Source organism: Shewanella baltica (genome assembly GCF_900456975.1).
Taxonomy (GTDB): Bacteria; Pseudomonadota; Gammaproteobacteria; order Enterobacterales; family Shewanellaceae; genus Shewanella; species Shewanella baltica.
Genome location: NZ_UGYM01000002.1, coordinates 2,709,594 through 2,940,279, shown reverse-complemented (window position 1 = coordinate 2,940,279; position 230,686 = coordinate 2,709,594). Strand labels below are relative to the sequence as shown.

Below are 230,686 nucleotides of genomic sequence, written 5' to 3'. Positions count from 1 at the left end.
TAAATAGTGGCCAGAATTCGACTGAGTTAGTTTTTAAAGATGGCTTTAGGGCTTTGATTCTGTGCCGATTTGATGTTTAAGGCGTCGTTTAGCGAGCCGCTTAAGGTATTGCTAAAGATTTTGTTTAGCTCTTGTTTATCCCTTGTTTTAAGCGCGTGCTTGATATCGATTCTGTGCTGTTGAAGATACCTCCACAACATGAGAACTTAGCGCCAGCGGCTTTGTACTTTTATAAAGGGATATTTTCATGGGATTTTCTATTAGTGCCATTAGTGCTGTTAGTGTAATGAGTGCGGTTCGCCAGAATGTGAAGGCTTTTACCTTGTTAGCCGTGCTCACCAGTGCTAGTGGCTTTGTTTGGACACAAGGCGCCTATGCTGATACTGCCAGTTTAGTAGTGATGAATGCTGAAACAGTGAGCACTGAAGCGAGTGTCGATACGGCCACTGGATCAGCAGCGCAAGTTCTTGCGTTAGTGGGAAGTTGGCAACTAGTCTCAGGTCGTTATTTAAATGAAAAGCACGAATGGGTGGATTATCAGATCCTCAATTTGAGTGCAATTAAAGTGATATCAGCGCGGCACTTTAGTTTTACCACCATGAAGAATGTGGACGGTGTCAGCCAGTTCTGGGCGGCGGGATCTGGGACTTATCAGGCAACGGCGACTGAGTATACAGAGCAGCCAGAGCTGAACTCTTTTAGTGCAGCTAAAGGTGCGGAGTTTGTGTTTAGTTATGCCATTAAGGGTCAAGAGTTACATACTCAAAGAGTTGAAAATGGTGAGTTAAAAGAAGTCGAAGTTTGGCAGCGACTCGACTAGAAATAGTAAAACAACCGTTTGCTAGCGTTAGGACGTTATTACGCCCGAAAGCAAGGTAACGAGTAGACTTAGCTCTGCGTCGGAGACTTGCGTATCGGTTGCACAGCAGTGTCGAATGAAATAGGTATTAAATGCCAATGGCGGTGGATATAAGCCCAATTTTAATCAGTTAGCTTTTTATTTTAAGAATGATTTATCTGGATAGTCACTGTTTTGATACCTAGGGTTTCTATGGGTTTTCAGACTCAGTTATGCTGATTTCGCTCAGCCGTTTTATTGGTTATTAAGGAGACTTATGGAGTTTTTTACCACCCTATTTGTGGGTTACCCGCTTTGGGTTTGGTTGATGTTTTTCGGTTTTGTGCTGGCGTTATTGGCCTTCGATCTTGGCGTATTACACAAGGAACAGCATGAAATTACCGTGGCCGAAAGTTTAAAGCTTTCAGCCTTTTATATCTGTATGGGCTTACTGTTTGGGGCTTGGCTGTGGTGGTACAAGGGCTCAACGGCGGGTATGGAATATCTGACGGGTTATCTGATTGAAAAATCGCTGTCTATGGATAACGTCTTTGTTATCGCCTTAATCTTCAGTAGTTTAGGCATTCCGCGTTTATACCAACACAGAGTGCTCTTCTGGGGTATTTTGGGTGTAATAGTGCTACGCGCGATTATGATTGGCCTTGGCGCAGTGCTCGTTGCCCAGTATCAAGGCGTACTGGTGTTATTTGGACTCTTCTTGATTTTCACTGGTGTGAAAATGCTCTTCTCCAATGACGAGCACAGTGATATCCAAGATAATAAGTTTTACAAATGGTTACGCACTAAGATGCGCTTTACGCCGACACTGCATAAGGAGAAGTTCTGGGTACGGGGTGAAGATCATCAGTTATCAAAAGGATGGTGGGCCACGCCATTATTTTTAGCGTTGATCTTAGTGGAAACCGCGGATTTAGTGTTTGCTGTCGACAGTATTCCAGCCATTTTTGCGATTACCCAAGATCCTTTCATCGTTTATACCTCGAATATCTTCGCGATTTTGGGGCTACGTGCCTTGTATTTTGCCTTGGCGGCCATGGTGCACCGTTTCGAGTACCTTAAATACGCGTTGTCGGTGGTATTAGTATTTATCGGGGTGAAAGTGGGCTTAGTGTATTTCAATCACGAGGGAATAGTGAACTTTACTATTCCAACCGCACTGTCTCTTGGGGTGACGTTCGGCCTGTTAGTCGCAGGGGTCTTGTTCTCGTTGTGGAAAACGCGCGGCCAAGAAATCGATAAATAGGGAAATAGTTTGCGCGACTCGTGGCGAGTCCAATAACGAATCTCTTGGCCGTTTAGCCCCTGCTAAACGGCCTTTTTTATATTCTTACTATCCGAATCGTTGAGCTTTACAGAGGATGTTAAAAAATGAGGATATTAAAAATTAGTCTATGCTTACTTTGAGTCGCCGCTGGTGCCGAGGCTCACAAAGGGAGTTTTTAGGACTAATACTCTTCAAGGACGATATTATGAAACTTAACATTGCCGCCATACTCATGCTCTCAGTTTGTTCATTGACCACTGTCAGTGCAAAAGCTGCAGACAAACAAGCAACTGATACCGTATCTAATGTAACTTCCACTTGTACTGGAGCTTACCCAAGTTACTTCCAAGACCCCGCGTTCAATAAAACAGGTATGTGGGACAATCAAGTCATCATCAACCAAGCTTATTCAGGCTGGAAGGGACCCATTTTTAGCTTGAGCGATGCCTATTCGAGTGCGCAGCAAGATAATGCTGCACCTTGGCTTGAATTCAATCCCTTCGATAAAAGTCTGAGTGAGACAGATAAAAATACCCAAGCGTGGAAATACCTTTGGGCTGTGATGAAATACATCCAAGAGGGGAATATCGACAAAGGCGATATCAGTAAGGACTGGGATTTGTGTAATAACAAGGTTCGCTCTTGGTACCATATTCCCTATCAGACCTATGATCCTATGAGTGGACGGGAATTTATCCACGGCTTGACCCGCGAAGCCCCCGTCACTATGGAGATAAAAGGCCAAGGCGATTTGAAAACCACTATGTGGGCGGTGGGGTTTTATAATCCTCAGGCGGCTAATAGCATTGGCAAGGTATGGACGGGAGCGCCGTCACCTGTGATGCCGCAGCAAAATTTTGTATTTAATGAAGGCAGTGTGATCGGCAAATTACTGTTCACCACAGCAACGCCCAATAATTATCCTTTCCTCGAAAACGTACCCGTTTGGCAAGCCAATATCAGCGCCAGTGATTTCTGCGAATGTAAAAATGCCGATGGCAGTGCTTGCAGTTTCCAACAGGAAACAGAGCAATGCCCGCGCTCTGTCGCCGATGTGTACTTATTACAGTTTGACATCGCAGTGCGTGACAGCCGCTCGCCCGTGGGCTGGGCCTATGGCACTTTTGTCGCCGATGGTCAGTTTAAAGCGAAAGAGAAAAATCCTTGGGATCGTATCTCTCCACTGGGATTAATGTGGGGTAATGATACGCCGCCTGCCACAGTGGGAGCGGCAGCATTCCCTCAAAACCCAATCACAGGGCTTAAGGATAGCGCTGTATTTCAAGAGGTCGTTGGTCGCTTGAATGAGCACACCAATGCGGGACACTTAGGGTGTAACGGACGTTTAAATGGCCCTGCGGATAACGCATTAAGTAGCTGTTTATCTTGCCATCAAACCGCATCTGTTCCCGATGGCACTAATAATACACCGGCAATCTTGTACCAATTTGCCTCGTATCAACAGCCGGGCAGTGGTCAATGTTTAACATCGCCCAGCGCACTCGATTTATCGATTGACCAAGTGTATTTCAAAACCTTTAAGTGCTCAGCATCCTTTGTTGGACCAAGCAACATAGTCCCCGTACCTAAATATGCCCAAGGGCAAAAAGAGTGGATTTCTACTGACTTTTCATTACAGCTCAGTATCAGTCTCACCCAGTGGCAAGAATGGCAAGAAGACCAAGATAACCTGAAAAAGAACATCAAAGTGCGCGTATTCGAGGGCACTTTACCTTCTCGCTAATGTTGAAGTTTGTTTAAGGTTAACACCAACGCACTATCCGGCATGAATGGCCAGATAGTGCGTTTTTTATGCTCAGCCTTAGTTTATGCCGAAATTAAGCCTCAGCTGATTTTGAAATTAATGCAAATTAGCTTGTTCTTCGCCGCTGTTTTTTCTAATGTGATTGCAAATGATTTTCAATGAGGCGTGTTATGAATACCCATCTGCAGTTACAGGTAAACCATTGGCTTGAAAATGATCCTGACCCTCGCACTCAATCCCAATTACAAACCCTAGTCGATAGTGGCAATGAAGCCGAACTCGCGGCGCGCTTTGCCAGTCGCTTAGAGTTTGGCACCGCAGGATTACGCGGTGTGGTCGGCGCTGGGCCTATGGGGATGAACCGTCTGGTGATCCGTCAAACCTCGGCAGGCCTTGGTGCTTATCTACTTGATCAGATTAAAGATGCCGCCGAGCGTGGTGTGGTGATTGGTTACGATGGTCGCCACGACTCATTCAATTTTGCCCATGATGCGGCGAGTGTGCTGACCGCTATGGGCATTAAGGTGCGCTTAACGTCTAAAGTGGCGCCGACACCGCTGGTAGCCTTTGGGGTGAAACATTTTAATGCTGCAGCAGGCATTGTAGTGACCGCGAGTCATAACCCGCCTCAATACAATGGCTATAAAGTGTATTGGGACAATGGCGCGCAGATTATTCCGCCCCACGATTCTGGCATTGCCGCGCAAATTGAGCGCGCCGCGAATCAAGCTATTCCGTTTTTAGAACATGATGAGGCGGTAAAACAAGGTAAGTTAATTATTCTGCAGGACGATTTTTACCAAAGCTATCGCCATGGCGTGCAGCAAGCTGAGGTGCTGCAAAACCATACGGCTCCAGAAAAGGTCAGTTTAGCCTATACCGCCATGCACGGCGTGGGCGCTGAAATGGCTGAAACCGTATTGAAAGATGCGGGTTTCACCCAAGTGTATTCGGTTGCTTCCCAACGTGAACCCGATGGCGATTTCCCAACGGTGAACTTCCCCAATCCGGAAGAAAAGGGTGCGATGGATTTAGTGATCGCCGAGGCGAAAAAACACGGCGCTATGCTCGCCTGTGCTAACGATCCCGATGCCGACCGTTTTGCGGTTGCAGTGCGTCGTGATGATGGCGAGTACCAGATGCTAACGGGCGATCAAGTCGGTGTGCTCTTTGGGCATTACTTGTTATCTCACGCTAAAGATAATCAGCGACTTACGGGCACTACGATAGTGTCATCGAGTCTGTTATCTAAAATTGCTCAAGGGTTTGGCACGCAAAGCTTTACCACGCTCACCGGCTTTAAGTGGCTGATGAATGTGGGTATCGCGAAAACGTCCCCTGAGGATCAATTCCTGTTTGCCTATGAAGAAGCCCTTGGTTACACAGTTGGCAGCATGGTGTGGGATAAAGATGGCTTGTCGGCGCTGGTGGCATTTGCCCAATTAACTGCCGAGCTGGTGGCGAAGGGGCAAACGATTTGGGACAGACTCGAGCAAATTTACCGTGAGCATGGCTTCCATCTCAATGCACAGGTGAGTATTGCACTAAAACCTGACACGCCTAATATTGGCGCCTATTTACGCGAACATCCCCCCGTGAAGATTGGTGAGCATGACGTGCTCTCAACCGATGATTTAAAAGCCCTTGAGCGTCGTTTTGCCGATGGTAGCGTTGAGAAAATCGACTTGCCACCGAGCGATGTATTAACCTACTGCTTAGCGGGTGGCGCTCGGGTGATCGTTAGGCCATCTGGTACTGAACCCAAAATTAAGTGCTACTACGAAGTGGTCGAAACTATAGTCGATACTGATACCTTAGCCAGCGCTCAGGCGAGGGCGAGCAAAGCCATGGAAGATTTTATTCAGGCCCATCAAGCCAGTTTGCCAAAGTAACGTTTTAACTAGGCCAAAACCCTCAACATTCACTTTTATTAAAAGGCTACTGACATCATGCTGTCAGTAGCCTTGTTTTATTCTTGTTGTCGCCCGTTAATGATTCAGTCCTGAATTTTATAAATAAGGTTTTGAATCATTGATATTTTTTAACAAGGAGAAAGTGAAAATGTTATCTATTGCACAGTTAGTTTGGGGTGAAATTCCTGTCAGTGACATGAACCGTGCCGTTGCTTTTTATCAGCAGCATTTTGGGGTTGAGTTTAAACGTGACGATATGGAAGACATGGAATATGCGACTATAGTCACCGAAGATGCGAGTGCGGCGAGCATAGGGTTAGTCAAATGCAGCATGAGCCAGCCATCGATGCAAGGCAGCACTGTGTATCTGCATTTCAGCGCACAATTGCAACCTTTAGTGGATAAACTTATCGCAGCAGAGGTGACGATTATCCTGCCAGTCACACCGATTAAAGACGGTGAGTGTGGTTATATCGCCTTATTTGCCGATAGCGAAGGTAACAAAGTGGGTCTGTGGTCTAAGGATAAGTAGTCTCGAGTGATTAATGTATTAGCGTCGTGGCCTTAAGGCACGACTCTAAAATCACGCAATTAACTAAAGTATGGGTTTAGATTTCTATGGAAGAAACAAAGATGGACGTGGTTTATATTGATGCCCGGCCGCTACTTGGATTGAGTATCCGCACGAACAATCGGGCCAAAATGTCCGCCGATAGCGCTAAAATTGGCAGTTTATGGCAAGCCTTTTTTGAATCATCCCAGCTCACCGCTATGCTCAATTCGCCCATGTATGGCGTGTATTATGACTATGAGTCAGACATGAATGGCGATTTTTCTGTGCTGGTGGGCAAGGCAATTGATGCCCCTGTAGAGGCAAACCACTTAGTGTCACTGGAGCTTGAAGCCGGTAAGTACCTTAAATTTACCGGTCAAGGTGACATGCCCCAATGTGTTATCGATCTTTGGGGACAAGTGTGGGGCTATTTTAGTGCTAACGATTGTCCGCATCAGCGACGTTATCAAACTGATTTTGAAGTCTATCTTAGCGCCACTGAGGTTGAGATTTATATCGGGATTTTATGATTTAAATCGTAAACTATCACTCAAGTGAGTATCAGGATATGTCAGTGATTTATGTAAACTCATAATGCTTAATCAACGGATAGGCAAATAAAGGATTAAATTAGAGTCAATGCGCCGCGCCGACCGCCTATTTCAAATAGTGCAAATTCTTAAACATAAACGCCTGACCACAGCCCAAGAATTGGCTGAACGGTTAGAGGTGTCCACGCGCACGATTTACCGTGACGTGCAGGATTTGTGTTTAAGTGGCATTCCCATTGAAGGGGAGGCGGGTGTCGGCTATTTGTTGCGCCATGAGGTCAATGTTCCTCCCTTGATGTTTAACGAAGCCGAACTCGAAGCGATTCAAGTTGGCATGCGTATGGTGCAAACTTGGGGTGGTAAGGAGCTTGGTAGCGCCGCGAGACAGGCGATGATCAAAGTCGAAGCCGTATTGCCAAAACGATTACAAGCCTATCAATCTTTGATGTTTTCACCGGATTTTTATCTCGACTCCAATGAGTTCCAATTCCTCGATCCGCTGCGTAATTCAGCTCAGCGCCGCGAATACGTCAAACTCTTCTATCAAGACGTCAAACTCGATGTCACCGAGCGTGAAGTGCGCCCGCTCGCCATCTATTTTTGGCGTGGCACTTGGACCTTACTGACTTGGTGTGAGCTGCGTTCGGCTTTTCGTAATTTCAGGGTTGATCGCATCACAGGCCTTGTGCGGTTGAACCGTCATTTTGAACAAGCACCTGGTCAAGAGCTGGAAGATTATATTTGCCTGATGGATGAACATGCGAAGGCGCGAGCCGAAGCAAAAGAAAAGCCACTCGAATGAGTAATGCCGTTCACTTAAGAGTGAACGGCATTTTTCTTGGGTCTAACCGGATACTTGTTTTTACTCATTTTAAGGACTCTTGGATAAGCCCTTTCCCGTTTACCATCCAACTTAAATTGCCGTGCATTGCGTTCTATATCCAATACGTCTCTCGGGACATTCCCCGGTGTTTGTGATGGCAGTTGCGTCAACTTGAAGATGATATAACTCGCCGCATCCCTAAAACTCAGTTGATTAGGATGGACCGATGGCAAGCTTTTAGCCATCAGCAACATCTTGTATCTAATGAGATTATAGGCCAGTAGCACGCCCCACAACTCTTGAGTCACCAGCTCCGGTAGTTGACTGCGTAGCGTAAAACGACTCTCCAACAGATGTTGTTTCATCTCTCTGTAGCCCAGTTCGATTTCCCATCGATGGGCATATAAGTCGACGATGTCTTCGCTGGGGTAACGCATCGGGTCAGTTAACGAGGTCAAAATGGCGATTGACTTACCTTTCACTGTCTTAGTGAGTAAACGCGCTTCAAGGGTATCAGGGAGCTGCGGCCATTTCTTTCTGGCTTGAGGCGTGGTGGTGAGTTTCACCCACTGGTCATGTTTTCCCAATGTTCGAACCACCTCATATTGAGTGCCTTTCTTCAATGGCAACAACCAGTGGCTGTCAGGTTGCGCTTGCTGCCAAGCGTGCAGAAGGCCGAGCGAGTAAAATCCTCGGTCAAAAAGGGTTAGACTGTGATTGGGAATGCTAGGAATGAGCTGAGATGCTAAGTTCATTTCATTTTCGGCAACCGAATCAAAGGCGCTGTTGACCAACAAATGGCTGCTTAACTCCATCAAGCAAACCATGCGAATTTGCGGATAAGCCGCTTCGCCTGAAGCGTTTGCGGTACGCGCAAAGGCGGCTTGATTTTGGACACTATCGGGTGTCCGCCATACTACACCGTCAACACCATACAAGTTAAGACCGCACCAATGAGGGTGTTCAGCTCTCGCGTGCCAGGTATTAGCGCTGCGACTAAACACTTCTCGAATAACCTCACTGCCCAATCGTTTTCGAGCCTGAGTCACAGCGCTGCGTGCAACATAATCAATCTCTTGCGGCAAAACAATGTCGAGTTTGTTGATGAGTGACCGAACAGACTCCCCTCGGAACAAAGCCATTCCGATAACGGCCCAAATCATCGCATCCATCGGCAATTTACGCCGTCTTAACGTCGCAACGCCTTGTGAGTCTAAACAGGATTGAATTAACTCAGGTTCTAACACATCAGCTAAGCAGGTGAATTCGGTTAGGCGGGTAATATGAGTGCGGGCGAGTGCTTCTGAGAGTTGCATAAAAAAATCCGATGACATGAGGTCATCGGATTTTGATCTTTTCAGCGAGATCGTCAAGCGATCTGTCTTAACTGATCGGCATTAACTCGAATGAGTGGCTTTTTATTACATTTCTAATTTGCTAGTAACTTTCTAGTATTTTGCTAGTTGTATCGAGATCTCTCTGATACTCGTGTCATAGCTATTATTAAGAGCCTAAGCTCACCATTTTAATTGTTTAACATGACTTCGCTTGATTGCGAAATATTCAGTTTTTTGATTAAACCATCTTCATCATTATTTTGGATCTCGCCGACGGCAACTTGAATATTATGACTCAGTCCTAATTTTTGAGCGCTTTTAGGACGATTAGCAATATCTTCATCCGTTAGCGGATAGGATTCACTGGCATCAATATTAAATTGACTCGAATCTATTGCGGTAAATTTACCGCTGATAGGTGCGCCATGTTGTCTAACTATATTCGCCAATTGCCACTCAAAGCCACTTTTTGACTGTGCAGAACTAATCGCAGCAGGCCAATCCCAAACACCATAACCGTTTATATCTTGATGAAGATATTGATCGACTAAGGCTTCTGGACCATTGAGATTATTCGCATTCGCTCCGCCAAAGGTATAAGGGAAGTTAGGTCTATTTGTCGGATGATTAATATGTGCATTACCTCCCCATTTTAAGAAGTTCTCATATTTTATATCGTACATCATATATAAACTTGAGGTGTATGGAACATCCGCCTTTTGTTTAAACAGAGTGATTGAGATATAACGTTTGCTGCGAGGCGGCATAATTGCTCGGTACTGTGCCTGACTTGAAATCGTTGTACTTTTGCCGTCGGTTTCACTCCAACCTTGGCTGGCGGAAAATTCGGCACTGATTTCAGAACTCGCTCCGCCTATTCCTGGAATACCCACTTCATATTTATTGGTTACGCCAATTTTCTCGGAGAAAGAGAAATTATCGGTTTTGGCCCAGCTAGTGGTGTAATCATAGTTTAGGGTGGCTACACCGGTATCTTCGGTATCGCCCCAGTTGTAAATCACTACTGGAGCGGTATAAATAGCTTCACGATCATAAACTTGAGGTGAACCTAACTTTAGGTTTTGAGGATTAGTTACAAAATGGATATTTTGTAAATTCACCTTCAAACGCTCATTCGCTCTGTAGCCGCTTGCATAAGGATCATTGCCGTTATAGCGGGCTTTAAGACTATATTCGTTGCTCGATTCTCTTCTGACTTCGATATCTTCACCAACATACTGGGATGCCGTACCGCCAGCCCATGCATATCCAAGATGGTGTCCCAAGGAGAATAACGAGCTGATAAACGAGGGGTCGTTAATCACATCATTTTTAAGCGAATCAAGATCAGGGGCAGCGTGTTCTACCATTGACAGTTTTGGAATAGTATTCGGAATAGCCGCTTCGGCCAACAAAGAAACAGTTCCAAGTGCGGTTAAACAGGATAAAGTTAATATACTCAGGCTAGATTTTGTTCTCATGATTGTTCCTTTATTTTAATAAAATATGTCCTTTCATTGAGAGCGCCGATGGCAATTATATGTAGTCCTAAATCATATAAATAATCATTACTGCTAGGTACATCTAAAAACTAGCACTTTTATTTTTATTAAACAAAGTAAAATTAGATTAATTTCAATGGTGTTTAATTTAGGTTAAAAGTGTTAATTATTTTATTTTTAAACGGTATTTTAAACTTTATAATATAGTGTATTTACTTTAATTTTAAATAGGTTAATTTTTGTGCGTGGATTAATGTTAATGGCATGGCGTATTTAATATTTATGCTGACTTTTTTATGAAAAACTTTTTAAATGGACTCTTTGTGCCGAGATTTATATCAATAGTTATACCGAGAGTTATATCGAAAGCTATATCGAGATAAATACTGTAATAGATACAGTAAATAACATGTTTGAGCGGAAGCCTTTAGGCAATGAATAGTGTGAATATGGCTAGGTTAAGTATTTTCTCTTTGTGGTTAGAGTCTTTGTTATTGCAGACAAATCTCATCTTTCATCATTATCGTCGATGTATGAAAGGCCGTTAAAGTCGCTACTGTTTTTGTAGAGCCATAAGGGCATAGAGACATGAAGATTGTGGAAGATAAAGATAATGTGAAAATGATTTTCTAAGAGACGGCGTCTCAGATGGGATTAGGTTGTGTAAAAGAGTCGTAGAGGCGGTTAAGTGCTTGATGCAAGAGTCAGTGCCACTGAGGGCACTGACTTTTTGTTTACTTAATGTTGTTTGCTTAATGGATAAAGAAAAACAGTCCCATACTCAACACTGTGGTCAACAAGGTGTTACGGGTGACGAGCGCGAGTATCGTCGCGACCACGGCGCAGATGAGATAGCTGTTGTCTAAGCTGAGATCGAGCTGGCCTTCTTGCACAAACACTATGGGCGCGAAGATAGCGGTCAGTACTGCAGGGGCTGAGTAACTTAAAAAAGTTTGGGTGCCCTTACTTAATCGCAGCGGTAATTTAGGTTCGAGCAGTAAATGACGACTAATAAACACAACCGCTGCCATTGAGAAAATCATTACCCAAATCATGCTTTTTCTCCTGATGCTGTGTTTGTCTTAGTCCCAGTTTCTGCTTGGGTTTGTGTGCTTGCAAGCTCAGTTGCGGATTGTTCTGCGCGTTCCGCTTCCTTGGTCACTTTGGCGTAAAGTACGCCAGTTGTCATTCCGGCTATGGCGGCGATCAGTAATCCCGCTTGAATTTCAAACAAGGCGCATACCACTGCGAGAGTGAGCGATACTAATACACAGACGAGAATCGACGGCTTTTTTACTGTGGGCACGACCAGTGCGATAAAGGTGGCTGCGATGGCGAAATCTAGCCCAAGTTCGCCTAAATTCTCGATAGAATTGCCCGCGACTATGCCAAGCAAGGTCGCTATGTTCCAGCCGATATAAAAACTCAAGCCGCCGCCAAGGGCGTACCAGCGATCGAACTTATGCAACTTGCCTTGATTGGCGATGGCAAACAGTTCATCTGTGAGCAAAAAGCCCAATGTCAGACGCCACTTTAATGGTAAGGGACTGATTTGACTACGCATCGCCATCGCATATAACAGATGGCGCGAGGTGATGAGTAGCGTCGTAATTAAGATACTCCACAGACCAATACCGGCTTTGACCATGCCGAGCGCCACTAACTGAGCCGCGCCCGCGAAGATAATGGCTGACATGGCTTGGCTTTCAATGGGCGTGAGTCCAACCTCAATGGCGAAGGAGCCCGCTAAAATTCCCCAAGGAACCACTGCTATTGTCAGCGGCATCATGGCCAAGGTGCCTTTTAAAAAAGCCTTGGCTTTTGTGGGATGCGCGGGAGAAACATCAGATTCTATAAGCTTGTCGGTTGTCACTTTGGCTCCTAAAAATAGCGGCGACGCGAGGGTCGCTGTTAAACAATGAATGCTTGGATAAGGTTTGCTTGCTCTGTTATTACCGCTCAGTTACGACTATTTCTTAGAGACTAGTGTTTAGTCATGGCGGGCCTGTTATTAGCGGGCCTGTTATTAGGGATAGAAAGCAAGCATGAGCATGGCAGATTAACCTAAAGTGGTTGTTTAGGCTTGGATAATATTGCGGCCTATTTCTTTGGCAAATTGTCCTGGGGTTACGCCGACGGTCTTTTTAAAATGCCGATTCAAATGGCTTTGATCGTGAAAACCACAATCGAGGGCGACATCGAGCAGCCGTGTGCCTTGCTTGATTTTCCCCTTGGCCAGTCTGACTCTGGCCTGAATTTGGTAAGCGTGGGGCGGTAAGCCGTAATAACGCTGAAATTGCTTGAGTAAATAATAGGGGCTTAATCCCGCAAGCGTTGCCAGTTCTTCAAGGGAGATATCGGCCGCAGGATGATCGTCGATAAAAGATTTAACCAGCGCTAACGCAGGCTTAGCTATTGCCGCGAGGTTGTCGCTTGGACGATGCTTGCCATGGCGCGCCATCAACTGCGTCAAGCTTGAATAGACTAAGCTTTCGCGCAGTAAGCGATTATCCGATGTATCTAAGGTAGTAAAGGTGAGGCGCAGCAGTTCGGCTAGCACTTTGTCATGCACTACAGGTTCGGAGAAGTAGGGTGCACCGCTGTTTGCTGCTCGCTCACGGTTAATATTGGCAAACAGTTCGGGAACGGGATACATGGCACGATAAGAACAGCTGCCATCGCCCCCGTCGCAACTATGCACTTCATCGGCGTTGATGAGAATGATGCTGTGCTTTGGCGCCACATGGTTGCCACCGGTGCGATAAAAACGCTGCGTGCCCGTTTCAATCACGCCTACTGTGTAACCTTCGTGAGTATGCCGACTAAAATTTTGTTTATGGTAGTGGGCATTGAGTAACTCGAGGCCACCTAATTCATCGGCAATCTGGTAGGCCGCATGTTCTGTGTTCATCAAGCCTCCTTTCTTGAATGGATGAATGGGCGGGTTATGCCTGATAGTAACCCAGAAATCCTCAGCGCTTTTGTACAAAATTGCGCATATTGGATTTTGTTTTGCGCTTAATGACTGTTTATTAATCATTATTGCTAATGTTGGTTACTTGATATTAGCCAGTTGATGTATTTGTCTCTTGATATATTAGCCACTCGAGATATTAGTCACTTGAGATATTTGCTACTTGATATTTTTGGGGCTCAGTCTTGCTCGCGACTGGCTTTGCTTAGGTCGCCTGCTGTAATTGAGCCAGATCCGCGCCCGCGATGGCGTGTAGGTGCTGAGTGATTTTTTCTATCGGCCAATCCCACCAAGCGATGGCAACGAGCTTATCTATCACATCTTGCTCGAACCTGAGCTTGATGACAGTGGAAGGATTACCGCCAACTACAGCGTAGGGCGGCACATCTTTTGTCACCACGGATTGACTGGCAACAATTGCGCCGTGGCCAATCTTTACTCCAGGCATGATAGTGGCGTTATAGCCAATCCACACATCGTTACCGATACAGGTGTCGCCTTTATGGGGTAAATCGGCGGGATTAGGCATTACCTTTTCCCAGCCATTGCCGAAGATATAAAAGGGATAAGTCGAGAAGCCAGACACTTGATGATTGGCGCCATTCATAATGAATTTCACGTCTTTAGCAATGGCGCAGAATTTACCGATAATCAGTTTATCGCCAATAAAGTCAAAGTGATAAAGCACATTCGACTCGAACCTTTCAGGCCCCGCAGGATCGTCATAATAGGTATAATCGCCGACGATAATGTTCTCGCGGGTAATAAAGTTTTTAAGAAATCCAACCTGAGGGAAGCCTTTCATCGGCACTTTATCGTTGGGATTTGGGCCTAATTGGGAATGGGTTGTTGTGTCAGGCATAACGGTCTCCATCGTTAAAGTACGTATTAACTCGTGCATTCTTTTATGTGAATTGATGTGCGAATTTGTGGTGCCTATTGCGGTGTTGATTGTGGTGCCTATTGTGGTGTTGATAGCCGGATGAGTCGGACTAGTACTCGCCCGTCACCACAAGTGTATTTTCAATAGGTTCAACCACTAAGGCAAGCGTAGTTTTGTCTCGCATAAAGCCGACAGAGCAAATTGCCATCGCGCCACTACCACAGGTTATTTCAGGGTAATCTTCTGTCATTGGCTTTTCATCTTCCGCTACGGGTGTCAACACCCAGCCTGCAGCCAATAAACTTGATTTCACCTCAGCATACTTTTTACCCCATAACGCGCTGGTGTCTTGTGCTGGAGCATATAGAGGCAATGCGCCAAGACTTAGCATGATCAGTGGGAGAATGATTTTTCGCATATAAAATATCTTATTCCTATATGATTCCGGTTGGTCGCTTAGCGCTTGTGAGCGTGTTAACAGCAAATATTATTCATAGTTCCTATGCGCATTATCCCTATGTGCATTAGTTGGGGAAATCATGGCTGTTCTTGTTTATTCGTTTTATCAAATATTTTTTCATACAGTATCCGCGTCGATATAAAAATAACAACGAACACACCCGTATCAATAACAAATTTTAATGGATCAAAATGGTCGCTAAAAATTTCGTAGTGAAAATCGAAGTATTTGAATAATAATTTGGAGCCAATAAAAGCAAAGATAAAAGAGGTAAAGAACTTCAATGGTTTTCCCTTAAAATATGTTGATAAATTAACCATTCTTTTTGGCGCGTTTGTACTCTTGTTGGGATTGATAAATTCCCAGAATGATCAGGCCAAATACGAAATAGAACATTTTTTGCGCTGAAAACTCGATTGTTAACGTAGGATGTTCTAGGTGGCGGTATAGAATACTGTGAGAAATTACCTCTGTTATCGTCAGAATAAATGGATAGCTAATTAATGCGATAGACGATATTTTTGCGAATTTGTACGTTTGAGGTTGTTTAATGAATTTTGCAATAAATAGCAACCCAAATGATAGCGTCAGATTGCTTATCCATAAAATAGCCGCCGTAATTCGTACTTGAGTATGACTGGCTTGTTCCGCATCGGGATAAACCTCTAATATCTCCTGCAAGTAGCTTGCTGGGCTCACTAATCCCCAAACAGGGTAAAGGCATAGCAGCACGGCAGTGAGCATTAAAATATATCTGATAAACATCCTTTTTCTCCTACAGATTTTGCTTAGAAAGCTATACTTGTTATACGAATCATTACCTTAGCATTGTTTTTACAAGTGGCGATGCTTTAGCTAAAACTAAATTATTGTGACAAAATCCTTGTTGTTGAATTGCAAACTATTTTTTAGGCGCCAACAGCAGAATAGATAAGTAGCAAAGATAGCGGGATGGAAAATAGACCAATTAAACGGAATTTATTGTTGAAGTATTGAGCAGACCATAGCGCAAACTTCCTATGTAACCTTGGCTGCGTTAATGCTAAGCCCATTCCGACACCTAACAACACAATACCTATCGCAAAAATGGCCTGTGGAAACTGAGTATCGGTTGAGTAATGGGTAAAAATGAGACCCGCAATAACTCGGCTAAACACCTCAGCAATATGGAAGTAGGGCTGCTCGCTAAATGAAATGATACCCTTCGAGAAAGACGAAGGTTTTACAACCATCACTAGGCTTAATAACAACATCAATAGACCAAAAGCTGCAATAAAGTACATAGTCGTTCCTTGATATAGTGATGTTTTGATGTTTTGATGTTGAAACTATAAATCCAGCGACACAATTAAGCATTCTCATTCCAGTGACACGCTCTGCTTAAATAATAAAAGTCATCCCAGAGGGTCGACGGCGGCATCTACTGCATATGGATGCTCGAATGCCACGGTCACATGGTCAATTATGTTCCCGACATAATAGTGATGTTCCCCATATTCCTATGGGTCAGATATGAATGAGCGGCCATGCCGCCAACGGCCACTTCCATAAGAGTGCTTAATTTCGTTAATTCCTGCGTACCTTTTTAGCCAGTTCCCACACTATCAGTTTCCCTTTTCAAGTCGGTACATCAGGGCATATATTCACTTTTAACCTTAAAAATATGTAGGTGTCCTTACTCTTTTTATTTTTTTGAGGCTATAAGTCCGTCTTTACAATTAAGCACTTTCATTCCAGTGACACGCCATTAACTCATCCCTGAGGGCTCGACGACGGCATCCATGCCGTCAACGGTCACTTCCATGAGAGTGCTTAATTTCGTTAACCTTGGTGTACCTTTTAGCAAGTTTTTACACAATTAACATTCAATTTAAAATAGGTCTTTAGATGGGGCTTTGCATTTTTGAAGCTTAGAAATATGTCCTCACTATTACTTAATGGTTACTTTTCTAGATACAGGTTTGGACAAATGTATATACGCGTTTTTTCCTTATGGTGTATTTAATAGAAAACTGATAAGTTCTAGTAATACAGTTAGTTATGAAATGCACTATTTAAAGGTTTGCCCACTAATGACAATCAATATAGGAAAACCTTTTGAATCTTGGAACTGTGACGTTGTCATGAAGACAACTCCTTACAGGGGTAAGTGTAACCCGTTCAGGGAAGCCGTTCTTAATCCACCATTGAGAACACAATATTGGAACGAAATCACATGAGTGAGCAATCTTTTACGTCCAAACTACGGGCTATTTTTGAAGAGCGTCGCGGTACACACGTATCAAGCTATGATCCAACTGAACTCGCAGCTATTTTGACCGAGCGACAGCTTTTCCCGCAACTACATGAGATTCCAGAACTCACTAATTTACTTGCGATGTATTCTGGGTTTCATACTAGCCTGATGCCCATTCCGCATGTGCTACCGGCGGTCATATCAAAGATTCTCTCCACGCAGTCAGCAAACACGATATTGGATCCTTGCGCAGGCGTAGGTTCTCTTTTAGCCATTGCGCGACAGGCAACTTCAGCAAAGCGGTGCATCGGTTACAACTCAAGTAGGTCGGAGGGGGAGCTGGGAAAGACGCTATTTCCCGAGGCTGAATGGTTTATTGGCCAAGCTTTGGAATTACTGCCTCATCACGAAAACAATTTAGATGTAGTTATCAGCTTGCTACTTTTTAGTGTACCAACCAATGAATCAATTCAATTGCTGGACACAGCAGGAAACCAGATAGAGTTAAAGGGCGACCTTGGGAATTTAATTCTTGCTGCGGCGATGGCTCGGCTTTCCGAGAACGGTGTGGGGCTTTTCGTTGTTCCTCCTTCGTTCTTTCATTCCACTCGCTCAATTATTAAGCACATCCCATACTTGGGATTTAGTTTAGATGCTGCACTTTTTCTTCCTCCTGGATCCTTTTCGCCATACACATCTATTGGGTCTTACCTTTTAGTTGTGAAAAAAGGATTAAAAAAAAGGATGTTTGTTGGTGAGTTAACTAACGACCATCATACTAATTTGCAAATTCTGGAGAACTTCAGCAAAGGTGAACAAGGGGACTCTGTGGACCTTGGTTGCTACGTTGATGCACTTGAGTTTCGAGGCGTCGATTTACTTCGTGCAAAAGATTATTTTGAATCTGCAAGTAAGCATTTCGGTTTCCCTACGTTTGTTCTCGAGGATTTAGCAACGGAAATTAATCTTGGAAGGCTTGCTGATGGGGTCTGTTTTCCCCTCGCTTCGAATGCCATATGTAGTGGCAATATTTATTCCCATGATAGGGAGAAGTGAAGTAGTCGATTCTATCGAAGAGTTTACTTTGAAAGCGCAAAACTACGCCCAAGTCATAATCGATCCTTCTAAATCCTACGCCAAGTTTGTTATGCAGTTCTTGAACAGCGAACTTGGAATGAAAATTCGAGAATGGGCACCATCAGGGATCATTCCAAGACTGAATAAAGGGAGCCTTAAAAAGCTTCAAGTCTTAATGCCTGACTTGGAGACGCAACAAAAGATGCTGGAAATTGATACGCGTTTTTCTGCAGAAGAGAATATCTTGCTTGGTCTTCAAAATGATTTGACGAAACTGAGACGTGACCTCTGGAAGAGCCCACAAGCGGCAAATATGGTGAGTAATAGCTTAGAAGTGTTTTCAGAAAGAATAGCGGGAGTGTTAAAGGGGCAAGTTAGCATTGGCCTTGATCAATGGATTGAAACCATTCCGTTCCCCATAGCGTCTGTTCTTCGCGCTTGGCAGTCCACGGCGAGTGATGATTTCAAGGCCAAATATGAGCATCTTCTGCATTTCTTCGAAGCTACCGCTGAGTTTCTCGGAGTTATTCTACTAAGTGCTTTTTATGGAAACGAGGGACTGTATGATTTGCACAAAGTGAAGCTCAAAGAGTCAATGGCTAAGCAGAATCTTAGTTTCCAGCGTGCAACATTTGGTACTTGGAAGTTAGTTGTGGAATATCTTGGAAAACAGACTCGATCACTTCTGCAAGAGAACGGAAAGAAGTTTGACGATGCAAAGAACGACAGATCAATCTGTGAAACGATATTCGCTGACCAAACGCTAAAGCTTCCGCGCCTCCTATGTAGTAAAGAAATCATTGACGTCCTCCAAAAAACTAACAGTATGCGTAACAATTGGACGGGACATGGGGGTATTGTTGGACAAGAAGAAGCGCAGCACCGTAATGAGCAACTTTTCGGACAGGTGGAAAAACTGAGGCAAGCGATGTCGGATGTGTGGGATACTTCAGTGGTCGTGAATGCACTTAATTGTAAGCCTCGCAAAGGTGTTTTTGAGAATGAGATCGCTATGCTAAAGGGTAGCAATAGCGAGTTTCTAAAGGAATCACGGACAATGTCTACTTGGCTAGATATAGATAGTCTCTACATAATCAACGGGAAACAGGAACGTGCTCTTAAGTTGCTGCCGCTTATTTCTATGAAGTCATCACACGGAACAGCGAAAGATGCATGTTATTTATTTAATAAAATAGAAAAAGATAAAGTGCGATTTGTTTCATATCACTTCAGCAATCGACCAGAGCTCGTTGGACCAAACGACGAGGTGTTTGACACAATCAAACAACTTTCTGAATAAGAACGTTTTGAAAAGAGCTGGTGCACCTACCCCCTTGGTTTTTTTCAAGCTAGTTTTCACACTTAGTGTGGAGCAAGACTGCCTATGTGATAGTGGTATGTATTTTTCCATATGCAGTAGATCACGCAGAAATTAGCTAAGGCGAATTCAACTGCTGACGTGACCTTCGATGACATGGATGTCATCGTAGAGCCGCCATGGATGGCTTCACGGCGTGTCACGGAAGCAGTTGAATTCGGCGGACGAGTGATGGATAAGCGCTTTGTCTTGTCTCTTTAATGTTCAGCTTATTTCGTGTCGCGTAGCAAACAGCCGCAAATAATTTGCGGCTGTTTGCTATTAACACACTGTATTTGAACTGGGATTTAAAGCTTTCGCTAAACAACTCGCTATTGGGCAACCATCGCCATGAGTGCGGGTAAAAACTCGTTATCTAGTGCGGCGATTTCACTTTGTTCGATAAGCACTTGATTGAGGATGTCATGGCTGGTGAGGGGGTTAGCGAGTACTACGCGAAACACCACGGTCGCTTGTCTAAAATAGCGGGCTGGCTGAATGCGGGTGCGGGAGACGAAGGATTTGCCCTGTTCGCGTTGGTGCTTTTGAATAAACTGGGTGAGACCATCAAGTAATTCATTAAAGCGGGCGAGTCTTAAGGTGTCTGCTTGATCACAGGCAAGCTTCATGGCGGCTTGTACGCGGGCGGGCACATAACGGTAAGTCAGCAGACACAGTTCTGGTTCAGTAACCAGCTCAAAATCCTCATGGGCTTTGATTTGCTCTGCAAAATAGCGCGCTTTCTCAAGGCTGTTGTTGATTAAGATTTCATACCCATCGCGGCCGATGATCTGCAAGCAAGCGTGCACTAACATCGCCATGCCAGGGCGTGAACCTTCCAGCGTTTGGCTGCCTAAGTCCTTTGAACCACGGCGCAGGATATATTCGGCGTGATGGGCGATGGCGTGGGCGAACTCTGGGTCTTTAAATAACACCATGCCCGCGCCCATGGGCACGTACATTTGTTTGTGGGCATCGATGGTGACTGAATCGGCAAGTTCGATACCTGCGAGTAAGTGGCGGTATTTATTGGATAATAAACTTGCTCCGCCCCACGCTGCATCCACATGGAAATGGCAGTTTAACTCTTTTGCCAGCGCCGCTAACTCTGCCAGTGGGTCAACATTACCGGTTTCTGTGGTGCCTGCCACGCCAACAATCGCCAACACTTTGATGTTTTTACGGGCAAGTTCAAGGGCGGCTTGGCGCATTTTCGCGACATCGACCTTGTTATCGCTGCCCGTGGGAATGCTGATGATATTGTCGCGGCCGATACCAAGCAGATCGACGGCTTTGCCCAGCGAATAGTGACCGCGCTCCGAGACCAAAATCGCTAAATCGTCATAGCCATAGTGGCGCAGTGCCTTGAGTAAACCTTCGCGGCTGACGCCTTTAAACTCGCCATCGGCTTTCAATAATTGGTTACGGGCGATCCACAGGGCGGTGATGTTGGCCACTGTGCCGCCGGAGCAAAATGCGCCGAGGGAATGATTGGCGCTGTGCATCCAGCTTTGATAAAAATCCGTATCTTGGTCATAAATCAAATGGTGCATCATGCCGAGCACTTGGCGCTCAAGTGGCGTAAATGCCTTTGAGGTTTCGATTTTGACCAGATTTTGATTGAGTCCCACCATCATTTTCGACAGCGGCAACACAAAGTAGGGCAGTGCCGACGTCATGTGGCCGATAAAACTTGGTGCCGCTGTGTGTACCGAATGCGCCACCAGATTTTGCATAATTTCGTCGGTGTAATCGGAAACAAAACGCGGCTGAGTTGGGATCTCAAAGGCTTGAAAATCGGTTTCAATTTCCGACAAGGGTTTTTCGAGCGCGGCGATACTGTCACCCAAAAAGCCTGCTAAGTCCTCGGAGAGCTTCTGCTCGATAATACTCAGCGTTGATCCTGCATCTTCCGGTGCAGTAAAAATGCGGAGCAGACTTTCTTCGGATGCTGTGGCTTGGCGAGGGAGTTTCTGGGTCATGGGGCTTGCCGTCTATTAATTTTTATAGTGAAACCGCAAATTGGCTCGAAGAGTATAAAGGACCAGTGACTTTCGACCAGTGACTCTCAAAATGTTTAATCAGCGGAATACCAAAAAGGGAGCTCACTTTACTGCAAGGCCTTTTAGGCATCAAGCACTAAAATTTGTATTACCAAAGCGTTGCGGCCTAAATAAGCAAAGGCGCCGTTATGGCACCTTTCTTCAACTCATTAAACAGAGGGAATTACTTAAGCATTAGTTCCAGTACTAGCGCTGCCCCAACATGAGTACCGCGCCGATATTTCGGGCGGTATTGCAAAGGTTTAGCTTGGCATTGGCCAGTACATCATCGAGCGGACTTAAGTGCGGAATGATAGGGAAGATAGCCGCCATACCGTGATCCAATATGGCATTGGCGTTGTCACCCAGGCAGCCCGCGATACCGATAGTAGGAATGCCCTGCAGTTGGGCTTGCTTTAATACACCCATCGGGGTTTTTCCAAACACGGTTTGCCCGTCGATGCGGCCTTCACCTGTGATCACTAAATCAGCGCCACGGATTTTGTCCGCAAGGCCAACGGTTTGCATCACAATCTCGACACCGGGTTTAAGCTTGGCATTTAAAAAAGCCATCACGCCAAGGCCCATACCGCCCGCCGCGCCTGCACCCGCATGTTCACGCTGATCACTCATGCCACTTTGGGCAATCACATCGGCATAATGGGCGAGCGCGGTATCGAGCTGCTTAACCATCTCGGGTGTTGCACCTTTTTGCGGACCAAAAATTGCCGAGGCACCCCGCTCGCCGCACAGCGGGTTATCAACATCGCAGGCGACTTCGAAGCTGCACTCACGTAAAAGTGGATGAGCGTTCGAGACATCGATTTGGGCAAGGTTCGCTAGCGCCGCGCCGCCAGAAGGTAAGGTTTTACCTTGGCTATCGAGCAATAAAATGTCCAGCGCTTGGGCCATACCCGCGCCGCCATCGTTGGTGGCACTGCCGCCTAGACCTAAAATGATGTGCTTTATCCCCCGATTAAGCGCATCACAAATCAGCTCGCCCGTGCCATAACTGGTGGTGATCAGCGGATTACGTTGCTCCCTTGGCACATGGTGCAGACCAGAGGCCGAGGCCATTTCAATCACGGCAATCGCGCCAGTACTCATATCAGCGACTGAACCACTGTTTGAGCCAGAATTTGAGCCATTGCCGAGAATGCCTTCACCAAGAATGCCATAGTGCGCTTGCACCCTATGCCCCAGTGGGCCCATGACCTCTAGGCTGACAATACTGCCGCCCGTGGCATCGACCATAGATTGCACTGTGCCTTCGCCGCCATCGGCAACGGGAATTTTGACTATATCGCAGTCGGGTATCACTTGTCTTAAGCCTTGCTCGATGGCGTTGGCCACTTCGAGGGCGCTTAAGCTTTCTTTAAATGAATCGGGGGCGATAACTATTTTCATTAAAAATCCTACAGCTAAATGGGATAAAACAGGGCTCAATGTTGAACACTAAACCCAATGCCACTTACGTTGGGTACAACAGCTTTCCTGTGTAAACACTGAAGGATACAAACGTATTAATATCCATCACAGGCACATTGAACTGTTGCAATTATTTGGGCGATAACAAAAATATCTTGGGCGCGGTTTGCGCCCAAGGGACAAGCTTGAATCAAGGTTAAATCACTAATCACTAATCACTAATCACTAATTACTAATCACTATCAGAGCAAGACTAAGCTCAGCACATACACAGTCAACATAGCGGTGATACCTTGAATAAGGGTTGCCATGGTTTGTGCTTTGTAAGCTTGTTTCACACTCATGCGGCTAAACTGGGTGACGACCCAGAAGAAGCTGTCATTAGCGTGGGAAACCGTCATTGCACCGGCACCAATCGCCATTACCGTTAATACGCGGCCCATGTCGCTGCCAAGGCCGATATCACCGAGCATAGGCGCAACCAGTGCCGAGGTTGCGACTAACGCCACTGTCGATGAACCCTGCGCCGATTTAAGCGCCGCGGCGACGATAAAGGGCATAAAGATACCGATACAGAGTGCCGACAATGATGTGCCTAAAAAGTCACCGATAGGCGTGGCTTTTAAGACAGCACCAAAGGCACCGCCCGCGCCTGTTATTAGAATAATCGGCGCGGCAGTGACTAATCCTTGGCTGATGCGCTCGCTAAATTCACTGATCTTATTCTCACCTTTTAATAACGACAGGGATAAGAATAGGCCAATCATCAGAGCGTTAACGGGCTGACCGAGGAACACTAGTACGTCAAATAACTCTGCTTTACCTAAAGGCGCTGAAGGGAAGTTAGCGATAGAACCTAAACAAATTAATACGATAGGCACAAAAATCGGTGCGAAGGCTTTTAATGGGCTGGGCAGGGTGCCATAGCTTTTTTTCAGGGTTTCATAGTCGCTCGCTTCCGCTTTAAGCTCCTCTGCGCCTTCACCATCTGGCTCAACATCGGCAAAACGGTTCGCCCATAACATGCCTGCTAATGCGGCTACGGCGGCCACAAAGAGACCCACGCCAATCACTAAGCCCAAGTTCGACTCTAAGCCTAAGTTACCCGCGGCGGCGATAGGCCCCGGTGTTGGCGGTACAAAGGTGTGAGTGGCATACAGACCCGTAGCTAAGGCAACGCTCATGGAGACGCTAGAGACCTTCATGCGGTTCGCCATCGATTGTTTTAGCGAGTTCAAGATCACAAAGCCCGAATCACAAAAGACTGGAATAGACACTAGGTAGCCGATGACCGACATAGTTAATGTCGGGAAGCGTTTACCTAATACCTTGATCACCACATCAGCCATAGTAATGGCGGCGCCGCTTTTTTCTAGAATGATACCTATGATAGTCCCCAAGACGATCACAAGGCCGATATAACCTAAGATACCGCCAAAACCTGTGGTGATGGTTTTAGCGATTTCTCCGCTCGGTAAGCCATAGGCGAACGCCGCGATAAAGGCGGCTAGAATTAAGGTTAAAAAGGGGTGGAGTTTAAATTTTGAGGTCGCGATAACAATAAATGCAATCACGCCGATAAGAATAAGCACTAAGTTCATATTATGTCCCGTTCAGTTCTTGGCTGAAGTTTTTGAGTAAGTTTTTTGACTTATATTGTAGGGCGCAGTGCTTATTTGGGCCTGAGTCCAAATGAGGGCTGCTTTAAGGTTATCCTATTTTAAGATCATCCTATTATTGTGCAGGCATGCTTGAATAGCTTTGGTTAAATCCACGGAATTACCGCGTTATGTTTCGCCATTTTTGTGCTCATGCACAAAAATGCTTAGGTGAATTCGAATGTAAGAGGGGGCATTTTGTCGATAAGGGGGGCTTGTCGGTAAGAGTTGGCAAATAGGGCTATTTGCCAACCTTAAATAGGAGGAACTTGGCTTAACTCGTCGTTTTATTGGCGACGAATAAAAGATTCGACATAGGCAGCGGTGCGAGCATTGAGTATCGGATCTGCAGACGCGGCAATGCCCTTAGGTAATAACAGCGGGTTGAAAATGCCTTTATCGCACTGTTGCACTTGGGGATCGCTATCTCGTTCACCGTTAATCACCACTTGGCCTACTAGTAAGCGCTGGCGAGTTTCAGGCCAAATCACGGTAGGGTCATTGATTTCATCGCCCGTTTCAGCCAATTGAATATAGAGATTCCATTGTGCTGGCTGGGTTTTAATGCGCTCGAGTAATTCCGCCTTTAAAAAATCGTCACCCAGATTAGCAAGTTCGCTGGCTGACAGTGCTGCCGTACCTGCGACGGGTTCAAAAATCCACTTTCCCGCAACCGTTTCACCTTGCTGAGCGCCACCTTTTTGGGTGCTAAACAGGAAGCTATTCACGCCGTAGTAGCGGCTGTTGGCAAAACTTGGGCTAGGAGGCAGCTGTTTGACATAGTCGAAAAAGGCTTTAGCGCTGGGTTGATTGTCGATAAGCCACTGTTTACCTGCTGCGCCTTGTTTCACTTTGGTCTGAAAGGTAAAAAAGTCTTCTAGATTACTGGCGAAGAAAACGGGGACGTTAGTGGTAACAAAGTTAAGGTTTTCTTTATCGCCATCTATTTTGAGTGACATAAAGCGCCCAGCGGTTTTATCGGAGATCTGTGGATTCGTGCCACCAAGGGAAAAACGGGCAGTGACTTTAATGGCATCTTGATTAAAAAACGGAATCGCCAGTGCTTGTTGTAATTGCGGATCCGGTTTAAAAGTGCCTGAGGTGCAAAATCCTTTCGTGTGATTACGCAGTTTGACCTTTTTACCCGCCTCGCGACTTGCCGCATCGGGCGTGCCATTAACGGCATCAACCAGCTCTGGAATGGTTTTTTCGGCGGCGACTAATGTCGGTGAAGTCAGCGCTAAGCCTGTGAGGATAAAGGCTTTGGCGAGTAAAGTCAGTTTGAATGGGGTCATTGCAATTCCTTTCAATGGTCTGGGTCGAGCGTTCGACATCTCGACGCGAGATTGTTATTAGAAACTATAGGAGAGGGGATACGGTATAAATCTTTCAATCGATCTGTTAATTAATGCCTTATTGACTCAATGACGTAGGAAATAACACCCGTTATCTTGGGGTTGCCGAAGTATCAAGCAGTTGTCCAAGATACAGGCTCAATAATCCATGCAGGGATTGAATATCGGCTTGGGTGATTTGCTGAATTTTATCGAGGCGATATCTAAGTGTGTTGCGGTGTATAAACAGCGCATTCGCGCATTGCTGCGCATCACCAAAGTGGGTGATATAGGCGGCTAAGGTTTTGCGTAACTGGCCGTTTTTATCGACTTTGGCGAGTTGCTGATAGGGTGACGCTAGTGCCTGACCGCGCCAGTCATGTTTAAGTCCCGCTAGTAGTACTTGCAGGGAATAATCTTCGAACAGGTATTTATTACCCTCTGCATTGCGCTGTTTACCTAGGGCTAAGGTTTCCTGCGCGGTTTGATAGGAGCGCGCAATACCGCCTTTTTCGGGGAAAAAGTGGCCCAAGGCAATTTTAAAGTTTAAATCCATTTGGGCGGGTAAGCGTTGTAACAGCTTGTCGATGCGTTGATTTTCAAGCTCAGGATCCCATTGTTTACCATCTAAAAAAGCGGGCTTTAGGATCACCAATTGCGACATTGAGGTCATGGCAATCAAGTTGCCTCGGTCAGGGTATTGCAATAGATGCAGCACTTGCTTGAGGGTTTCACTGACTCTGGGGCTGCGTTCATCGGCTGACTGAGTAGAAGCTTCTGCTAAGTACAAGGCCGATGAGTTGGCGTCGGTCTTTAAATGTTGTTTTTGGGTGTGTTTCTCGCTGATCTCAATAATGGCCGCGACCCGTGGCAGGCTGATATCAATTTCTAACTGTTTTGCCCAGCGGTGCAACTGCTCATCATCGTCGGTTTCAGCTTTGATCAACTGCAAAATAAACTCTTCGCGCTGGCGATTCTCCCACTGCAATTTATCCTGCAGGTTAGCTTGTTCAACAATCATTTCGGCGGTCATTTTGAGTAATTCACCGTAATGGGTAAGCTCACTTGGATCGCCAGTAATGCCGACAACACCTATGATTTGTCCTTGATAATGCAAGGGTAAATTGATGCCAGGTTTTACGCCATGTAGCCCAGAGGCCACTTCTTGGCTTATCTCCACATTGCGATTTTGGGCAATGGCCAGCAGCGCGCCTTCGTGGGTTGAACCAATACGTTTAGGATCGCCTGAGCCTAAAATTACTCCTTGGCCGTTCATCACATTGATATTGTGGCCAATGATTTTCATTGTGCGACTCACAATCTGTTTAGCGATGGCAGAATCAAGCAGATACATATAAGTGCCTAGAGTGGTTGAAGGTTTAACAGGGATGCAATACGCATTCTTAATCTGGGTAGCATATCGCGTTCAAACTCAGGATGCTGCTTAAGCCAGAGATTATTGCGTGGGCTCGGGTGCGGTAAGACAAAATATTTAGGCCAATATTGCTGCCACTGCGCGCACGCTTGGGTCACTGTGATAGGTTTCAGTTTGGGGATGGTTTTTGCTTTGGTGCTGGACGATACATTTATGTGGGTTGTTTGAGGCTCAGTGAGCGGCGAAGTGAGGTTTATGGCCACGGACGATTCACGCGGTAGATGATAATCGATGGCATATTGGCCGAGGATCACGATTAGCTCAATGTGTGGCATTAACGCAAGTAAGGCTTGATGCCAAGTGGCGGCGCATTCGGGGCGCGGTGGTTTATCACCCTGCTTTTTACCGTTTTTTTCGATACTGCCCGGAAAACAAAATCCCATAGGGACAATGGCAAAAAGGGCAGGGTCGTAAAATTGCTCACGGGTGACATTCAACCAAGTGCGCAGCCGTTCACCGCTGGCATCGTCAAATGGGATCCCTTTATGGTGGGTTTTCACGCCCGGAGCTTGGCCGGCAATCAAAATCCGCGCTTGGCTACTGGCCTGCAATATCGGTTTGGGCGCTAAGGGCAAATCAGCCTGACATAAAGTACAGGCGTTAATTTTTGTCAGCAGCGCTGTCATTGATGCAGAACTGGGCGGCGATACCGTTTCGCTTAGCGGCGATGACGCCGGCGCGTTAGTGCAATGTGTTTTAGTCAAAATTTGTCTTAGTCAGTAGTCAGTGCCCGTGGTTAATGATAAATGTCATCGCTCATTCATCGTTGCTTATTCATGGTCGCTCATTCATTTTCAATCAGGATTGGAACATCATCGCCGTTTGATATAGCCAGTAGCCAAAAAGACCGTAGCCAAACAGCAAGCTTATATAACTTAATAGTTTAGGCACTCTACTTGGGCTTGAAGCCAAACAGATATGGGCCAGCACAATGGTAAAAAAGGCTAATGGGGCAATCAAATAGCTCAAGGCGAGGATGAATAATGCCCCTAGGCTGATGATCCAATCGGCATTACGATTGGTGGGCTTATCGATTTGGCACAGTTGTAGCGGCAATAAAATCAGTCCAATCCCCACACAAATAATGCCTAAGTTCAGGGCGAAATCACTCCAACCTCTGTGATCATATATGGCTAACGCGACGGCAATCAGCGGTACAATTAATGCGCTTAATACATGGCGTTTGGCAAAGGCGGCGCTGCGATACCGACCCGCAAAAAAGAACAAACCCTGTAAAAATAAATTGATCAAGGTAAAGCCGCCGAGGCCGAGAATGATAAACAGGCTGGCGGTGCCGCCCGAGGGGTCGAACGCCAAGGCGGGCAAGGGCAATAGACTCAGTCCCAGTAGGGCAGGAAGCGATGACAACCACTTAGATTGGCAAAGGGGAGAATAAATACGCATGGGCTCAGAGGATTAACCAAAAGATTGAATTAAGATCCGCTAAAGTGAGCTAAAACTCAAGGAATAAGGTTTTTATGGGCGGACTTTTGCGCCAGAGTCTGATCTTATTCAAGATTTTTACTTTTATCTGGGCTGATGTAATGATTTTACATCTGACTTTGGATGTGACTGCCGCGGTTAAACAAAAGCCCGCATTTTGCGGGCTTTTGGATTGTTTCTTTGCCAGGATTAGATCTTGTAGCTCATGCTTAACATGATCATCTGCGCTGTGTAGTCATGGCTGTTATCACCAAAACCTACGACGTTCCAGATCCCATTGACGGCGATATCATTGGCAGCGTCATTGTCCTTATAGTTCTCAATTTTATAATCGAAGCGCAGCGCCATTTTCTCAGTGGCTTGATATTGAGCATATAAGTTAATGTTGTGCACTTTGGCAAAATAATCGCCGTAGTCGCCTGTGATACCTTGTCTAACTTGGGTGTTACTGTTGGAGTCTGAATAGGTGTAATCCAGTCCCATGCGTAACTTGTTCTCAAGTAAGTTGTTGTAGCTAATGCCAGCGCCAACAACATCGACTTTATCTTCAATGAAGCCTGTCCAGGTTGGGGTGCTGTAGTTGCTGCTTCCCGCCTGTTCAGATTCAATGATTTGATAGTTATAGAAGGCGTTCGCCAGTAAATCATCGGTGATCATGTAGCTGATGTTGGCATCATAACTGGTGTCTTTTGACTCAGTTAAACCGATGACAGTATCTGTGTAGTCATCTAATGCGTAACGGGCACCGAAATCTATGGTTAGGCTTTCGATAGGCGAGTGAGTGACTCGTGCTTCCACTTGGGTTCTTTCACGGTTCGCCAGATTGTACTTACGCAACAGGCTGTTGGTTTCAGAAGATGTCCATTCAGAGGCTTGATATTCAGAGCCGTCACGTTGACCGTAACTGCCCTTAACCCACATATCCCAAGTCTCGAAACTGTTGACTCTGAAACGCGCCCAAACCGTGTTCTCATCCGTGGTTTCACGGTCTTGATAATTACGTTCGTCACGTCTGAAGTCATAGCCGCCATCGAGTTTCATGCCGCGGGTAATACGATAATCCGCCGCCACTTTGAAGCGTTGGCTAGTGTTATCGTAAGGGGTGTTATAGGCCACCTTACCATTGACATTGTTGATGCTGACTTGGGTCCACTCTTCAATCTGCGTATTGTTATCGCGGTCGTTATAGTCGTAGCTACCACTTAAGCGCAGTGAGTTGGTGACTTTGCTGACCACTTTTAAGTTCAAACCGATAAGGTCGACCTTGGCATCAAGGGCTTCAGTTGGCACTTGATAACCATAACCTGAAGTCACTAACGCTTGGTCTTGACTCATTTGTCCGGTAAGCAAGCGAGCCGATAGCACATTGGTACTGTCGTTGTATTGGCCCATTAACGATACTGTGTGTGACTGATTGTCAGGATCAAGGGCGATACTGCCCGTGGTTTGCGCGCCAAAGGTTGGATTAAACGCACTGTCAAAATTTAACTGATTGTACTCATTCTTAAAAATCGAGCCATTGTAGTTAAGTGCAGTGAACCAGTTGTCGCCTTTAAGCTTGATACCCGCTTCAATGGAGTCCGTGGTGTAATCGACAGGCTCGGCTAACATCATAGATTGGTTGAAGAATCCACCAGATGCTTTTTTCAAGCCGGTTTTTTCTTCACGCATGTAGCTCACATGTGTGCTCCACAGCGATTCACCTTGATAATCAAAACCTAGCCCAGTGCGCTCACGTTTGAGCGACAGTTCTAAGGAGTTCAGGCTGTCCATCAGTAATGGCATTTGGCTGCTTGAACCCGCCGTCACCCAGTTGTCTGGCAGCGTTAAATTATCGCTGCCCACACCCGAGTAGGGCGTTAAGGCACTGTTGCTGTTGTAAGTGGCAATCTGGCGATAGTTCACATTGACATTGTACTGACCTTGTTTGCCGGCATTCACCTCTAATCGGCCGCCATCCATGCCCAGTTGATAGGCTTCAACGCTGGCACGATAGCCTTTTTCACCGCGAAAGGTGACATCAGCATCCAATTTCCCTGCGACTTCGTTTGAAGTCCCAAAGGCATTCGCCGAGCGAATGTCCTCTTCACTGTTATAACCTACGCCGACACCCACAGTGCCCGATGTGCCCGTTTCAACGACGCAGCCTTTACAGCTCCATGCGGACATTTTGACTTTTTCGGTATTGGCATTGGCTAAGCCATACCCATCGGCCGCTATCGCAAAACCTGTGTTTGCCAGTAACGCAAGAGTGATCAAATTGAGTTTAAATTTCATTTTCTCGTCTCCTTAGCGCTGTAATAGCTTGCCAGATGGATGGTTTGAACCATGAACCTGACTGTGGCAATTTAAACAGCTTCTTCCACCCGTGAAGGCATTGTCACCGACGTTTGAACCTAAACCAGTGTTACCTAAGTAAGCATTGCTGGCATGGCCATCGCTGGCGTGACATTGCTGACACAGCTGCGGTGCGCGGGTTTTCAACATGGCATCATTTACGCTGCCGTGAGGATTGTGGCAAGTGACACAGTTCTCAGTGACGGGTGCATGTTCCCACAGTTTGGGGCCGCGTTTTTCGGCGTGGCAGGAGTAACAGGTTTCGTTAATGCTCGGCTTGTTCAGATCGGAATCTGTCATGCTCCCATGGGGATTATGACAATCGCTACAGGTCATTTGAGCCCATTTTAATGGGTGGCTTGAGCGTTTGTTCATGTCTGCTTTTTGCTTAGTGTGGCAGCTAGTACAGACTTCCATTTCAGTGTTTTTTGATAACACAGGATCTTTTGCCACATGCACTTGGTGGCAAGAGGCACAAGCGACATCGGCATTGTCATGGTGACTGCCGTTCCAAGACACACGTTTATCATCTTGGTGACAACTCATACAGACGCTGTTTTGTTTTTCAGCACTTAAGGTCGATTGCTTACCGAAAGTGATCATCGGCTCATTGCCGCCTTTATTGTGTTGACCTAAAGGACCATGACAGGCTTCACATTGCAGGCCAGCCATTGGGCTTTTTGATGAATCAATGGCGCCGTGGACTCCTTTGAACAGGTCCATCACTTTTTCAGATTTTTTATGGCACATCAAACAAGAATCGGCACCTTTAGGGGAGTAGTTGCCTTCGGCAAACTTCTTATCTAAGGTGGCTTCGACTTGCTCTGGCGTCATTTTCGCATCCCACTTCGACGCATAAGCGTTTGGTGCAATGCATAAAGACATGACTGCTGACATTGCCATGGTGATGACAAGTGCCGGCAGTAGGTTTTTCATTTTTAGGCTGTTCTTCATAATAGGCTTCCCAATTTGTCCCAACAAAATTCAAGAAAGGGGGAGCGAACTCCCCCTGCTTGGGCAAATTACATTTTCACCTGAGTGTGATCTGTTGGTGTGGGTTTGTGACAGTAGAAACAGGTTTCTGACTGCGCCGCTTGGTTAGCTTGAACATAATCACCGTTCACAATCGCGCCCATGTTTTCTAAGCCGTGGCCAATGGATTCTGGCGCGTGGCATGAAGTACAAGTGGCTGTGATTGGCGTGGTGTATTTACCTGCTGATGTTGCCAGCGCGCCTTTCACTTTGAATGCATCTAGGTTGAAATCGTTGTGACATTGGGTACATTCTTTGATGACACCTTGCTCGCCGTGGATCACGTGCAGTTTCATCTCGAATGCGCCTTTGTTAGCACCAGAAGCATAAGTACCATCAGGTGTATGACACGCGACACAACCATCAACACCGACGATCGCTTTACCGTTCGCATCTTTTGCGTGTGATACTTGCTCTGTCATCACAAAACCTGAATGGTGGCCTTTGTGGATTTCAAAGGTATCGCTGTGACAGCCTTGACAGGTGCTGAAGTTAACTGAGTTAACATGGCGCATGCTTGGGGCGTTGCCTGATTTAGTACCAAAGGCGAGCTCTGCTTTCATACTGGTGGTTGCGCTATCAACGGTACATGCCGTTAAGCTAGTACCTGTGCTACACATTTCCAGACCGATAAAAGTAAAGGCCGTATCTGTATCGCCAGTACCGAAAGGCAGGGCAGGTGTAGTGAAAACCAGTTTGCCGTCAACTAAGGTCACGCCATCTTGCAGTGCGCCATCTTTGACTAAGTCTTTAGCAATTTTCGCAGCACCACTACCAGGGCTCTTGTTGTAACCCATAATTGGGAAGTTAGGGCCAACGTTAGTGACAGTTTCTAAACGTTTAATCTTGTCTTGGACCGTTGCCGCATCAATCGCGTTACCGTCTTTGTCTAAGATAGAGACGGTTAATACCGCAGTATCATCAGTTTGACCCACGAGTGTTGCTTGCATACCTAACTGAGCGATAACGGCTTTCTTGTCAGCAGTCTTGCCTGTGTGTAGCTCGGCAGTCCAGTCGCTGTTATGACAGGCGATACAGTTAGAGTTATCTAGCTGTTGTGAATGGCCTTTACCTGCGGCGAAGTCCACTGTGCTATGACAGCTTCCACAGGTAGCGGCAGTTGGAATACGTGACCAATTACCCCAATCTGGCGCGGCATCGTTTGCAGCATGACAGCTTTGGCAGCTTTCCAATGAACCTAAAGTCAGGTCTTTGTGTTTAGCGTGAACGAGAACATTGAACTCTTTACCTACGCCAACTTTGCCAGCTGTGTGGCAAGTTGCACAGTAGTTAACATCTGAGTACGCGCCGCCGTGTTTCACATTGGCTAAATCTTGGTGACAGGTATTACAGCTTTCAGTGGCAACAATTTTGCGGCTGTATGTCGGTGCAGCACCGGTATCGGCAGTAAAGTCGACAAAGGCGTTACTGTTAGGGACTTGAGTACCATCGGGTAACGGCGTGTTATAAGCGCGGATTAACACCCGTTGAGCTAACTGATCGTTGTAGGTGATTTTAGCGTTAGCGGTCAGGTTCATGTTGAAGGTATAGCTGTAGTGACCGTTTTTCTGGTCAACAAAGGTCCCTGGGCATGTTGCTGCGACATCGCAGGTTTCATCACCAAAGTATTGCCATTGTGAGGCATTACCAGCACCAGTCGCACCTTGTGGGATCAACTGTGCTGCGGCGAAGCGCATTTTTTGGAGACCAACGACGGGTAAATCATTTTCGTTAGTGACGGTAAACTCAACACTCGGTACACCGTTAGTGATGACAGATTTATCAAACGTGAAATTAAGGGTTTGAATCGCTGGAGCAGGTTCACCACCAGGTTCACCGGGATTACCATCATTACCATCGCTGCCACCACAGCCAGCTAAGGCCATAGTGACTGCACTTGCTGCTAACAGCAGTGCGATTTTAGTTGTTTGTGCGTTCATCATTTTTTTCCCTGCATAGGTTTGGCATTGCTTAAACGCTGTGTTCTAGAGCCAACAGATTCTATGTCTGTGTTTTTGGTCACTAGAAGCGACTTAAGTGGATGCTGGAAATAGAATTCCCCAAGGAAAGGCTAACCTAACATGACCTTAAAATCTCCAAGGCCTTTGCTAATGTGTGACTTGGATCTTTCTATTTCTAAAGAGGTATTTAAAGCGAGAGGTAAAAACGATTTCAGATCAAAAAAACAGCGGATTTTTAAATGGCAAGAATATAAAGAGAGAGGTAAAAACCTCTCTCTTTAGTAACGATAAAACATTGCTCTGAATGAGAGCGTTATATCTGCTTAATTACCGTGAACTTTACTTAATTGAGCTGGGGTATGACAAGTTGCACAGCTTTCTGATGCACGAGTTTGCACATCGGCTGCACTACTGCCATTTAAAATACCACCGTTAGTCTCAATGTGAGATTTTGTCGCATCACTCAGATATTTTTGGTGACAGCTTAAACACGCACCCGCATCTGAAGATACCCAAATATCGGCACCGTTATTATTGATATCACCGTAGCGCCATGTGCGATTAGGCTGACGTCCTAAGGTAATACCTGTAATGACGTTTGCTTTATCAACTGTATGGCATGTCGCACAATCGGTTTTTAGCACAGTGCCTGATTGTACACCCGCATATTTCAGGTAATGGCCTTCACGTTCGTGAGCTTTCCACGCGAAGCTAGTTGGGATCTTACCGCCAGGATAGTTGGCATCACTTTTCAAGGTTTTATCCGAAGTATGGCAAGTTTGGCAATTTACACCGTTGTCATAGTGGTGGATTTCTTGATTGTGACAACCTTGACACTTAGTTGCATCAATAATGTCGCGACGTGTCGCTGCCTTGGCAGTGTTGTCCACTCCCGTATCTTTCCAAACGAAATGATATGGGGCTTGTTTAACCGCGACTTTACTTACACTGTCAGCAGAGCAATCTGTCATAGCTACGTCAGCAACGCCATAACCGCCATTGTTGAAGCACACTTCTAATGTTGACCACAGCTCGAATGTTTTACCATTTGCATCAGCGGGTAAACTGAACTTAGTGCCTGTTAATGAGTAGGTTTTATTCGCTTCATTATAGGTACCTTCACTTAAAGCGATACGACGATTGCTATAAGAGGCATCAGCATAGCTTGGGTAATCTTTATCAGAATCCCATGCTACGACAACGCGTGAGCTTTGATTTACGAAGGCTTTATCAATGGCATTGCCATCTTTGTCAACAACTTGGACATCAAAAGTGATTTTGCCCGTGTCATTCACGCCGACATTAGTGAACTTAATGCCCATGGCTTTAGTTTCTGTGTAAGCTTTAAGCACATCACCATGACGTTTAGCTGCACTACCTGTGCCATTGTATGGTTCAGTTGCATTATGGCAAGCGACACAATCACTGCTGCTGTGGTGAGCTGATGGTTTTTCTGTGTGGCAACCAATACAGGCTTGATTGCTTAAGTCGGCTTTAAATAGATCGGCATTAGCAGGTGCACCCGCTCCTTCAACGTGACAGGCTGCGCAATCCGCTGCAGGTTTTAATGGGAAACCGACCTTGCCGTAGTCAATCACTTTGCCACCATAACCGACAATCTTATAAGGGGCTGGTACTTCAGCGCCTGTCTCATCAAAGGTATGACGTTCGCCACCTTTGTGGATAGCATGGATCATGTATGTAAACTCAATGCTATTACCTGACTCAGGATCGCCAGAGGTTGCCGTATGACAAGAAGCACAGTTCTCAATATCGACTCTACGGCCACCGTGTAGCTCCAAACTTTCGGGTTGGTGACAGGTATAACAGGCTGTTATTGAAACAACGTTGCGTGTTTGAATACCTTCAGTTTTGCCTGTAGAAGGTTGCCAATCAAAATGTGCGTTGGCAGCAAGTTGTGGTAATTCAAGTTCTAATGTTGCCCGTTGAGTCGCTTCAGCACTGTAAGTAATCGCTAAGGGTTCAGTGACATTGGCGATATTGGCTTGATAGGTATAGCTGTAGTTACCATCACCATGATCCACTAAACAGGTATCACACTTGGCAGCGGCTTCAACGTTGGCTTGATATTGAGCTGATGGATTGAGGTTATCCACGCCAGAAGGCACTGTGCCAGGCTCTTTTTTGGCATTGATATAAGCTTGCCATTGGTAACCGCGGTCAGCGGGTTTGGCTGGATCCTCAGTTGCTACTGTAACGTGGCTAAGCTGTGCAATACCAAAACGTATGTCGTGATCTTTATTTAAGCCTAGTACTGCTACGCCATTCGCATTTTCTAATGTGAAATCGACTGTAACCTTACCTGCATCGATAGTGGCATTAGTGAAACTTGCTTTCAGTGTAGGAGTTGTATCGATATTGACACCAACAACACCCGGTTTACCGTCTTCACCATCTTTACCGTCACTACCACCGCAACCGGCGAGTAGTAGAGAGAGTAAACCGGCACCCAACATCGCTTTTGTTGCGGCATTGAAATTGAACCGTTTCATCATGATATTTCCCTGCAATAGTTGTAATCATCATCAAACGCTTGGTAGATAAGAATAAATCTCATTACCCGCATAAGATGTGTGGAATTAGTTTTCCATCTGTAAGGCTAACTAAGTCACTGGTATTAATCAGTCACTTTAGGTGGGTAATGTGACTGAGATCTGACTATTTCTTTAGGAGTAGATGACTGCATAGTATGAGTTCCTTTTATATCTGCAGTTGCTGGCCTTTTTAGGCCAGCATCATAGGCTTAGTTTATGGGGTGCACTTTTAACACATCCGCGACTCCGCCTTGTCCATGACAGAAAGCACAGGTTTCAGTTCCTGCGGTTGCATCGGCTTTTGTGCCTGCAAAAACAGCACCTTGCTGAGCCATGTGGTTATGAGTGCTGGTATCTGAATGGCAGTTGCTACACACAGCGGCAATCGGGCTGGTAAAAGTGCCGTTATCGAGTGCAAGGGGTTGTACCGCTGAATTTAAGGGAAGGGCGACGGTAGATATCCCCGCGGTATCGTTAACATGACATTGGGCACAGTTACCGATTTTCCCTGGGTAGTTTAGGTTTTCAAAACCTGCGAATTGGCTAGTGTGAATACCGTGGATCAGCTGCTTAAAGTCAAATGACGTGGTGGAAGGATTTGCCGCCGTCGCATCAGCTAGCATATTGGCGTTATGACATAGCTGACATTGACCACCGAGATCGTTACGTGAGCCGTGAATATTAAGCTTTTGATCGCCATGGCAATTGCCGCAGCTTGCATTACTGACAACAGTGCGGCGACCCGTACTGCTTAATGCTGCCATATCAAAATAACTGTGGCTGGCTTTAATCACTAACACTTCCGCCAGTTCAGTCGTGCAATCAACGAGTACCTTGTCTTTGGCGCAGACTCGGCCTTGAATCGCGAGTCCGCCGTGATCCGCTTCAGTGCCCGCAGGCACAGTAAGACCCGAAATTGTATAGGTATAAATGCCATTTGAGCCTGACACGGAGGTGGATTCCGGCAGCTTGATTGAGCGGGCAGAGCGGGTGGCATAATCAAAACTGGTTCCCCAGTTGGCATATACCCTTAAATCATTGATGAATTTTAGCTTATCGGCACTGTCGCTGTAGACGCTGCCAGTAGCTGGGTTCATCAATTTAACCGCGACGGTGACTGTACCATTGGCATCCATACTGGCGCTGGTGATGCTTGGGCTAAATTGCATCAGTGCCGCAGTTTTGTCTTCATCACTGTGAACGCTTACGGTCCAGTCTGCATTATGGCACGCCACGCAGTTACTGTTATCGGCCTGCGCTGGGTGTCCTTCGCCTGCGGGAAAATTGATTTGTGTATGGCAGGCGCCGCAGGCTTGCATGGTTGGGACTCTGTGCCAGTTTTGCTGCTCAGCTAACTCTGCCTTATCGACATGACAGGTTTGGCAGTCACTAATGGGTTGCGGGAAACCGGTTAAATGTTTGCTGTGGATCATTTGAGGGAAAATATCCGCAGGATTACTGACTTTTTTGCTGTTATGACAGGTGACGCAGGTTTCGATTTGATTATATTTACTGCCATGGAAAGCAAGATTGCTGTGGCAACTATTACAAGTTTCTATTGTGACTAAGTTGCGGGTGTAAGCGACATTATCCCCAGAAGTTTGCCAGTCATAATGTTGATTGGTAATAGGTAAGGGGGTGTTATCAGCAAGTTTATCACCGCCGATTTTGACCACCATTCTTTGGGTCGCTTCAGGCATAAACGTCACCCCATTCATGCCATTAAACGGTGCGCTAAAGGTGTAGCTGTAGTGACCGTTTTTATGATCTGTGAGACTGCCTGGGCAAGTTGCCGCGCAGGTTTCAGCGGTAAAATGTTGCCATTCACTGCTATTTCCCGCGCCTGTATAACCTTGGGGAAGAAGCTGCGCTGCAATAAACGTTGCCGATGGGACACCAATTACGGCTTCATCATCTTGATTGCTCACTTGAAAATCCACTTGAGCAATGCCATCTGTCACCGCAACTTTATCGACCATGACGTTAAGGCTAGTGATGGTTAATGCGGGCGGTTTTGCGGGTTCACCGGGATTACCATCTTGGCCCTTATCACCGCCACAAGCGCTTAATAGCGAGACTAAGGCCAGCATCAGACTGAATTGAGTACTCATTTTTGCAAACTTGTTCATATTTCTATCCTTGGAATGCGCTGTCAGTGCCTAAGTTACATTTGGTAGCTTAAGGTCAAACCTAAGTAGTGAGCATTGTAGTCGTGGCCCATATCACCAAAACTGAGTACGTTGGGAATCGTGTCCCAACTTGTGCCTTGATTTTGCCAGTTAGCATCTTGATATTTCTCAAATAACCAATCGACGCGCAGCGACATACTGTCGGCAAACCTATACTTGGCGTAGGCATTAATATTGTGTTTGCGGGCGTAAAGGTCGCCATAGGGACTGGTGATGCCGTAGATGACTTTGGTATCACTCTGTCCATCGGAATAGCTGTAGTCCAAGCCAATGTCGAGGTGATTATCGAACAGGTTTTGATAACTGAAACCAGCCCCAATTAGAGTCGATTTTTCTTCGGCAGTGCTGTACCAATCGGGCGTTGAGAAGCGGTTACTGCCCGCTTGATCTGAGTCGCGCCAATCTTGGTTAACAAAGGCGGTGAAATGCAGATCGTTACTCAGCGCATATTGGGCCGATACGTCATAACCTAGGTAGGACACTTGAGTGAGTCCCACTTGGGTATGGTGATAATCGTCATCGACACTGTGCAAGCTGGCTCCTAGTGAGAGGCCGATATCAGTTTGATAATCAGTGTGTAAGGTGACTTTTTGTCTTTTTCTGTCGGCAAGGTAGGATTTACGTAGCCAAGGATTGCTTTGACTTTGAGTGGTCGTGACGGGATCGTATTCACTACCATCGCGCTCTAGTGCTTCTCCTTTCAACCATGCTGACCAAGCAGGGGAATAGCGATAGCTCAGTTTAGCAAACACGCCAGACTCGTCGACGGATTGGCGGTCGAGTTCAGTGTAATCGTTTTCGTTGCGGCTATAGCCCGCTTCGACGTAGGAGGCTGAGGTAAAACGATATTTGCCTTTAAGTTCGAGTTTTTTGGTTCGCTTATCATAAAGGCTATTTTGAGCAGTGCCTTGGTTAATACTGTCGGTGATGATTTGTGGGAAGTCTAATTTGGCCGTTTTGTTATCTCTGTCTTGATAGTTGTAGCTTGCCTGTACGCTTAAGTCTTGGGTGATCCGGCCCGAATATTTAAGGACCATCTCAATAATATCCACTTGGCCATCTAAGGTATCTGCAGGCAGGATAGGTGATGGGCCATTGATGGTGGCTGGAATAAAAGTGTCATCTTGGGTCATACGGCTAAAGCCTGCGTGCATTAGCACATTTTGACCATTCGCTCCCCCAGAGGCTTCTGCGGCAACGCGATAGGCTTTACTGTCGGGGTCGACTGCATTTTGGCCTAAGTATGCCGCGCCAAAGGTGGGCGTGTAGGCGGATTGCCATTGCATGGCTTGGTGATCATTTTTATATTGGCTGACTTGGCTATTGATGCCAGCTTGCCAGCCAGTGCCATTAAAATAGACTCTGGCATCGATTTCATCGGTACTGTCATCAATAGGTTGGGCGAGCATGACGCTATTGGTGAGTATATTGGCGCTGGTCTTTTTGGCGCCGCTGCGGTCTTCATGTTGATAGTTTAATGATGCTTTGTAGTGACTGGAATTGTCGCTTTCGGGTGATATTTTTCCGGCATAGTAACCACCGATCATAAAGCGATCACGTTGAATACTTAAATCTTGGCCAACAAGGCTGCTCTGTAGCATAGGCATAGATTGTGTTGTGCCACCTGTTATCCAGTTATCGGGCAACAACATCTTATCTTGCGATGAGGTATAAGGGCTTTTGAGTTGATTATGGTTATAGTTAGCTAAGCCTCTATAACCTAAGTTGATTTGATAGTTCCCCGGCCTTCCTGTTGTGAGCTTGGCTGAGCCCGCATCAAAACCTAACTTATCCGCGACCAACTGAGTTTGATAACCCGACTGTGTTTTGTACACCATATCCGCACCGACGGCGGTAACGATACCATCATTATCTGTTCCTGTGCGGTTACCGAAACGGCTGTCCTCGCCATCGTTATAAGCGAGAGTGGCACTGACATCACCACTATGCCCTGACTTAGATTGGCATTGTTTGCAGCTCCATGCTTCTGTTTTTATGCCACTTCGATTCGCCTGTTGTAGCTCATAACCTTCGGCATGTGCCTGAGATAAAACACCGCTTATCACCCATGCGAGTAAAGTGAGGGAGAAACAAGCACTAGGGTGAGACAATTTAGCTGTTCGCATGATCATTCCCTTGTTATCTCTGTAGCAATTTGCCAGAAGGATGGTTAGAACCATGCACTTGCCCGTGGCAATTCATACAGGAGTTACCTGAAGTGAAGGCATTGGTTTGATTGCCAAAGTAGGCATTGCTGCTATGACCATCCGAGGCGTGGCATTGTTGACAAAGCTGCGGCGGCTTACTGATCAGCATGGCTTCGTTCACGCTGCCATGGGGGTTGTGACAATTCGCGCAGTTGTCGGTGACGGGGGCATGTTCCCATAATTTAGGACCACGTTTTTCGGCGTGGCAGCTATAGCAATTTTCGTTGACGCTCATTTGCTTCAGGCTTGAATCGTTCAAACTGCCGTGGGGGTTATGGCAGTCACTGCAGACCATTTGTTGCCATTGTAATGGATGGGCCGAGCGTTTGTGCATATCGGCTTTTTGCTGGGTATGGCACTGGGTACAAATGGCGACTTCATTGGCTTTATCGCTGATAGGATCCTTGGCAACATGAATTTGATGGCAACTTGCGCAAGCCACATCGGCGTTATCGTGGTGATTGCCTTTCCACGCGATACGTTGGCTATCATTGTGGCAGCTCATACAAACACTGTTTTGCTTTTGCGCGGGAATGGGAGAATTTGCACCAAAGGTGATCATTGGCTCTTTGCCACCTTTGTTATGATTTCCTAACGGGCCGTGGCAGGCTTCACACTGCAAATCGGCCATGGGCGAAGCTTTCACATTGGGATTACCATGAACCCCATCAAAAATGGCCATGACTACGGCACTTTTTTTGTGGCACATCAGGCAAGTGTCAGCCCCTTTGGCAGAATACTTACCTTCGGCGAATTTTTTGTCTAATGTCGCGACAACGTCCTCTGGTTTTTTGTCATCCCAAGGCGTCGCCGAGACAGAAATACTCACGATTGATAGCAAAACACATAGCATAGCCTTAGCTATGCTTTTGAACTTTAGCCTTATTTCCATGTTCATCTTTTCCCGAGTGCATTTATATTTGTTATTTTTACGCTTTCGACATTGCTAATTTAGCTTATTAAAGCTGATTAATATTAGAACAAATATGTGACACTCGCTTAACATCTGAGGGTCTTTTCACTGTAAAGAGGGATGATTTTACTGGTGATATAGAGGAAGCGTGACCTTGATCACGTTTGCTTTGGTAAGGGTTTTGTTCACAGCTTTTTGACTTCTGTCGATCGCATCATTCTCTTGTGCGCTTAGGTATGGATTTTTATTTTCAGTTGGCCGTTTATTCATTGGTATTTTTGTCACATAATACCCAACACAATTGAAAACTATTATCGTTACCAGTCAAAAATCTTGATCTAGGTAAAGTTATTAGGGTCATAGCTCAGTTACAATGGGCGCAGTTTTTCGAGCTGAACCTGTTGCAAGGTGGAATACGTAATGAAGTTAAGCGAACTCAGTCCCGGCGATCGCGGTATTATTTCTGAAGTGGGGCGTTTAGTGTTACCACAAACCGTGAAGCGTAAGTTGTTGTCCATGGGGATCACGCCGAATACGCGTTTTTCATTGATCCGATACGCACCTATGGGTTCTGGTCTCGAACTGGATATTCGTGGTAGTAAACTTTGTATGCGCAGAGATTTGGCAGACATCATTGAGGTGGAAAAGGCGAATGACTAAGCAGTTTCATTGCGTCACAGTCGGTAACCCGAATGCGGGTAAATCGACGCTCTTTAACGCGCTAACCGGCGCGAATCAACAAGTCGGTAACTGGTCTGGTGTGACGGTCGAGAAAAAGACTGGTCATTTCACCTTAAACGGTGCCGATGTCTATCTGACCGATTTACCGGGTATTTACGATCTTCTGCCTGCGGGCAATAGTTGCGATTGTTCACTCGATGAGCAAATTGCGCAGCAATATCTCGCCGAGCAACGTGTCGACGGCATTATCAATTTAGTCGATGCCACTAACATCGAACGTCATTTATATCTCACCGCCCAATTGCGTGAACTCGCGATCCCTATGGTGGTGGTGCTGAATAAAATTGATTCTGCAGTTAAACGCGGTATCAAAGTCGATTTAAAGAAAATGAGCAAAGAGCTTGGCTGCCCTGTGATTGGTGTGTGCTCACGCGATCCTGCCGATGTAGAAAAAGTGCAAGCGCAGGTACTCGATTTACTGCAAGGCCGAGTCTCTGAAGCGCCATTGATGCTGCATTATGATGAACAAATTGAAGCGGGCGTGCAGTTACTTTGCAGCAAAGACGCGCAATTAAGCCGTGGCCGCGCCTTGGCTATGTTAGGCAATGGTTCAGGTTGTGGCAGCTGCCAGAATGCTGAGCTACAGGATGAAGTGAATACCTGTACTCAGATTATCTCTTCGCAAGGCCATGATATTGAAGTGATGGTGGCTACTACGCGCTTTAATTTCGTTGAGAAAGTGTTTCAAGGTTCAGTGAAAGAGTCGGGATTTCTCACCCTCAGTGACAAATTAGATAAACTCGTATTGCATCCCATGCTTGGCATTCCTGTGTTCTTGTTTGTGATGTATTTGATGTTTATGTTCAGCATCAACATTGGCAGTGCTTTTATCGATTTCTTCGATGTCTTTGCGGGCGCGCTGTTTGTCGATCACTTTGGCGCATTCTTGACGAACATGGGCTCTCCAGCTTGGTTAGTCACTATCCTAGCGGGTGGGGTTGGCCAAGGTATTCAAACCGTCACTACGTTTATTCCGGTGATCGCTGCTTTATTCCTTGGTTTGTCGGTGCTTGAAAGCTCTGGCTATATGGCGCGCGCCGCATTTGTGGTCGATGGTTTAATGCGCCGCATCGGTCTGCCTGGTAAAGCTTTCGTGCCTATGATTGTCGGCTTTGGTTGTTCTGTGCCGGCGATTATGGCGACGCGAACCTTAGGCAGTGAACGTGAGCGTATTGTCACGGGTATGATGGCGCCATTTATGTCCTGCGGTGCACGTCTGCCAGTATATGCGTTATTTGCCGCGGCTTTCTTCCCCGATTCTGGGCAGAATTTAGTCTTCTTGCTTTACGTTATTGGTATCTTTGCCGCTATCGGTACGGGTTTATTACTCAGAAGCACACTGTTACCCGGTACCAGTAGCGCTGTGGTGATGGAATTGCCAAGCTATGAAATGCCAAAACTCAAAGCCGTAATGGTCCGTACAGGTAAACGCACTAAGAGCTTTATTTTAGGTGCGGGTAAAACCATTGTGCTGGTGGTGACGCTATTAAACTTTATCAATGCTATTGGTGTTGATGGCACTTTCGGCCATGAAGACAGCCAAGCATCTTTGTTGAGTGTTGCGAGCCAAAAAATCACGCCAATCTTCTCACCTATGGGTATAGAACAGGATAACTGGCCAGCAACGGTCGGTATTATCACAGGTATTTTTGCCAAAGAAGCCGTGGTCGGTACCTTAAACAGCTTGTACAGCAGTGCAGCGCCCGCTGATGAAGAGCTGACACCCTTGAGTGAAAGCTTTAATGCGGCTCTAGCGACGATTCCAGCAAACTTGTTTGGGTTAGATCTTGAAGATCCGTTAAAACTGTCTGTTGGTGATTTGACCAATCAAGAAGCGATAGCGGAAGAGCAAGGCGTGGCAACATCGACCTTCGGTGCTCTGCAAGCTGGTTTCAGTGGTAAAATTGCGGCGTTCTCTTACTTGTTGTTTATCTTGCTGTATACCCCTTGTGTTGCGGCGATGGGCGCTTTAGTGCATGAGTTTGGCTCCCGTTGGGCGACATTTGCGGCAACGTGGACTTTCTCACTGGCCTATGGCTCGGCGACGGTAGTCTATCAAGCGGCAACCTTTACGCAACATCCTGTGCAATCGAGTCTGTGGATTGGTTTCTTCCTCTTTGCGTTAGTGGCCTTTTATCAGTGGCTGAAACGTAAGGGCAGAAGAACCCAGCAGATCATTCCGGGGATCCGCATCATTACCGAGTAAGATTTACTGAGTCAGCATGACTGAGTAATAAATGTCATCTTAGTTAGGTCAAAGATAAAAGCAGCTTTCATGGCTGCTTTTATTGTTTTACTATCGCGGTTATAACCCAGCTGGTCAAAAACCATAGTTTTTAGCACTAGGCATTGTAACTAGTAGTGATCTGTAGGATCATGCTGGTTTTCTTAAAATTGCCATTGTTCGCAAAGAGGAATTCCATGAGTCATGTGGACACTGAAGTACGTCCGAGTAACTTTATTCGTAATATCATAGATGAAGATTTACAAAGCGGTAAGCACACGAGTGTACAGACTCGTTTCCCGCCGGAACCGAATGGCTATCTTCATATTGGTCATGCTAAATCTATCTGCTTAAATTTTGGGATAGCGCGAGACTATAACGGTCTGTGTAATTTACGTTTTGACGATACTAATCCTGAAAAAGAAGACATTGATTATGTTAATTCTATTCAGGCGGATGTGCGTTGGCTTGGATTCCAGTGGGATGGCGATGTACGCTATTCATCAAACTATTTTGATCAGTTACATCAATATGCAGTTGAACTGATCAATAAAGGTTTGGCTTATGTGTGTTTCTTGAATGCTGATGAAACTCGCGAATACCGTGGCACGTTAAAAGAGCCAGGTAAAAACAGTCCTTTCCGCGACACATCAGTCGAAGAAAACCTCGCCTTATTCGCTAAGATGCGCGACGGTGGTTTTAAAGAAGGTGAGTGTGCGCTGCGTGCCAAAATTGATATGGCGTCGCCATTCATGTGTATGCGCGATCCTATCATCTACCGTATTCGTTTTGCCCATCACCACCAAACGGGTGACAAGTGGTGCATTTACCCAATGTACGACTTTACCCATTGTATTTCTGATGCGTTAGAACATATTACCCACTCTTTATGTACTTTAGAGTTCCAAGACAACCGTCGTTTATACGACTGGGTGTTGGATAATTTGAATGATTTTCAAGCGCCGAATCGTACTCGTCAATACGAGTTTTCACGCTTAAATCTTGAATATACCTTGATGTCTAAGCGTAAGCTAAACGACCTTGTGACTCGCAAATTAGTATCAGGTTGGGACGACCCACGTATGCCAACGATTGCTGGCCTGCGTCGCCGTGGTTACACGCCTGCGTCAATTCGCGAGTTCTGCCAACGTATCGGCGTGACTAAACAAGAGAATATGATTGAAGTCGGCATGTTAGATGCGTGTATTCGTGAAGAATTGAACGAACATGCACCGCGTGCGATGGCTGTATTACGTCCATTGAAAGTGATCATCGAAAACTATGCTGAAGGTGAACTTGAGTATATTCAAGCGGCCGCTCATCCAAATGATGAGAGCATGGGGACACGCGAATTAGCCTTTGGCCGTGAAATATTGATTGATGTGGCTGACTTTAGAGAAGAAGCTAACAAACAATACAAACGTTTGGTAGCAGGTAAGGAAGTGCGTTTACGTAATGCCTATGTGATTAAAGCTGAGCGTTGTGACAAAGACAGCGAAGGCAATATCACGACGGTTTACTGCACTTATGATCCTGAAACCTTAGGTAAAAATCCTGCTGATGGTCGTAAAGTTAAAGGTGTGATCCATTGGGTTGAGGCATCTACTGCTAAACCAGCTGAATTCCGTCTCTATCAGCGTTTATTTACCGATCCTAATCCTGCTGCGGCAGAGACTGTGGACGAAGTATTAAACCCAGAATCCTTAGTGGTAGTGCACGGTTTTGCTGAAGCAAGCCTAGTGAATGCGCCAGCAGAAAAAGCTTATCAGTTTGAGCGTGAAGGTTATTTCTGTGCAGACAGCAAAGATTCGTCAGCGGATAATTTAGTGTTTAACTTAACTGTAGCGCTGCGTGATTCTTTCGAATGATTTAATAGAATTAGCTTGATTGAATTGGTTTGATGAAATGAGTCAAATAGTTCAACTCAATCAAGCTAAGTTGAATTAAGCTAAGTTGTTCTGATCATTAATCAGACCCAAAAAAGAAGGCCTTTAGGCCTTCTTTTTTATTTTATGAATTAGCGATAGAGCTATTGGTTGGTGTGAGTGACAGTTAATTCGACTGGTTATTGATACATAGGACCAAAACCTAGGCTCCATAAAATAACGCTGGTTGCCATTAGCCCCACTAACAGCACTAAACCAGCGGTCACCATGGAACTGGCGTAGATAAAGCCTTTCTCTTCAGGGATATTCATAATGATCGGCACACCCGCGTACAGTAAGTACACTGAGTAAGCCAAACCAATCAATCCCACTATCATGATAAACCACAGCACTGGATACAACGCAGCTAAACCGACCATGAACAATGGCGTAGCTGTATAGGACGCGAGTTCTAACGATTGGGTGTAGGTTGGGTTTGCATCGAAGGTTTTTGCCATCCAATAGGCCAAATAGGCGAGGGCGAATACGCCCGCAATTAGGCCTAAATACATGCCAGCGGACATAAACATGGCGCTTTGTGGTGTGAGGTAAATAGGATCGCCGGCGCCTGGGTTCCAGCCAATATAAGCCGTAGCAATATAACTGCAAATCGCTGGGATTAAAGCGATCAGCACCACATGACTTAAGCTACTTTTTAGTGCCTCATGGTTTTTCTCAATTGTGTGCCACTCTTGTTTAGGATGAGTGTATAGCCCCATTAAGTGATTCAGTATCATTATAATTATCCTTGTTCAGCATTGATGAATGGCTCGCCAAACGTCAGACGAGCTGATAACAGCTCCACAATCGAGGTTAAAATGGTGTCCTGTTCCTTTAACTGCCGATTGGTGACACATACAGAAGTGAGAAGCTGTGTGATCAGGATCTCAGTTCTTTAGAGTGTAGATTATTTATTGAACAAAAAGTTCGGCACGTCAAGTTTACTGAAGCCTAATGCTATAGCTTATGAGTAAATATGCGTAAAATAGCGCGATATTCAGAATGATATTGAGTGAGTCCATGCAGCAACTTCTTGCCCCCATCCACGCGTTTCTTCGCTGTGAAACACCGCAAACTTGGATTGATGTCGCGATAAAATCAGATTCCTTGGATGAGTTGCTTATCGATCATTGTAACTGTGAGTTAAAAGCGGCCCAGACGGCGATATTTTTGCTACGAAAATATGCGTTAGATAAAGACAGTGGTCGAGCTCTGTTGGCGTGGGCTAAACCCTATGAAGAGTTTATCTATTCGCAAGATCATGATGTGGTGAGCTTTCTGGCGCGCGATGTGAAAAAGAATGAGCTGGTGGCCGAACTTATGCCTAAGCCAAACTTTAAGTTTGCCGCTAATTTGGTTTCACCTTTAATCCGCTTGATTAAAGAAGAGTTTCATCATTTTGAGCAAGTATTGGAATTGATGCACAAACGCAGCATTGAGTATCGTAATATTCGCGCAGGCCGTTATGCCAAAGGCATGATGAGCTATGTAACCACCCATGAGAAAGATATCCTGCGGGATAAGCTGATTGTGGGGGCGTATATTGAGGCGCGTTCGTGCGAGCGTTTTGCTAAGTTGGCGCCCTATTTAGACGGTGAGCTGAGTAAGTTTTATGTGTCACTGCTGCGCTCTGAAGCCCGCCACTATCAAGATTATCTTGCATTAGCACAGTTGGTTTCACCTGAGGATATTAGCGAGCGCGTAAAGTACTTTGGTGAGTTAGAGGCTGAGTTGATTCTGGCGCAGGATGATGAGTTTCGTTTCCACAGTGGGTCGCCGCTAGCAAATTGATTTGAAAGCACCTTCTCTTTAAAAATTGATGAATTAAGTCGATATAGCCAAAACGATTAACGGTTCGCTCGAACCGTTAATATAATGCGTCTTTAACCTCAAACAAGGTCAATAAAAGCAAGCTAATTTAAGTTGCCTGCTCGAAGGGTAAGGACTGCAAATTAATCCCTTCGGCGCTCACACTCAGTACACTGCCTTGCTCATACCAATCGCCCACCACAATACGTTGACAGCCATTAGCAAGTTGATGAATGGCGGGTCTATGGGTATGACCGTGGATCATATGTTTGGTGTGGGTCTTGGCAAATAACGCATCGACCGCATTGGGCTCCACATCCATGATGGTATAGCTTTTTTGCTGATTGCTGCTTTTGCTATTGCTGCGAATTTTATCGGCAATACCCTGACGGGTTTTCTTGGATAAACAACCATATAGCCAACGCGCCAGTGACAAACTGCGCAGTTTTCGAAAGCGTTGGTAGGCCTTATCCAAAGTACACAAGCTGTCGCCGTGTAAGATAACTGTGTTTACGCCGTATAAATTCAGGCACGTCACTTCGGGTAAGATTTGCATTCCTGCGGCACGCGCAAATTGCTTGCCTAACATAAAGTCACGGTTGCCGTGGATGAAATACACCGGCAGCTTTTGCGACACTTGCTTGAGTTTTTCGGCGAGTTCGAGGGCAAAAGGTAAGGCAATATCATCGCCAACCCAGACTTCAAACAAATCACCTAGGATATAGAGGGCGTCGGCATCATCGAGTTCAGTGTCGAGGAAGCGAGTGAACGCTTGGGTGATATCAAGACGATCTGCACTCAGGTGCAGATCGCCTATAAATAAAGTTCGCATTCGCAGGAATTATGCCGCAACGCTGACTTTTTCAATCACAATGGCTTCTAATGGCACATCTTGATGCATGCCACGGTTGCCAGTGCTAACGGCTTTGATTTTTTCGATAATGTCCATGCCTTCAACGATTTCGCCGAATACGCAGTAGCCCCAGCCCTGTGAGGTTTCTGATTTAAAATCGAGGAAAGTGTTGTCGTTCACGTTAATGAAGAACTGTGCAGTGGCCGAATGTGGATCAGAAGTACGTGCCATAGCGACAGTACCAGTACGGTTTGATAAACCGTTATTGGCTTCGTTTTTCACTGGCTCGTTACAACGCTTTTGGCTCATGTCTTCGTTGAAGCCACCACCTTGGATCATGAAACCGTCAATCACACGGTGGAAGATAGTGCCGTCGAAGAAACCTTCGTCAACATATTTCATAAAGTTTGCTACTGTTAATGGCGCTTTTTCAGCGTTCAGTTGCAGTTTAATGTCGCCCAAATTGGTGTGTATTGTGATCATGTTTTCATACTCTCTGTAAATAGTGGCGCGATTCTAACTTATCTCGGATTGCGCGCAAAGTGCAGTATTCAAAACCTGTCAGGCCGTGGTAGACTGACTCCTTGATTTTACACCTGAATGTATCATTGAAGAGAATATCGATGTTGAAGATTTACAACAGTATTACCCGCCAAAAACAGGAATTTAAGCCGATTACTCCCGGAAAAATCGGGATGTACGTGTGTGGTGTGACCATATACGATCTCTGTCATATTGGTCATGGCCGTACTTTTGTTTCCTTTGACATGATAGTGCGCTACCTGCGTTACGCGGGTTATGAAGTGAATTTTCAGCGCAATATTACCGATGTTGATGACAAAATCATCAAACGCGCTAACGAGAATAACGAAAGCTGTGAAGCCTTAACCGAGCGTTTGATCGGTGAAATGCATCAAGACTTCGATGCCTTAAATATGTTGCGCCCCGACTTTGAACCGCGCGCAACCCTGCATATTGCCGAAATCATCGACATGGTTGAGTTATTACTCGCCCGTGGCCATGCCTATGTTGCTAGCGATGGTGATGTGCTTTTCAGCGTGGCTTCCTATCCTGATTACGGCCGTTTATCGGGTCAGAATTTAGATCAACTGCAAGCCGGTGCTCGGGTTGAAGTGGACGAAACCAAACAAAATCCAATGGATTTTGTGTTGTGGAAAATGTCTAAACCTGGTGAACCGACGTGGGAATCACCTTGGGGACCGGGTCGTCCTGGCTGGCATATCGAATGTTCGGCCATGAACAGCAAACATTTGGGTCTGCATTTTGATATTCATGGCGGCGGCTCTGACTTACAGTTCCCGCACCATGAGAACGAAATCGCCCAGTCTTGCTGTGCCCATGACACGCCATACGTGAACTATTGGATGCACACTGGCATGGTGATGGTTGACCGTGAAAAAATGTCTAAGTCGTTAGGCAATTTCTTTACCATTCGCGATGTACTTGGTCACTATGATGCTGAAACTGTGCGTTATTTCCTGTTATCTGGCCATTATCGTAGCCAACTGAACTATTCAGAAGATAACTTGAAACAAGCTCGTTCAGCTTTAGAGCGTTTGTATACCGCCATTAAAGATGTCGACTTGACTGTCGCTGCAGCGCCAGCAGAAGAGTTTATCGCGAAATTTAAAGCGGCGATGGATGATGACTTTAATACACCCGAAGCCTACTCAGTCCTGTTTGACATGGTGCGTGAGATCAATCGCTTAAAACTGACCGATATGGCACAGGCATCGGCATTAGCGGTCACCTTGAAGCAATTAGCGGATGTTTTAGGCTTATTAAGCCAAGAGCCAGAGGCTTTCTTCCAAGGCGGCGGTAGTGACGATGAAGTGGCTGAAATCGAAGCTTTAATCGTTGAACGTAACCGTGCTCGTACTGAAAAGGACTGGGCTGCTGCGGATGTGGCGCGTAACCGTTTGAATGAGTTAGGCGTTGAGCTCGAAGATGGCCCAAGTGGCACCACTTGGCGCAAGAAATAAGCTTAGTTAGTTGTTTTCTCTCATCTAGATGAAATCTTCAGCCATAAAAAAACCTGCATCATGCAGGTTTTTTATGCTTGCAGAACTTAGAACTTAGAACTTAGAACTTAGAACTTAGAACTTAGAACTTAGTCGTGATATTGCTCGGCAGCGTATAAGGTGTTTTCCAATAGGCTCGCAATTGTCATCGGGCCAACACCGCCGGGGACTGGAGTGATAAAGCTGGCATTTTGCGCCGCAACGTCATATTGCACATCGCCGACTAAGGTGCCGTTATCTAAACGGTTAATGCCTACGTCAATGACGATAGCGCCGGGCTTGATCCACTCACCAGGAATGAAGCCGGGTTTACCGACTGCGACAACCACGAGATCTGCGATACGAATTTTTTGCTCAAGATTCTTAGTGAAACGGTGGCAAGTGGTCGTAGTGCAACCCGCCAACAGTAATTCTAACGTCATAGGACGACCGACAATATTAGACGCACCAACCACGACAGCATCTAAACCATAAGTATCAACGCCGGTGGATTTGATGAGTGTCATTATGCCCATCGGCGTGCAAGAGCGCAGCACCGGAATACGCTGGGCTAAACGGCCAACGTTGTACGGGTGAAATCCATCGACATCTTTATCTGGGCGAATACGTTCGATGACTTTTGAATCTTCGATATGGGCGGGTAGTGGCAGTTGCACTAAAATGCCATCGATGGTCGGATCATCATTCAGACTATCAATAAGGCTCAGCAACTCATCTTCACTGCAACTTGTTTCTAAATCGTATGAACGAGAAATAAATCCAACTTCTTCACAGGCCTTACGTTTGCTTCCAACATAAACCTGTGATGCCGGATCGGCTCCCACTAATACTACGGCTAAACCCGGAATGCGTTGTCCAGCCTCTTTGCGGGCGGTGACTTTTTCGCTGAGCTTAGTGCGGATGGATTGAGCAATCGCCTTGCCGTCGATTATTTGGGCTGTCATGGGTGTAGGATATCCTTTATATGGGCGATGGTTAAAACAGTAGTTAACACAGAGATTGGCAATCGCGGCTATTTTAACAGGGCACAGCTACTGTGTCATGGTTAAAGCCGTCGCCAAATGGATAAAAAAAACCGGATTAGCCTGATAATTCAGCACCTAGTGTCAATCAATAAAAAAATCGTTGACGGTTGTAAAGTGAGGGGATAAGATGCGCTCCGTTCTCAGGCAGATGTGTTTATCTAGCGCTGGAAATGTTATGTAAGACCTTCGGTGATTAGCGCGTCCGGTAGTGCATCCAGTTTTTGGGTGAGAGCGGACCAGAGGAAACCCTTTGAGTTGATACCAAAAAAATGTAAGAATTTCGGTGATTAGCGCAGCCCGGTAGCGCATCTGGTTTGGGACCAGAGGGTCAGAGGTTCGAATCCTCTATCACCGACCACTTTATTATTGTTTGCTTCAATGAATTTAAAGATAATTTGAACTCAAATAAGCGAATGGTAGGGTTAGCTAAGTGCTTTCCAAAATCGGTTAGGATACAGAAAGTTCTGTAAACCATGCGCCCGTAGCTCAGTTGGATAGAGCACCCGCCTTCTAAGCGGGTGGTCGCAGGTTCGAATCCTGCCGGGCGTACCAGTTTCAGTGGTGATTGTAGCTCAGTTGGTAGAGTCCCGGATTGTGATTCCGGTTGTCGTGGGTTCGAGCCCCATCAGTCACCCCATTTTTTAGTACTTTGAGTACAAATTAAAAAAAGCGACCTTGTGTCGCTTTTTTTATACCCCAGATTCGGCTGTTGAGGCTCGACTCTGCAGAAAACGGTGGCTATAATGTCGCGTCTTGATAGATATCAACTATGAGCGACCTGTGCCTAAAGCCAGTAGTGGTGGGCATTGTAGTCAAATTTAATGATCAAGAAACGAATACCTGAATAGTTGATGAATCGGCTATTACAAAGGACGTTAGACAAATTTCGAGGTAAAACAATGCAAGTTTCTGTTGAAGCAACCCAAGGCCTAGAGCGTCGCCTGACCATTTCTGTTCCTGCTGAACAAATTGAAAAGCTGGTTAAAGACAGTTTACAACGTGAAGCTAAGCGTGCTCGTATCCCAGGTTTCCGTCCTGGTAAAGTGCCTATTACTGTGATTAACAAACGTTACGGCGCAGCGATTCGTCAAGACATCATGGGTGAAGTGATGCAACGTAACTTCATCGAAGCAATTATTGCTGAGAAGTTAAATCCAGCCGGTGCACCGACTTTTGTTCCAGGTTCAACTGATGGCGAAAAGTTCGAATTTATCGCTACCTTTGAAATCTATCCAGAAGTTGAGCTGAAAGGCTTAGATGCAATCGAAGTAGAACAACCAAAAGCTGAAGTGACTGACGCTGACGTTGACACTATGATTGAAACCCTACGTAAACAACACGCAACTTTCGCTGCTGTTGAACGTGAAGCTGCCGATGGCGACAAAGTGAAAATGAACTTTGTTGGCTCAGTTGACGGTGAAGAATTTGAAGGCGGCAAAGCTGACGATTTCGAACTGCAATTAGGCAGCGGCCGTATGATCCCTGGTTTTGAAGCGGGTATTTTAGGTCACAAAGCGGGTGAAGAATTTGTTATCGACGTGAACTTCCCAGAAGAATATCACGCTGAAAACCTGAAAGGTAAAGCCGCTAAGTTCGCGATCACGCTGACTGAAGTTCAAGCAGCTAACCTGCCAGAAGTAAACGATGAGTTTGCTGCTCTGTTCGGTATCAGCGAAGGTGGCTTAGAAGCCCTTAAAGCTGAAATCCGTAAAAACATGAACCGTGAACTTGAGCAAGCGTTAAAAGCTAACGTGAAAGAGCAAGTGATCAACGGTCTGTTAGCGAACAATGACATCACTCTGCCAAAAGCACTGATCGATGGCGAAGTTAACGTACTGCGTCAACAAGCAATGCAACGTTTTGGCAATCAAACGGCAAATATGCCTGAACTGCCAGCTGAATTGTTCACTGAACAAGCTGCACGTCGCGTTAAAATCGGTCTGTTATTAGGCGAAGTCATCAAGACTAACGAACTGAAAGCAGAAGACGAACGCGTACAAGGTTTGATCGCTTCTATGGCTTCTGCCTACGAAGATCCAAGTGAAGTTGTTGCTTATTACAACAGCAACAAAGAGCTGATGCAAAACATGCGCAACGTTGCTTTAGAAGAGCAAGCGGTTGAAGCACTGTTGAAATCTGCCAAAGTGACCGAAAAAGAAGTCGCTTTTGAAGAATTTATGAACAAGGCTACTGGTCGCGCATAAGCTAAGCTTGACTTGATTAGCTGTTCGCCATTTATAATGGCTCGTATGAGGCTCCTCATGCGAGCCATTTTTATTTAGGGAAGTGAATAATGCATAATGCGTCAGACATACAAAGTGCTTTAGTGCCTATGGTGATAGAACAGACTGCTAAGGGTGAACGCTCATACGATATTTATTCTCGTTTGTTGAAAGAGCGGATTATTTTTTTGGTAGGTCAAGTTGAAGAACACATGGCAAACCTTATCGTGGCGCAACTATTATTCTTAGAATCAGAAAGCCCAGATAAAGATATCTTTTTATACATTAACTCTCCAGGTGGCTCAGTCACCGCAGGCATGGCGATTTATGATACCATGCAGTTTATCAAACCGAATGTTAGCACTGTCTGTATCGGCCAAGCGGCCAGCATGGGCGCTTTCTTATTAGCTGGTGGTGAGAAGGGCAAACGTCACTGTTTACCAAACTCTCGCGTGATGATTCATCAACCACTGGGTGGTTTCCAAGGTCAAGCTTCTGACATCGCTATCCATGCCAAAGAAATCTTAGGCATTAAGAATAAGCTTAACCAAATGTTAGCCGAGCACACTGGCCAACCGCTCGAAGTGGTTGAACGCGATACCGATCGTGACAACTTCATGAGCGCGACTCAAGCCGTCGAATATGGCTTAGTTGACTCTGTGATGACGAAACGCGGCTGATTTTTGCTTTTGACTGAGCTATGCTCTGTAAAGGTTAAGCAAATTTAAGACAGGCAGTAGAGCAGACTGCAAATGAGGTAATTAATGGGCGACAACAAAAATAATGGTGACAGCGGTAAATTGCTGTACTGCTCTTTTTGCGGAAAGAGCCAGCATGAAGTCAGAAAACTCATTGCTGGCCCATCAGTGTATGTATGCGACGAATGTGTTGAGTTATGTAACGACATCATTCGCGAAGAGATTAAAGAAATCTCTCCAAAGCGCGATAGCGATAAGTTACCGACACCGCATGAGTTGCGTGCACATTTAGACGATTATGTGATTGGCCAAGACAGAGCGAAAAAAGTGCTGTCTGTGGCAGTGTATAACCACTATAAGCGTTTGAAAAATGCGTCGCCTAAAGATGGTATCGAGCTGGGTAAGAGTAACATTTTACTTATCGGTCCAACGGGTAGCGGTAAGACACTATTGGCTGAAACCCTTGCGCGCTCACTCAATGTACCTTTCACTATGGCCGATGCCACGACACTGACTGAAGCAGGTTATGTGGGTGAAGATGTTGAAAACATCATTCAAAAGTTGCTGCAAAAGTGCGACTACGATGTAGAGAAAGCGCAGCGTGGTATCGTTTATATCGATGAAATTGATAAAATTAGCCGTAAGTCAGACAATCCATCGATCACCCGTGACGTATCGGGTGAGGGCGTGCAGCAAGCGCTGCTTAAGCTGATTGAAGGAACTGTTGCCGCGGTTCCACCACAAGGTGGCCGTAAGCATCCACAGCAAGAATTCTTACAAGTCGATACTTCTAAGATCCTGTTTATCTGTGGTGGTGCGTTTGCAGGGCTTGAGAAAGTGATTGAGCAACGTGCACACGTTGGTTCGGGTATCGGTTTCGGTGCTCAGGTAAAAGGCGAAAAAGAGAAGGCGACGATTTCTGAAACCTTAACTCAAGTTGAACCTGGCGATTTGGTCAAATATGGCTTAATTCCTGAGTTTATCGGCCGTCTGCCAGTGGTTGCGACTTTGACTGAGCTGGATGAAGAAGCCCTAGTGCAAATTTTATCTCAACCTAAAAATGCCCTGACTAAGCAGTACAGTGCCTTATTTGAGATGGAAGGTGTCGAGCTTGAGTTCCGCGAAGATGCACTTAAAGCGATAGCACACAAGGCGATGTCACGTAAGACAGGTGCCCGTGGTTTACGCTCAATCGTTGAAAGTATTCTACTGGATACTATGTACGATATTCCTTCAGTCGATGGTGTTGTGAAGGCCGTTGTCGATGAATCAGTGGTGAAAGGTGAATCTGCACCTATCCTGATTTATGAGCACAATGAAGCCCAAGCAGCCTCTGGCGAGCAATAATTGTACTGATTGCTAATAAACTGAAAAACAAGGAGTCCAATGGACTCCTTTTTTCGTATTAGCCATTGAAACTCAATAAAGCGTCCCAATATACTCCAGTATTAATCCATTTCACCAAAACGGAATCGAACTATGACCCAAGAGCGTGAAGCGCATATCGAACTCCCCGTGCTGCCACTGCGAGATGTGGTGGTCTATCCCCATATGGTAATTCCGTTATTTGTCGGACGAGAAAAATCTATTCGATGTCTCGAAACCGCAATGGCGCAGGATAAGCAAATTATTTTAGTGGCGCAGCGTGATGCCGAACTCGATGAACCATCAAAAGATGACATCTTCGAAGTGGGTACGGTTGCCTCTATTTTACAGTTACTTAAGCTGCCAGACGGCACAGTCAAAGTGTTGGTAGAAGGCGGTCGTCGCGCCCGTATTACCCGTTACACCCAAGAAACAGAATTCTTTGTGGCTAAGGCTGAGTATCTGGAATCAGAACCGCTGGAAGACAAAGAAGAAGAAGTGTTAGTGCGCAGTGCGATTGGTCAGTTTGAAGGTTATATCAAGCTGAACAAAAAGATACCGCCAGAAGTATTGACCTCTTTATCGGGTATCGATGAAGCGGCGCGTCTGGCTGATACTATGGCCGCACACATGCCACTTAAGCTTGAAGATAAGCAATCTGTGCTTGAGATGATCAACGTTGGCGAGCGTCTGGAATATTTAATGGCGATGATGGAATCGGAGATCGACCTATTGCAGGTTGAGAAACGTATCCGTACCCGCGTTAAAAAACAGATGGAAAAAAGTCAGCGTGAGTACTATCTGAACGAACAGATGAAAGCCATCCAGAAAGAACTGGGTGACTTAGACGAAGGCCATGACGAGTTTGAAGCCTTAAATCGTAAGATTGAAGAGGCTAACATGCCCGCCGAGGCGAAAGAAAAAGCCCTGGCTGAGCTTAACAAGCTACGTATGATGTCGCCAATGTCGGCAGAAGCCACAGTTGTTCGCAGCTATGTGGATTGGATGACGTCAGTGCCTTGGAGCCAACGCTCTAAAATCAAACGTGATTTAGCGAAAGCCCAAGAAGTGCTCGATACCGATCATTTTGGTCTGGAAAAAGTTAAAGAACGTATCTTGGAATATTTGGCAGTCCAAAGCCGAGTGCGTCAGCTTAAAGGGCCAATCCTGTGTCTCGTTGGACCTCCAGGTGTGGGTAAAACTTCCTTGGGTCAATCGATCGCTAAGGCGACCGGTCGTAAGTATGTGCGTGTTGCTTTAGGCGGCGTGCGTGATGAAGCGGAAATCCGTGGTCATCGCCGTACTTATATTGGTTCTATGCCAGGTAAAGTCATTCAAAAAATGGCTAAAGTGGGCGTGAAAAACCCATTATTCTTGCTCGATGAAATCGACAAGATGAGTTCAGACATGCGCGGCGATCCGGCTTCTGCTTTATTAGAAGTGTTAGATCCTGAGCAAAATGCGACCTTTAACGATCATTACCTCGAAGTCGATTACGACTTATCCGATGTGATGTTTGTGGCAACGTCTAACTCTATGGACATTCCTGGGCCACTACTTGACCGTATGGAAGTGATCCGTTTGTCGGGTTACACCGAAGACGAGAAGCTGAATATTGCTAAGCAACATTTGCTGAATAAGCAAATTGAGCGCAACGGCTTAAAAGCGGCTGAAATTAAAGTCGAGGATAGCGCTATCGTTGGCATTATCCGCTATTACACCCGTGAAGCGGGCGTGCGTTCACTTGAGCGTGAATTGTCTAAGATTTGCCGTAAAGTCGTGAAAATGATTTTGCTCGATAAATCAGTAAAATCTGTCACTGTGAATCAAGAGAATCTTAAGTCATTCCTTGGCGTGCAGCGCTTCGATTACGGCAAAGCCGAGTCGAAGAACCAAATCGGTCAAGTGACAGGCTTAGCGTGGACACAAGTAGGCGGTGATCTGCTAACGATTGAAGCAACATCGGTACCTGGTAAAGGTAAATTAACTTATACCGGTTCCCTTGGCGACGTGATGCAAGAGTCGATTCAAGCGGCGATGACAGTTGTTCGCGCCCGTGCGGAACAATTAGGTATCAATGCGGATTTCTACGAGAAGCGTGATATCCATGTGCATGTGCCAGAAGGTGCAACGCCAAAAGATGGTCCATCAGCCGGTGCGGCTATGTGTACCGCTTTAGTATCCAGCTTAACGGGTAACCCAGTGCGTAGCGACGTGGCCATGACAGGTGAAATAACCTTACGTGGTGAAGTGTTACCTATCGGTGGTTTGAAAGAAAAACTGCTGGCAGCACACCGCGGCGGCATAAAATTAGTGCTTATACCAAAAGAAAACGAGCGTGATCTGGAAGAAATTCCTGCCAATGTGATTGCCGATTTAGAAATTCGTCCCGTGCGTTGGGTCGATGAAGTGTTAAAACTGGCCCTAGAAAGACCGGTTGAAGGCTTCGAAGTGGTTAAAAACTTGGCATAACGCAAGAAATTGCGCTATCACGTTAAAAAAAATGAAAAAAGGGGCTTAACAAAGCGTAGACCTGTGGTAGCCTAGGTCTGTGGAGAGCCAGCTGCTCCAAGCCCTTGGCGCAACTGGCTTTGAGCTGTATCCAGTTTTATTTCTTTGGTTTTCGAACTCAGCTTGAACTTTGAATTCAAGCTTGTTATAAAAGCCTCCGCAGACCGCTCTAGAGACGGATTTGGTTGCGGCGCAAAAAAATTACATTCAAGGGGATGACATGAACAAATCTGAACTAATCGAGAAAATCGCATCTGGTGCTGACATTTCTAAAGCCGCTGCTGGCCGTGCACTGGATTCTTTTATCGCTGCTGTGACCGAAGGTCTGAAAGAAGGTGATAAAATTTCTCTTGTTGGTTTTGGTACTTTTGAAGTGCGTGAACGCGCTGAGCGTACTGGTCGCAACCCACAAACGGGTGAAGAAATCAAAATCGCAGCAGCTAAAATTCCAGCTTTTAAAGCTGGTAAAGCACTGAAAGACGCTGTTAATTAATCATTAATATCGTAGCCTTTGTAAGGCATTCGTAATGACAAGCACTGTTTATCAGTGCTTTTTACGAATTGAAAGTAATGGAATATGAAGCTTAATTTCTACCATTACTCGGGGTTTTAGAATTTACCAGTGGTAGCGTCTGAATATTCCCCATAAATTACAGAAAGGCGCATCTCAAACTGATGCGCCTTTTTATTTTGTTAATCGCAACAAGCGAGAAATCTGATGTTAGAAAAGATCCGCGATGGTTCGCAAGGCGTGATTGCTAAAGGCATTCTCGTACTTGTGATTTTATCTTTTGCATTTGCAGGAGTCAGCAGTTACTTAGGTTCTACAACTGATGTGCCTGCAGCAGAAGTGAACGGTGACATAATCACTAAAGCCGAGCTTGAGCAGGCTTACCAAAGCGAGCGCTCTCGTATGGAGCAACAGCTAGGTGAGATGTTTGCTGCGTTATCTGCTGACGAAAAATATCTACAAAGCATTAAGCAGAGCGTATTAGAGCGCTTAGTGGCTGACAAACTGATAGATCAAGCGGCTAAGGCTATGGGGTTGCGTGTATCTGACGAACAGATCATTGCAGCCGTGAAAACTGAACCCGCATTCCAAACCGATGGCAAGTTTGATAACGATCGTTATCAGGCGATTCTACGTCAGTTAGGTTATCAACCACAGGCGTTCAGAGACATGATGCGCGTCGATATGACCCGTCGTCAGTTAACGGCTGCGCTAGTTGGTACTGAATTTGTGTTAGCTGGCGAAGCTAAGCAGTTAGCTGAGTTACAAGGCCAAACTCGCGATGTGCGCTATTTAGTCGTTGATTCTGCGCCATTCTTAGCGACAGCGGTTGTGACTGACGAGCAAGTGAAAAACTATTATGACGCAAACCAAGGGCAGTTTATGAGCCCTGAAATGGTGAGCTTAGAATATGTTGAGCTGAATGCGGCTGATTTTGCTAAAAATAACCCAGTTTCTGACGAAGAAGCGCAAGCTTATTACGAAGAACATAAAGCGCAATACGTGTCTAATGAGAAGCGTCTTGCCGCACATATTCTGGTTATGCCAGGTAGCGATGAAGCGGCTGCAAAAGCCAAGGCTGAAGATTTAGCGAAGCAATTAGACAGCGGTGCCGATTTTGCTGATCTGGCTAAAGCTAACTCTGACGATACCTTGAGTGCAGAGCAGGGCGGTAAACTGGATTGGTTTGAACCAGGTGTGATGGACCCCGCTTTCGATGCTGCATTATTTGCATTGAACAAAGGCCAACATTCAGCGGTAGTTAAAACTGACTTTGGTTTCCACATTATCAAGCTATTAGATGTGCAACCTGGTGTGACTGTACCCTTTGCCGATGTAAAAGCTAAGATAGTGGCGCAATTGCAAGATAAGAAAGCGGTTGATCAATTCTATAGCTTACAAAGCAAATTGGCTGATACTAGCTATGAAGTGCCAGATACATTATCTGAAACCGCTAAAGCTGTGGGCGTCGATATTAAGACGACTCCACTGTTCTCTCGCGATAACGTTCCTGCTGCGCTGAACAAGCCAGACTTAGTTAAAGCTGCGTTCTCTGAAACTGTTATGCTGAAAGGGTTAAACAGTGAAGTGATTGAGCTTGAACCTAACCACGTGGTGGTGGTTCGTGTGAAGGAACATCACGATGCGGGCACTTTGGCCTTAGCGGAAGTGAAAGCCAATATCACAGAGCGTTTGAAGCAAGATCAAGCAAACGAAGCTGCCCGTGCGAAAGCACAAGAGCTGATGGCACAAGTTAAAGCAGGTGCAACGGATCTTGGTTTAGTGGCTAAAGCGAAACTAGGCCGCGGCGCGCAAGATGTTGATGCTGCGATTGTAGGCAAAGCGTTCCAAATGCCAACACCAAGCACTTCTCCAGTTGTCGATACCGTGGGTTTAGCAAATGGTTATGCCGTGGTTGCGCTAGATAAAGTCAACGCTGCTGAAGGTGTGAGTGATGAGCTGGTTAATGCGCTTAAACAACGCCTGAACGCTCAATACAGCGAAGCAGACTACCGTGGCTTGATAGATTCACTTAAAGCCAATGCCAAGGTGCTTTACCCTGTAGAAGAATAATTTAAGTTAGGATAGCGCGTTGAACTGGCTATCTTACTTGTAAACTTCGATTAAAAAGGCCAAGTGATTCCACTTGGCCTTTTTGTTTTTTCAATGCGATGAAGTATGTCGATGATTGTGCAGTGAATAAGTTACTGCAACACAGTAAGACTCAATACGCCATCACATCAAGCGCGACGTTACATGCGGCTAGTCATCAACGCCTATCATCACGCTGCTGGCTTTGATGAGTGCATAAGCCGAATCCCCCACTTTAAGCCCTAGGCGCTCACAGGACGCTTTAGTTACTACTGAGGTCAATACGACTCCGGGTGCAAGTTCGATAGTCACTTCATTGTTTACCGCGCCCATTTCTATGGATTTGATCGTGCCGCTGAGCGTATTTCTTGCGCTAATTTTCATCGTCTTTCCTTATTGAGGGAGTGATTAGTGGAAACGAGTGTAGCGCATCTTAGTGTGGGCGTTGCAAATAAAAACGCCACTAAAAAGTGGCGTTTAACGGTGTGATAAGCAGTGATTAGCTATCGCAGTCGATTAGAGCTCGATAACGTCAAACTCAACGTATGGGTTAACGTCGGCATCGTAATCAATACCTTCGATACCAAAGCCGAATAATTTAATAAATTCAGCTTTGTATTCACGGTAATCCGTTAATTCTGACAAGTTTTCTGTGGTCACTTGTGGCCACAAATTACGGCAGTGTTGCTGAATATCTTCACGCAGTTCCCAATCGTCTAAACGGATGCGATTGTCGCTGTCGGTTTCTGGCTTAGCACCATCGGCGCGGAATAGACGCTCACTGAACATGCGATAGATTTGCTCCATACAACCTTCATGGAGACCTTCCTGACGCATTTTCTTGAATACCATAGCGATATACAAAGGCATGACTGGAATAGCCGAACTCGCTTGAGTTACAACGCTCTTCAGTACCGCAACGTTAGCGCTACCGCCAGTAGCTGACAATTGCTCATTTAAGGCTTTTGCTGCGCGGTCTAAATCCATCTTGGCCTTGCCAAGGGCGCCGTGCCAGTAGATTGGCCACGTCAGTTCAGTACCGATGTAGCTATAGGCTACGGTTTTGCAGTTATCCGCTAATACACCGGCTTCAGATAAGGCTTTGATCCACAGTTCCCAATCTTCGCCGCCCATCACTGTTACAGTGTCGGCAATTTCTTGCTCAGTTGCAGGCTCAACGGTGGCTTCAATGATGCAGTCTTTATTGGTATCAACCGCAGTCGCAGTGTAAGTTTCACCGATTGGTTTTAGCGCAGAACGAATAAGTTCACCAGAATCTGGCAGTTTGCGCACAGGTGATGCCAGTGAGTAAACGACCATGTCGATTTCACCGAGATCTTGCTTAATAAGTTCGATCACTTTTTGTTTTGCTTCATGGCTAAAGGCATCGCAGTTAATGCTCTTAGAATATAAGCCTTCAGCTTTAGCAAATTTGTCGAAAGCGGCAGAGTTGTACCAACCCGCAGTACCTGGTTTCGTTTCAGTACCTGGCTTTTCGAAGAACACGCCAATCGTTGCGGCATCGCTACCGAAAGCGGCGGCGATACGTGAAGACAGACCGTAACCGCTTGATGAGCCAACCACTAATACCTTTTTCGGGCCGTTAGCGATTTTACCTTTAGCTTTGGTTAGCGTGATTTGTTCTTGAACGTTTGCTTCACAACCGACTGGGTGTGTAGTGGTACAAATGAATCCACGAATTTTTGGTTTGATAATCATGTTTAAGCTTCTTCTATCAAAATGACCAATAGGATAAATATTTCGGCGGGTAAATGGCACCTATTTTTAGCCAATTCACCTGATTATTTAAGTGGTTGGAGCAGTTTAACGTTTGTGGACAAACAGACTTTGCTCTTGGATCAACCTCTGGGTATATTCATGTTGTGGCGAGTTAAATATCTGTTCTGTCGGCGCTTTCTCGACCATTACACCTTTGTGCAGCACCATAATTTTATCGCTAACATGGCGAATAATATTGAGGTTATGGGATACGAAGATATAAGACAAGCCGAGGTCTTTTTGCAGTTTCAGCAGCAAATTAAGAATTTGTGAGCGTACTGAAAGGTCAAGCGCGGTTAAGGCTTCGTCGGCAATGATAATTTTAGGATTGAGCATCAAGGCTCGCGCTACCGCAACGCGTTGTTTCTGCCCTTCGGAAATCATGTGCGGATAAAACTCCGCATGCTCAGGTAATAAGCCCACTTTGCGCAATGTGTCGACCACTTGGGTGTGCCGCGATTGCGCCGACATATTGGTATTAAAACGCAGCGGCTCATCGAGTAGCTGGCCAATTGTCAAACGCGGGTTTAGTGAGGTATTCGGATCTTGGAAAATCATTCGAATCAAGCGGCATCTTTGCTTGATATCGCGGCTGTCTAAGGCTTCACCTTCGAAAAAAATCTCGCCGCCGCTGCGGGGCTCTGCACCGACTAAAATGCGGGCGAGGGTACTTTTACCCGACCCTGCTTCACCCACTATGGCTAAGGTTTCGCCGCGTTGGAGCTCGAAGGATACAGGCGCTAGTGCATCGTTATATTGGCGGGAAAAGCCCCTATAACCGGTATCGTATCTTTTATAAAGATCGTTAACTTTAAGCAGTGGGGTCGTCATTGTGGGTTTCGCCGTGATAAGGGAAATGACAGGCAAAATAGCGGTCTTTAATATGACTTAAATTTGGCTGATTAACGCATTTTTTTTGGGCTTCAGGGCAACGTGGCCCTAAACGGCAACCGATTGGCAAATGCTGTAAGGCGGGCGCAGACCCTGGAAGGGTAGGCATAATCGCCTTGTGGCCACCTGAGCCTGAATAGTCGGGCATGTTGTCAAGCAGCGCCTTAGTGTAAGGATGATAAGGCTGCTTAATCACTTCGTCCGTCGGCCCCGATTCCATAACTTGACCGCAATAGAGCACGGATAAGTGATCGCACCATTGGGCTAAGGTTTCAAGCTCGTGGCTGATCAATAGAATCGATACGTTTTGTAATTGATTTAATTGAGATAATAGTCTGAATATCTGCGCTTGAGTGCTGAGTTCCATTGAGCTTGTGGGTTCATCGGCAATCAAGAGACGAGGCTGGTTTGCAACCGCCATCGCAATCATCACCTTTTGGCATTCGCCTTCGGATAATTCCCAGGCGTAGCTAGACATGACCTGTCGTGGATTTTTAATCCCGACTTTATGCAGCCATTTTTGCGCTGTCAGCCGTGCATGTCGACGTTTTTGCCAAAAATAGGCATTGGGATTCTTAGGCATAGCTTGCATCAGCTGACTGCCGACGGTTTGTGCCGGATCTAAGCTGCCCGATGGATCTTGGAAGATCATCGCCATGTCTGAACCCATCAGATTGCGGCGCTCTTTTGAGCTCATGGCCATCAAGTTATTGCCATCCCACATCATGCGATCGGCTGTGATGGTCCAGTTGGGACCTGGGATCCCAAGAATCGCTCTGGCTAACAAACTTCGTCCAGAGCCAGACTCACCGACTAGGCCATGAATTTCGCCGGCATTGAGCGTTAAGCTGACTTTTTCGAGCGCCCGCACTCTACCGTGGGGCGTATCGAGTTCAATCGTGAGATTTCGTACGTCGAGTAAAGGCATAAGTTAGTTTCTGATGGGCGCAAGCGCCGACCGTAGGCCATCGCCAACCAAGTTAATGGAAAGCACACTGAAAAGAATCGCTAAGCCCGGGATAGTTACAGCCCAAGGCGCCGTTAATAAATTATCCATACCTTGGGCGACCATAGCGCCCCATTCTGGGCTCGGTGCCTGCGCGCCCAAGCTCAAAAAACCGAGGGCGGCGATATCTAAAATGGCGGCAGAAATGGCAAGCGTGGTTTGAATGATCACCACTTCCCACACGTTTGGCATGATGACGTACCAAAAAATTTGCATTGAGTTCGCGCCATCTAAACGCGCCGCTGTGACGTATTCTTTTTGTAACTCTTCATGCACTGACTGGTGTATCGAGCGCACAAATTGCGGGGTTAAGGCAATTCCGACGGCCCAGAACACATTTTCAAGCCCTGGCCCCATTACGGCCACCACTAAAATGGCCATCAATAACGAAGGGATTGATAACAGCGCATCGAGTAAGTGCCCGAGGATACTGGATTTTAAGCCTCTCATCATGCCGGACAGTGACCCTATAATAAAGCCTGTGAATAGCGCTGTGACGACGATCAGCAGCGCCATACCAAAGGTCAAGTGCGCGCCGTGTAATAATCGGCTGAAGATATCGCGGCCTAAATCGTCTGTGCCTAAAAAGTGTGCCACTGTGCCTGAGGGATCCCAAGAGGGCGGCAATAGCAAGGCTCTTGGATCTTGTGCTTCTGGTGGGAAGGGCGCGATCATAGGGCCAAATAGCGTTAGCAAGAGTAGGAATGCAATCGTCCACAGACCTGCCAAGGCGAAAGGATTAGCCGAAAAGTTAAGCCAAACCCGCATAGTCGGGGAGGCAATCTGATCTTCTTGATAAATTTTAACTGGTGGCATAAAGGTCTTTTCTGCTCAGAGGATTAAAGACTGTGTGCAGCACTTCAATCAAGATACTTAGGAAGATAATCAATAGGGCTACAGCCAGAATACCACCTTGGATGACAGTGTAGTCCCGTTGGTAAATCCCTGAAACCAGCCAAGAACCCACGCCAGGCCAAGAGAAAATCATTTCGACCACTATGGCATAACTGGCAAATGAGCCAAGCATCAACCCTAAATGTTTCAGCACGGGGATCAAGGCGTTAGGCAGGGCGTGGCGCAGTATAATAGTCCCAGTATGCATGCCTCTGGCTTCAGCTGCGCGGATGAAAGTTTGATTCATCACATTCATCATCGCCGAACGAGTGCTGCGAACCACCACAGTAAAAGGTAACACGGCGAGTGTTGTGGCAGGCAAAATGATGTGCAGCAGCGCATCTTTAAATGCCGACATGCCGTATTCAGACTCTGACAACAGGGTATCTACTAACATAAAGCCAGTGACAGGTTTGATTTCATATAACAAATTGATTTGTCCAGAAATCGGTAACCAACCAAGATCGACGCCAAACCAGAGCGAAAGATAAAGACCTAACCAGAACACGGGCACAGAGTAGCCCGTTAGCGTGATCGCCATAATGGTATTTTGGGTGAGCTTATGTTGGCTCTGGGAAGCAAGCACACCTAAGGGCACACCAAAGCAAATCGCGATAATGGCCGCCATCACAGCAAGTTCGAATGAGGCGGGTAGGACGGCGCTGAGTTCTTCGGCCACTTCTTGATGTGAGGTGACTGAAATGCCTAAATTACCGCTAAGCCTTTGTTGTAGATAAGCGATAAATTGCCACGCTTGGTTTTTATCTAATTTGTAGTCCTGCTCGATTTGAACCAGTTGACTCGCCGTCGGTGTATGTATGCCAGTGAGTGCGTGGGTGCGATCTACCGGAAATAAGCCGGTGGCGTAAAATAAGACACCCACCATGACTAACGAGGTGGCAAGAAACAAATTGAGGCGGCGCAGTAGGTATTTAAACATTAATTCGCCTCCTCTTGTGCTTGGCTAGTGTGGGCGAAGGAAATGCCACCAAAAGGCGTGAGTTGCATGTCTTTGACATCATGGCGAGTTAACGCCACACGCTTGGCATGGGCCAGACTCAGCATAGGCACTTGTTCAGCTAAAAAGGCTTCTGCTTGTTGATAAATCACTTTACGTTCGCTCTGATCTGACACTTCCCTTGCGCTATCTAAGATGGCATCAAACTCAGGGTTACACCAGCGAGAACGATTGTTGTTCGACTGCATCGCAGCGCAACTCAGCAGAGGAGTAAAGAAGTTATCGGGATCGCTGTTATCGGCATTCCAGCCAATCAGTACTGAATCATAGTCGTCGCGGCTGAGCCGCTGACTAAACACGCTCCAGTCGTAACTGACGATATTCACTTTGACGCCTATGTTGGCCAGATCCGATTGAATTAATTCGGCCGTTTTTAACGCATTGGGGTTATAGGCGCGGGCAACTGGCATAGCCCAAATATCGATACTGAGATTTTTAATGCCTGCTTCTTTTAAGAGGTCGCGCGCTTTTTGCGGATTGTAATCCACAAGCCCTTTGTTATTGTCGTAGGCCCAAGACGCTGGCGGCAGAACGCCTGTGGCTTCAATGGCGGTATTTTGATAAACCGCCCGCAGGATATTTTGTTTATCGACCGCATAGGCCAGTGCGCGGCGCACTCGGACGTCATTCAGTGGCGGCTTTTGCGTATTAAAGGCCCAAAATGCTACGTTGAGTCCAGGTTGTGACTCAATATTTAATTCTTCATGTTGCTTGATTACAGGCAGCTCACCCGCTTTGGGCAGCGCAGATACACTGCAATCGCCCGCGATAAGTTTTGCGAGTCTGACGGTACTTTTTGGCGTGATATCAAATACCAGCATATCGATTTTTGCTGGTTCGCCCCAAAAGTCAGGATGACGACGATAGCGAATATATTCGTTTTTCGCGTACTGAACTAAAGTGAACGGCCCTGTGCCAATGGCAAAGTGGTCGACGTTTTCAGGATGACCCAATGCTAACTGCTGCTGCGCGTATTCATCGGATAAGATCACCGCAAAGTCGGTGGCCAGATTTGATAAAAAAGAAGCATCTTTACGGGTTAAATAAAAGACCACTTCATGATCGTTTATCTTTTCTATCCCTTTGACTTGCTCAGAAAAGCCAATACTTTGGAAGAAGGGATAACCCGTGCGGGAGACAAAATGATAAGGATGCTGGGTATCGATAATACGCTTAAAGGAGAACAACACATCGTCGGCATTGAAGGGCCGTGTTGGGGTAAACCGCTTCGAATGCTGGAACTGCACGTTTTCCCTGAGGGTGAAGCGATAGCTTAAGCCATCATCGGACATAGCCCAACTCGTCGCCAAGGCAGGGACAAGCTTGCCAGACTGGGTATCATAATCCACTAAGCGACTATAAATTTGGTGCGAGGTGGCATCGATTGTCGTGCCAGATGTCACCAACTGTGGATTAAAAGACTCAGGGTTCCCTTCGGAGCAATACACCAAACCGGAAGGGAGTCGTTGGGGGCCACACGCGACCAACAACCAACTCATGCAAGAAACTGCAGTTGTTAGGCACAGGCGTCTAATTAGCACACTCATTTATAAATCATTATTTTATCGACTATGAACGGCTATTTTAGCAGTGCATCTCCCCCATGGGCAATCTGCTTATGCTTTATCAAGTAAATTGTATTTTTTAAGGATGCCACGCAGTTGGTGGTAGCTTAATCCGAGCATGTCGGCGGTTTTCTTTTGGTTGTATTGGCTGCTTGAGAGCGCCTGTTGGATCAGATCCATTTCGTACTTCTCAGTTTGCTCTTTAAAATCCAGCGGAAAATTAAAGCTATTCACTGAAGACTCAGTATTGGCGGGTACTTCAGCCTCAAGTATCGGCGCAGATTGCGGCGTACTGGCAACGGTTGTAGGCGCGACTGAGGTGATTTGGCGTTCGCGGGTCTTGATCCGAGTTTTAGGTCGATAGGGTGAAGCAAAGGGATCTAGGGTGATATGGTCGATGGGCCGATTTTCACCACCATTACGGTAAACGCTGCGCTCGACCACGTTTTTAAGTTCACGGATATTACCCGGCCAGTCGTGGGTCATTAATTGCTCGACCGCATGGGCACTAAAACCGCTGAACAGTTGCAGCTTTAATTGGCGCGCCATGCCAACAGCGAAGTATTCCGCCAGTGTCATTATGTCTTCTGGGCGGCAACGCAGCGGTGGCAGAGTGATCACATCGAAGGCGAGTCTATCGAGCAAGTCGGCACGAAATTCGCCTGCGTCAGCAAGTGAGGGTAAATCTTCGTTGGCGGCGCAGATTAAACGAACATCAGCCTGCACGGTTTTACTGCCGCCGACTCGTTCAAATTCGCCGTATTCAATGACGCGCAGAAGCTTTTCTTGGATAAGTCCTGAGGTATTGGCTAATTCGTCGAGGAATAAAGTGCCGCCGTCGGCGCGCTCAAAGCGGCCTTCGTGTTTGCCTTTGGCGCCAGTAAAGGCACCTGACTCATGGCCAAATAATTCACTCTCGAGTAAATTTTCACTCAAAGATGAACAGTTTAGCTTAATAAAACTTTGATCCCAGCGCTTAGACAGATAATGTAAGCGTTCGGCAATAAGCTCTTTACCTGTGCCACGTTCACCAATAATCAGTACGGGTTTAGACAGCGGCGCTATTTGCGACACATGTTCTAACACTTCGAGTAGGGCGTTGGATTGACCGATAAGGTTGTCTTGCTGAAATTTATTATCCACGATATTTTTTAGTCTTTCGCGCTAAAATTTGGTGAAAATGATAATAAGTGGCTTGAAGCGTAAAAGAAAGTAAAAGTTAAAATATTGTTTAAGTTGCTGTATTTAAATAAGAAGTAAAAGTTGGCACGGTTAGTGTATTACCTTATACGAGACCAACATCAATTTGAGGATAGGATTATGGGAATTTTCTCTCGTTTCGCCGATATCATTAACTCTAATATCAGCGCATTGCTGGATAAAGCCGAAGACCCAGAAAAAATGGTTCGACTGATTATCCAAGAAATGGAAGACACACTCGTTGAAGTGCGTTCTACCTCAGCTAAAGTGTTAGCTGAAAAGAAAGAGCTGCAACGTCGTATCAACCGCGTGTTAGAGCAAGTGCAAGATTGGCAAGATAAGGCTGAACTGGCACTGTCCAAAGACCGTGAAGACTTAGCAAAAGCCGCTTTAGTTGAAAAACAAAAAGCGACCGGTTTAGCGGACACGCTGAATCAAGAGTTAGCCGTTATCGATGAACATATTGCACGCTTGAAAGATGAAGTGGGCATGTTGCAAGAAAAGCTGCTCGATGCAAAAGCGCGTCAAAAGACCATTATTTTGCGCACTCAAACCGCGTCATCACGCTTAGAAGTGAAAAAGCAGTTAGATTCAAGCAAGATCGACAACGCTATGCTCAAGTTTGAGCAATATGAGCGCCGTGTCGAAGGCTTAGAAGCCCAAGTTGAATCTTACGATCTTGGCAGCAAAAAGACCTTAGCCGATGAGTTTGCGGCGCTAGAAGCGGAAGATTCTGTGAATGCAGAACTGGCAGCGCTAAAAGCCAAGGTAAAAGGTAAAGCGCCAACTAAGTCAAAAGAATAACAATTCAGAGGTGAGTTATGGATATGGACGTGCTAATGGCGCCGATTATTATTTTCATGGTGATAGTCGCGCCAATATGGTTAGTTCTTCATTATCGCAGTAAGCGACAAGTGAGCCAGGGACTCACTGAGGAAGAGTTTTCACAACTCAATGACTTGATATCCAAGGCCGATAAAATGGCGGCGCGTATCGAGACCTTAGAGGCCATTCTGGATACAGAATCGCCCGAATGGAGGGGGAAACATGAGAGGATCTAATGGCCGTACTTTGTACCGCATTCCCCAGTCAGGCAAAATAGCGGGTGTATGTGCAGGGATTGCCGAGTACTTTGCGATTGAAACTTGGTTAGTGCGAGTACTGGCGGTGTCTATCTTCTTACTCGGCGGCTCAGGTGTAGTGTTTATCATCTATGTCGCTTTGTGGGTGATTTTAGACATCAAGCCGCAAAAGCATTACGATAGAGACGATATCGAGGTGAAGAAGAAGCCGTGGCAGTCGGGAGAACCCGCAAAGCAAGCGCTGAGCGACGTGAGTCGTCAATTTCGAAGCCTAGAAGTTAGGCTACAAAATTTAGAACGTCACGTCACCTCTGACAACTTTGATTTAAAAAGACAAATCAATAGTTTGTAACCCTTCTAAAGGGCGGCCATGTCCGCCCTTGTTGCTTAATCTCTGTTTCACTCCAGTGTATAGTCAACATCACTTGACATAAGTTAACATCATTCGACATAAGGGAAGTCTCTATGGGAATGCTTGATGCCTCGCTCCATAAATTAACCCAAAAGGGACAATCCCTGTTACATCGCACCGCGGACCGGCATTTACGTTTGGCCGTGACTGGGCTTTCTGGTGCGGGAAAAACCGCGTTTATCACAGGGTTAGTCAATCAGTTACTTAATTCTGGACCCGTCTCAACCTTATCCCACGCCCGCAACAACAGCGCTTTGCCATTGTGGCAGGTGAGCCGCGATCAGCGTTTGCTCGGGGTTAAGCGTGCCATGCAGCCGGATCTGGAAATCGCCAGTTTTGATTATCAAGGCGCCATGTTAGCGCTCACTTCCGAACCTGCGACTTGGCCAGCCTCCACTCGCACTATTTCTGAATTACGACTGGCGATTAAATACCGACCGCAAAAGGGCTTATTGGCCAAGTTCTCTGATACCGCCACCTTGTATTTAGACATAGTCGATTATCCTGGCGAATGGCTACTCGATTTACCTATGCTGCGCCAAGACTTCGTTACTTGGTGCCGTGCTCAACAAGTTCGCATCGAGAATCTTAAAAGCTCACCCTTGTATGCTGAGTTTGAACAATCTTTGAGGTCACTGGATTTAGCCGCCAGCGCCGATGAGCAGCAATTAAAGCGGATTGCCGATCAATATCAGTTATTACTCAATGATTTAGTGCACGTGCAAGGTTATTACCAAGCGCAGCCTGGACGCATGTTATTGCCGGGTGAATGGCAGGGCGCTCCCTTATTGGCTTTTTTCCCCCTGTTATTGGTTAATGATGAAAAGTTCGCAGCGCTTTCGCAAAGCGATAAACACAGTGGATTCCACGTCCTGGAAAAACGCTATCAAGAATACGTGGCTAAAGTGGTTAAGCCTTTCTATAAAAACCACTTTGCCGGTTTTGATCGGCAACTCGTGTTAGTTGACTGCTTTAGTGCGTTGAATCGTGGTAAAAAGCAATTTGAGGATATGGGCGCAGCGCTCAATGCCATTATGGAAAGCTTTCAGTTTGGCCAATCGAGTTATTTACGGCGTTTATTTTCTCCCCGTATCGACCGTTTATTGTTTGCCGCGAGCAAGGTTGACCATGTGACTCGTGATCAGCAGAGCCATGTTTTGTCCCTGCTGACAGATATGTTGAAACACAGCCAGCATTTTGCCAGTTTCGATGGTTGTAAAGTGGAGACGATGGCGATTAGCGCCATCAAGGCGACTCGCCATGGCATGGTAACGACCCAGGAGGGTGAGGTCGAAGTCGTGCAGGGGACGGGACTCAATGGTAAAGCCCTGACCTTGTTTCCAGGCGAAGTGCCCACTCGCTTACCTGAGCCTGATTTTTGGCGTGACCAAGGGTTTAACTTTGTCGGTTTTGCACCGCCGAGCAATGTCAATGTTGACCCATCTCAAGTGCACTTTGACCATATTCGTCTCGATCATATGCTGCAGTACTTACTGGGAGATAAGTTGGAATGACGCTAAAGCTATCTGATAACGCTAATGAGCAGGCTTCTAATTCTTCTGCGAACTCATTTGCACACTCAGTTGAAAATAAGCCGCTGAAAAAGCAGCAGCTGTTTGACTCACAAGTTGTTGAGCTCAAACCCAGCAAAGAGGAGCTCAAAGGGGCGAAAGCTTTTGATCCGCATACACCAGTGCAAGAAGTGGCTGCCGATATTGAGGAATTGATGGATGAAACGCTGTCATCCCATCCTAAAATGATCGATGCTAAATCGGTATCGCCTCAACTTGTAAAATCACGCCGTTGGTCTTGGCTCGCTCGTCTGGCGGTAACGAGTTTATTGCTGCTCGTAGTGGTTCAAACGGGATTAGGATTGAGGGATGCTTGGCTTGAGAGCCCTTGGTTGTTCAGTTTTTATGGTGTGGTGCTTGGGGTCGTCAGTGCGTGGGCATTGGCGGGGGCGTTTAGTGAGTACCGCAAACTGAAGCGACTCAAACAGGTTGCCGATACCCAAGAAACAGGCGCTAGGCTTGCGCAGAGCATGCAAATGGGTGAGGCAGATAGTTTTATCGATAACATAGTGTGCCACTATGGCGACAGCCAAGGTTTGCAGCAACTGCGTCGCTCATTAAAAGATGAACATAATGATGCCGAGAAAGTCTTGTTATTCGAGGACTTAGTGCTGACGGAGCGAGATGAACTGGCCAAAAAAGTAGTGCGACGCTATGCGGCTGAGTCGGCAGTGCTACTGGCGGCCAGTCCGTTAGCTGTGCTCGATATGGCAATCATCCTTTGGCGTAATCAACGTATGCTGCGTGATGTCGCCCGCTGTTATGGCATAGAGCTAGGTTATTGGAGCCGGATTAAACTTATCCGCAGTATCATCATCAATATTATTTATGCGGGCACCAGTGAGTTAGTTACCGATTTAGGAACACAGCTGTTATCGGTTGAAATGACAGGTAAATTGTCTGCTCGTTTGGCGCAAGGTTTAGGGGGCGGCATGCTAACTGCGCGCCTTGGATATCAAGCCATGGCGCTGTGTCGGCCGATTGTGTTTAGGGAAGAGCAAAGGCCTAAATTGTCTAAAGTGCATCAGGAATTGTTGATCGAACTGAAGCAGTTTTCAGGCAAGTTGTTTACCAAGGAAGGCCGCGACGCATTAAAAGGCCAGTTCGCCGATGTTGATGACAAAGTACCTCAGTCAGCTAAAGATAAATCTAAAGAGTAGATATTATTTAATATTAAACAATTAACCGATTTAAATCGGCCGAAAGTAGATGCGCTAATGGACTTGTTCCTTAGCGCATTTTTTTATGATTTTTTGCTGGTACCGAGTATGACCAAGTGCGGCTGAAAAGTGCTATGTAACAAGTTAATTACACTTGGCGCGCTGCTATTTTCGCCACACTACTGGCTTAAGTGCTTGGCCGCGTTATGGTAGGGCTTATTCGATAGGGCTAATGTTATCCATTGAATAGTCCATAACGCAGGCATTGAGCATCCCAAACGAACAATCAATCAAGAAGGGGTTCAGTTCAATGCCAATTACAAGGAGCTAGGTATGCAAGATGAGTCAGGCAAGATGTGGAAAGCGGCAACACAGGTTATTCATGGCGGTCATGAGCGTGAGGCCTTTGGCGCCTTAGTGACGCCGCTATATCAAAGTGCGACTTTTGTGTTTGAGTCCGCACAGCAAGGTGGTGAGCGATTTGCGGGTAATGAGCCGGGGTATATTTACACGCGCTTAGGTAATCCGACAACCGCCGAGCTTGAACGTAAAATGGCGATTTTAGAAGGTGCAGAGGCCGCCGCTGCAACCGCATCTGGTATGGGCGCAGTATCCGCCGCATTACTGGCTAACTTGCAGATGGGCGATCACTTAGTGGCATCCAATGCCGTATACGGTTGTACTTATGCGCTAATGACGACTCAGTTCGCTCGCTTTGGTATTGAAGTGTCCCTAGTGGACTTTTCATCGGTAGCAGAAATAGAAGCGGCGATTAAATCCAATACTAAGGTCATTTTCTGTGAAACCCCAGTGAATCCCCATTTACAGGTGTTTGATTTGGCAGCAATTGCGACTATTGCCAAACGTCATCAGTTGGTCAGTATTGTCGATAACACTTTTATGACGCCATTACTGCAGAGACCGCTGGATTTTGGTATCGATTTGGTGATCCACAGTGCGACTAAATATCTGAATGGTCATGGCGATGTGATTGCGGGGATAGTGTGTGGCAGCGAAGAACAGCTCCATAAAGTGAAGTATGAAATCTTAAAAGATATTGGCGCTGTGATATCGCCACATGATGCTTGGCTGATCTTGCGCGGCCTTAAAACCTTAGATGTACGTTTACAGCGCCATTGCGATAGTGCCCAGCGAGTGGCCGAGTTTTTGGCCGAACATCCCAGTATTAACCGCGTGTATTATCCCGGACTTGCCTCTCACCCAGGGCATAAATTTATTGGTCAGCAGATGAAACGTGCCGGCGGGGTGATCGCGTTTGAACTGGCGGCAAATTTAGAAGAGGCTATGGCCTTTGTGGGGCATTTAAGCTTGTTCTCTATTGCGGTGAGCCTAGGCGATGCAGAATCCCTCATTCAACATCCAGCGTCGATGACGCACTCTCCCTATACGCCAGAGGCGAGAGCGGCGGCTGGCATTGGTGATAATCTGCTGCGAATTTCCATTGGCTTAGAAGATTGTGACGACATTATCGCTGACTTGAGTCAAGCACTCGCGCGTTTGGCATAACGAGTGTCACTAATTTAAACCACTAACTATTTGAATGATAAAAGGGATGCGATTTAGCATCCCTTTTTCTATGGTTAGGTCTAGGTTCATTGGGTTAAGAGGTGAAGTTTAGCTAGGGTGAATATTTGCGGCGCCGATTTGGTATTTCATAACAGCATGGACTATTTTTGATTTGAGGCCACGGAAGTAGGAAGAGAGGCCGCAATTCATGGAATAGAGGAAGAGTTATGAACATCACCAAATGTATACCCGCTATTATGAGCGCCATGGCATTAACGGCTTTTTTAACAACGCCAGCAATCGCCGCAGACACCCCGACTAAAGCCGCCGCTAAAATGCAGACTCAGGCTAAAACCGAGGCGAGCGATATGGCATCTGATGCGAAGAAAGCTATGCCGGATGCTGCTCAAGTCAACATCAATACGGCTTCAGCCGAGCAGTTACAAGTGCTAAAAGGGATAGGTGCCGCTAAGGCGCAAGCGATTGTCGATTACCGAACCAAAAATGGTAAGTTCAATGCAATTGATGATTTAGCCAATGTCTCGGGTGTTGGGGCTAAGTTGATTGAGCAGAATCGTCATTTGATTAAGTTGTAATTATCCCAGTCGATGATTAAGTTGCATTATGTATTGAGTTTTACTCTTGTTGAATTTTTAATATGCCAAGTTTGACACCGTGAAACTCAGGGAAATGTCTATAAAAGTCTGCATTTGCAGGCTTTTATCATTTCAATCACTTCACTTGCTTATAGATTGTGCAGTTAGGCGGGATATTAAGAGATCTTGTCGATTAGCGCTTGATCCCATAGGAGGCATGGGGGATAATCCTCGGCGTTCAAGCAAGCGCTTTGGTTTATATCTTTCAAAGCAATGCTCGAAGTTATGGTGACCCTAGGGTCCCCCCGCAATGATAACTTGTGAACTCGGCCAGGCCCGGAAGGGAGCAACCGCAGCAAGCGACTCGTGTGCCGGGGTGTCGGCTCTAGGGGAACCTCCAATTCTGCAATACCTCTGTTTTATTCTCGTTTCACTTCTCTCTATCTACTCAATTTATTTTATTCAATATACTAGCTAACTGACTATTTATGTTTTCTGCCGTTAATCATTTATAGCGTGAATACTTTATACGCAATGGGATAATCCATTGTTTGCCTCTTTCATGCCACTGCAACGGCTAAAATGCTATGAACAGTAACCCTTAGCGAGATTAACGATTGGCTTCGGCTTCTTCCTGCAATCTTTTTTGCAGATTTTGTTTAAGGAAGGCGCGCGACTTTTCGAGTGCGGTTTGGATCTCACGCTTTAATGCTTGCAGCTCGTTATAGTCTTCAAAGAAGTAGGTATCGACGAGGTGGCGTATGTAGCGCACTGGCAGTTGATTTAAGGTCACACAACATAAGTCGGCGAGATAGTCCTCAGGAAGCTCGTCCATAAGTCCTTCATCTGACAATATTTCCATTAAAAGAACTTCGTAGTAATTACGGATTTCGAGTTGCATCGTTATGCTCCATGACGGTTTTCATTGAGTTTGCTACCACAAATGGTTTGCCGCAATAAAAAGTTGGCTGTGTCTTTGGCTTAATTGTAGTGCGTCTCTGCTGTAGCCGCCGCCTATCACGGCAGCAATTGGAATATTTTCCGATTTTGCCATTGATAACACAGTTAAATCCCGTCTGAACAGCCCTTCTTGACTGATATTGAGCAAGCCGAGATCATCATTTTGATGGATATCGACCCCAGCATCATAAAGAATGAGATCTGGCTGATGGATGCGAATGAGCAGGGCGAGTGTTTGCTCCACGGTTTCGAGATACAGATTGTCATCGCTGCCTTTGGTTAGCTCAATATCATGGTGGGAATGCTGCTTACGACTCGGGAAGTTCTCTTTGCAGTGAATCGAGCAACTGATTATCCCTTGATGTCGCTGGCTGAGTGTTGCACTACCGTCACCTTGATGCACATCGCAATCAAAAATCAGTACCTTGTGCACTTGCTGGCTCGCGATGGCATTTTGGGCCGCGAGGATAAGATCGTTGAAAATACAATAGCCACTGCCAAAATCGTAATGGGCGTGATGATAGCCACCCGTTAGGTGCAGGCCAATACCCTGATTAATGGCCAATGAAGCTGTGAGAGTGGTGCCTGCCACAGAATGCAAGGTGCGCTCAACTAAGGCTTCACTCCACGGAAAACCAATCCGTCTAAGCGCCGCTGTTGGCAAAGTGCCCGCGATAAACTGCTCTACGTACTCGCGTTGATGCACTTGCATTACATCCTGCGCTGTCATCGCCGTTGGCGTGTGGAACTGGGCTGGTGTGGCAAGCTGATTCTCGAGTAAGTACTGCCGTAAATTCGCGTACTTGGTCGTGGGAAATCTGTGATGAGGAGGAAGCGCCAGCTTGGAATAGCTGGCGTGATAAACCAGTGGGATCAGAGTCAATATTGACTAAACCTCGTTATCGTAAGTCGTTATAACTGTGAAATTGCCCAGCTCATAAATTCTTTACGTGTTTTCTCATCCGCTTGTAACCACCAGTATTGCAACATTTGTTGTGGATTGGCAGCTGTTGCTTTAGAAGTGTCTACGGGAGCTGTGAGTGAGGTTGCGCTAACGGTAGCCGATGTTGCCACGGGTGCTGGTGCAACGGCAACCACAGCGCCTGCTGCACCGGTTGCTGCTGCGGCAGTTCCCGAAACGTCAACGGCTTGATTACCACTGAAAAGGCGAGACACAAAGCTTTCTTCTTCTAAATTGGTATTCACCACTTGGAAATTGACATCGCCTTTGTCGCCACGGGTCAATTTGATTTGTGGGTTTTGCGCGTAAACTTTTGGCTTTTTAACGACTTTGCCTTCGGCGGCTTGGAGGTAATATTGATAGTCGCCATCAACGTCTAAGGTCACGATGAAAGGGGCTGATTTAACAAAGGTTTGGCTATCGCTAAAATCGTCTTCTACCATCTCATGGTAACGAATGGCGATTTTATGAGTGCCAGGTGTCAATTCTAAGCTGCTTTTATGATTGAACACGCTAGACTCGACTTTTTTACCATCGAGTGCAAGGTACTCAAATGACATCGGAATGTTGAGATCTGCGGCGAAGGCTGAAGCAGAACCGAGTAATACTAGCAGGCTGCTGATTGGCAAAAGTGATTTCAATTGTTACTCCTTAACGATTATTACTCTGATACGGACGTTCGAATATTTGAATGCGATCTTCTATATAACTAATAGCTTGCCTGCATTTTCCTAGACGACGATGCATCAAAAGGATGTCATTTTGCAATTTTATTTTGTCAGCACTATGACAGTTTTCAAGTTTTGATTCCATTTCTTCAATTTTTTGTTCAAATTTTTTCGCCCAATTCAGGTGTTTGTTCAATTCTTCATAGATCTCGTGACTATTTTGCATCACGTTATTGGCGATCCAATCGAAACCACTGGCTTGGTGAGACTGATTCTGACGCTGAGCAAAACGGGCGCGGCTACTGGCACGTTGCTGAGTCTTGGACTTAATGTCGATAGAGGTCGTCAGCAAGGCCCGTTTGACGGCGGTGAATCTGTCTTGGATGCGCTCACAGCTGAGGGCAATCGTCTGGGGGGCGAGTTTGAGCTTAATTTGTTTTTCGAGCTGTATAATGCTGCTCCGAATTTGTTCAATACAGGGGCCGAGTTGAGCGCCGTGTTGGACAAACAGCGAATGATTAAAGCGCTCCGTTTCTTGCAGGAGTTTACGCTGCGGCGGCGCGAGTCGATTATCGTGCTGCAGTACTTCTTGCTCTAGGGCTTTGAGCTGATTTTTCAGCATCACCAGTAATTGTTGGGTGTTCACAACCATGCGCTCCATGCCAAATTTGCTGCAATCATTAGCACGATCAAAATAAACAGTGGACGAATAAAGGGCATGCCAAATTTAATCGCGCAGCGGGCGCCGATAAATGAGCCTAACATCATGCATAATCCCATCCACAAACCTATTTGCCACTCTACCTGCCCAAGCCAGCCAAAGATAGTCAATGCGGTCAAGTTGCTGGTGAAGGTCATTGCACGGGCGAGGCCGCAACTGTGCAGTAAAGGCAGTTTATACAAAGAGCCGGATGTGACAGTCCAAAACGCGCCAATGCCAGGGCCGGCAAAGCCATCATAAGTGCCTAAAGCGAGTCCCTGTAGCCATTGTTGCTTGGCGGGTGGTTTGCTGGTTGGGGCTTGGCAGTTAACATCTGATATCGCATTGGGGCTGATTAAACTGTAAATGGCGATGCCAATGATCAGCAGTGGCAGGACTTTTTCGAGCCATTGGGTATCGACTAAATAGACTAAGAAACTACCCAATACGGCACCAATAAAGGTGGCAATAAAGGCCATGTACCAAAACGAGGGTTTAAAAAGGTGCTGACGATAATAGGTCCAAGCCGCCATTGAAGAGCCAAAACTGGCGGCTAACTTATTGGTACCTAATACGGTGTGCGGTGCAATGCCTAAGGTTAACAGTGCGGGGATCGACAATAGGCCACCGCCGCCAACAACAGCATCGATGAACCCAGCGATAAGACCTATAACTGCCAACAGGGCCCAATGACTGGGCTCGAGTAACAATTCCAAATTTTAATCCTACTCTATGACACGTCTAAAGGGCGGTAAGGCGTCCAGCAAGGACTTGCCATAGCGTTTAGTAACTAACCGCCTATCTAAAATGGTGACTCGGCCATAATCTTGCTCTTTACGCAGTAATCTACCACAACTTTGAATAAGCTTACGTGAAGCATCTGGGATAGTCAGTTGCAAGAAGGGATTGCCGCCTTTGACTTTGACATATTCCGCATGGGCTTGTTCAACGGGCGAGGTTGGCACCGCAAAGGGCAGTTTAGTGACGATCAAGTTCGTCAGATAATCGCCGGGTAAGTCGAGACCTTCAGAGAAACTGCCGGTGCCGAATAATATGCTCGGTTCGCCTTTATCGCACTTAGCTTTATGATTCTCTAACAACTGTTGCCGTGGCGCATTGCCTTGAATAAGCAGCTCAGTGGTGAGTTTACCTTTAAGTAATTCAACCACTTTTTCCATCTGCCAGTAGGAGGCGAATAACACTAAGGTAGCCATTTCTCCTTCAATCAGAGTGACGATTTGCTCCGCAAGTTCAGCCGTATAGGCATCGTCCGTCGGCTCAGTGCGCATTTTGGGTAAATAAAGTGTCGCGTTATTGGGATAATCGAAGGGCGATTGTAAGGCTAAATAACGGCTGCCATCGTTGAGTGATAAACCGACTTGATGCACAAAATGGTCGAAGTTATTGAGTGCGCGCAGCGTGGCGCTACATAAAACTACGCCCGCGGCTTTCTGCCACAGCATGGATTCCAGCATAAAGCCAACTTCGATAGGCGAGGCGCTAAACAGATAATCCACTTGTTTACCTGTGATGAGCTCGACCCAGCGCGCCATAGGGGCACCTTTATGTTTATCTTCCTTGGCCATCATCTTCCACAATTTTTGTAGATTCTCGAGCCTTTGCAGCATAAATCCGGTTTCGGCTAATAGTGCTTCGGATTGATGTTTAGGAATGTCGCCATCTTTAATCGCTTCGGCCAGCAGTGATAGCATTTTATTAAACTGCTTGAGGGCAAGATTAGAGGTCACAGCAAGGTTTTCAGCCAGAATGAGTAATGAGTCCGGCAGTTTGCCGTGCTCAAAACGCAGACGGTTTTCAGGATTGGCAAAGTGCTTTGTCTGGGTATCGCAATAGTGAGCCACTTGATTGAGCTGGGCGATAAGATCGCCTAAGTGATCCTGCATCGCCTGCGCGGGGGCAATGATGTTGTTGCTCTTTATTTGGTTTTGTAACTTAGCGCAGGTTTTGCCAATTTTTTCGAGCCAGTCGCAGGCGCCCCTCAGCGTGGCCTGTGCACTGGAGAAATCCCGCGCCACAATCGGTAAGTGATGTGCCTCGTCGATAACATAAAACACGTCTTCTGGATCGGGCAAAATCACGCCGCCACCTAATTCTAAATCGGCAAATAACAAGCTGTGGTTGGCGATGAGCACGTCCCAGGTATCGACATCTTCACGGGCCTTATGGAACGGGCAATTTCTGTGGCTGGCGACTTGGCGATGGCAGCTGTGTTTGTCGCAGGCGATTTGTTGCCACAGGTGATCGGGCAGCGGCACGGCTAAGGTATCGATTTCACCGTTCCAGCGACCTTCGTTATAGTCTTTTAACAGGCCATGCATCATAGCCACTTGGCTATTGTCAGGCTTAGTCTGCCACATGGCCATTTGTGTACTGTTGTCGTCACCGATGAGCATCGCCAGTTTCGATAGACATACATAACGTTGTCGACCTTTGACTAGGCCAAAGCGGAAATTTAAACCGGATTGCTCAAGGAAGAAGGGCAAGTCTTTATGCAGTAATTGTTCTTGCAGGGCGACGGTCGCGGTGGCGATACAGACTTTTTTCTTGCTCGCTAATGCCAGTGGAATGGTACCGAGAATATAAGACAATGATTTACCGATACCAGTCCCTGCTTCGACCACTATGATGCGTCTATCTTTGTCATAGTCGCCGGCGAGGGTCTTAGAGATTTCCGCCACCATATAGTTTTGTTCGCGGCGCGGCCTAAAATGAGGCAAGGCGGTAGCGATATCCTTATAGATGGCGCGGATCTGGGTTTTTACATTGTCAGGTAACATGCGTCACTACTTTATCGAATTAATGCTGTACATAATAACAGTGATTGCATAGCCTAAGAAACTTTTCTGCCATTTAGCGGCATTTAAATTGAGGAACCATCTAAATTGACTAGCTACGCGATTTGGGAACCAATGCGATGAAGCCTGAGGCAACAGCGGCCGTTAGTGTACAAGGTCGAGTCTTAACACGCCATACGATTCATCGTCATGGGAGTTTAGTGTTGCAGTATTATCTGGCGACCGCTCAAGGCCCTGTGTTGGTGGAAGTTCAAGGCACTGAACACATTTGTTTTTGTCATCAAACGGATGTGGCGGCTTTACAGTTACAAACGCCGGGTCAAGTATTGCGATTTGTGCCGTTAGCGCTCAAAAGCTTTAAAGGCGGCGCGGTCAGTGGTGTTTATGCAAAATCCAGCAACAGCTTACGTACCTTACAGCGCATCGCGAAAGATGCCGACATCCCTTTATTTGAAGCCGATATTCGGCCCGAACAGCGTTATTTAATCGAGCGGTTTGTGGCGCTTGATGTGGCGTTTTTAGGGCGTTTATCTGCGACGAGTAGTCTCCTCGCGCCGACTAGCGACAGTCTTGAGGCTAACTCGCTGCCCGTGTTTATCGCCGAGCGGGCTAAGAGTATTGCCCCTTTAACGGCGGTGAATTTACGCTGTATCTCACTGGATTTTGAATGCAGCTTTGAGGGCTTACTCTATTCGGTCGCGCTATATGGTCAAGACAGTGGCCGAGACGTGGGGCAAGGCAGCCTCAAGCAGACTTATGAAAAAGTGATTATGGTGGGCGAAGCTGAATCAAACTCCCCCGAATATATTGAATGGGTAGCCGATGAAGCTGCGCTGATCCATCGATTAATCGCGTGGTTCCATGAGTTTGATCCTGACTTTATTATCGGTTGGTCATTGGTGAGTTTCGATCTCGCGCTATTGTCACGCCGCGCATTATTACATCGTATTCCGCTCACCATTGGCCGCGGCGGTGCTAAGCTCGATTGGAAAGTTGACAATAAGTTTCGCCCAGAAACCTTAGTCTTACCGGGCCGTGTGGTACTCGATGGTATCGATTGGCTCAAGGCCGCTTTTTATCGCTTTGAGCGTTTTTCGTTGGAATTTGTGTCGCGGCAACTATTAGGTGAAGGCAAGGCCATTCATAACGTGGATAACCGCGTTGAAGAAATTGACCAGCTGTTTAAGACCGATAAACAAGCCTTAGCCCATTATAATCTTACCGATAGCCGTCTAGTATGGGATATTTTTACTCACACTCAATTGTGGGATTTTGCCCTCGCGCGTGCTGAACTGACAGGTTTAGAACTCGGGCGGGTAGGGGCTTCGGTGGCGGCGTTTAATCATTTGTATTTACCACATTTACATCGCGCGGGTTATGTCGCTCCAGCAGAGCCTGTGAGTCAGGGCATTGAAAGTCCTGGCGGCTACGTGATGGATTCTGTGCCGGGTCTTTATAAACACATCTTAGTGTTCGATTTTAAAAGTCTGTATCCCTCCATTATTCGCACCTTTTTGATCGATCCTAAGGGATTGATTGAAGGTTTGCAGATGCCTGACTCTGAATGTGTTGCGGGGTTTCTTGGCGGCCGTTTCAGTCGGCAACAGCCTATTTTACCTAAGCTAATTCAAACCTTATCTGAGCAGCGCGAAAAGGCCAAGCGTGAGCACAATGCGCCGTTATCCCAAGCGATAAAAATTATCATGAACTCGCTGTATGGGGTTTTAGGCTCTCAAGGCTGCGTGTTCCATGATGCTAAGTTGGCAAGTTCGATCACGATGCGCGGCCATCAAATCATGAAACAAACCCGCGCATGGATAGAGGAGATGGGCTATCAAGTGATTTACGGCGATACGGATTCGACCTTTGTCTGGCTTGGCAGCGAGCCTGATCTTTCTGACATTAACGCTTTAGGTAAAACACTAGCGCAGGATATCAATGCTAAGTGGCAGGCTAAGATCTGTGCTGAACACCAAGTTGAGAGTTTTCTCGAGTTACAGTTTGAGCGGCATTACGAGCAGTTCTTTATGCCAACCTTAAGAGGCTCATTAGAAGGCAGTAAAAAACGTTATGTTGGCGCGTGGCGCAATGCGAGCGATGAACTTGAGCTCACCTTTAAAGGTATGGAACAAGTGCGTAGTGATTGGAGCCCCTTAGCGCGCAAACTCCAAGAGTCACTCTATGAGCGAATGTTTAACCAAAGGGATATCAGTGTTTATTTAGCCAGCGTGTTTGAAAAACTGCTTGATGGTCAGTTGGATAATGATTTGGTATTTCGTAAACGCATGCGGCGCAATATTGAAGATTACACGGCTAAATCTTCACCACATGTTAAAGTCGCCCAACAACTATGCGGCTTAACAGGTGATGTCTCTTTTGGCAAGCGTGGGGCGCAAATTGACTACCTGATTACTGTAAATGGACCGGAACCCTTACTGTACAGAACGTCACCAATTGATTACCAATACTACATTGATAAGCAAATTAGCCCTATTGCAGAACCGGTATTTTCGATAATGAAACTAAACTACATGGATATTGCGTCAAAGCAGTTGCTGTTAATATAGTGTTTTTAATGTTCCTTATGTGTTGCGATAGGTGGCGAATGTAGCGTTTTAACCTGTTTTGTAGAGGTTAACTGGTTTGTTTTTGTGATGTTAATCGACATATTCTTTAGGTTTCGCTTTGAGGGGATATTGAAAATTTGCTACCCTTTAAGTGGAAATTGTAAGGAAATATAACAACGGAATGACGTTGGCAGAACATAAACAAAAAAAGGTTAAGCACCAAATGAACAAGACGTTAGTAGCAACTGCGCTTGCAGCAATTTTTTTAGTACCATCAGTCTCGGCTATCGAGATCTATAAAGATAATAAAAATGCCGTAGAAATCGGTGGTTTTATTGATGCACGCGTGATCAACACTCAAGGGGAAACTGAGGTTGTTAACGGCGCATCTCGCATTAATTTTGGTTTTAATCGTGAGTTGACTGACGGTTGGAAAGCCTTTGCTAAATTAGAGTGGGGCGTAAACCCAGTTGGTAGCAGCGATATCGTCTATAACAATCGCTTCGAATCTGTTCAAGAAGAGTTCTTCTATAACCGTTTAGGTTACGCAGGTCTGTCCCATGACACTTATGGAACACTAACTATCGGTAAGCAGTGGGGTGCTTGGTACGATGTCGTTTACAACACTAACTACGGTTTTGTGTGGGACGGCAACACTGCAGGTGTTTACACTTATAACAAAGATGACGGCGCGGTAAACGGCGTGGGTCGTGGTGATAAAACGGTCCAGTATCGTAACGCCTTTGGCGATGTTAGCTTCGCAGTTCAAGCGCAGTTGAAAAACAGCAGCTTCTATACTTGTGATACCACCGATGATATTACTCAAGCTCAGTGTCAAGCGAACTGGGAAAGTGGTGATAAAGCGGCTCAACAAGTTGAGTACAACTACACTTATGGTGGCGCGCTGACCTATAAAGCCACAGATATGTTGACTCTAACTGCGGGTGTTAACCGTGGTGAGTTTGATGTGAGTTTTGGTAACGGCGAACAAACCACAGCGGTTGATCTTATCTACGGTGCAGGTATCACTTGGGGTAACTTCGATAACGATGGTTTATATGCTGCTGCAAACGTTAACAGACAAGAAAACCATGACACTGACAACATTGGTCGTTTGATCAAAGATGCCTATGGTATTGAAAGTTTAGTTTCTTACAAGTTTGACAATGGCCTACGTCCATTCATTTCTTACAACGTGCTTGATGCCGGTAAAGATTATGTTATTCAGCCTAACTTCAATGCTGATCCTAACGATGAATTCAAACGTCAGTTCTTAGTTGTCGGTTTACACTTTGTATGGGACCCAAATACAGTTCTGTACATAGAAGCACGTAAAGATTACAGCGATTTCACCAGCGCAGATAAAGACCAAGAAGCCAGAATGGCACTTTCTGAATCTGATGGCGTAGCAATCGGTATCCGTTACACGCTCTAAGTTTCAAGGTTCTTTAAAGTAAGAACCCTCTGATTTTACCAAAAAGCCAGTCAGCAATGACTGGCTTTTTTGTTTTTAAAATGATGGGCGTAGATTCGTGAGAAATTGATAATTACACTGGTAATTCATTCTTTATGCTTATTGCTTAGTTGTTTTTTTAATTTTTACAAGATTATTTCATGTCATTATAAAGTAGTATTTTTATATTTATATTTAATAATTCTCTATTTCAAATGGTAGTTCATTAGAGCATTAATACTTGGAAATTATTATATGTTGTTGATTTGTATTGTTTTTTTTGCTTGTGGCTTATGGAGAATTGTTTGTTAAATTTTATGTTTATTGGTTTTAATTTTGTTGAGTTTTAATCTTCTATGTGATTTATTGTGTTTCGAATATACATTTAAGCCAAACATTGGTGTGTATATAGCCCTATTTAGTAGGGATATAAGAAAAACATAAAAACATAATTGTCCAGGGAGATAGACAATGCATAGAAATAATATTTTGACTCACTCTATTCGTGTTGCATTGATTAGCAGTGTTGTAGCGGCAACATTTACAGCGCCAGTTGCAGTTGCAGCTGAAGATGGGGCTAAAAAAGTAGAACGCATCGAAGTAACGGGTTCTCGTATCAAACGAACTGATATGGAAGCGGCTAGTCCTGTTTTAGTGATGAATCGCGAAGAGCTTGAAGCGACAGGTATGATCAGCATCGGTGATATCTTGCAAACTATCCCTGCAGCAGGTTCTGCGCTAAACACTGCGTTTAACAACGGTGGTGATGGCTCAACTAACATGGATCTACGTAACCTAGGCGCCCAACGTTTGTTGGTGCTTGTTAATGGTAAACGCTGGATCTCATCTTTAGGTTCAACTGTAGACTTAAACACTATTCCTACATCAGCTATCGAACGTATTGAGGTACTGAAAGATGGTGCTTCTGCAGTTTATGGTTCTGATGCAATTGCCGGTGTTGTAAACATCATAACGCGTAAGAACTTTGAGGGCGTTGAAGTTTCTGTCTATGGTGGACAAAACGCGAAATATGATGATGGTCGTCAATATACGGCAGATATTACATTTGGGGCAGTTTCTGAAAAAGGTGGTTTGCTATTCAATATGAGTCATGTGACTCAGCAACCAATATGGGCCGCTGATCGTGATATTTCTGATACTGGGTATAGCTCAACTGCAGATAATACCCGCCTTCAAATAAAAGGTTCTCAACTTAATCAAGCTAACCAAGACGCATTGGATGCAATTACAACGCCTAATGGTAGTGGTATATATAATTTAATGTCAAAAGAAGGAACTGGTGTTGATGTTGGCGTTGACCAATTCAGACCACGTACTTCTGCAGACGTATATAACTTTGCTAAAGATAATTACTTGTCAACACCGCAGAATCGTAACTCATTCTATGTTCAAGGTTTTTACGATATTTCTGATAATTTGCGTGTGATTTCAGATTTTATGATGACTAATCGTAAATCTTCTCAAGAATTAGCGCCTATGCCGTTAACACTTGGAGCTTCATTTGGTGAAGCGGCAAGTCGTGTTGATATTGGGGCGAACAACATTTACAACCCATTTGGTGAAAAGCTATACGGTAGTAATGCTCGTGCTGTTGCTAATGGTGAAGCGGAAGATTATGTACCTTTTGCATTACAGCGTCGTATGGTTGAAGCGGGTTCTCGTCAATATAATCAAAACGATACTACCTATCGTGCGATGATTGGCTTAGAAGGTAATATCAACGATAACTGGACATGGAGTGCTAACTACATCTATGGACAAAATAATCAAGACGTAATGACAACAGGTTTATTAAATTTAACCCGTATCAACCAAGCACTTGGTGATAATTGTGATGCTAGCAATGGCTGTGTTGCACTGAACTTATTTGGCGGTCCTGGTACAGTTACTCAGGATATGGTTGATTACATAACTTTTGATAGCGTAAGCCGTTCTGGTTTAACCATGAAAGATTATGCATTCAATATATCAGGTGATTTATTCGATTTACCAGCGGGTGCAGTAGGCATGGCGTTAGGCCTTGAGCGTCGTGAAGAATCAGGTTTTGATACTCCAGATCCTTTAACGGTAACGGGTGAATCTTCAGGTAACCAACGTGATGCCACTTCAGGTGGTTTCCGTTTAGATGAAGCTTATGTTGAATTATCTATTCCAGTGTTAGAAAACTTACTTGTCACTCCTGCAATTCGTGTTTCAGACCATGACTCTTATGGCAATAACACTACAGGCAAAGTAGGTGTTGAATATCGTCCAATGGATGATATGTTGCTTCGTGGTACCTGGGCCTAGGGCTATCGTGCACCATCTATTTCGGATCTTTATGCAGGTAATGCAGACTCTTATCCAACATGGAACGACCCATGTAACACTCGAGATGACAAAGGAAATCCGTTAGATATTTCTGGTAAACCAGGTTGCGCTGCTGTACCAGATGGCTATCGTCAGGCTAACACCCAGATCCGGATTTCTCAAGTATCATCCCCTGATCTTAAACCCGAAACTTCAGAATCTTATACATATGGCGCAGTGTATAATCCATCATGGCTTGAAGGTGCAGAGCTAACTCTTGATTACTATAACATTAAGGTAGAAGATGCGATTGGTCGTTATGGACATACAAAGATTGCAAGAGAGTGTGCTGACGATGCCAGTTCTGACTCATGTAGTAAAATTGACCGTGATAGCTTAGGAAATATCGTTGACTTACGTAACTTCCTGCAAAACGCGGGCGAGTATAATGTTGAAGGTGTGGACTTCTTTACTGCTTATCGTTTCCCTGAAACTTCATTTGGTACATTTAAAGCATCGTTAGATGTTGCTTATGTAATTAAGAATGAATTTGATGGCGATGATCGAGTTGGTATTCAGTATGGAGATGGTGGTTTTCCTGAGTTCAAAAGTAACTTCATGGTTGATTGGGCTATGGGTGATTGGGATGCCCATTGGAAAGTACGTTTTGTAGGTAAGTTGCGTAGTGATGCTTACGAAGGGTTAACACCTGAAGATGACGATTATGTTTACTATAAAGAAAGTGGTTATAGACAGAACTTTGATTCCTATATGGTCCATAATGTTTCTGTCGGGTATAACATGGATAGTTATAACACTAAAATATCTATAGGAGTTAACAACTTATTTGCAAAAGAGCCTGAGTTTGAAGGTCCAACAAATGGACAAGCCCTTTCATTTAACAACTTCTCTGTTACAGAGTATGATGTAAATATGGATCGCTTCATCTACTTACGTGCTACAACTAAATTCTAAGATTACTTACGTTAAATGATAGAAGAAAGCCGAGCTATAATAGCTCGGCTTTCTTATTTTTATACATGCTCTGCCGCTGATGAAATTAGAGAGTAATATTTTATACTGAATGTTCATTATGGAAATTATTGATGGTAGTAAATTAATTTTAATTAATTGGATTTATAATGTTGAAAACGTACTTAATGTTTATTTAGGTTGGGAGCGCACATGCTCACATTATCTATCTTATAAATGTTGTTAGTTGTTTTAGATATGGTTTTGGCTATTTAAATTGAAGTTTTAACCTTTAACCTTGACTCATCCTCTTTGCTCCTCATTTTTTATAATTACATCCCTGTAAACTTATGCTCAGCACTCTAGTTAATCCAGAATGACAATATAAACTAGCTTTTTATGTAGTTAATTAATTTAACTCTATTAGTTAGATCCTAATAATTGAATAATTGAATAATTGAATAATTGAATAATTGAATAATTGAATGAGAGTCTATTTTTGCTTTGAGAAAGTGTTTTTCACATGGATATAATATTTCTCAATGCGCTAAATTTACTCGACAACTACGGGCTTGCCTTGCGTAGTGTAAAGGACTTATTTTTCCTACTTACCTCCCTCCTTGCGATTCGCTGATTGTTTTCTTTAAATCATAACACTATGTTTTAATTTGATTATTTTGTTTGGTGGTTGTGTTTCGTTGCCAGTTTGCGGATAAAGTTACTGCAACTAATGTTGTATTTGTTGATTTTATGTTTTTCATATGTTTCTATTGGTGCGTTGGTGTGTTTGGGTTGTTGGTTTTATTGAGTCACCAGTCCATTTAACACCTAACTACCTTTATAGCAAGGTAGAAAATAAAAAATAATGATTATCCAGGGAGATAGACAATGTATAAGAACAATTTCTTAGCTAACTCAGTTCGCTTTGCCTTAATTGGTGGCGTTACCTTTGCAGCTTTTAACGCGTCAATCGCTGTTGCTGCTGAAGATGGAGCTAAAAAAGTAGAACGCATCGAAGTAACGGGTTCTCGTATCAAACGAACTGATATGGAAGCGGCTAGTCCTGTTTTAGTGATGAATCGCGAAGAGCTTGAAGCGACAGGTATGATCAGCATCGGTGATATCTTGCAAACTATCCCTGCAGCAGGTTCTGCGCTAAACACTGCGTTTAACAACGGTGGTGATGGCTCAACTAACATGGATCTACGTAACCTAGGCGCCCAACGTTTGTTGGTGCTTGTTAATGGTAAACGCTGGATCTCATCTTTAGGTTCAACTGTAGACTTAAACACTATTCCTACATCAGCTATCGAACGTATTGAGGTACTGAAAGATGGTGCTTCTGCAGTTTATGGTTCTGATGCAATTGCCGGTGTTGTAAACATCATAACGCGTAAGAACTTTGAGGGCGTTGAAGTTTCTGTCTATGGTGGACAAAACGCGAAATATGATGATGGTCGTCAATATACGGCAGATATTACATTTGGGGCAGTTTCTGAAAAAGGTGGTTTGCTATTCAATATGAGTCATGTGACTCAGCAGCCAATATGGGCAGGAGACCGCGATATATCTGCTACTGGGTATAGCTCAACTGCAGATAATACCCGCCTTCAAATAAAAGGTTCCCAGCTTAATCAAGCTAATGAGGATTCCTTGGCTGCACTAGCTACACCAAACCCTAATGGTATATATAATTTAATGGTGAAGGAGGGGACAGGTGTTGATGTAGGTCCTGATCAGTTCCGTCCTCGCACTTCTGCAGACGTTTATAACTACGCGCCAGATAACTATTTATCAACACCGCAAAATCGTAACTCATTCTATGTTCAAGGTTTTTACGATATTTCTGATAATTTGCGTGTGATTTCAGATTTTATGATGACTAATCGTAAATCTTCTCAAGAATTAGCGCCTATGCCGTTAACACTTGGAGCTTCATTTGGAGAAGCGGCAAGTCGTGTTGATATTGGGGCAAACAACATTTACAACCCATTTGGTGAAAAGCTATACGGTAGTAATGCTCGTGCTGTTGCTAATGGTGAAGCGGAAGATTATGTACCTTTTGCATTACAGCGTCGTATGATTGAAGCGGGTTCTCGTCAATATAATCAAAACGATACTACCTATCGTGCGATGATTGGCTTAGAAGGTAATATCAACGATAACTGGACATGGAGTGCTAACTACATCTATGGACAAAATAATCAAGATGTAATGACAACAGGTTTATTAAATTTAACCCGTATCAACCAAGCACTTGGTGATAATTGTGATGCTAGCAATGGCTGTGTTGCACTGAACTTATTTGGCGGTCCTGGTACAGTTACTCAGGATATGGTTGATTACATAACTTTTGATAGCGTAAGCCGTTCTGGTTTAACCATGAAAGATTATGCATTCAATATATCAGGTGATTTATTCGATTTACCAGCGGGTGCAGTAGGCATGGCATTAGGCCTTGAGCGTCGTGAAGAATCAGGTTTTGATACTCCAGATCCTTTAACGGTAACGGGTGAATCTTCAGGTAACCAACGTGATGCCACTTCAGGTGGTTTCCGTTTAGATGAAGCATATGTTGAATTATCTATTCCAGTGTTAGAAAACTTACTTGTCACTCCTGCAATTCGTGTTTCAGACCATGATTCTTACGGTAATAACACTACAGGCAAAGTAGGTGTTGAATATCGTCCAATGGATGATATGTTGCTTCGTGGTACCTGGGCCCAGGGCTATCGTGCACCATCTATTTCGGATCTTTATGCAGGTAATGCAGACTCTTATCCAACTTGGACAGATCCATGTAACACTCGAGATGACAAAGGAAATCCGTTAGATATTTCTGGTAAACCAGGTTGCGCTGCTGTACCAGATGGCTATCGTCAGGCTAATACCCAGATCCGGATTTCTCAAGTATCATCCCCTGATCTTAAACCGGAAACATCAGAATCTTACACATACGGTCTTGTATATAACCCATCTTGGCTTGAAGGTGCTGAGGTCACATTAGATTATTACAATATTAAAGTTAAAGATGCAATTGCTCGTTATGGTCATCTTGATATTGCAAGAGAGTGTGCTGACGATGCCAGTTCTGACTCATGTAGTAAAATTGACCGTGATAGCTTAGGAAATATCGTTGACTTACGTAACTTCCTGCAAAACGCGGGCGAGTATAATGTTGAAGGTGTGGACTTCTTTACTGCTTATCGTTTCCCTGAAACTTCATTTGGTACATTTAAAACATCGTTAGATGTTGCTTATGTAATTAAAAATGAATTTGATGGCAATGATCGTGTAGGTGTTCAGACAGGTGATGGTGGTTTCCCTGAGTTTAAAGCAAACTTCATGGTTGATTGGGCTATGGGTGATTGGGATGCCCATTGGAAAGTGCGCTATGTTGGACAACTAAATAATGACTATTATACTGGCCTAACAAACTCTACTGATGATCAGGAATACTATGATTATCTAAAAGATAGCGGCTTTAGAGAGACGATTGATCCGTATATGGTTCATAACGTATCGGTGGGTTACAACATCGACGGGTATAATACTAAAATTTCTTTAGGGATTAATAACCTGTTCGCTAAAAAACCACAGGCTGAAGGTCCAACTAACAACGAAGCAATTTCAACGAATAACTTCTCAGTTACTGAATATGATGTAAATATGGATCGTTTCATCTACTTGCGCGCTACTACTAAGTTCTAATGTTGAGCACATAAATCGAAAGCCGAGCTTTAAACCGCTCGGCTTTTTACATTTTAAAATAAATAGATAGATAAATTTATTTATTTTTGGTTAATGCTTGGTGGATATTAATGTGCTCTTAGACTAGGTTTGTCCGTAATTTAGTATGTCATTTTCCCCTTGTTTATAGGGAGATGTTTTCTTCTTATGTACAGAAATTGATGTTTTATGTATTTAGCTGCACCTTTAGTTAGTAAATACACATTAGCTGTTGTGCCGCCGTAAGTAATTGAGTTACTACGTGTGGGTAAAAATGGCCTCTAGACCATCCAAATTAACTACAATCGAAATGGTGCCACTTCCACCTTGATGGAGGGGGCTCATCATGAACTATTTAAACATTATTCAACTAGGTGTGAAAATTTATTTCAGTACTTATTTAGATAATAAGATGAGAGTTTGGCTAATCTGGCAGTAATAGTAGACTTATTAATTTCAATGAATGGAGCCAATCTCTATTGAATATCTTATGTGAGTGCTTTTGATTGCTTACTATCTATGATGCAGCTCAGATGTTCTTACTCTATCAGTAGATTTTTACCTATAGAAGTGAATGATGTAAAGAGCATCAACTTGAGTCGGTTTCATGTTGAAAAATGTTAATTAATATGAGTAAGAGGTATAACATTAACTTGGATATATTGCTATGATTTCATTGGGTTTAATTTTAAACTGCATTTGTTTCCTCTAAAAGTTGTAACCCTAAAGACTCATTTTTGTGTAAAAAAAAACCTTTCGTAAAATTTTTTATCATTAGCGCTTCTTTACACTAGTTTTTAGTCGCCCGAAATGTTGACACAGGTCAACATTTTGTGAAATGATGCCAGCGGGTCTATGCCTGTAAGGGCGTAGGAAAGGGAAGAAAAAACTAAGAATCACAAGAGAAAGACGAACTTACAGTAATTTTTTCGGCGAGCATTTATTGCTTCTCGTTTTGTTGCTGGTAAGTTAAACCTTTTTATTCACTTCAAATTGGTTGGGAACTATGTCCAAGGTAAGCAATAGAACAAAAATCGCTACTGCACTTGTTGGCGTGCTGGCATTAGCGAGCAGCAACTTCGTTGTTGCAGATCCTCTTACCGACGTGCAGAAAGCGGATAGTATGATCCATGCTGATGCTGCTGCGTCGCAAAAGAACGTTGATAAGTATTTCGATCAAGCACAAGACATGCTCTTTGAGTATGGTTCTGTCGCTGATGAGCGCGAATCACTGAAATCATATAACGATTACGTTGCCAGCTTAGTCGCTGATCAACAAAAGACAATGGACTCAGTGCAAGGTGACATCAATGGTGTTGATAAACTTCGCCAAGGCGTAGTGCCATTAATGTTTAAAATGGTTGAGTCGTTAGAACAGTTTGTTCAATTAGATTTACCTTTCAACTCTGAAGTACGTACTAATCGTGTTAATGAGCTGAAAAACCTTCTTAACACTGCTGAAGTGACCTTAGCCGAAAAATACCGTTTAATTCTTGATGCTTATAGCATCGAGCGTGAATATGGTAGTGCGGTTGCTGTTAACCAAGGTAAGTTAAACCTAGATGGCAAAGAAGTGTTAGTTGACTTTTTTAACTTAGGTCGTGTTGCTCTTTATGCACAGAGTTTAGATCAAAAGACTGGCTGGATGTACAACCCAGAATCTAAGGGTTGGGACAAGTTAGATGACAGCTATTTGCGTGAACTGACTAAAGGTATCCGCATTGCCCGTAAACAAGGTGCTCTAGATCTATTTGCGTTACCAATTCCTGCTGCGGAGACTGCACAATAATGAAGAAGTTAATTACTACAGCTGTGTTGGCTGCAAGTTTCTCTTTAACTGCTGGTATGGCTAGCGCTGCAGATGCGCCTAAGTCGATTGACCAATTATTGCAACAAGTTAAAGTTGAACGCGCTGCAGAAGGCAAAATCAACAGCAAACGCGAGCAAGAATTCCAAGCAGAACGTGGTGATAAAGCTGCACTGTTAAAGCGTGAAAAAGATGCTTTAGCTGCTGAAAAACAACGTGGCAAAGATTTAAACCAAGCGTTCTTGGATAACGAGCGTAAAATTGCTCAGTTAGAAGAAGATCTGAAAACTGCTCAAGGTGACTTGGGTGAAATGTTTGGTGTGGTTAAAGGTGAAGCCGGTGATTTCGCGGGTAAACTGGCAAGCTCAAACATCAGTGCTCAATACCCAAATCGTGATAAATTCATCGCTGATTTAGGTGCGCGTAAACAATTACCTAAAATTGAAGAACTAGAGCAATTCTGGCAAGAACAGCTGTTTGAAATGGCTGAGTCTGGCAAGGTTGTTAAGTTTGAAGGTTCTGTTACTGGTATCGACGGAAGCGTTAAAACAACGACTATCCATCGTGTTGGTGCTTACAACTTAACAGCCGATGGCAAATACGTTGTTTATAACCCTGAGTTAGGTTTAATTCAGCAGTTATCTCAACAACCAGAAGGTTACCAAGTTAGCGCGGTTGCTGACTGGGAAAAAATCACTTCAGGTACTGCACCATTTTATGTTGACCCTGCACGCGGTGTACTGCTAAACATCTTCACTAACAAAGCTAGCTTTGAAGACCGTTTAGAAGCCGGTGGTACTATCGGTTACATCATTATTGCTCTGTTAGCACTGGGTTTATTAATCTCTATCGAACGTCTTGTCACTATGACTATCATTGGCGCTCGCGTTAATAGCCAACGTAAGAACGTCGATAAGCCTGGTAACAACGCTTTAGGTCGTATCTTAAAAGTTTACCAAGAAAACAAAGACGTTGATGTTGAAACGTTAGAGTTGAAACTTGATGAAGCGATTCTGAAAGAAACTCCAGCATTAGAAGCGCGTATTTCAATCATTAAAGTACTGGCCGCTATCGCACCTATGATGGGTCTATTAGGTACAGTAACGGGTATGATTGCAACCTTCCAAAGTATCCAATTATTTGGTACTGGCGATCCAAAACTGATGGCGGGCGGTATTTCTATGGCGCTTATCACTACAGTTCAAGGTCTGGTTGCTGCACTACCGTTAATGTTAATGCATGCAGTTGTTGTTGCGCGTAGCAAGTCAATCGTTCAGATCCTTGAAGAGCAAAGTGCTGGTATCATCGCAGCACATGCTGAGAAGAGGGCTGACTAATGATGCTATACCTGATGGACATTTGGGATTCCGTCAGGGGCTTCATGGCCTCCGGAGGCGACGTACTCTGGCTTGTAGCGGCTGTTCTGTTCTTAATGTGGGTATTGATGCTTGAGCGTTATTGGTATCTTAATTGGATATCACCAAAGCAACATAAAGCAATCATAGCTGCATGGGACGCCAGAGAGGAAACGACCTCTTGGTATGCACACCGTATCCGTGAAGCTTGGATGTCCCAAGCGAAGCAAGATTTGAATGCACGTATGCTGATTATTAAAACCTTAGTGGCGATTTGTCCAATGATAGGTTTGTTAGGTACCGTAACCGGTATGATTTCAGTGTTCGATGTGATGGCAGTTCAGGGGACGAGTAATGCTCGTTTGATGGCGGCTGGTATTTCAATGGCGACTATGCCTACGATGGCAGGTATGGTTGCAGCATTATCGGGAGTGTTCTTCAGTACTCGCCTTGATGCAAAAATGAAGATCAGTTTAGAAAAGCTAAAAGACAGCATGCCGCACCACTAGAGAGAGATTGAACATGGCACGTAAAAAGCATTCCAGTATAGATGAGGAAGCGCAAATTGATATGACACCGATGCTCGACATCGTGTTCATCATGCTAATCTTCTTCATTGTAACAACGTCATTCGTGAAACCATCTGGTTTGGACTATAACAAACCAAAAGCTTCACAAGCGACTTCAAAGCCTTCGGCGAACATCTTTATCGGCGTCAGCAAAACGGGCGTGATCATGATGGAAAACCGTCAGGTTGATATCGAACGTGTAACTGCAAACGTTGAACGTATGCTGGCTGAAGCTCCTGAAGCTGCTGTATTGATTCAGGCTGATAAAGACGCAATGCACGGCTTAGTTGTTAAAGTTCTAGACCAAGTGAAAGCGGCTGGTATAGATAAAATTTCGGTATCTGCGGGGAACGATTAATATGCTAAGAGCACTAGTATCGATCATTATTGGTGCTGCTGTGACTTTTGGTCTGTTCGCTTTTATGGCGTTCTTGGTCGGTGGCGGCGCACAGCGCGGCGAAACATCGGCTGAGACCCCTGTAATTGAAATCACTATGGATAGACAGGATTCAAAAGCACAGAATAAGCCAAGGGTAGTGCCTAAGCCACCACCACCACCAGAGCAACCACAGAAGCCTGATACAACGCCACCTGATTCATCAAGTAATATTGATACATCAATGTCGTTCAATATGGGCGGTGTAGAAGCTGGCGGTGCAAGTACTGGTTTCAAATTAGGCAATATGATGACTCGCGATGGTGATGCTACGCCTATCGTTCGTATCGAACCTCAGTATCCAATTGCTGCGGCGCGTGATGGTAAAGAAGGTTGGGTACAACTTCGTTTCACCATCAACGAACTCGGTGGTATCGATGACGTTGAAGTTATTCAAGCAGAGCCAAAGCGTTTATTTGATAAAGAAGCGATTCGCGCACTGAAGAAGTGGAAGTACAAGCCAAAGATTGTTGATGGCAAGCCACTGAAGCAACCTGTTCAGACAGTTCAGCTGGACTTTACCTTAGATAAGGGAGGCAAATAACGATGCGTAATGTTAATAAAATCGCAGCTCTATTATTGCTTTCTGTTTGTGGCGGGACATTAACACTTTCTTCTGCGGTAGCGGAAGAAAAGTGTCCTATAGACAAACGTCAATCTAAAGCGGTAGGCGAAGGCGCAGCGAAGAAAGTTCAAAAGTCGTTCGAAGCTTATACTAATGGCCAGTTAGATGAAGCCATTGCTATTTTGCTCGAAGCTAATGCTAAGAACGACTTCGATAAGGCTTATGTTGCACGCATGTTAGGTAACTTTTATGCCGAAAAAGGCAAAATGGATACTGCGATCAAGTACCTAAAACAAGCTGTTGAAGCTGATATTTTAGGTGGCACAGATCATGCTGCAACTATGCGTCTTTATGCGGATTTGCTGTTACAAGAGAAGAAGTTTAAGGAAGCGATTCCTTACTACTACAAGTGGATGGAATTCACTTGTAAATCTGACTCTCAAATATACCGTCGTATTGGTATTGCATATTCAGAGCTAAAACAGTGGGATAAAGTGATTGAAGTGGCCGATAAAGGTCTTTCATTAGCTGAAGCTCCTGATAAAGGTCTGTATCAGATGAAACTGACAGCTTACTTCAACCAGAAGAAGTATAAGAAAGCTGTTGGTGTGTTAGAAGTCATGGTGCCATTATTCCCTGAAGACGGCAGACTGTGGGTTCAATTAGCACAGTTTTATTTGATGGTTGAAGACTATGACAAGTCTCTTGCTACTTACGATTTAGCCTATAGAAATGGTTTCTTGGATAGCGCGGGTAACATTACCCGTTTAGCACAGTTGATGGCACAGAAAGGTGCTCCATATCAAGCTGCTAAAGTGTATCAGAAACATATGAAATCAGGCTTGATTGCTGAGGATGCTAAGTCCTTAGAGATTTTGGCTGGTTTCTATCAAAATGCTAAAGAGTTTAAGCAAGCAGCTGATTATTATGGTAAAGCTGCCGCTATAAGCAAGGATGGTAAGACTTACCTGAAACAAGGTCGCTTACTCAACTTGGATGAACAATACACTGCTGCGATCCCTGTGCTTGAAAAAGCCATATCCATGGGCATTGATCATCCTGGCGAAGCAAACTTCGAATTAGCTTTAGCTCATTTAAGTTTGAAACAGTACAAGTCAGCTTATAACCGTGCAGTATTAGCTGCTAATGATAAGAAGACTGAGAAGAGTGCAAATAGCTATATCTCTTATATCAAAGAGAAAGCACGTATGCATAACATCACACTGTAATCGCTTGGCAGTTTAGCGTTTGAATTTGAAAGCCCCGAAAGGGGCTTTTTCTTTGGTACTAATTTACAACACAAGCTTACTGTAAGCGGATTAAGGCTTGCGATTGATCATGGCTTTTTTCAAGATCTTGTGAAAGTTGGCTGACATTACTGAAGAGTGACTCGATTTTGTTTTCTTGCGTCGGTAAGCAAATGCAGGCAGCAAGTTTATAATCGATTGTCAGCTTATGATTTTTACCAAAATCTTGGTTAAAGTCAGATATTTGGTGCTCTATTCGCTTTAAGACTACCTCAGTTCCCACCTCATCTATGTTGAATAAACCCAGCGCAAAGTGATTATGATCAAGCCTCGCAATCATATCTGTTGCTCTTAATAGTGCTTCCTGCACTTGTTTGGTAAAGAATTCGAGTAAATGGGGTTGTTTGACGGTTTCATGAATGTGAGGGCACAGATACAATAGTGCCAAGCTTTGGTGTTCTCTCATGTGACGATGCCATTCTCGGTTGAATACTTCCATGAAATAGGTTTGGTTATAGACTCCAGTTTCTGGATCCCTGAAACCTGAGTTGCGGAACGAGTAGATCATAGATTAACTCCGATAGCAGACCTTGAACTAAGTATAGAAACAGTTCTGCAATAGCGGGCCAAAAAGGAGAAATATTAAAATGAAATTGGGTTTATTGGCAGGATCGATAGCGTTAATCTTCACCCTTCAAGGTTGTTCTAAGCCTGAAGCCACTGCAGTTCAAGAAAACAGCCAAGCTAATGCAGTTGCAGATCAGGGCGAAACACAAACGGCCGAGCAGCGTTATTTAGCGCTTGTGGATGCTTATTTTAAAGATTACCTAAAGCTTGAGCCCATCTACGCCACCTTTGTCGGCGTTAATGACTATAACGCCGATTTTGGCGGGGATCTAACCGAAGATTACCTCAAGGCTCGCCACGATCTTAATACTCACTATTTAGCTCAGGTGCGCGCGATAGATCCAAAGCAACTGCCCGCTGATTTACAGTTAAGTTATGACCTGTTTGTCTATGACCGTGATATGGCGTTAGTGGACGAAACTTTCCCATCTCGCTTTATGCCGATAAGCCAGTTCTATAGTACTGTTATTACCATGGTGCAGTTGGGAAGTGGCGAGAGTGCACAACCTTTTAATACTGTTCAAGATTATCGTAATTGGGAACAGAGAGTCGATGGTTTCATCAAGTGGGTAGCACTTGCTGAAAATCGGATGAATCAAGGCATTGAAAGTAAAGTGGTGTTACCTCGGGTGTTGGTAGAGCGCATTATTCCCCAGTTAGACGCTATGCTAACGACTGATGCGACTCAGAGCATTTTCTACTCGCCCATTCAGCATTTCCCTGAGAGTTTTTCTGAGCAAGATAAAGCGGAATTGACAGCTCGTTATCAAGCCATGATAGCCGAACGTATCGTGCCAGCGTTGACGGACTTGCGTGATTACTTTAAGCAAACCTATTTACCTAAATCGCGGGCGACTGATGGTTGGTCTGGTTTACCTAACGGCAAAGCTTGGTATCAGCATCTGGCTAACTCACATACGACCACCACTATGTCTGTGGATGAAATTCATCAAATTGGCTTAAGTGAAGTGGCGCGAATTTTATCTGAGATGGATAAGGTACGTGAGCAAGTCGGTTTTAAGGGCGATTTGAAAGCATTTTTCGCTTCTTTATCTTCCGAACCTCAGTATTTCTACAATGATCGTCAAGGTTTGATTGATGGTTATATGGTGTTGAAAGATAAAATCAATCAAGTGCTGCCTAACTACTTTAATGTGATGCCAAAAGCTGATTACGTGGTTAAGCCGGTTGAAAGTTTCAGAGAACAATCTGCGGCGGGTGCTTCTTACGAATCGCCAGCTGTGGATGGTAGTCGTCCAGGCGTGTTCTATATCAACACTTATAACCTCAAGGCGCAACCAAAGTGGGGAATGACGACCTTATCTTTACACGAGGCTGCTCCTGGGCATCATTTTCAAATTGCGATCAAGCAAGAGCTAACCGGTGTGCCTGAGTTCCAGCGTTTCAGTGGTTATACGGCTTTCGAGGAAGGTTGGGCACTTTATGCTGAGTACTTAGGTATTGAGATGGGCTTGTTTACGGATCCTTATCAGTATTTTGGCAAGCTTTCCGATGAAATGCTGCGTGCGATGCGCTTAGTGGTGGATACTGGTCTTCATTCAAAAGGCTGGAGTCGTGAACAAGCGATTCAGTACATGAAAGACAACTCGCCGATGGCTGAAAGTGACATAGTTGCTGAAGTGGAGCGCTATATGGCGATCCCTGGTCAAGCTTTGTCTTACAAAGTCGGTCAGCTGAAGATCCTGGCACTGCGCGCCCGCGCTGAAAAAGCCTTGGGTGATAAATTTGATTTAAAAGCGTTCCACGATCAAATCCTCACATCAGGTTCATTACCTATGGCGGTCATGGAGAACAAAATCGATCGTTGGATAGCGTCTAAACAGGCTTAGCCCGTAATATGCCGTTATTTGACTTTGATGTGAATGACGGCATTTTAAGACTTTTTTATTCAACAGAAAGTTTTTATACTGTTGATTCAAAACCTGTTAAAACGGATGTTTTAATGGGAATTCAATGATATTTGGGGCAAATGTCTCATGATCCTCACAGGAGTTTTACTATGGTCCAGGCAACAGCAAGACATTTGTTAGTCAGCAGCGAAGAACAATGCCAAGCGCTGAAACAGCAAATATTGGAAGGCGCTGATTTCGCTCAAATTGCTCGCGCGCACTCTTCTTGCCCATCAGGTGCCCAAGGCGGCGAATTGGGTTCATTCGGTCCTGGTATGATGGTGAGAGAGTTTGATGAAGTCGTCTTCAGCGCGCCATTAAACGAAGTTCAAGGTCCTGTCAAAACGCAGTTTGGTTTTCATTTGCTTGAAGTGACCAGCCGCGCATAAGTTTTACAGCTTATTTGATACGGCAGCGTTTGCTGCCGTTTTTGTTTTATCTGCTCATCACGGAGTCACTATGCTGGAACTCTATACCGATAGATTGAAACTCAGGAGCTTACAAGACAGCGATTGGGAACATTTTTATGCGTTGCACAGCGATCCTGAGATTAATCGCTATGTGCGAGTTCCTGAGTCGCAAGAGGTGATCCGCAGTAAGTTTCAGCAGCGCTCCGATACTTGGTTTTACGGTTCTGGCGATTGGCTCACCTTAGTGATTGAGACCGTCGATACAGGGCAATTTGTCGGGTTAACAGGTCTTTATTGCCAAAGCCTTGATGAGCAGCGTGCCGAAGTGGGTTACTTGCTGGCCGCAGAGGGCCACGGCAAAGGTTATGCGACTGAGAGCTTAACGGCGGTTATTGATTGGGCCTGCTTAAGTTTTAATGTGCATAAATTTGTTGGTCATTGCGCCAAAGATAATCATGCATCGGCGCGGGTTCTTGAAAAGTGTGGCTTCAGGCTTGAAGGTTTACTCAGGCAGCAATTCAAAATGGGTGAAAACTGGCTCGATGAATCGGTCTTCGGTTTACTCGCCGATGAAAGACGTCTCTAGCCAAATTATCTTCAGCGGATTTTGTGCGGTGCTGGTATAATGCCGCAGGTTTATTTTTAGAAGGCGTGTATTAAGTGGCGCAAATTAATCAATTGGCTTTGCATTCTGGCGAAGATTTCATTGAATTGTACAAAGTATTAAAAGTGCAGGGCATGAGCAATGCCGGCGGCGAAGCCAAGCATTTTATCGAGGAAGGTCAAGTCACAGTGAATGGTGAAGTTGAAACTCGTAAGCGTAAAAAAATTATTGCGGGCGATATCGTCAGCTTTAATGGTGAATCAGTTCAAATCATTGCGGCAGAATAAGCCTGAAACAGTGGAGCAAGATATGCAATTTCCAGATGATGACAATGGTAAAATGCTGGCCGCAATGGCTGAAGCAGGAATCGATTTAACTAAAGAGTTAGATGTTGATTTCTTTTTGGTTTTTGATGACCAACGTGATGCTGAAACGGCGTTAGAAGAACTCACAAATTCTGACTTGCAAGGCGAGCTTGAGCTGAATCTTAATGATGAGCTAGGCAAGTGGGAAATCATTGTTTGCCTCAATATGGTACCTGATTACGATACTTTGGTTGAGCAAGAAGTCATGTTGAATGATTTTGCCGCCGAATTCGGTGGTATGACCGACGGTTGGGGCGTAATGCAACACCAAGACGGTGATGACGAGTTTATGGAAGATGATGACCATGAGCATGTTCACGGTGCTCATTGCAATCACTGATGCTGATTTGCTTTGACCTTTGAGTCTAAAAAACCACCTTCTTGGTGGTTTTTTATTGCCGTTTTTCTGGCCTGTTTGCAGCACTCAATAGCTTTATTTAGCACATATAGCGTTATCGCACTTTGCTGAAACTGTGACATTCCAAATGTTGTTTAGTGGCGATAAGGGGCAAACACTTCTAATAACCAGTCGATAAAGGCTTGGGCTTTTAACGGCAAGCTAGGGGATTTGGGTGTGAGCAGGTAATAGCGATAGGGGCTGATGAAAGGGGCGTCGAAGGGGATGACCAAGCTGCCGTTTGCCAATTGCTCTTCGATAAAAAATCGCGGAATAAGCGCTGCCCCCATGCCACTGGCGGCGGCTTGGCTGAGCATGTAGAAATGCTCAACGCCAAAGGTTTGTGCTTGAGTGAGTGTTAAGCCCACTTTTTCTGCCCAATATTCCCACAGTTCGGGTCTTGTAGTGTGTTTCAGTAAGGTGACGTGATTGATATCTTCGATATTTTGCAGTTTTGGCGCTAACGAAGGCGCGCAAACCAAACACAAATCCTCATCCATCAGTTTGATATAATTCGCGCCCTTAGGAATAGCTGTGCAGCTGCGAATCGCAATATCATAACGGCCTTGGCTAAAGTCCACGGCAAAGTCACCAATCGACAAATCGACATAAAGGTGCGGATGGCGGGACTTAAACTGCTCCATTCTCGGAATGAGCCAATTAATGGTTAAGCTTGGCAGCACATTGATGGCTAAGGTTTGTGGCTTAGAGGGCTGGCGGCGTAGGTCACTCGTTGCACTTGACAGGGTTTGCAGCGCGGCTTGGACATGGGGCAAATAGCGCTTGGCTTCATCGGTTAAACTGACTTTTTTATGTAAGCGCACAAAAAGCGCAAAACCCAAATAATCCTCTAATACTCTGATTTGTTTGCTGACTGCACCATGGGTGACATGTAACTCCTTGCTGGCTAATGTCATGCTCTGCAAGCGTGCAGCCGCTTCAAAAGCACGGAGGGAATTAAGTGGTGGCAGTTCGGTCAACATTTGATGTCCTACAGTTGGGTAATTAGAACAGGATTACAGATTTGTGTGAGTTTAACTCACGCAATGACGACAATAACTCCTTTGCGTTTATTTGGCAAACGCAGTCTAATGCCTAGCAATCACTCCCTTTTTTTATCAGAAGAATAATAAATCATTATGGAATTTGAACTGACGCTACAAATCGCTGCGATACTTTTTGCCGTCGCTATGGTGGCAGGTTTTATCGACGCTATCGCCGGTGGCGGTGGCTTGTTGACGATTCCTGCACTCATGTGGGCAGGCTTGCCGCCTGCGGTTGCCTTGGGCACAAATAAGCTGCAGGCCTGTGGCGGCAGTTTTTTTGCGAGCTTGTACTTTGTCCGTAAAGGACTCGTGGATCTTAAATCCGTAAAGTTAGCCTTGATCTGTGCGTTCATCGGCGCTGCATTGGGCACTATTCTCGTTCAACTCGTCGATACCAAAGTGCTGGAATTGATGTTGCCATTTTTGATTTTGGCAATTGGTTGTTACTTCTTATTTTCGAAAAAGATTTCTGAAGACGATAAGCATCAAGTACTGACACCTACCGCGTTTGCGTTCACTGCCGCGTTAGGTGTGGGATTGTACGATGGTTTTTTTGGTCCTGGCACTGGCAGCTTTTTTGCGCTGGCGTTTGTATCGTTAGCAGGTTTTGGTTTGGCTAAGGCTACGGCTCACGCGAAACTACTTAATTTCTCAACCAACATAGCTTCGCTGATTTTCTTCGCCTTGGGCGGCAAAGTGATTTGGTTATTGGGGGTGGTCATGCTCGCAGGACAAGCGATTGGCGCAACTTTGGGCTCTCGTCTGGTTGTGACTAAAGGCACGAAAATTATCAAGCCACTGGTCGTGACTATGTCCCTTGCCATGAGCTTTAAACTCCTCGCAACGCAATATCACTTATTCTAATTGATTGTTTCTTATCAATAAGCGCAGCCTTAAACGGCGGATTAGTTAATCTTAGCGCGTAAGCTTAAGTTATTTTATTTTTATCTTATCTGAGTGACGTTCACCTTGGCTCATAAGTTTAGCTGAGGTGGATATCGCTTAGAATATCCTCTAAAGAGGATCGCAACGCCTCTTCCTACTTTGCAATAGGTATACTCTTTCAAGGTTTTTGAATAGTATAACCTGTCAATTTTAATGCACTTTTTAGGCTTCTCATTTTTCTATGTGCATTTAAACGCTATGTCTTTATTTAATACGATTTAACCCGATTTGCATGCGTGCAGTGTCTATCTCGTCTGCCTTATTTTTGCGTTGATGTGCCGGCACATGCGCTCGGGTTTAGCGCTACCACTTCTTTAAAAGAGCGATTATGAAATTTATCCACACCTCGGACTGGCACATAGGTCGTCAGTTACACAATCAGTCATTACTGGATGATCAAGCCTTTGTGCTCGAGCAAATTATTGCATTAGCAGATGAGCATAAGGTGGACGCTGTGATTGTGGCGGGGGATATTTATGACAGATCGATTCCGCCAGCAAACGCGGTTGCGCTGTTAGATGATGTGCTCAACCGCTTAGTACAGGATTTAGGTCTGCAAGTGATTATGATTGCCGGTAACCACGATGGCCACGAGCGCTTAGGGTTTGCGGCAAAACAAATGGCGGCAAGTGGCTTATATATTGTGGGGCCCTTGAGTGCTGACATTCAGCCTATTACATTGTCGAGTACAAGTGGTGATGTGGTTTTTTATCCCTTGCCTTACGCTGAACCTGCCACAGTGCGGCAAGTGTTTGAGTGTGAGGCGTCGAGCCACGAAATGGCTATGGATGTATTGCTGGAAAAAGTGCGCCAGCACGATAGCCAAGGCTTACCCAAAGTGGTGATAAGCCATTGCTTTTTGGATGGCGGCAGCGAATCAGAATCAGAGCGGCCGCTCAGTATTGGTGGCGCCGATAAAATATCGCCAAAGCTCTTCACTGAGTTTGATTATGTCGCCCTTGGGCATTTGCACGGACCGCAATACAAAGGCGCCGAGCATGTGCGTTACTCAGGCTCGATTTTGAAGTATTCCTTTAGCGAACAACATCAACACAAGTCGGTGACCTTAGTTGAACTAGGCACGCAAACGCCAATAGATATCCGTTTATTGCCGTTAACCTCGCTGCGTGATGTTCGCATCTTAGAAGGGGAGTTAGACATCTTACTCGCCCAAGGTAAAACGGATACAAACCGTGAGGATTACCTTATGGTCAGGCTCCTCGATAAACATGCCATTTTAGACGCTATGGGTAAACTTAGGGCCGTCTACCCTAATGTGCTGCATTTAGAGCGGACAGGCTTGATGGCGGGGCAGCAGCAAGTTGCTTTGAGCCGGGATCATATCAAAAAAGGCGAGATGGACATGTTTTGTGACTTTTTCTCCCAGGTGTCTGGCGAGTCATTGACGCAGGCACAGCAAGTCGTGATGGATGACCTCCTGACTAAGCTGCACAATGAGGAGCGTCAAGCATGAGACCCCTTAGCCTTTCAATGTCAGCCTTTGGTCCCTTTGCATCGACTCAGGCACTTGATTTTACAGCCCTTGGAACCAATCCGTTATTTCTCATCAACGGGCCCACAGGCGCGGGTAAGACGACCTTGCTCGATGGCATTTGTTTTGCGCTCTATGGCAAAACCACAGGTAATGAGCGTGAAGGTAGCCAAATGCGCTGTGATATGGCCGACGATAGTTTACTAACAGAAGTCACTTTCAGTTTTCAGCTCGGCAGTAACAGCTACCGTATTCGCCGGGTGCCAGAGCAAGACAGAGTTAAAAAAAGCGGTGACGGCTCGACAGTGCAAAAGCCCGAAGCGCAGCTCTATAAAATTGGCGCCGATGGCAATGAAAGCTTATTAGTTGCCAGTAAAGTGTCCGAGGCCACCGCTGAGATTGAAGCTTTGACTGGGCTCGATGTGGAGCAGTTTCGCCAAGTGATGGTATTACCTCAGGGTAAGTTTCGCGAATTATTAATGGCGGACTCTAAAGCGCGTGAGCTGATATTTAGTCAGTTATTTCAAACGCATATTTATCGCCGGATTGAAGATACCTTAAAAAATAAGGCTGCCGATATTAGCGCCTTAGTGAAAGATCAACGCAGCCGCCGCGATGGTATTTTACAAAGTGCGGGCCTAGCATCCGATGACGAGCTAAGCAATGAATTAGCCAAGCTCACGCCTGAACTTGCGCTCGCTCAAAGTGCCAAGGAACAGGCATTACAGCAGCAACAATTAATCATTAAAGCCAGCGATGCCGCCCAGCATCTACTGGCTGAATTTGCGCAGTTTGATGTTTTAACTCAAACCGCTGCAGCGCTCGAGGCGCAGCAAGAAAGTATCGTTGCGCAAACCCATAAACTGAACTTAGCTAAACAAGCGCAGCGTTTAGCGCCTATGGTTGAGGTGTTTTTAGCCCGTGAACAAGAAGCAAAAGCCGCCAATCTCGCCTTTAGCAATGCGCAAACGGCACTGACTCAAGCCAAGCAAGCCTTTGATGATGCCGAGCTCAAAGCGCAAGACTTGCCCGTATTGGAAGCGTCGCTACTGGAACAGGAACAAGCCAAACAGCAACTGAATGCGCTAGGGCCGCAGCTTAGGGAGCTGGATAGACTCAATAAAACCCTCGAGCAAGAGCAAGCACAGTTAGTTAAAGCTAAAGCACAGCTTCAGATCAGTAAAAATGAGTTAACCGCCGCAACCCAAAAACGCCGTGAACTGGAATCGGCTTTGCCACCATTGCAGGCCAACAGCGACACTCGCCTCTCATTGCAACAGGCGCACCAGCAGCAACAGCAGTTATTGTCAACTTATCAGCAATGGCAACAAGTGGCGGCAAGGGTATCGTCGACACAGGCAAAACTTGCCAATGCGAAAGCGCAAGGGCAACAACTCAATGCCGAGCATCAGCAAGCACAGGTTGCGCATAAAGCCCTATTAATGACTTGGCACCAAGGACAGGCAGCCATTTTAGCGCGGCAATTACAGCAAGATGAACCTTGTCCCGTCTGTGGCAGCCAAATCCATCCGCAGCCAGCACAGAGCCAAGAGCCACTCCCAAGTGATGAAGTGCTGCAATTGGCCCAAGACGCTGAAACGATGGCCCAAGAAGTCCTGAGCAAAGCCAGAGCGGAATATCGCGGATTAGATGCACAGTTCAAAATCTTGCAACAGCAATCACAAGATCTCGTGGCCCAATTGGGCACAGCGGTTGATATTTCTCAAGATGAACATGCGCATACCTTGTCGCAATATGCTTTCTCACTCACGCAAGCTGAGCAAGCTCATCAAGATTTGCAGCAGTTACAGCAAGAAATTGTATTGTTGCACGCGCAGGAAACGCATCTGCAACAAAAGCTGGAGCAAGGACAAACACACGATAGTGCGCTGCAATCTAAAGTGGATTTATTGCAGGGGCAGTTAGCGCACATGCAACAAAGTGTCCCACCTGCGCTTGCAACGCTTGAGGCATTAACCGCAGCAATCACGCAAAACCAGCAACAGATAAGCCAGATTAAACAGCAGATTGCTGACGTGAGGGCGCTTCAGCAACAAACAGGGCAAACCTTTGTTGCAGCTAAAGCGGCGCTTAATGGTGCCGAAAATACCGCTGAGGCGGCATTAGTCCAGCAAACGCGTGCCCAGCAGCAACTCAATCAGCAATTAGTCGCAGCGGGATTTACCGACCAACAGGCCTTATTTGCGGCCATGCTGGATGAAGAGCAACTGCATGCATTAGCCAGCGAGATTGAGGCTTACCAGCAGCGCAGTGCTTTGACCAAGGCGCAGTGCGAGCAGTTAGCGATGAAGCTCAAAGATAAAGTGCCACCCGATAGCATTAAGCTCGCTGCCGAGCTTGAGTCGGCGCAGCAAGCATTACACGCAGCAGAGCAGGTATGGCAGTTGCTTCACACTCGCACAGTATTGCTCACACAAACTCAAAGCCAGCTCAGTATTGCAGATACGAAAGCTAAGGCGTTAGACGATGAATATGCAGTTATCGGCACGCTTGCCGATGTGGCGAATGGGAAAACAGGCAATAAGATCAGTTTGCAGCGTTTTGTATTAAGCGTACTGCTCGACGATGTGTTACTCGAAGCGAGCCATAGGCTGCATCTGATGAGTAAGGGACGTTATCGCTTGCTGCGTAAGGAAGATAGAGCAAAGGGCAACAAGGCGTCTGGGCTCGAGTTAGAAGTGGAAGATGCCTACACCTCAAAAGTGCGCCCTGTAGCAACCTTAAGCGGCGGCGAAAGTTTTATGGCGGCCTTGTCCATGGCGTTAGGGCTATCCGATGTGGTGCAAGCTTATGCTGGGGGGATCAAACTCGACACCTTATTTATCGATGAAGGCTTTGGCAGTTTAGACCAAGATTCATTGGAATTGGCGATTCGAACCTTGATGGTTCTGCAGTCTTCGGGCCGCATGATAGGGGTGATCTCGCACGTTTCTGAGATGAAAGAGCAGATAAATACTCGCATCGACATCAATAAAACCTCACATGGGAGCGAAATGACGATAGTTTTGCCTTAGTCGCTCGTTCTCTCAGAGTCCAATAAATAACCTGCTGTTTTGTATATGTTATTTATTGTGACTCTTGCGTGTTTAACATTAGGATAATGTGCGCAAACTGAGTTGAAAATGCCAACTGGCGCATGTTTCTTGTTAATAGTCAGGTAAAAGTACGAAATAGCATTTGTCATAATGGGATTTTTGGGATAAGTTGGAAAAAATTCGGGCTTCCCTCATAGGGACTGGTTCAAAAATAAAACGCAAAGTTAACGAAAGGTGAAAAGCGTTGCAGACAGGCAAACCCAACTTTATCAACTTATCGCAAACCCGTTTGCAGAACTTATCATCGACCCAAAAAAACATTCTATTAATGGGTGGTTTGTTGATTGGCGCTGCTATGTTAATGCCGAATAATGGTCATGTTGTGCCAACTGCTCAGCGTATCCCTGTTGCCCTCGATATTGAAAATATTCTCCCCCAAGTTTCTGAACCTGAAGTCCAAGATCAAGCAACCCTTATTAATAACGCTCCACAGTTTGAGCGAATTATCGTTTCTGGTGATACCTTAAGTGGGTTATTTTCGAAAGCGGGTGTTGATCAGCAGACCATGTATAAGGTGTTAGAAGCTGATTTAAATATTTTGGCACTTGATACCTTATTGCCTGGTAACAGAATGCAATTTTGGCTTGATAACGAAGGCCAATTACAGAAATTAGAACTTTATTTTAACGCTGCTCGCCAAGTGGTGTTTACACGCTATGAAGACGGCAGTTTTAATGTTGAAGAAGTCAACGTTGAAGGTGTTTGGCAAAATCGTATTATATCTGGCGATATTAAAGGTTCATTTTACGTCTCTGCACAAAAAATGGGTTTAGCTGCGGCAGACATTCAGCGGATTGAAGATTTACTCAAAGAAAAATTGAATTTCGCCCGTGATTTACGCGTTGGCGATAAATTCTCTGTTTTGGTAAATGATCAATATGTTGAAGGTGAAGCTACGGGCAGTAGCCAAATTTTAGGCGTGAGTATTAAAACCGGTCGTTCTGAAATTAGTGCATTTCAATATACAGACGGCAGTTATTACGATGCCAAGGGCCAGAGTTTAGTACGTGCGTTCCAGCGTTATCCATTAGCTAAACAACCCCGCATGAGTTCCCGTTTTAATCCATATCGTAAGCATCCTATTACTGGCCGTATTTCACCCCATAACGGAACCGACTTTTCAGTGCCTATCGGGACTAAAGTGATTGCTCCTGGTGATGGTGTTGTTAGTTTAGTGACTGACCATCAGTTCGCTGGTAAGTATATTGTGATTGACCACGGTGGTAAGTATCGTACCCGTTACCTGCATTTATCTAAGGCGCTTGTGCGTAAAGGTCAGCGAGTGACTCGAGGCCAAGTGATTGCTTTATCTGGTAATACTGGTCGCTCAACGGGTCCACACTTACATTATGAATTCCATATCAATGGTAAACCTGTTGACCCGTTAAAAGCGGATATTCCTATGTCTAGCAAGTTAGCGAATCAAGACTTACGCACATTTACCAATATGGTGAAGAGTCGTGAAGCTATGATGAACCTTGGCTAATAGAACTAAGTCTCGCCAAGTCTGAATAAACGATAGTACTGGCTTTTCTTGAAGAGTTTACCAATGCCGATGAAATGCAAATTTCATCGGCATTTTTGTTTCCATCATTCTTCTTGTTGTAGATATTTTTCTGCTATCACAAGTATTCTTACAAGTTGTAAGGAAGCTTTAAATTTATTCGATCCGCAGTACTAGCGATATACACAGAAGGGGATAAATAGAGCGGATGTGGTGAGCTTCAGTTAGGGTGTTATAGCGAGTTATTCTTTTGACAGTTAAGAGACTCAATTTGGCAGCTAATGACCTTTAAAGCTAACTAGCACTCTTTATTAGGGACTGAACAGAACTAAATACGTAGCGTTAAATAGCGTCTATCAGCTTGCTTGGCGTCTTTGCATCACTTTTAATGCACACTTACACAGTTTACCTTTTAGAGCGGGACAGCCACCGCAGGGAGACTTTTTAAAAGGACGTAATGCAAAGCTGTGTTCTGTTGGTAAAGGAGTGAGCCGAGTAATCATAGTCGATGAAAATGTTGCATCATTAGCGGCAATAAACGTAGCCTTTGCCAGTTTTAACTGTTTCTTGAGTGCGGATTTATCGCTATGGGCAAATTCTTGTTGTGAAATGTGCTTCGTGAGTAATTTGGTGAGGTGTTTGCGCTGAGCTTTTTTATTAGTCAAAGATTTATCAGTCAGGGTGTTCAGATGAGATAAGGATGGAATCGCTTTTCCTGAACTTGAAACAGATCTTGCCTGTGTTTTGAGTAACTTTTTAGCTTGTTTTTTACACCACTTGCTCAAAAGTTTATCGATATTCTGTTTCGTCATTGTCGTTACTGAATTCTGCAGCGTGAGATACTTCAATATTCTAAATGAAAACTATTATCAGTCAAGTTGTGGATGAAAAATATACTAAGGTCAAGTGTTGGCTTTATCTGCGCAATAAGGGGATATGTTGGCGTCGATACAGGTTAATAATAAGCGTAAATCAAATTCAAACTGGTGATAATCCGGCTCCATATGGGTACACAAATTATAGAAAGCCTTGTTGTGATCTTTTTCTTTTAAATGGGCTAATTCGTGTACAACGACCATACGCAATAAAGGCTCTGGTACACGCTTCAAACGTGAAGAGATGCGAATTTCGTTCTTAGCTTTGATTTTATTGCCTTGAACTCGCGCGACGTAGGAATGTAAGCCAAGTGCATGATGACTAATGTTAATTTTGTCATCGAAGATCACTTTCGAGAGTGGTGACGACTGGCGTAAAAATTGGTTTTTAATCGCTTGGGTGTAGTCGTACAGCGCTTTATCGCTGCGAACGCTATGTATGACAGGATGACGTTTCAACAGTAGCTTAGGTAATGTGCCAGCATCGAGATGTTGCTGTACCTGCTGTTGAATATCTGGGCTGTAACCGTTTAAGTATTTTAATGGATTCATAGGGGATTTGGCTCCGAATGACTTCGGAGCCTGAGTTATCGCATTACTTAAACTTTGCCGAAAATACGGCGATTTTGCTGGGCGTAAGCGGCTTCAAAAGCTAACTGCTGCACTTTTTTAAGATCTAAACTATCGAAATCAACCTGCGGTGGATTGCGCTTGTTTTGCTCTTTGATAGTGACAGGAGACAGTAAGCTGACAGGTAATTCACCTAATTGAATCGCGGCTTCAAGTTTAAAACTTGTGGCTGAGCCCGCCAATTTACCTTTTTGTTCACGTTCAATGATGACAACTTCATCAACGCGATAATCTTGCATAAGCTTATGAAAAGCGAAGTGAAACTCACGAATAGCTTCTGTGGTAGCAGATTGGGAAACGGTGAAAGACACCTTACGGCATTCTGGCACATTGAAGGTTTCACCTTCATAGCTCAATAAACTGATAATGGCTTCGCCACCTTTTAATTCAACACCACAAACTCTCATGTTACACCTTCAAAATATCGATAATAGCGCTATTGTAGCTGGAAATGACGTGAGGATCAGTGTTTACCCTGCGCTTTTGATTCGCTTGGCGACAGACTGATGCGCTTAGTGCGTCAATTCCCAGTATTCGATCAGCCAATGTGTTGTGTATCAGAAATAAAATCTGATGTTAAATCCACCGGCATGTATGCTTTAATTTGTTCTAAACTTCTTCTGTATCATTGTCTTGTAGCAATTGCGCCGCAGCAGGTTTTCTACGCATGGGTGCATCGCCAATGTCCACGCCCGTGATAAAACGCTTATCCCGTGAAGGCGCCGGTGTGGCTGCTTTGGCTCTTTTACTCTTACCTTTAGCAAGCTCGGCTTTAGCAACACGTTTTGCTGGTGTCTGTTTGGCTTTGCTTTTTAGACCACTAAATTTAGCTTCTAGACCTGGAATCGTACTGATCTCAAAGGTCTTTCTAAGGAACACTTGGACTTTCTTAAAGTTGTCCCAATCTTTTGGTCCGACGAGCGATATCGCATCACCTTTCGCGCCAGCACGGCCAGTACGGCCGATACGATGCACGTATTCTTCGGCAAATTTAGGCATGTCGAAGTTGACGACCAAAGACACATTGAGCAAATCCAGACCACGAGAGGCGACATCGGTCGTCACTAGGACTTGTTGTTGGCCACGGGCAAATTGGTCCATGATTTGGTTGCGTGCGGCTTGCTTTAAATCACCGCTCAGTGCGGCGGTTGCAAAACCTTGCTCAATTAATTTAGCGGCTAAGCGTTCTGTATCTGGGCGCGTCGCAGTAAAGATGATCACTTGCTTGTGTGTTTCATCTTTAAGTAAACGGGCTAACAACGCTTCTTTATGGTCTAAGTGGTCACATAAGAAGATACGTTGGTGAATGTCGTTATGCTCAGAGTGAGCCGCGCCAATCGCCACGTGCGCTGGATTTTTTAACAGCGTTGCCGCGATATCATTGATTTCGTCATGATCTAATGTGGCAGAAAACATCAGCGTTTGACGACGTTTATGATCGGCAGCATCGTTGATGGCTTTTAACTGCGGGGCAAAGCCTAAATCTAACATGCGGTCGGCTTCATCGAGCACGAGTAATTCTAAGCCATTTAGGAATAGATGTTTTTGCTCTAAATGATCGGCGATACGGCCTGGCGTCGCGACAATAAAATGCGGTTCTTTCGCTAGGGCTTTCGCTTGGTCGTTAAAGTTTTCACCGCCCAGAACGCTGATGGCCTTGTATTGGGTGTTGGCGACCAGCAAGCGAAGCTGACTATACACTTGATGTGCTAGTTCGCGGGTCGGTAATAAAATCAATACTCTAGGATCGCGTTTTGACAGTGAGCGGGTAGAAATGACTCTTTGCAATGCGGGTAACAAAAACGCTAAGGTTTTACCTGAGCCCGTTTTTGATGACGCCATTAAATCTTTACCTGCCAATGCGATAGGCAGTGCTTGTTCCTGGATGGCGGTGGGTTCTGTGATCCCCATATGTTTTATGCTTTGAAGCAGACGCTGGTCCAGAGAAAAATCGGTAAATTGCAAAGGTATATCCCCTAAATCTTAGTAAGGGCAGATTATAGCCTTAATCGCCCTAACTCAGCTATCCACATCGGTGATTATCTCTGCTTCACGCGTGGATTTATCGCGAAAGTGTGCCATTTACACTTAGTTGCCGGCATTTGTTTACATCGATGTTACAAGTACTTAATTGCCTTGGTTCCACCAATTGACAGTGGATATGAAAGGATTTTACGTTATCGTGTAGTGGATTGAGTAACAGGAGAATGATTTATGGCTAACGGAACAACCCCTTCGGTTGGTATTGCCTTGGGCAGTGGCGCTGCGAAAGGTTGGGCGCACATTGGCGTGTTGAATGGTCTTGCCGCCATGGGGATCAAACCCGATAAAGTTGCGGGATGTTCGGTGGGCGCTTTAGTGGGCGCCGCGTACGCCCATGACCATTTACCTGAATTAGAAGAATGGGTTCGGAGTTTCTCGAGCTGGGACGTGCTTGGCTTGATGGACATTCGATGGCGTAAAGGCGGTCTTATCGGCGGTGATAAAGTATTTGATGTGCTGCAAGCTCGAATAGGGGATGTGAATATTGAGAACCTCAACCGTCCTTTTGCGGCGGTTGCGACCGACTTGTACTCTGGGCAGGAGATTTGGTTTACTGAAGGGGATTTACGTCAAGCGGTGCGCGCTTCTTGCTCTATGCCAGGGATTTTGGCGCCCGTGAGACAAGGTGACCGCTGGCTTGTCGATGGTGCTGTGGTGAATCCAGTGCCTGTTTCTGTCAGCCGTGCCATGGGCGTCGATGTGGTGATAGCCGTGGATTTATATGGTTATCATTCTGGTCGCATTCAAGTATTGCCGGTGAGCATGACGAGCCAAAAAAACGTTGAAGCTGAAATGGATATGTCAGCGCGACAAGAAACTGGATTTATGGATTTGTTTGCCCGTGGCCGAGATTATGTTAGCAATCTGACCGATAAGTTTTCACTTGGCACTAAATCGAATCCAGGCATGATTGCTGTAATGTCTCAATCTATGGGCATTTTAGAGCAAAGACATAAACGGGCGCGCTTGATGGGCGATCCGCCAGATATTTGTATTGTGCCTGAGGTCGGCAATATCGGCACTATGGAGTTTCACCGTGCTGATGAGGCGATTGCCGCTGGCGAAGCTGCTGTGGAGAAGGTGGCTCACTTGATTGAAGCTGCGTTGTGGAAGGGCTAATCCGTTAAAAGATAAACAGTTGACTATCAAATAGAAAAAGTCGGTACAACTCGCGTTATACCGACTTTTTGCTATCTAAAACTGAGTCTTGCTATCTAAAACTGAGCATTTATGTCGCTTTGATCGCGAGTTACGCTAATTTCACCAACATTTTACCGCGATTCTTACCTTCAAACAGACCGATAAAGGCATCAGGTGCTTGTTCAAGCCCTTGATAAATGGTTTGTTCAGCTTTGACTTTACCTTCAGCTAACCATTGAGCCATTTTCACGGCAAACTCAGGATAATGCGCCCAATGTTCGGATACGATAAAACCTTCTAACTTAAGTTTACGCATCACTATCAGGGCCAAGTTATCTGGACCAGGTGTTGGCGCTGTGTCGTTATACTGCGAAATCATACCGCAAACGGCGATACGACCATGATCTTTCATATTGCTCAGCGCTGCGGCTAAATGCTCGCCACCGACGTTTTCAAAGTACACATCAATCCCTTCTGGCGCGGCTTTTGTGAGCGCTTGGGTGAGATTGCCACAGGTTTTGTAATTGATGATGGCATCAACGCCATAGCTTCGCAGCAATTCCGCTTTTTCGTCTGACCCCACAGAGGCGATTACGCGAGCACCCATCAGTTTACCAATCTGGCAAGCAACACTGCCGACGGCGCCTGATGCGGCAGAAACAAACAGGGTTTCACCTGCTTTTAAATCTGCGATGCGAGTCAGTCCCGTCCACGCTGTCATGCCCGGCATACCAAGCACGCCGAGGAAATGTGAACTGTCTAATTCGGTTTGCGGCAGAGCGGTCAGTCCAGCCGTGTCAGTGACAGCGTGCTCGCGCCAACCTAACATGCTGCTGACTTTAGTGCCTACTGGGAAATCACTGTTTTTAGACGCGATAACTTCACCAATCGCGCCGCCTTCTAAGACTTGATTCAGGGCGAAGGGCGGAACATAACTCTTACGATCTACCATGCGGCCACGCATATAAGGGTCGACCGACATCCACAGGTTTTTAATCAACACTTGGCCATCGGCGAGCGGCGCTAAGGATTGATTTACTAAAGCAAAATTCTCAGCCGTAGGCATGCCTTCAGGGCGACTGGCTAAATGGATTTCACGGGTTTCGGTAATAGTGCTATTCATAAAAAATTAACCTTTTGTTTGTGCGCAAACTAACTGCGTCAACTGTACGTGGCTTCATGACACAATGCAAATACTTTGCGCGCAAACTAGATGCGATGGGGCGGATCGGATAAGATAGCGCTATGTTTGAATGACAGGCGCTTAAACGTGCAAAATTGTTTATCTCACCCAGAGCTCGGATCTACAGAGCAGAGTCAAAACCCAGAGCTACAAAACCCAGGGCCATATAACACAGAGGTACAGAATCCCGAGCCAAGGGATGCACTGTGTTTATCTGATAATGTGTGCTTCGCGCTATATTCTGCCAGCAATGCCTTAGTGCGCGCTTATCGGCCTTTACTCGAGGCATACGAGTTAACTTTCCCTCAATATCTTGTGATGCAAACCCTGTGGCGTCAAAATGGCTGTAGTCAAACCCAGCTATCGGCGGCGACTAAGCTCGATATGGGGACGCTAACGCCTATCGTTAAGCGGTTAGAGGTAAAAGGCTTGATCACGCGTTTGGCCTGCATTGAAGATGAGCGGAAAAAATTGATCACTCTGACGACTCAGGGAGAGGCGATTAAGCATGAAGCCCTAGCCTTGAAGCAAACCTTACTAAATAAAGTGCAGATGGATGCCGAGGCACTCGATTTGTTGAGGCGGCAATGTCTTGCCCTTATTGAAGATTTACAGTCCTAGAGATAAAGCAACTGGTGCTGTTCGCTACCCGAAAATTCAGGCTCTGCACAGATTAATACTTGATTGGCTTAGTTTTTGCTTTAAAACCGTCATTGAGTCTTAGACGCCGAATTTTTGACGATGAATTCTATTTTAAATGCCTTCAATCTTAATCGCAGCAGTACCAGTATCGCCGATGCCTATGGTGCCAATAGCCAAAAGACGAGTACGGCTAAAACCGATGCGACCACTGAGACCAAGAAAACTCAGACGGATGCCGCTAAACCCGACACTGGTAAAGCCGATGAGATAGCGCTGTCGCCACGGGCGCAACGTGCACAGAAAATTCAGTCGATGGCGAAGGATTTTTTTGCCGATGGCAAATTTGGTGTCGCCGATATTCCCGCATTAGTGTCACGTTTACAAAAAGACGGCATTTTATCGGACGTGCAACTCGACCGTTTATCAAAAAACGGTATTACAGTTCCGAGCACAACCACGCCGAGTAAGCAGTCGCTGCAAGATTTCTTAGATGATGAGCTCAAATCATTAGCCAAAAAATCACCGAACACCCCCCTGATCAATACCTTGGTCGATGCGAAAAACGTTTTGACCAATATGGATGATGCTCAGTCGCCGGTGCTCGCCCAAAAAGCCACCAAAGTCCTTGGCCAATTAACGGATTATTTGAATTCCGAGCCACCGCTAACAGATGCCCAAAAACAGCAATGGCAGGGGCTTAAATCTATGATGCAACTCGCTTCGTCTATGGGCTCGCATCAGTCGGCATCGGGCCAACTCAGTAGTTATCTCGCACTCGCTAAGCGTTAATCTTGAGTTATGGTGTTTGATCATCACTGATTTCAGGCATCAACTAGCTGGGTTTAATCAGCAGGTCAAGGCGCAATTTTCAGATAATTGGGCCTAGCTGCAGTTCTGGTTTGTTCTTTTATTTCATCCTAAAAACTATGATCTGGATCATGGACGCCTCACCGTCGTTGTAGCCTAATGCTCTACATATTGTGTTTTATGCTTTTAAAATCACTAGATGTAGTGTTAATTTTTAGGCGAGATGGAGAGGAACTGAACAATGCCAGTCGTAATTAAGCGTGATGGTTGCCGCACACCTTTTGATGAAACAAGGATACGGGATGCAGTGAATGCCGCTGCAAACTCAGTTGGAATAGAGGATGGCGACTATGCAGCGACAGTGGCAGCGTGTATCAGTCAAAGCGTTGCGACCTTAACCGAAGTCGATATCCATCATCTACAGGATGCGGTTGAGAATTTACTGATGGAAGGGCCGTATAAGTCCTTGGCGCGGGTTTATATCGAATACCGTCACGACCGAGATGTGTGCCGTGAAGCGACCAGTAAACTCAACCTCGAAATCCGTGGTTTAGTCGAGCAAAGTAATGCGGCGTTACTCAATGAAAATGCCAATAAAGATTCGAAAGTTATCCCAACTCAGCGGGATTTGCTCGCGGGCATAGTCGCCAAACATTATGCCAAGAGTCATATCTTGCCAAAGGACGTGGTTGCTGCCCATGAAGCGGGGGAGATCCACTACCACGACCTAGATTACTCGCCTTTTTTCCCGATGTTTAACTGCATGCTGATTGATTTGGCTGGTATGTTGACCCATGGCTTTAAAATGGGCAATGCCGAAATCGAAACCCCTAAGTCTATTTCAACGGCGACAGCCGTCACCGCACAGATCATTGCCCAAGTGGCGAGCCATATTTATGGCGGCACGACCATCAATCGCATCGACGAAGTGTTAGCGCCATTTGTCGCTAAGAGCTACGACAAGCACTACCAAATCGCCCTGAATTGGCAGATCACCGACGCCAAAGCCTTTGCCACGGCGCAAACTGAAAAAGAATGTCACGATGCATTTCAGTCTTTGGAATATGAGGTTAATACCTTGCATACCGCCAATGGCCAAACACCGTTCGTTACCTTTGGCTTTGGGTTAGGCACATCATGGGAATCCCGCTTAATTCAGCAATCTATGCTGAAAGTACGGATGGCGGGATTAGGTAAAAATCGTAAGACGGCAGTTTTTCCTAAGTTAGTGTTTGCGATTCGTGATGGCATTAATCACAAAGCTGGCGATTGCAATTACGATGTCAAACAGATGGCACTCAAATGCGCAACTATGCGCATGTATCCCGACATTCTCAATTACGAGCAAGTCGAGAAAGTCACAGGTTCATTTAAAACCCCAATGGGTTGCCGCAGCTTTTTAGGCACCTATGAGGAAAATGGCGAGCTCGTGCATGAAGGACGTAATAATCTTGGGGTCGTTAGTTTAAATCTGCCGCGGATTGCCTTGGAAGCTAAGGGTGATGAAGCGGAATTTTATCATCTTTTAGATGACAGATTAGTCTTAGCCCGTAAAGCGTTAGATACTCGCATTGAGCGACTCAATGGCGTTAAAGCCCGTGTGGCACCAATCCTCTATATGGAAGGGGCCTGTGGTGTGCGTTTGCGCGCTGATGATGATGTTTCTCAAATCTTTAAAAATGGCCGGGCGTCAATTTCACTCGGTTACATTGGCCTGCATGAAACCATGAATGCACTCTATGGCACCCAAACCCATGTATTTGACGATGCACAATTGAGGGACAAAGCCGTCGCTATTGTTGCCTATCTTAAAGCCGCCACAGATGCGTGGAAGGCTGAAACAGGTTATGGCTTTAGTCTGTATAGCACGCCAAGCGAGAGCCTTTGCAGCCGTTTTTGTAAACTGGATGCGAAGCAATTTGGCCTAGTCACAGGCGTGACAGACAAGGGCTATTACACTAATAGTTTCCACCTTGATGTGGAAAAAAGTGTAAATCCTTACGATAAAATTGATTTTGAACAGCCATATCCTGCTATCGCGAACGGCGGCTTTATTTGTTATGGCGAATATCCCAACATGCAGCATAACCTCGAAGCGCTGGAAAACGTGTGGGATTATAGTTATAGCCGCGTGCCTTACTATGGCACTAACACGCCAATTGATGAATGCTACGACTGTGGCTTTACTGGCGAATTTAGCTGTACCAGTAAAGGGTTCACTTGCCCTAAGTGCGGCAACCATGAGCCAAGTCGGGTGTCAGTGACGCGCCGAGTGTGCGGTTACTTAGGCAGCCCAGATGCGCGGCCCTTCAATTATGGTAAACAGGAAGAAGTAAAACGTAGGATCAAACACTTGTAACACTATTATTTTATTCTGCTTGTTAGACTTATTCCGTGGCATCACGTGGCATCAAATCAAATAGTGCCATGGGATAAGTCCCAATGTTAAAAGATGAAATGCACTATGAAGTACTATCAATGAATTACCATCAATATTTCCCTATCGATGTGGTCAATGGCCCTGGTACCCGTGCGACCTTGTTTGTCTCTGGCTGCGAGCACCAGTGCCGCGGTTGTTACAATCAAAGTACTTGGGATCCCCGTTCTGGGCATGTGTTTGATAAGACGATGGAAGATAGGATGATTGCCGATCTCAATGATAAGCGGATTGTACGCCGTGGTTTATCGCTCTCGGGGGGCGATCCTTTATTGCCTGTCAATCTCAGTGCCATTTTGGCGCTCGTCAAACGAGTCAAGGCAGAGTGTAAGGGGAAAGATATTTGGCTGTGGACGGGTTATGTGCTTGATGAGTTGAGTGATGAACAGCGCGCCGTGTTGGCCTATATTGATGTGCTGGTGGATGGGAAATTTGAACAAAGTCTTGCCGATCCAAGTCTCGTATTTCGCGGTAGCAGCAATCAGATCATTCGTTTGTTATAAAAGCGGTAACGAGGATCTGTAACTTGCTGCTATAATCTCAGGCCTTGACACAGACGCTAGCATAATCAGGCTAAGATTTTACTGTGGCTAACTTAGGTAATTTAAGGTAACAGAATGAATTTAAAGCAAGAACTGCAGCAGCTTAACGATAAATTAGATAAATTTCGTCGTAAACTTGCTGCGGCTGAACAAAGAGGCGATGACGTCATTATTGCCCAGTTCAAGCGCGAAATCGCTGCAGTCACTAAGCAAATTGGCAGTGTGAAAGGCCAACAAACCCGCTTATTGAATAAGCAAGGTTCAGATATCAAAGGTTTGTCTTTCCATCGCGCTTTGACTAAAGATGAACAAGCGGACATGGGCAAACTGAAAAAGTCTGTCAAAGGTCTTGTGGTGATCCACCCTATGACGGCTATCGGCCGTGAAATGGGGCTAAAGGAAGTCACTGGATACGCGCCCGCAAAATTTTAATGTGGGTTAGGCTGTCACTGACACGGGATCGAGTGTCGATCGCGTGTTTGTGCGCCTAGTACTTTATGCACAGCTTCGTTTTAATCCATTCCTTCGTGCTGCCCATCGAAAATGACATTCATGTTTGGTTTAGTTGATTAAAACACTAAAGTATTTCTTGATTGTTCAAAAACACTTTAGAATAGTGCGCTTAGTTGGCTAAGTGCCTAATCCTCGTTTGTTTCTAGGGATCTTATTCGTCTCATGGAATGAGAGTTGTCGTTAAGGTTAAGTATGTCGATAAAATATGTCGCGACGTCAAAGTTACCCACTCCTTGGGGCGTGTTTGCCATGCATGGTTTTGAAGATACAGAATCAGGCAAAGAGCATGTTGCGCTCACATTCGGTACGCTCAGTGCGGATGAACCTGTGTTGGGTCGAATTCATTCCGAGTGTTTAACTGGCGATGCGTTATTTAGCTTGCGTTGTGACTGTGGTTTTCAGTTACAAGCGGCGATGCAAAATATTGCGGAAACGGGCAGTGGCTTTATCCTCTATTTGCGCCAAGAAGGCCGTGGCATTGGTTTGTTGAATAAAATCCGCGCCTACGAGCTGCAAGATAAAGGTGCCAACACAGTTGAAGCCAACGAGCAACTGGGCTTCGAAGCCGATATGCGTAAATACGACATGATCAAACCTATGCTGGAACAGATAGGCGTGAAGCATGTGCGTTTGATGACCAATAACCCTCGTAAAGTGAAAGCGATGAAGGAGTTTGGCATCGAAGTGGTTGAGCGCGTACCGCTGCAAGTTGGTAAGAATCGTTACAACGAAGCCTACTTAAAAACCAAATCCACTGAGCTTGGACACATGATGTCTGAATATCATTTTATGGATGAAAATAAGTAGCTTTGTATTTATGATGGGTCGACCGATTGAGTCAGAAATGAGTAAGGTTTAAGTCAATTGAGCCATTTTTTCAGTCGGTTGCCATTATGTTTGTTGTTAACTTGCTTAGTATTTCTGAGCATGGTTCCTGCCGTTTTCGCCAATAGTGCATCCCCCGCCAATACGTTCACACCTGCGGCACTTACATCTGCGTCTCAAGCGAATGATGCTGGCGTGTCTGTTGATCCTGTTTCTATCAGTCACGTGCCTAGCAGTAATGCCAATGGCAGCAATCCGATTGAGTCGAGCAGTAATCCCAATTCTGTTTATGCCTTTGGCAGTTATCTCGGCACTGGTGTGTATCGCGCCGCTAACCAAAATGCGACCGTGGTCAGTATTCCGTTAAGTTTTGATTTAAAGAAAGATAGCGGAAGCCAGACTTGGTTACGTTTACCTATCTCCTTTGGCTTTTTTGATTATTTAGCCAAAGATATCACTGAAGGCGAGTTACCGTCGTCGATAGGCACTATGACCATTACCCCAGGTTTTGAGCACCACTGGCAGGCGAGCGAAAACACTCGAATGGAAGGGTATTTAGATATCGGTTTTGGTACTAACTTCGATAAAAACGATAACGTTGCCATTATCGCCTCAGGGATCAGTAGCTTGTATGATTTCACCCTAGCTGGGCAAGATGCGGTATGGGTGTCGAGATTACGTTTCGCTGGGTACAGTGAGCACTATGGCAAGTTTGCCGATCAATTTGCGGTGTTACAAACTGGCGTGGATTTAGGATTAGCGCCGCGCTGGCAATGGTGGGATCTGCAGGTGCAACCAAGGATCTTTGCTGTGGGTTATTGGTATTTCAATGAGCTCAGATTTATCAGCGAGATAGAGCAAGATACCATAGTTTCAGGCAGTTATGAGGCTGGTTTTTCCCTCGCGTTTTCTAAGCCCCTTGGGGGCGAATTGCTGGGTGTTGATCGTATTGGATTCAGCTATCGCCGTGGTGATGGATTGAACATTTGGCGTTTGATGTTCAGTTTTCCTATCTAAGTAGGGTCAACTAGACGGCTTGAATATGTAAACCGCTTGAACATGTCGATGTTGTGAACATGGCTTAGCTTAGCGCAGTATCATCACCGCTTAATTTAAGCCGATTCCTTTTTTTGGGCTTCGCGCATCTTCTTCTCAGTCAAGGTTGCTATCTGGCTACTCAGCTGCATTATTTGTTCTTGGATCATCTTACGTTGCTGATCAGCGGTCTCTGAGTCATCATTTTCAAGCTTGGCCAACATTTCTTGAAGTGCCTTGATTTGCTCTTTTATTTTTTGGATCTGCTGGTCAATTAACGTCATGGGTTCTTCTGATGAGGCATTGTCGACTTCATTCTTTTTGGCTGAGGCTTTGTCTCTCAAGGTTGCGCCCACATCTGCGGATAAAGCCGCGCGGCCCGCATTAGAAATGGAGACAGTGTCCTGGGTATCTTGTGAGTCAGCGGACTCACTATTCGCTGTTTGTGCGGTGGCTGGTGTCGCTGCGATATATGCGCTTGATATGGCGGTGAAAGCTGAGCCAGTTGCGCTACTGTTTATTCCATTAATATTCATTTAACACTCCATTGATGCAAACTGCGTTGATACTCAAGTCACTATAACAGTCGGTATCGGCCATAGATTTGAAAACTGAAGTCAATTTTTGGTTGTTCAGCTAAAAAGAGTGCAAGCTATTGGTTCAAAATCGATAAGTGAGCGCTATTCGCCGCCAATAGATTAGCGCAAATAGATTGAGGCTGTAGGTGAGTACAAATAGGTTAGTGAAAATAGATCCGCAGCAGGTTAATCACGACAATACAGCCCTTATTTTAGGGCTGTTTACGTTTTATGGCTGCAGAGGCGAAGATTAATTATTGCCCCAAATATGACTGTTTACTGTGCCATTTGAGCTGGGTTTATCACTTTTAGCCGGCTTTTCAGGAGCGGTTTGAGTGGGCTTTTTAGTCGCGACTTTTGCCGCAGGCTTTTTAGCAGCTTGGCTCGCTTCCGCTTTAGGTGGCGGTAACGGTAATTTGTTGGCTCTTAAATAAAGATATTCGACTTTATCCCGCGCCCACTCTGTTTTTCTTAAAAAACGTAAGCTGGATTTGATGCTTGGGTCGTGGGTAAAACAGCGGATGTTAATCCGCTCACCTAATTCTTCCCAGCCGTATTTCTCGACTAAGTAAGTGATGATCGTTTCCAGTTTAATGCCGTGGAGCGGGTTATTCGATTGATTCATATTATGCATGTTGCAGTGTGCTATGGCGTGAGTATAACAGTTTTGTATGCCTGATACAGTGTGCAATGGTATCGAGTCAAGCCTGAATACCTTGCTCGCTCACACCAGAGTCTGCAGTTATTGATGGAGCAGTATGAGCAAAACAGGCGCAATAAAGCGCCTGTTTTAGCTTGGTCATTTGGACTATTTTGTTAGTCTTTGACTATTTCTTTAAGCTCAGTTTCTACTGGTAAGTCAATCTCACCTTTACCTTTGGTTTTAACAATCAACAGCGCTGTAATCACTAAGGTGGTGACCACGCCCGCTATGGTTGATACCGTCATAGGTAAGCCTGCACCTAAGGTTGACGAGTTCAGCAGGAAGGTGATGACCACTGTGGTCATAAACATCGCTGGAATAGTCGCAATCCAATGCAGTTTGTTATGGCGTAACAGGTAAGCCGAAGCTGTCCACAGCATTAATACCGCGGTGGTTTGGTTTGCTACACCGAAGTAGCGCCAAATGACACCAAAATCCACTTGAGTCAACATACCGCCGATAACAAACAGTGGGAGTGCTAACACTAAGCGTTTTGGTAGTGAGATTTGTGGCATGTTGAAAAATTCAGCCAGAATCAAACGCGCAGAGCGGAAAGCCGTATCACCTGAAGTAATCGGCAGGATAATCACACCTAGGATAGCCATAAAGCCACCGACAGCGCCTAACAGACCAGTAGAAGCCTCATAGACCACGTTGGCAGGGTTGCCTGACATGCCCGCACTTAAGCCTTCAACACCGCCGAAGTATGACAATGCAATCGCACACCAAAGCAGTGCAATAATGCCTTCGCCAATCATGGCGCCAAAGAAGACGAAGCGACCATTGGTTTCGTTTTCAACGCAGCGTGCCATTAATGGTGATTGCGTTGCATGGAAACCTGATACCGCGCCACAGGCGATGGTGATGAACAGCGCAGGCCAAAGTGGCATGTCATTTGGATTTAAGTTTTGGAAGAAATCGCCCGCTTGTACGTTCGGCAGTAAGGTGTGCTCGCTTGATAGGATAATCGCGAAAGCCAGACCGAACGACATGAAGAACAGTAAAGCGCCAAAGAAGGGGTAAAGACGACCGATAATCTTATCGACAGGCACCACAGTTGCGATCAGGTAGTAGACGAAGATAATGCCTACGAAGATACTGACATCCCAACCGGTAAGCTTGCCCAGTAAACCTGCAGGCGCAGAGATAAAGACCACACCAACCAGCAATAACAGCACGATAGCAAACACGTTCATGAAGTGTTTGGCACTCTTTCCTAAATATTTACCCGCAAGGTTTGGCACAGATTGGCCGCCGTTGCGCACTGACAACATGCCAGAGAAGTAGTCATGCACGGCACCCGCAAAGATACAGCCAACCACAATCCACAACATGGCCGCAGGACCATAGAGTGCACCTAAGATAGGACCAAAGATTGGGCCTACGCCTGCGATGTTTAATAATTGAATTAAATAGACTTTGCCTTTAGACATAGGCACAAAGTCGACGCCATCAGTTTGAGCGAAAGCGGGTGTTTGACGATTAGCGTTAATGCCGAAGACTTTCTCGACAAAGGCGCCATAGATAAAGTAGCCGCCGATCAGCAGACCGACACAGAGTAGGAACCACATCATTTTTGTTATCTCCCCATTTGAGTTCTGGCGAGTGTAAACAAGTTGTTGATATAAAACTTCGCAATCTCAATGAGTGGTCGAAAATGCAGGGTGAGCGGTAATAGGTGGGCTTGAGTGGTTGCAATCGTATGTTAACGGCGGGTGTTGTTGGCCATCTTGTGACTAAAAATACCCGCTAAGATGGCTTTTTGCTTGAGTTATTGGAAGCCGAACAGCTGTTTAAGGCTCTTAAGATAACGCCGTGAGACGGGCACTTTATCCCCTGAGTGGGTGGTGACTTCGGCGCCCGTGTCTAACAGCTCAATTTCGGCAATCGCCTTAGGTGAAATCAAATACTGACGATGGCAGCGCACCAGTGGGGTTTTTTCTTCAAACACTTTTAAGGTCAATTGGGTATGGACTTTGCCTTTCGTACTGGCCACATGGATGCCGCTTAAATCACTGAACACATATTCCACATCTTGGATTGCAATCACCTTGAGTTTATTGCCGCTGTAACAGGGAATATGTTCCAGACGCTTTGGGGTAATGGGATCCATGATTTGAGGCGTCAGATTTTTACGCACCCGAGTGAGGGTTTTACTGAGTCTCTCGGCATCTATCGGTTTAAGCAAATAATCGAAGGCATGGTTATCGAAGGCCTTGACGGCAAACTCGTCGTAAGCGGTAACAAACACAATTTTCGGCATGTTATCAGGGTCGAGCATAGCGATAAGTTCCATGCCCGAAATGCGCGGCATTTGGATATCGAGAAAAATTAACTGAGGTTTTTCTTTGGCTATGCTTTGTAACGCCTCGATGGCATTAGCGCATTGACCAACAATTTCAATGTCGTGTTCTTGCCCCAAAAGATCGGCTAATTCTTCACGAGCAAACAGTTCATCATCAACAATTAAACAAGTGATCACGTGCGGGTGTCCATATTGGATATCTCAGGGTTTTCTATAGGTAATCTTATGGTGACACGAGTCAATTCATCGGCTTCGCATTCCACAGTAACACCATATTGTTCGCCAAAAATATTTTGAATGCGTTTATGCACTAAGTTCATCCCTAGGCCTTCAGAGCCCTCAACGGGCTGATATAATCCGGCATTGTCTGTGACTTCTAATTCCAACACATGATTTTCAAGCTTGCCCGTCACTTTGATCTGCCCTTGCTCTATCATGTGCGAAGTGCCGTGCTTTACCGCATTCTCAATAATCGGCTGCAGGGTAAAGGCCGGTACTTTGCAGTGGTAGAGTGATTCAGGTATCGCGATACTGACTTGTAATTTATCAATAAAACGCGCTTTTTCAATGGTGAGATAGGACGCGATGTGATCTAGCTCATCCCCAAGCGTCACTAAGCCTGTTGTTCGCTTTAAATTGATCCGTAAAAACTGAGATAACTGCTGCAGCAACTGCTTAGACATATCGGGATCGCGCTTGATAATCGCGCTAATGGTATTGAGTGCATTGAATAGAAAGTGCGGATTGACCTGCGCTTGCAGTAATTTCAATTCGGCTTGAGTCAGCAGATTTTGCTGTTGCTCAAACCGGCCATAAAGTATTTGGTTGGATAACAGACGGGCAATACCTTCACCTAAGGTGCGGTTAATATTCAAAAAAAGCTTATTTTTCGGCTCATAGAGTTTAATAGTGCCAATGACTTCGGTATCACTGCGCAGCGGGATCACCAGACTCGACCCTAAACGACAATTACTTGAAATAGAACATGAGTAGGGCATTTCAACGCCATCGGCGAACATGACTTTATTTTGATTAATCGCCTCTAAGGTGATCTTGGAAGAAATTGGCGTGCCAGGCAGATGATGATCGGCACCTATGCCAATAAAAGCCAACAGTTTTTCCCTGTCGGTGATGGCCACTGCGCCTACATTGGTTTCTTCTATGACGATTTTGGCGACACGGCTGCTGCTTTCTTCGTTAAATCCTTTGGATAGGAGTCCGACACTGCGTTCGGCTATCTTTAATGCTTTAGTTGAAAAACTGGAGGAAAGTTTATCGAACATAGTTTTTTGGTCGCGGATCATGCTCATAAAGAGTGCCGCTCCTACGGAATTGACTAACAACATGGGCGGCGCGATTTGGCGCACTAATTCCCACGCATCATCGAAGGGGCGGGCGACCAGTAAGATGATGCTCATTTGCATCATTTCGGCATAAAAAGTCACTAGGCAAACGAGTAATGGATTGTAGATAAGCTCACTTTTACCCGCACGTCTTAAGTAGAAGCTTATCATCCCTGCGGATAAGCCTTCTAAGGTGGTGGAAATGGCGCAGGCTATTTCAGTAAAGCCGCCCATACTGTAGCGGTGAAGGCCACCTGTTAGTCCTACCAGAAAACCAGTAACGGGTCCGCCTAATAACCCACCTAACACAGCGCCCATAGCACGGGTGTTGGCAATCGCGCCTGATGTTTGCTCACCAAAATAGGTGGCCATGATGCAGAAACTTGAAAAAATCAGATACATAAAAATCTTATGTGGCAGACGCGGGGAGGTTTCGGCAAACAGTTTAAACAGCGGCGTTTTACTGACTAAGTAAACGATCACTAAGTACAGCGACATCTGTTGGGTCAATAATAGGATTAAAGACATAATGGCTCACATTATCGTCACAGATGTCAGCGCAGTGGTATCAATTAGAAAGTCTGTGCGCGAGATCAGGGTTCAAATTCTACCGTTAGGATATAAAGAACAATAATATTGCATCTTTAGGAGGACATATGTCCAATTCTGTTCACGGTCATGATGTTATGGCGCTGATGGTAGCGCAAGGGGCCGCTATTATAAAGCCTGAATTATTATGCCTTATGGGACAAAAGTTTGGCTTTGCGGCTCGATACCATACGTGTAGTGCCGCCGATCTTAGTGCTGAAGCATTGATTCAGTTACTCATAGGTAAAGGTAAGTTTCACGAAACGCCCCAAGGCATTGAACTGGCCGCTGGGAGAACGTGTGAGCACTAACCTATTGTGGCCCTAAATATTTTGACGATGGCGTAACAGTCATAAGAGAGCGTAACAGTAATACGAGATTGTAATCAGAGTGTGGTAATCGTTTGACCATAGTTCGACACCTAGCGAGACTGATTTTACTGATTGGGTTTATCACCTTAGAAGCTTAAGCGAGAAGTACCAGTATTAGGTTTAAGCCTAAGTTTCCCAAGTTTCTTGAGGTGCAGCTATCTTGATGTTTAGCTATCTTGAGTTTGAGCTTAAGGCAGCTTGGAGCTCAGGATTCTAAAAGCTCTGATTCCTTGAATCCCTGAAACTTAGGTTTCGTCGTGGCGTTTATTGGCAATTTGGTCCTGCTGAGCGGGGGTGAGTTGGCTAAACTCATGGATCAAAATACGCAGTAAGCGAGATTTTGCAATGCTGGTGGATTTCGATAGGGAATCGAGCTGAGCAATACTCTTCTCTGTCAGGGTAAAGGTAGCGTGGCGATAAATCTTAGTCGACTTTTTATCTAAGCCCTTAACTATCGCTTGAGTCTGAGCCGCGGCTAATAAACTCGCCTTACCTAAGGCGTAGTTATTGGCATCTTCAATGAAATCATCGACAGAAACCGGCTTGATGATTTGCTTCGGTTTCTTACGTTTAAGATCAGTTAAGCTCATAGCTATTTTCTGGTGGCATGGCGAATAACTCATCCGTTATGGCGCGGATCTCATCGGCTGCTTTACCATCGGGTTCGATTTCAACCACAGAGGAGCCTTTTTCTTCACTGTCATCATAAATATTTCGACAAAAGGTGACAGAATTCAACACCCTTAACCCAAAGGACTGCACTACATCTTTGGCTTCTAAAATACGTTTAAATTGTGTGGGAAGCGCAGGGCATTGGGTTAGCACTATAGTGGCGATCATTTTAGGATTTACCATCTTACAAGTGCTGAGCATGTCTTCCATGTGGGGTAATGTCTTAAGATCGCGTCTTTTAGGTCTGAGGGGAATGACAACATAGGTGGCTACTGACATGGCTGCGCGCATGGCTAAGTTATCCTGACCACCACAGTCTACAATCACGTAATCAAAACGCTCATTGAGGCTGAGTAAATCATTGCGAATTTTACCATAAAGCTGAATGCAGTTAATGCTGGGCAGACTGGGATCATTATTTCTTGCTTGGATCCAATCTGAAGTGGTGCGCTGGGGATCACAATCGACCATGAGGACGTTTGCTTGAAATTTTTGCTTAATATAAACGGCAAGATTTTGAGCGAGACAACTTTTTCCGCTACCACCTTTTTCACCACCTACCAGCAAGATCATAGTGACGCCCCTTCATGAATCGTTCAATTCATTGAGTGTAGAACAGACCCATTAAACCTGCGAAATTTAAGTTAAATTAAAGCAGTTGCATGGCTATGTGGTAGCTTTGGTCGTGGCATTTTGCGCAGCGGCAAACTTGTCCTTTGACGGTATTTTGTTGTGTGGTATCGGGATTAAAGGTCACTTCGATGAGTTCGCCCAGTGCAAAGGGACGTTTATAATCGAATAAAATACCGCGTCTTGCTAAGTCAATACACACGCCTTCATCGGATTGCTTCATGCCTTGCGCGTCGACCCAATGTAAGGCGACACGCTCCGCTTCCATGTCCACTCGCAGTGATGTGCGTTTTTCTTCAAAACCAGTAGTATGGTCACCCATAACTCAATTGCCCCGTAAATTATTGATCTCAGTAAAACTAGCATAATTGCTTTTTGGCAGAATACCAATGTGAAAGCTAGGTCTTTGATAATAGTTTTAAAACGAGGACAGCAGGCGCCATTGAATAAGCCTTCAATAGCACCAACTCAGGTGCTTGATTAATTGTCGTATTCTTGGTTTTTAGGATAGGGCATTTTTAACTGACCCCAACGAATGACGATCACAGTTGCCGCTAAAATTAACGTTGACAGTGATATCGCGGCAATACGCCAATCTTCCATACTCTTCATATCTAAAATGAGATACCGAGCCAAGGCCACAATCGCAATATAAAGCGGCATACGCACGGGTAATTTACCGGATTCGTAGTAGTTCGCCACCATGGCTAAGACTTCTAAGAAAATGAATAACAGGAGTAAATCGGCTAGTGCGACCATACGGACAGATACAATATGCACAATTTCTTGGCCTATCGCGACGATAGTAGCAATAGCGATAACAAACAGGACTAAGTGTTCTACGGCTTTGAGGCTCTTAGAACCATATTGGTGATAAAATGGCATGGGCATTCCCTACTTGATGTTTTTATAAATAGTAACAGTAAAAATCAGCTTATAGGGAAAAGCTAGCCGCCGCTGTGTGACTTAATTCACAGATATGTTTAATCCTAAATGCAGCGCAAAGATCAGTGTCAGTATGTTCTAACCGGGGCGACCATCGATTCTGGCTTGGCACAACATAGGTCCATAGCTGATGCAGAAAAAGCCAAAGGCGATGACCCAAGATGTAATGGCGGCGAGTAGTAATGATGCTGACCATAGCGGGATAACTCCTGCCAATACTCGAAACACTGCCGCGAGCAGGATTAACCCAAAGGCATACTTCATTATGCTTGGCGGTTGCAGGGTGCGGCCGGTATGGCCTAATGAAACCCGCGCCATCATAGCTAAAATCATCCCAGCTAAACCGCCAACCGTTATCGCGTGCATGCCAACGGATAAGGGGAGTCCAAAGGCAATAAGCGCTAAACCGAGTGGAATACACACATAACTGAGATGCAGTGACCAGAGTAAGGGAACGCGCCAGCAGGAATACCAGCCCCAGCGATGCCAGCGCAGCAATAAAACTAGACTCGCAATCCCAGCCATACTGCGAAGCAATATTTGCTCTTGCAGGATTAAGCTAATAACTAATCCAAAGAGGCTGATAAAGCTCAGCCATTCGAGCACTGGCAGCGCAGTTTTACGCTGCCATTGGGTTGCGCGCTCGGTGAAAAAAGGGATCACTCGGCCGCCTAAAAGTGCGACTATGATGCTGATTAACACAACCGCGCCATATAAGCCTATGTTTATCCATTCAAATTGATTTGTTAAAACGCCGTAGTAACTCAGCGCATTCATTAGGGTGAGTAAGGTGAGAATGGGGATAAACACAAAGTTTCGCCATTGACGAACGCGGATCACTGCTTGGGCGAGTATTAACGCCGTTAGCGGCAAAAACAGTAAGTCGATAAACATGATCAGTGTAAAGGGAATCGCTAGCGGCATTAGCAATAACAGCCTTGGCAATAACCACACACTGAATAACCCCAACAACCCAACACCTTTAATCCCAGCTTGGCCCGTCCAGTTTTGCACCGCAGTTAATAAAAAGCCCGCGACGACGGCGCAGACAAATCCGAAAATCATTTCGTGACCGTGCCACCAAAGTGGATTAACGGATTGCGGCAACAGATTGATCCCTGAAAGGAATCCTCCCCAGATCCCTAATGCCAATACGCTGAATAAACTCGCAAACAGGAAAAAAGGCCGAAAGCCTAATCTGAATAAGGCGATTCGTGGTTGTAAATGTGCGGGCTCATCAATGTTCAACATAACTGGCTCTTGAGTATCTGACTAAATCTGTCAGATATTTTAAGCTGCAATTAAAATGAATGTATATATCTCGATATGAGTATTCCTCGTGCTGCGTCTGTTTAAGACGCAAACTTAGTCTGCACAGATGGCGCAATCTTACATGAGAAGCGACAAAATCTAGCGTTGCAGGAGTGAGAACGGCGGACGTTAAAACGACAGGATGTAAAGCAAGCGCAAGCCAATAGATTGCAATGCACATTAGACTATGAAGGACAAAGGATAAGCTAAGATATTGATCCGCTTATACAGTTGCTTAGGTTAACTAGCCTTCGGCTAAAACTGCATCAGCATAAGCGGTGGGAAAGGCGAGCTTATTTATTCTTACGTTTTTGCCACTTAAACATAATGGAATATTTCCACAGATTGTTAATTAGCAAATAGCCCACAGCGGAAAAAATCACCCCGAGAACAAGGCATCCCAGTAAAAACGCCGGACCTATGGTGGCAAGGGAGGCTTCAATCCATTGCCAACTGGCTTCGAAGGCAAAATCTTGCGGCGCATGGCCGAGTATCTTAGCGCCGAGTAAATACGCGCCATAAAACATCACTGGCATAGTTAAGGGATTGGTTATCCAGACTAATGCGACAGAAACGGGAATATTAACGTTAAATAGAATGGCAAAAGCCGCAGCCACTACCATCTGAAATGGCATAGGGATCCAGGCGACAAATAATCCCACGGCGAATGCGCCAGGGGCGGATTTGCGATTTAGCGCCCACAAATTGGGATTATGTAATAAGCGTCCGAACATGCGTAAGTGTTTATGCTCACGCAAGGTTTCAGGCTTAGGCATAAATCTTTTGATTAATTTTTTTGGCATAGGCTGAAATTGCTGTCTTAACTTAATTCACTATGAATCGATTCATGTTTGGCTTTAGTGCCATCTTGTTATCAGCGATGTTGTGGCCTTCGCTGCCGCCAGTCAGTTATATACCCTACCTTGCTGTTGGGGCGTTAATTTTATACCGAAAAATCCCTGTCTGCGCAGGTGGACTCTTTGCAATGGCATGGCTAACTGGTTTTTGCTTAGGATTATCTAGGCAGGATCTTCCAGTGTTACAACAACCTATACAGGTTAGGGGCGAAATCATATCACTAGTTAGTCGAAACAGCGACTGGCTAAGTTTGGATATATCGGTCATTAAACCAAATTTAATCTTAGGGCCAAATGCAAAATTGCGACTCACGTGGAAAGATCCGCCAGAAGTCGATGTCGGGCAGGTTTGGCAGTTTACCTTGATGCCTAAGAGTATTGCTAGCGTGTTAAATCAAGGTGGCTACAACGAACAGAAGCAATTAATCAGCCAACATGTTGTCGGTAAAGGGCGAGTGATAGAGGCGCAGTTACTTGCGGTTTCACCTTCACTGCGTAACGAGCTGATAAGCGCATTGACGCCTGAATTAGCCTCTTTGCCGCAAGGAGATATTCTACTCGCCTTACTTTTGGGTGATAAGCAGTTGATCTCGAAAGTGCGTTGGCAAGCATTACGACAGACAGGTACGGGTCATTTAGTGGCGATATCCGGTTTGCATCTTTCGGTCATAGCAGCATGGATTTACACATGCCTTTTGTTTGGCTTAAGTCGCTTAGTGCCACATCAGAGTCGGCGTAATATCACCATTGCCTTAGTCGCCGCGGGCATAGGCGCCGCATTTTATGCTTATCTTGCGGGCTTTGGCATTTCGACGCAGCGTGCATTAGTGATGATTCTGCTGTTAATGCTGTTGAGTTTATTAAAGCGCTTTTCTACGGCGTGGGAGCGCTTATTATTCGCCCTGTTCATTGTATTACTGCTTGATCCACTCGCTTGTTTAAGTGCGGGATTTTGGCTGTCTTTTTGTGCCTTAGGCATCATCTTATACACCTTAGAAATCCAACCAAGGGCATTTACCCCTGCGTCCACTCGAAGGGCGCGTTTACGCACAGGGATGATGCAGTTTTGGGCTATCCAATGGCGCTTAAGTCTCGGGCTTGGATTACTGCAAGCGGCACTCTTTGGCGGCGTGAGCGTACACAGTCTGTGGATGAACATCTTGGCCGTGCCTTGGTTTAGCTTTGTAGTGATCCCCTTAGCCATGGCGGGATTTGTCTGCTGGTGGCTTGGGACGGCTTTGGGATTATCTCACTTCGGACTCTCTTCGCTTGGAGTACTGCGCCTCAGTGATTGGAGTTTATCGCCCTATGCTCAGTTGCTCGACATCAGTCAGCAATTACCTGCCCATTGGTTAGCACTCTCTGACAGCTTATTAGCCTTAGGATTCTACGCGCTCGTTGGTGGTGTTTTATGGCGCTATGTGCCTAAGCATAAAAACTATATTGCTTGGTTAAGCCTCTTGAGTTTGCTGTTTATGCCTGCGTTACTTTTTTGTATGACGCTATGGTCTCCCGTTCAAACCCATCGATGGACCATGCATTTACTTGATGTGGGCCAAGGTTTAGCCGTGGTGATTGAAAAGAATGGCAAGGGGTTTATCTATGACACGGGCGCCGCCTTTGGTGATGATTTCAGTTATGCGGAGCGGGTGATATTGCCCTTCCTAAAAGCCAAAGGCATCCAAGAGATTGATTATATTGTTATCAGCCATAGCGATAACGATCATGCTGGCGGTGCGCCTGTCTTGATGGAGGCTTATCCCAAGGCATTGGTGATCACTGATGTGGCAGGCTTTAGCGGCCAAGATTGCCGCCCAAGGCAGATTCAATGGCAAGGATTGCGCCTTAACTTACTCTCGCCGCCTCAAGTGCTGGCGGGCAATAATGGCTCTTGTGTGGTGCGCATTGATGATGGCCTGCAGAGTCTGCTGCTCACCGGGGACATTGAAAAACAAACCGAAGCGGCACTATTACGTAGTGAGTTAAGTGTGAGCGGTGATCTAAGTGACCTAAACGAGTTACAAAGCGACGTGCTGGTGGCGCCGCACCATGGCAGTAAAACCTCGTCGACTGAGGACTTTATCGATGCCGTTGCCCCTAAGTTAGTGCTGTTTCCGGCGGGTTTTGCTAATCGCTATGGTTTTCCAAAAACCACAGTGGTTGAGCGGTATCAGCGGCGAGAGATTAGGAGCCTGACCACAGGGACAGAAGGGCAGATTAGTGTGATTTTTCAGCAGTCTGAGTTAGAGGTAAAGACCTATCGTGGTGATTTAGCGCCATTTTGGTACAACTCTCTGTTTAGATTTGGTGACTTGATTAATCCAGAGTAGAATGCCTACTTTGCCATAATTTAGTGTTATCAATGACAACATCTCCTAAAGACGAAATGTGGACAGTTTTCAAACGATTACTGGGCTATATAAAACAGATGAAAGGCATGTTTATGCTTTCAGTTGCGGGATTAATTATTTATGGTCTCGTCGATGCCGCCTTTATCGCTTTCATCGGCCCCTTTATTGATAAGGGTTTTTCCGGCGGCGCACCCGCTGCGGTCACCAATGGCATAGCATTGCCAACCAGTGAAGGTTTCCACGCGAATAACGACGTGCTAATGATGGCGCCGCTTGTGGTTATCGTCATGTTTTCCCTGCGCGGTTTTGCCAACTTTGTCTCGACCTACGGCATTTCATACATGAGTGCGCGTTTGATCATGGACATGCGTCAGCAAGTGTTTGAGCATTATCTGAGTCTGCCTGTCAGTTACATGGACAAGGAAAATACCGGTAACTTGATTTCAAAAGTCACCTTCGATACTGAGCAAATCGCCAGAGCATCGGGAAGTGCTTTGATTTCTATCGTCCGCGACAGTGTGACTGTGTTTGGTATGCTGGCGCTGATGTTCTATAACTCTTGGAAGTTATCCCTGTGTATCTTAGTGATCGGGCCGATTATGGGCATGGTCATTGCTGTGGTCAGCCGTCGTTTCCGTAAGGTTTCTAAGCAAATTCAAACCGCCATGGGCGGCGTGAGTGCCACGACTGAGCAAATGATTAAGGGCCATAAAAACGTGTTGGCCTTTGGTGGACAAGAAACTGAAGCCACCCGTTTTGCTAAAGTGAACGATCAAAACCGCCATCAAAATATGAAGTTAGCTGTGGCGCAAGCCATTAGCCAGCCGTTGATCATGATTATCGGCTCATTCGCCTTGGCCTTTGTGCTCTATGCGGCAAGTTTAGACAGCATGAAAGCCGATCTCACCGCCGGTACCTTCGCGACAATTCTTGGCGCTATGATGGCCATGTTGCAACCCATTAAAAACTTAACCCGAGTGAACGCCGAATTCCAACGGGGTATTGCAGCTTGTACCACAGTGTTTGAATTACTGGATACGCTGCCAGAATCCGACACCGGCACTTATACCGTTGAGCGCGCTAAGGGTCATTTACGTTTCGATAAGGTCTGTTTTACCTATGACAGCCAAGACCGCCGAGCGCTAGAAGATGTTGATTTTGAAGTTAAACCCGGGCAAACCTTAGCACTAGTCGGCCGTTCTGGTTCAGGCAAGTCGACTATCGCCAGTCTAGTGACACGTTTTTATACGGGGCTCGAATCCGGCGATATTCTGCTTGATGATGTCAGCATTTACGATTACTCGCTAAAATCGCTGCGTAATCAAGTGGCTCTGGTATCGCAGCAGGTGACCTTATTCAACGATACGATTGCTAACAACATCGCCTACGCCTATCCGGGTGAAGCGACGCGTGAGCAGATTATTGAAGCGGCGACCTTAGCCTATGCGATGGAGTTTATTGACCAGTTGCCCCAAGGCCTTGATACCCAAGTAGGGGAAAATGGCGTGTTATTGTCCGGTGGCCAAAGACAGCGGATTGCGATTGCGCGCGCTATGTTGCGTGATGCGCCTGTATTGATCCTCGATGAAGCGACCTCTGCGCTGGATACTGAGTCAGAAAAAGCGATTCAGAAAGGCTTAGACAACCTCAGACAAAACCGTACCTCAGTAGTGATCGCCCACAGGTTGTCGACTATCGAGAGTGCCGATCAAATTTTAGTGGTGGATCAGGGACGTATCGTCGAGCGCGGGACGCACCAATCACTATTGGAATTAAATGGCATGTACGCCAAATTGTACCAAATGCAATTCGGTAGCTAGATGCAGGCCTTAGTGAATAAAATTTGGTATCAGGGTCATCCACTGCGATGGCTCTTGTTACCTTTATCTTGGCTATTCGCGGTTATCACTTATGTGCGCCGCGCCTTGTTTCGCCTCGGGATCAAATCACAAACGGCAATGCCTGTGCCTGTCATCGTTGTCGGTAATATTACCGTCGGCGGCAGCGGTAAGACGCCAACCGTGATTTATCTGATTGAGCTACTGCGCCAGCATGGGTTTACACCCGGTGTGATCAGTCGTGGTTACGGCGTTGATATTCAAGGCGTTAAAACGGTTAATTTAGGTGCGAGTGCAGCAGAGGTGGGTGATGAACCGGCCATGATAGTGGCGCGCACTCAAGTGCCTATGGTAGTTGGCGCTAAACGCGTCGATGCCGCCAATGCACTGATTGCTGAGTTTGGTGTCGATGTTATCATCTGCGACGATGGGTTGCAGCACTATGCGCTGGGGCGCGATATCGAGCTGGTGGTGATTGATGGTCAACGCGGTTTAGGTAATGGCTTGTTGTTACCGGCAGGTCCGCTGCGTGAAGGCGCGTGGCGTCTCGATGCCGTGGATTTTATCGTCAATAATGGCGGCCCCGCAGCAAAAGGGCAGTTCGAAATGCAACTGGCTCCTACGGAAGTGAAGCCCGTTAAATGCGATTCGACCTTCGGTGAGTACAGTTTCGATAAATCTCAGCCGCTGGTTGCGATGGCGGGTATTGGTAACCCTGCGCGTTTCTTTGAATCGCTGCGCGCCCAAGGTTATCAACTGGCGCTATGTCAGGGTTTTGATGACCATCAGCCCTACGATAAAACCCAATTACGTGATTTAGCCCAAGACTTGCCGCTGTTGATGACAGAAAAAGATGCGGTTAAATGTCGCGATTTTGCACAAGAGAACTGGTGGTATTTGGCGGTCAATGCCAAGCTATCCCCACAATTTGATGAGCAGCTGCTCGCACGTCTTCGCGAGGTGGCTGCAGCTAAACAAGGAAACTTCCATGGCATTCGATAAAAAATTGTTAGATATAGTGGCTTGCCCTGTGTGTAAGGGAAAACTTGAGTACGATAAAACGACGCAGCAGTTGATTTGTAAGGCAGATAAGCTGGCCTATCCGATCACTGAAGGTATCCCTGTGTTATTAGAAAATCGTGCTGTGCCACTGACTGAATTAGTCTAGTGTGATGTGAATGCGCGTATTGCCTAATACGCGCATACTTACCTTTTTGAGCTTCTCTTATTATTGTTTTCGCTATTTTTAGCCGATTAACAGTGCTTCTCCAATCTTGCGTCTTTTCGATGCTCAGAGCTTAGCCATGCAAATTTGAGTTACTCAAACCTTCACTAATAGTTCACAAATTAGTTCACAAATTTCTGTTTATCGGCATTGGTCGCGCCTTCTTGGCATTCACCACGAATTTCGCCTCGCCCGGGTTCGATAATCCGACTCAATTCGATATAACCTTCGCGGCAATAACCTGTCATTTCAAGGGTTTTCGTTAAACCTAATTCGACTTGTCGTCCCCAAACTTCTAATGAGTCCTGTAGATCTTGCATCGCGCGACGTTGTTCTCGGGGATCTTGCATGCTACGCACGCGGGCATCGTGCGGGAAAGGGCGGTCTGCATCACCCATATTAGATTTATCATCGACCAGCCGCGCTGTGTAGCTGAAGAGTTTAAGGCCATCGGCTTTAATGTCTGTGGTTAACTTATCCCGTAATTTTCCGGCAAGTTCGCTAGGATCGATGGGGGCACTGCTGCAGGCGATAAGTGAGAAACAACTTAAGATGGCAAGGCTGAGGTATTGAAGCGGCATAATCAAATTTAACTCTTAGGTTATTAACTGACAGCAGAATACCTTAATATGACCCTAAAGTTCATGGATTTATGGCATCTTGATGGACTGAGTGTGACTCTATTGGCGCAATGGATTAAGGATGGGCGATTAATGTTGGCGTTTTGGTCGAATAAATGGGCGCAAATCGAGTGGGATATGAGCCTGACTCAAGGCATATGCCTTATGCTCTTGGCGTTATGGATATATGCGATATGGCCAAAAGAAGAGTTAGCGCAGATCCGGCGGGATAAAAATCTGCAGTTACGCTTGTTACTGACGCTGGTGGGCGTTAATGCGCTGTGGTCGTTAAATGCCAGTATTCAAACTGGGTTGCATCTGCATTTTCTGGGAATAGTGACCTGTATGCTGATGTTCGGTTGGCGTCTTGCGACCGTGGCATTACTGTTGCCAAGCGCTTTTTTTAGTCTTTTTGTACTAAAACAGCCCGCTGATTTTGGGGCTTTTAGTCTATTCGCCATGGCTGTGCCGCTGTTCCTGTGTTTTGTTTTATACAGTCGCAGTTACCATTTATTTCCTAAACACATTTTTGTGTTTATCTTCGTCGGCGGTTTTATCAATGCGGGCCTTTCAACTGTGTTTCATCAAATGAGTTGGGCGATGTGGTTATGGTCTGCAGCGGATTACGATTGGAATGTGCTAGTGGATGACTACTTGATGCTAATCCCTTTGCTGGCGTTCCCCGAGGCATTGCTTAATGGTATGGCGGTAACGCTATTGGTTGTATATCAACCCCAGTGGTTATTTGATTATTCTGACCGTGAATATTTGTGGCGTAAGTAGATGTGATAAAAGAATGCGATAAAACAACGCCATAAAAGAACTGCACCCGAAACCTTGGTATTTCAACGGAAAACCCATTGTAAAGTTCATTGGGAAGTCCATTGAAAAGTCGATTAAACAGTTCATTAAAAAGGCACTGGGCGCACTTATTTGGATATTTACACAGACAGTTGCACCGCGATTTAGGCGAAGCGTTGGTCTAAGTAGTTAATGATTTCTTTAGATTCATACAACCACTGTACTTGGCCGTTTTCTTCAATGCGCAGACAAGGCACTTGCTGTTTGCCACCTTGGGCGACGAGCTCATCTTTGTGTGGCGCTTTTTTAGCGTCGTGGGTCACTATGTTGAGTCCCTGACGGCGCATTGCACGGCGGACTTTTACGCAAAATGGGCAAGCTGGATATTGATACAGGGCCAATGCTTGAGTTTGAGTATCAATCTGTTGTTGCTCTGCCAGTGGACGTTGGCGCTTTTTAGGGCTAAATACGAAGTTTAAAAACAGAATGATCCTGCCTAAAATCCAGCGAATGATAAACATGTCAGTGACCTCAATGATAATGTGTGTTGAAAAGTGATTCGTGTGTCAATGGCGCCGTCGCAAATGCGCGACGAAACTGAGATTTAGCGATTCGTGCGTGCGATCCCAGTTGCATAAAGGCCGCAGAGTGTAACCTATGGCACAAAGCGCGGCCAACATTTTAGTGTGGATTAACAGGTAGAAGATTCTTTGGTGACAAGGACAGCGTTTTCGCTTAACGGTAACAATTAGATATGCGCTTAGCTATACATTGAGGCATGCTCTTCACCATAAGAAAGAAGCCCGCTAAAGCTGAGCTTTAGCGGGCTTCTTTTATCGTAAACACAGCAACATTAACCCATTGCTTGAGTTATTGCGCCTCTATTGCACATCTATGGTAAGGCTCACTTGGGCCACATTCTGGGTCAAACTCACTCGGCTTTCGAGCAAGAAGATCCGCTCTGGGGCAATCTCTTTCACGTCCACAAGGTAAGCTTTAACGGCTTTAGCTCTTTCTTGGGCCAAATTACCCAACATACCATCATTAACATTCTGTGCTTTTACCGACAGATTATATAAAGCGATATGCCAGCGGGTAGTAATTTCGTCATCGGAAAGCTGCGCGTCTTTGGCCTCTGCGATTACTGTGTCTTTTATTTGGACCGGATCGGCTTTAACTTCCTGCTCATAGAGCTTCACTAGCGCATCGGCGAGCGGCCCTTGGGTCGGGAATTGGCTTGGACTTAAATCATTAGGTAACGCACTGAACTCGATATTGGCTAACTTAGCCAATTTACGCTTCATGATGCGCTCAGCAATGGCTTGGCTGTCATTGATGGCATCGACTTCCCCTTCAACGCTGAGCTTAAGCATAGGTCTGTCGAGTAAGGCGCTGGCGAGTTTGTCTAAACTTTTCTGCTCATCTTCACTTAGGCTGAATTGACCAGCGGCAAAGCTGATTTTGTCTAAGGTTTCGTCTGAACCTATCAGCCCCGCTAGGAAAGTGAAGGGTGCAGTGACGGCTTTAGTGATCACATTGGTAATCGCCGTCATTATGATGCTGCCGACACTAAAGCTGGGTGAGTCTAAATCGCCTGAGACCTCCATACCTAAATCAATCACGCCGTTACGGTCCTGTAGCAGCGCAATGGCGAGCGTGATAGGTAAGCTAGTGGCAAGGTCACTGTTACTGGGTTTACCGAGTTTCAGTTGATCTATGACTAGATGGTTATTGCCCTTGAGCTTGTTCTGATCGAGTTTGTAGTTCAGCGACAGTGATAACTGTCCCTTATCTATGTAGTAACCCGCATAGGTGCCTGAGTAAGGATTGACTGAGGTTAGCTCAACACTTTTGAAGACCAAATCGAGATCTAAATATGGCATGTCTAACAAAGGGTTAATATCGCCTTTTAGGGTTACAGGCGCGTACTTGTCTATCTTACCTTTGATATCGACCGAGGCTTTAGTGCCTGGCGTTGACGACAGGTGAGTGATATTGCCTTCAAGCAGCTCAATTCCCGAAGCAAAATTCGGAGTCAGTGAGTTATCGGCAAAGTAAGCCGAGCCTTGGCTGAAGCTAATTTTTTGAATATCTAGGCTCAGCTCAGGCGTTGCTGACTTGCTCGCCATTTGTGGCTCGGTTGCGGTTTGCTTAGCAGGGGGCGTGCTGTTCGTTGTCGCACTATTCGTTACTGAAGCTGCAATAGGCGCTTCGACGATAAGGTCGCTGATATTGGTGCTTCTATCTTTAGCGATCACCACTTTGGCGTAGGGTTGGCTAAAGGCTAAGTGATCGATTTTGATTTGATTTTTTTGTTGGTCAAAATCGAGCTGATTGATATTCATCTTTTGCCATTTGACCAGCGGGGCATTACGCAATTTGTCATGAATGGCTAAATCATCGAGCTCAACACTGCCGCCGTAAATGGCTTTGCCCTTGGCATCAGCCGTGAGCTTGCCTGCAGAGCTTAATAAACCACTCTTGAGCTGGATATTCACGTAGGGCGCGAGATACGGTTGGAACTGGATTAACGCGAGCTTATCGAGTTGAATATCGGCATCTATCGCTTCGCCTGTCACATCGACCTGGCCTTGAGAGCTTAAAGTACCTTTGTCATTAATGCTGAGTTGCAGCGCATAATCAATCGGCTCGGCCAAGGTGCTGGTGATAGTTTTTGTTGAAAAGTTAAGCGGATACACACGCCATTGCTGCGGTGTCTCAGTTAACTTTTGCTCCGACAGATTAAGATCGTAGTTTTCAATATTGAGCGCATCGAGTTGCACGAACCAAGTGTCTGTTGACGCCGTTACTGGCGCTTGCTTGATTGGCTGTAGAGGAGTTGCCTCAGAAGCGACTTCTGCAGTGGCTTCATGAGTGGCATCAGCTGTGATGTTTGCGGCGGCCTCAGTATTTTGCTCCGTTTTATTGTTCTCGCTGGCTGTGGCTAATTCGCTTTTTGTTGGTTTGTCTGCGGTCTCGCTTGCATTAGTTGCCGTCTCAGCTATTTGAGGCTTTTCTTCCACTTGCGCGACTTGTACGCTCTCAACATTTTTGGCCTCTAGTGGCTTAGCATCTGCCGGTTTAGTTTCTATCGACTTAGCATCTATCGGCTTAGCATCTATGGAATTAGCAACTAGCGGCGCTGCACTTGTAGACGCACTGGCGGATTTAGGCATGAACAAGCTGGCGAGATCGAGTCCATCTTGATTCAAAATGGCGTTTACAGTGAGGCCATCACTGTGAAGCTTATTGATATGCACTTGCTGTTGCTTTAGATCCATCGAAATACCGTCGAGGGCAAAGATTGGCAGCTTAACCACTGAGCGTTCTTGGTCGTTAAAATTCAGTTTTTCAACAATAAACTGGCCATTGTTACTGGTGATTTGTAGCTCGCCATTCTCGGCAAGATCCACTTGATACTGAGTCTTGGCACTGATCTCGCCATCGGTAAGTGCTGGCTTAAATTGATCGTCGATAAATCGCCACAGGGGTGTCAGTTTCAGTTTGGCGATGTGGACGTCACCCGCAACTTTTAGTGGGAACAGTTGGAATTGCCCCTGCAAACTGATTTCACCAGCATGATCATCACTGAGTTGTATCGCATAGTGATTGTGCTGGATTGGCATAACTTGGGAGCCAGAGCCAGTGTCGGAGGCTGCTTGGGCGTTTGGTGTCGGGTTGGCTCCAGTCTTATTTGCTTTTGTGGCTGGTGCTACTGAGGCCGACAATGCCGACATCAAATATTCAGTATCGAGCTGACTGAGTTTTAAATTGATATTAGGATAATTAACTTGAGCATGGGTAATTTTGTCATCGAAGTTAAATTGCCCTGCATCTAATACAAATTGGCTGAGCAGGACACGAACGGGGGCGCTGGCTTCTGCGGGTGTTGTTTCTGTGCTCGCGGATGAATGCTCGTTCAAGGTCTGCAGAATATCGTCGAAGTTGAATCCAGCTTTGCCTTTTTTCTCCACGCGGATGATGTGTGCGTAGGGCGCTTGTATGTGTATGTTTTCGATAACGGCGGCGCGATTAAAAACAGATTGCCAAAAGTTCACTTCGAATTGGACTTGCGCTAAGCCTGCAAACGGTTTTTCGTCTTTTTCTTTAATGGCCAGTTGGTCGATTTCGACTTTGAAATTAAAGGGATTGATGCGGATATCCCCGAGGGTGACGGGACGGCCGAGTAAAGCAGAGAGTTTTTCGGGTGCCAGCGTGGTTATTGCATAGGGCAGGATTAAGCCTAATGTGCAGACATAGCTAAGGTAGACGGCGGTGAGGTAAACAAGCACACGCAGGTACCTTGGGAGAGCAAAAAAAGTGTGTTTGAATTGCGATAGCTGGATCAGCATTAATATCAAGGCTCCAATGCATAAGACAGGGAAAAACTGCCATAAGTGCGAACATTCTAGCGATTAACGCTAATGTTTCCAGAGATTATTTATATTTTATCAATGAAATCTTGGCATTACCCGACGACAACCTATTCTGAACCCAGTCGTTGCTGAATGACAACCAATCTCCTACATTGATAGCTACATCTGTATCAACCTGTGGCGTATCCCTTGAGTCGAAATTCATCATCATGTTCAGGTCAGTTTTTACATCAGCGTTTTAAATAGCTAATGGCCGCAATAATGGCGCCCTGTGGGTCTTTTATCCAACAAAAACGGCCCACCTCTGGAATGTCTTCAGGGCCAAACAGAATGTCACCGCCGAGTTTTTTGGCACTGATAGCCACTTGATCCACATCGTTAACGGTAATATAGCCTGTCCAATGTGAGGGAAGGGTGGGGATTAAACTGTCGGTAATTCCGCCAATGCTGATGCCTTGGTTTTCAATAATGTGATAGTGACCGTGGGGCAATTTAACGGTTTTAAAATGCCAGCCAAAAATTTCAGCATAGAAGCGCATGGCCTCTTCGGTATTATTGGTTGTGAGTTCATGCCAACTTAACGCCCCTGCAGTGTTAAAAGCCGATTCCATAAGCGCATCCCTAATTTATTGTGGTTAACTTTTGTATTTGAGCCGATGTTCAGTGGCTGTGTTTAAGGCCCGTATTTAAGGCTTGTGTTGAAGGCCTTTATTCAAGACTTGTGTTTAAGCCCTGAATTCTGAGTTTGTATGTTAGAAACCCTATTTCGGGTTTCTAACCCAAATTGAGTGTAGTTGAGGCCAGTTGATAATTCACAGGCAGTAAATTAAAATTTCTGCATTTTTGAGCTTGGTGAGCATTAAATTAACTTAATGTTCTACAAGGGGATTCACTTATTTTGCATAGGACTATCGGCCGTTAGCGGCTCTGTGACGTTGCGGCTTTGGCGATGAGCTGGATGCAGCTTGTCGCGCCAAGACTTAGCACTGAAAACAGATTTGGAAATGGGTTCGTTTACTGTGGTTTGAGTGTTAGACCTGACTCCCGTTAACTTGTTAATATAGGCCAGTTTTGCATCTTATCGATGCCACCTTAGGGGATACGAGATTGAATAAGAGTTTAGTAACAAATTTATTGGCGGCTGCTTTAGTGGTTGTGGGTTACCTGATGCATTCGGCAATTGTCCTGAATGTCGGATTGTTTGCCTTATCGGGTGCGATTACCAACTGGGTTGCGGTTTATATGTTGTTTGAGAAAGTCCCCGGACTCTATGGCTCGGGAGTCGTGCCTTCTCGTTTCGAAGAGTTTAAGGCGGGCATTGCTCATCTGATGATGAAGCAGTTTTTTACCACAGAAAATATCGACCGATTCCTATCTGAAAAAGAAGGGCTGAGTAAAATAGACTTGGCCCCCGTGATTGAGAAGGTCGATTTAGCGCCTTCTTTCGATGCCTTAATTAGCACAGTCGCGCAATCTTCCTTTGGCGGCATGTTGTCTATGTTCGGCGGTACGGATGCGTTATTACCGCTAAAAGAGCCGTTTATTGTGAAGATGAAAGCCTCTTTAGTTGAAATGGCGCAAAGTGATGCATTCCACGAGCTGTTGAAACAAGAAATCGAACAGCCAAATGTGATGGCCGATCTGCAAACTAAAATTGCCAATATAGTGGAACAAAGGTTAAACGAGCTGACACCGCAAATGGTGAAACAAATCGTTCAGGACATGATCCAAACGCATTTAGGTTGGTTAGTGATCTGGGGCGGGGTGTTTGGTGGTCTGATTGGACTTGTCGCAGCCTTAATCCAAGGTTAACCTGAGTTAAAGCCGCGAATGGAATGGGAGCTTTGGCTCCCATTTTTTATTCATGCATTTTGTGCCCATCATTTTGTCCCTCATTAAATAGCAAGGAAGTCTATGAACCTTCAACACAGCATCAATTATTTGGAAATCCCGAGCCGCGATATTGCGAGTTCTAAGGCCTTTTTTAGCCAGGTGTTTGGCTGGACCTATGTCGATTATGGTCCTGAATACAGCTGCTTTATGGATGTCGGGATCACAGGTGGCTTCTATCAAGCCGAGGTGGATTTTACCCTCGCAAAAGGCTGCCCGCTGATTGTGATCTACAGCCAGAACTTAGAATTGACTCTGACGGCTGTCGTGGCCGCTGGCGGCGCTATTACGGCAGATATATTTAGTTTCCCCGGTGGTCGCCGATTCCACTTCACTGAACCCTGTGGCAATGAATATGCCGTCTGGTCAGAATGATCCTAATGCCAATCCTTGTATCCGCAATTGTTGTTTAGATCAGCAAGATATTTGCTTAGGTTGCTTTAGGCATCTTGATGAGATTTTAGCGTGGCGCGCTATGTCAGATGTGGAGCGGCAAGCTTGTTTTAGCAGAATGGCGCAGCGTAAAGCTGAGTCTCAGGCCAAAAGAAGCGGCGTAAATTGAACTCTGGATAGTGAGTAGCCTTGCAGAATCGTGTTCATGTTAACCATTTATGCCGAGTTCGCTTTCACATTTGAATACTCAGAGTTACGTTTAAGTTCTAGAAGGGTACGTTTGAGTACTGGCAGTTAGGTTTGAACACTAGGCGTCACGTTTGAGGATTGGACATTAAAGCTTAGGACTGCTACTTCGACGTTTTAGCCGTCAGCATTAGCGGGTGATCACTTGATGTTGAAGTATTAATCGAATAATCCAACGGCGAAATACGCATTAACGTATTTCGCCGTTGGCATTTTGAAGCACCCTTGGCATCTTGAAGCAGGCGTTACACGGGATCGATGACTATGTGCTCAAGTTCGATGGCGGCAACGGTATGGAGTGCATCCATAGTCGCGCCGACTAAACTGATTTTTCCTTGAGATGATTCAATCAACACCGCACGGCTGATATCGCTAAACTCGCGATTATGGCGAACGAGATTCGACAAAGCCATCTGCATCGGCAGCATAGAAGGATTGAATGCCGCGTTCTCTGCATAGCGACCACAATAGGTTGCGCCATCGCGTGTTTCTAAAACCACGGCAGCAAAACTCTGAGTGTAAGGCGCGTAGCTTAAACCGGCATGATCTAAACCTTCGATGATCATAGGATCGGCACTATCTAAAGCAAATTCAGTTTGTTGCTTCGCCATTAAAGGCGAAGTAACATTTAAGTCTTTTGGGCCAAAGGCATAGGGTAAATAATAAGCCAGTGGATGGCTTTCCTGTGCGGGTAGATGAATGCTGATCTTACTTCCTTCAACCAGCTCGTTCATAAATTGACGGCAATGGCCGCAAGGGCTGGCATTGACTATGATATCAACAATTTGGCTTTCACCGCTGAGCCATGCATGGCTGATAGCGCTTTGTTCTGCATGCACAGAATGAAACAGCGCTTCACCGGGTAATTCTAAGTTGGCACCCATGTAGATATCGCCACTTTTGCCTTTGGCAATCGCACCGACATAAAACTCACTGATAGGCGGTTTCGCCAGTGCAGCGGCTATCGGCAGGAGTGCCAGTAACACTTCTGCTTCGGTCATCTTGCTTGCACTTGTGAGTGTGGCAAGTTGCTGCGCATCTAAGTGTCCAGCAAAATTCTGGTGCAACATCGGAATGAGAGCATCGGCTAACGGCGTTGGCAGTTGGGTTATGCTACGAATGAATCTATCTTGCATTTCCCGATTCCTTATTTGTTAAGTTCATGGAAGAACATTCTAGTAATTTTGTTACAGCATAAATGCGAGTTAGCTCGCGTTTATACGCTGCAAATGTGTGTGTTCGATAGTAAACAATTTAAGTTATGCGCCTAATAGAGTGAGTCTATTCACGAATATAAACAAGCTTAAGACTATTAAATAAAAGACTTAAGCTTGAATTGATTAAACTTAAAGTTCACGCAAATAATGACAAAGGGCAGCCAGTAACTTCTGCTTAGTCTCATCCGCTTGCGTATCTTGCAGCAGATTTTCTAATTTAAGTACGTAGTCTTGATCGGCTAAGCGACTTTGACAGAATTCACGCCAGCGCTGTGACTCTTCGTAATCGAGGAGTTCAGGATAATTACGGGCGCGGTAACGAAACAGCATTTCAGGGATACGTGGATCATCAAACTGCAAGTCTAGCGCCGCTAGATTTTGCGGTAGGGTATGACGGATGATTTCCATTTTCGCTTTATCAGCTTGGCTAAAGAAACCACCAGAATACAGCATCAAATCGGGATCTGTGGTCGTTCTGCTGTCATCGTGCTCAAATAAGAGCGCCAGTTTTTCACGTAGTTCTGGGTGAAGTTTAAGGCGTTTATATTGCTCTCTGGCAAATTCTTTATCTATGCCTAAACGAGCGGCATGTTCATCGCTGAGGATTTTAGCCGAAGTGATAAAAGGGCACTTATTTAAATGAATTTGTTTTACCGCGATCGGTAATTCGTCTTCGGCAAGATCGGCTCTTGGCGTATACATACGCGTTTTAATTTGCTCGATATCTAGCTCAAAGAGTGGCGTTAAATCCATGGCTAAATTAACGCAAATAACCGCATTTTTATTGGTTGGATGGTGCGCCACGGGGGAAATCAACGTCGTACAACCATTGCGAGCACTGATCTTAGAGCTCACGTGTACTAACGGCTGCATATTGAGCACATCGATTTGATCGCTCACCGCTTGCTTACGGCGCAGGTCAAAATAGTACTGATATAACTTAGGCTGTTTCTCGCGAATGAGTTTTGCCATAGCGATGGTTGCATACACATCAGACATGGCATCATGGGCTTTCTCATGGCTTAAACCATTCGCTTGGGTCAAATGTTCTAGCTTAAAACTAGGAGATCCATCTTCCTTGGTTGGCCAATTGATCCCTTCGGGTCTAAATGCGTAACACGCGCGAACTAAATCGATGATATCCCAACGAGAGTTGCCATTTTGCCATTCACGGGCATAGGGATCGATAAAATTTCTATAAAAGCCGTAACGGGTCACTTCATCATCAAAACGCAGTGAGTTGTAGCCCGCGACACAGGTGTTTGGCTGGCTAAACAGTGCTTGAATACGCCCCATAAACTCAGTTTCAGGGATGCCTTTTAAATTGGCTAACTGCGGCGTGATCCCTGTGATCAATATCGCTTCTGGTGACGGCAAATAATCAGGGGCTTGCTTGCAATAAAATATCTCAGGCTCGCCGATAATATTGAGATCTAAATCCGTGCGAATACCGGCAAATTGCGAGGGTCTGTCTTTCGCCGGGTTAGCCCCAAAGGTTTCGTAGTCGTGCCAAAAAATCGACCCAGCTTTATCGTCTTTCATCTTCATTTATTTCGTTCTCTAAAGCATTTAACATCATGTTATTTAACGTCAAATGACTTTATTTGGATTCGTTGTCATTCACATCAATTTAGTTTGTTACTCTTCGATGTGAGTACATATCTGTGTACATGTTCCGTTGTGCGTCACAATAGCTAAAATCACATGTACACAAGGTAATTATAATATCTTTATCTTACAGTCGGTTATGTGCAATAAATGGCTAACCATATTCAGGAAAACCAGAGCTTGCAGACTGCGACGACTTAAGCATCCACATTACCCAGCAGGGACTATAACATGGCAGTATCGATTTAGGATTGATAATCAACTTGAGCGCTTAACCCTTGCCCGCTATTCTGATTTTAAACTTGCTGACGCCCGGAAATAGGTCCCTGAGTGACTAGGGTCTGTTGATCTTTCGAGAGTGATTTTTAGACAGCATGGCAAGACGTTATAATTTGCTTCGCCAAAAGTAACCATAACCTCAAGCCATGCCAAGACTTATGCTAACCGATGCACGCTGGGAAAAGCTATTTCATTTAATGAAAAGCACAGGCCGTGTTTATGACAAACCTGAACATAGACAAACATTCGAAGGTATTCTTTACCGGCTTAGAACAGGTATCCCTTGGCGAGATTTACCTAAAGAGTTCGGTCATTGGAGCACGGTCTTTAGACGGTTTCATTTATGGTCTAAGAAAGGCGTTCTAGCACATTTATTCAAGGCCTTAGCCAACCTTGCTGATATAGAATGGGTCTTTATTGATGGCTCGATAGTGCGGGCTCACCAGCACAGTGCAGGTGCAGCGACGCTAAATAATGAGAGTATTGGTAAAAGTCGAGGCGGTAATTCAACCAAAATTCACTTAGCCGTCGACAGCGGAGGATTACCGATTTATTTCGAATTATCAGAAGGCCAAAAACACGATATTACACACGCCCCCAGCTTAATTGAACACCTGAAGCAGGTTGATACCGTCATTGCAGATAAAGGTTATGACAGCGATGCATTTCGTGAACTTATCGCAAATAAAGGCGGGAAATCTGTTATTCCAAGGCGCCGCTATAAGAATACACCTCAAGAAAGAGTCGATTGGTGCTTATATCGGTATCGACATTTAGTGGAGAATGCTTTTGGAAGAATTAAACATTATCGAGCAATATCAACAAGGTATGACAAGCTAGCAAGAAATTACGCCAGTATGGTGTCACTGGCGTTTATGTTAATGTGGCTGCCGATGTATTGCTGAACACCATTTGTACAGCAAAGATCAACAGACCCTAAACTCATTGGTAAATAATATAGAACTACGTGTATTTTGGAAACCGCACAACACATTTGCGGGCCAGACAACCCTGAGGGATTGCTGTGAACCGTTTTTCGGCGCAAATTGCAGTTCTTAAGAAGTGCTGCACTTAAGAAATACAGTAGTTAAAAAGTACAGCATTTAATTACAAGAACAGTAGAATTGATATCACTCGCCATGGGGCTTCTCCGCGGCAAACGATCTTAAGCAACTGGGCAATATCGCCTCAGCAAATTAAGCTGGTTCGCGAGCTCAAACCAAGACTAGATATCCTGACTGGTGTATTCACTATTTTAGACGCACAATATCGACCAGAATGTCAGAAGCTGGGGTGTTGCCCCACGTTACAGATAAGATGCTAGGCCATCTATTAGGCGGGAGATGGCGGTTTACGACAAGCATGATTGGTTAGATGATCAAGCCGCAGCCTATGAACAATGAACAAATAAGCTGAGATTGGCAGCTGTGGGTGAGAGCAAAATAGTCGTGTTAGACAGAAGGGGATATACATGCTTGCCGCTGACAACTTATTTCAATATGGCTTAGTGATTTCTACTTTATTTATAATACACTTGGCACAGTATTCGGATTAGCGTTAAACAAGGACGTCATGGAACTAAAATTTTCAATCACGCAGGAGCAGTTAATCACAATAGCGAAAAAAATAAATTCAGAACGTATGGCAAAGAATGCTCGTTTAGCTATCTTGTTACATGCTTTTATCGTTCGCGTACTACTCCTATGGATCCCGCTTTTATCCCCGTTGATACTGTTTTATTTTTTCTTAGAAATTCACACTCCAGAGACATATATTGCTATCGCAATTTGCGCAATCTCTTACCTTATTGTGTGGACATTTTTATTAAAAAACATAGCCGAAAATCAAGCTAGTAAATTTGCAGTCAAGATAACCACTCTGGATCGAACGATTGAAAACACAACCTTACATAGGCTTGCGAGTCTAGAAGGTAGCCACACTGTGACTGCCACAGCTTCGACGCTAACGCTGCTGCCGCATTGCGGTAAGTCCATTACCATACCGTGGACAAAGTTTTGTTACGTCAAGCAAGACGATGATTTCTATTATCTTACGTCCTGTAATCTTATATTGTTTAAAGCCACATATTTAATAGCCAAAAACGGTGACACAACCGAAACAGCAGCCTATCAAGCAGGTTTAGAGTACATAATGTCTCATCTGCGGACCGATAAAATAGAGCATCAAAACTTTAGTGCCTCTAATGAATGATTCACATTTTTTACTTTGGTCGGTTAATAAAATTAAGTATGCACTGTCGCATCTTACTGAGTCATCAGTCCTACACATTTCAAGTCATGTAGCCAGATACAACTTTATCTATAATATCGAACTGATGGTTTTATCTGCTTGTAATGCCATGCTTTTGTTTAAGAACAAAAGATTGAAAACTCGTTGATATCGATTCTAAGTTACTGCAATTAATTATAATTAGTAGATTTCTGTGCTTTTTATTTTGGATTGAATGAGAAATCTGAGTCATGTTCTGTCATGAACTTATGACATATGTAGACATCGAACAGAGCTCGATTTAAACGATGAATCCACAAGGTTTGTCTCTGAAGTTGGAACCGAAAACGACGAAATAAGAACATGGGGATTCTTTGTTAATGCCTCAGTTGAGTTTACTTTGGCATCAATAAAAAGCCTCAATACGAAACTAGGTATTGAGGTCGAGCCCTTATTAGCGGAAATTAACTCCCAAAAAGCATTCTGCGGTATAAATTATGAACAGGATCGGATATGTTTCCACCATTAACACCTGAACTCAATGTTCGTGACATAGGGAAATCCCTAAATTTCTATATTGAGCAGCTTGGCTTTACTATTTGCTATGAACGCCCGGAAGAGGGGTTTGCAACAATAGAACTCAATGGCGCTTTTTTAATGCTTGAGCAAATAGATGAGCTTGAGCCGAATGATGATCCATGGATTACAGCAAAACTCGAATATCCTTTTGGAAGAGGTATCAATTTCCAGATAATAGTTATAGATCTCGATGGTATTTACAATCGTTTGTTGAAAAATGGCTATCCAATTAAGCTGCCCTTAGAGCAAAAGTCATATCGAGTGGGTAGCAAGTTTATAAATGTGAGGCAATTTATGGTTATGGACCCAGACGGATATTTACTCAGGCTAAGCACTCAAACTGGGGTGCGTTAAACATGCTTCTTAAAAACCGAAAGTGGTAACAGCTAAATAATGGGGAATATGATTATTTCTAACTCATACATTATTTGTGCAACGCCTAGAAGTGGCAGCACGCTTTTATGTGATCTTCTTACTGACACTCAAGTAGCTGGGTGTCCTGATTCATTTTTCCGGTGTGAAGATTTTCTTGAGTGGGCGAGCTATTTCGATGTGTCAGTCACGAATTGGGGTAATGAACAAGAATTTGACCAGTCATATTTAACCGCTGTTCTGCAAGAGGGGACAGGTAGCACTTCGATTTTTGGTATGCGTCTGATGTGGGAAAGTCTTGGCGAACTGTCGAAAAGACTCGCGTCGTTTCATCCTGGTTTACCAAACGACAATGCCCGTTTCCAAGCCGTATTTGGTTCGCCACGCTATGTGCATCTCACCCGTGAAAATAAGATTGCTCAGGCTGTTTCGCGCCTTAAAGCGGAGCAGTCGGGTTTGTGGCATCTCGGTGCTGACGGAAGCGAGCGGGAGCGACTTAAATTCGGTCAGGCCCCCGTCTATGATGCTGGTAGTCTTGCAACAATTGTCGCAAGGCTTGAAGAACAAGATGCAGCGTGGTCGAACTGGTTTGTACAACAAGAAGTTGAACCTATCTGCATCACCTATGAGGCGCTTTCCGATAACCCTCTAGTTGTATTGGAAGTAGTGTTAGCTGCTTTGGGTCTAGATCCCGCTATCGCTAAAACGGTTTCCCCCAGAACAGCAAAATTGGCTGACAGTCAAAGCCGTGAGTGGGCAGAACGTTTTCGAGAAGAGCTGATTAACAGTATATCTAGCACCTGATGTCTGACGCAGCTAAAGTCAGTGTAATGTGCCAACGGCGTTCTGGGAGCCAGTACCATCTAGGTGCGTCTAATTAGTCATAAAACGAGGAGATAAATAGGGATGAACGATGTACTTTGTAAAACAAAAGGCCACTGTCGATGTGGGCAGGTCAAATTTGAAGTGTCCTCAGCGCCATTGATTACGATGGCATGCCATTGCACGGGATGCCAGCAAATGACCTCTAGTGCTTTTAGTCTGAGTTCGTTATTTCCGAGTTCAGTATTCTCTATCACATTAGGTGAGCCAGTGATTGGCGGGCTGCACGGGGATACGCGCCACTATTTTTGTGAGCATTGTATGAGTTGGCTGTTCACGCGCCTAGAAGGGATGGATGATTTTGTCAATGTGCGCTCCACAATGCTAGAGGATTCTCAGCATTACAAACCATTCGTTGAAACATATTTAGATGAAAAACTTGAGTGGGCGACGACGGGGGCAAAGTACAGTTTTAATCAGTTTCCACCACAAGATCAATTTCCGGCATTGCTCCAAGCATATGCGAGTAACCAAGATTAAACCGTCGAACTGTATAATGAGCCTACATCTAATTTTGGTATGCCACTTCATATTGAATGGGCTATAAGTTAATAAATATAAGGTAATTTATGGTCATAGTTTTAGACGGATTTCTACTCAGGCTAAGCACTCTAACGGAGGCGTGTTAAAGCGCGCTCCTTAACCAAACGTTATATTTCAATAAGACTATGATGAGATACCTACTTATATTTTCTATCTTCATTTCTCAAAGCTCATTCGGTCAGAGTCTTGGGAGTGACTTAGCTAAGGCTGCAATTGAGCGCACCTCATATGAAGTCCATTATGATGGCTCATATTTTTCCATTCCCTATCCCAACGGCGATGTCCCTTCCAACATCGGAGTATGCACCGACGTAATCATTAGATCTTATTGTAATACTTTTTGTTGACCCAGAACGTCAAAAGAAAGGTATTGGTAGGGCTCTGCTTTTATTTACCTTAGAGTATGCGAAGGTTGATGTTGTAACAGTAAGCGCCTCTTTGTCTTCTGTTCCTGCATACGTGAAATATGGCTTTAAATTCAATGGTGATACTGGAATATCAGCAGGTTTGGTTTATCAACCTATGAAAATCGAACTTATTTTAAGTCACTATAACCAAATGCAATTGTGTTACTGGATTAAGGCTTTGCCTTAAGGAGCATCTATGCATTTAGCTGAACATGTGCAACTCATGGCTCAATACAATGAATCGATGAACGTTAAAATTTATGAGACAGCAGCAACACTTTTGGGCGAAGAACTATCAAGAAATCAAGGTGCATTTTTTGGCTCAGTGATAGGAACGCTCAATCATATCGCCGTTGGTGACATTATTTGGTTAAAGCGATTTTCTGTGCTGTTGCAAAGCCATCATGAATTAGATGTTGTTCGAGCAATGAGCCAACCTCAATCACTTGACTCAGTATTATGTTCAACATTACCTGAGCTCTATGAGTACCGCAAAGTACTTGATGAGACCATTGTTAAACTTGCGGGCTTGCTTTCGGAAGCTGAACTTTGTCTAATTTTTAATTACACAAATTCAAAAGGCGTAACATCGAATAAAAAGTTATTTAGTGTACTTATGCACTTTTTTAATCATCAAACACATCATCGAGGTCAAGCTACGACTTTATTATCCCAGTTTGGTCGGGATGTAGGCGTTACGGATCTTGTGGCTATTATCCCAAATGTTTAAAACGATTATGACTGGTCTTAAGGTTCGTTAGTGTTTGTAGTGGAACGTTTAGACTGAATACAACAGGCCGCATAGGCGGCCTTTGTTTTGGATGAGGAGAGCACTGCGCGTATTTATTGCTCTTTATATCCTAATTTTCAGTTGGCTTGCCGTTAATGTCGCCTGAAGTTGTGCGCGGCCAATATGTGCGGTTGCTGCCCAGAAAATGACGGCGACTATGCTGATTGCAGTACCTAAAATGCATACGCCATTCCAACCTGCACTATCGTATACGGCTGATAGCGCCAATAGCACTGCCTATCGAATAGAACAGCATATAGCCTGCGACCAGTCGGCTATGCTGGCTTCCGATGGCACGGCTTATCAGGAATATGTTTTGACTGAGATGGGGCGTGGGCTTTTTCCAGTGATTATCGCTTTGCGCCAGTGGGGCGAGGATCACCTTTACCAGCCTGATGAGCAGCATTCGGTGTTAATTGACACCCAAACGGGTGAACCGGTAACTCGTCTTGAACTACGTTCTAAAGAGCATCAAGTTCTCGAATAGCGAGATACTGCCGTTAGGAAAGTATCGCCAGATTTGAAGTAGTGGAACTGAGGAGAAAAGCGCCGGGTGTTCATATTGGGAGAAGTTTTGGGTTGTTATGCCTGAATCGATGGCACACGATACCGTCCTGTTCTATCTGCTATTGTACTAATTCCTTCACCTGCAGACGTGTTATCCGATCATACAGTGTTATAGATAGATAGCTAGATAGTTATAGTTATGTCCAAATATGCTTGGCTGAGAATAGTTAGACATAAATTAAATTCAAATGACAGTTTGTCGAATAATAACATCTTAACACCGAAATTCCCCGAATGAACATTTACACCATTAAAGCAATTAAGCCATTATCTTGAAAATATAACGGCTTAATAGGTGATTTTCATTAAGATTCGACGGTACAATCACGGCTGAACAGGGGAATAATGTCTTATGTATCATCAATTTCTAAATGAGCCTATGGTGCTTGATGCTGAAAAGGCGTCGATACTCACGTTGCGGTTACCCGACGATATCAGTGATTTTATTGTGTTACAGGCGATCAGTGCGCCTTTGCTAGAGGTCGTCGTTATTGCTGAAGCTGGAACCCCGCAAAATATTGCTATCCGCTTTCAACCGTTTATGGGTCTTAAGGTTGAATCATTACCGCAAAGTGCACAGGCCTTTAATACACCGATCACTCGGAGCCTTGGGCAAGGTTTTCGGCTTTATACGCGTATGGGCACTGCAGCAAAATTTTGCGCAGCAGAATTGAGACGGGGCGTATCTTTTACCTTAGACGTGACTAATCGTTTAGGCGCTGAGAACTGCTTAACCTTTGCCTTACAAGCAGATTCAAAGTTTGAGTTAGTGCCTTTAGAAGCCGATTTACGTGTCTTACATGAGCCTAAAGCGCTGATGGTCGCCAAAGCGCTGTTAGCAAGACAATACGACTATGCCGCATCGTCAGAATCCCTTGCCATTTACATGACCGAAATTGAGCAAGTTAGGTTAGAATTACAAGCATTTTTACGCGGGGAGCTTGGCCAATGTCACGCTAGCCTTGCCGATGAGGTATTAAGGCTCGATCCCTTGTTACTTCAGAAACAACAGTGGTTATTTAGAACCTATACCCATATGTTTGAGCGTCCCAATTACAACCGCGCCGCTAATGATGTGGATAACACAGATAAGTTATTAAGAAAATTAGAGTGTTATGAGTTGCTTGCCCCACCTGAACTGATCCAGATGGTTGATCGATTGATGGAAGACGAAGCGTAAACCTTTCTTGCCAAAATTTAGTTAAACGATAAGAGTCCACTATGCATTATTTATGTCCCCTGTGTTCCGCGCCGCTGACGTTAACGGATCGAACTTGGGGGTGTCCAAAGCAACATAAGTTTGATATGGCCAAAGAGGGGTATGTCAACTTATTGCCTGTACAGAAGAAAAACTCAAAAGATCCTGGCGATAACAAGCAGATGATGTTTGCTCGGCGTGAATTTCTAAACGAAGGCTACTATCAAGATTTGAGTGATAGAGTGAATGCACTCGCGCTCGAATTTGGTGCTGAAGCAAAGCAAATCCTCGATATAGGCTGCGGGGAAGGGTACTACAGCCAGCGTTTATTCAATGTGTTGAGTCAGCACCATGATTGTGATTTACAAGGCATAGATATTTCTAAGTCAGCAATTAAATATGCGGCTAAACGCTACCCCAATTTAGCATTTTGTGTGGCAAGTGCCTATGAGATGCCCATCGCCTCTCAAAGTGTCGATCTTGCCATTCGCATTTATGCACCTTCCAAAGTTGAAGAGTTACAACGCATTATGGCCGATGGTGGTATCTTGATCACAGTCTCTCCCGGACCTTCACATCACTTCGCCTTGAAGCAACAGATTTATGCTGAGCCTAGATTACATCCCGTATCAGCAGCGCATATTCCCGGATTTGAGTGCCTGCATCAGGAACGCTTAATTTCTCAACTTGAACTGACAAAAAGTGAACATATTGCTCATTTTTTAGAAATGACGCCTTACGCTTGGAAGTTTACCGATGCGCAAAAGCAAGCATTTGCTCTGCAAGGACTGAGTTGTGAATTGGATTTCCAAATTGAAGTGCATCGCATTTCAAGATAAGCGATAAGATTAAGCTATTGAAATAAATTATTTAAAATGTTTAACTGTACTTGCTAAGCAGCATGAACTGAGTGTTCTGCTAGCCGGTTGCAAAACCGCAAAGTAGATTTAGGCAAAATAAATAATCCAAAGTGTCGCAGTGTGTTGACTTATCTTTAGAATGGTTTATAGTCTTATCAGCTTGAAGGTTGGGCTTATATTTATGTGTTCAATACGACCAGTTCGTCCTGTAAACATAAGTAATACCGGCATTTTCCAGCTCCACCGCCGTTAAGGCTTTAATTTTTTATTTACAGGATTTATATTATGTCTCAAGTTACTGGTGTTGTTAAGTGGTTCAACTCTGACAAAGGTTTCGGATTCATTGAGCAAGAATCTGGTCCAGACGTATTCGTACATTTCCGTGCGATCAACTCTGACGGTTTCAAAACTCTTGATGAAGGCCAAAAAGTGTCTTTCACTGTGACTCAAGGTCAAAAAGGTCCACAAGCTGAAAACGTAACTATCGTTGGTTAATTTTCGGTGCTGTTAGCCTAGAGCTGATAGCAATGGATTAAAGGGCTATGGTTTATTCCATGGCTCTTTTTATTTGTGTGAAATTTAAAATATTCTTCTAGGTTAGATGCTCTTCTAGAGTGGGTAGTCTTCTAAGAAAGTAAAATATACAGTTGCTAGGGTCTGTTGATCTTTGCTGTGCAAATGTTGCTCAGCAATACATCGGCAGCCACATTAACATAAACGCCAGTGACACCATACTGGCGTAATTTCTTGCTAGCTTGTCATACCTTGTTGATATTGCTCGATAGTGTTTAATTCTTCCAAAAGCATTCTCCACTAAATGTCGATACCGATATAAGCACCAATCGACTCTTTCTTGAGGTGTATTCTTATAGCGGCGCCTCGGAATAACAGATTTCCCGCCTTTGTTTGCGATAAGTTCACGAAAAGCATCGCTGTCATAACCTTTATCTGCAATGACGGTATCAACCTGCTTCAGGTGCTCAATTAAGCTGGGGGCGTGTGTAATATCGTGTTTTTGGCCTTCTGATAATTCGAAATAAATCGGTAATCCTCCGCTGTCGACGGCTAAGTGAATTTTGGTTGAATTACCGCCTCGACTTTTACCAATACTCTCATTACTTAGCGTCGCTGCACCTGCACTGTGCTGGTGAGCCCGCACTATCGAGCCATCAATAAAGACCCATTCTATATCAGCAAGGTTGGCTAAGGCCTTGAATAAATGTGCTAGAACGCCTTTTTTAGACCATAAATGAAACCGTCTAAAGACCGTGCTCCAATGACCGAACTCTTTAGGTAAATCTCGCCAAGGGATACCGGTTCTAAGCCGGTAAAGAATACCTTCGAATGTTTGTCTATGTTCAGGTTTGTCATAAACACGGCCTGTGCTTTTCATTAAATGAAATAGCTTTTCCCAGCGTGCATCGGTTAGCATAAGTCTTGGCATGGCTTGAGGTTATGGTTACTTTTGGCGAAGCAAATTATAACGTCTTGCCATGCTGTCTAAAAATCACTCTCGAAAGATCAACAGACCCTAGATGCATTAGCTTAAGTTGCTCAACCGTTTTCTTAGCCTACCGTATTAATTTAACTGTTAGCTCCCGCTTCCAGATTTCCTCTTCATCTCCAAAACACCTCATTTTCAGAGAGTTAATCTTCAATACAGCTTCCTCGATTCATCCACCATGTTTTTGCTTCAGTGATATTAAAGCTTCTTAGCTCTCAACACAGTATTTAGCCATAGCGTAACTTAACTCTCTAAGCCGACAGCGCGTGCATCCCATTACTTTTTTGTTGTATGAATCTGGAGGACCAGAAGCAGCAGGGCACTATTAACGCTTTGGAGTCTGTTTATACAGCACTGCGTTCATTGGTAACATGCCTAACTACAAATCTCGCTATGGCTAAACCAGAATTCAGATAATAATTACTAAACCGAGTGGGATGGATTATAGATTGATATGACTCAGCTTTTTGCCATTCAATGATTGGCGTTGAGTCGATAAAAAAGCCTGAATATTACTATTCAGGCTTTTTGTATTTCTTATGGAAGCTCACACATTGCTAATGAAACATTGCTTACGAATCCAGCTTATCATCGGCCACTTTATAGTGAGGATCATCGAGTTGATTCACTTCGACAAGATTTCCCGCTTTATGCAGCAGTGCTTTACAGTCAGCGCTTAAGTGGATCAAGTGCAACTTCTTGCCCGCATTAACATAACGTTCAGCGAGCGTGTCTATTGCTTCCAATGCGGAATGATCGGCAACCCGAGAGTTCTTAAAGTCGATAACCACATCTTGTGGATCTTTTGATGGGTCAAATAGCTCGAGGAAGTTCGCAATTGAGCCGAAAAACAATGGGCCATTGAGTTTATAGACTTTCCAGCCTTGCTCATTCTGCTCTTCAGTCACATTAATATGCTTGGCATGTTCCCAGGCAAAGACTAAGGCTGAAACGATTACGCCGACAAATACCGCAAATGCCAAATCGGTAAATACGGTTACCGTCGTCACTAGCACGATAACGAAGGCATCATGTTTCGGGACCTTGCCCATAAACTTAAAGCTTGCCCATTCAAAGGTGCCGAGCACAACGATAAACATCACCCCAACTAGCGCCGCAAGTGGGATTATCTCAATAAATGAAGCGCCAAATAAGATAAAGGCAAGCAGGGCGACTGCTGCAGTAATTCCTGATAATCGGCCGCGTCCACCCGAGTTAATGTTAATCATCGATTGACCTATCATGGCACAACCACCCATAGCGCCGAAGAAGCCGCTGGTGATGTTCCCAAGACCTTGGCCGACGCATTCTTTGTTGCTGCGACCACGGGTATTGGTCATCTCATCTATCACAGTTAATGTCAGCAGTGATTCGATAAGGCCTACTGCAGCTAAGATGCAGGAGTAGGGCAGGATGATATATAAGGTTTCAAGATTAAAAGGCACAGAGGGAATCGCAAAGCTAGGTAATGAACCCGCTATGGTCGCATTGTCGTTACCACTCATGGTTTTGAGGAAGTCGAGGACATTACGAGTATCAAGATCGAGTCCGACGACAATTGCCGTTACAGTGAGGATTGCTACTAGTGATGAAGGCACTGCAGTGGTGATCTTAGGCAAAAAATAAATGATAGCCATCGTCAGTGCCACTAAGCCTAACATCAGCATTAATGGTTCTTGTGGCAGCCAGACTAAGTTTTCGCTGACATCCTTGACCTTAAACTGACCTAGCTGGGCGAGGAAAATCACAATCGCCAGACCATTCACAAAGCCAATCATGACGGGATAGGGCACAATCCGAATAAATTTACCGAGTTTACATACCCCGGCTGAGATCTGGATGAGTCCCGCTAAGACTACGGCAGCAAATAAATATTGGACACCGTGCTCTACGACCAAAGACACCATGACAACGGCCATAGCGCCTGTCGCGCCCGAAATCATCCCTGGGCGGCCACCAATCAGTGCCGTGATAAGTCCCATGATAAAGGCGGCATAAAGTCCAACCATTGGCTCTACATGGGCGACAAAGGCAAATGCGACCGCTTCTGGGATAAGCGCAAGTGCAACTGTTAGCCCTGAAAGCACATCGGCTTTATGGCTAGACGTTTTGTGGCGAATGAGATCAAACATTGAACCTCTGTTATTAAGTTGTTGTGTGGATAAAAATAAGGCGCGAATACTAACAAAAAAATGGATTGAGCTAAACCTTAAATATAGTGTGAGTTTTACGATAGAAATAAAAAAGCCATGCAATTGCATAATGCCGATCAGTTAAGACAGATCGCTTGACGATCTCGCTGAAAAGATCAAAATCCGATGACCTCATGTCATCGGATTTTTTTATGCAACTCTCAGAAGCACTCGCTCGCACTCATATTACCCGCCTAACTGAATTTACCTGCTTAGCTGATGTGTTGGAGCCAGAGTTAATTCAATCTTGTTTGGACTCTCAGGGCGTTGCGACGTTAAGACGGCGTAAATTGCCGATGGACGCGATGATTTGGGCCGTTATTGGAATGGCTTTGTTCCGAGGGGAGTCTGTTCGGTCACTCATCAACAAACTCGACATTGTTTTGCCGCAAGAGATTGATTATGTTGCACGCAGCGCCGTGACTCAGGCGCGTAAACGATTGGGCAGTGAGGTTATTCGAGAAGTGTTTAGTCGCAGCGCCAATACCTGGCACGCGAGAGCTGAACACCCACATTGGTGCGGTCTTAACTTGTATGGTGTTGACGGTGTAGTGTGGCGGACACCCGATAGTGTCCAAAATCAAGCCGCCTTTGCGCGTACCGCAAACGCTTCAGGCGAAGCGGCTTATCCGCAAATTCGCATGGTTTGCTTGATGGAATTAAGTAGCCATTTGTTGGTCAACAGCGCCTTTGATTCGGTTGCCGAAAATGAAATGAACTTAGCATCTCAGCTCATTCCTAGCATTCCCAATCACAGTCTAACCCTATTTGACCGAGGATTTTACTCGCTCGGCCTGTTACATGCTTGGCAGCAAGCACAACCTGATAGCCACTGGTTGTTGCCATTGAAGAAAGGCACTCAATATGAGGTGGTTCGAACATTGGGAAAACATGACCAGTGGGTGAAACTCACCACCACGCCTCAAGCCAGAAAGAAATGGCCGCAGCTCCCTGATACCCTTGAAGCGCGTTTACTCACTAAGACAGTGAAAGGTAAGTCAGTCGCCATTTTGACCTCGTTGACTGACCCGATGCGTTACCCCAGCGAAGACATCGTCGACTTATATGCCCATCGATGGGAAATCAAACTGGGCTACAGAGAGATGAAACAACATCTGTTGGAGAGTCGTTTTACGCTACGCAGTCAACTACCGGAGCTGGTGATTCAAGAGCTGTGGGGCGTGCTACTGGCCTATAATCTCATTAGATATAAGATGTTGCTGTTGGCTAAAAGCTTACCATCGGTCCATCCTAATCAACTGAGTTTTAGGGATGCGGCGAGTTATATCATCTTCAAGTTGACGCAACTGCCATCACAAACGCCGGGGAATGTCCCGAGAGACGTATTGGATATAGAACGCAATGCACGGCAATTTAAGTTGGATGGTAAACGGGAAAGAGCTTATCCAAGAGTCCTTAAAATGAGCAAAAACAAGTTTCCGGTTAGACCAAAGAAAAATGCCGTTCACTCTTAAGTGAACGGCATTAATGCAATTGCATGGCTTTTTCTGACTAACCTAAGTGGTTATGGACGAGCCATATCCGACTCTGCACCGTTAGCGAGTTTGATTTTGGCGGTAGGCTCTTCGGTCGCAGTATTTTCATACTCGCGTCCTTTAGGCACAGCCACTTGCTCTCTCACTTCAACAATTGGTTTGGTCATATCCGAAGATACCATAGAGCCAAAACGGCTGGCAGCTTTCGGCTTGTTGACAACAACCGAATCAGTAACCGAATCGGTGATTTGCGAATTCACTGTCGTTGGGGCCGCTTGCACTGTTGCTTGAGGCTTAGCGATAGCAGCAGGTTTTGCCATTGGGGCAGAGGCTGTTGCTTTAACCGCTTCTTTAACTTCAACACTCGGTGCAACGCTTGGCTCTTCAGCAGTTTCAGTCTTTGGCGCTTCAACTTTAGCCGCTTCAACTTTTGGCGCAGCTGGTGTAACCGCTGGGCTTTCAACTACAGGAGCTTTAACCGCTTCGACTTCAGCTGCAACGTTAGCGACTGGAGCTTCAACGACTGGTGCAGCTTCAACTTTCACTTCAACCGCTTTTGGCACTTCCGCTTCAGTAGCTTTAGTCTCAACTGGCTTAGCTTCAACTTGCTGAGTTTCGACTGCTATAACGTCATTTGCTGGCGTTTCAACTTTCGTTTCAGCTTTAACGACTGCAGGAGCTTCAACAACAGGTGCTTCGCTTGCTTGTACCGTTTCTACTTCAACGGATTTAGCCGTTGCTTGAGTTTCAGCCACTGCATCTGTTTTAGTTGCGACGACTGGCGCTTCTGCACGCACACTGGCGACTTCGCTTGGATACTCTTGGTCAGCACCTAATTCGTCATTTGGAACGAATTGCGCTGGCGTTGATGTACCTTGGTCATCTTCGTCACGACGACGACGTTGACCCGCTGCACGAAGGTGACGTGGGCTACGACGGCTACGACGTTGACCATCTCTTTGCTCGCGTTTTGCTTGATCGTCAGCAGTTTCGCTTTCAGCATCGACCGCTTCGTTATCTTGCGATACCGCATCCGCTGGTGCTGCAACTTCAGCCTGTTCTTCAGTCTTAACTGCATCAACCGCTGGGGTTTCAGTGACTGCAGAACTCACTGCTTTCTCTTCTACTGCAACATTTTCAGCCGCTTCTTGAGCAGGTGCCGCTTCTTTACGAGGCTGACGACGTGTTCTTGGCGCTTTAGTTTCAGCAGGTGCTTGGGCAACTTCAGCTTTAGTGTCAACACTGATAGTGCTCGCAGCTGCGGCGTTAATGGCTGCAATTTCAGCTAATACTTCAGCAGCATCTTCTGGTGCAATTGGGATCGCATTATCTGGCGTGTTATGGCCATTATCGATACGCACCTTACGGCGCATGTTACGACGTTGACGGCGTTCACGGGCGACTTCTTGCTTAGGTGCATCGGCTTCAACGTCGGCAACCACGTCTTTTGGCGCTTGTACACGTGGCTTAGGTTCCGCTTTCGCTGGACGCTTAACAGCTTCTTCCTTCTCGCGAACTGGGCGTTCTTGAGTGCTTGTGCTTACCGCTGCATCAGCTGGTTTTTTCGGATTACGGCTGCGTGGCTCACGAGTGCCTTCTTTTGCTTTGTCAGCATCTTGGGCATTACGTGGGCGGCGAGTATCGTTGCGACGGTTACGGCGGTTGGCGTTAGCGGCACTGGTATCGGCTGTTTTAGTTTCAACAACTTTTACAGGCTCTGCTTTTTCGCTTGGCGCAAACATGGCGCTGACCGCACTCACTAGCTTGCTGAAGAAGCCAGGTTGTGGCGCTTCAACTTTCACCGTTGGTGATGGCGCTTGTTCCACTTTCTGTGGTGCGGCAAAACCTTTTAATGCAGGAATAGGCGCTGCGGTACGTTCCAGTTTACGTGGCTCATACAATTTGGCATCAGGCTGCTCGATACGCTTATAGCTAGACTCACTGATTTCATCATCACTACGGTGACGGATCACGCGGTAATCTGGCGTCATCATGTGCGCATCAGGTATCACATACACTTCGACATCGTGACGTTGTTCTGTAATGCGAATGGCTTTGCGTTTCTCGTTCAACAAGAAAGCCGCCACATCCACAGGCACAATCGCTTCGATTTGTGAGGTGTTCTCTTTGATGGCTTCTTCTTCCATCAAACGTAAAATCGACAGTGCTAAAGATTCAGTACTGCGAATCGTGCCTTGGCCATGACAGCGAGGGCAGATGTGCGCAGCAGATTCTTCTAAAGAAGGACGCAGACGCTGACGCGACATTTCCATCAAACCAAAACGCGAGATGCGACCTAACTGCACGCGAGCGCGGTCATGGTGCACAGCATCACGTAAGCGGTTTTCAACTTCACGCTGATGGCGCACAGGCGTCATATCGATGAAGTCGATAACCACTAAGCCACCTAAGTCACGCAGACGTAATTGACGGGCAATTTCATCGGCGGCTTCAAGGTTAGTGTTCAGTGCTGTCTCTTCAATATCGCCGCCTTTAGTGGCACGGGCAGAGTTGATATCGATTGAGGTTAAAGCTTCAGTTGGGTCGATAACAATCGAACCGCCAGATGGCAGACGCACTTCACGTTGGAAGGCTGATTCGATTTGTGATTCGATTTGGAAGTGAGTGAATAACGGCACTTCGGCTTCGTAAAGTTTTACGCGCTCAACGAAATCTGGGCGAACTAATGCGATATGTTGCTTAGCTTCTTCGAAAATACGTGGATGGTCGATAAGGATCTCGCCCACATCACGACGTAAGTAGTCACGAATAGCGCGCACAATCACGTTACTTTCTTGGTGAATTAAGAAAGGAGCGCCTTTAACTTGTGAAGCTTCGGTGATTGCTGCCCAGTGGTGCTGCAGAACTTTTAAGTCCCACTTTAACTCGGCAGATTCTTTACCCACACCGGCAGTACGTACGATAAGACCCATGCCCGCTGGCACTTCCAAATCGGCCATCGCTTCTTTTAGCTCAGTGCGCTCATCACCTTCGATACGACGAGAAATTCCGCCTGCACGTGGGTTGTTTGGCATTAATACTAAGTAAGAGCCTGCTAGGCTGATGAAGGTCGTTAAGGCTGCGCCTTTATTGCCGCGTTCTTCTTTGTCAATCTGGACAATAACTTCTTGTCCTTCACTGACCACTTCTTTGATATTTGGGCGACCTTGGAACGAATATCCTTTCGGGAAATATTCTCTGGCGATTTCTTTCAGTGGCAAAAAGCCGTGACGATCGGCACCGTAGTCGACGAAAGCGGCTTCTAAAGACGGTTCTACGCGGGTAATTTTACCTTTGTAAATGTTTGATTTTTTTTGCTCATGACCTGGACTTTCAATATCTAGATCATACAGTTGTTGCCCATCAACAAGGGCAACACGCAACTCTTCTGATTGAGTTGCATTGATTAACATACGTTTCATGATGACGTCATTCTTCTTTAAATAGAGGTCATCAAACATCGCGCTTCGCTGCATTACGGGCCTAGCAGTAGGTCAACTGAGCCTCACGGCTGGTGGCTAGGCAAGAGGTGCGCATTGCTGTTAGACGCAGTCGCTGCGTGTCGCATCCTATTTATGGCTTATTTTTTAATGATTACAAAAACAAGGAATTCGTTGTAAAACATCAACCAACCCCATAAATTCTTTAGTTTCTTTCCGGTAATGCCCAAGTCGAATCGGTTTGTCTGACGACAAGTTAAAATATCCTTCGAAATCGGGGAGGAAAATCTAGGGTAAACCTTATTAAAGTAAGGCGACTTTCTCGATTTAATCGTAAAAAACACATTTATGGTATTTTTACTTATTATACGATTCGCAAATCAATGACTTGCTATCAAGAAAATGTTTTTTTATCCGTTAAATTTTCCGCTTGGGATCGGGGCGTTGTGAACACTTTATTCACGGCTTATCCCTAATCGCTGGTGAAATATAGCAATAATCAAAAAATTCAGCAATGGAAAGGCACAATTCTTCTCAGTTGTTGTACAATGGCGGCCGTTATAATTAGATGGCGCATCATGAATATAGAATCCACCCCACAACAGGTTCAGTTGATCACGATTGATGAAGATCACTTCGAACAGCGTATCGATAACTACTTAATGACCAAGCTGAAGGGCGTGCCGAAAAGCATGATCTATCGCATTGTCCGTAAGGGCGAGGTTCGAGTGAATAAGAAACGCATCAAACCCGAGTACAAGTTGCAGATTGGCGACATAGTGCGTATTCCGCCTGTCCGAGTGGCAGAGCCAGATAACCGTACCGCACCATCGCCTAACTTAAGCAAAGTCTCGCAACTCGAAGACCGTATTTTGCACGAAGACAATCATTTGATCGTGCTGAATAAACCTGCTGGCATTGCTGTGCATGGTGGTAGTGGTGTCGATTACGGCGTGATAGAGGCATTGCGTTCACTGCGTCCTCAACAAAAGTTTTTAGAGCTAGTACATCGTCTCGATAAAGATACTTCGGGTGTGTTGTTGGTGGCGAAAAAGCGTAGCGCGCTTAAACATCTGCATGATCAGCTCAGATATAAAAAGATGCAGAAAGACTATTTGGCCTTAGTGAAAGGTGAATGGTCTGCTCAAGATAAAGCCGTTAAACAGCCTTTATTAAAAATCACCCTAAAATCCGGTGAGCGCATAGTGCGTGTAAATGCGGAAGGTAAGCCTTCTGAAACGCGCTTTAAAATTATGCAGCGTTACCAAGGTTGTACTCTCGTGAAGGCAAGCCCTGTCACTGGACGTACTCACCAAATTCGGGTGCATTGCCAGTTTGCTGGTCATCCTATCGCCTGTGATGATAAATACAGTGAGCAAGCGTTTGACGACAGCATGCGGTCATTAGGCTTAACTCGACTCTTTTTACATGCGGCTGAGTTGATGTTCATTCATCCTGAAAATGATGAAGTCATGCGGGTCTCTGCGCCTTTAGATGAAAACTTGTCGCAGTTATTGGATAAGTTAAAGCGTGTGTAATCGACGGGGATAGGTTTCAAGGATGAAGATAAAGCAATACGATTTAGTGATTTTCGATTGGGATGGCACCCTGATGGACTCCATCGGTAAAATTATCACCTGTATTGAAAATATGGCTAAGGCATTGCAGTTACCTATCCCAACCGAAAGCGATATTCGCGATATCATCGGTCTTTCTATGACAGAAGCGCTGCGAGTCCTGTTTCCACAGGGGCTCAATCTCAGCGCTTGTTCTGCTTATTCTCAGCATCAGCATCCTAAAAATGCATTCAGCCAAGGCGAAGATGATCAATATCAGCAGATGCGCGCCGAGTTTAAAGCACAATATTTGCATTTAGACACCACGCCAACGCCACTCTTTGCACAAGCACCTATTTTAATCGATGAGTTACATGCTCAAGGTTATCAATTAGCCGTTGCAACCGGTAAGGCCCGTGCGGGACTTGACCGCGTTTTTGCGCAAACGGGCTTAGGTCGATACTTTGTTGCGTCACGCTGCGCTGATGAAGTGCACAGCAAACCCCATCCTGAAATGATTTCAAGCTTGCTGAAAGAATTGAATATTGCCCCGAACCGAGCCCTAATGGTGGGTGATTCTCTGCTGGATTTGACCATGGCGGCCAATGCTGGAATTGATAGTATTGGCGTGACCTATGGCGCCCACAGTGCCGAAAAGTTACTGCAAGCAGGACCTATCGCTTTGATTGACTATCCTGCGCAATTGCTGCAATACCTCTAGCACTGCTATTTAATGCTGAAGCGGCAATACATGCCGCTACGCATGAGTACTTGCTGGTTACCTTTATTTACGTCCCATCTTCCCGTCAATGAAACGAATCTGCTGCTCGGCATTTTTGGGTGCGCTTAATCGATTTAATAAACAGAGCACGCTGAGCAAAACCTCAGTAAACGAATAAGCTAACGTGTAAGCCGGTTAAGCGAGAACGTCTACACCTTGGGCTAACAGCATTTCCGTTAGTAATATCAGTGGCAAGCCAACTAAGGTATTCGGATCGCGACCTTCAAGCTCGGTAAATAACGCTATGCCTAAGCCTTCACTCTTAAAACTACCCGCGCAGTAGTAGGGCTCTTCTTTTTCTATGTAGGCGACAATCTGCGCATGGCTAAGATGCCTGAAATGAACAGTAAAGGGTTCAACCTCGGCGGCCATGGCGCCCGTTTCGGCATTATAGAGTGCAAGACCAGTATAAAAGGTGATGGCCTTGCCAGATGCTTGGGTGAGCTGCGCGACGGCATTATCAAAATGATGGGGCTTACCGATAATCTTGCCATCAATGACGGCAACTTGATCGGAGCCAATAATCAGCCCATCGGGGAATTGTTCTGCACCTGCGACGGCTTTTGCTTTGGCTAATCGCAGCACTAAGGCATGGGCCGATTCATCGATATGCGCCGTTTCGTCAATATCAGGATTGCAGCATTCGAAGGGAAGACCGAGTTTTTGCAGTAAAGATTGTCGGTATACAGAGGTCGAAGCTAAGATTAATGGGGTTGGCATAATAGGATATCCGCAAAAGAGTGACTCATATTGTGACCAATCTGCGCTAGAGAGTGCAAGAGTTTCGTCTTTTACGGTTTCTTTTCCGTGAATGCGACTATTTTAGTCGGCTTATGCTTGTATGCGACCTCGGGCTTGGGTACTATTTCGCTTCCGTCAATTTCAATGTTGGGGCTGGAGAAAGGCTTAAGTCGCAAACTGGGGCTTAAGTTAGAATTTTTTCTTTGACTCTAGCGTTTTCAAACTATAATATGCGCGCCTTATGCAAACAGTAAAGATACCGGTTTCAATTGATCCATTTCGCGCCGCCTCGAGTCGCCTAGTTTATCAGGGCGTTGTTCCTGGTGTGCAATTGAAAAGATTAAATGAGTTATGTGCCGGCGACTGTTCCGATGTGGCAGTGTCGCTTGAATGTGGCGTAGATTTACAGGGGATAGTCTACCTGAAAGGGAAGGCTGTGACGGAGCTCACTCTGATATGTCAACGTTGCATGACGCTATTTACCACTGAGGTTACGGTCGAGTTTTGCTTCGGTCCATGCCGGACTAAGGCAGAAATCGATGAGCTCCCGGATGCGTATGACCCAATTGAGTGCAATGAAATTGGCGAAGTGCGTCTACATCAATTGATCGAAGATGAATTGATAGTCGCTATGCCGATAATCCCAATGCATCAAGAAATTGATTGCAGTGCTGGATCTAAAGACATGGTTGTAGGCGAGATCGAACCCGCTCATGAGGAGCGTCCAAATCCGTTTGCAGTGTTAGAAAAACTGAAGAGCAAGTAATCTAGGAGACAGGCCAATGGCTGTACAACAGAACAAAAAATCACGTTCAAAGCGCGGAATGCGCCGTTCACATGACGCACTGAGCACTGCTCAGCTGTCTGTAGACGCTACCAGCGGTGAAATCCATATGCGTCACAATGTGACTGCAGATGGCTTCTATCGCGGTAAAAAGGTAATCAACAAGTAATTTGTTGGTTTCCTAATGACGAATCTGACGCTTGCGTTAGATGCAATGGGTGGTGATCATGGCCCCCACGTCACGGTGCCTGCAGCCTTGCGGGCACTACAATTACATTCTTTTCTTAAAATCATTTTAGTCGGTGACAAGACTGAAATTGATGTCTATCTACGTCAAGCGGAAGCAAATTTACTTTCACGCATAGAAATCATTCATACCGATGAAGTCGTTAGTATGTCCGATCGACCTGTGCATGCTTTGCGTACACGTAAAAACAGTTCCATGCGATTGGCGATTGAGTTAGTGCGTGACGACCGCGCGCAAGCTTGTGTGAGTGCCGGTAACACGGGTGCGCTGATGGCAATGGCGAAAGTGTTGCTGAAGACCTTACCTGGCGTTGACCGTCCTGCATTAGTGAGTTGTTTACCTGCGGTGACCCAAAAACCTGTCTATTTATTGGATTTGGGCGCGAATATTTCCTGTGACTCGGAAACCTTATTTCAATTTGCCGTGATGGGCTCTGTCCTGTGCGAAGCGGTAGATAAGAAATCTCGGCCAAAAGTCGCCTTGCTAAATGTGGGCATTGAAGAAATTAAAGGTAACGATCAAGTTCAGCAAGCGGCGCAGTTGCTGCAACACACAGATCAAATCAATTACACAGGTTTTATCGAAGGCGATGAAATCTACTCCGGTAATGTGGATGTGATTGTTTGTGATGGGTTTGTGGGTAACATCACGCTCAAGACCTCAGAAGGTATTGCCAAGTTATTGGTACATCAGTTAAAACGGGGACTAACCCAAGGTTTATTCGTTCGTTTTCTGGCTAAACTTATCGCCCCACGTATTCAGGCGGTCCTTAGTCAGATGAACCCCGACCACTATAACGGCGCAAGTCTGATAGGATTGCGCGGAATAGTTGTAAAAAGCCATGGAAACGCGGATGAAACTGCCTATTTACAAGCAATTAGTTTGGCAGTAACGGAAGCTCAACGTCGACTCCCTGAAATGATAAAAGATCGTTTGGAGTCGATTCTTTTAGATATCAATCACTGATACCGCGACAAACAAAGATTTATCACGACATTAGCTAGTATAAAACCCTTTAAAATCCTCGTTATGCGTCAAATCACTGCGACAAACTAAGACATTCAAACTCGACATAAGACAAGCAAAACTTGTACAAATTTGTGTGCAAATTTACACTATGTACACCGATAGCCGCTGAGGCTAAAAAAATTTGTACACAAAGAGGGTTTATGGCGCTGTCAGATTCATGGCTAAAAGCTAACTCCGGCAAGGAGATCGACAAGGCTTATGAGAAGGCCGATCGTGATGGCTTAAGTGTGAGAGTGTCACCAAAAGGCAAACTTACATTTCAATTGCGCTATCGATATATTGGCAAAGCATCACGGCTTGATCTCGGATCTTATCCTGCGACTTCATTAAAGTCTGCTCGGACGGAATGCTTACGTTTAAAAGGTGAGCTAGAGAAAGGTTATGATCCTAAATTAGTTAAAATTAACGATCGGATTGAAATTGAAAATGCACCAACGATCAGCGACTTGTTTTATCGTTGGCATAGTGCGAAAAAAATCAGAAATGAAAAGTGCCACAAGCAGGTATTACGTAGCTTTGAAATTCACTTATTACCTCGAATTGGCATGATGTTAGTGCAGGACACTAAATTACATACATGGCTTACTGTGCTTGATGACATCGCGAAGGGAACGCCAGCAGTGGCCGCAAGTATATTGGCCAATGCCAAAAAAATGCTTGGCTGGGGTGTTAGAATGCGGCTAATCAGCGATAACACTTTATCTGACATTAGTGCGAGAGAAGATCTTCATGTCGTTAAACGTGTTGGCAAGCGTTCGCTAAGTAATGATGAAATCGTCTTGCTTTGGGATGCGCTTAGACGCTCAAGAGTTGCACCTAAAAACAAAGTCTTTATTAAGCTCCACCTGTTCTTTGCTTGTCGAACAGGTGAACTACGCCTAGCTGAAAAGTCACATTTTGATTTTGATAAAATGGTCTGGACTGTTCCGGCTGAAAACCATAAAACTGGTTATAGTGGCAACCAAATTGTCAGGCCTATCGTGCCTGAAATTGTGCCTCTACTGAAAGAGGCTTTTCTATTAAGCTCAGGTAAATTTTTATTTGGGTCGGCAGATTCTTTCAGCGAAAAGCCTGATATTGAAGCTAAGCCGTTAGCGTCGACATCGCATTTATCTATAGTGAACGTCATCAATAATTGGATAAATAAGCATCATGAATGCGGCATCACGCATTGGTCTATCCATGATTTACGTAAAACCGCGCGCACTAACTTTTCAGATTTGACAGATGAAAGGACTGCAGAGGTGATGCTCGGGCATAAGTTGCCAGGCATTCAAGGCGTGTATGACCACAATTTATATTTAAAAACCCAAGCGGCAGCATATACCGCTTGGCATCATAGATTGTGCGACATTATTGGAAGTGAGTTGTAACGATATACAGAACGATAGGGGGGGATGTTAAGCGGCTTGGCTGTTATTTGTTTGGTGGTTTGCTGCTTGAGTCTCCCACGCTTCTACATCATCGATGGCCCACAAGTTTTGACTGCCTGCTGCTAGCATCCGTGGTTTTGGAAATGGATGCTGTGGTTTTTGCATCCAGCGGTAAATTGTGCGGCTAGTGCATCTAAACCGCTCGGTGATGTCTTTTGTACACCAGTAACCTTTAATCATCATGCACCTGCCTTATTTAATATGCATTCGTCTAATGCCATTAGGTCGGTTTTCATCCCCATCCTATCTAATCGAGCAATCACTGCTTGCTCACGTCCTTGAACAGTTGATAGATCAAACTCAGGGCGCTTACTCAGCATTGCCACTTCTTGCTCGAGCTCGGCAATTCTGGCTTTAAGCTCGGTGTTCTCTGCGATAGCTAGGTTAAGTCTGTCATTCATCTTCATGCTGCACCTGCCTTAAACAACCTTCATTCTCATCTTCTTGCCATTCACCTGAGTCGATTAATGCTTTGGTGCATTGACTGCAAATCTGATGGGTACGGCCGTCATGTTCGACAAAGTTTGGTCTATGCGCTTCACAGAAATAACCCTCGCAGCTGATCTCATCTTCTCCATGCATATTGCCACACGCATAAGAAAGGCCACGGTCGATTTGTTTGTGACAACCAGGGTGATCACAGGTTGCTGCGAAGGCATAGCCAATTGGTCTCCCGTTACTATCTTCACCACAATTTGACCAGCTCATCACTCACCACCCTTGTTTAATAGTTGCTCTCGATAAATCTTAAATGCTTTAGCCCAGTGGTTTCCTGTGCATGAATAGCAGTATGTGGCTAAGCGATTAAAACTATTAACTTTAGTTATTTTCCAGTACACACCTGATTGCTTTCCGCACTTTGAGCAAAGTCCGCTATGTACTTTTTCTGCGGTGTGCATTTCTCCATTTATAAGTCTGTTAGCCATCACTCACCACCCTTAGCCGCTTGCCTTGTTATCCATTCTTCTGCAAGTACCTTGATGAATGGCATTGAGCAACCTTCAGCCGATTCTTTTGCAAAATCGCGGACAGCTTTGGCGCGGATATCAGCAATTGATTTTGCATATCGATGTTCAGACTCATACTGCTCTGACCAGTGCATCACATCTTCTGAATTAAATGCGCAAGTATCGTCATCTTCGTTTTTTTCATCTTTGATACGTTCCATATAGCCGTCATACCAGCCATCGCCGATTGCATCTACAAAGAGCGCTTTTACTTCTTCAAGCTCGTTTTGCAACTGGTCACGCAAGGCTGTCACGTTCTTAAGCGTTTCGGCTGTTTTAACTGCAATACCAAGATCAACTTTCATCGCGTTTACTTGGTCTTTCAATTGCTGAATCTCGGTACCCAGTTTTTGTTTAACATCGAGTAGATCGGTGGCAGGAACATAAGCGCCAAGACCTTCAACATTGATTTGGCTTGAGCGGTTGCCGTCTAAAAACACTCTGCGTTTAGTTGTCATCACTTACCTTCCTTTGCCAATTCCTCGGCGAGTCGTTTTAAAAACTGTTGGCAGCTGCCGGCTTATTCGCGTGGCATGGCGTACCACTTCTTAAGCGCTTCTCGAATTGCGGTTGATTGCTTCATGCTGCTTCCTTGGTGCGTTCTACAGCCCACCAAGCAACAGGGCCATCTTCGGTATCGTGAATTGATAAAAGAATGGCATCGGCACTAGGCGCTTCTGGATTCCACTCACCAAAACCAGCATCACCATCTTCAAAGTAATGAATCCATGCCGGATGATCTTCGGTGACTTCGGTATCCATGCGGTTAATAACTAACTGAAAATCCATTTCAGCTTGCCACTGCTCAATCACATCCTTAGAAATGCATTCGGCACCGTCAAAATTTGGAAGTTGTGAGTGCTGATAATCACCATACCCATCACGACCAACTGTTTCTGTATTGAATTTCATACTGACTCCTATGCCGCTTCGGCGGTTTGTGTGCGAAGATCGGGGAGATTTGCGCGGGTGAGGGCTTCGGCAAATTGCGGCGGTACCGAGTTACCTACTCGGGCGACTTGCTGCTTTTTGGTCGATTTGCCGTTGTAGTTGTTGATGATGTAATCGGGGGTAAACCCTTGGCAGGCGAATAGCTCATGGGGTTCTAACATGCGCATACCGATATCGATTATTTGATAGGGTTCACCCTTGATCATCACTAGGCCAAAGCGGTCATTGGTGGTGATGGTGTGCAGTGGTTCGTTACATGCCACGCCGTCTTGCTCGTTGCCGTAGTATTTGATGAAGAACGCGCGCACTTCGCCAAGGTGTAAGCCGCCTGCGGTGATTGTGTGTGCTGGTTCGTCCATCGGAAAGCCGATGTTAGTACCACGCAATTTAATCATGTGGCTGGTGATCAGCGCGTTGTGGTCAACCGTTGTCACTGTCGGCAAAGGATTGTTTAGGTCATCACCTGGTCCCGTATAGTTACCGCCGTAATGCTTACAGATATTGGCGGCAGCGAGCACAGGTTGCACCACTGCAAAGTGACCGCCTTTGACTTGGGCGCAGATAGTGCGCAAGGGTTCATCAACGGGCATATTGCGTTGGCTGCTGGCGTTAGCGTGTTCGGTGATGAATGGCGCTAGCTGCACATCACTTGGCACAATAAACGGCTCTTTGGCATCAATCACAAAGCGCTGAATACCTTTAGCAATGCGCTTCATGGTGTTTTCAGCCAGTGGCTTTTTGCGGCCAAAGATGGATTTGCAGGGCAGTGACCAGTCGATGCATTCAGCGGCTGTGCGCCACGGTAATAGCTTGCCCGATTTAACCGCTTCGCTATCCGGTGCGCCGTGGGTAGGCTCAGGCCAAACAATTGGCTGACCATCACAACGGGCGATCATGAATAGACGCTTACGGATTGTCGGTGCGCCGTAGTCACAGGCCCGTAGCTCGCGCCACTCGACCTTATAACCCAGCCCTTTAATCAATTTAGCGGTATCGAGCAAGCCTAAGGTTTCAACGCATTCGGCTAGTGCGGGGTGATCTGCATCTATGCCAGTGCTTAACATGCTGACAAAGGCGTTAAAGGTTTCGCCTTTGCGCTCAGGGCAGGGGTGCATTGCATCTGTTACCGGGCATTGAATTAACGGCCCCCACGTTTTAAATTCTTCGACGTTTTCGAGCATCATCACTCGAGGGCGTACCTTCATCGCCCAGCGAACCGTTACCCAAGCTAAGCCGCGAATCTCTTTATTGACTGGCTTGCTACCTTTGGCTTTGCTGAAGTGTTTACAGTCAGGTGAAAACCACGCCAGTGCAACCGGCTTACCTGCCGTCGCTTGCACTGGGTCGATATCAAATACCGACTCGCAATAGTGCAGGGTATCGGGGTGATTAGCTGAGTGCATCGCAATGGCGTCAGGGTCGTGATTGATTGCAATATCAACACTGCGACCGATTGCCCAGCCCATGCCAGTTGAAGCACCACCGCCGCCTGCAAAGTTATCTACGATTAAGCCTCTCATGCCATCACTCCTATTTCGCGGTAGCGTGCTTCAAACTTTAAAACTCGGCATAGATGGCTTATTTCAATTTCCATCTTTTCGGCGATTTGGAACGGCCGTAAACCTTCTTCATGTAGCTGGCGACACAGTTCAATATCGTGATTTGAGTGCTTGGCTAATGGGCTATGCTCGCCAACTTTCATAAAGTTGATGCCAAGTGAGTAGGCTTTCCCCTTAACTGAGTGCTCCGTTCTGCCGAGTCTCTGCGCTATTGCTGCTGATGTATGCGTGACTGATAAAACATGTAGCTGCCTGATTTCTTGATCTGTCCATAGCTTTTTAGTCGCTACGGGTTTATCAAATGCCAGTGATATGCCCCTGTATCTGGCTGCTGCTCTTATCTGTTTTTCACTTATGCCGTACTGAGCGCAAATGTCTTTTACTGACATTTCACCTGCATGCCTAAGCGCCAGATCATTAACAGGGTTCAGCTTGAATTGAGTGGTTGATTTCATGCTGCATCCTCCACGCGCTCGCAACGAGTTAGCATGCTGTTAAGCTCGGCGATAATGTCGTGTTTAAGAACGTTATTGAGTAAGCGCTGGTTTACTCGCTCGCATAGCATTTGCTGGCGCAACTCGGTTTTAGTATTGGGGTTAGTATTGAATGCTTGCTCTACTAAAGTGAGCACTTCAATCGGCCATATGATATTGGCTGAGCTTGGCGCTTTGGCTATCTGTTCCTCGATATCAATCTGCGCATTGACTTGAGGCGCAATGATTGGCTCGCCTTGTTCGGCAGTATCTGGTCGCGTTTCAATGGTGCCAGTGATGTAGGTTGCGGCTTTTTTCTCGGCTGCTGCTTCAATCATATCGAGCAGCTTTTTACCTTGGGCGCGGAGGCTGTCGCGGTGAATGTAGCTGATAGGACCGCCGCGCCACTCTTTATCAAAAATGGCAATCGCACCCGCGAAGCCGGCACTGCTGGCTTTTTGTTTGTCATTGGCTGGTATAAACCAATAAGGTAGTTTGAAACCCACACGACCTTTGATGAAACAGATGTGATCTGCCAGTTCTGGCCACCATGTTTCGGACGGAACGCCACGGATTAAGAACGCCAGCTTTGCCCCTTGGTCGCGCTCAGTTTTGGCTTTGTTCATGATGGTGATCATGCCCGTCATGTCGTTGCCATCTTGGTCTTTACATGGGCGAGAGTAAGGTGGGTTGGCAAAGCCTTTGCCGCCGTTTAGGTCTGCCGTCCAATCTTGGGTGAGCGCGTTATCTTCTGCGGTGTAGTAGCGCGCACAGTGGGCGTTATCTCCGTCTGTAAATAGGTCCATATCGAATGGGCCAAAGACAGCATTAATCCCCCAAAACAAATCTTCGGGTGTGCGCCATTGATCACCGACTTCTTCAAGCAAGTGGGCTTGTTTGGTTTTGAGTTCGCGCAGGGCGCTGGCGTATTGGCTGTTGACGCTCATGCAACTTGCTCCTGTGGGATTGAATCAGTTAACTGATAACTGGCTAATTGTGTTTCTAGCTGTGCGATGCGCACATTGGCTGCGGCTAACTTGGCAAGATACTTTTCCCAGTCTATGGCCTTGATTGCCTCGACTGTGGCGGCCATTTGCTCCAGCTTCTTTTGCCCGCGCATAAAGTTCGACAGTTCAATACCGTGGCGAGCCGCCGCGCGATCGGCGGGTAGGGCGCTGGTGTAATGCAGCGTTAATGCGGCAATCACCTCGGGCGAACTAATGCGGGTAAGCGACAGCAATAACGCAACGCGCTCTTGTGATTCAAAGCCTGGGAGTAAGTGGTTCATGCCTCCACCTCATCACATGGGTATTGCTTCCTTACATTGGTAATCGCGTCTTCCATGGTGGGGTGACGCTCATTCATTCTGCCCTCACGCTGATGGCGCTTATGTGCAACAAGCTTTAACATGCGTGGGCCAGATGGTTCGATTTGAAAGCGGATCATGCGGTCATGTGCAAGAACAACGGCAGTCGTGAGGGTGCTATAGTCGAAGGTAGACATGTAATGCGCGCTTGTACTGTTGATTGATAACCCTTGTTCACCACAGGCTTGGATTTTGCCAAACATATGATTACCGCCGTTGTGAATGTCACAAAGGAAATCAAAGCACTCACGTTGATCTGCATTGAGCCAAGGGTAATTTTTGGCGTAAAAATCATGTTGGTTGCTCATACAGCCTCCTTGCGCTTAGACGTCCACTCAACTTTAGGTACAGCGGTGAGTTCAAAGGTGTTTCCGCAGTCGTGGCACTCATGATCATCACCATCAGAAGAATAAAGATCACAGTCTGATTCAATCTCAGCTTTGCAGTAAGGGCAGGTTATTTCGTTATTGCAGTAGAAATCCAATTCGTTATATTCGTAATCAGCAACCCTAGCCATAGCGGCTTCGTGTCTTTTTTTATCCTCAATCTCTGCGCAAGGTTTGCAAACCCAGCCATGTTTTCTACCCCAAGGTGCTTCAGTTAGCTGCTCACGGGTACAGCCGCAGCTTGCACATACATTATGCTTATCACATTCGATATAGGTGCCCCAGTCTCGCGGCTTTCCGTTGCATTCACCGCAACCGTTTACCCAGAACCATTGACCATCAATAAGTTCGGCATAAATATGCTTTTCTGGCGGTTCAATGCGGATAGTATCTGGTTTGTCATGCATTATTACCGTACTGCTTGATGGACCACCTTCTGCGCGATAGCGCTCAAAATCACGCTCATCGTTTCCGGTGTAAAATACTTGAGTTTGCCCGTTACGCGTTCTTTTGGTGTATCCATCCAAGCGTGGATCATTGATTAGTTGTGGGTAGCTCATGCTGCACCGCCTTCGATAACTACACCATCGAATGCTGGCGGTTGATAGTTCGCCCATCCAAGCAATTTATAATCACTGTTGAAATCAATCTTTTCGTAGTAATTATCAAAGTCTGTGTGTTGGCGATTCATCACCCAACCGACAGAATCGACATACTCACCATCAACATCAACAAGAAGGTCTTCATCACCTATTGGCTCACCATCTTCATCAAGATTCACTGGTCTATTTTGGTATTGTGCTAAATAAACGACAGTTTTGTTGCTGTGCTGGCTACGAACAGCAATCCAGAACTCTTGTTCTTCACCTACAGGAACGGCTGGAATAGTTTCAGGCGCTTGCCATAATGGTTTAAATGCAGCTAGCTCTAATTCCAGTTTGCGATAATCACAGTATTGAACCAATGCACCACGCGCATCTACTCGACAAGTGCTAGGGGCTTTAAATCTAATTACGTTCATGCTCTATTCCTTCTTTCGTGAATAACGTGCTTACGCTGCGCTTGATTGTTCTGCGGCGGTGGTTGATGTGTTGTTTGATGGTTTCGATTTTGCGGGTTGCTGACGGCCACAGTGATGAACAAACTCAGGTGGTTTGATGCGGTCTGATTCATCGAGTCGCATTGGCATCATCATCACGACGATTTCACGTTGAGCACCCATTACTGCTACAGCTGCAGAGTCAGAACCATAAAAACAAAGATTGGCACCGGCTAACTGGTTGTGTTTTAGCTTTATTAGGCGGCTAAAAAGCTCAGGGTTGATGGCGATTTGACTAACAGATTTAGGTTTATTAAGGCGATCGAATAAGCGACCAGCATTAGGATATTGGGCGTCTATTGGGTTGATAAACTCTAGGTATGTAACCAAATCTCTAACTGCGTGCTCATTGATATCGTCAAAGTCATTTAGCCAATCTTGAATATCATCAATCCCCGTTACCATGGCGATGCCGTCGATGATCACCACGTTTTTAGTCGGCATCCTGTATGACGGAACTTGCTTTCCATTTGCAGCTGATAACAGGGTTTTGCTGATTGGGAAGATGTATTCTCCGTCGCTAATGCCATCAGCATCGTGAATGGTGACGAGTGTATGGCCGTCGGTGGCGGTGAGGATTACGCCCTTTTCAGGGTGCGGTTTACGTGAAAGCCGTTGAGGTAATAGCGCACGTCTTGCTTGGCTACAAATGCGGCTAACATGGCTAAATATTTGTTGTTGAATATGATTTTCATGGATGCTCTCTGCTCTGTTTTCACTGCACGTTTGGGTTGCGTTACGCGGCGATTTCGCCGTTGTAGACTTGCCAAGAGACAATCTCTTTTTTGGTCTTGGGGTTAACCTTGCCCGTGGGTTTGCGGTAACGAACGTGCAGGTCGCGGCATTGGTCCTGTTTTTTTGCTAGCTCAATGTATTGCGCGCAGAGCGAAGGCGTTGAGAGCGAATGCGACAGCTTTTGTGGCTTCATGGTTTCAAACTTGGCCTTTGCCATTTCATCTAGCTTGGCTTGGTATTCCGCGGGGCTGAGTTCGCGACGCTTCGGCTGTACGCCTTCGTATAGGCTGCACTTTTTAGCCGCTTCTTTTTTAGCTATGGTCATGGACACGCCGTATACGAAGAACATGGTGGACTCCAAACTGGTGATTGCTCACTAGGCTGATAGATGGAATAGGGTTGGTTTGCGTTGAACTTGTAAGGATTACTTACACGTTCACATTGGGGGCTTAGCTTGGTATGCTGGCGAGTCGTGCATATTCAGCGTTGAGCAGGTCTTGCGCGCTGCGCTGGCCGTGTTTTTGCTTTATCTCTTGCCAGCGTTCAATCAGTCGCACCCAAGTGTGTTTTGATTCGGGATAGTCGATGATCAACTGGTTTAACTCGGCTATCGAGCGGTCGCAGTGGGCGGACATGGCGTTATCGCGCAATGCGGCTATCGCTTCTTGCTTAAGCTCATTCGCGAGCATTCCCACTAATTTGTCGCTGGTGGCATGGGCCTGTGCATCAAACATGGGGCACCTGCTTTAGGCTGCTAATGACTTGATGTTGAAAGCAGCGATTTATCCAGCTGCAGGTTCGGTCACTGACGGTTATTTCGGTCGCGATTGGCAGGGCTACGCGGGTAAGTTTTACGCGGCCGCTGCGAGTTATTTGAATGTTGGCCACTTCGTTTAGTGGCGTTGTTTTTAACGGGCTTTCATCCAACTTGGTGACGTGGAAGCGCTGCCGAAAGGCATAGGTGCAAATGTTGTTTTGCAGGTATTGCTCTAACGCATTTTTGCGTTGAATGACTGTTGGGCAGTGCATTAGGCTGGTCAATTTGGCGAGGCGACAGGCTATGCCAAGGTGCATTAGCAACTGCGCTTCGGTGGTGGCACGTTTATCTTGCGCAATGGCGCATGATTGCGCTGCGATTGGGTGTTGCATAGGTCACCTCGCTGAATCTGGGTTAGGTTTGGCTGGCTTTAAATGGTAGAAATTAAACGGAAGGTTTTGCGTTATAACAGGTCGAACGGGATCAACTTGGCGAGTAGCATTAGCACTAAGTCGAGAAAGTCTGGTTGCTGGGCTTTCTGTTGCTGGCCTTTCTGTTGCTTGAGAGTCATGATTTCGCGTCCTGCAGGTGAAATTACTTAAGTTGTTCGGGATTTCTGAACAACTCAGGTTTTGAAGTTTTTCATTTCGCGATTTTTACAAAATCGAAATCGACTCCCCAGTTACCGATTTCTATCAGTTTGATACCTGCATCGCTAAAACTTGGGAAGCCTTCAACTCCTTCACCTCGTGACCAATCGAATTTCTTAGTTACGTATTCCTCATCATAAAAATTATTGAACGCAACCAATTGAAAACATTCAGCGGCGTAAAGTTTAAGTGCAGCATCGATTACAGATGCGCCGCTCTTCTCTAGCCTGTCTTCATCACCACTCCAAAAATTGTTAATTTCCGCAGCAAGTTTTTCAGTGAAAACATCATCATTAACCTCAAAAACGAGCTCAGACTGTATATCCCACTGGTCTAGCGATATTTTTACTTTACGAATTGCCATAGCGTTCTCCTTGGTTGGCTTTATCACTACCACTCGCGTTTTTGATCATGCAAGTGGCAGCTGTAAAACCTGATTGCACGCATAGCGGGTCATTCGCACAGTTAAGCCATCCAGCAAATTCACCCCTTTATCTGGGAGGTGATACCCGGTCGCCGCTATTGCGTACAATTTTTCCCTCAGTGAATTTCTGTCCTCCATCACCGAGACACTTGGAGTGACCTAGTCCGCTCTAGGCGGGTTTAGTCGTTCATGGGCCAGATTGTTAAAGAGCGTTTGATGTGATACAGTTTAGACAAGTAAACATTTCTGTCAATAAAAAAGTTTAATCATCTAAACTTTTTTGTTTAGAGTAATTCAATTGCAGTTTAGTTGGCTGATTTTGGTTTAGAGGGTTACTTAAGAAGTGAGGTTTAGAATGGGTAGTAAAATGCGAGTGGTGGTTATTGGCAGCATGATCGGATCAGGAAGTGCACTGAGTCGTGCTTTGATAGATAGGCTGCGCTGTATGCCTGAACCTGCAGATCAGTATCATGCTGGTATCGGCAGGCGGCGCAATAAGTCAGACCGTAAAAGGAGTAGGGTAGATAGATGGAGATGATGGCTTTTATGCTTTTAGCTTAAATCACTGCCGCAGTGTTTACACTTTTTTGCTGCGAGTAAAATGTCTTCAGCACAATACTGGCATTGCTTCATCTTTTTTTGTTCAGGTGGTGTGGGTGCAGTAGGTGCATTGACTGTGACGGTTTTAATGGGGTCTTGGCTTTTGACTGCCCATACCAGCGCAACAACCCAGCCGACGAGGGTCCAGCCTAAAAACAGATTGAGGGCGAAGATGGAGAAGAAGTTAGGTTGCTTATGTATATAGGCTTCATACATGGGGTAGAAGTAAAGCACTGGCGCTAGTAGGAAAAACGATGCGGAAACAAATGTTCCAAATTCATTAAGCTGATTAGCGGGTGTTTGGCCCATGCCATAACTGAAGCCAGTTAAAGCTATGAGGATGACCATTCTTAAAACAAACATAAATAACTCCTTTTATTTACTTTTCCTATGACATCAGTTGCTGGCGATACCGCCTGATATGATTTGTTGATTGCCGTTCTGGTCTGTCATCACTCGATATAGTTTGTGCTGCCCTTGGCCTATGCTGGTTTCAAAGTGTCGGATACTGGCGCCATTGCAGAGGGCAGTGCCTGAAGGCTGCGAGCCTAAGATCAATTCGCCAGACGTCACGTTAAAAGTGACTTTTTCAGCGGTATCCAGCTTGGCAGCTAACGTATCGTTTAAGTAGACATCAATATAACAACCTCCACCCACAAAGCCGCTATCACGAATAATGGTGATTTTGGCGTTTGTGTTGTCAGTGGCTTTAATTAACACCCTTTCAGCTGGCACAGGTACGGCTTTATCGATAGTCACTGCTGAGGTAGCACAGCCAGTGAGTAAGGCTAAAAGTATTGAGGCAGTTATAAGTCTCATGGAAAATCCTTTTAAGTATTTGCTAGTTATTCCAAACGTTTAAAACCGACCACCAGAACACCCAGCCAATAATTTTGAAATTACTCATTTGATCTGGTTGGATAATTTCATCTGGATATTCGTCGTTGTTGTAACTTTTAACGCGAATGCCGCGACCAGGTATGCGATAGAGCATTTTCACTCGCAACATGCCGTCGTGATCAATGGCATACATTTTACCATCGATGATGGTTTTTTTACTGGTATCGACGCCGACAGTAGTGCCGTGCTGTAGAACTGGCAGCATACTGTCACCAGAGACCGTCACACAGGCCGCATATTGCGGATCAACATTACTCTTTTTAAGGGTTGATTTAGCAAACCGCAGTTTGAAATCGCCATTTTCTTGGATAAAGGTAGAACCATTACCTGCGGCCAATTCGACTTCACGAAAAAACGGTAATGCCACTTCATCATCTCTTAATGGCGTATCGTTATCCCATAGTTCAAAGCCCGGATGCCAATGCGCATTCGCCTCTCTCACTTCCGACTTTTTGTCTTCATCTTCACCCGTAAGCAACCATTCTGGCGAGCACTGTAAGCAACGTGCCAACGAAAATAAGTTTTCACCTGATGGTTGGCTTGTGCCATTTACCCAATGACTAATGGCACCTTTAGAGGCGCCTGTTTGTTTTACTAAGTCAACGGATTTCAAGCTAAGTGCTCGCATCCGTCTCTTGATTCGTTCTGACATATCCATAGTTAAGCAATCTAAACCTTTCGAGGTTGAAAGTCCTATACAAAATTAGTTTACTGATCTAAACTTCTGTTCAATTCAATAAACGTCATAGCCAAGCTGGAACTAAATATGAAAAAAACTGACGCGATTAATTACTTCGGCTCAAGCATCAAACTTGCTGAAGCCTTGGGACTTAATAAGTCTGCTGTTTCTCAGTGGGGCGAAGAAGTTCCTGAGCTTCGTGCCTTTCAGCTTGAGCGCTTAACCGGTGGTGAATTGAAGGTTCATGCTGATAAAGCCATTGAATCCAATTCATCGTCTCAGGTTGCCTAGCTAACTAGTGTCTAAACAGGATAACTAACCCTATGAGTAAACTCACATTAAAGCGCCATAGTCTCTCATGTACCGATCCACTCTATGCCGCCCATGCGCTTGGGCACGATTACGGTGTAGATAAGCTAGCGAAGGATTTATTCCAGCAGCCCGGTGTGATGTACAACAAGCTCAACCCTGATAACGACAGCAATCACTTGTACTTACGTGATGCGATTCATCTAACTGAGTTGGCCGATGACGACCGTATTATTTCGGCGTGGTGCCATAGCCGTGGTGGCGTGTTCGTTAAGCTGCCTGCCGCGGTTAACTGTGATGAAGAGTTGAGCGATCAGCTGTTAATGATTAGCGAGCAGATGGGTATTGCACTGGCTGAAATCCGCGACTCCCGCGCTGATGGGGTGATCACCCCTGACGAGTTTGAACGTATCAGCCGCGAGCTGACCAACACAGTACGTGAAGTGTTGTCACTGAAAGCCGTGGTAAGCAGCCAAGTGCGGGAATTGCCTGATTTTGAAGAAAGGCAACTTGCTGGTGTGATTCACACGACCAAGCTTAGCGATCCTCTAATAGGGTCAGAAACCCTAACTAAAGAGCGCACAGCATGAGTGATATTGCAGATGTAGCTGCCATTGAGAATGACATTCACATTAAGGCCGCGCTGGGCGTTCGCCTGCCGTCATTGCCGTTTACTGGTTTTTGTCATTACTGCAAGAGCCCAATTCCTCATCAACAACATTTTTGTGATGCCGACTGTCGCCATGACCATGAGCGCCTAAAGGTTAATGGGAGAACGTGATGGCAGGTAGAAACTTAGTCTTTACGCCACGGTTTAACGCAAATCAGTTAACTGATAAGTCACGCGAAAAATCATACGAGATTATTCCTTACACGCCTGAAGAAGATGAAGCATTTGCACGGATTCAGCGCAATCAAGATATTGCTTTGCTGGCGAATGTGATCAGGCAGTCACCGACGACTAGTGCTGAAGGTATTGCAGCGCGGGTACTGGATGCGGGGTATCAGTTTTCAGGTAGTGCAGTGCAGTTGAAATAAGAAAGCCCACTAGAGCTGTGGAGGCTGTGGGCTTAATACCTAGAAACGTTTGAAGAAGTCGAGGTAAGGCAGATGTTACAAGAATCAATTAATAGCGTCAATCATGATGCTGGTGGCAGCAATGTGGTGCCGTTACGGCCCGTTGCTGACCACAAACAACAAGCGCGGGGTGGGGTGGTGAAAGCAGACTTGGATGATGGTTATTTACGACTCTCCAATACGCTGGTGGATGCCCTGTGCCGAACGAAATTGAGTGATCGTGAAAGCCGTGTTGTGTTTGCGGTTATCCGTAGAACCTACGGTTATGGCAAGGCCACTGATTGGGTTTGCTTAGAGCAATTATCCGACATGACGGGTATTACAACGAGCAATATTTGTCATGCGATTAAGTCGCTTACTGCGCGCGATATCATCATAAAAGATGGCCGTAAAGTTGGTGTTAACCCGATTGTTTCGGCGTGGCAAGACAAGAAGTCGCATTCGATTAACGGTAAAAAATCCACTATTAAAACCGACAATATTATTGTCGATTCTGACAATGCCATTGTCGAAACCGACAGCGTAGGTTGTCAGAACCGAGAGATACAAAAGAAAGACACTAATACAAAAGAAATACAAAAGATCTCTTCGTCGAACATTGCTGTCGCAATGGCCGACACACAGATAAAACCCGATGCCGCTGTTCAAACTCCAAACGGAAAGCTTTGGGGTACTCAGGACGACTTAACCTGTGCTGAGTACATCTTCAACAAAGTCCTGATTGTTAACCCCACTGCAAAGCAGCCTAACTGGCCTGACTGGGCAAACCAAGTGCGCTTAATGCGCGTGCAAGACAAACGCACTCACCATGAAATCTGCAAGCTGTTTAAGTTTGCCAATAGCGACTCATTTTGGGCGAGCAACGTGTTATGCCCAAAAACCCTACGTAAACAATGGGACAAACTTAACGCCAAACTGCTAGCGAGAACATCACATGAAACCACTGCAAACGATTCTGCCGCACACAATCAACGCTATGAGAACCCCACAGCCAGAGTATTCCGCGAACTGCGGGAAATGGCAGAGCAGCTCGAGCAGTCAACAGATCACTACGGTAGTGGCCACACAATTGATGCCGACTATGAACCTGTACAGTCGTGATTTTAGCAATCGGTTTGGTGCTGAGCTTGGCAGTGTAGTGGCGGAGTTTGTTAGCAAAATTGGCGAGGCAGGTTTGAGTGTGGGTGAGGTGATGATCGGTATTGAGGCGTTTAAACAACGCGCAGCGACCGCGCCGTGGAGCGTTAACCCAGCCGAGTTCGTTGCTATGTGTACGCCTACGCCTGAACAGTTGGGCTTGCCTAGTGCAGAACAAGCTTACCGGGAGTGTTGTTCACATGGTCGATGGCCGAGTGAGCACAATTGGAGCCATGGCGCTGTATTTGCCGCTGGCCGTGAAACGGGTTGGTATGAGCTGCAAAACCGTACTGAGCAGCAAACGTGGCCTTTGTTTAAACGTAATTACGAGGTGATGTGCCGCCGCGCGGTGAAGGGTGAAAGCTTTGATGCGTGCATTCCTAAGGCGCTTGCTGCCCCTGTAAACAAGCCAGTTGAAAATCAAAAGGCATGTTCGATTATCGCTGATCTGCGCCAAAAGTTTGGGCTAAGGACTGCCAATGGCTCTGGCAATTAAACCGTTACCTGCAGATGCGCCTGATTTTTATAGCGCTATTGTATCGCCAACTGCGGCTGCTAGCGTTGCGGACACAACAGTTAAAGATGCGGTTAACGATGCGGTGTTGTTTGTGCCGACTCAGTACTCTGCCGCTGATCTACTGGCACAAGGCTTTAGGTGTGCGCGTGAATATCCGCTGTTTTATCACTGCCGTAGTGGTGATTCAGACGCCAAGCGGATTCAACAGCACATGTCTGTTATTCCTCAGCAGTTTAAGCATTCAGTGTCGATCGAGTACGAACGCTTATTTGCCATTGGTGGGCGCGATGGTCGCTTTCAGGCGAATCGGTTTTTAGTGCAGCAGTCGAAGCATTTTAGAGGGGTAGTGGCGTGATTCGAATCGGTATTGATCCTGACCTCACTAAAAGCGGTGTGGCGACTGTCGTTAACGGCGAAATAGTGACGCTTAAAAGTATGGGGTTTAGTGAGTTGATTGAGTTTGTTATCAGCAAAAGCCATCTTCCTTGCGCTGTGTTACTCGAAGATGTGGATAACAAAAAGCCGGTATTCCCTAAGCGGTTAAGGCAGTCGGTAAAAGGACAAAACCCATTGCTTGCCTACGTTGGCCATGCACCTAGCCAAAGCGGATCTAATGCCAAGGTGAACATGAGTATTGCCGAGGACCTAGGCAAGGTGAAAGCCACGGCCAGACTGATTAAAGAAGTGCTTGAGGATAAGGGCATCAAAGTCACTTTGGTAAAGCCGCTGCGTGGTCCGATTAAAAAAGCCAAGGATAGCAGTGTTTATTTTAACAAGATCACCGGTTGGACGGGGCGCAGTAATGCCGACACTCGCGATGCTGCACTGATCGCCATGTTTGGGCAGGGGGAATGATGACAACTCTAAAATTATCGTTTGATGAGCGCATTGATAAAGCGATCGCATTCTATGTCACTCAACAGTTATCGATCATTGATTCCGCCCAACGTGCTGACGTTAGCAAAGGCGCACTCACTAGAGCGCTAAAAAAGCGCGGGGTTTTCCGTGATAGATCGGTTTTATGTGCTTCAAATCTTGAAAAGGCGATTGATTTATATGTTGGCGGCTATTCCATTTTAAAGGCGTGTAAAGAGGCAGGTGTCAGTAATTCTACGCTCAGTGATGCTTTGTATTTAAGAAAACTGGTGAGAGAAGATGTGACTCGCAAGCCTGAAAGCTCGGTATCGCGCATTGATCCGCTTGAATCGAAAGAGAGCCGTGTATTTCGCATGGCACTGGCCATTATTCACAAAAGTGCGGCACCGACTGCGCCATCACCTCAAGGGACTGACAGATGATATCGATAGAGCGCTTATTTGAGTTGTTGTCGCCCCGCGGTGTTGCGATTGGCGCTGCAGTCGGTGGCAAAGGGGTTTTTAGTAAGGAGGATGCTATGGGTGTTGTCGCGCAGGTGCAGGGTAAGTATTTAGTCGGCGTTAAAGTATTAGAGGCCAGTATTTGCGGCGATATTGATGCCGAGAATTTGCTGATCAACGCCTTAGCCAAACAGTATGAAACCGACTTTAGGCCTGTTGCGGCGACTGCGTTGGCAAAGCTGGCCGTGAATGAGGTTTGTGGATCCCGCGTTTGCACTAAGTGCCATGGCACTAAGCTGAATTATCACCGTAATGGTGAGTGCGTGCATTGCTGCGGTACCGGAAAGATGTTGAACACGGTTGAGCAGCTGACTAAATCGTTTTGTGATTTAAGCGGTACCAAGATCACTGCAGAACAATTTAGCCAGCATTTTTATGATCTCTACATGAGCGGCGTCGACACGCTGCACCAGCATCAAGCTGATGCAGAACGCCATGCCAAAAGAGTATTGCGCTTAGTCGCTGCTGAACATGAGCAGGTTAATTAATGAGTGAGCCAGATAACAGACTTAAATTTAAAGATGTCATATGGAGCCAAGGCCGTGTACTTGAAACAAGGACGACTCGTCTTTGGAGTAAGCAAACACTTGAACAAGTCAGCCGGATAGAACGCCGCTGCGCCTTTGCTCACTTTTATTTCCATGATGAAGGTCGCAGCCGTGAGCTTGTGTATCAATTTGATAGCGCTGAAGAGTGTGCGAAAGCGGTGAATGAGCACAACAAAGCGCTAGCTGAGGCACTATCTAAATGATTGAGACAGTAAACGACTTAGTTAAGCGCCTAGTTAAAGAAGCCGATCAACTCGAGTCTATGGGCTCGGTTGATTTGGCCTGTGGCGTTGAAGCTGCAGTGCGAGTGATCCGTGATGAACTGGATGCCAATAGCGCGATTGGTAATGCTGACAGCCACCGTATCGAGCCACTAGAACGCCAGAACAAACGCTTGATGGCGGTACTCGCCAAGCAGTCAGTATTGAATGAACGCTTTGATTTGCTCTGTAAAGACAGTGTGTTATCAACGCCTGAATATAAAGCTATGGTGCTTGCCAAAGAGGCGATTAAACGCCAGATCAATGCGCTGCCCAAGTGCAGAACCTGCCGCGGCGTTGGCAAAGTTAGGCCGATGTTTGAGCTGCATTGTTGTGATCAATGCGGCGGTGTTGGCGTGAATATAGCGGCCAATAATGAGCTGATTAAGCTGCAGCAATCCTTGATCCTGACTGAGTTTGAGTTGATTGAAAAACTGACTGCAGCGCTGTTTAAGGTGGGGTTATCACCTGCAGATAAAGAAGCCATTGCTATCGAGTACTTTTACGCGGATTGCCGCACTAACCTGAGGTGTGACTAATGGCCGTGACCTGTATTGCGTTAAGTGACGCCGCCATTAAACGGGCGGTTGCCGATCAGTCTATTACTGAAATCAGGGACCCAAGGTTTCCGCTGCGACTGCGTTTGGCGAGTTCACGCAGTCGTGGTAGCTGGCATTTAATTACTTATAAAGACGGCAAGGCAAATTGGGCTAAGGTTGCCGACTGGCCGCTAGTGAGCGCTAAGGCCATGCTGGATGATTTACCGTCGCTCAGCATGCAGCATAGGCAAGATCAGAGTGTGAAATTTAACACCTGGCTAAGTTGCGGCGGGTTATTGAATTGGTATTTAAGCCGGTCACAAACCGATACCAGTTTATCGTTGAAGCGTAAACGCAACATCAAGTGCGCCATCACCAAGCACTTAATCCCTGTGCTGGGTGATGTGATGCTGAGTGAGCTTAATCATCATAAGGTTGATGAACTATTGATTTGGCCTCTACAGGCTCGTTACGCATTGGGCAGCGTTCGCCAGTATTACGCGATTTTAAGTAAGGCCTTCAAACAGGCGACAGTGCTTAAGTTGATTAGTGATGATCCGCTGGCATCATTGAGTTTTACCGATTTTATCTCGACACCCATTGCGACTAAGCCGCCAAAACTACAATCCACTGATCTGCTGCAGCTGCTGACGAATATAGGTAATGCTAACGATGGCGCCGCCATGCTTATATTTATCATGCTGGCTTACGGTACCCGTATCGGTGAAACCCGTTTACTGCGCTGGACCTACTACGACGAGGCCAATGCTAAGTTGGTTATCCCTGCCGACATTACTAAGACGCATGCCCAACTGACTATCCCGATCACCCCATTAATGGCTGATGTATTACGTTGGCATAAATCCACGCAGGAAGCTGCAGGGTATCGCGGCGGGTATTTATTTCCGCATCCTTGCCGCAATGGTGGATTAGATGAACGGTCGGCGAATAGTTTGGTTAAGCAAGTGAGTAACAGTGAATGGACTGCCCATGATTTACGCAAGCTAGCAAGGTCGTGTTGGGCTGACTTAGGAATTGATTACATGGTGGCAGAGCAGATGTTAAACCACTCGATGACCAAGCTAGATCAAGCCTACATTCATACCTATTTAGCAGACCAAAAGAGAGCAGCAATTGAGTTGTGGCACAGTCATTTAATGGCAATTTACAACCCATTTATTGGTCGTGTGAATCAAGACAGTGCCAAGACAGGAATTAATTGTAAAACAGCTTAAACCGTTGGTGTAAGTGGTTTGCGGGTTGGTTTATGCATCTTCACAAAGGGAAGATATTTAATGAGTCAGACAATCGTTTTTATTGGTGGTGATGGTGTAGGTAAGTCGATGCTTGGAAGGGTTTTAATGCAGGCACAACTAAGCCATACCGTGGTGACAGTAGAACAAGATCGCCGGATGCATGTTGACGGGGACGTTAGTTTTTCAGTAGGGATATCTTTGCAAGAGTGCTTTAAAGATCCTGCTGAAATGCTTCCAATTAACCGCCGCAACAAATCAGATCGCAAACGCAATCGTGCTAATCGTTGGAGATAATGAAAATGAGTAAAGAACCATATTTTTTATTCGGTGATATCGAAACTGGCGGTTTTAATGATCGCCTTGATAGCGGTCAGTTGGGTATGGAGTATTACCCAATTTTTGAAATTGCCTTAGTCGTTACCGATAGAGAGCTCAATCAGGTTGGCTCTGCGCTGAGAGTTGTGGTCCATCAAGATGAGACAGCAATTAGCCGATCACATCAATGGGCCATCGATACTCACACCAAGAGCGGCTTGCTTGATGAAGTACGTCAGTCTGCTTGGTCGTTACTTGATGCTGAACAGCAGATCATCCACCATCTTCGCCAAATGGGTATTGAGGCATATAACCGAGAAACCAAACAAGGGGTGATCTTCGCTGGTAACTCAATCATGTTTGACCGTTCGTTCATTCTTTGCCAAATGCCAGAGTTGCACCAGTTCATGCATTATCGTCAATTGGATATTTCAGCATTGGCACTCGCTGCCATGGCATGGGCGCCAGAACTAGCCAAAGAGGCGATAGCAGCCAAGCAATATAAGCATGAAGCGTTGGCAGATATCAGAGAATCAATCGCCGAGCTTAAGTGTTATCGCCAGGCACTGTTTGGAGGCAATGCTAATGGCCTGTGATATTTGTAATTACATGTGAGGTGGACCATGACTAAAGATGAGTTAATTACTAAGCAGCAAATTGAAATTGAAGAGCTTAAATTGACAATAGATAGCTACAAGGCCACCTGTGATGCTGTTCGCGGGTATCTTTGCATGCCTTATCAGTGGAGTACCAAATGCCCAGATTTCCCAGAGGTTGCCATGAAAGGAATCGTGCAAGTAATACGAGCCATTGAGGATATATAACCATGAATACTGGATCATACGAGTCGTGGAGAGTTAGTTACCAGAGTAGTGAGCAGGCCGCGCGATCAGCTTTTACACAACTTCAGTCCCTATATTCTGACACTGATATGTTAAAGCGTGAATGTGCGCGGCTTAATGCTGAAATTGAGCGGCTGCAAAAACTAGATATATCTAAAAGTGGTGATGCCAATGGTCTGTGACATTTGTAGTGCTAATAAGCCAACTACGCCCCTAAGTGGACAATATCAAACCGCTGACATTAAAGAGGTTTGCCAAGAGTGTTTGTCTGATATCACTAAGCAGCACGATAAGATCAGAACCCATTGCATTGGGCTGATCCCGCTATTTTTTAAGCGCTATGTAAAGCTATACAGGTTTAATAAGCGAGGTGGCAAGTGATTGCCACCTATATCGCGGGGCCAATAAGTGGCAATGTCGAGACCAATAAGCTGGCGTTCTTTAGCGCAGCAGAGGAACTGGCCGCAACGGGTAGAGTAGTGTTGCACTCTGCAGGGTTGCCAGTTGGGCTCACTGAACCCCAGTACATGGATATTTGTTACGCCATGATTCGCGCCTGCAGTGAGATAGTGATGTTGCCCGGTTGGCGCAAATCAGATGGCGCCACCGCCGAGTATTACTACGCCAAGAAGATTGGGCTGAGGATTGTGTTAGTTCCAACTGGAATAGAAATAGGGATGAGTTTAGTTTGTTGATAGCTGAAAAATTAGATTAAAGAGTAGCAATATGCTAAATATTGTGACTATTTTTCTAGTTGAACATAAGGTAATCATGAATTTAGCAGTAAAGGAAATTGTAGAAATTTATACTTCTAATCCTAATTATAGGGCTGAAGTTATCGATTCTCTTGGGTATGCGGGTGGTGATGATGCCGTTGAAGCTATTATGCGTATCTATGCACTTCATCCTAATTTTATAGAAGCAGTTCTAAAAGCTTTAGGGAGAGCAGGTGGTGATAAAGCGGTACAATCCATAATGAGTATTTATCGAATACACCCTAACTTTAGGGCGAAAGTTTTGGAGGCCTTAGGGCAAGCAGGAAGAGGCTGTAAATAAACTTCGATAGTTAGCTCTATCTAATGTAATTAAATCTTTGAGAGCTAATATTGATAGTCACTGAGGATTAGACATGTAGACATTATCAATGTTTAGTGACGTCAATAATCAGTTAACTGATAACTAAATCATTCAAAATTTGCTAACTACAACTCAAGCGCTATAATCACTGTAATTATATACAGTGATTTGGTGCTTTTATGCGTGTTTTGCCCTTTATAGCTTTACCAGCACACGCTGGGGTTCATGGCTTTGAAAGCCCTGCAGCAGAATACACACAGCTCGGTTTAAGTCTGGACGAGCTTTTAGTGCAACATCCTAGCGCTACTTACATTGGTATAGCGCAGGGGGATTCGATGCAAGGTGTTGGCATATTTGACGGTGACGTACTCATTGTGGACAGGCATGTTACAGCTCAACAAGGTAACGTTATCGTTGCAACGCTGAACGGCGAGTTCGTGTGTAAAATCTATGATAAAGCCAGAAAAATGCTTCTATCTTCTAATGAACAACAGCAAGCCGTTGAGGTTAAAGATTACGATGACTTCCGTATTGAAGGGGTTGTAACTCGGTCTGTTAGGTTGCACACCCATTGTTCTATATTGGCGTCACAACTATGTATGCCTTAGTTGACGCTAACTCATTTTACTGCAGTGCAGAGCAAGTCTTTCGACCAGATTGGCGCGGTAAGCCAATGATCGTTCTAAGCAACAATGATGGATGTATCGTTGCCGCGAATAGACAAGCAAAAGAAGCTGGTATACCTAAATTTGCGCCTTACTTTCAAGTAAGAGACCAGTGTCAGAAACTCGGTGTTATTGCTTGTTCTTCAAATTACGAGCTGTACGCCGACCTATCGTCCAAGATGATGGAAATTATTGGTCGGTTTGCACCGGATCAGCATGTGTATTCCATCGATGAAAGCTTTCTGTCATTCAAGCATTGTTATCCGGCAATTAAGTGCCTAAAGACACAAGGACAGTTAATCCGCCGTGCAGTATGGAAAGAGGCTCGCTTACCTGTATGTGTTGGCATTGCTGCTAGCCTAACGCTGGCAAAAATTGCCAACCATGCAGCTAAAAAAATACCGGGTTATAGCGGTGTTTGCGTCATTGATAATGAGGTAGAACGGTTAGCAATTTTAAAACAAACACCCGTTGGCGACGTATGGGGAATTGGTCGGCGGATTAGTAAAAAGCTTGAGTTAATGAGCATCAACACCGCTCTTGATCTTGCTAAAATGCCAGCAGGACTTGCGAGAAAACAATTCAGCATTGAGATTGAACGCACAGTGCGCGAACTCAATGGGCAGGAATGTAAACAATGGGACCAAGCCAGAGCGGATAAACAACAGATATTCTCCACCCGATCAGTTGGCGAAAGGATTATTGATTTTGATTCACTCCTGCAGGCATTGAGTAAACATGTCGCAATTGCCGCATCCAAGGCAAGGGCGCAAGGCTCAAGTTGTAAATCAATGCTACTGTTCGCCAGCAATTCTCCTTACGACGAACATCCTGCAAGTTTTAAATCTATTGTTCACTTCCCCTGTGCTACTAACTGCACTGTCGAAATGACCAGAGCGATGACAGCTGCTGCACCTAAATTATTTAGAGAAGGTGTGAGATATTACAAGATCGGCATTGGGCTCATTAATCTAAGTTGTGATAAGTATCAGCAATTCGACTTATTTAACGCGCCGAAAGCAGATCCAGCTTTGATGCAAACACTTGATGGCATTAACTTACGCTATGGTCGTGATACCTTGTTCTTAGCCGCTCAGGGTATCGAACAAAAGTGGGCAATGCGGCGTGAGCTACTGACGCCACAGTACACTACCAAGTGGGGCTGTTTGCCTAGAATAAAGTGTTGAAGTTAATCTTAAAAACATGGTGTAAATATGAATAATATTGAAGCATTTAATTTGGCTGTAAAAGAAATTCTAGGAGTATGCTATGAGGGATTTCCTAGGCCTGTATGTGTGAATCATTACTACATTGCAGGAAAAGTATCAGAATACTTTTCTGAATTTCAGTTTGATAATGAAAGCTCTATGGAGCTTCATAAATTATGTCGTTCAACAGCCGATTGGCTTGAAAAGGCAGATTATATATGGGCGGAACATAAAACTGCCCAAGAATTTGGCTCAGTAACTTTAACGCCTAAGGCGTTTGAATTATTAAATTTAATACCTGAATCCCTAAAATCTAGCGAGTCGTTAGGGAGTATACTGATCGGTGGAGTAAAAGAAACTAGCAAGGCTGGAGCTTTAGCTGCAATCCGAGTCCTTCTATCTGAAGGCGTTAAATTAGCTATTAAGTCGGCAACATAGAAAATATATATGCAAAGTTAATTGTCTTAATTGTGACCTGTGATGTTGAATAAATGTAAATATAATTTAAATTATAACTATCTATTAAGTCCAATAGATAGGCATGGATTTACATCTAACCAAGGAGCAGGAAGTGACAATAAATCTTCAGATAAAATGTATCAATAAGACTGATCGAGCAAGTGCACACGAAAGAATCAGTCATGTTGGAGGATTAAACCCAGGTGGTACAACTTGGAAAATTACTTTAGATGATGCGATTAAAGGGATCGAGTCCGAGAAGTGGAATTTTTTTGTCAGTGTTGATGAGCAGTCAGTTTGGGTTATCATTGCCACCAGTGCCAAGGGTAATAAATATTTGAAAACTGAGAATGATGGTGAGCAGCCAAATAATCTACTTAGTTTGCCTGAGTGTCCATAAAGGCTCATCAGCATCTATTGACCCAGCCGCATAGATTTACTATCGTGCTATAACAATGCGGATTAAAGCATCTAAAGCCACCTTAAAGGTGGTTTTTGCATTTCTGCACCTTAAATTATTGTTCAACTTGAAGCCTCAGCATCTGCTGGAGTTTTTGTTTTGGGGCATCTATGAATAAGATTTTGATGAGTGTTGCCAATCCAAATGGATTCAAGCTCGAATTATTGCTTAAACAATTGCAAGAAGAAGTCGCCGAGAAGACGGCCCGTGTTGCACATGATAAAAGCGAATTAGCTGAGAAGGTTAAGTCAAATAACCTTCAAATCATCAAACTATTAGCTGAAGCTGAAGCATTGCAGTTAGAAAGCTTTAAGCTCATGGCCGCAAAAGCGCCAGATACAGGTCCTTTAGGTTCACCACGGATCGGAAAGTAAAAGCATGCGCAATAAGATGATAGTCACAGGCCTTAGCCTATCAGCTGCAGCATTCATTACCTTGGTCACGTCAGAAGGGTTTGCACCAGTCGCTACAGTTCCTGTGCAAGGAGATAGGCCGACTGGGGGCTTTGGTTCTACGTATCACGCCGATGGTCGGCCCGTAAAGCTTGGTGAGAAATTCACACCTATTAATGCGCTTACAACAGCTAAGGCTCACATCTCAAAGGATGAGGAACGCTTCCGCAATAGCTTACCGAATGCTGAGCTTAACCAAGCATCTTACGATCTCTATATCGATTGGGTTTACCAGTACGGCATTGGCCGATGGTCTAACTCACCCATGCGTGATCATGTAATCAAAGGCGAATATCAACAGGCATGTGATGCGCTTCTGCTTCCGCAGTATCGCACTGCCGCTGGCTATGACTGTTCAACGCCTGGCAACAAGCGCTGCTATGGAGTATGGGTTCGAGTGCAAGAGCGGCATAAGCGCTGCCTTGACTCACTGCAGTAGATTGACTCTAAATAATATCCAACACAACGCGATTAGAAGCGATTTCAGAAGGGTTTAATTTCATGATGCCAGCGTTCAAATCTTTCGGTAAAGGCTCTGTAATCAACGCATATGAATCGGTTGAGGCTTTGTCAGTGGGGGTGGGGCGGGTCGAAACCTTGGGGCTTTTACCTAACTGACCGTGCGCTCCCATCTTTATACAAAACCGCGAAATGAAACCTTTTTTTCTGGCGCAGGAAGGTCTTGAAAATGTTCAGTACATTAAAGAATAAAATCATTGCGTTAGTTATCGGTTTGCTGGTCGTTACTATTCTGGCTTTAGGTGTGTTTTTGAGGATAAATCAGGGTCAAATAGCACTGTTAAAGAGTGATTTGGCTAGATCAGAGCAATCAAGGGAAAACTTGCAAAAGGATTTGACTTCTGTTTCAGACTCGCTTGAAGTTGCTGAAAAAGATAAAGAAAACTTGTTATCCAGCCTTAGCTTATTAGCGAAAGCATTAAGCGATCGAGAACGTGATCGAAATGAAATTAAGCAGGAATTTGCCGCAAGCAATAAAGAATTGAAGCAAATTTTTAACGGGGCCAGTGATGAAAAAACGAAATCTTGGGGCACTGCTGATATCCCTGCAGATCTTAATAGGGTGCTCGAGCGTTCAGCCAGATGTGCGAACCGTTACCGTTACCAAGATAAAGTATGTTTTCCCACCACAGGAACTGATCAGCCAGTGCCTAGCGCCACGATATTCCAGCAAGAAAAACCAAGAACTTTCTGAATACACCAATTCGTTGATTGAAGTGATTTCATTGTGTGACCGAGATTGGTTAGCACTAGAAACATGGATTAAAAGCGAAAAATCAAAACTGTCTACCGAGTGATCGGAGGCTAACAATGAATATCAAACCATTGGCGCCAATTATGGATAAAGCTACGACAACCGGAAGCTATATTGCTTCGATCTCAACAGCAATAGGCGGCTTTTTGTCACTCAATAATATTGCGTTGTTGCTTGGTATCGCATCAACAATCGCTTTATTCGTAGTTCAATTTCGTCTCTCGCGAGAAAAGAAAAAACAAAACCGAGAATTTCACGAAGCGAGAATGGCCGCGATTAAGCAAGGCAACTTAAAAGTAATCAATATGGATGATGGCAATGAATAAAGTCGTAGTGGTCTTTAATGGCGCTATTGTTTCAGTTCCAGCTGTCGAATCTGATATTGGTAATGGCGGCAATGGCGCAAAATCATTAGTGCCATTGGTACCCGCTGATTGGGTTGATGTAACTGCATTAAATGCGGCATACCCAACATTTCAGGGCAGTACCAAGCCGCCAGTTATCAACCAAAGCACTCAAGACGATTTAATTGAGCAAATGAAAGCCTTAACCGCTGCCATTAACGCCCAAACTACAGCGATCAGTCAGCTGGTAAACAGTAATCTTGAAATCGTTGATCAGATGATTGCCACAGGTCCAGAAGAAGAAAACCTATCAGGCTATTTAGATGGCTCAGATGAGTTATGAGTCAAAAACCTAGCTGGCGTGATGACAAGCGTAAAACCGCAGAGCGCGGGTACGGTGGACGTTGGCAAAAAGCCAGAGAAACATTCTTAAGTCGTCACCCGCTTTGTTGCTTCTGCGAACAAAAAGGCAAGATCACAGCCGCGACAGTCGTGGACCACAAAATTCCACACCAAGGTGATCAAGCCTTGTTCTGGGACACCAACAACTGGCAACCGCTTTGTAAGCTTTGCCACGATAGCACTAAAAAAATAATGGAGAATAGAGGGGTAAAGCCAGGCGCTGATGAAAGCGGCAAGCCTACAGACCCTAACCACCATTGGAATAAGTAATTGAGGTGAAAAGTGGCAGTAGGAAGAAAAACCACCCCCACTGCGCTCAAGCTAGTTACAGGGAACCCAGGCAAGCGGCCACTCAATAAAAAAGAGCCGAAATTGCAAGCTGGTATTCCTCGCATGCCAGCTCACTTAAGCCCAAGAGCCAAAGCCGCATGGAAGAAACTCACCCAACTGCTAAAAGACATGGGCGTTCTTACCCTTGCCGATGGTATGGCCCTTGAGCGTTTATGTGATGTTTACTCCGAAATCCTTGAGCTCAGAGACGAAATTAAGCAAAACGGAAGAACCTACCAAAGTATCAAAATCATCGGCGAAAACATCGATGAAGAAACCAAAGAATTTACGCAAGTCGAGCAAATGCTAATGAAGGCTAACCCAGCCGTGCAAATGCTGGCTGATGCCGATCGGCGCTTTAGAGCCTATCTCGTTGAATTTGGGCTAACCCCATCAGCCCGTAGCAAAGTACAGGTAACTGATGGCGCCAAGAAAAAAGACGAAGTCGACGAATTCTTCGGATGATATAGAAGATCGCGTCACTCGTTGGGCCAAGCAAGTTGAATCAGGTGAGTTCTTAGCGGGGCCAGACATCCGCAACGCCTGTAAACGGCATTTAAAAGACATAGAAACAGGCCACGAACGTGGTCTTTATTTTGACTTAGCCGCAGCAAACCGCGCGATCAGCTTTTTCCCAAAAGTATTGCGCTTAAGTGGCGGTGATCACGAAGGTAAGCCGTTCCATCTTCTAGATTGGCAAGCCTTTATTGTTGGCTCCTTGTTTGGTTGGAAAGATGCCGACCATACCCGCCGATTCCGCATGTGTTATGTCGAAAGCGGCAAAGGATCAGGTAAATCACCGCTAGCAGGTGGAATAGGGCTTTATGGTTTAGTCGCTGATGGCGAGGCAAGTGCGGAAATTTATGCCGCCGCGACCAAAAAAGATCAGGCCATGATCTTATTCCGCGATGCGGTTTCCATGGTCAACCAGTCGCCGCAGTTAAGCTCAAGATTAAAAAAATCTGGAACTGGCCAGAGCGTTTGGAACCTAGCCTATCTAGAAAAGAACTCATTCTTTAGGCCAATCAGTTCAGACAACGGCCAATCAGGCCCACGTCCACACATGGCGCTGATTGACGAAGTTCACGAACACAAGAATAACAACGTCGTTGAAATGATGCGCGCCGGCACCAAAGGCCGCAAGCAAGCGCTGATCTTCATGATCACCAACTCAGGCCACGACCGCACCAGCGTTTGTTACTCATACCACGAATATGGCAAGGCCATTTGTGCGGGTACCAAAGAAGATGACTCCTTCTTCGCCTTTATCTGTTCTCTCGATGAAGGTGACGACCCGATTAATGACGAAAGTTGCTGGCAAAAAGCTAACCCGTCACTAGGGCACACCTTCACGCATAAATATCTGCGCGAACAGGTTACCCAAGCCAAGGGTATGCCAGCCAAAGAGAGCATTGTCAGGCGCTTAAACTTCTGTCAGTGGGTAGATTCTGCCTCACCTTGGTTATCCGCCGACACATGGACAGGTCGTGAAGATGATTTTGATATCAGCGAACTCTTCGGTGAAGAGTGCTACGGCGGGCTCGACTTATCAGGTACCCGAGATTTAACGGCATTAGCGCTTTACTTCCCGCGAGTAAAAACGTTGTTAGTCGAGTTTTGGACACCAAAAGACACATTACTTGACCGTGAACGCACCGATAACGTGCCGTATTCAGCATGGTTAAGGCAAGGTTTTATCCATGCACCACCCGGGCATGCAGTGGACTACAGCTTTGTCGCCGAACGCATCGCCGATTTATCTGCCCAGTTCGATATCAAATGCATCGGCTTCGACCAATACCGGATTAACTACTTAACGCCAGCGCTAACAGAGGCAAACGTATTTATCCCGCTGGTTAAGCATGGGCAGGGCTACTACAAAGCATCCGAATCAAACCTGTGGATGCCACGCTCAATTGAAGAGTTCGAAAAGCTGATCACCAGCAAGCAGATCAGAATCAAAACCAACCCATGCCTAAGGTGGAACGCAGCAAGCGCAGTGCTTGAGGCCGACGCCAAAGACAACCGTATTTTTACCAAGAAAAAATCCACAGGCCGCATCGATGGCGTAGTCGCCGCCGCAATGGCAGTGGGAACGGCATTAGAGTCAGATGGCATAGATGATACCGAAGATTGGTTAGCAGCGATAAAGGACCCAATTTACTAATGAACACACCACTTGCTCTATTCATTGTCCTAGCGCTCATAGGTTCATTACTGGCTGTCGCAGGCGTTTACATCCTTTTTGGGCTTGGCTGGTCATTGCTAGCGGGTTCATTGTTTGCATTCGCTAGCGCTTCATTTTTACGTAAAGGAATGACCGCGTGAAACCAACCAACTCACTAGGTTCAGTCATTGCGAAAGCGGCAAGCCAGCCATTTGCATCGTTAGATAGTTTTATGGGTAAAACCTTAAGACTCACAGACGGTGATTTTTGGTCGCAATTAATGGCAACCTCAAAAAGCGGAAAAACGGTTAATGTGAACACCGCCATGCAGCTTGCAGCTGTTTGGGCCTGTGTTCGCCGCATTGCTGAAACAGTTGCAATGCTGCCATTGGGGTTATACGAGCGCCAAAGTGATGGCGGCAGAGTACAGGTTCAAAGCAGCCTATCAAATGTATTAAGTCTTAAGCCAAATGCTGACATGACAGCAATGCAGTTTTGGGAGGCCGTCATTGCCTCATTGCTTCTAAAGGGTAATGCATTCATTGAGATCCACCGTTCAGGTGCCGACATTATTGCACTCGATTTCCTTATGCCACACCGCATGGATATCGATCTCGCCGACAACGGCAGCCTAGTGTATTGGTACACGCCTCGAAAGGGTAAAAAGCGCCAAATCGAAAAGCAAAACATGATGCACATTCCCGCATTCTCGCTGGATGGTTTGATTGGCTTATCGACCATTTCCTATGGCGCCAATGTGTTTGGTGGCGCTATGTCAGCCGAAGATGTTAGCGCCAATACCTTTAAAAATGGGATGACAAAAACAGTCGCCTTCAAGGTAGATCGCATATTAAAACCTGATCAGCGCGCAGAATTTCGTGAATATGTAAAAACTATCACTGGCGCAATGAACGCGGGTAAATCCCCCGTACTTGAGCAAGGTGTTACCCCTGAGTTGATTGGCATCAACCCGATTGATGCCCAGTTACTCGAGTCGCGAAACTACAGCGTTGAAGAAATATGCCGCTGGTTTTTAGTGGACCCTTCATTAATTGGTTTTGGTGGTAAAGATAGCAATTGGGGCACAGGGTTAGAGCAAAAGATGATCGGCTTTGTCACCTTAACCTTATCGTCTTGGATCCGCCGCATTGAGCAGTCAATTAGCATCAACTTGCTCACTCCAGCACAGCGTCAAACTCAGTACGCTCAATATAACCTTGAAGCCCTGCTTCGTGGCGATAGCGCATCACGGGCAGAGTTCTACAGCAAAATGACTCAAAACGGCATTTATACCCGTGACGACTGCCGCGTTAAAGAAAACTTACCGCGCCGTGGCGGCAATGCCGATGTGTTAACTGTTCAAACCAACTTAGCCCCCATAGATCAGCTGGGTGCTCAATCTGAATCTGCAAAAGTACAAGCCGCATTAAATAGCTGGCTTAATCAAGACAACCAGGGGTAAACCATGCCATTTCCAAAAAGCTTCTCGCAGAGCGGAGTGCGCTGCGATATTTATCCGCGTGCGCAAGAGCTGTGGAACCCAGCGATTCAGGCCGCGGTTGAAAACACTGAATCTACCATTACGGTTTACGGCATCATTGGCGAGGACTGGTATGGCGAAGGCGTCACACTGAAGCGTATCGATGCTGCGCTACGCAGTATCGGCGCAGATAAAGATGTGACCGTCTACATCAATTCTCCCGGTGGCGATATGTTCGAAGGTATCGCTATTTATAACCGCTTGCTTGAGCACAAAGGCAAAGTGACCACCAAAGTGCTTGGCCTCGCAGCTTCTGCTGCATCCGTCATTTACATGGCGGGTGCTGATGATGCGCGCTTTGTCGCCAGCTCTGCCTTCCTGATGATCCACAACTGCTGGGTATTTGCCATCGGTAACCGCCATGCATTGCGAAACATTGCGGATGACATGGAAGAATTCGATGCTGCCATGGTCGATTTGTATGTTGAAGGCAGTGGGCAGAGTGAAAAAGCCATAGCAACCATGATGGATGAAGAAACCTTTATCCGCGGCAAAAAGGCCGTAGAACTTGGCTTTGCGGCTGGCACCTTATCCGCTGCTGAAATTGGCGAATCAACCGACAACACCAGCGCGAACTCACTACGAAAAGTCGATGCCGCCATGGCAAAAGCAGGCGTTCCGCGCAGTGAACGCCGTCAACTATTGCAAGATTTAAAGTCCAGTACGCCGAGCGCTGCTGGCGGCATCACGCTAAATGCTGATGTGTCCGATACGCAAAACGCTGTCGCCCCCGATCTAACTGCGTTAATCAACGCATCAAACACCATTTTATCTAAATAACTGGAGGCGATTATGCCAAACCCAAATTTTGAAAAACAAGTAGAAGAATTAGGTGCCAATCTAACTAAGATTGGTGATCAAATTAAATCGGCGGCAGAAGAAACCAATAAGCAGATCAAGGCTTCTGGTGAAATGCATGCCGAAACCCGCGATAAGGTCGATAAGCTGCTGTTAGAGCAGGGTTCCATGCAAGCTCGCTTGCAAGAAGCTGAGCAAAAGCTGCTTAAGGGGCCGCAAAGTCAGCAAGAAGAACGTGAAATGTCGATCGGTGAGCGAGTAGCGAAAGACAAAGAAATGGAAGGGGTAAACAGCTCTTTCCGTGGTAGTCGTCGTGTGCAAATGCCACGTTCAGCGATTACTTCCGCCACAGGTTCAGGCGGTGCATTAGTTCGTCCTGATCGTATGGCAGGTATCGTTGCACCTCCACAGCGCACCTTCACGATTCGCGATTTGATTGCACCAGGTCGAACTGGTAGCAACAGCGTTGAATATGTGAAGGAAACTGGCTTTACCAATAATGCGGCCCCAACTGCTGAAAATACTCAAAAACCGTATTCTGATATCACTTTTGGTTTAGTGAATAATGCAGTACGTACCATCCCGCATCTTTTTAAAGCCAGCCGCCAAATCTTGGATGATGCCGAGCAATTAGCTAGCTACATCGATGCTCGTGCTCGTTACGGCTTAATGCTTGCTGAAGAAACGCAACTGCTGTACGGCAACAATACTGGCGCTAACCTGCACGGTATTATCCCGCAAGCCAGTGCTTACGTTAAACCAGCAGGTGCAACAGTCACTGCGGAGCAGCATATTGACCGCATTCGTCTTGCAATGCTACAAGCTGCTTTAGCTGAATACTCCTCCGACGGTATCGTACTCAATCCGATCGACTGGGCTGTGATTGAAATGCTTAAAGATAGCAATGGGAATTACTTAATTGGTAGACCTCAAGGCCAAACATTCGCAACCTTGTGGAATCGTCCTGTTGTAGAAACTTCTGCGATTGTGCAAGACGAGTTCTTAGTCGGTGCCTTCCAAATGGGCGCGCAGATCTATGACCGTATGGATATTGAAGTCCTAATCTCTACCGAGAACGACAAAGACTTTGAGTTAAACATGGTGACTATCCGTGCTGAAGAACGTTTAGCACTAGCAGTTTATCGCCCTGAAGCATTTGTCACTGGCGATTTCACCTTCGCCTAACAGCGTAAAATCACTTAACTGATAACTAAAAGCACAAAGGCCGAATATCTTCGGCCTTTGTCGTTTTTATCAGTATCAATTTATAGGAGCAATACCATGGCTAAAATTCTCGCCATTGCACTTAAGTCCTTTTACTTTGAAAAAGAAGTAAAAACCCGCGCATCAAAACCATTTGAAGTGGATGAACATCATTTCAATGAGCTAAAGCACAACAAATTAGTTGAGCGCGCACCGGAAGAAAAAACAGAAGAAGTAGACGCTAAGGCCGCTGCAGAAGCTGAAGCCAAGGCAAAAGAAGAAGCAGATGCTAAGGCCGCTGCCGCTGCTGCAAAAAAAGCTAAAGCTTAATCAGTTATTCAGGAGTCCTCAGTGAGCACCATTTCCCTAGAGCAAGCCAAGCAATTTCTTGACGTTATCCACGATGAGGATGATGCCAAACTGCAATTATTGCTCAATGCCGCCGAGGATGAAGCCTGTCAATTTATGGGAAGGGAATCCCTTACTATTCTGCTTGATCAAACGACTGCAGAGCTGCCAGCAAGTATCACTATGGGCGTAATGATTTTACTGCAAGCAAACTATCAAGCAACACCAGAAGATGCGGCAAAACTGCGCAAAGCAGCAGAAATAAAATTAACGCCTTATCGAATTGGTTGGGGCATCTAATGCTAGCGCATCGTTTACGTCACCGGGTTCATATCCAACAACCGATAAAAACTCAGGATCCCCAATCAGGTGGTGATCTCATTGAATGGCAAACCCTCATGTTAGGGGTAAAACCTCTCGATAAGCTCGCTGCAGAGGTATTAACCGGCGCTGGTCGAGAATTATTTGCGGCAGATGCCAAACAAGCTGAAACCAGCGCAAGAATTAATTTTCGTTGGTTCCCCATTGATTTAAGCCTTTTATACCAATGCCGCATTTTATGGGATGGCAGAACCTACGATATCCAATCGGTAGAAACCGACATAACAGGGCGTCAAGAGTGGCGCTTGCGCTGTAAAGATGGCGTTAATCAGGGGCTTTAAGATGAATACTAATCATAAGTTCACCATTGAAAATACCATAGAAATTGGTAAACCCGTTGAAGTGTTTTTAAACGGTAAAAAAGTAGATGGCTGTATTTATGCCGATACCAAAAAAGGCAAAGTGGTGTTTCATCCTATGCCACTTAAGGTCCATAAGCATAAAAAAAAAGTGATCTGTAAAACTCGCTACGGCAAGGTGACAGTAAAGTATTTACCCAAGGTACATTTGCGAGACTAACTATGGCCGCAAAATTTGATTTCAGTCTCATTGGCTTAAAAGAAGTTAAAGCCAAAATGAACAAGGTTAGCCAAACTGTGCTTGATACGGGTACTCGTACCGCGCTGCGTAAAGCCGCTGGCATCGTCAAAAAAGCGGCTCAAGAAAATTCGCTCAATGTGGACGATCCCAAAACAGGCAGGCGCATTCGCGACAACGTCACCCTACAGTTTGCTAGCCGGCTATTTCAAAACGAAGGTGTGATCATGTACCGAGTGGGTATTGCCACCAATCGGGGCCGTATTCCTACACCGAACGCCGACGAGGGCGCGCGCGGTAATACCCCACACTGGCATTTAGTCGAGTTCGGTACCGAACACGCCCAAGCACAGCCATTTATGCGTCCGGCACTGGCCAATAACATCAATCAAGTGATCGGCCGTTTTACAGTTGAATTTGATAAAGAACTCGATAAGGCACTTTCATGAGTATGGCGCCCATTTTTGTCGTGTGCCGAGCAAGCACGGCGGTAACTGACTTACTCGGTACCAATCCAACACGGCTTTATCCCTTTGGCCAAGCGCCGCAAAACGTAGCCAAGCCCTATGCGGTTTGGCAGGTGATCGGTGGTAGCCCTGAAAACTATATCTCAGGCCGACCCGATACCGACACCTTTGCACTGCAAGTGGATGTGTATGCCGATTCAGGCAATTCGGCTAATGCCGTGGGTGATGCAATTCGCTTCGCCACTGAATTAGAGGCGCATACCACCAATTACAACGGTGATAGTCGCGACAAAGAAACAGGCAATTATCGTCACAGCTTTGACATCGATTGGATAGTCACACGCTAGCCCACTAAACACCATTTCATAAAACCCAAAGCCTCTGCAACCGCAGGGGCTTTTTTGTATCTGCCGTAAGGCTATTGTTAGGAGCACACACATGAGTATGAAAACGCAGGGCACACAGCTCTATGCAATCGATCCGGCAGATGATTCCATTTTAGGCGTCATCGCGGTGACTAGTATTGATGGTATTGACAGTGCCGTTGATTCCATCGAAACCACCCCGCTTGAGGCCATGGCCCGTGAATTTGAATCAGGCCTAAAATCACCTGGTGCGGCCACCTTTGGCATCAACGTTGACCCACGCCTAGCTAGCCACCTGCGCTTGCATCAATTAAAAACGGCAGGCACAACCCTAAAATGGGCGATTGGCTTCAGTGATGCTGTTGGCACTCCGCCAACTGTTACCACTAAAGACTTCACCTTACCTACAACCCGTACTTGGATCACCTTCGAAGGTTTTATGACGGCCTACCCATTTGGGTTTGCACAAAACGATGTGGTTAAGTCAACCATCGGCATTCAGGTGTCTGGCGATCCTGTGTTGGTGCCAGCGACTGTTACGCCTTAATCATAGGTAAGCCTGATTAACCTGAATTAAGCCCACTTAATCAGTGGGCTTTTGTTAACCGTATTAACTTAATCCTAAAGGAACAATCATGGAATTAAGTGTTGCTAGCCTTATACAGTCGGGTTCCTATTCTCCCGCAAAGCCGGAACGCCGCGAAATTTCGTGGATCAACCAAAATGGCGAAACCTGCACCGCATCGGTATACATCCGTAAAAAGTCATTCGTCACAGCCAACATAGAAGCTAACAACTACCACAGTGGTATTGATTCACTTACTTCGCGCATTGTTTCCAGTGTTGCCGATGAACACGGCAAACCCTTATTTGAGATTGACGACATTCTAGGCAATGACGCCCATGGCCCAATCTGCGACTCACTCGGTATGGCACTTATTGGTGCAATTAACGAAGTGAATGGTTTCGGGTTAAAACCTGACCCAAAAGCCTTACCGCCGACGACGAATTCTGGCACGAGCTCGTCCTCGCAGGCGTTGGCGGACGAACCATCGAAGAAGCCCAGCAAAACCTCACACATCGAGAAGTCATCAACTGGATCGCCTACCGAGCAAAGTTCGGCCCCTTAAGCCTTCAAGCACGGCAAGAGCGCATTGCTGCCGCGCAAATGCACCACCTTAATATCATTCACGGCGGCAAAGCTGATCTTGAACACTTCATGCTGTTCAGCCAGTTGGATGCCGAACCGCAGCAAGAAGCCACCGTTGATGACGTACTGCTGATGCTAAAAGCCAGTGCCATCAAGAAATAAAGCAATAAGGCCAAGGACGGCCAACCCAATGCAGTAAAACCAAAGTCCTTAAACCAAGCAGGAATACCCATGGCAAATAAGTCACTCGGCACACTAACGCTAAACATGGTTGCCGAAACGGGCAGCTTTGTTGAAGGTATGAGTAAAGCTGAGCGTGCATCATTAAAGGCTGAAAATGCGACAGCCAGAATGGTGAAACAGATTGATCCGCTGATATCACAGCTATCTAGCCTAGAAGTTCAGCAGCGCCGTCTTGCAGAGTTAAATGACAAGGGAATATTTAATGGTCGTGAGTTCGAGATCTTATCGGAACGCTTAGAACAAACTAAAAATGCCACGTATGAAGCAAACTCGGCTTTTGCAGATCAATACAAGCAGATCAACCGAGTCGTCAGCCAGCTAGACCCTGCAATCGCTAAATATGCCGAATTAGACAACATGCAAGCGCGGTTATCTGAAGGCGTAAAAGTGGGCGTTATCAGTGGCGAAGATTTCACAAAATATAATGCTCAGCTATCAACAATGCGTGAAGAGTATGACAGAGCATATACCGCATCAGGTCGGCTGCAATCTGCTCAGCAAAAAGAACAAGTTGAACTGCAAGGGCTATTGCGCCAGTTAGATCCAGTAACAGCAAAACTGGCAGAGTTAGAATCTCAAAATACTAAACTATCAGCGGCTTTCGCTGCAGGTAATATAGATAAGGGACAATACGATAGCGCAATAGTAAAACTTAACCAAATGCGCTCGGCCATTGATGGCACAACAGAAGCGCAGATGAAGGCTGAAGCGGCAACCAAGCAACAACAGTCAGAATTACAACGGCTGCAGCAAAGACTTGATCCTGTCATCTTTGAAATTAGAGAGCTCGATAAAGCGCAAGAGTTATTAAGGGCTAGCTCAGCTAAAGGCTTAATAAATTCATCTGAATATGACCTTTACTCTAAACGTTTAGCAAAAATGCGGAGTGAAGTTGGAAATACAAGCATTGAGTTTGATAAAAATGGTTTGTCAGCTAAGCAAATGTCATTCGCTTTGCGCGGTATCCCTGCTCAGTTTACCGATATAGCCGTATCGCTCCAAGGTGGTCAAAATCCATTAACGGTATTCTTACAGCAAGGCGGTCAGCTAAAGGATATGTTTGGCGGCGTGGGCCCAGCGGCTAAAGCCATGGGCGGCTACATACTTGGATTAATTAACCCATTAACCATTGCAGCCTCTGCCGCTGGCGTAATGTCGCTGGCGTATTACCAAGGCAGCGTTGAGGCAGATAGGCTACGTAATGCATTAATACTGACAGGTAACTCTGCAGGATCTACATCAAGCGAATTGATGGAGTCAGCCAAACGCATTGATGCCATTAGCGGTACTCAGCGCCAAGCAGCCGCAGCGCTGGCTGAGATTGCCAATACAGGCAAGTTTACCGCCAGCCAAATCGAATTAGTGGGACGCGCCGCAGTGCAAATGGATAACGTCACCGGCAAAGCGGTCGCCGATACGGTAGCCGAGTTTGCCAAACTTGCGGATGATCCGGTCAAAGCGGCTGAAGAACTCAACAAAAAGTATCACTTCCTCACTGCATCTGTGTATGAGCAGATTGTCGCGCTTAAGGAAGCGGGTAAAAGCACCGAGGCATCAGAGTTAGCTTTTAGAGCCTATGGCGATGCTATTAGCCAAAGAACGAAAGAGATCACCAGCAATCTAGGCAATATTGAAAAAGCATGGAAGGCGATAAAATCGGGCGCTTCTGAGTCTTGGGACCAACTGCTTAATATTGGCCGTATCGATACACTAAAAGAAAGGCTGGCTGATAATGCTAAAGAGATTAATAAGTTAGTTTCACTCGGCAAAGGTTCAGGCTTTGAGTCAACTCGCCGTGAAAATTTATTATCTAAGCTGCAGGCGGAAGGTAATGAGCTCGTTAAGCAAATCCAGCTAGAAGATAAACTTGCAGAAGAACAAGCAAAACGGGCAAAGATCAACCAAGACTCTATCGAGGCCCAGCGTGCCATTGCCAAAGTGACCGATGAAACCCTTACTAATGAGCAAAAGCGCACCAAGGCAATAAAAGAATATAACGAAAATATCGAAAAGGTGCGGAAGGGCGATGCTAATAGTGCCTTGCTGGATCCTGACAAAATTAAACGTGATCTCGCCTCGATAGAGGAAAAATTTAAAGATACCGCTAAAAAGACCAAAGCCTTTGCTGACGATGCAGCAACCACATACCTCATGCGTTTGCGCGAAACTCAAGCAGGCTTACAAGGTCAGCTAGAGTCAAATATCAAGCTTACTCAGTCGCAAAAAGAGCTAGTGCAGTTTGAGCAGCAAATCGCCGATATCAAAAACAAAGATGTACTTACCGCACAACAAAAAAGTTTGTTAGCTGAACAATCGGTGATCCGTGCTCAACTCGAAAAGAACGTTGCACTCGATGATGAAATTAAAAAGCGCAATGAATTCATCCGCCTGCAAAGCTACAGCGCCAATCTCACTGCTAACCTAGCTGCAGAGCAACAGCGCAACGCCGATAAGCTCGCTACCTTTGGCCTTGGTGACAAAGCCCAGCAACGCCTCGGTGATCGCCAAGGGATTGAGCGTGATGTAGAACGCGCTCAGGGCAAAGCGTTATCAGATAACCTCGCAGGTAAAACTACCGACGAAGAATATCAGCAACAGCTTGCTATGTTGAAAGACAACCTCACCGCACGCTTGGCCGTTCAGGATGAATACTATTTAGCGCTCGATGCTAAGCAAGCCGATTGGACTAACGGTGCCCGTTCATCAATGCAAAATTACATTGATGCCGCGGCTGACATGGCAGGCCAAACCAAAACCCTCATGGATGGTGCTTTTGGTGGCATGACCGACGCGCTTACCGATTTTGTGATGACGGGTAAGGCTGACTTTGCCGGGCTCGCTAAATCCATCATTGCTGACATGGCAAAAATAGCAATGGCTAAAGCTGCCGCAGGTCTTATTGGCAATATCTTCGGCGCTTTTATTTCTGGTGGTGCAAGTGCAGGAAGCTCTGCATCAGATTACACAGGGTCAGCTTATCAAGATTGGATGGCTAATGGTCATTCAGAGGGTGGCTACACCGGAGCTGGCGGCAAGTATGAGCCTGCAGGTATTGTTCACAAAGGCGAGGTCGTTTGGTCGCAGCGTGATGTTGCAGCGGCTGGCGGCGTGGCCACGGTAGAAGCCATGCGCAAAGGCAATAAAGGCTACGCCAATGGCGGCATAGTTGGCGGCGCTGCCTATAACGGCGTGCCAGCCTCGGCAACGGCTGGCGCTGGCGTGGTGCATGTTGAGGTCAACATTGATCAAAGTGGCAATGCCACAACCAAAGCCGATACCCCTGCCTTAAATCAGTTCGGCAGCGAACTGGGTAAATTTGTCGAGCAAAAATATCGGCAATTACTCGCTAATGATTTAAAGCCTAACGGCCAAATTGGTCGCACGATAGCGGGAGGTTATCGCTAATGCCGCAAACATTTACTTGGGCACCCGACAATGGTGCCACAGGCGATACCCAATATCGCACCCGCACCGCAAAGTTTGGCGATGGTTATAGTCAGGCAGTTGGCGATGGTATCAACAGTAAGATCCAAAACTGGCCACTGACGTTTACTAAAAATAAAGCCATGGCTGAAGCGATCACTGCATTCCTTGATGATCACCAAGGCTTCAAGGCTTTTGAGTGGACGCCACCCCTCGGTACCGCCTCACTGTGGAAAGTGACTCAGCAAACAAACACCCCACTCGGCGGCGGCATGTACCGCATCACCGCCACTTTTGAACAAGCATTTCATCCTTAACACTTCGCTATCGGACGTAAACACATGGCATTTGAAACTATCAGTCTTGGCACCCAGCCAGCAGGCACGGGTGGCGATACCGCACGTACCGCTTTTGAAAAGGTTAACCGTAACTTTTTAGCCGCAGATGTACTCGCCGCAGCCATGTCACAAGTGAAGTTCGAGGCTATTCGGGATCAGAATAAAGAACGCTACGCTGCCAGCGGCTGGGTTAGCCTTGGTAACCATGAATCAGGAAAACAAGTCAACGAATGCAAGCCTGGGCTGTACACCTCGCTTACTACGCCAAACACCTTGCTGATTGGTAAATCTGGCGGGGTTGGTGGCTCAAAAAACGATAATGCAGCGCTTAATATGGCAGGAGTGCTATTCCATCTTCCTGTTGGGTTTAGCGTTAAATTCAGTAATGCACCAGACGGCAAGACTACCTATAACAAGTCAACTGGCGTTATTACTAATCATGCCACTGTTGCTGCGGCATTTAACGCACAAGCAGCAGATCCAACAAATGTCGAAGTAGTAACAGACCGCCAAGATATGTGGGGTTTTGAAGCGTGGCTTGAAGAAGTCAGCACGACCAACCCTCATATCTATCCAAACGGATTACCCCAATCACAGGCCACCACTATGGATGGCATTGCCACCTCTGCCAGTGCTCGCCCAGTGACGTACTATGCCGTATTTGATGGTGACACTGGTTCAAAAGGTAAAGGATTAAACTTTTTTGCACTCACAGATGCGCAAAAGAAAAAGGTGTTAGCTAACCATAAAAATAACCTTTACTACTTAAATGATGGCCGATTAGTACAATGGCGCTTGCGCCAACGAACCATTGCGGGGGCGGGGAATGCAAATTGGTATAATGTTGATAGTAACAACCAAATATCATCATGGAACCATTTAACATTCGCACCATTAGCTAACACTATCGTAAGAGGCCAAGGCAGTGGAAACACTGTCGGTAGTACACAATATTATGATGCGTTAATTCACCCCAACAATACTAATCCTAAGTTAGGTGTATTTACTGCAAGAACCCCAACTGTTATTTCAGTTAATAGTGAATGCTACTTCCTCGCCTGCGGTACGGTTAACCGCTTAAACCAAGGAGCTTACCATTATAGCTATAATTCAAGTGGTAGCGCTGCTATGGCATGGATTACTACCCCTGCTGGACAGGTACAATGGTTCAGTGCGGCTCTTGCTAAACAAGCGACTAATGTTGTTGATTGTTTTAACACATTCTCGCTCGGAGGGTCAAAAACAGAGAATACACAAGCCGGTGCTATTGGAAGTATCTACCCGCAAGCTAGACCTGATGGACATTTCCATGATGCCATTTATGCCGATGGTCAAGGTGGTGTGTGCCGCGATATGCGTTACTCTGCGTATGGTGTGGATACAGTTGATTTTGCAGAAGCTGACCAGAAAGTTAAGAACGGTACTTATCGTGGATTTGAAAAAACAAAACTAGCAACAGCGTTAAGCTCAGTTGACTCAAATGTGAGCGTTGGTGGCAGCTTCCATGTGACAGAAGTTATTGCGACTAACGCAGTTATCAATGTAACTGCTGCATTATCTGGTGGTTGGTCAGGGTTTAAAAATGCGCAATCACCTACTGGATCGATTAGCGTTTTTGAGTTGTCTCGTGATGCTGTATCTACACCAACAGCGCTACGATCAACCAACAATGGAGTATCATGGAGCGCATTTACCCCAACATTTAACGCAGCAAACAATAGCGTAACGTTAACTAATGAGCCCGCAGCAAATATTGTCATTCTGCAATACCAAGCCTTTGCAAAACAAACAGAAAGCGCACCTAATGCTGCAGTTGCTGGCCTAGTGCCGCACAACGTCTTTGCATCTTCTGACTATCGTTCTGAAAACGGTGCTTTACTTGGTGAGTCGTTAATCGGCAAGGTACTAAAAAACAACACTGGCGTATCAGTTAATAATAAGTCGCTATTATCCTGTGCCATTGATAGCTCTGGTGAATTAACCTCTGCGTCAAATTTTGACGGGGTAACTCACCAGTCATTAACGCTTGGCTCGCCAGCAAATAATTCACCGACATTTAAAGCTGTAAGCTACCTCGCCAACATTAACCAGCAAGCAGTTCCTCATTTCGCTTATACCGAGCTTAGACATAACGGCACAAGCTTTGGCGATGATGGCAAGCAAACTATTGTCGATAACCAATCAACCAAAACAGACTTAAATGGCAATACCGTTTTAGTTGGGACGGCCAAGCTAAAAGAGCCAATCGGCTGGATAAAGAACAAGGTGTAACCATGAATTTAACGATGTTTCACGAACTAGATGATTCGGGTTCGCCTGTGCTCGATGAGCACGATCAATCAGTAATACTCCATCGGCCAGAGTCAAAAGCTCTGGCCGATGTGCTTTTAGTCACGCGCTTACATGCCGCTAATCCAGCAATGCACCATGTAATCGATAAGTTTATAGAGCTATATGCAGTCACGCTGCAATGGGATTGGTTTGAACAGTATCAGTCATGGCTTGCACGTAAGGCAGATGCCGAGCTTAATGCGCCAGCGCTACCGATAGAAACCCAAGATCAACAAGTGCTTGAACGTCCATTATTTGCAGAGCCTGAGCCTGTTCGTCCTGAACTTAAAACGATTGAGCAATATCGCGCTGAAATATTGATTGATGGTATCAGCATTGGTGAATACATCTTCCGCACTCAACGAACTGCTGCAGTTAACTCAATTACTGTTGAAGTCGATGGATTAGTCTTTGATGGTGACGAACAATCACAGCGCAGAATGTTGGCAGCAATTCACGCTTCAGAAGATGCTGGGATTGAAAGCACTATTTGGCGCTTAGCAGATAACACCGAAGCGGCCGTCACTGTGGAGCAAATTCGCCAGGCGCATTCATTGGCGATTATCGAGCAAGGTAAGCTATGGACCAAAGGTGCCACCGATGCTTAGTTCAGATATTCAAAAACTCGAACCGGGCAATGAGGTTATTCTCTATGAAATCGACGGTACCGCCTTTGGTGCCGATATCCTGCGCTTTCACGCCCACAATATTCCGTACTCAGATGCGGACCTTAATCAACCAACATTACCCGCGCGTATTATTCATTGGCAGGGTGAACAATACAGCGCATGGCCAGCACAGTTAGAAGGGGTGGAGGTTAACTCCGATGGTTCACCCAGCACGCCAACACTCACCGTTGCCAACATCGATGGCAGCATTAGCGCCCTGTGCTTGTATTTTCAGAACATGGAACAAGCCAAGGTTACGATCCGCCGAACGCTGGCTAAATACCTTGATTCGGCCAACTTCCCCAACGGCAATAGCGAAGCGGATCCAACCCAAGAAGCGGTAGAGATTTGGTATGTTGATAAAAAGGTGAATGAGGATAATGTCGCCGTCACCTTTGAGCTCTCAAACCCTGCTGACTTGTCAGGCCAAAAAATCGGCCGACAAATGACGGCCTATTGCTCATGGTGCCAGCGCGGTGAATATCGTGGCGCTGATTGTGGTTACACTGGGGAAGGTATGTTTACCGAAGATGACGAGCCGACTGACAACCCAGCAGTGGATCAATGCTCTGGCACGATAGCCGGTTGCACTTTACGATTTGGCGAAAATGAAGAATTACCCCACGGCGGATTCCCCAGCGTTCGTCTTATACGTTAAGCCTATGCGTTAAGTGTCGGCTATGCGTTAAGCCCTATGCGTTAAACAAGCGCTAGCATTCAAGCATCCATCAAACATTAATCAAGCATTAATCAAGCATTTTCCCGCCGTTGGCAAAATGGTCTAACACAACCTAAGCAGGTCCCTATGCATCAAACGCTCTTACATGCTTTTACTCAGCATGCGGCCAACTGCTACCCCAATGAATGCTGTGGACTGATCATCCTGCAAGGTAACAAGCCTTGTTATGTGCCATGCGATAACAAGGCGACCAACAAAGCCGATGAATTTATGATTGATCCACTGCAATATGCTGACATTGAAGAACAAGGGCAGATCATAGGTATCTGTCACAGCCACCCAGATGCGAGTAGCAAGCATAGCCAGCGTGATATCGCCATGTGTGAAGCAAGTGGACTACCTTGGCATATTCTCAGTTGGCCTGATGGGGATTTACGCTCTATGGTGCCAACGGGTGAACGTCAACCTTTGTTAGGTCGTCCGTTTGTGCATGGAGTATGGGACTGTTATAGCTGTGTTCGCGATTGGTATCACGATGTTCAAAGCATTTTATTGCCAGACTTTGAGCGCCAAGACGGTTGGTGGGAAGGTGAGCAAGAGCTTTACCTCGATAACTTTGCTAAAGCGGGATTTGTAGCACAAACCAATATCAATCTTGCCGATCTGCAAATTGGTGACGGCATCTTAATGCAAATTCAAAGTCAGCGAGTCAATCATGCCGCTGTTTATGTCGGAGAGGGTAAAATTCTGCACCACCTCTATGGTCGCCTTAGCCGCTACGATATTTACGGCGGGTACTGGCAGCGCAATACAAGGGTGATTGTGCGTTATCAAGGGTTAGGAAAGCACGATTGATTCAAAGCGCTATAAAGCTTATCCTGCCATAAATATGCGGAAAAATACCCGCCAATAAAGCCACCTCTTCAGGTGGCTTTTTTATTGCCTCAAATTCATGCTTTCGCGGAAACACCATGAGCACACAGACCACTATCAAGCTATCAGGTTCCTTGGCGGCTAAGTTCGGCCGCATTCACCAGCGTTTACTAGAAACTGGCACCACAAACGAAGCCTTTAGCGCTTTAAAAAATACCCTGCATGGATTTGATCTGTTTATTAAAGAACAAGCAAAGCTTGGGCTGCGCTATGCCATTTTTCGCAATGGACATAATACGGGTACCGATGAGTTTGACTTAGCGGGTACGACTGAAATTCGTATTGTCCCTGTCATTGGTGGCAGTAAGCGTGGCGGCATTCTTCAAACGATTCTAGGTGCTGTGATGATAGTCGTTGGTGCTTATTTTGGCCAAGGGTGGCTAGTTCAAGCGGGTATTGGTTTGGTTGCTGGTGGAGTAGTTCAAATGCTTTCTCCTCAAGCAAAAGGACTTAAGGGGAGGGAAGCTGCAGAGAACGCCCCCAGTTATGCATTTGGTGGCGCAGTGAATACCACAGCTGCTGGAAACCCCGTCGGCATTGGTTACGGTAAGCGCCGCATTGGTGGCGCCATTATTAGTGCAGGCATTTATGCCGAAGATATTGCTACATCAAAGCGCCCAATCCAATCAGGTGGTGGCAATGGCGGCGGCAGTCAACAGGAGCAATAATCAGCATGGGTATTCCTGCATTAAATCAACAACTGACTATTCATGGCGCTAAAGCGGGCGAAGGTGAGCAGCGTTCGCCAGTCGAATCACCAGATGATCTGCGCTCAATTGCTAAAGCTAAAATCTTACTAGCAATCGGCGAAGGTGAATTTGAGGGCCAGTTATCTGGACAAAATGTGTTTTTAGATGGTACACCGCTGCTCGATGCCAATGGCGCTGAAAACTTTCCGGGTGTTATTTGGGACTTTCGCCCAGGCACAGCGCATCAAACGTACATCCCCGGACTGCCATCGGTTGAAAACGAAGTCGCCTTAGGTATTGAGTTAAAATCAGATCAGCCTTATACCCGCGCCATTACTAACTCATTACTCTCTGCTGTACGTGTGCGCTTTCGCTGGCCAGCACTGCAACAACAGCTCGATAATGGTGATGTAAACGGCTATCGCATTGCATACGCCATCGATCTGTCTACTGACGGCGGCAGCTATCAAACCGTGTTAAGCACAGCGGTGGATGGTAAAACCACCCAACCCTACGAGCGCAGCCACCGCATTGACTTGCCAACTGGCAGCGGTTGGCAAATCCGTATTCGCCGACTTACCCCAAATCAAAACAACAATCGTGTCGCTGATTTAATGCAAATTGCGGCGATAACCGATGTTATTGACCGCAAGCTAAAGTACCCCAATACGGCACTGCTCTATGTCGAGTTTGACGCCAGTCAATTTCAAAATATTCCTGTGATCTCCTGCGAGCCCTTTATGCGCAAAGTAAAGGTGCCCACTAACTACAATCCCCTAACGCGTGATTATGCTGGCGTGTGGGATGGCAGCTTTAAAATTGCATGGAGCGATAATCCTGCATGGGTGAGTTACGACATCATCCTTGATGACCGCTTTGGCACTGGTCGCAGGATCAATGCTGCGCTGGTGGACAAGTGGGAGCTTTACCAGATTGCTCAGTATTGCGATCAGCTCGTGCCAGACGGCAAAGGCGGCATGGAGCCTCGCTATATCTGTAATATATACATCCAGCAAGCCACCGAAGCGTGGCAGGTCTTGCGAGATTTGGCCTCTATCTATCGTGGCATGACGTATTGGTCAAACGGCCAAATGTACTCTGTGGCCGACATGCCCCGCGACATGGATTTTACGTATAACAATAGCAATGTGATCGATGGCAAATTTAGCTATTCATCAAGCAGCGAAAAAGTTAAATACACTCGAGCATTAATCAGCTGGGATAACCCTGATAATGCTTATGAATCCGATGTTACCTCTGTATCAGATCAACCATTACAGCGCCGCTATGGCGACAACGTAATCGAATTATCGGCCTTAGGTTGCACCCGCGAATCAGAAGCGCAGCGCCGCGGTAAGTGGGCCATTTATACCAATAACAATGATCGTGCGGTCAATTTTAAAGTTGGCATGGATGGCGGCATCCCATTACCTGGCTTCGTTATCGGCATAGCAGATCAATTGATTGCAGGTAGCCGCATTGGTGGTCGAATCTCGGCGGTTAACGGCAAGCAGATCACTTTAGACCGTGCGGCCACAATTGCGGTGAATGATCGACTCATTATCAACTTACCCAGCGGTAAAGCGCAGGCGCGTACCATCGAGGCTATAAATGGCCGCGTGATTACGGTAACAACGGAATACAGTGAAACCCCACTGCCGCAACTGCTATGGTCTGTTGAGTCAGACGAGCTAAAGCTGCAGCAATTTAGAGTGCTGCGTGTCGCCAAAGCCAATAGCGATAGCATTGAGTACGAGATCACCGCGGTTGAGCATAACCCAAGCAAATATCCTTATATCGATACAGGCGCACGGTTAGAAGAACGCCCTATAAGCAAGCTGCCGATCGGTGCCCAAGAAGCGCCGGCTAATGTCACCATTTCACAGTCCGTATTCACCGAGCAAACACTCTCTGTTACCACTATGACTATTCAGTGGGCGACCGCAAAAAATGCGGTTGCTTATGAAGTGGAATGGCGAAAAGACTCTGGCGAGTGGATAAAACTGCCAAAAACTAGCAGTACATCAGTTGATATCCGTGGCGTTTACACCGGGCAATATATTGCTCGAGTCCGTGCAATCAACTCTGTCGATGTTTCGTCAGTACCCAAGTCCTCCGAACTGACCAACATCACGGGTAAAACTGGCTTGCCTCCTGCAGTAGCTTCATTCACAGCCTCGCCGTTAGTGTTCGGTATCGGCTTAAATTGGTTATTCCCTGCAGGTGCTGAGGATACTTTACGGACTGAGATTGAGTACGGCCCCAACAACAACGATAGTGGCATGATCAAGTTAGGTGATTTTGCTTACCCGCTAAACAGCCACACAATGACAGGCTTAAGCGCCGGCGCTAATTTTTGGTTTAGGGCTCGGTTAGTCGATCGCACTGGCAACGTTGGGCCATGGTCAGGATTTGTCAGCGGTCAATCTTCAACAGATCAAACAGAATATGATGAGTATTTCAGCGAACGCATTACATCATCAGCGCTAGGGCAAGAGTTGCTCGGCGATATAGAACTGATCCCGCTTATTAAAATTGAAACCGATAAAATTCCTGATATTGAAATAAATCTTATCGATACTCAAAACCAAATCCAGCAAATGCAGGCTGAAATAGCTGATATCTCAGGTGCGCCGGATTGGGATAACACCGCCAGCTATCTAACAGGTCAGTTGGTTAAATATCAAGGTAAGCTCTATTCAGCTAAACAAACCGTCCCTGCCGGAACGCTACCAACTAACACCACATATTGGACAAAAATAGGCGAATACTCATCCTTGGGTGAAGCTGTTTCTGCGCTTACTGTGCGAGTGGATACTGTTGAAACATCAATTGAAACAATTGATGGCAAGCTGACTGCAGAGTCATCACGTATTGATGGCATTTTTTCCCAAGTTAATCCGCCATTGGCTGGTGACTTTGGTTGGAATGCGGGTACAACTGTGGTGTTTGCTGGCGTGTGGTCTGAGCAATATGCAAGAGCCTCCGCCGATGAAGCATTGGCTAAAAGTATTGAGACTGTGGCTGTTAGCATTGATAAAAACACTGCTGCAATCATCACTGAGCAAATGGCAAGAGCGACTGCAGATGAATCACTCGCAAACCAAATCATCAGTATTTCTGCCACGGTAAACGGTAATGCTGCATTAATAAAGCTAGAGCAAACTGCTCGTTCCGATGCTGATGAAGCATTAGCTCAAAACATTGTCACGGTACAAGCCTCGGCAACCGCCGCTAACTCTGCGGCATCAACTGCGCAAAGTGCCGCGAACTCAGCCGCTCAAGCTGCGGCTGACGCTGCAGGTTTGGCTGGTACCAAAGGCAAGGTGCTTATTCAGTCTACGGCCCCTGCAGCAGCTGATCGCTTAGCGCAAAACCTGTGGATCGATACCACAGGCAATGCCAATACGCCTAAGCGTTGGAACGGTTCAACTTGGGTTGCCGTCACTGATAAAGCCGCGACCGATGCCGCCAGTGCCGCAGCTGCTGCCCAAGCCGCCGCGAACGCAGCCCAACAAGGTGTTACCCAAAACGCTGCAGCGATTCAAACCGAGCAAACAGCAAGAGCCAATGCCGATAGTGCATTAGCAACACAGATCACCACAGTTCAGGCCTCGGCGACTGCCGCTAATAATGCCGCATCAACTGCACAAACTGCTGCGAACTCAGCCGCTCAAGCTGCGGCTGACGCTGCAGGTTTGGCGGGTACCAAAGGCAAGGTACTTATTCAGTCTACGGCTCCTGCAGCTGCTGATAGCTTAGCGCAAAACCTGTGGATTGATACCACAGGCAATGCCAACACGCCTAAGCGTTGGAACGGTTCAACATGGGTTGCCGTCACTGATAAAGCCGCGACCGATGCCGCCAGTGCCGCAGCTGCTGCCCAAGCCGCCGCGAACGCAGCCCAACAAGGTGTTACCCAAAACGCTGCAGCGATTCAAACCGAGCAAACAGCAAGAGCCAATGCCGATAGTGCATTAGCAACACAGATCACCACAGTTCAGGCCTCGGCGACTGCCGCTAATAATGCCGCATCAACTGCACAAACTGCCGCGAACTCTGCTGCCCAAGCTGCGGCTGACGCTGCAGGTTTGGCGGGTACCAAAGGCAAGGTACTTATTCAGTCTACGGCTCCTGCAGCTGCTGATAGCTTAGCGCAAAACCTGTGGATTGATACCACAGGCAATGCCAACACGCCTAAGCGTTGGAACGGTTCAACATGGGTTGCCGTCACTGATAAAGCCGCGACCGATGCCGCCAGTGCCGCAGCTGCTGCCCAAGCCGCCGCGAACGCAGCCCAACAAGGTGTTACCCAAAACGCTGCAGCGATTCAAACCGAGCAAACAGCAAGAGCCAATGCCGATAGTGCATTAGCAACACAGATCACCACAGTTCAGGCCTCGGCGACTGCCGCTAATAATGCCGCATCAACTGCACAAACTGCCGCGAACTCTGCTGCCCAAGCTGCGGCTGACGCTGCAGGTTTGGCGGGTACCAAAGGCAAGGTACTTATTCAGTCTACGGCTCCTGCAGCTGCTGATCGCTTAGCGCAAAACCTGTGGATTGATACCACAGGCAATGCCAACACGCCTAAGCGTTGGAACGGTTCAACTTGGGTCGCTGTCACTGATAAAGCCGCGACCGATGCCGCCAGCGCCGCAGCTGCTGCCCAAGCCGCCGCTAACGCAGCCCAACAAGGCGTTACCCAAAACGCTGCAGCGATTCAGACTGAGCAAACAGCGCGAGCGAATGCTGATAGCGCATTAGCAACACAGATCACCACAGTTCAGGCCTCGGCGACTGCCGCTAATAATGCCGCATCAACTGCACAAACTGCCGCGAACTCTGCTGCCCAAGCTGCGGCTGACGCTGCAGGTTTGGCGGGTACCAAAGGCAAAGTACTTATTCAGTCTACGGCCCCTGCAGCAGCTGATCGCTTAGTACAAAACCTGTGGATCGATACCACAGGCAATGCCAACACGCCTAAGCGTTGGAGTGGTTCAGCGTGGGTTGCTGTCACTGACAAAGCCGCGACCGATGCCGCCAGCGCCGCAGCTGCTGCCCAAGCCGCCGCTAACGCAGCCCAACAAGGCGTTACCCAAAACGCTGCAGCGATTCAGACTGAGCAAACAGCGCGAGCGAATGCTGATAGCGCATTGGCAACACAGATCACCACTGTTCAGGCCTCGGCGACCGCAGCTAATACCGCAGCATCAACTGCCCAAAGTGCCGCGAACTCTGCAGCCCAAGCCGCTGCTGACGCTGCAGGTTTAGCGGGTACCAAAGGCAAGGTACTTATTCAGTCTACGGCCCCTGCAGCTGCTGATCGCTTAGCGCAAAACTTGTGGATTGATACCACAGGCAATGCCAACACGCCTAAGCGTTGGAACGGTTCAACTTGGGTCGCCGTCACTGACAAAGCCGCGACCGATGCTGCCAGTGCTGCCGCAGCCGCTCAAGCCGCCGCGAACGCAGCTCAACAAGGTGTTACGCAAAACGCTGCAGCGATTCAAACCGAGCAAACAGCTCGAGCCAATGCTGATAGCGCATTGGCAACACAGATCACCACAGTTCAGGCGACAGCTAATAACGCATCAGCTGCAGTTCAGCAAACATCAACGGCTCTTGTAGCTTTAGATGGCAAACTGCAAGCCATGTACTCGGTAAAAGTAGGCGTAACTACCGACGGTAAATACTATGGTGCTGGAATGGCGATAGGTGTTGAAAACACGCCTGCAGGCATGCAATCGCAGGTACTCTTTACTGCTGATAGATTTGCCATCGTTAATCAAATCACGGGTACATCGACCATCACGACTCCTTTCGCTGTACAAGGTGGTCAGGTATTTATTAATAGTGCGGTAATTGGTGATGGAACTATCACAAATGCCAAGATCGGCAGTTATATCCAATCAACAAACTATGTTGCTGGTACAACTGGGTGGAAGTTGGACAAAGCAGGGGTTTTTGAAATAAATGGCTCGACTGCAGGTCAGGGGAAAATGGTGATCTCAAATAATCGCATTGATGTTTATGATACCGCTGGAAATCTCGTAAGCCGAATGGGTAAATTGACATGAGTTATGGATTAGCAGTTTATAACAATGGTAAAGAGGTCCTTTACAGTGCAACGCCATACAATCTGTTTTGGGTACTAAGAGTGAAAGATCTTTATCCAGGCGTTCACTCTATCACGCTTCCATCCAATGGTATCGGCGGAAAGCTTTCATTCGTTTGGGGATTAGAGCGGAGCACACCCGATCAAGAAGTGTCACTAGGAAGCACATTCAGAGTAAAAATAAACAGCCTGACAATTTCTGGTAACACTGTGACATTTGAGCTGGAACAAAATGCCTTCGGTGTTAGCAATATCCTCCTTTCATTCTTTTATTCTCGGTGATCTATGTACGGCTTAGAAATTCGCAATAAGGACCTATCGCTATTTTTAGGCACTTATGAAACTACTTTTATGTATTGGGGATACAAGGACGTAACCCACACAAATGGTACAGATACCTATATTGATCTGTTTGGCATTCCAGTTGGTTATGATATTCAGATTTACACATACTGCAATACAGTAGGCGAACAGTACCCTTATCTAAGGGCTGTGCACGTTATTCTTGATGGTAATGCCAGTACTTGGAGAGGATTGGTTAATTTTTGGATGTATTCCGGTACCGCGAGGGTGTATGTATTTGCTTCTGCAAAAGCAATTAATTTGCCGAAGTATGGCTTAGCAATTTATGACACAGCGGGAAATGTGCGTTTTCACAGTGCTAGACCTCCGGTATCAATAAAACTGCTTGGCGAAGTAATTTATTCGCAAGGCCAGCACAGAACCAACTGCAGCTTTAAGCCAGCATGCAAACCAACCATTGCGCGAGTCGATTCTGAATACGCAGGAACGCCAGGGCAATACTACGTTGAGTACTCGCGCTTTAATGGGTTTTACAACAGTAGTGAGGGTGGGTATCAGCATGGTTGGACACTGCAAACGCAAGGGCCACGCGGTGGCCCATCACGTTATCAACCTGCAGATGTGATGAATTACGCTGTTATTGATGCATCTTACTACGAGCAGTTCCCAAACTTGGGCAACTTCCCACAGTAATTATTTGTTGATTACACTCAGCTCAGAAACTGGTGTATTCGGTGGGTTATTATAAATTGTAGCCAGAGCGCTATCAGCCAATGCGCTCTGAGATTTAAGCACTCGGTAAGTGTCTTTATCAGTTCGATTCAAACCAAAAATCTTATAAGCAACCAAATCAAAAGTGACATTAGGGCAAGATGCCATATCACCCACTTCAATCGTGTATTGCCAATTACCTAGTGGTATTGATGTCAGGCAGCCAACATTTGACGATTTAATGGTGATATCTGGCTGCTCGGTACCATTTGAATATCGAATGATCTGATATCCGGCAACTTGTTCAATACGTTCTAAAGACAACAATATTTTGTCGATATCAGCCGACTCTGATTCCACTTTTATCACAAGCGGTAAAACAGCATCACTTGGTCGAACAGTTTTCCCGTCAACCGCATTTGTGCTAGAAATCAAATTTTTGATATCTGCACCCGCGTCATCATCTCCGCTACCACCGCATCCTGCGAGTGAAAACATTAAAGCCGCAATTGCTAAACGTTTCATGAGCATCCTCTCTTAAGTAATTTATCAATAGTTATAATAACATATTGTTTATATAGGTAATAAGTATTTATCCATTTCTACCGCATTTGCTCATTTTCACTTAGTTCCAAATTTATACAACATGAAAATATGCATCTCTTTAATGTGATGATGACTGATTCTTAATGTAACTTTGCGACAAGACTGCATAGCAAAGCAGACCAGTTTTGCAGTATAAATTCTATTGCCAGCCTTTTTTTTATGTTACTTTGCGGCGATAAACTTAGTGCGTACAAATCTGGCTAACTTTTAGATGTGTACAAAACAGTGTACAAAATCAAGATTTATCGACATGGCTTAAGCTGAAATTAATAGCAAGTTCAACAGCATGTAAAGTAAATCCATTATTATAGATATAAATAACTGATCCCTCCTTATGCATACAAAAATTCTCGGAACTGGTAGTTATCTGCCAGTGCAGGTGCGTAGCAATCAAGATTTGGAAAAAATGGTGGAAACCACTGACCAATGGATTGTTGAACGTACAGGTATATCAGAACGTCGCATTGCGGCCTTCGATGAAACCGTTTCAACTATGGGCTACCAAGCGGCACTCAAAGCGCTGGAAATGGCTGGCATAGAAGCATCAGACTTAGACATGATCGTTTGCGGCACCACCAGTGCACCAAATGCTTTTCCGGCTGCGGCCTGTGAAATCCAAGCCATGCTTGGCGTGCATACCATTCCAGCATTTGACATCGCTGCGGCTTGTTCAGGCTTCGTTTATGCTTTATCTGTTGCCGATCAATTTGTAAAAACGGGTGCGGCTAAAAAAGTCTTAGTGATTGGTGCCGATGTGCTGTCTCGCCTATGTGAGCCAGAAGATCGTTCAACGATTATTTTATTTGGTGATGGTGCGGGCGCCGTTGTGATTGGTGCATCTGAAACGCCAGGGATCATTTCTACCCACATTTATGCCGATGGTCGCCAAGGCGACTTATTGAAATGCGCTTTCCCACCACGCCAAGGCGAAACCTCTGAAGCGGTCGGTTTTATGACCATGAAAGGTAACGATGTCTTTAAAGTGGCTGTGACTCAATTGTCCCATGTTGTGACTGAGACGCTGCGCATCAACAATATCGATAAGTCAGAAATTGATTGGTTGGTGCCGCATCAAGCTAACTTCCGTATTATTAATGCTACCGCCAAAAAGCTCGATATGAGTCTCGATAAAGTCGTATTGACCTTAGCTAAACACGGTAATACCTCAGCTGCATCTGTGCCCATCGCATTAGATGAAGCCGTGCGTGATGGCCGCATTCAGCGTGGACAACTCCTGCTGCTTGAGGCCTTCGGTGCTGGTTTTGCGTGGGGCAGTGCGCTCATTCGCTTCTAAGTTCTACATGTGTTTTCCACATGATTTTTCAATAAATTAAGTTAGCCATAGGTAATTTGAATATGGAAAATGTTGCTTTTGTATTTCCAGGCCAAGGTTCACAAGCCCTAGGCATGTTAGCCGAGCTTGCCGAATCACACGCCGTTGTCGGGCAAACCTTTGCCGAAGCGAGTGACGTCTTAGGTTACGATTTGTGGGCATTGGTTCAGCAAGGTCCCGTTGAAAGCTTAAATGAAACCGATAAAACCCAACCAGCCCTATTAGCGGCGAGCGTGGCTATTTGGCGTGCCTATGTGGCTTCAGGCAAACCTATGCCAGCCATGTTGGCAGGTCACAGCTTAGGCGAGTATTCTGCTTTAGTGTGCGCCGGAGTCATGGATTTTAAAGACGCGATTAAGTTAGTGGAGTTACGCGGTCAACTTATGCAGCAAGCGGTTCCTGCTGGCACAGGCGCCATGTATGCCATTATCGGTTTAGATTACGAGGGTATCGCGAATGCTTGCGCTGAAGCGGCTCAAGGCGACGTGGTGAGCCCAGTTAACTTCAACAGCCCTGGTCAAGTCGTTATCGCGGGTCAAAAAGACGCGGTTGAGCGTGCAGCAGCGGCTTGTAAAGCTGCGGGCGCTAAAATGGCGGTAGCGTTACCTGTCAGCGTGCCATCACACTGCGCATTAATGAAACCTGCGGCGGATAAACTGGCCGTGGCATTAAACGATGTACAGTTTAATGCCCCAACGATTACTGTGATTAACAACGTTGATGTGGCATCACCCACCTCTGCTGCTGACATTAAAGATGCATTAGTACGTCAGTTATATTGTCCTGTCCGCTGGAGCGAAACTGTTGAGCTAATGGCCCAAAAAGGCATTACCCAACTGGTGGAATGTGGTCCTGGTAAAGTATTGACAGGATTAGCAAAACGAATTAATAAATCACTATCAGCCCAAGCGGTTAATGATGTCGCTTCATTAGCAGCATTAACTGAGTAAGGAGTTTGTATGAGTTTTAACCTGAATTTAACAGGCAAAGTGGCTTTGGTGACTGGTGCGAGCCGCGGTATTGGCCGTGCGATCGCTGAGACACTGGTCGAAGCCGGTGCCGTTGTTATTGGAACTGCAACCAGTGAGAAGGGCGCTGCGGCGATCCAAGAATATCTGGGTGACAAAGGTTTTGGTT

The 230,686-nt window shown here is 45.7% G+C and carries 228 protein-coding genes, 3 tRNA genes, 1 other RNA gene and 1 pseudogene (1 of these 233 running past the window's edge); 143 read left to right on the top strand and 90 right to left on the bottom strand.

The genetic code is table 11. The features are described 5' to 3' along the window. Positions 1-247: 247 nt before the first annotated feature. The 7 genes from DYH48_RS13405 to DYH48_RS13375 all read left to right on the top strand — a co-directional run bounded on the left by DYH48_RS13405 (position 248) and on the right by DYH48_RS13375 (position 7,707). Positions 248-820: a hypothetical protein gene (locus tag DYH48_RS13405; protein ID WP_115335047.1), complete on the top strand. Its 573-nt coding sequence runs from the start codon at positions 248-250 to the stop codon at positions 818-820. A gap of 295 nt (positions 821-1,115) precedes the next feature. Next, positions 1,116-2,102 (top strand): TerC family protein, encoded by a 987-nt coding sequence (locus DYH48_RS13400; protein ID WP_115335045.1) that lies wholly within the window; start codon positions 1,116-1,118, stop codon positions 2,100-2,102. Between the two features lie 226 nt (positions 2,103-2,328). Next, complete coding sequence (locus tag DYH48_RS13395; RefSeq protein ID WP_071939020.1) at positions 2,329-3,867, top strand: hypothetical protein; 1,539 nt, start codon at positions 2,329-2,331, stop codon at positions 3,865-3,867. Positions 3,868-4,058: 191 nt separating this feature from the next. Beyond that, positions 4,059-5,780, top strand: coding sequence for a phospho-sugar mutase (locus DYH48_RS13390; protein WP_115335044.1), 1,722 nt, complete (start codon positions 4,059-4,061; stop codon positions 5,778-5,780). A gap of 169 nt (positions 5,781-5,949) precedes the next feature. Further along, positions 5,950-6,333, top strand: a complete 384-nt coding sequence (locus DYH48_RS13385; protein ID WP_115335043.1) for a VOC family protein — start codon at positions 5,950-5,952, stop codon at positions 6,331-6,333. A 101-nt stretch (positions 6,334-6,434) separates the two neighbouring features. Then, a complete protein-coding gene (locus tag DYH48_RS13380) occupies positions 6,435-6,884 on the top strand; it encodes a GyrI-like domain-containing protein (protein WP_115335042.1) in 450 nt (149 codons plus the stop codon). Positions 6,885-6,993: 109 nt separating this feature from the next. Beyond that, positions 6,994-7,707: a helix-turn-helix transcriptional regulator gene (locus DYH48_RS13375; protein ID WP_006081090.1), complete on the top strand. Its 714-nt coding sequence runs from the start codon at positions 6,994-6,996 to the stop codon at positions 7,705-7,707. A gap of 14 nt (positions 7,708-7,721) precedes the next feature. On the opposite strand, the gene DYH48_RS13370 is transcribed toward DYH48_RS13375, so the two are convergent. The 9 genes from DYH48_RS13370 to DYH48_RS13325 form a co-directional block, all read right to left on the bottom strand. Then, positions 7,722-9,044, bottom strand: coding sequence for an IS4-like element ISSba6 family transposase (locus DYH48_RS13370; protein ID WP_115334147.1), 1,323 nt, complete (start codon positions 9,042-9,044; stop codon positions 7,722-7,724). Between the two features lie 209 nt (positions 9,045-9,253). Next, positions 9,254-10,546: an aerolysin family beta-barrel pore-forming toxin gene (locus tag DYH48_RS13365; protein WP_115335041.1), complete on the bottom strand. Its 1,293-nt coding sequence runs from the start codon at positions 10,544-10,546 to the stop codon at positions 9,254-9,256. A gap of 773 nt (positions 10,547-11,319) precedes the next feature. Further along, on the bottom strand, positions 11,320-11,622 hold the full coding sequence (locus DYH48_RS13360; RefSeq protein ID WP_115335040.1) for an AzlD domain-containing protein: 303 nt from the start codon (positions 11,620-11,622) through the stop codon (positions 11,320-11,322). Beyond that, the gene (locus tag DYH48_RS13355) at positions 11,619-12,440 is read right to left on the bottom strand and encodes an AzlC family ABC transporter permease (RefSeq protein WP_115335039.1); all 822 of its coding nucleotides are present in this window, start codon (positions 12,438-12,440) and stop codon (positions 11,619-11,621) included. Before DYH48_RS13355 ends, DYH48_RS13360 begins: the two co-directional genes overlap by 4 nt. Before the next feature lie 204 nt (positions 12,441-12,644). Then, complete coding sequence (locus DYH48_RS13350; RefSeq protein ID WP_115335038.1) at positions 12,645-13,478, bottom strand: helix-turn-helix transcriptional regulator; 834 nt, start codon at positions 13,476-13,478, stop codon at positions 12,645-12,647. A gap of 268 nt (positions 13,479-13,746) precedes the next feature. Next, positions 13,747-14,403: a Vat family streptogramin A O-acetyltransferase gene (locus DYH48_RS13345; RefSeq protein ID WP_115335037.1), complete on the bottom strand. Its 657-nt coding sequence runs from the start codon at positions 14,401-14,403 to the stop codon at positions 13,747-13,749. 130 nt (positions 14,404-14,533) lie between these two features. Beyond that, the gene (locus DYH48_RS13340) at positions 14,534-14,851 is read right to left on the bottom strand and encodes a hypothetical protein (RefSeq protein WP_115336136.1); all 318 of its coding nucleotides are present in this window, start codon (positions 14,849-14,851) and stop codon (positions 14,534-14,536) included. Between the two features lie 345 nt (positions 14,852-15,196). Further along, positions 15,197-15,649: a hypothetical protein gene (locus DYH48_RS13330; protein ID WP_063883168.1), complete on the bottom strand. Its 453-nt coding sequence runs from the start codon at positions 15,647-15,649 to the stop codon at positions 15,197-15,199. A 143-nt stretch (positions 15,650-15,792) separates the two neighbouring features. Continuing rightward, positions 15,793-16,167, bottom strand: coding sequence for a hypothetical protein (locus tag DYH48_RS13325; RefSeq protein WP_115335036.1), 375 nt, complete (start codon positions 16,165-16,167; stop codon positions 15,793-15,795). A gap of 932 nt (positions 16,168-17,099) precedes the next feature. Between DYH48_RS13325 and DYH48_RS13320 the strand changes: the two genes are divergently transcribed. Next, positions 17,100-18,176 (top strand): class I SAM-dependent methyltransferase, encoded by a 1,077-nt coding sequence (locus DYH48_RS13320; RefSeq protein WP_115335035.1) that lies wholly within the window; start codon positions 17,100-17,102, stop codon positions 18,174-18,176. Beyond that, positions 18,088-19,497 carry a restriction endonuclease subunit S domain-containing protein gene (locus DYH48_RS13315; RefSeq protein WP_172481189.1) on the top strand — a complete coding sequence of 470 codons (1,410 nt, stop codon included), beginning with the start codon at positions 18,088-18,090 and terminating at the stop codon, positions 19,495-19,497. The genes DYH48_RS13320 and DYH48_RS13315 overlap by 89 nt, the downstream gene beginning before the upstream one ends. Before the next feature lie 389 nt (positions 19,498-19,886). On the opposite strand, the gene panP is transcribed toward DYH48_RS13315, so the two are convergent. The 14 genes from panP to DYH48_RS13240 form a co-directional block, all read right to left on the bottom strand. Beyond that, positions 19,887-21,536 carry a pyridoxal-dependent aspartate 1-decarboxylase PanP gene (panP, locus tag DYH48_RS13310; protein WP_115335033.1) on the bottom strand — a complete coding sequence of 550 codons (1,650 nt, stop codon included), beginning with the start codon at positions 21,534-21,536 and terminating at the stop codon, positions 19,887-19,889. A 267-nt stretch (positions 21,537-21,803) separates the two neighbouring features. Continuing rightward, on the bottom strand, positions 21,804-23,003 hold the full coding sequence (locus DYH48_RS13305) for a glycerate kinase (protein ID WP_115335032.1): 1,200 nt from the start codon (positions 23,001-23,003) through the stop codon (positions 21,804-21,806). A gap of 263 nt (positions 23,004-23,266) precedes the next feature. Beyond that, the gene (locus tag DYH48_RS13295) at positions 23,267-24,625 is read right to left on the bottom strand and encodes a GntP family permease (protein ID WP_115335031.1); all 1,359 of its coding nucleotides are present in this window, start codon (positions 24,623-24,625) and stop codon (positions 23,267-23,269) included. Between the two features lie 344 nt (positions 24,626-24,969). Further along, the gene (locus DYH48_RS13290; protein WP_115335030.1) at positions 24,970-25,977 is read right to left on the bottom strand and encodes a catalase family peroxidase; all 1,008 of its coding nucleotides are present in this window, start codon (positions 25,975-25,977) and stop codon (positions 24,970-24,972) included. 151 nt (positions 25,978-26,128) lie between these two features. After that, positions 26,129-27,370 (bottom strand): sugar diacid recognition domain-containing protein, encoded by a 1,242-nt coding sequence (locus DYH48_RS13285; RefSeq protein ID WP_115335029.1) that lies wholly within the window; start codon positions 27,368-27,370, stop codon positions 26,129-26,131. A gap of 8 nt (positions 27,371-27,378) precedes the next feature. Next, positions 27,379-28,077 (bottom strand): uracil-DNA glycosylase family protein, encoded by a 699-nt coding sequence (locus DYH48_RS13280; protein WP_115335028.1) that lies wholly within the window; start codon positions 28,075-28,077, stop codon positions 27,379-27,381. Between the two features lie 172 nt (positions 28,078-28,249). Continuing rightward, positions 28,250-28,855 (bottom strand): hypothetical protein, encoded by a 606-nt coding sequence (locus tag DYH48_RS13275; RefSeq protein ID WP_115335027.1) that lies wholly within the window; start codon positions 28,853-28,855, stop codon positions 28,250-28,252. Positions 28,856-29,083: 228 nt separating this feature from the next. Further along, complete coding sequence (locus DYH48_RS13270) at positions 29,084-31,171, bottom strand: MtrB/PioB family decaheme-associated outer membrane protein (protein ID WP_115335026.1); 2,088 nt, start codon at positions 31,169-31,171, stop codon at positions 29,084-29,086. Between the two features lie 12 nt (positions 31,172-31,183). Continuing rightward, positions 31,184-32,185, bottom strand: coding sequence for a decaheme c-type cytochrome MtrA (gene mtrA / locus DYH48_RS13265; RefSeq protein WP_006081107.1), 1,002 nt, complete (start codon positions 32,183-32,185; stop codon positions 31,184-31,186). A gap of 68 nt (positions 32,186-32,253) precedes the next feature. Next, positions 32,254-34,206 (bottom strand): OmcA/MtrC family decaheme c-type cytochrome, encoded by a 1,953-nt coding sequence (locus DYH48_RS13260; RefSeq protein ID WP_006085354.1) that lies wholly within the window; start codon positions 34,204-34,206, stop codon positions 32,254-32,256. Positions 34,207-34,547: 341 nt separating this feature from the next. Next, positions 34,548-36,740, bottom strand: coding sequence for an OmcA/MtrC family decaheme c-type cytochrome (locus tag DYH48_RS13255; protein WP_006081110.1), 2,193 nt, complete (start codon positions 36,738-36,740; stop codon positions 34,548-34,550). A 248-nt stretch (positions 36,741-36,988) separates the two neighbouring features. Next, positions 36,989-38,908 (bottom strand): OmcA/MtrC family decaheme c-type cytochrome, encoded by a 1,920-nt coding sequence (locus DYH48_RS13250; RefSeq protein ID WP_115335025.1) that lies wholly within the window; start codon positions 38,906-38,908, stop codon positions 36,989-36,991. 35 nt (positions 38,909-38,943) lie between these two features. Then, complete coding sequence (locus DYH48_RS13245; protein ID WP_115335024.1) at positions 38,944-41,094, bottom strand: MtrB/PioB family decaheme-associated outer membrane protein; 2,151 nt, start codon at positions 41,092-41,094, stop codon at positions 38,944-38,946. A gap of 13 nt (positions 41,095-41,107) precedes the next feature. Beyond that, complete coding sequence (locus DYH48_RS13240) at positions 41,108-42,073, bottom strand: DmsE family decaheme c-type cytochrome (protein WP_115335023.1); 966 nt, start codon at positions 42,071-42,073, stop codon at positions 41,108-41,110. 435 nt (positions 42,074-42,508) lie between these two features. Between DYH48_RS13240 and DYH48_RS13235 the strand changes: the two genes are divergently transcribed. From DYH48_RS13235 to glnS, 3 genes are all read left to right on the top strand, one after another. Continuing rightward, positions 42,509-42,748, top strand: a complete 240-nt coding sequence (locus tag DYH48_RS13235; protein WP_012196862.1) for a FeoA family protein — start codon at positions 42,509-42,511, stop codon at positions 42,746-42,748. Next, positions 42,741-45,035, top strand: a complete 2,295-nt coding sequence (feoB, locus tag DYH48_RS13230; RefSeq protein WP_011846458.1) for a Fe(2+) transporter permease subunit FeoB — start codon at positions 42,741-42,743, stop codon at positions 45,033-45,035. Before DYH48_RS13235 ends, feoB begins: the two co-directional genes overlap by 8 nt. A gap of 215 nt (positions 45,036-45,250) precedes the next feature. After that, entirely contained in the window at positions 45,251-46,921 is a 1,671-nt protein-coding gene (gene glnS / locus DYH48_RS13225) for a glutamine--tRNA ligase (RefSeq protein WP_106650136.1), read from the top strand. A 197-nt stretch (positions 46,922-47,118) separates the two neighbouring features. Here glnS and DYH48_RS13220 read toward each other — a convergent pair whose 3' ends face one another. Beyond that, the gene (locus DYH48_RS13220; RefSeq protein ID WP_115335022.1) at positions 47,119-47,715 is read right to left on the bottom strand and encodes a Yip1 family protein; all 597 of its coding nucleotides are present in this window, start codon (positions 47,713-47,715) and stop codon (positions 47,119-47,121) included. A 283-nt stretch (positions 47,716-47,998) separates the two neighbouring features. Between DYH48_RS13220 and miaE the strand changes: the two genes are divergently transcribed. Beyond that, entirely contained in the window at positions 47,999-48,769 is a 771-nt protein-coding gene (gene miaE / locus DYH48_RS13215) for a tRNA isopentenyl-2-thiomethyl-A-37 hydroxylase MiaE (protein ID WP_012588031.1), read from the top strand. A 127-nt stretch (positions 48,770-48,896) separates the two neighbouring features. Here the strand turns inward: miaE and DYH48_RS13210 are convergent, their stop codons facing one another. Together DYH48_RS13210 and DYH48_RS13205 are read right to left on the bottom strand one after the other, a co-directional pair. Beyond that, positions 48,897-49,619 carry a UDP-2,3-diacylglucosamine diphosphatase gene (locus tag DYH48_RS13210; RefSeq protein WP_115335021.1) on the bottom strand — a complete coding sequence of 241 codons (723 nt, stop codon included), beginning with the start codon at positions 49,617-49,619 and terminating at the stop codon, positions 48,897-48,899. 9 nt (positions 49,620-49,628) lie between these two features. Next, positions 49,629-50,123: a peptidylprolyl isomerase gene (locus tag DYH48_RS13205; protein WP_006081120.1), complete on the bottom strand. Its 495-nt coding sequence runs from the start codon at positions 50,121-50,123 to the stop codon at positions 49,629-49,631. A 140-nt stretch (positions 50,124-50,263) separates the two neighbouring features. On the opposite strand from DYH48_RS13205, the gene cysS reads away from it, so the two are divergent. Next, a complete protein-coding gene (cysS, locus tag DYH48_RS13200; protein ID WP_006085363.1) occupies positions 50,264-51,643 on the top strand; it encodes a cysteine--tRNA ligase in 1,380 nt (459 codons plus the stop codon). 128 nt (positions 51,644-51,771) lie between these two features. Here the strand turns inward: cysS and folD are convergent, their stop codons facing one another. Further along, positions 51,772-52,626, bottom strand: coding sequence for a bifunctional methylenetetrahydrofolate dehydrogenase/methenyltetrahydrofolate cyclohydrolase FolD (gene folD, locus DYH48_RS13195; RefSeq protein WP_011846463.1), 855 nt, complete (start codon positions 52,624-52,626; stop codon positions 51,772-51,774). A 362-nt stretch (positions 52,627-52,988) separates the two neighbouring features. Between folD and DYH48_RS13190 the strand changes: the two genes are divergently transcribed. From DYH48_RS13190 to DYH48_RS13150, 9 genes are all read left to right on the top strand, one after another. After that, positions 52,989-53,065, top strand: a tRNA-Pro gene (locus DYH48_RS13190). A gap of 117 nt (positions 53,066-53,182) precedes the next feature. After that, positions 53,183-53,259, top strand: a tRNA-Arg gene (locus tag DYH48_RS13185). A gap of 9 nt (positions 53,260-53,268) precedes the next feature. After that, positions 53,269-53,344, top strand: a tRNA-His gene (locus DYH48_RS13180). A gap of 262 nt (positions 53,345-53,606) precedes the next feature. Then, positions 53,607-54,911, top strand: a complete 1,305-nt coding sequence (gene tig, locus DYH48_RS13175) for a trigger factor (RefSeq protein ID WP_006085365.1) — start codon at positions 53,607-53,609, stop codon at positions 54,909-54,911. An 89-nt stretch (positions 54,912-55,000) separates the two neighbouring features. After that, complete coding sequence (gene clpP, locus DYH48_RS13170; RefSeq protein ID WP_006081124.1) at positions 55,001-55,609, top strand: ATP-dependent Clp endopeptidase proteolytic subunit ClpP; 609 nt, start codon at positions 55,001-55,003, stop codon at positions 55,607-55,609. 84 nt (positions 55,610-55,693) lie between these two features. Next, positions 55,694-56,974, top strand: a complete 1,281-nt coding sequence (gene clpX, locus DYH48_RS13165; RefSeq protein ID WP_006081125.1) for an ATP-dependent protease ATP-binding subunit ClpX — start codon at positions 55,694-55,696, stop codon at positions 56,972-56,974. Between the two features lie 132 nt (positions 56,975-57,106). Then, entirely contained in the window at positions 57,107-59,464 is a 2,358-nt protein-coding gene (gene lon, locus DYH48_RS13160; protein ID WP_071938997.1) for an endopeptidase La, read from the top strand. A 244-nt stretch (positions 59,465-59,708) separates the two neighbouring features. Further along, complete coding sequence (gene hupB / locus DYH48_RS13155) at positions 59,709-59,996, top strand: nucleoid-associated protein HU-beta (protein WP_255211589.1); 288 nt, start codon at positions 59,709-59,711, stop codon at positions 59,994-59,996. A gap of 225 nt (positions 59,997-60,221) precedes the next feature. Beyond that, positions 60,222-62,087 carry a SurA N-terminal domain-containing protein gene (locus DYH48_RS13150; protein ID WP_063883146.1) on the top strand — a complete coding sequence of 622 codons (1,866 nt, stop codon included), beginning with the start codon at positions 60,222-60,224 and terminating at the stop codon, positions 62,085-62,087. A gap of 189 nt (positions 62,088-62,276) precedes the next feature. Here DYH48_RS13150 and DYH48_RS13145 read toward each other — a convergent pair whose 3' ends face one another. The 8 genes from DYH48_RS13145 to pspF form a co-directional block, all read right to left on the bottom strand. Beyond that, on the bottom strand, positions 62,277-62,489 hold the full coding sequence (locus DYH48_RS13145) for a TOBE domain-containing protein (protein ID WP_006085368.1): 213 nt from the start codon (positions 62,487-62,489) through the stop codon (positions 62,277-62,279). Positions 62,490-62,621: 132 nt separating this feature from the next. Continuing rightward, positions 62,622-63,824 carry an enoyl-ACP reductase FabV gene (gene fabV, locus DYH48_RS13140; protein ID WP_011846466.1) on the bottom strand — a complete coding sequence of 401 codons (1,203 nt, stop codon included), beginning with the start codon at positions 63,822-63,824 and terminating at the stop codon, positions 62,622-62,624. Between the two features lie 105 nt (positions 63,825-63,929). Next, a complete protein-coding gene (locus DYH48_RS13135; protein WP_115335020.1) occupies positions 63,930-64,715 on the bottom strand; it encodes a peptide ABC transporter ATP-binding protein in 786 nt (261 codons plus the stop codon). Next, positions 64,696-65,703 carry a peptide ABC transporter ATP-binding protein gene (locus DYH48_RS13130; protein ID WP_006081132.1) on the bottom strand — a complete coding sequence of 336 codons (1,008 nt, stop codon included), beginning with the start codon at positions 65,701-65,703 and terminating at the stop codon, positions 64,696-64,698. The genes DYH48_RS13135 and DYH48_RS13130 overlap by 20 nt, the downstream gene beginning before the upstream one ends. 3 nt (positions 65,704-65,706) lie before the next feature. Further along, positions 65,707-66,597 carry an ABC transporter permease subunit gene (locus DYH48_RS13125; protein ID WP_006081133.1) on the bottom strand — a complete coding sequence of 297 codons (891 nt, stop codon included), beginning with the start codon at positions 66,595-66,597 and terminating at the stop codon, positions 65,707-65,709. Continuing rightward, positions 66,584-67,615 carry an ABC transporter permease gene (locus DYH48_RS13120; RefSeq protein ID WP_006085371.1) on the bottom strand — a complete coding sequence of 344 codons (1,032 nt, stop codon included), beginning with the start codon at positions 67,613-67,615 and terminating at the stop codon, positions 66,584-66,586. The genes DYH48_RS13125 and DYH48_RS13120 overlap by 14 nt, the downstream gene beginning before the upstream one ends. Continuing rightward, a complete protein-coding gene (gene sapA / locus DYH48_RS13115) occupies positions 67,615-69,240 on the bottom strand; it encodes an ABC transporter substrate-binding protein SapA (protein ID WP_115335019.1) in 1,626 nt (541 codons plus the stop codon). Before sapA ends, DYH48_RS13120 begins: the two co-directional genes overlap by 1 nt. Before the next feature lie 69 nt (positions 69,241-69,309). After that, complete coding sequence (gene pspF / locus DYH48_RS13110) at positions 69,310-70,401, bottom strand: phage shock protein operon transcriptional activator (protein ID WP_006081136.1); 1,092 nt, start codon at positions 70,399-70,401, stop codon at positions 69,310-69,312. Positions 70,402-70,578: 177 nt separating this feature from the next. Between pspF and pspA the strand changes: the two genes are divergently transcribed. From pspA to ffs, 8 genes are all read left to right on the top strand, one after another. After that, positions 70,579-71,262: a phage shock protein PspA gene (gene pspA / locus DYH48_RS13105; RefSeq protein ID WP_006081137.1), complete on the top strand. Its 684-nt coding sequence runs from the start codon at positions 70,579-70,581 to the stop codon at positions 71,260-71,262. 17 nt (positions 71,263-71,279) lie between these two features. Continuing rightward, complete coding sequence (pspB, locus tag DYH48_RS13100; protein ID WP_006081138.1) at positions 71,280-71,519, top strand: envelope stress response membrane protein PspB; 240 nt, start codon at positions 71,280-71,282, stop codon at positions 71,517-71,519. Continuing rightward, on the top strand, positions 71,506-71,892 hold the full coding sequence (gene pspC / locus DYH48_RS13095; RefSeq protein ID WP_006081139.1) for an envelope stress response membrane protein PspC: 387 nt from the start codon (positions 71,506-71,508) through the stop codon (positions 71,890-71,892). The genes pspB and pspC overlap by 14 nt, the downstream gene beginning before the upstream one ends. A 113-nt stretch (positions 71,893-72,005) precedes the next feature. Beyond that, positions 72,006-73,466: a YcjX family GTP-binding protein gene (locus DYH48_RS13090; RefSeq protein WP_115335018.1), complete on the top strand. Its 1,461-nt coding sequence runs from the start codon at positions 72,006-72,008 to the stop codon at positions 73,464-73,466. Continuing rightward, positions 73,463-74,683 (top strand): YcjF family protein, encoded by a 1,221-nt coding sequence (locus tag DYH48_RS13085; protein ID WP_115335017.1) that lies wholly within the window; start codon positions 73,463-73,465, stop codon positions 74,681-74,683. The genes DYH48_RS13090 and DYH48_RS13085 overlap by 4 nt, the downstream gene beginning before the upstream one ends. A 333-nt stretch (positions 74,684-75,016) precedes the next feature. Then, positions 75,017-76,210 (top strand): methionine gamma-lyase, encoded by a 1,194-nt coding sequence (gene megL, locus DYH48_RS13080; RefSeq protein WP_006085376.1) that lies wholly within the window; start codon positions 75,017-75,019, stop codon positions 76,208-76,210. 227 nt (positions 76,211-76,437) lie between these two features. After that, positions 76,438-76,806, top strand: a complete 369-nt coding sequence (locus DYH48_RS13075; RefSeq protein WP_006085377.1) for a ComEA family DNA-binding protein — start codon at positions 76,438-76,440, stop codon at positions 76,804-76,806. A 294-nt stretch (positions 76,807-77,100) separates the two neighbouring features. Further along, positions 77,101-77,198: signal recognition particle sRNA small type (gene ffs / locus DYH48_RS13070), an RNA gene on the top strand. Between the two features lie 218 nt (positions 77,199-77,416). Here the strand turns inward: ffs and DYH48_RS13065 are convergent. The 6 genes from DYH48_RS13065 to dinG are packed head-to-tail and all read right to left on the bottom strand — an operon-like array spanning position 77,417 to position 82,893. Further along, positions 77,417-77,707, bottom strand: coding sequence for a late competence development ComFB family protein (locus tag DYH48_RS13065; RefSeq protein ID WP_006081144.1), 291 nt, complete (start codon positions 77,705-77,707; stop codon positions 77,417-77,419). A gap of 33 nt (positions 77,708-77,740) precedes the next feature. Beyond that, positions 77,741-78,649 (bottom strand): histone deacetylase family protein, encoded by a 909-nt coding sequence (locus tag DYH48_RS13060; protein WP_012088824.1) that lies wholly within the window; start codon positions 78,647-78,649, stop codon positions 77,741-77,743. A gap of 29 nt (positions 78,650-78,678) precedes the next feature. Then, on the bottom strand, positions 78,679-79,368 hold the full coding sequence (locus DYH48_RS13055) for a DUF2057 domain-containing protein (protein WP_006085379.1): 690 nt from the start codon (positions 79,366-79,368) through the stop codon (positions 78,679-78,681). 10 nt (positions 79,369-79,378) lie between these two features. After that, positions 79,379-80,047, bottom strand: coding sequence for a primosomal replication protein (locus DYH48_RS13050; protein WP_264175268.1), 669 nt, complete (start codon positions 80,045-80,047; stop codon positions 79,379-79,381). Next, a complete protein-coding gene (locus DYH48_RS13045) occupies positions 80,038-80,811 on the bottom strand; it encodes a sulfite exporter TauE/SafE family protein (RefSeq protein ID WP_012196866.1) in 774 nt (257 codons plus the stop codon). Before DYH48_RS13045 ends, DYH48_RS13050 begins: the two co-directional genes overlap by 10 nt. 9 nt (positions 80,812-80,820) lie before the next feature. Beyond that, positions 80,821-82,893 carry an ATP-dependent DNA helicase DinG gene (gene dinG / locus DYH48_RS13040; RefSeq protein ID WP_115335016.1) on the bottom strand — a complete coding sequence of 691 codons (2,073 nt, stop codon included), beginning with the start codon at positions 82,891-82,893 and terminating at the stop codon, positions 80,821-80,823. Between the two features lie 137 nt (positions 82,894-83,030). Here dinG and DYH48_RS13035 point away from each other — a divergent pair, with 137 nt between their 5' ends. From DYH48_RS13035 to DYH48_RS12990, 10 genes and pseudogenes are all read left to right on the top strand, one after another. Beyond that, positions 83,031-85,478: a DNA polymerase II gene (locus DYH48_RS13035; protein WP_115335015.1), complete on the top strand. Its 2,448-nt coding sequence runs from the start codon at positions 83,031-83,033 to the stop codon at positions 85,476-85,478. A gap of 223 nt (positions 85,479-85,701) precedes the next feature. After that, a complete protein-coding gene (locus tag DYH48_RS13030) occupies positions 85,702-86,913 on the top strand; it encodes a porin (protein WP_115336135.1) in 1,212 nt (403 codons plus the stop codon). 489 nt (positions 86,914-87,402) lie between these two features. Further along, positions 87,403-90,216: pseudogene (locus DYH48_RS13025) on the top strand (TonB-dependent receptor plug domain-containing protein). A gap of 885 nt (positions 90,217-91,101) precedes the next feature. Then, positions 91,102-93,924 (top strand): TonB-dependent receptor plug domain-containing protein, encoded by a 2,823-nt coding sequence (locus DYH48_RS13020; RefSeq protein ID WP_115335014.1) that lies wholly within the window; start codon positions 91,102-91,104, stop codon positions 93,922-93,924. A 1,024-nt stretch (positions 93,925-94,948) separates the two neighbouring features. Continuing rightward, entirely contained in the window at positions 94,949-95,731 is a 783-nt protein-coding gene (locus DYH48_RS13015; protein ID WP_006087403.1) for a DUF3450 domain-containing protein, read from the top strand. Then, on the top strand, positions 95,731-97,086 hold the full coding sequence (locus DYH48_RS13010; protein WP_006087404.1) for a MotA/TolQ/ExbB proton channel family protein: 1,356 nt from the start codon (positions 95,731-95,733) through the stop codon (positions 97,084-97,086). Before DYH48_RS13015 ends, DYH48_RS13010 begins: the two co-directional genes overlap by 1 nt. After that, complete coding sequence (locus DYH48_RS13005) at positions 97,086-97,613, top strand: MotA/TolQ/ExbB proton channel family protein (protein ID WP_006081157.1); 528 nt, start codon at positions 97,086-97,088, stop codon at positions 97,611-97,613. The genes DYH48_RS13010 and DYH48_RS13005 overlap by 1 nt, the downstream gene beginning before the upstream one ends. Positions 97,614-97,626: 13 nt before the next feature. Then, positions 97,627-98,031: an ExbD/TolR family protein gene (locus tag DYH48_RS13000; RefSeq protein ID WP_006081158.1), complete on the top strand. Its 405-nt coding sequence runs from the start codon at positions 97,627-97,629 to the stop codon at positions 98,029-98,031. 1 nt (position 98,032) lies between these two features. Then, on the top strand, positions 98,033-98,653 hold the full coding sequence (locus tag DYH48_RS12995) for an energy transducer TonB (RefSeq protein WP_115335013.1): 621 nt from the start codon (positions 98,033-98,035) through the stop codon (positions 98,651-98,653). Positions 98,654-98,655: 2 nt separating this feature from the next. Then, positions 98,656-99,903, top strand: coding sequence for a tetratricopeptide repeat protein (locus tag DYH48_RS12990; RefSeq protein ID WP_115335012.1), 1,248 nt, complete (start codon positions 98,656-98,658; stop codon positions 99,901-99,903). Between the two features lie 76 nt (positions 99,904-99,979). Here DYH48_RS12990 and DYH48_RS12985 read toward each other — a convergent pair whose 3' ends face one another. Beyond that, positions 99,980-100,489 carry a diguanylate cyclase domain-containing protein gene (locus tag DYH48_RS12985; protein ID WP_115335011.1) on the bottom strand — a complete coding sequence of 170 codons (510 nt, stop codon included), beginning with the start codon at positions 100,487-100,489 and terminating at the stop codon, positions 99,980-99,982. A gap of 79 nt (positions 100,490-100,568) precedes the next feature. Here DYH48_RS12985 and DYH48_RS12980 point away from each other — a divergent pair, with 79 nt between their 5' ends. The 5 genes from DYH48_RS12980 (at position 100,569) to DYH48_RS12960 (ending at position 104,177) form a co-directional block, all read left to right on the top strand. Beyond that, the gene (locus tag DYH48_RS12980) at positions 100,569-102,398 is read left to right on the top strand and encodes a DUF885 domain-containing protein (protein ID WP_115335010.1); all 1,830 of its coding nucleotides are present in this window, start codon (positions 100,569-100,571) and stop codon (positions 102,396-102,398) included. A 170-nt stretch (positions 102,399-102,568) separates the two neighbouring features. Beyond that, entirely contained in the window at positions 102,569-102,847 is a 279-nt protein-coding gene (locus DYH48_RS12975; RefSeq protein WP_006081163.1) for a peptidylprolyl isomerase, read from the top strand. Between the two features lie 70 nt (positions 102,848-102,917). Continuing rightward, the gene (locus DYH48_RS12970; RefSeq protein ID WP_115335009.1) at positions 102,918-103,454 is read left to right on the top strand and encodes a GNAT family N-acetyltransferase; all 537 of its coding nucleotides are present in this window, start codon (positions 102,918-102,920) and stop codon (positions 103,452-103,454) included. Positions 103,455-103,528: 74 nt separating this feature from the next. Further along, entirely contained in the window at positions 103,529-103,759 is a 231-nt protein-coding gene (locus DYH48_RS12965) for an RNA-binding S4 domain-containing protein (RefSeq protein WP_006081165.1), read from the top strand. A gap of 22 nt (positions 103,760-103,781) precedes the next feature. After that, a complete protein-coding gene (locus DYH48_RS12960) occupies positions 103,782-104,177 on the top strand; it encodes a ribonuclease E inhibitor RraB (protein ID WP_011846490.1) in 396 nt (131 codons plus the stop codon). 152 nt (positions 104,178-104,329) lie between these two features. On the opposite strand, the gene DYH48_RS12955 is transcribed toward DYH48_RS12960, so the two are convergent. Next, positions 104,330-105,217: a LysR family transcriptional regulator gene (locus DYH48_RS12955; RefSeq protein WP_115335008.1), complete on the bottom strand. Its 888-nt coding sequence runs from the start codon at positions 105,215-105,217 to the stop codon at positions 104,330-104,332. A gap of 156 nt (positions 105,218-105,373) precedes the next feature. Here DYH48_RS12955 and DYH48_RS12950 point away from each other — a divergent pair, with 156 nt between their 5' ends. From DYH48_RS12950 to DYH48_RS12935, 4 genes are all read left to right on the top strand, one after another. Then, positions 105,374-106,144, top strand: a complete 771-nt coding sequence (locus DYH48_RS12950) for a TSUP family transporter (protein ID WP_115335007.1) — start codon at positions 105,374-105,376, stop codon at positions 106,142-106,144. 409 nt (positions 106,145-106,553) lie between these two features. Beyond that, positions 106,554-107,699: an exonuclease SbcCD subunit D gene (locus DYH48_RS12945; RefSeq protein WP_115335006.1), complete on the top strand. Its 1,146-nt coding sequence runs from the start codon at positions 106,554-106,556 to the stop codon at positions 107,697-107,699. After that, entirely contained in the window at positions 107,696-110,752 is a 3,057-nt protein-coding gene (locus tag DYH48_RS12940; RefSeq protein ID WP_115335005.1) for an SbcC/MukB-like Walker B domain-containing protein, read from the top strand. Before DYH48_RS12945 ends, DYH48_RS12940 begins: the two co-directional genes overlap by 4 nt. A gap of 265 nt (positions 110,753-111,017) precedes the next feature. Further along, on the top strand, positions 111,018-112,319 hold the full coding sequence (locus tag DYH48_RS12935; RefSeq protein ID WP_115335004.1) for a peptidoglycan DD-metalloendopeptidase family protein: 1,302 nt from the start codon (positions 111,018-111,020) through the stop codon (positions 112,317-112,319). A 374-nt stretch (positions 112,320-112,693) separates the two neighbouring features. Here the strand turns inward: DYH48_RS12935 and DYH48_RS12930 are convergent, their stop codons facing one another. From DYH48_RS12930 to DYH48_RS12915, 4 genes are all read right to left on the bottom strand, one after another. Then, entirely contained in the window at positions 112,694-113,149 is a 456-nt protein-coding gene (locus DYH48_RS12930) for a hypothetical protein (protein WP_107947071.1), read from the bottom strand. A 90-nt stretch (positions 113,150-113,239) separates the two neighbouring features. Continuing rightward, positions 113,240-113,764, bottom strand: a complete 525-nt coding sequence (locus DYH48_RS12925; protein ID WP_115335003.1) for a M48 family metallopeptidase — start codon at positions 113,762-113,764, stop codon at positions 113,240-113,242. Between the two features lie 47 nt (positions 113,765-113,811). Next, a complete protein-coding gene (locus DYH48_RS12920) occupies positions 113,812-114,249 on the bottom strand; it encodes a DUF3010 family protein (protein WP_006081174.1) in 438 nt (145 codons plus the stop codon). A 202-nt stretch (positions 114,250-114,451) separates the two neighbouring features. Next, positions 114,452-115,807, bottom strand: a complete 1,356-nt coding sequence (locus DYH48_RS12915) for a DEAD/DEAH box helicase (protein WP_115335002.1) — start codon at positions 115,805-115,807, stop codon at positions 114,452-114,454. A gap of 249 nt (positions 115,808-116,056) precedes the next feature. Between DYH48_RS12915 and rssA the strand changes: the two genes are divergently transcribed. Continuing rightward, positions 116,057-117,004, top strand: a complete 948-nt coding sequence (gene rssA / locus DYH48_RS12910; protein WP_006081176.1) for a patatin-like phospholipase RssA — start codon at positions 116,057-116,059, stop codon at positions 117,002-117,004. 130 nt (positions 117,005-117,134) lie between these two features. Here rssA and DYH48_RS12905 read toward each other — a convergent pair whose 3' ends face one another. After that, the gene (locus DYH48_RS12905; RefSeq protein WP_115335001.1) at positions 117,135-118,148 is read right to left on the bottom strand and encodes an NADP-dependent oxidoreductase; all 1,014 of its coding nucleotides are present in this window, start codon (positions 118,146-118,148) and stop codon (positions 117,135-117,137) included. A gap of 147 nt (positions 118,149-118,295) precedes the next feature. On the opposite strand from DYH48_RS12905, the gene DYH48_RS12900 reads away from it, so the two are divergent. The 7 genes from DYH48_RS12900 to DYH48_RS12870 all read left to right on the top strand — a co-directional run bounded on the left by DYH48_RS12900 (position 118,296) and on the right by DYH48_RS12870 (position 124,991). Further along, the gene (locus tag DYH48_RS12900) at positions 118,296-118,829 is read left to right on the top strand and encodes a MarR family winged helix-turn-helix transcriptional regulator (RefSeq protein ID WP_115335000.1); all 534 of its coding nucleotides are present in this window, start codon (positions 118,296-118,298) and stop codon (positions 118,827-118,829) included. A 120-nt stretch (positions 118,830-118,949) separates the two neighbouring features. Continuing rightward, positions 118,950-119,639, top strand: coding sequence for a hypothetical protein (locus DYH48_RS12895; RefSeq protein ID WP_115334999.1), 690 nt, complete (start codon positions 118,950-118,952; stop codon positions 119,637-119,639). Positions 119,640-119,898: 259 nt separating this feature from the next. After that, positions 119,899-122,016, top strand: coding sequence for an anaerobic ribonucleoside-triphosphate reductase (gene nrdD, locus DYH48_RS12890; protein WP_115334998.1), 2,118 nt, complete (start codon positions 119,899-119,901; stop codon positions 122,014-122,016). Between the two features lie 119 nt (positions 122,017-122,135). Then, entirely contained in the window at positions 122,136-122,597 is a 462-nt protein-coding gene (gene nrdG / locus DYH48_RS12885) for an anaerobic ribonucleoside-triphosphate reductase-activating protein (protein WP_115336134.1), read from the top strand. Positions 122,598-122,711: 114 nt separating this feature from the next. Then, entirely contained in the window at positions 122,712-123,068 is a 357-nt protein-coding gene (locus DYH48_RS12880) for a YibL family ribosome-associated protein (RefSeq protein ID WP_006081182.1), read from the top strand. Between the two features lie 273 nt (positions 123,069-123,341). Further along, entirely contained in the window at positions 123,342-123,956 is a 615-nt protein-coding gene (ribA, locus tag DYH48_RS12875; RefSeq protein WP_006087423.1) for a GTP cyclohydrolase II, read from the top strand. 57 nt (positions 123,957-124,013) lie between these two features. Further along, positions 124,014-124,991 carry a hypothetical protein gene (locus DYH48_RS12870; RefSeq protein WP_115334997.1) on the top strand — a complete coding sequence of 326 codons (978 nt, stop codon included), beginning with the start codon at positions 124,014-124,016 and terminating at the stop codon, positions 124,989-124,991. 95 nt (positions 124,992-125,086) lie between these two features. Here the strand turns inward: DYH48_RS12870 and DYH48_RS12865 are convergent, their stop codons facing one another. The 5 genes from DYH48_RS12865 to DYH48_RS12845 all read right to left on the bottom strand — a co-directional run bounded on the left by DYH48_RS12865 (position 125,087) and on the right by DYH48_RS12845 (position 130,466). After that, complete coding sequence (locus tag DYH48_RS12865; protein WP_115334996.1) at positions 125,087-125,545, bottom strand: FlxA-like family protein; 459 nt, start codon at positions 125,543-125,545, stop codon at positions 125,087-125,089. A 292-nt stretch (positions 125,546-125,837) separates the two neighbouring features. Continuing rightward, a complete protein-coding gene (locus DYH48_RS12860; protein ID WP_115334995.1) occupies positions 125,838-126,221 on the bottom strand; it encodes a VF530 family protein in 384 nt (127 codons plus the stop codon). 182 nt (positions 126,222-126,403) lie between these two features. Continuing rightward, a complete protein-coding gene (locus DYH48_RS12855) occupies positions 126,404-127,864 on the bottom strand; it encodes a carbon starvation CstA family protein (protein ID WP_071938973.1) in 1,461 nt (486 codons plus the stop codon). 197 nt (positions 127,865-128,061) lie between these two features. Continuing rightward, complete coding sequence (gene btsR, locus DYH48_RS12850; protein WP_006081188.1) at positions 128,062-128,772, bottom strand: two-component system response regulator BtsR; 711 nt, start codon at positions 128,770-128,772, stop codon at positions 128,062-128,064. Next, the gene (locus DYH48_RS12845; protein WP_115334994.1) at positions 128,769-130,466 is read right to left on the bottom strand and encodes a sensor histidine kinase; all 1,698 of its coding nucleotides are present in this window, start codon (positions 130,464-130,466) and stop codon (positions 128,769-128,771) included. Before DYH48_RS12845 ends, btsR begins: the two co-directional genes overlap by 4 nt. 128 nt (positions 130,467-130,594) lie before the next feature. Here DYH48_RS12845 and DYH48_RS12840 point away from each other — a divergent pair, with 128 nt between their 5' ends. Beyond that, on the top strand, positions 130,595-130,837 hold the full coding sequence (locus tag DYH48_RS12840; protein ID WP_115334993.1) for a YecH family metal-binding protein: 243 nt from the start codon (positions 130,595-130,597) through the stop codon (positions 130,835-130,837). Positions 130,838-131,142: 305 nt separating this feature from the next. Here DYH48_RS12840 and DYH48_RS12835 read toward each other — a convergent pair whose 3' ends face one another. The 6 genes from DYH48_RS12835 to DYH48_RS12810 form a co-directional block, all read right to left on the bottom strand. Next, a complete protein-coding gene (locus tag DYH48_RS12835; protein WP_006081191.1) occupies positions 131,143-131,487 on the bottom strand; it encodes a hypothetical protein in 345 nt (114 codons plus the stop codon). Then, complete coding sequence (locus DYH48_RS12830) at positions 131,474-132,142, bottom strand: AAA family ATPase (protein WP_006087431.1); 669 nt, start codon at positions 132,140-132,142, stop codon at positions 131,474-131,476. The genes DYH48_RS12835 and DYH48_RS12830 overlap by 14 nt, the downstream gene beginning before the upstream one ends. A gap of 76 nt (positions 132,143-132,218) precedes the next feature. After that, complete coding sequence (locus DYH48_RS12825) at positions 132,219-132,521, bottom strand: PilZ domain-containing protein (RefSeq protein WP_071938970.1); 303 nt, start codon at positions 132,519-132,521, stop codon at positions 132,219-132,221. Positions 132,522-132,679: 158 nt separating this feature from the next. Further along, entirely contained in the window at positions 132,680-133,084 is a 405-nt protein-coding gene (locus DYH48_RS12820; protein WP_006081194.1) for a phosphate-starvation-inducible protein PsiE, read from the bottom strand. A gap of 138 nt (positions 133,085-133,222) precedes the next feature. Beyond that, the gene (locus DYH48_RS12815; protein WP_115334992.1) at positions 133,223-134,395 is read right to left on the bottom strand and encodes an NnrS family protein; all 1,173 of its coding nucleotides are present in this window, start codon (positions 134,393-134,395) and stop codon (positions 133,223-133,225) included. A gap of 353 nt (positions 134,396-134,748) precedes the next feature. Then, positions 134,749-135,258 (bottom strand): DUF2062 domain-containing protein, encoded by a 510-nt coding sequence (locus DYH48_RS12810; protein WP_006087434.1) that lies wholly within the window; start codon positions 135,256-135,258, stop codon positions 134,749-134,751. Positions 135,259-135,290: 32 nt separating this feature from the next. On the opposite strand from DYH48_RS12810, the gene DYH48_RS12805 reads away from it, so the two are divergent. From DYH48_RS12805 to DYH48_RS12790, 4 genes are read left to right on the top strand one after another with little or no spacing between them, the layout of a single operon-like run. Next, on the top strand, positions 135,291-137,642 hold the full coding sequence (locus DYH48_RS12805) for a DNA internalization-related competence protein ComEC/Rec2 (RefSeq protein ID WP_115334991.1): 2,352 nt from the start codon (positions 135,291-135,293) through the stop codon (positions 137,640-137,642). A 32-nt stretch (positions 137,643-137,674) separates the two neighbouring features. After that, on the top strand, positions 137,675-139,483 hold the full coding sequence (msbA, locus tag DYH48_RS12800; protein ID WP_006081198.1) for a lipid A export permease/ATP-binding protein MsbA: 1,809 nt from the start codon (positions 137,675-137,677) through the stop codon (positions 139,481-139,483). Next, positions 139,484-140,503 (top strand): tetraacyldisaccharide 4'-kinase, encoded by a 1,020-nt coding sequence (gene lpxK / locus DYH48_RS12795; RefSeq protein WP_115334990.1) that lies wholly within the window; start codon positions 139,484-139,486, stop codon positions 140,501-140,503. It abuts the gene before it with no gap. Continuing rightward, on the top strand, positions 140,490-140,669 hold the full coding sequence (locus DYH48_RS12790; RefSeq protein WP_115334989.1) for a Trm112 family protein: 180 nt from the start codon (positions 140,490-140,492) through the stop codon (positions 140,667-140,669). The genes lpxK and DYH48_RS12790 overlap by 14 nt, the downstream gene beginning before the upstream one ends. A 179-nt stretch (positions 140,670-140,848) precedes the next feature. On the opposite strand, the gene DYH48_RS12785 is transcribed toward DYH48_RS12790, so the two are convergent. Continuing rightward, the gene (locus DYH48_RS12785) at positions 140,849-141,307 is read right to left on the bottom strand and encodes a hypothetical protein (protein ID WP_115334988.1); all 459 of its coding nucleotides are present in this window, start codon (positions 141,305-141,307) and stop codon (positions 140,849-140,851) included. A gap of 132 nt (positions 141,308-141,439) precedes the next feature. Here DYH48_RS12785 and DYH48_RS12780 point away from each other — a divergent pair, with 132 nt between their 5' ends. Next, entirely contained in the window at positions 141,440-142,129 is a 690-nt protein-coding gene (locus tag DYH48_RS12780) for an energy-coupling factor ABC transporter permease (RefSeq protein ID WP_115334987.1), read from the top strand. 182 nt (positions 142,130-142,311) lie between these two features. Here DYH48_RS12780 and DYH48_RS12775 read toward each other — a convergent pair whose 3' ends face one another. The 3 genes from DYH48_RS12775 to DYH48_RS12765 all read right to left on the bottom strand — a co-directional run bounded on the left by DYH48_RS12775 (position 142,312) and on the right by DYH48_RS12765 (position 147,134). Then, a complete protein-coding gene (locus DYH48_RS12775) occupies positions 142,312-142,668 on the bottom strand; it encodes a glutathione S-transferase N-terminal domain-containing protein (protein WP_006081203.1) in 357 nt (118 codons plus the stop codon). Positions 142,669-143,028: 360 nt separating this feature from the next. Beyond that, positions 143,029-146,499, bottom strand: a complete 3,471-nt coding sequence (locus DYH48_RS12770) for a DUF748 domain-containing protein (protein WP_115334986.1) — start codon at positions 146,497-146,499, stop codon at positions 143,029-143,031. Positions 146,500-146,753: 254 nt separating this feature from the next. Beyond that, on the bottom strand, positions 146,754-147,134 hold the full coding sequence (locus DYH48_RS12765) for a VOC family protein (RefSeq protein ID WP_115334985.1): 381 nt from the start codon (positions 147,132-147,134) through the stop codon (positions 146,754-146,756). A 496-nt stretch (positions 147,135-147,630) separates the two neighbouring features. Between DYH48_RS12765 and DYH48_RS12760 the strand changes: the two genes are divergently transcribed. From DYH48_RS12760 to DYH48_RS12750, 3 genes are all read left to right on the top strand, one after another. Next, on the top strand, positions 147,631-148,335 hold the full coding sequence (locus tag DYH48_RS12760; protein WP_037391578.1) for a DUF445 domain-containing protein: 705 nt from the start codon (positions 147,631-147,633) through the stop codon (positions 148,333-148,335). A 102-nt stretch (positions 148,336-148,437) separates the two neighbouring features. Next, positions 148,438-148,788: a VOC family protein gene (locus DYH48_RS12755; RefSeq protein ID WP_107404793.1), complete on the top strand. Its 351-nt coding sequence runs from the start codon at positions 148,438-148,440 to the stop codon at positions 148,786-148,788. After that, on the top strand, positions 148,763-148,975 hold the full coding sequence (locus DYH48_RS12750; RefSeq protein ID WP_115334984.1) for a DUF1289 domain-containing protein: 213 nt from the start codon (positions 148,763-148,765) through the stop codon (positions 148,973-148,975). Before DYH48_RS12755 ends, DYH48_RS12750 begins: the two co-directional genes overlap by 26 nt. A gap of 322 nt (positions 148,976-149,297) precedes the next feature. Here DYH48_RS12750 and cdd read toward each other — a convergent pair whose 3' ends face one another. After that, complete coding sequence (gene cdd / locus DYH48_RS12745) at positions 149,298-150,188, bottom strand: cytidine deaminase (protein WP_006087443.1); 891 nt, start codon at positions 150,186-150,188, stop codon at positions 149,298-149,300. A gap of 210 nt (positions 150,189-150,398) precedes the next feature. Further along, entirely contained in the window at positions 150,399-151,817 is a 1,419-nt protein-coding gene (gene sbcB / locus DYH48_RS12740) for an exodeoxyribonuclease I (RefSeq protein ID WP_115334983.1), read from the bottom strand. A 485-nt stretch (positions 151,818-152,302) separates the two neighbouring features. Between sbcB and DYH48_RS12735 the strand changes: the two genes are divergently transcribed. The 13 genes from DYH48_RS12735 to DYH48_RS12660 all read left to right on the top strand — a co-directional run bounded on the left by DYH48_RS12735 (position 152,303) and on the right by DYH48_RS12660 (position 161,078). After that, positions 152,303-153,061: an IS5-like element ISSod6 family transposase gene (locus DYH48_RS12735; protein ID WP_087486575.1), complete on the top strand. Its 759-nt coding sequence runs from the start codon at positions 152,303-152,305 to the stop codon at positions 153,059-153,061. 667 nt (positions 153,062-153,728) lie between these two features. Further along, positions 153,729-154,367 (top strand): hypothetical protein, encoded by a 639-nt coding sequence (locus tag DYH48_RS12720; RefSeq protein ID WP_115334982.1) that lies wholly within the window; start codon positions 153,729-153,731, stop codon positions 154,365-154,367. Between the two features lie 292 nt (positions 154,368-154,659). Then, complete coding sequence (locus DYH48_RS24105) at positions 154,660-154,914, top strand: DUF6881 domain-containing protein (RefSeq protein WP_370452683.1); 255 nt, start codon at positions 154,660-154,662, stop codon at positions 154,912-154,914. After that, positions 154,899-155,318 carry a bleomycin resistance protein gene (locus tag DYH48_RS12710; RefSeq protein ID WP_006081213.1) on the top strand — a complete coding sequence of 140 codons (420 nt, stop codon included), beginning with the start codon at positions 154,899-154,901 and terminating at the stop codon, positions 155,316-155,318. Before DYH48_RS24105 ends, DYH48_RS12710 begins: the two co-directional genes overlap by 16 nt. A 48-nt stretch (positions 155,319-155,366) precedes the next feature. After that, complete coding sequence (locus DYH48_RS12705) at positions 155,367-156,140, top strand: Stf0 family sulfotransferase (RefSeq protein ID WP_256613058.1); 774 nt, start codon at positions 155,367-155,369, stop codon at positions 156,138-156,140. 102 nt (positions 156,141-156,242) lie between these two features. After that, the gene (locus DYH48_RS12700) at positions 156,243-156,698 is read left to right on the top strand and encodes a GFA family protein (RefSeq protein WP_115334979.1); all 456 of its coding nucleotides are present in this window, start codon (positions 156,243-156,245) and stop codon (positions 156,696-156,698) included. 188 nt (positions 156,699-156,886) lie between these two features. Continuing rightward, on the top strand, positions 156,887-157,108 hold the full coding sequence (locus DYH48_RS12695; protein ID WP_115334978.1) for a DUF1287 domain-containing protein: 222 nt from the start codon (positions 156,887-156,889) through the stop codon (positions 157,106-157,108). Beyond that, positions 157,089-157,355 carry a GNAT family N-acetyltransferase gene (locus DYH48_RS12690; protein WP_115334977.1) on the top strand — a complete coding sequence of 89 codons (267 nt, stop codon included), beginning with the start codon at positions 157,089-157,091 and terminating at the stop codon, positions 157,353-157,355. The genes DYH48_RS12695 and DYH48_RS12690 overlap by 20 nt, the downstream gene beginning before the upstream one ends. A gap of 9 nt (positions 157,356-157,364) precedes the next feature. Further along, on the top strand, positions 157,365-157,898 hold the full coding sequence (locus DYH48_RS12685; RefSeq protein WP_011846526.1) for a DinB family protein: 534 nt from the start codon (positions 157,365-157,367) through the stop codon (positions 157,896-157,898). 205 nt (positions 157,899-158,103) lie between these two features. Beyond that, the gene (locus DYH48_RS23970; RefSeq protein ID WP_256613057.1) at positions 158,104-158,445 is read left to right on the top strand and encodes a winged helix-turn-helix transcriptional regulator; all 342 of its coding nucleotides are present in this window, start codon (positions 158,104-158,106) and stop codon (positions 158,443-158,445) included. A 432-nt stretch (positions 158,446-158,877) separates the two neighbouring features. After that, positions 158,878-159,705 carry a hypothetical protein gene (locus tag DYH48_RS12670; protein WP_115334976.1) on the top strand — a complete coding sequence of 276 codons (828 nt, stop codon included), beginning with the start codon at positions 158,878-158,880 and terminating at the stop codon, positions 159,703-159,705. A gap of 41 nt (positions 159,706-159,746) precedes the next feature. Further along, positions 159,747-160,562: a 23S rRNA (guanine(745)-N(1))-methyltransferase gene (rlmA, locus tag DYH48_RS12665; RefSeq protein ID WP_115334975.1), complete on the top strand. Its 816-nt coding sequence runs from the start codon at positions 159,747-159,749 to the stop codon at positions 160,560-160,562. Positions 160,563-160,868: 306 nt separating this feature from the next. Next, on the top strand, positions 160,869-161,078 hold the full coding sequence (locus tag DYH48_RS12660) for a cold-shock protein (protein ID WP_006081219.1): 210 nt from the start codon (positions 160,869-160,871) through the stop codon (positions 161,076-161,078). 190 nt (positions 161,079-161,268) lie between these two features. On the opposite strand, the gene DYH48_RS12655 is transcribed toward DYH48_RS12660, so the two are convergent. Together DYH48_RS12655 and DYH48_RS12650 are read right to left on the bottom strand one after the other, a co-directional pair. After that, a complete protein-coding gene (locus DYH48_RS12655; RefSeq protein WP_011071076.1) occupies positions 161,269-162,027 on the bottom strand; it encodes an IS5-like element ISSod6 family transposase in 759 nt (252 codons plus the stop codon). A gap of 632 nt (positions 162,028-162,659) precedes the next feature. Beyond that, on the bottom strand, positions 162,660-164,219 hold the full coding sequence (locus DYH48_RS12650) for a SulP family inorganic anion transporter (RefSeq protein ID WP_115334974.1): 1,560 nt from the start codon (positions 164,217-164,219) through the stop codon (positions 162,660-162,662). A 212-nt stretch (positions 164,220-164,431) separates the two neighbouring features. Between DYH48_RS12650 and DYH48_RS12645 the strand changes: the two genes are divergently transcribed. Next, entirely contained in the window at positions 164,432-165,754 is a 1,323-nt protein-coding gene (locus DYH48_RS12645) for an IS4-like element ISSba6 family transposase (RefSeq protein WP_115334973.1), read from the top strand. A 50-nt stretch (positions 165,755-165,804) separates the two neighbouring features. Here DYH48_RS12645 and rne read toward each other — a convergent pair whose 3' ends face one another. Beyond that, entirely contained in the window at positions 165,805-169,251 is a 3,447-nt protein-coding gene (gene rne / locus DYH48_RS12640) for a ribonuclease E (RefSeq protein ID WP_115334972.1), read from the bottom strand. Between the two features lie 542 nt (positions 169,252-169,793). Between rne and rluC the strand changes: the two genes are divergently transcribed. Further along, positions 169,794-170,753, top strand: a complete 960-nt coding sequence (rluC, locus tag DYH48_RS12635; protein ID WP_006087471.1) for a 23S rRNA pseudouridine(955/2504/2580) synthase RluC — start codon at positions 169,794-169,796, stop codon at positions 170,751-170,753. A gap of 22 nt (positions 170,754-170,775) precedes the next feature. Continuing rightward, positions 170,776-171,492, top strand: a complete 717-nt coding sequence (locus tag DYH48_RS12630; protein WP_115334971.1) for an HAD family hydrolase — start codon at positions 170,776-170,778, stop codon at positions 171,490-171,492. Positions 171,493-171,687: 195 nt separating this feature from the next. On the opposite strand, the gene DYH48_RS12625 is transcribed toward DYH48_RS12630, so the two are convergent. Continuing rightward, positions 171,688-172,272 carry a Maf family protein gene (locus DYH48_RS12625; RefSeq protein WP_115334970.1) on the bottom strand — a complete coding sequence of 195 codons (585 nt, stop codon included), beginning with the start codon at positions 172,270-172,272 and terminating at the stop codon, positions 171,688-171,690. 262 nt (positions 172,273-172,534) lie between these two features. Here DYH48_RS12625 and yceD point away from each other — a divergent pair, with 262 nt between their 5' ends. The 4 genes from yceD to DYH48_RS12605 all read left to right on the top strand — a co-directional run bounded on the left by yceD (position 172,535) and on the right by DYH48_RS12605 (position 175,726). Further along, the gene (yceD, locus tag DYH48_RS12620; protein WP_006087468.1) at positions 172,535-173,059 is read left to right on the top strand and encodes a 23S rRNA accumulation protein YceD; all 525 of its coding nucleotides are present in this window, start codon (positions 172,535-172,537) and stop codon (positions 173,057-173,059) included. A 16-nt stretch (positions 173,060-173,075) separates the two neighbouring features. Beyond that, positions 173,076-173,246, top strand: coding sequence for a 50S ribosomal protein L32 (gene rpmF / locus DYH48_RS12615; RefSeq protein WP_006081226.1), 171 nt, complete (start codon positions 173,076-173,078; stop codon positions 173,244-173,246). Positions 173,247-173,261: 15 nt separating this feature from the next. Beyond that, positions 173,262-174,290 carry a phosphate acyltransferase PlsX gene (gene plsX, locus DYH48_RS12610; RefSeq protein WP_071938954.1) on the top strand — a complete coding sequence of 343 codons (1,029 nt, stop codon included), beginning with the start codon at positions 173,262-173,264 and terminating at the stop codon, positions 174,288-174,290. A 203-nt stretch (positions 174,291-174,493) separates the two neighbouring features. Then, complete coding sequence (locus DYH48_RS12605; protein ID WP_115334969.1) at positions 174,494-175,726, top strand: tyrosine-type recombinase/integrase; 1,233 nt, start codon at positions 174,494-174,496, stop codon at positions 175,724-175,726. A gap of 27 nt (positions 175,727-175,753) precedes the next feature. Here the strand turns inward: DYH48_RS12605 and DYH48_RS12600 are convergent, their stop codons facing one another. From DYH48_RS12600 to DYH48_RS12495, 20 genes are all read right to left on the bottom strand, one after another. Then, the gene (locus tag DYH48_RS12600) at positions 175,754-175,969 is read right to left on the bottom strand and encodes a helix-turn-helix transcriptional regulator (protein ID WP_115334968.1); all 216 of its coding nucleotides are present in this window, start codon (positions 175,967-175,969) and stop codon (positions 175,754-175,756) included. Further along, positions 175,966-176,187: a hypothetical protein gene (locus tag DYH48_RS12595; RefSeq protein ID WP_172481188.1), complete on the bottom strand. Its 222-nt coding sequence runs from the start codon at positions 176,185-176,187 to the stop codon at positions 175,966-175,968. The genes DYH48_RS12600 and DYH48_RS12595 overlap by 4 nt, the downstream gene beginning before the upstream one ends. Then, the gene (locus DYH48_RS12590; protein ID WP_115334966.1) at positions 176,180-176,494 is read right to left on the bottom strand and encodes a hypothetical protein; all 315 of its coding nucleotides are present in this window, start codon (positions 176,492-176,494) and stop codon (positions 176,180-176,182) included. Before DYH48_RS12590 ends, DYH48_RS12595 begins: the two co-directional genes overlap by 8 nt. Before the next feature lie 217 nt (positions 176,495-176,711). Continuing rightward, entirely contained in the window at positions 176,712-177,251 is a 540-nt protein-coding gene (locus DYH48_RS12580) for a hypothetical protein (RefSeq protein ID WP_115334964.1), read from the bottom strand. 121 nt (positions 177,252-177,372) lie between these two features. Further along, positions 177,373-177,705, bottom strand: coding sequence for a hypothetical protein (locus tag DYH48_RS12570; protein WP_115334963.1), 333 nt, complete (start codon positions 177,703-177,705; stop codon positions 177,373-177,375). An 8-nt stretch (positions 177,706-177,713) separates the two neighbouring features. After that, positions 177,714-179,264: a DNA cytosine methyltransferase gene (locus DYH48_RS12565; protein ID WP_115334962.1), complete on the bottom strand. Its 1,551-nt coding sequence runs from the start codon at positions 179,262-179,264 to the stop codon at positions 177,714-177,716. Beyond that, a complete protein-coding gene (locus tag DYH48_RS12560; RefSeq protein WP_115334961.1) occupies positions 179,261-179,758 on the bottom strand; it encodes a hypothetical protein in 498 nt (165 codons plus the stop codon). Before DYH48_RS12560 ends, DYH48_RS12565 begins: the two co-directional genes overlap by 4 nt. Continuing rightward, positions 179,755-180,723, bottom strand: coding sequence for a phage N-6-adenine-methyltransferase (locus DYH48_RS12555; RefSeq protein WP_115334960.1), 969 nt, complete (start codon positions 180,721-180,723; stop codon positions 179,755-179,757). The genes DYH48_RS12560 and DYH48_RS12555 overlap by 4 nt, the downstream gene beginning before the upstream one ends. Then, a complete protein-coding gene (locus DYH48_RS12550; protein WP_115334959.1) occupies positions 180,720-181,064 on the bottom strand; it encodes a hypothetical protein in 345 nt (114 codons plus the stop codon). The genes DYH48_RS12555 and DYH48_RS12550 overlap by 4 nt, the downstream gene beginning before the upstream one ends. Beyond that, positions 181,061-181,450, bottom strand: a complete 390-nt coding sequence (locus DYH48_RS12545; RefSeq protein WP_115334958.1) for a hypothetical protein — start codon at positions 181,448-181,450, stop codon at positions 181,061-181,063. The genes DYH48_RS12550 and DYH48_RS12545 overlap by 4 nt, the downstream gene beginning before the upstream one ends. Continuing rightward, positions 181,447-182,088 carry a hypothetical protein gene (locus DYH48_RS12540; RefSeq protein WP_115334957.1) on the bottom strand — a complete coding sequence of 214 codons (642 nt, stop codon included), beginning with the start codon at positions 182,086-182,088 and terminating at the stop codon, positions 181,447-181,449. Before DYH48_RS12540 ends, DYH48_RS12545 begins: the two co-directional genes overlap by 4 nt. Then, complete coding sequence (locus tag DYH48_RS12535) at positions 182,085-182,549, bottom strand: hypothetical protein (RefSeq protein WP_115334956.1); 465 nt, start codon at positions 182,547-182,549, stop codon at positions 182,085-182,087. The genes DYH48_RS12540 and DYH48_RS12535 overlap by 4 nt, the downstream gene beginning before the upstream one ends. Before the next feature lie 30 nt (positions 182,550-182,579). After that, positions 182,580-183,404 (bottom strand): hypothetical protein, encoded by an 825-nt coding sequence (locus DYH48_RS23615; protein WP_147287775.1) that lies wholly within the window; start codon positions 183,402-183,404, stop codon positions 182,580-182,582. Then, positions 183,364-183,711, bottom strand: coding sequence for a hypothetical protein (locus DYH48_RS12525; protein WP_115334954.1), 348 nt, complete (start codon positions 183,709-183,711; stop codon positions 183,364-183,366). The genes DYH48_RS23615 and DYH48_RS12525 overlap by 41 nt, the downstream gene beginning before the upstream one ends. Positions 183,712-183,811: 100 nt before the next feature. Continuing rightward, on the bottom strand, positions 183,812-184,096 hold the full coding sequence (locus DYH48_RS12520) for a hypothetical protein (RefSeq protein WP_115334953.1): 285 nt from the start codon (positions 184,094-184,096) through the stop codon (positions 183,812-183,814). Continuing rightward, positions 184,089-184,511 (bottom strand): hypothetical protein, encoded by a 423-nt coding sequence (locus DYH48_RS12515; protein ID WP_115334952.1) that lies wholly within the window; start codon positions 184,509-184,511, stop codon positions 184,089-184,091. Before DYH48_RS12515 ends, DYH48_RS12520 begins: the two co-directional genes overlap by 8 nt. 250 nt (positions 184,512-184,761) lie before the next feature. Continuing rightward, positions 184,762-185,133, bottom strand: coding sequence for a DUF2528 family protein (locus DYH48_RS12510; protein WP_115334951.1), 372 nt, complete (start codon positions 185,131-185,133; stop codon positions 184,762-184,764). 612 nt (positions 185,134-185,745) lie between these two features. Beyond that, positions 185,746-186,156 (bottom strand): superinfection immunity protein, encoded by a 411-nt coding sequence (locus DYH48_RS23825; RefSeq protein WP_218565654.1) that lies wholly within the window; start codon positions 186,154-186,156, stop codon positions 185,746-185,748. A 33-nt stretch (positions 186,157-186,189) separates the two neighbouring features. Continuing rightward, entirely contained in the window at positions 186,190-186,612 is a 423-nt protein-coding gene (locus tag DYH48_RS12500; RefSeq protein ID WP_115334950.1) for a hypothetical protein, read from the bottom strand. Positions 186,613-186,634: 22 nt separating this feature from the next. Continuing rightward, positions 186,635-187,351 (bottom strand): S24 family peptidase, encoded by a 717-nt coding sequence (locus tag DYH48_RS12495; RefSeq protein WP_115334949.1) that lies wholly within the window; start codon positions 187,349-187,351, stop codon positions 186,635-186,637. A gap of 108 nt (positions 187,352-187,459) precedes the next feature. On the opposite strand from DYH48_RS12495, the gene DYH48_RS12490 reads away from it, so the two are divergent. From DYH48_RS12490 to DYH48_RS12220, 53 genes are all read left to right on the top strand, one after another. Continuing rightward, positions 187,460-187,663 (top strand): Cro/CI family transcriptional regulator, encoded by a 204-nt coding sequence (locus DYH48_RS12490; RefSeq protein ID WP_115334948.1) that lies wholly within the window; start codon positions 187,460-187,462, stop codon positions 187,661-187,663. Between the two features lie 32 nt (positions 187,664-187,695). Continuing rightward, positions 187,696-188,271: a phage regulatory CII family protein gene (locus DYH48_RS12485; RefSeq protein WP_115334947.1), complete on the top strand. Its 576-nt coding sequence runs from the start codon at positions 187,696-187,698 to the stop codon at positions 188,269-188,271. Then, positions 188,268-188,462: a hypothetical protein gene (locus DYH48_RS12480; protein ID WP_115334946.1), complete on the top strand. Its 195-nt coding sequence runs from the start codon at positions 188,268-188,270 to the stop codon at positions 188,460-188,462. The genes DYH48_RS12485 and DYH48_RS12480 overlap by 4 nt, the downstream gene beginning before the upstream one ends. Next, positions 188,462-188,719, top strand: a complete 258-nt coding sequence (locus DYH48_RS12475; RefSeq protein WP_115334945.1) for a hypothetical protein — start codon at positions 188,462-188,464, stop codon at positions 188,717-188,719. The genes DYH48_RS12480 and DYH48_RS12475 overlap by 1 nt, the downstream gene beginning before the upstream one ends. A 72-nt stretch (positions 188,720-188,791) precedes the next feature. Then, positions 188,792-189,859, top strand: coding sequence for a replication protein (locus tag DYH48_RS12470; RefSeq protein WP_115334944.1), 1,068 nt, complete (start codon positions 188,792-188,794; stop codon positions 189,857-189,859). After that, positions 189,840-190,391 (top strand): replication protein P, encoded by a 552-nt coding sequence (locus DYH48_RS12465; protein WP_256613055.1) that lies wholly within the window; start codon positions 189,840-189,842, stop codon positions 190,389-190,391. Before DYH48_RS12470 ends, DYH48_RS12465 begins: the two co-directional genes overlap by 20 nt. After that, entirely contained in the window at positions 190,375-190,767 is a 393-nt protein-coding gene (locus DYH48_RS12460) for a hypothetical protein (RefSeq protein WP_115334942.1), read from the top strand. The genes DYH48_RS12465 and DYH48_RS12460 overlap by 17 nt, the downstream gene beginning before the upstream one ends. After that, a complete protein-coding gene (locus DYH48_RS12455; RefSeq protein ID WP_115334941.1) occupies positions 190,764-191,267 on the top strand; it encodes a hypothetical protein in 504 nt (167 codons plus the stop codon). Before DYH48_RS12460 ends, DYH48_RS12455 begins: the two co-directional genes overlap by 4 nt. Then, the gene (locus DYH48_RS12450) at positions 191,264-191,710 is read left to right on the top strand and encodes a hypothetical protein (RefSeq protein ID WP_256613054.1); all 447 of its coding nucleotides are present in this window, start codon (positions 191,264-191,266) and stop codon (positions 191,708-191,710) included. The genes DYH48_RS12455 and DYH48_RS12450 overlap by 4 nt, the downstream gene beginning before the upstream one ends. After that, positions 191,707-192,276 carry a TIGR02642 family protein gene (locus DYH48_RS12445; RefSeq protein ID WP_115334940.1) on the top strand — a complete coding sequence of 190 codons (570 nt, stop codon included), beginning with the start codon at positions 191,707-191,709 and terminating at the stop codon, positions 192,274-192,276. Before DYH48_RS12450 ends, DYH48_RS12445 begins: the two co-directional genes overlap by 4 nt. Further along, positions 192,276-192,539, top strand: a complete 264-nt coding sequence (locus DYH48_RS12440) for a hypothetical protein (RefSeq protein WP_115334939.1) — start codon at positions 192,276-192,278, stop codon at positions 192,537-192,539. The genes DYH48_RS12445 and DYH48_RS12440 overlap by 1 nt, the downstream gene beginning before the upstream one ends. Beyond that, positions 192,536-193,135: a hypothetical protein gene (locus DYH48_RS12435; protein WP_115334938.1), complete on the top strand. Its 600-nt coding sequence runs from the start codon at positions 192,536-192,538 to the stop codon at positions 193,133-193,135. The genes DYH48_RS12440 and DYH48_RS12435 overlap by 4 nt, the downstream gene beginning before the upstream one ends. Then, on the top strand, positions 193,135-194,370 hold the full coding sequence (locus DYH48_RS12430) for a tyrosine-type recombinase/integrase (protein ID WP_115334937.1): 1,236 nt from the start codon (positions 193,135-193,137) through the stop codon (positions 194,368-194,370). Before DYH48_RS12435 ends, DYH48_RS12430 begins: the two co-directional genes overlap by 1 nt. A gap of 60 nt (positions 194,371-194,430) precedes the next feature. Beyond that, the gene (locus tag DYH48_RS12425; RefSeq protein ID WP_115334936.1) at positions 194,431-194,685 is read left to right on the top strand and encodes a hypothetical protein; all 255 of its coding nucleotides are present in this window, start codon (positions 194,431-194,433) and stop codon (positions 194,683-194,685) included. A 5-nt stretch (positions 194,686-194,690) separates the two neighbouring features. Beyond that, the gene (gene orn, locus DYH48_RS12420; RefSeq protein ID WP_115336131.1) at positions 194,691-195,302 is read left to right on the top strand and encodes an oligoribonuclease; all 612 of its coding nucleotides are present in this window, start codon (positions 194,691-194,693) and stop codon (positions 195,300-195,302) included. A gap of 27 nt (positions 195,303-195,329) precedes the next feature. Beyond that, complete coding sequence (locus DYH48_RS12415; RefSeq protein WP_071938914.1) at positions 195,330-195,530, top strand: hypothetical protein; 201 nt, start codon at positions 195,330-195,332, stop codon at positions 195,528-195,530. 395 nt (positions 195,531-195,925) lie between these two features. After that, entirely contained in the window at positions 195,926-196,243 is a 318-nt protein-coding gene (locus DYH48_RS12400; RefSeq protein ID WP_115334934.1) for a DUF4406 domain-containing protein, read from the top strand. A gap of 31 nt (positions 196,244-196,274) precedes the next feature. Next, on the top strand, positions 196,275-196,604 hold the full coding sequence (locus DYH48_RS12395; protein WP_115334933.1) for a HEAT repeat domain-containing protein: 330 nt from the start codon (positions 196,275-196,277) through the stop codon (positions 196,602-196,604). Between the two features lie 200 nt (positions 196,605-196,804). Beyond that, complete coding sequence (locus DYH48_RS12390; protein ID WP_115334932.1) at positions 196,805-197,233, top strand: LexA family protein; 429 nt, start codon at positions 196,805-196,807, stop codon at positions 197,231-197,233. Next, positions 197,221-198,477 (top strand): Y-family DNA polymerase, encoded by a 1,257-nt coding sequence (locus tag DYH48_RS12385; protein ID WP_115334931.1) that lies wholly within the window; start codon positions 197,221-197,223, stop codon positions 198,475-198,477. The genes DYH48_RS12390 and DYH48_RS12385 overlap by 13 nt, the downstream gene beginning before the upstream one ends. A gap of 27 nt (positions 198,478-198,504) precedes the next feature. After that, a complete protein-coding gene (locus DYH48_RS12380) occupies positions 198,505-198,936 on the top strand; it encodes an OmpA family protein (RefSeq protein WP_115334930.1) in 432 nt (143 codons plus the stop codon). 133 nt (positions 198,937-199,069) lie between these two features. Then, entirely contained in the window at positions 199,070-199,357 is a 288-nt protein-coding gene (locus tag DYH48_RS12375) for a DUF3892 domain-containing protein (protein ID WP_218565653.1), read from the top strand. A gap of 170 nt (positions 199,358-199,527) precedes the next feature. Next, positions 199,528-199,791 (top strand): hypothetical protein, encoded by a 264-nt coding sequence (locus DYH48_RS12370; RefSeq protein WP_115334928.1) that lies wholly within the window; start codon positions 199,528-199,530, stop codon positions 199,789-199,791. Between the two features lie 4 nt (positions 199,792-199,795). Continuing rightward, on the top strand, positions 199,796-200,308 hold the full coding sequence (locus DYH48_RS12365) for a glycoside hydrolase family protein (RefSeq protein WP_115334927.1): 513 nt from the start codon (positions 199,796-199,798) through the stop codon (positions 200,306-200,308). Between the two features lie 249 nt (positions 200,309-200,557). Then, positions 200,558-201,082 carry a hypothetical protein gene (locus tag DYH48_RS12355; RefSeq protein ID WP_115334925.1) on the top strand — a complete coding sequence of 175 codons (525 nt, stop codon included), beginning with the start codon at positions 200,558-200,560 and terminating at the stop codon, positions 201,080-201,082. Then, on the top strand, positions 200,997-201,185 hold the full coding sequence (locus tag DYH48_RS24175; protein ID WP_432376870.1) for a hypothetical protein: 189 nt from the start codon (positions 200,997-200,999) through the stop codon (positions 201,183-201,185). Before DYH48_RS12355 ends, DYH48_RS24175 begins: the two co-directional genes overlap by 86 nt. 13 nt (positions 201,186-201,198) lie before the next feature. Continuing rightward, positions 201,199-201,468: an HP1 family phage holin gene (locus DYH48_RS12350; RefSeq protein WP_012587930.1), complete on the top strand. Its 270-nt coding sequence runs from the start codon at positions 201,199-201,201 to the stop codon at positions 201,466-201,468. Then, positions 201,461-201,829 carry a hypothetical protein gene (locus DYH48_RS12345; RefSeq protein WP_115334924.1) on the top strand — a complete coding sequence of 123 codons (369 nt, stop codon included), beginning with the start codon at positions 201,461-201,463 and terminating at the stop codon, positions 201,827-201,829. The genes DYH48_RS12350 and DYH48_RS12345 overlap by 8 nt, the downstream gene beginning before the upstream one ends. Next, on the top strand, positions 201,826-202,158 hold the full coding sequence (locus DYH48_RS12340; protein ID WP_115334923.1) for an HNH endonuclease: 333 nt from the start codon (positions 201,826-201,828) through the stop codon (positions 202,156-202,158). Before DYH48_RS12345 ends, DYH48_RS12340 begins: the two co-directional genes overlap by 4 nt. A 12-nt stretch (positions 202,159-202,170) precedes the next feature. Then, on the top strand, positions 202,171-202,683 hold the full coding sequence (locus tag DYH48_RS23710; protein ID WP_172481187.1) for a phage terminase small subunit P27 family: 513 nt from the start codon (positions 202,171-202,173) through the stop codon (positions 202,681-202,683). Next, positions 202,640-204,385: a terminase large subunit gene (locus DYH48_RS12335; RefSeq protein ID WP_218565652.1), complete on the top strand. Its 1,746-nt coding sequence runs from the start codon at positions 202,640-202,642 to the stop codon at positions 204,383-204,385. The genes DYH48_RS23710 and DYH48_RS12335 overlap by 44 nt, the downstream gene beginning before the upstream one ends. Positions 204,386-204,542: 157 nt before the next feature. Continuing rightward, a complete protein-coding gene (locus DYH48_RS12325) occupies positions 204,543-205,847 on the top strand; it encodes a phage portal protein (protein ID WP_115334921.1) in 1,305 nt (434 codons plus the stop codon). A 3-nt stretch (positions 205,848-205,850) separates the two neighbouring features. Further along, positions 205,851-206,705: a head maturation protease, ClpP-related gene (locus DYH48_RS12320; protein ID WP_115334920.1), complete on the top strand. Its 855-nt coding sequence runs from the start codon at positions 205,851-205,853 to the stop codon at positions 206,703-206,705. A 12-nt stretch (positions 206,706-206,717) separates the two neighbouring features. Then, positions 206,718-207,908, top strand: coding sequence for a phage major capsid protein (locus DYH48_RS12315; RefSeq protein ID WP_115334919.1), 1,191 nt, complete (start codon positions 206,718-206,720; stop codon positions 207,906-207,908). A 96-nt stretch (positions 207,909-208,004) separates the two neighbouring features. Then, a complete protein-coding gene (locus tag DYH48_RS12310; RefSeq protein WP_115334918.1) occupies positions 208,005-208,256 on the top strand; it encodes a hypothetical protein in 252 nt (83 codons plus the stop codon). Positions 208,257-208,277: 21 nt separating this feature from the next. Continuing rightward, complete coding sequence (locus DYH48_RS12305) at positions 208,278-208,574, top strand: head-tail connector protein (RefSeq protein ID WP_115334917.1); 297 nt, start codon at positions 208,278-208,280, stop codon at positions 208,572-208,574. After that, positions 208,574-208,936 carry a head-tail adaptor protein gene (locus DYH48_RS12300; RefSeq protein WP_012587919.1) on the top strand — a complete coding sequence of 121 codons (363 nt, stop codon included), beginning with the start codon at positions 208,574-208,576 and terminating at the stop codon, positions 208,934-208,936. Before DYH48_RS12305 ends, DYH48_RS12300 begins: the two co-directional genes overlap by 1 nt. 1 nt (position 208,937) lies before the next feature. Further along, positions 208,938-209,174, top strand: a complete 237-nt coding sequence (locus DYH48_RS12295) for a hypothetical protein (RefSeq protein WP_115334916.1) — start codon at positions 208,938-208,940, stop codon at positions 209,172-209,174. Positions 209,175-209,176: 2 nt separating this feature from the next. Beyond that, positions 209,177-209,641 carry an HK97-gp10 family putative phage morphogenesis protein gene (locus DYH48_RS12290; RefSeq protein ID WP_115334915.1) on the top strand — a complete coding sequence of 155 codons (465 nt, stop codon included), beginning with the start codon at positions 209,177-209,179 and terminating at the stop codon, positions 209,639-209,641. Continuing rightward, the gene (locus DYH48_RS12285; protein WP_115334914.1) at positions 209,638-210,006 is read left to right on the top strand and encodes a DUF3168 domain-containing protein; all 369 of its coding nucleotides are present in this window, start codon (positions 209,638-209,640) and stop codon (positions 210,004-210,006) included. The genes DYH48_RS12290 and DYH48_RS12285 overlap by 4 nt, the downstream gene beginning before the upstream one ends. Positions 210,007-210,097: 91 nt before the next feature. Beyond that, a complete protein-coding gene (locus DYH48_RS12280; RefSeq protein ID WP_012587916.1) occupies positions 210,098-210,571 on the top strand; it encodes a phage tail tube protein in 474 nt (157 codons plus the stop codon). Positions 210,572-210,659: 88 nt separating this feature from the next. Then, positions 210,660-211,154 carry a phage tail assembly chaperone family protein, TAC gene (locus tag DYH48_RS12275; RefSeq protein ID WP_115334913.1) on the top strand — a complete coding sequence of 165 codons (495 nt, stop codon included), beginning with the start codon at positions 210,660-210,662 and terminating at the stop codon, positions 211,152-211,154. A 38-nt stretch (positions 211,155-211,192) separates the two neighbouring features. Continuing rightward, entirely contained in the window at positions 211,193-211,336 is a 144-nt protein-coding gene (locus DYH48_RS12270) for a hypothetical protein (protein ID WP_115334912.1), read from the top strand. 69 nt (positions 211,337-211,405) lie between these two features. Continuing rightward, the gene (locus tag DYH48_RS12265; RefSeq protein ID WP_172481186.1) at positions 211,406-214,822 is read left to right on the top strand and encodes a phage tail tape measure protein; all 3,417 of its coding nucleotides are present in this window, start codon (positions 211,406-211,408) and stop codon (positions 214,820-214,822) included. Then, positions 214,822-215,157: a phage tail protein gene (locus DYH48_RS12260; protein ID WP_115334911.1), complete on the top strand. Its 336-nt coding sequence runs from the start codon at positions 214,822-214,824 to the stop codon at positions 215,155-215,157. The genes DYH48_RS12265 and DYH48_RS12260 overlap by 1 nt, the downstream gene beginning before the upstream one ends. A 24-nt stretch (positions 215,158-215,181) precedes the next feature. Continuing rightward, positions 215,182-217,449, top strand: coding sequence for a hypothetical protein (locus tag DYH48_RS23705; protein ID WP_172481185.1), 2,268 nt, complete (start codon positions 215,182-215,184; stop codon positions 217,447-217,449). A gap of 2 nt (positions 217,450-217,451) precedes the next feature. Next, a complete protein-coding gene (locus DYH48_RS12250) occupies positions 217,452-218,117 on the top strand; it encodes a DUF4376 domain-containing protein (RefSeq protein WP_115334910.1) in 666 nt (221 codons plus the stop codon). Continuing rightward, positions 218,110-218,835 (top strand): phage minor tail protein L, encoded by a 726-nt coding sequence (locus tag DYH48_RS12245; protein WP_115334909.1) that lies wholly within the window; start codon positions 218,110-218,112, stop codon positions 218,833-218,835. The genes DYH48_RS12250 and DYH48_RS12245 overlap by 8 nt, the downstream gene beginning before the upstream one ends. A 147-nt stretch (positions 218,836-218,982) precedes the next feature. Continuing rightward, positions 218,983-219,711: a C40 family peptidase gene (locus DYH48_RS12240; protein ID WP_115334908.1), complete on the top strand. Its 729-nt coding sequence runs from the start codon at positions 218,983-218,985 to the stop codon at positions 219,709-219,711. 116 nt (positions 219,712-219,827) lie between these two features. Continuing rightward, complete coding sequence (locus DYH48_RS12235) at positions 219,828-220,457, top strand: tail assembly protein (RefSeq protein ID WP_115334907.1); 630 nt, start codon at positions 219,828-219,830, stop codon at positions 220,455-220,457. A gap of 5 nt (positions 220,458-220,462) precedes the next feature. Beyond that, positions 220,463-226,558 (top strand): TipJ family phage tail tip protein, encoded by a 6,096-nt coding sequence (locus DYH48_RS12230; RefSeq protein WP_115334906.1) that lies wholly within the window; start codon positions 220,463-220,465, stop codon positions 226,556-226,558. Beyond that, positions 226,555-226,878 (top strand): hypothetical protein, encoded by a 324-nt coding sequence (locus DYH48_RS12225; protein ID WP_115334905.1) that lies wholly within the window; start codon positions 226,555-226,557, stop codon positions 226,876-226,878. The genes DYH48_RS12230 and DYH48_RS12225 overlap by 4 nt, the downstream gene beginning before the upstream one ends. A 3-nt stretch (positions 226,879-226,881) precedes the next feature. Further along, positions 226,882-227,592 (top strand): hypothetical protein, encoded by a 711-nt coding sequence (locus tag DYH48_RS12220; RefSeq protein ID WP_115334904.1) that lies wholly within the window; start codon positions 226,882-226,884, stop codon positions 227,590-227,592. Here the strand turns inward: DYH48_RS12220 and DYH48_RS12215 are convergent, their stop codons facing one another. Beyond that, positions 227,593-228,135 carry a hypothetical protein gene (locus tag DYH48_RS12215; protein WP_115334903.1) on the bottom strand — a complete coding sequence of 181 codons (543 nt, stop codon included), beginning with the start codon at positions 228,133-228,135 and terminating at the stop codon, positions 227,593-227,595. 415 nt (positions 228,136-228,550) lie between these two features. Between DYH48_RS12215 and DYH48_RS12210 the strand changes: the two genes are divergently transcribed. The 3 genes from DYH48_RS12210 to fabG all read left to right on the top strand — a co-directional run. Next, the gene (locus tag DYH48_RS12210) at positions 228,551-229,510 is read left to right on the top strand and encodes a beta-ketoacyl-ACP synthase III (protein WP_006081228.1); all 960 of its coding nucleotides are present in this window, start codon (positions 228,551-228,553) and stop codon (positions 229,508-229,510) included. A gap of 62 nt (positions 229,511-229,572) precedes the next feature. Then, complete coding sequence (gene fabD / locus DYH48_RS12205; protein WP_115334902.1) at positions 229,573-230,499, top strand: ACP S-malonyltransferase; 927 nt, start codon at positions 229,573-229,575, stop codon at positions 230,497-230,499. Between the two features lie 9 nt (positions 230,500-230,508). After that, positions 230,509-230,686 carry the beginning of a 3-oxoacyl-ACP reductase FabG gene (fabG, locus tag DYH48_RS12200; RefSeq protein WP_006081230.1) on the top strand. Its footprint extends 569 nt past the window's final position, so only the first 178 of its 747 coding nucleotides appear in the window; its start codon is at positions 230,509-230,511; its stop codon lies beyond the right edge, outside the window.

Bases quoted from the DNA above. Each gene is read 5' to 3' on its own strand.
- DYH48_RS13405 (WP_115335047.1), top strand. From the start codon at position 248: ATGGGATTTTCTATTAGTGCCATTAGTGCTGTTAGTGTAATGAGTGCG.
- DYH48_RS13400 (WP_115335045.1), top strand. From the start codon at position 1,116: ATGGAGTTTTTTACCACCCTATTTGTGGGTTACCCGCTTTGGGTTTGG.
- DYH48_RS13395 (WP_071939020.1), top strand. From the start codon at position 2,329: ATGAAACTTAACATTGCCGCCATACTCATGCTCTCAGTTTGTTCATTG.
- DYH48_RS13390 (WP_115335044.1), top strand. From the start codon at position 4,059: ATGAATACCCATCTGCAGTTACAGGTAAACCATTGGCTTGAAAATGAT.
- DYH48_RS13385 (WP_115335043.1), top strand. From the start codon at position 5,950: ATGTTATCTATTGCACAGTTAGTTTGGGGTGAAATTCCTGTCAGTGAC.
- DYH48_RS13380 (WP_115335042.1), top strand. From the start codon at position 6,435: ATGGACGTGGTTTATATTGATGCCCGGCCGCTACTTGGATTGAGTATC.
- DYH48_RS13375 (WP_006081090.1), top strand. From the start codon at position 6,994: ATGCGCCGCGCCGACCGCCTATTTCAAATAGTGCAAATTCTTAAACAT.
- DYH48_RS13370 (WP_115334147.1), bottom strand. From the start codon at position 9,044: ATGCAACTCTCAGAAGCACTCGCCCGCACTCATATTACCCGCCTAACC.
- DYH48_RS13365 (WP_115335041.1), bottom strand. From the start codon at position 10,546: ATGAGAACAAAATCTAGCCTGAGTATATTAACTTTATCCTGTTTAACC.
- DYH48_RS13360 (WP_115335040.1), bottom strand. From the start codon at position 11,622: ATGATTTGGGTAATGATTTTCTCAATGGCAGCGGTTGTGTTTATTAGT.
- DYH48_RS13350 (WP_115335038.1), bottom strand. From the start codon at position 13,478: ATGAACACAGAACATGCGGCCTACCAGATTGCCGATGAATTAGGTGGC.
- DYH48_RS13345 (WP_115335037.1), bottom strand. From the start codon at position 14,403: ATGCCTGACACAACAACCCATTCCCAATTAGGCCCAAATCCCAACGAT.
- DYH48_RS13330 (WP_063883168.1), bottom strand. From the start codon at position 15,649: ATGTTTATCAGATATATTTTAATGCTCACTGCCGTGCTGCTATGCCTT.
- DYH48_RS13325 (WP_115335036.1), bottom strand. From the start codon at position 16,167: ATGTACTTTATTGCAGCTTTTGGTCTATTGATGTTGTTATTAAGCCTA.
- DYH48_RS13320 (WP_115335035.1), top strand. From the start codon at position 17,100: ATGAGTGAGCAATCTTTTACGTCCAAACTACGGGCTATTTTTGAAGAG.
- panP (WP_115335033.1), bottom strand. From the start codon at position 21,536: ATGACCCAGAAACTCCCTCGCCAAGCCACAGCATCCGAAGAAAGTCTG.
- DYH48_RS13305 (WP_115335032.1), bottom strand. From the start codon at position 23,003: ATGAAAATAGTTATCGCCCCCGATTCATTTAAAGAAAGCTTAAGCGCC.
- DYH48_RS13295 (WP_115335031.1), bottom strand. From the start codon at position 24,625: ATGAACTTAGTGCTTATTCTTATCGGCGTGATTGCATTTATTGTTATC.
- DYH48_RS13290 (WP_115335030.1), bottom strand. From the start codon at position 25,977: ATGACCCCATTCAAACTGACTTTACTCGCCAAAGCCTTTATCCTCACA.
- DYH48_RS13285 (WP_115335029.1), bottom strand. From the start codon at position 27,370: ATGTATCTGCTTGATTCTGCCATCGCTAAACAGATTGTGAGTCGCACA.
- DYH48_RS13280 (WP_115335028.1), bottom strand. From the start codon at position 28,077: ATGACAGCGCTGCTGACAAAAATTAACGCCTGTACTTTATGTCAGGCT.
- DYH48_RS13275 (WP_115335027.1), bottom strand. From the start codon at position 28,855: ATGCGTATTTATTCTCCCCTTTGCCAATCTAAGTGGTTGTCATCGCTT.
- DYH48_RS13270 (WP_115335026.1), bottom strand. From the start codon at position 31,171: ATGAAATTTAAACTCAATTTGATCACTCTTGCGTTACTGGCAAACACA.
- mtrA (WP_006081107.1), bottom strand. From the start codon at position 32,185: ATGAAGAACAGCCTAAAAATGAAAAACCTACTGCCGGCACTTGTCATC.
- DYH48_RS13260 (WP_006085354.1), bottom strand. From the start codon at position 34,206: ATGATGAACGCACAAACAACTAAAATCGCACTGCTGTTAGCAGCAAGT.
- DYH48_RS13255 (WP_006081110.1), bottom strand. From the start codon at position 36,740: ATGATGAAACGGTTCAATTTCAATGCCGCAACAAAAGCGATGTTGGGT.
- DYH48_RS13250 (WP_115335025.1), bottom strand. From the start codon at position 38,908: ATGAACAAGTTTGCAAAAATGAGTACTCAATTCAGTCTGATGCTGGCC.
- DYH48_RS13245 (WP_115335024.1), bottom strand. From the start codon at position 41,094: ATGCGAACAGCTAAATTGTCTCACCCTAGTGCTTGTTTCTCCCTCACT.
- DYH48_RS13240 (WP_115335023.1), bottom strand. From the start codon at position 42,073: ATGAACATGGAAATAAGGCTAAAGTTCAAAAGCATAGCTAAGGCTATG.
- DYH48_RS13235 (WP_012196862.1), top strand. From the start codon at position 42,509: ATGAAGTTAAGCGAACTCAGTCCCGGCGATCGCGGTATTATTTCTGAA.
- feoB (WP_011846458.1), top strand. From the start codon at position 42,741: ATGACTAAGCAGTTTCATTGCGTCACAGTCGGTAACCCGAATGCGGGT.
- glnS (WP_106650136.1), top strand. From the start codon at position 45,251: ATGAGTCATGTGGACACTGAAGTACGTCCGAGTAACTTTATTCGTAAT.
- DYH48_RS13220 (WP_115335022.1), bottom strand. From the start codon at position 47,715: ATGATACTGAATCACTTAATGGGGCTATACACTCATCCTAAACAAGAG.
- miaE (WP_012588031.1), top strand. From the start codon at position 47,999: ATGCAGCAACTTCTTGCCCCCATCCACGCGTTTCTTCGCTGTGAAACA.
- DYH48_RS13210 (WP_115335021.1), bottom strand. From the start codon at position 49,619: ATGCGAACTTTATTTATAGGCGATCTGCACCTGAGTGCAGATCGTCTT.
- DYH48_RS13205 (WP_006081120.1), bottom strand. From the start codon at position 50,123: ATGATCACAATACACACCAATTTGGGCGACATTAAACTGCAACTGAAC.
- cysS (WP_006085363.1), top strand. From the start codon at position 50,264: ATGTTGAAGATTTACAACAGTATTACCCGCCAAAAACAGGAATTTAAG.
- folD (WP_011846463.1), bottom strand. From the start codon at position 52,626: ATGACAGCCCAAATAATCGACGGCAAGGCGATTGCTCAATCCATCCGC.
- tig (WP_006085365.1), top strand. From the start codon at position 53,607: ATGCAAGTTTCTGTTGAAGCAACCCAAGGCCTAGAGCGTCGCCTGACC.
- clpP (WP_006081124.1), top strand. From the start codon at position 55,001: ATGCATAATGCGTCAGACATACAAAGTGCTTTAGTGCCTATGGTGATA.
- clpX (WP_006081125.1), top strand. From the start codon at position 55,694: ATGGGCGACAACAAAAATAATGGTGACAGCGGTAAATTGCTGTACTGC.
- lon (WP_071938997.1), top strand. From the start codon at position 57,107: ATGACCCAAGAGCGTGAAGCGCATATCGAACTCCCCGTGCTGCCACTG.
- DYH48_RS13150 (WP_063883146.1), top strand. From the start codon at position 60,222: ATGTTAGAAAAGATCCGCGATGGTTCGCAAGGCGTGATTGCTAAAGGC.
- DYH48_RS13145 (WP_006085368.1), bottom strand. From the start codon at position 62,489: ATGAAAATTAGCGCAAGAAATACGCTCAGCGGCACGATCAAATCCATA.
- fabV (WP_011846466.1), bottom strand. From the start codon at position 63,824: ATGATTATCAAACCAAAAATTCGTGGATTCATTTGTACCACTACACAC.
- DYH48_RS13135 (WP_115335020.1), bottom strand. From the start codon at position 64,715: ATGACGACCCCACTGCTTAAAGTTAACGATCTTTATAAAAGATACGAT.
- DYH48_RS13130 (WP_006081132.1), bottom strand. From the start codon at position 65,703: ATGCCTTTACTCGACGTACGAAATCTCACGATTGAACTCGATACGCCC.
- DYH48_RS13125 (WP_006081133.1), bottom strand. From the start codon at position 66,597: ATGCCACCAGTTAAAATTTATCAAGAAGATCAGATTGCCTCCCCGACT.
- DYH48_RS13120 (WP_006085371.1), bottom strand. From the start codon at position 67,615: ATGTTTAAATACCTACTGCGCCGCCTCAATTTGTTTCTTGCCACCTCG.
- sapA (WP_115335019.1), bottom strand. From the start codon at position 69,240: ATGAGTGTGCTAATTAGACGCCTGTGCCTAACAACTGCAGTTTCTTGC.
- pspA (WP_006081137.1), top strand. From the start codon at position 70,579: ATGGGAATTTTCTCTCGTTTCGCCGATATCATTAACTCTAATATCAGC.
- pspB (WP_006081138.1), top strand. From the start codon at position 71,280: ATGGATATGGACGTGCTAATGGCGCCGATTATTATTTTCATGGTGATA.
- pspC (WP_006081139.1), top strand. From the start codon at position 71,506: ATGAGAGGATCTAATGGCCGTACTTTGTACCGCATTCCCCAGTCAGGC.
- DYH48_RS13090 (WP_115335018.1), top strand. From the start codon at position 72,006: ATGGGAATGCTTGATGCCTCGCTCCATAAATTAACCCAAAAGGGACAA.
- DYH48_RS13085 (WP_115335017.1), top strand. From the start codon at position 73,463: ATGACGCTAAAGCTATCTGATAACGCTAATGAGCAGGCTTCTAATTCT.
- megL (WP_006085376.1), top strand. From the start codon at position 75,017: ATGCAAGATGAGTCAGGCAAGATGTGGAAAGCGGCAACACAGGTTATT.
- DYH48_RS13075 (WP_006085377.1), top strand. From the start codon at position 76,438: ATGAACATCACCAAATGTATACCCGCTATTATGAGCGCCATGGCATTA.
- DYH48_RS13065 (WP_006081144.1), bottom strand. From the start codon at position 77,707: ATGCAACTCGAAATCCGTAATTACTACGAAGTTCTTTTAATGGAAATA.
- DYH48_RS13050 (WP_264175268.1), bottom strand. From the start codon at position 80,047: ATGGTTGTGAACACCCAACAATTACTGGTGATGCTGAAAAATCAGCTC.
- dinG (WP_115335016.1), bottom strand. From the start codon at position 82,893: ATGTTACCTGACAATGTAAAAACCCAGATCCGCGCCATCTATAAGGAT.
- DYH48_RS13035 (WP_115335015.1), top strand. From the start codon at position 83,031: ATGAAGCCTGAGGCAACAGCGGCCGTTAGTGTACAAGGTCGAGTCTTA.
- DYH48_RS13030 (WP_115336135.1), top strand. From the start codon at position 85,702: ATGAACAAGACGTTAGTAGCAACTGCGCTTGCAGCAATTTTTTTAGTA.
- DYH48_RS13020 (WP_115335014.1), top strand. From the start codon at position 91,102: ATGTATAAGAACAATTTCTTAGCTAACTCAGTTCGCTTTGCCTTAATT.
- DYH48_RS13015 (WP_006087403.1), top strand. From the start codon at position 94,949: ATGTCCAAGGTAAGCAATAGAACAAAAATCGCTACTGCACTTGTTGGC.
- DYH48_RS13010 (WP_006087404.1), top strand. From the start codon at position 95,731: ATGAAGAAGTTAATTACTACAGCTGTGTTGGCTGCAAGTTTCTCTTTA.
- DYH48_RS13005 (WP_006081157.1), top strand. From the start codon at position 97,086: ATGATGCTATACCTGATGGACATTTGGGATTCCGTCAGGGGCTTCATG.
- DYH48_RS13000 (WP_006081158.1), top strand. From the start codon at position 97,627: ATGGCACGTAAAAAGCATTCCAGTATAGATGAGGAAGCGCAAATTGAT.
- DYH48_RS12995 (WP_115335013.1), top strand. From the start codon at position 98,033: ATGCTAAGAGCACTAGTATCGATCATTATTGGTGCTGCTGTGACTTTT.
- DYH48_RS12990 (WP_115335012.1), top strand. From the start codon at position 98,656: ATGCGTAATGTTAATAAAATCGCAGCTCTATTATTGCTTTCTGTTTGT.
- DYH48_RS12985 (WP_115335011.1), bottom strand. From the start codon at position 100,489: ATGATCTACTCGTTCCGCAACTCAGGTTTCAGGGATCCAGAAACTGGA.
- DYH48_RS12980 (WP_115335010.1), top strand. From the start codon at position 100,569: ATGAAATTGGGTTTATTGGCAGGATCGATAGCGTTAATCTTCACCCTT.
- DYH48_RS12975 (WP_006081163.1), top strand. From the start codon at position 102,569: ATGGTCCAGGCAACAGCAAGACATTTGTTAGTCAGCAGCGAAGAACAA.
- DYH48_RS12970 (WP_115335009.1), top strand. From the start codon at position 102,918: ATGCTGGAACTCTATACCGATAGATTGAAACTCAGGAGCTTACAAGAC.
- DYH48_RS12960 (WP_011846490.1), top strand. From the start codon at position 103,782: ATGCAATTTCCAGATGATGACAATGGTAAAATGCTGGCCGCAATGGCT.
- DYH48_RS12955 (WP_115335008.1), bottom strand. From the start codon at position 105,217: ATGTTGACCGAACTGCCACCACTTAATTCCCTCCGTGCTTTTGAAGCG.
- DYH48_RS12950 (WP_115335007.1), top strand. From the start codon at position 105,374: ATGGAATTTGAACTGACGCTACAAATCGCTGCGATACTTTTTGCCGTC.
- DYH48_RS12945 (WP_115335006.1), top strand. From the start codon at position 106,554: ATGAAATTTATCCACACCTCGGACTGGCACATAGGTCGTCAGTTACAC.
- DYH48_RS12940 (WP_115335005.1), top strand. From the start codon at position 107,696: ATGAGACCCCTTAGCCTTTCAATGTCAGCCTTTGGTCCCTTTGCATCG.
- DYH48_RS12930 (WP_107947071.1), bottom strand. From the start codon at position 113,149: ATGACGAAACAGAATATCGATAAACTTTTGAGCAAGTGGTGTAAAAAA.
- DYH48_RS12925 (WP_115335003.1), bottom strand. From the start codon at position 113,764: ATGAATCCATTAAAATACTTAAACGGTTACAGCCCAGATATTCAACAG.
- DYH48_RS12920 (WP_006081174.1), bottom strand. From the start codon at position 114,249: ATGAGAGTTTGTGGTGTTGAATTAAAAGGTGGCGAAGCCATTATCAGT.
- rssA (WP_006081176.1), top strand. From the start codon at position 116,057: ATGGCTAACGGAACAACCCCTTCGGTTGGTATTGCCTTGGGCAGTGGC.
- DYH48_RS12905 (WP_115335001.1), bottom strand. From the start codon at position 118,148: ATGAATAGCACTATTACCGAAACCCGTGAAATCCATTTAGCCAGTCGC.
- DYH48_RS12895 (WP_115334999.1), top strand. From the start codon at position 118,950: ATGAATTCTATTTTAAATGCCTTCAATCTTAATCGCAGCAGTACCAGT.
- nrdD (WP_115334998.1), top strand. From the start codon at position 119,899: ATGCCAGTCGTAATTAAGCGTGATGGTTGCCGCACACCTTTTGATGAA.
- nrdG (WP_115336134.1), top strand. From the start codon at position 122,136: ATGAATTACCATCAATATTTCCCTATCGATGTGGTCAATGGCCCTGGT.
- DYH48_RS12880 (WP_006081182.1), top strand. From the start codon at position 122,712: ATGAATTTAAAGCAAGAACTGCAGCAGCTTAACGATAAATTAGATAAA.
- ribA (WP_006087423.1), top strand. From the start codon at position 123,342: ATGTCGATAAAATATGTCGCGACGTCAAAGTTACCCACTCCTTGGGGC.
- DYH48_RS12865 (WP_115334996.1), bottom strand. From the start codon at position 125,545: ATGAATATTAATGGAATAAACAGTAGCGCAACTGGCTCAGCTTTCACC.
- DYH48_RS12860 (WP_115334995.1), bottom strand. From the start codon at position 126,221: ATGCATAATATGAATCAATCGAATAACCCGCTCCACGGCATTAAACTG.
- DYH48_RS12855 (WP_071938973.1), bottom strand. From the start codon at position 127,864: ATGATGTGGTTCCTACTCTGTGTCGGTCTGCTGATCGGCGGCTACTTT.
- DYH48_RS12845 (WP_115334994.1), bottom strand. From the start codon at position 130,466: ATGTCTTTAATCCTATTATTGACCCAACAGATGTCGCTGTACTTAGTG.
- DYH48_RS12840 (WP_115334993.1), top strand. From the start codon at position 130,595: ATGTCCAATTCTGTTCACGGTCATGATGTTATGGCGCTGATGGTAGCG.
- DYH48_RS12835 (WP_006081191.1), bottom strand. From the start codon at position 131,487: ATGAGCTTAACTGATCTTAAACGTAAGAAACCGAAGCAAATCATCAAG.
- DYH48_RS12830 (WP_006087431.1), bottom strand. From the start codon at position 132,142: ATGATCTTGCTGGTAGGTGGTGAAAAAGGTGGTAGCGGAAAAAGTTGT.
- DYH48_RS12825 (WP_071938970.1), bottom strand. From the start codon at position 132,521: ATGGGTGACCATACTACTGGTTTTGAAGAAAAACGCACATCACTGCGA.
- DYH48_RS12820 (WP_006081194.1), bottom strand. From the start codon at position 133,084: ATGCCATTTTATCACCAATATGGTTCTAAGAGCCTCAAAGCCGTAGAA.
- DYH48_RS12815 (WP_115334992.1), bottom strand. From the start codon at position 134,395: ATGTTGAACATTGATGAGCCCGCACATTTACAACCACGAATCGCCTTA.
- DYH48_RS12810 (WP_006087434.1), bottom strand. From the start codon at position 135,258: ATGCCAAAAAAATTAATCAAAAGATTTATGCCTAAGCCTGAAACCTTG.
- DYH48_RS12805 (WP_115334991.1), top strand. From the start codon at position 135,291: ATGAATCGATTCATGTTTGGCTTTAGTGCCATCTTGTTATCAGCGATG.
- msbA (WP_006081198.1), top strand. From the start codon at position 137,675: ATGACAACATCTCCTAAAGACGAAATGTGGACAGTTTTCAAACGATTA.
- lpxK (WP_115334990.1), top strand. From the start codon at position 139,484: ATGCAGGCCTTAGTGAATAAAATTTGGTATCAGGGTCATCCACTGCGA.
- DYH48_RS12790 (WP_115334989.1), top strand. From the start codon at position 140,490: ATGGCATTCGATAAAAAATTGTTAGATATAGTGGCTTGCCCTGTGTGT.
- DYH48_RS12785 (WP_115334988.1), bottom strand. From the start codon at position 141,307: ATGCCGCTTCAATACCTCAGCCTTGCCATCTTAAGTTGTTTCTCACTT.
- DYH48_RS12780 (WP_115334987.1), top strand. From the start codon at position 141,440: ATGTTGGCGTTTTGGTCGAATAAATGGGCGCAAATCGAGTGGGATATG.
- DYH48_RS12775 (WP_006081203.1), bottom strand. From the start codon at position 142,668: ATGTTTATCATTCGCTGGATTTTAGGCAGGATCATTCTGTTTTTAAAC.
- DYH48_RS12770 (WP_115334986.1), bottom strand. From the start codon at position 146,499: ATGCTGATCCAGCTATCGCAATTCAAACACACTTTTTTTGCTCTCCCA.
- DYH48_RS12765 (WP_115334985.1), bottom strand. From the start codon at position 147,134: ATGGAATCGGCTTTTAACACTGCAGGGGCGTTAAGTTGGCATGAACTC.
- DYH48_RS12755 (WP_107404793.1), top strand. From the start codon at position 148,438: ATGAACCTTCAACACAGCATCAATTATTTGGAAATCCCGAGCCGCGAT.
- DYH48_RS12750 (WP_115334984.1), top strand. From the start codon at position 148,763: ATGAATATGCCGTCTGGTCAGAATGATCCTAATGCCAATCCTTGTATC.
- cdd (WP_006087443.1), bottom strand. From the start codon at position 150,188: ATGCAAGATAGATTCATTCGTAGCATAACCCAACTGCCAACGCCGTTA.
- sbcB (WP_115334983.1), bottom strand. From the start codon at position 151,817: ATGAAGATGAAAGACGATAAAGCTGGGTCGATTTTTTGGCACGACTAC.
- DYH48_RS12735 (WP_087486575.1), top strand. From the start codon at position 152,303: ATGCCAAGACTTATGCTAACCGATGCACGCTGGGAAAAGCTATTTCAT.
- DYH48_RS12720 (WP_115334982.1), top strand. From the start codon at position 153,729: ATGGAACTAAAATTTTCAATCACGCAGGAGCAGTTAATCACAATAGCG.
- DYH48_RS12710 (WP_006081213.1), top strand. From the start codon at position 154,899: ATGTTTCCACCATTAACACCTGAACTCAATGTTCGTGACATAGGGAAA.
- DYH48_RS12705 (WP_256613058.1), top strand. From the start codon at position 155,367: ATGATTATTTCTAACTCATACATTATTTGTGCAACGCCTAGAAGTGGC.
- DYH48_RS12700 (WP_115334979.1), top strand. From the start codon at position 156,243: ATGAACGATGTACTTTGTAAAACAAAAGGCCACTGTCGATGTGGGCAG.
- DYH48_RS12695 (WP_115334978.1), top strand. From the start codon at position 156,887: ATGATGAGATACCTACTTATATTTTCTATCTTCATTTCTCAAAGCTCA.
- DYH48_RS12685 (WP_011846526.1), top strand. From the start codon at position 157,365: ATGCATTTAGCTGAACATGTGCAACTCATGGCTCAATACAATGAATCG.
- DYH48_RS23970 (WP_256613057.1), top strand. From the start codon at position 158,104: ATGACGGCGACTATGCTGATTGCAGTACCTAAAATGCATACGCCATTC.
- DYH48_RS12670 (WP_115334976.1), top strand. From the start codon at position 158,878: ATGTATCATCAATTTCTAAATGAGCCTATGGTGCTTGATGCTGAAAAG.
- rlmA (WP_115334975.1), top strand. From the start codon at position 159,747: ATGCATTATTTATGTCCCCTGTGTTCCGCGCCGCTGACGTTAACGGAT.
- DYH48_RS12660 (WP_006081219.1), top strand. From the start codon at position 160,869: ATGTCTCAAGTTACTGGTGTTGTTAAGTGGTTCAACTCTGACAAAGGT.
- DYH48_RS12655 (WP_011071076.1), bottom strand. From the start codon at position 162,027: ATGCCAAGACTTATGCTAACCGATGCACGCTGGGAAAAGCTATTTCAT.
- DYH48_RS12650 (WP_115334974.1), bottom strand. From the start codon at position 164,219: ATGTTTGATCTCATTCGCCACAAAACGTCTAGCCATAAAGCCGATGTG.
- DYH48_RS12645 (WP_115334973.1), top strand. From the start codon at position 164,432: ATGCAACTCTCAGAAGCACTCGCTCGCACTCATATTACCCGCCTAACT.
- rne (WP_115334972.1), bottom strand. From the start codon at position 169,251: ATGCAGCGAAGCGCGATGTTTGATGACCTCTATTTAAAGAAGAATGAC.
- rluC (WP_006087471.1), top strand. From the start codon at position 169,794: ATGAATATAGAATCCACCCCACAACAGGTTCAGTTGATCACGATTGAT.
- DYH48_RS12630 (WP_115334971.1), top strand. From the start codon at position 170,776: ATGAAGATAAAGCAATACGATTTAGTGATTTTCGATTGGGATGGCACC.
- DYH48_RS12625 (WP_115334970.1), bottom strand. From the start codon at position 172,272: ATGCCAACCCCATTAATCTTAGCTTCGACCTCTGTATACCGACAATCT.
- yceD (WP_006087468.1), top strand. From the start codon at position 172,535: ATGCAAACAGTAAAGATACCGGTTTCAATTGATCCATTTCGCGCCGCC.
- rpmF (WP_006081226.1), top strand. From the start codon at position 173,076: ATGGCTGTACAACAGAACAAAAAATCACGTTCAAAGCGCGGAATGCGC.
- plsX (WP_071938954.1), top strand. From the start codon at position 173,262: ATGACGAATCTGACGCTTGCGTTAGATGCAATGGGTGGTGATCATGGC.
- DYH48_RS12605 (WP_115334969.1), top strand. From the start codon at position 174,494: ATGGCGCTGTCAGATTCATGGCTAAAAGCTAACTCCGGCAAGGAGATC.
- DYH48_RS12600 (WP_115334968.1), bottom strand. From the start codon at position 175,969: ATGATGATTAAAGGTTACTGGTGTACAAAAGACATCACCGAGCGGTTT.
- DYH48_RS12595 (WP_172481188.1), bottom strand. From the start codon at position 176,187: ATGAATGACAGACTTAACCTAGCTATCGCAGAGAACACCGAGCTTAAA.
- DYH48_RS12590 (WP_115334966.1), bottom strand. From the start codon at position 176,494: ATGAGCTGGTCAAATTGTGGTGAAGATAGTAACGGGAGACCAATTGGC.
- DYH48_RS12580 (WP_115334964.1), bottom strand. From the start codon at position 177,251: ATGACAACTAAACGCAGAGTGTTTTTAGACGGCAACCGCTCAAGCCAA.
- DYH48_RS12570 (WP_115334963.1), bottom strand. From the start codon at position 177,705: ATGAAATTCAATACAGAAACAGTTGGTCGTGATGGGTATGGTGATTAT.
- DYH48_RS12565 (WP_115334962.1), bottom strand. From the start codon at position 179,264: ATGAGAGGCTTAATCGTAGATAACTTTGCAGGCGGCGGTGGTGCTTCA.
- DYH48_RS12560 (WP_115334961.1), bottom strand. From the start codon at position 179,758: ATGAAATCAACCACTCAATTCAAGCTGAACCCTGTTAATGATCTGGCG.
- DYH48_RS12555 (WP_115334960.1), bottom strand. From the start codon at position 180,723: ATGAGCGTCAACAGCCAATACGCCAGCGCCCTGCGCGAACTCAAAACC.
- DYH48_RS12550 (WP_115334959.1), bottom strand. From the start codon at position 181,064: ATGAACCACTTACTCCCAGGCTTTGAATCACAAGAGCGCGTTGCGTTA.
- DYH48_RS12545 (WP_115334958.1), bottom strand. From the start codon at position 181,450: ATGAGCAACCAACATGATTTTTACGCCAAAAATTACCCTTGGCTCAAT.
- DYH48_RS12540 (WP_115334957.1), bottom strand. From the start codon at position 182,088: ATGAGCTACCCACAACTAATCAATGATCCACGCTTGGATGGATACACC.
- DYH48_RS12535 (WP_115334956.1), bottom strand. From the start codon at position 182,549: ATGAACGTAATTAGATTTAAAGCCCCTAGCACTTGTCGAGTAGATGCG.
- DYH48_RS12525 (WP_115334954.1), bottom strand. From the start codon at position 183,711: ATGTTCTTCGTATACGGCGTGTCCATGACCATAGCTAAAAAAGAAGCG.
- DYH48_RS12520 (WP_115334953.1), bottom strand. From the start codon at position 184,096: ATGTTTGATGCACAGGCCCATGCCACCAGCGACAAATTAGTGGGAATG.
- DYH48_RS12515 (WP_115334952.1), bottom strand. From the start codon at position 184,511: ATGCAACACCCAATCGCAGCGCAATCATGCGCCATTGCGCAAGATAAA.
- DYH48_RS12510 (WP_115334951.1), bottom strand. From the start codon at position 185,133: ATGGCAATTCGTAAAGTAAAAATATCGCTAGACCAGTGGGATATACAG.
- DYH48_RS23825 (WP_218565654.1), bottom strand. From the start codon at position 186,156: ATGTTTGTTTTAAGAATGGTCATCCTCATAGCTTTAACTGGCTTCAGT.
- DYH48_RS12500 (WP_115334950.1), bottom strand. From the start codon at position 186,612: ATGAGACTTATAACTGCCTCAATACTTTTAGCCTTACTCACTGGCTGT.
- DYH48_RS12495 (WP_115334949.1), bottom strand. From the start codon at position 187,351: ATGGATATGTCAGAACGAATCAAGAGACGGATGCGAGCACTTAGCTTG.
- DYH48_RS12490 (WP_115334948.1), top strand. From the start codon at position 187,460: ATGAAAAAAACTGACGCGATTAATTACTTCGGCTCAAGCATCAAACTT.
- DYH48_RS12485 (WP_115334947.1), top strand. From the start codon at position 187,696: ATGAGTAAACTCACATTAAAGCGCCATAGTCTCTCATGTACCGATCCA.
- DYH48_RS12480 (WP_115334946.1), top strand. From the start codon at position 188,268: ATGAGTGATATTGCAGATGTAGCTGCCATTGAGAATGACATTCACATT.
- DYH48_RS12475 (WP_115334945.1), top strand. From the start codon at position 188,462: ATGGCAGGTAGAAACTTAGTCTTTACGCCACGGTTTAACGCAAATCAG.
- DYH48_RS12470 (WP_115334944.1), top strand. From the start codon at position 188,792: ATGTTACAAGAATCAATTAATAGCGTCAATCATGATGCTGGTGGCAGC.
- DYH48_RS12465 (WP_256613055.1), top strand. From the start codon at position 189,840: ATGAACCTGTACAGTCGTGATTTTAGCAATCGGTTTGGTGCTGAGCTT.
- DYH48_RS12460 (WP_115334942.1), top strand. From the start codon at position 190,375: ATGGCTCTGGCAATTAAACCGTTACCTGCAGATGCGCCTGATTTTTAT.
- DYH48_RS12450 (WP_256613054.1), top strand. From the start codon at position 191,264: ATGATGACAACTCTAAAATTATCGTTTGATGAGCGCATTGATAAAGCG.
- DYH48_RS12445 (WP_115334940.1), top strand. From the start codon at position 191,707: ATGATATCGATAGAGCGCTTATTTGAGTTGTTGTCGCCCCGCGGTGTT.
- DYH48_RS12440 (WP_115334939.1), top strand. From the start codon at position 192,276: ATGAGTGAGCCAGATAACAGACTTAAATTTAAAGATGTCATATGGAGC.
- DYH48_RS12435 (WP_115334938.1), top strand. From the start codon at position 192,536: ATGATTGAGACAGTAAACGACTTAGTTAAGCGCCTAGTTAAAGAAGCC.
- DYH48_RS12430 (WP_115334937.1), top strand. From the start codon at position 193,135: ATGGCCGTGACCTGTATTGCGTTAAGTGACGCCGCCATTAAACGGGCG.
- DYH48_RS12425 (WP_115334936.1), top strand. From the start codon at position 194,431: ATGAGTCAGACAATCGTTTTTATTGGTGGTGATGGTGTAGGTAAGTCG.
- orn (WP_115336131.1), top strand. From the start codon at position 194,691: ATGAGTAAAGAACCATATTTTTTATTCGGTGATATCGAAACTGGCGGT.
- DYH48_RS12415 (WP_071938914.1), top strand. From the start codon at position 195,330: ATGACTAAAGATGAGTTAATTACTAAGCAGCAAATTGAAATTGAAGAG.
- DYH48_RS12395 (WP_115334933.1), top strand. From the start codon at position 196,275: ATGCTAAATATTGTGACTATTTTTCTAGTTGAACATAAGGTAATCATG.
- DYH48_RS12390 (WP_115334932.1), top strand. From the start codon at position 196,805: ATGCGTGTTTTGCCCTTTATAGCTTTACCAGCACACGCTGGGGTTCAT.
- DYH48_RS12385 (WP_115334931.1), top strand. From the start codon at position 197,221: ATGTATGCCTTAGTTGACGCTAACTCATTTTACTGCAGTGCAGAGCAA.
- DYH48_RS12380 (WP_115334930.1), top strand. From the start codon at position 198,505: ATGAATAATATTGAAGCATTTAATTTGGCTGTAAAAGAAATTCTAGGA.
- DYH48_RS12370 (WP_115334928.1), top strand. From the start codon at position 199,528: ATGAATAAGATTTTGATGAGTGTTGCCAATCCAAATGGATTCAAGCTC.
- DYH48_RS12365 (WP_115334927.1), top strand. From the start codon at position 199,796: ATGCGCAATAAGATGATAGTCACAGGCCTTAGCCTATCAGCTGCAGCA.
- DYH48_RS12355 (WP_115334925.1), top strand. From the start codon at position 200,558: ATGTTCAGTACATTAAAGAATAAAATCATTGCGTTAGTTATCGGTTTG.
- DYH48_RS12350 (WP_012587930.1), top strand. From the start codon at position 201,199: ATGAATATCAAACCATTGGCGCCAATTATGGATAAAGCTACGACAACC.
- DYH48_RS12345 (WP_115334924.1), top strand. From the start codon at position 201,461: ATGAATAAAGTCGTAGTGGTCTTTAATGGCGCTATTGTTTCAGTTCCA.
- DYH48_RS12340 (WP_115334923.1), top strand. From the start codon at position 201,826: ATGAGTCAAAAACCTAGCTGGCGTGATGACAAGCGTAAAACCGCAGAG.
- DYH48_RS12335 (WP_218565652.1), top strand. From the start codon at position 202,640: ATGGCGCCAAGAAAAAAGACGAAGTCGACGAATTCTTCGGATGATATA.
- DYH48_RS12320 (WP_115334920.1), top strand. From the start codon at position 205,851: ATGCCATTTCCAAAAAGCTTCTCGCAGAGCGGAGTGCGCTGCGATATT.
- DYH48_RS12315 (WP_115334919.1), top strand. From the start codon at position 206,718: ATGCCAAACCCAAATTTTGAAAAACAAGTAGAAGAATTAGGTGCCAAT.
- DYH48_RS12310 (WP_115334918.1), top strand. From the start codon at position 208,005: ATGGCTAAAATTCTCGCCATTGCACTTAAGTCCTTTTACTTTGAAAAA.
- DYH48_RS12300 (WP_012587919.1), top strand. From the start codon at position 208,574: ATGCTAGCGCATCGTTTACGTCACCGGGTTCATATCCAACAACCGATA.
- DYH48_RS12295 (WP_115334916.1), top strand. From the start codon at position 208,938: ATGAATACTAATCATAAGTTCACCATTGAAAATACCATAGAAATTGGT.
- DYH48_RS12290 (WP_115334915.1), top strand. From the start codon at position 209,177: ATGGCCGCAAAATTTGATTTCAGTCTCATTGGCTTAAAAGAAGTTAAA.
- DYH48_RS12285 (WP_115334914.1), top strand. From the start codon at position 209,638: ATGAGTATGGCGCCCATTTTTGTCGTGTGCCGAGCAAGCACGGCGGTA.
- DYH48_RS12280 (WP_012587916.1), top strand. From the start codon at position 210,098: ATGAGTATGAAAACGCAGGGCACACAGCTCTATGCAATCGATCCGGCA.
- DYH48_RS12275 (WP_115334913.1), top strand. From the start codon at position 210,660: ATGGAATTAAGTGTTGCTAGCCTTATACAGTCGGGTTCCTATTCTCCC.
- DYH48_RS12270 (WP_115334912.1), top strand. From the start codon at position 211,193: ATGCACCACCTTAATATCATTCACGGCGGCAAAGCTGATCTTGAACAC.
- DYH48_RS12265 (WP_172481186.1), top strand. From the start codon at position 211,406: ATGGCAAATAAGTCACTCGGCACACTAACGCTAAACATGGTTGCCGAA.
- DYH48_RS12260 (WP_115334911.1), top strand. From the start codon at position 214,822: ATGCCGCAAACATTTACTTGGGCACCCGACAATGGTGCCACAGGCGAT.
- DYH48_RS23705 (WP_172481185.1), top strand. From the start codon at position 215,182: ATGGCATTTGAAACTATCAGTCTTGGCACCCAGCCAGCAGGCACGGGT.
- DYH48_RS12250 (WP_115334910.1), top strand. From the start codon at position 217,452: ATGAATTTAACGATGTTTCACGAACTAGATGATTCGGGTTCGCCTGTG.
- DYH48_RS12245 (WP_115334909.1), top strand. From the start codon at position 218,110: ATGCTTAGTTCAGATATTCAAAAACTCGAACCGGGCAATGAGGTTATT.
- DYH48_RS12240 (WP_115334908.1), top strand. From the start codon at position 218,983: ATGCATCAAACGCTCTTACATGCTTTTACTCAGCATGCGGCCAACTGC.
- DYH48_RS12235 (WP_115334907.1), top strand. From the start codon at position 219,828: ATGAGCACACAGACCACTATCAAGCTATCAGGTTCCTTGGCGGCTAAG.
- DYH48_RS12230 (WP_115334906.1), top strand. From the start codon at position 220,463: ATGGGTATTCCTGCATTAAATCAACAACTGACTATTCATGGCGCTAAA.
- DYH48_RS12225 (WP_115334905.1), top strand. From the start codon at position 226,555: ATGAGTTATGGATTAGCAGTTTATAACAATGGTAAAGAGGTCCTTTAC.
- DYH48_RS12220 (WP_115334904.1), top strand. From the start codon at position 226,882: ATGTACGGCTTAGAAATTCGCAATAAGGACCTATCGCTATTTTTAGGC.
- DYH48_RS12215 (WP_115334903.1), bottom strand. From the start codon at position 228,135: ATGAAACGTTTAGCAATTGCGGCTTTAATGTTTTCACTCGCAGGATGC.
- DYH48_RS12210 (WP_006081228.1), top strand. From the start codon at position 228,551: ATGCATACAAAAATTCTCGGAACTGGTAGTTATCTGCCAGTGCAGGTG.
- fabD (WP_115334902.1), top strand. From the start codon at position 229,573: ATGGAAAATGTTGCTTTTGTATTTCCAGGCCAAGGTTCACAAGCCCTA.